Below are 230,686 nucleotides of genomic sequence, written 5' to 3'. Positions count from 1 at the left end.
GGCCGGAAGAACACAATCCACCATCGTTTCTTTGAGTGATGAAGAGAAGCTCAACGAAATAGCCCAGCTTCTTTCTGGAAGTAAAATTACAGAAGCAGCGTTGGCACAGGCTAAAGAATTAATCGGATAAATTTGAATTTATTTTAAAATATAAGGACTTCTGAATTTTTCAGAGGTCTTTTTTTTAATTTAGTTTGTCATCCTGAAAGGGTCTAAATATAGTATCAACATTTTAATCATACGTTTAAACTCCTGAAGAATGATAGCCTGTATCTCTTTTTATACAGCTAAAATCTCCTGAGCTTACAAACAATATGTTTGAGACTTCCGGAGATGTTCTTTGGTTTCCTGCAACTTGCGGGAGACTTCACGAGACCTCCGTTGGTTCCCTGCAAAATGTTTTAAACAAACGGAGAACTGCTGAAGACCTACGCAGACTGTTGGGAACTTCCGTAGGTGTCGGGTGATTCAAAGCAGGTTTTATTTTGATTACTGTAAAATACATCTTGATTAAAAGTTAAAAATTGTAACAATTATATCTTTATAAGAACTAATGTAATAAAAGATAACTATGTTTATAAAATTCCTGAAATTAGAGTTCAAAAGTTTTTTTAGAGGAAGTTCTTTAGGAATCAACCTCGCGATGAAAATTCTTCGCTTTATCGGAATTCTCTATTTTATGGCATGTTTGGTGGGAGGAGCATTTGGTGCATTCTTTTACATTCAGGAGGAAATGCATCAGAACCCGATACAAGTGGTTTCCAGATTTATGATCGCGGCTTGGGCGGTAGATCTTATTGTGAAATACATCTGGCAGGAATTACCCACACAAAACATCAAGCCTTTTCTTACTCTTAATATTCCTAAGAAAACGCTGGTCAATTATATGATGGGTAAAACTTTTCTGTCTGCTTTCAGCTGGCTGAATTCCCTGTTTCTGATCACCTTTGCCATTATCGCATTGTTCAATGGATATAATGCATCGGGTGTTGTGGCATGGCTGGTAGGAATTTCCCTGTTATTTTATCTGAACAATTTTATCAATATTCTTTTTAATGATAAAGAGATCGTTGCCATTGTTGTCGGCTGTATTTTTACAGGAGTGGCAGCATTAGGTTATTATAATATTGTTCCTGTTCTGGATTATTCTGAAAAGTTTTTCTTTAATTTTTACGAAAGACCTTATTTTGTAGTAATTTCCGTTATATTGTTTTCTGCTTTATGGAAAATCTGCTTCAGTCATATCCGAAAGGTATTTTATCTGGATCAGGGGCTGGAAGTTAAAAAAGAGGTCGGGAAAACAGAAAATATCATGTTCCTGAATAAATACGGAGCCATTGGAACATTCATCAACAATGATATTAAATTACTAAAACGGAATAAAGTTACCAAAGGAATTGTTTGGGGCAGTTTTCTGTTTCTTTTCTACGGATTACTGATGTTCTCTTCACCTATTTATAAAACACCGGCCATGATGATGTTTATGGGATTGTTTGTAACGGGAGGATTTCAGTTTATGTTCGGACAGCGGGTTCCTGCTTTCGACAGTTCATATTATCCATTAATGATGACCCTGAATGTTCCTTACAAAGAATATTTGAAAGCAAAATGGTGGCTGATGAATATCGTAACAGGCTTTTCGATCATTCTGGCGTTGTGTTACGTCTATTTCGGATGGGATATGTACCTTACTTTTTTTGCGGCAGGAATTTATAATATTGGGGTCAATTCTCAGTTTACACTCTGGTCCGGGGCATTCAACAAAATGCAGATTGACCTGAATGCAAAAGAAAAGAGGTTCGGGCAGAAAAACAGCTTTAATATGAAATCTTTGCTGCTGCTGATTCCTAAATTATTCTTACCGATGGTTGTATTTGCAATCGTAAAATATTCTCTCGGAATTGAGGCCGGCGTGATAAGCATTGCTGTTTTGGGATTAATAGGATTTTTATTAAGAGAAAAAATATTCGATATTATCGTAAAACATTATAAGGTAGAAAAATACAGTACATTAGAAGCATTCAAAAATAAAGACTAATATGATCACAATTAATAATTTAACAAAAACATACGGCAAAGCAACCGTTTTAAATATAGAACATCTTGAAATTCCGAATGGTGAAACTTTCGGGTTGGTAGGAAATAATGGTGCTGGGAAAACCACGCTATTCAGCCTGATGCTTGATCTGATTCAGGCAACAACAGGATTCGTAAGCATCGACGGAATAAAAGTACACGAATCTGAAGCGTGGAAAAACAAAGTTTCTGCTTTTGTGGACGATTCTTTCCTGATCGGTTATCTTACTCCGGAAGAGTATTTCTACTTTATCGGGGAGCTAAGAGGCCAAAACAAAGCTTCTGTTGATGAGTTTTTAAAACAGTTTCATGATCTATTCAACGGTGAAATTTTAAATTCCGGGAAATATGTCCGTGACCTTTCTAAAGGGAACCAGAAAAAAGTGGGAATTGTTGGCGCCATTATCGGAAATCCTGAAATCATCATTCTCGATGAGCCTTTTGCCAACCTGGATCCTTCCACGCAGATCAAACTTAAAAACCTCATTAAAGAATTATCAAAACAGGAGGGTGTTACTTTCCTTATCTCCAGTCATGATCTTTCGCACACAACGGAAGTCTGCAACAGAATTGTTGTGGTAAATAAAGGCCAGCTGGTAAAAGATATCCAGACCAATCCGGAAACGTTGAGAGATCTCGAGCAGTATTTTGCAGACCAGATTTCAAGTCCGGCAGAAAGTGCGAATAGTCCTGTTTAATAGATATTAGCAATATTTCAAATTTAAAAATCATTTATCCATATTTATGGCACATGAATTAATTTTGTTCTGCTAAAATTTAATTTATGGAATTAATTGAAAAACTGAACTGGAGATATGCTACCAAAGCAATGAACGGTCAGAAAGTGCCACAGGAAAAAGTGGATAAAATATTGGAAGCGGCAAGACTAGCCCCTACATCAAGCGGTCTGCAGCCTTTCGAAATTATTGTCATTACCAATCAGGAAATTAAGGAACAGATAAAACCTCATGCATGGAACCAGCCGCAAATTACGGATTGCTCACATCTTTTGGTTTTTGCAGCCTGGGATAATTATACCGAAGACAGAATCAACAGGATGTTTGATCTGACAAATGAAATCAGAGGTTTTGAAAACGAAGGGTGGGAAAACTACAGACAGATGCTGTTGGGAATGTATCCGCAAAGACCTGCTGAAGAAAACTTTACGCATGCCGCAAAACAGGCTTATATCGGGTTTGGTGCAGCGATTATCGCAGCGGCTTTTGAAGAAGTAGATTCTACACCAATGGAAGGTTTTGTTCCGGAAGAAGTGGATAAAATTTTAAATCTACAGGAAAAAGGGTTAAAAAGCGTTCTCTTACTGCCTTTGGGATATAGAGATCCTTCGAACGACTGGCTGGTAAACCTTACCAAAATAAGAAAACCGAAAGAAGATTTCGTTACAGAAATCAACTAATTATTTTACTCATAAAAATACCCTTTCAATTGCTGAAAGGGTATTTTATTTATTATTTGAATTTCTCCGGAATAGCACTGTAAAATCTGTGTTAATCAGTGAGAATCTGTGGGAGTTTAAAACTCAGCATTTGGTTTCCAATCCACCACCGCTCTGATAAACGCTTCTGCATTTTCAACAGGAATGTTTGGTAAAATTCCGTGGCCTAAATTGGCAATATATCGGTCTTTCCCGAAACGGTTGATCATTTCAGTCACCATTTTTTTGATTGTTTCAGGAGTTGAATGCAATCTTGCAGGATCAAAATTTCCCTGTAGCGTCATTGTGTGATTGGTTAACGTTCTTGCAAATTCAGGTTTAATCGTCCAGTCAACGCCTAACGCGGAAACCGGAGACTGTACCATATCTTCCAGTGCAAACCAGCATCCTTTTCCGAAAACCACAACATGCGTCAGCGGACTTAATGCTTCAACGATCTGGCTGATATATTTCCATGAAAATTCCTGATAATCTGCCGGAGAAAGCATTCCGCCCCAGGAATCGAAAACCTGAACGGCAGACACTCCTTTTTCAACTTTTCTTTTCAGGTAAGCAATAGTAGTGTCTGTAATTTTTTGAAGTAACAAATGGGCTGCTTCCGGCTGTGTAAAACAGAAAGATTTGGCAATATCAAAAGCTTTGCTTCCTTTTCCTTCCACACAGTAGCAAAGGATGGTCCAGGGAGAGCCTGCAAAACCGATCAACGGAATTTCATTATCTAATTTCTGTAAAGTCAGTTCAATAGCATCAAAAACATAGCCTAACGTATCATTCACATCAGGAACGGCAACATTCTGAACCTGTTCCATTGTTCTGATCGGCGTATCAAGCCACGGACCTACTGATTCCTTCATTTTAAAATCGATTCCCATCGCCTGCGGAACCACCAAAATATCCGAAAACAAAATGGCTGCATCCAGCGGAAATCTTCGGATCGGCTGTACGGTGATTTCGGAAGCCAGCTCGGGAGTCTGACATCTTGTGAAGAAATCATATTTGTCGCGAAGGGCAATAAATTCCGGCAAATATCTTCCTGCCTGCCTCATCATCCATACAGGAGGTCTTTCTACGGTTTCTCCGCGAAGCGCTTTTAAATATAGGTCGTTTTTAATCATAATCTATTAAATAAAATTGTCGGTAATGAACAATTGTATATCAGTTTTTGTTTAAAATTTCTTTTCGTATCAGCTTAAAAAGAGATAAAAGAGTATTACCTTCAGCCGTTAAAACGGGTACTGAACTGTGTTTTCTGATTTCACGGGATGTGGTTTCACCAATGGATATCAGCGTTATATTTTCCAGTGAATTCTGCTTTGCAAAACTACGAACTCCGCTCGGACTAAAAAATACGACAGCATGATATTTTTCAGTTATTACCGGATTAATTTCTTCGGTGTTATAAACGATAACTTTTTTATATTTAATATTTTGCAGCGGAAGATCATTGTCTAAAACACTTATGGCCAGGTTTCCGCAGAAGTGGAGAAAACGTTCATGCTGGCATTTTGCGGTAATAAATTTTGAAAGGGTATCTGCATTTTTCAGTACTTTGAAAGTTCCGAAGCCGTATTTCCTTACCGCTTTTTTCGTCTTTTCCCCTACACAGTAAATCTTGTTGTAGTTTTTTGCAGTAAAATCTTTATCGGGTCTAAAGCCATTTCTGAAAAATGAATCCACGCCGTTTACACTGGTAAAAATGATTGAATAATCTTTCAGGTCAAAAGGATGAATTTGTACAGGAGTTGTTTTTATCACCTCAATACAATCAACTGCGATATCATCTCCTAATTCTTTGGATATAATCGTTCGGTCTATATTTTTGGTAAATAAGATTTTCATTTTTTAGCTTTAAGCCTGAAGAATAATGGAATTTTAAATCTGATTTTTAATTTCTGCCATCAGTTCTTTTCCTCCGTTTTCCAAAACAACTTTAGCGAAATTTTTTCCGAAGTTTTCTTCGTTGTTGTACACGAAATTTTCATCGGTTGAAATACAATTTTTACCATCTAAAGAACAAAGTGCCGCTTTAAAACGGATCTGATCTTCAAAAATTTCGGCAAAAGCTCCGATGGGAGCCGTACAGCCACCTTCCAATGTATTAAGAAAATTTCTTTCCATTTCCACGCAGATTTGGGTGTTTGTATGATTGGTAAACCGTCTTACGATTTCGTTGATTTCTGTTTTGTCTGCATGACCCGCAACTGCAATTACCCCTTGTGAAGGAGCCGGGATTAAAAACGGAAGCATTTCATAATCGATGTCCATTTTCATTCTTTTAATTCCTGCCAACGATAAAATGGTAGCATCAAAATCACCATCTTCCAGTTTCTGGAGTCTGGTTTGGATATTTCCACGGATGTCTGAAAATTCAGCATTAGGAAAATTTTTAAGCCAAAAAGCTCTTCTTCGCAAGCTGCTTGTTGCCAGTTTAAGCTCGTGAAGTTCCTTGTTTTTTGCAGATTCTTTACGGATCAGAACATCCTGAGGGAAATCCCTTTCCAGGTAAGATACGATCTCAAGATTTTGAGGAAGATTCGTGGGAACATCTTTTAAAGAATGTACAGCAATATCGATCTCATCGTTTAATAAGGCAACATCAAGGTCTCTTGTAAAAACGCCGGTAATTCCCAGGGAATAAAGAGGCTGAGTAAGATTTTTGTCGCCGGATGATACAATAGGAACGATTTCCGTTAAATAATTATTGTTCTGAAGATGTCTCGCAACTTCTCTTGCCTGCCAAAGTGCCAATGCGGAATTCCTGGTTCCGATTCTAATGCTTTTCATTGAATTCGTTGTTTGGTTGTTCAACTAATATTTCGTGCATTAATTTACTAATTTCTTCGGCTTTTAACGGATTATCGATGATATATTTTGCAAAACGGTTGGTAATTTTCTGGATCATTTTATCAGAAAGTTCCATATCCGTGATGTTTATGTATTTATTTTTTTTGTAAAAATTATGCATTTCATTGCGTTCCATGTTCTTGAGAACGGCTTTGAAATGATGAATATTGGGAGCCAGCTTTCTCTTTTTTTCCCATTCAAGAAAATCTTTCATCAGTTCCTTGATAATTTTCTCAGCTTTCGGAATCTCCTTTTCCCTCTGCTGAATCGTCTGTTGGATCTGCTTTGAAAGTTCATCAACATCAATCAGGGTTACATTTTTGTTTTCCGTAACGTCCTTATCCACATTATTCGGAATAGACAAATCGATGACCAGTGTTTCTTTTCCGTTTGGGAAATGAGATTTATTGACAATAGGATGTCTTGCGCCGGTTGCTACAATGAGAATGTCTGTTTGCTTCAGCTCCTGATCAAATTCAGTATAATCAATATGAGGAATATGATATTTCTCTGAAATTTTTTCAGCAGTTTCCTGTGTTCTGTTGGCGATTTTTATTTTAGGCTGATACACGTGCTTTACGAGATTCTCCACCGTATTCTGGCCTATTTCTCCTACTCCCAGAAGAAGAATGTTTTTTTCGGTAAGTCTTTTCTGGTTGTTAAGAATATAATGAACTGCCGCATATGATACGGAAGCCGCACCATTGGAAATTCCGGTTTCGTTTTTAATCCTTTTTGAAATCTGAATGGCCGCATTGATAGCCCTCTCAAGATAAGGATTGGAATTCTGTCTTTCTTTTCTGAATCTGCTGTATGCTTTTTTAATCTGCCCAATAATTTCAAAATCACCGATGATCTGGCTTTCCAGTCCGGCCGCTACTCTGAAAAGATGGGCCAAAGCTTCTTCTTTGGTAAGAATGTTGGCAAACTGGAGAAAATCCATCAGATTAACCCCGATTGTTTTACAATATTCTTCAGCAACCAGCAGGTAATTAGATGTGGTAGTATAAATTTCGGTTCTGTTACAGGTAGAAACAACAAAGGCGTCCCCTAAATTTTCATTATGAATACGGGTGACAAAATTTTTAATATTTTCGTCAAAGAATGCAAATTTGCCTCTTGTTTCTACATCAGCTTTTTCATAGCTAATGGAAAGTACGGCAAAATTAGATGTCTGATGTATGTTGGAATACTGTAACATAAGCGTGGCAAATTTACGTTTTTTTTGATAAAACGCTTTCTTATAATGTATATGATAATTATCGTAAAAAACTATTTTGGGATGATTCTAAATAATCGCAAAAAGCAAAATATTGGTTTCTGAAAATTAATGGCAAATAAGATTTTAGAATTAAAAAAAATCAAAATAATACGAATCAAATCACATCTATGTGCAATAAAAAAAATAGTTCAATTCCTGTGATGCCTTATTGGGCCTGTGTTATCTTAAATCTGGTTTAAATTAAAGTCTGTAAATACTTAAAGTAAAAGTTAATAAGTGATTATAAATTTTAATAAAATTTTAACCAAATTATCTGCATGTTAAATTTCTTTAGACGTCTTAAATTTATATCTTTGTAACTCTTTAAAAAATCAGAAGTAAAAGTATGAGTTTATTCGATATGTTTACGCAAGAGATTGCGATAGACCTGGGTACCGCCAACACCCTTATCATCCATAATAATAAAATTGTTATAGATCAGCCTTCGATTGTTGCTATTGAACGTTCAACAGGAAGACCGATTGCTGTCGGTGAACAGGCGAAACATATGCAGGGTAAGACTCATGAAGATATCAAAACAATCCGTCCGCTTAAAGACGGAGTAATTGCCGATTTCCATGCTTCTGAACACATGATTAAAGAATTTATCAAAAAAATTCCAGGAATTAAAGGTAAATTTATCCAGCCGGCTTTGAGAATCGTAATCTGTATTCCTTCAGGAATTACGGAAGTTGAAAAAAGAGCGGTAAGAGACTCGGCACAAAAAGTAAACGCAAAAGAAGTACGTCTGATTTATGAGCCAATGGCAGCTGCAATTGGAGTAGGAATTGATGTTCAGAAACCGGAAGGAAATATGATCATCGATATAGGCGGCGGTACTACGGAAATTGCAGTAGTTGCGCTGGGAGGTATTGTCTGCGACAAATCTGTAAAAATTGCTGGCGACGTATTTACCAATGACATTGCATACTATTTAAGAACTCATCACAACCTTTATATCGGGGAAAGAACTGCGGAAAGAATTAAAATTGAAGTGGGTTCTGCCGTTGAGGACCTTGATGTTGATATCGAAGATATTCCGGTACAGGGTAGAGACCTGATTACAGGAAAACCTAAAGAAATCATGGTTGGCTATAAAGAGATCGCAAGAGCTTTAGACAAATCCATCATCAGAATTGAAGATGCGGTAATGGAAACGCTTTCCCTTACTCCTCCGGAATTGGCTGCTGATATCTATAAAACAGGTATTTATCTTGCTGGTGGTGGCGCTTTATTGAGAGGTTTGGCGGACAGATTGCACAAAAAGACAGGTCTTCCTGTTTTCGTTGCAGAAGATCCGTTGAGAGCTGTAGTTCGCGGAACAGGAATCGCACTTAAGAATATGGATAAATTCAATTTCTTAATAAAATAATTCTAACTTTTTACGACATATATCTGAATGGGATTTTTGCTGAGATTATTTTCGAAGAATGCACTTTTTGTTTTCTTTATATTTCTGCAAATTATTGCTCTGATTCTGATATTCTCTAAAAATGCCATGCAGAAATCCTGGATCGCAGGACAGTCTGCTGCCTTGAATTCCTGGGTTTCGGGATATATTGATGAAGGGGTTTCTTATCTGAAGCTTAAACAGATCAATGAAGACCTTGTTACGCAAAATAAGGCCTTAATGATGGAGCTTTACGGAAAACAGGGCGCTAAAAATCCTCAGTTCAGGAAAGTTCATGATACGCTGGGAGGCGGACAGATCTATACATTTGTAGATGGTGAAATCGTTTTCAACAGTATCAACAGAAGAAATAATTATTTTACCATCAACAGGGGAAGAAGAGATGGCGTATTTCCGCAAATGGGAGTTATGGCTCCTAAAGGCATCGCAGGAATTGTGATCAACTCTACAGACAGCTATGCTTTAGTACAGTCGGTGTTGAGTGTAAATAAAATCAGGATCAATGCTGCTCTTAAAAATTCGGGGTATTTCGGAACGCTTACATGGAACGGGGATAATTCCCGAGTAATGCACCTTGCTGATATTCCAAAATACGTAGCCCTGAAAATTGGTGATACTGTAGTAACCGATGGTAAATCAGCAATCTTTCCTAAAGGTGTAATGATCGGTACTGTAGCAGGATATTCCGTTGATAATAAAACAGGGTTTTGGGATATTTCGGTTGAGCTGAGTGAGAAAATGGGAGCACTGAGTAAAGTTTATGTCGTTAAAAACCTTAAAAAAGCGGAAGTACAAAAAATTCAGGATACGATGCAATCTGTAATAAAAAAGGAAGATGATTAGCAGAACTTTATTTACGGACATATTAATCATGATTTTCCTGGTTGCATTACAAATTTTTGTATTGAACAGGATCACCATTTTCGGAAAGTATACGCCGGTGCTTTATCCTGTATTTGTCATGTTTTATCCTTTTTTCAGAAATAAATTTCAATTTTTAGCATTGAGTTTTCTGATTGGACTGTCGGTTGACGCATTCCTCTATTCCTGGGGAATCAATGCCTTTGCAACCACCCTGATTGCTTATTTCAGGACATTGATTTTTAGAACTTCTACAGATACTTCTACAGATTTCTTCTCGTTTCAGTCCCTACAGTGGGCGCAGTTTTTGCTGTTTTTATTTACGAGCATCTTTTTGCATCAGCTTTTAGTACAATATATAGAGTTTTTTAAGCTGAGCAGATTTTTTGAAATATTATTTAATGTATTGGTAACGAGTATAATTTCATTTATATTTATAGTTATCTACGCATTAATATTTAAAATCAAACAAAAAGTTTGAACACACGTTATTTAAAAATTTTTTCCGTTCTTCTGATAATCGCTATGATTTTTATAGCGAGATTGGCTTATTTACAGCTTTTTACCGATAGGTATGCGCTTAATGCCGCCAATACTTCCATTAAAATAGAATATGTCATCCCACAGCGTGGAGTTATTTTTGACAGGAACGGGAAAATTATGGTGGGAAACCAGCCTGCCTATGAGATTTCTTTTACACAGGCTCTCATGAGACCTGATTTTGATACAATTGCCTTCTGTAATCTGATGAAAATTTCTAAAAACGATTTTATCAGAACCATTGATGCCATTAAGAAAGAAAAATATTATTCCAAACTGACGCCGATGACTTTCATGAAAAATCTCAGCAGGGAAGATATTGCGAGGGTTCAGGAGATTATATTTAAATATCCGGCATTTAGTATTGTGTCAAGGCCACAGCGCCAGTATGAGGTTTCAACTTCCGGAAATCTTTTGGGATATACGAGTGAAGTAAACGAAAGAGAGATCAAAAAAGATTCTGCCTATTATCTGCCCGGAGATTTCATCGGTAAAACGGGAATTGAAAAGGCGTATGAAAAAGAATTGCGGGGGATCAAGGGAATGAAGTACATTCAGAAAGATATTAAGCTTCGTAATGTAGGACCTTACAAAAACGGATCTCTTGATAAAGATGTGGTTACCGGGAAAGATATCACCCTTACTATTGATTATGACCTCCAAAGAATTGCAGAGGAAATGATGGTCAACAAGCATGGTGCAATTGTGGCTATTGATCCTAATAACGGCGAAGTTTTGGTGGCCGCAACAGGTCCTGATATTGATCCCAATCTATTTACAGGCCCAAATAAATCAAGGAATCTCTACGCTCTTTCAAAAGATACGATTTACGAAAATAAACCAACCTTTGACAGGTCACTTCAGGCCGCATATCCGCCGGGTTCTACCTTTAAATTGTTAACTGCTCTTGCGGCAATGCAGATGGGCGTAATGGATGAGAAGACAATTTTTCCCTGCGGTGGCGGGTTTTATTATAAAGGAAAAAGAATTAAAGGTCACGGCGGTGCAGATCCTTTAATCCCTTCTATTCAGGTTTCGAGTAACTGTTTCTTTACGTATGCTTTTATTGCGATCATTAAAAAATATCCCGGAAATCCTTCCAGAGGTGTTGATGAGTGGAAAAAAATCATGAGCAGCTTTGGGGTAGGTGAATTTTTAAATAATGATTTTGCAGTAGGAGCCAGAGGTAGAATCCCTTCTGGTGATTTCTATGAAAATAGATTTAAAGCCATTATGAAAGCCAGTGGTTCTAAAAGGACAGACTTTAAAAACTGGGACGAGATGTCCACCGGTGCCATCTACAACGGAATGGGACAGGGGGATGTACTGGTAACGCCGCTTCAGCTTGCCAATTATGTTTCTGCTATTGCCAATAAAGGATGGTATTATACTCCTCATATCGTTAAAGCAATTGACGGAAAACCAAATCCTGATCCAAGATTCAAAAAGAAACATCAGACCTTAGTTGATAAAAAGCATTTTGATCCTGTATTAAGAGGTATGGAAGCTGTTGTTTTGAATGGTACGGCACGAGGCTTAAAATCAAGTGATTTTACCCAGCTTGCGAAAACAGGTACTGCGCAGGTGCCTCAGGGAAAGGACAATTCGATTTTTGTATTGATCGCTCCTGCGGATAAACCGAAGATTGTAGTAGCAGCCGTTATGGAACATGCAGGATTTGGAGCAACCTGGGCTGGTCCGGCAGCGACAATTATTGCTGAAAAATATATTACAGGAGACATCAAACGTGAACACCTCTATAAGAAAATGGTGACCTCCAGTTTTATGCCTGAATACAAAAGACAATGGATTGCCGATCTCAAGCGTAAAGGCCTTTACAAGCCAAGTGAGGATTCTATAAAGCAAAAAAGAATTCTGGACAGCTTAAAATTGATAAAGGAACAGAAGGCTAAAATGCAGAAAAAGGCAGAAGAGGAAAAAAAGAATGTAAATAAAACAAAACCGGCTAAGCAATGAAATGGGCAGAAGGAATAGATAAATTAGGTCTCGGTCTGTATTTTCTGCTTTGTGCTTTTGCCATTGCAAATATTTACAGTGTAGATCAGAAATTAGGAGAAAAACAATTGATTTTCTTTGGTATTTCACTTTTTGTAGGGCTGGTAATTTTCGTGGGAAGAAGTAAGTTCTTTGAAAATATGTCAGGGATTATTTATATTGGTGGCGTCTTATTACTGATTGGGTTATTTCCTTTCGGTAAAGAGATTCTCGGCCAGAAAAACTGGTACAAGTTCGGTAGTTTTACGATGCAGCCGGTGGAGTTTGCCAAAATCGGGACCGCATTAATGCTTGCCAATTATGTTTCCGGTCCTGAATTTAATTTAAAGAATAAAAAATCATTTTGGACTACATTAGCTATTATCGGAATTCCTGCAGTGGTGGTTCTGGCTATTCCTGATGTGGGTTCCATGTTGGTTTTTATCGCATTTTTCATTGCATTATACAGGGAAGGACTTAGCGGATTATTATTTGGAGTAGGATTTCTTTTTGCTGCAGTTTTCCTCATTTCCCTGGCTGTTAATCCTATTTGGGTTGCCCTTGCCATTGTTTTGATCGTAGGAGGGTGGATTGCCATGAATTACTACAAAATGTCATGGAATATTATTTCCATTTCGGGAATTGTAGGATCGGTTGTTTTACTTTGCGGATTGGCTTTCGGTTCGCCATATATTTTAGAAAAACTTCCAAAGCACCAGAGAGAAAGAATTGAAGTACTCTATAAAGGTGAAAAAGCGTTCAGAGATACATCGGGATACAATTTGCTGTATTCAAAAACAGCGATCGGATCTGGCGGACTTTGGGGGAAAGGATATCGTGAAGGTTCTGTTACCCAGGGTAAATTCGTTCCCGAACAGGAAACCGATTATATTTTCTGCACCGTTGGCGAAGAATGGGGCTTTGCAGGAAGTGCATTGCTGATCCTTTGCTACATGGTTTACATTGGAAGAATCTATTATCTGGCAGAACAACAGAAATCGGGGTTTAACCGTGTTTTTGGATACTGCTTTGCTTCGATCCTTTTAATGCACTTTACTATTAATTTAGGCATGGTTATGGGCTTGTTTCCGACCGTTGGGATTCCTTTGCCTTATTTCAGTTATGGAGGAAGTTCTCTGCTTGCCTTTTCGATGATGACCTTTATTTTCTTTAAATTAAATTATTCGGATAAGAATAGCTTGGTATAAGCAGTAAGTCTCGAATAGTATCAAAATCTCTGCATCTCAGCAAGAGGTAATTTTTTAATTCAATCATAATCTATGGAAGAAGTGTACATTTTAGATCAAACTTTCGAAAATGCAGATTTTTCACAAATTCAAAGAGGAGAATATGAACACTGTATCTTTCGGAATTGTAATCTTGAATATGCTGATCTTTCTGGTTTCAGTTTTAATAACTGTGAATTTACAGGCTGTAATCTAAGCATGGCAAAACTCTGTAGAACCGCCTTCCGGGAAGTTATCTTTAAAGAATGTAAGATGTTCGGCCTTCATTTTAACGAATGCAACGAATTTGGAAGGTCGTTTAGGTTTAACGGATGTTATTTAAATAATTCTGTTTTCTACAAAACAAGCATTAAAAAGACATTATTTAAAGATTCAAAACTTATTGAAGTCGATTTCTCTTATGCTGATCTCTCACTTGCAATATTTAATAACTGTGATCTGTCCGGCGCTGTATTTGACAATACAAATCTCGAAAAAGCTGATTTCAGAACATCGGTTAATTATTCCATTGATCCTTCCCAAAATAAGCTTAAAAAGGCAAGATTTTCACTTTCTCAAGTTCATGGACTATTGCTTCAATTCAATATAGAAATTGATAAAAACGCATAGTTGTTTATATAAGTTTTTATCAGATTTAATTTAAAGAAAAGTGATTCTCTTCTTTGAAAGTGTGGATTTGCAAAGCAAAAAAGTTCAGCAATAAAAAAAACCATCAAAAATTTTGATGGTTTCATTATTTAAATCAATTATTTAAAATTAAAAATTTGTTCCGTTTGATGCGGGAGTTGTTGCTGCAAGATTGTTGATTGCTTCTCCGTTCTCATTGATGATTCTTTTTCCGAATCTGTACTTCGGACCCCAGTAAGAGTCGTTCAGTGAAGAAACCATTACTCCTTTTGAGGTGGCAGCGTGAATGAACTTCACTTCACCATCTTCCGATACACTTTCTACAATACCTACGTGAGAAATTCTTCTTCCGTGAGAAAAGAAAATCAGGTCTCCTTTCTGAAGATTTTCTTTTTCTACTTTTTCTCCCTCCTGAGACTGAGAAGCTGCCACTCTTGGTAAGCTAAGCCCTGCTGCTGCCCCGAAAACGGAAAGAACAAAAGCTGAGCAGTCTATCCCGTTTCTGGTCATGCCTCCGTATCGGTAAGGAGTTCCCAGGTAAGTCTGTGCTTCTGTTAAAATATTGTCGATGGTTTTATTGTGCATGATTGCTTTTGCAATCTCAGAATTTTTAATGGAATTTTTAGCATTTGCTAAAGAAGCTGCCTTTTCTGCAAGAAATGAATTAATCAGTTGTTGCTTGTCCTGCTCCATTTTGTGAGTGTCAATAGAAGCTAGTTTGGCATCTGTTTTGTATTCTTTAGCGTAAGTTGCTGGTTTTGATACTACATAATTTGTAACACATGATTGTAACGATACTGTAGAAACTAAAGCAACTAAATAAAACAAAACTCTTTTCTTCATATATATTTGATTACCGTGTTAAAGGAATAAGTATTTTTCAAAAGCAATACAAAAATATGTATTCCCTACAAAAGGGCTTTGATATGAATATTATCATGTTCTTTTTTTAACACATTTTAACATATTATTTAAGTATGTTAAAGAAAAATAAACCGCAACGGCCTATTTTGGGTATGTTAGCGGTTTTTTTTATTAAGATTCTTTAACAAAATAAAAACATATATGCTTCAGAATCTGTGGTATCTGATGAATAACTCTAATTTTAAGAATTGGATCAATAGTATTTTTTAGAAGTATTTTTAAATAATATTCTGCTGAAATCCAGATTGTTGTTAATATTGAATTGGAATACATTCTTAATGTGTGATAAAAAAACTCTCCGGTATTTCCCGGAGAGTTTAACTAATATGGAACTTTACAGATGTTACTTTGTAAATAACATTTCTCTATATTTTGTCATTGGCCAAAGCTCATCATCCACCATCATTTCAAGAGCATCTGATGCTTCTCTGATATCGTCGAATAGCGGCTTCACTTTATTGCAGTAATCTTCCGCCTGCTTTTGGCTTTCAGTAACTGCTTTAGCTTCTTCTCTTGCCTTAATAAGATCTTCAACACCTAATTTTATTTTAGATACATTCTCAGAAATACTTGTGATTAAGCTCATCTGTTCTTTTGCCAGAGATTTGAACTCATTATCTCCAAAGATTTCTTTAAGACCTTTTACGTTTTCAATCAGTCTGTTCTGATAATTTAAAGCAGAAGGAATAATATGGTTTCTTGCGATGTCACTTAATACTCTTGCTTCAATATCAATAACCGTTGAATATTTTTCTAATTTGATTTCGTTTCTTGCTTCAACTTCTCTGTGAGTAAAAATTCCCAACTCTTCATAAAGCGATAAAAACTTCTCATCCATTTCCTGTTTAAGAGCTTCAGGAGTAGTTTTTAAATTATTTAAACCTCTCTTTTCAGCTTCTTTTGCCCAGTCGTCAGAATATCCGTCACCTTCAAACATGATGTTTTTACACTGCTTGATATACTCTCTTAATACGTTGAAGATAGCTTCGTCTTTCTTAAGACCTTTTTCAATTAATGCATCCACTTCTTTTTTGAAATCACGAAGCTGTTTTGCTGCGATGGTATTCATTACCGTCATAGATTCTGCGCAGTTTGCAGAAGATCCAACCGCTCTGATTTCGAATTTATTTCCTGTAAATGCAAAAGGAGAAGTTCTGTTTCTGTCGGTGTTATCCAACAAAATTTCAGGAATTTTTCCAACAACATTCAGTTTTAAATCTGTTTTTTCGTCCGGGGAAAGTTTTCCTTCCTTTACTTTTTCAAGCTCTTCCAGTACTCTGAAAAGCTGGCTTCCGATAAATACGGAGATAATTGCCGGCGGAGCTTCGTTGGCACCTAATCTGTGATCGTTGCTTGCTGAAGCTATACTTGCTCTTAAAAGGTCTGCATATTCATGAACCGCTTTGATAGTATTCACGAAGAATGTTAAGAACTGTAGGTTTTTCTTAGGATTTTTTCCAGGGCTTAATAAGTTTTCACCGGTATCGGTTGCTAAAGACCAGTTATTGTGTTTTCCGCTTCCATTTACACCTGCGAATGGCTTTTCGTGGAATAAAATATGGAAATGGTGTCTGTGGGCAACTCTTGCCATTACATCCATCAATAAAGAATTGTGGTCAACGGCAACGTTTACCTCTTCGAACATTGGTGCAAGCTCGAACTGGTTTGGTGCTACTTCATTATGTCTCGTTGTTACAGGGATTCCCAGTTTCATGCACTCCACTTCTAATTCCATCATGAAGTTCATTACTCTCGTAGGGATAGAACCGAAATAATGATCGTCCAATTGCTGTCCTTTTGCGGGAGAATGTCCTAATAAAGTTTTCCCGGTTAATACAAGGTCCGGACGGGATTGGTATAATGCTGAATCTACCAGGAAATATTCCTGTTCCCAACCTAAAGTAGGCGTTACTTTGGTAACATTTTTGTCAAAATACTGCATTACATTGGTTGCAGCTTCATCCACAGCGTTAAGTGCTCTTAAAAGAGGCGCTTTATAATCTAAGGTCTCTCCGGTATAAGAGATGAAAATGGAAGGAATACATAAAGTTGTTCCCATGATGAATGCCGGAGATGTAGGATCCCATGCTGTGTATCCTCTCGCTTCAAAAGTGTTTCTGATACCGCCGTTCGGGAAAGAAGATGCATCCGGCTCCTGCTGGATCAATAAATTTCCGCTGAATCTTTCGATGGCTCTTCCGCCTTCAATCGGGGTGAAGAAAGAATCGTGTTTTTCAGCAGTGCTTCCTGTTAATGGCTGGAACCAGTGCGTGTAATGGGTTACGCCTTTGCTCATGGCCCAGTCTTTCATTGCTACAGCTACCTGGTCTGCAATGTGTCTCTGGATTTTAGTTCCTTTTTTTACTGCATCCATAATAGAATTGAATGCTTCTTTTGTTAAATATTCTCTCATTGTCTCTTCTGAGAAAACATTTTGGCAAAACAATTCGGATAGTTTTACAGGAACTTCTACAGAATTATCTCTTCTAAAGTCCTTAAATGGTAAAGTTTCTAACGCTTTGAATCTTAAAGTTGACATATTAGGTTTGATTTTTACGATGCAAATTTACGAAAAAAATAAATAAAAAATATTTTGACCCTAAAAAATTAAAGGGGTAATTGTAAAATTAATGAAAATTTAAATGGGGATGTAAGTTTTAAGAGGGGTTTTGTTAAAGTAGAGTTATAAATAAAAGACCTAGTCTGTTTGTGAACTGCTGGCAACAACTCTATTATTAGATAAGTACAATTTATAAATTTATCCCATAAGCATTACTAAAAGTTTCATTTATTTTATTAATTACGATTAAACCGGAGGCTGAGGGACTCGAAGCCTCCGGTTTTTATTAGCCCCGATTGCCGCGGCATCCTTTTTTGTCTGCGGAGGCCCTGAAGATTGCGGGACAAAAAAGATACAGCAGAAAGCGGGAAAAAGCTCCTGATTAACTTCTGAGATTTTAGAATGATAGGGTTTGACTGTTTCGAGTGCTTTTTCGGGTTAAAATGCAAATAGATAGCATTCTTTTATATTATGTTAAGCCATTTATTAAAAGACACTTAAAATAATTTAGACGGAGATTTTGTATATTTGTGTGAAATTTATTTTATGACAAATTCTAGAGCTAGAGAAACAACGGAAGCAATTGAAAGATTGTATATTTCTATGAGACACCTCTTTTACAGAGGTTTTTTTAAACCTGCCGGTGTTTCGGGGGAGACGATCAGAAGTTTGTTAAAGACCATCAATCCGGAGATCTACGGAAGTATGAACGTGCCGAGTAAACTCGAACTAAACGGTTTGATGTATGTACTGGACAGGCTTCCGGAAGGAATTGAAGAATGTGCTTTTATTCATCTTACTTCGGATGAAGGGTTTGATAAAGGAAGTTTCGAGCCGATTGTTCCCAAAAAGAGAAGAAGAAACTGCTACAGGATCGATGAACATCAGATGAATATCGAAGTGCTTTTGGGCCGTTCCGAGATCTATGATATTCTTACCCATTTAACTTTCTTATTTATAGAAGCGGATAAGGTAAGAAACCTGGCTTTCATTCAGGATGAAAACTGGAAGCCGACACGTGCTTTCAAAATCATTGAAGAAGTAGTAAAAGGAGAAAAGAAATTCAGCAGAAAAGAAAAAGAAGTTGCGCTCATTCACCTGTCTTCTCTTATAGGACGGACTTTTGATGAAACTTTAAATGCTTATAATACTTTCGGTGAAGATAATAATCCGGACCGTCTTTTCAAAATCATCTATAATCTCGCTAAAGTGAGTCTTGAGGATGCAAAACAAACCAGAGAGCGTGAAATCCATTTCAGTGCCATATTGAAAGAAAGAGTAGGGCATCATTATTTCGGTGAAAAGTGGGCTCAAAAAGTGAAAGAGGTTTTGTATGAAAACGATCTTCACATGCGTCCGCTCCATATTATTTCAGCCAATATGCATTCGGTGAAAAATATGCTGTATGCCAATGAAGCCCTCAAAAAGAAAGATCATAAGGTCGACTACAAACTTTACGGAGAAATTTCTGATAAAAAAGAGCTTCGCGACAAAGTTTCGAAATATGCGCTTGAACAAGGGATGATCTATATTAATGATAAGAGCGGAAGTAATATTGATGTTCAGATCATCGACCTCAGCAAAGCCGAACTTAAAAATACGCCATTTCAGGATATTAAATTCGGAGGCGATGATGTAATCATGGTTTTCGATTATGCTTTCGGAGAGCAGGCTTTTGAAGTAATGGATGAATTGCTGAGGCCTTTTGAGCATAAAGGCGAAGTCTATATGATGAAAGTAAAGTCCGTTTCCATTATGGGTAAAGCAGGAATTCTCGCCGGAGGTAAAGGAGATATCATGATCCCGACCTCACATATTTTTGAAGGAACAGCAGATAATTATCCATTTGAAAATGCCTTAAAAGCGGAAGATTTTAAAGATGATGAATTGCAGGCTTTTGAAGGGCCAATGATTACCGTATTGGGAACTTCACTCCAAAACAGGGATATCCTTTCTTATTTTATGAATACCTCGTGGAAAGCCATCGGACTTGAAATGGAAGGAGCACATTACCAGAAAGCTATTCAGGTGGCGTCTAAGATCAGGCATCATATTACACCGGATCTTTTTGTGATGTATGCTTATTACGCTTCGGATAATCCGTTGGAAACAGGGAGTACGCTTTCTTCAGGCGGTTTAGGACTGACAGGAGTGAAGCCTACTTATCTTATTACATTAAGAATATTAGAAAAGATTTTACAAAGCGGAAAAAAAGAAGTTTCTGTGAAAAAATAATTCTATTTAAAAAAATGAATCTTATTTATAAGACAAGAAATATTTTCATGAGCATATTTTTATTTGTGCTCATGATTTTTTTTATGTTTAGCTGTACCGATACAAAGAAAAATCAAGATTTTCCTTTTTATAAACAATCAAATTCAAACAGTTGTGGCCCGGCTTGCCTGCGTATGATTTTTAAATACTATGGAGAAGATTATACTGAAGAATATTTGAATAAAATCACTCATGCTGATTCAGTGAGGGGGACATCTTTTTTAGATCTAAACGATGCTGCAAACTTACATGGACTTATTGCTAAAGGAGTAAAGATAAATTTTGATGAACTAAATACTATGGTTCCCTTACCATGCATTGTTCATTGGAATCCAAACCATTTTGTAGTTGTATATAAAATCGAAAATTCTAAAATTTATGTTGCCGATCCCGGAGATTCATTGAAAGTTTATACAAAAGAAGAATTTTGTGATTCATGGTTTGAACCTGAATATGCTGATGAAAAAGCAGGAGTAGCTCTAGTTTTTGAAAAGAGATATGCTAATTAAAAAATAAAAGGACTCAAATGAAAGCATTTGAGTCCTTTTATTTTAAACACTAATTTTATTTGTGAAATTAATTGCTAAATCAACGAGATAAAAATAATTATCTTTAAAAAAATTAAAAACAAATGAGCTCAACATTACAATTAGCCAAAAGATTCCGTGAAGTGTTGCTGGATGGTTTATGGATTGCCAATACCAATTTTAAAGATCAGTTATCTAATGTAAAGATGGAACAGGCTACAGCTAAAATAGGTTCTCTGAATACCATTGCCATGCTTACTTTTCATATTGATTATTATATTGCCGGACTTATCCATGTTTTTGAAGGCGGAGATCTGGAAATAAGAGATCAATACAGCTTTGATCTTCCTACGATAGAATCTGAAGAACAATGGGAAAATCTAAAGAGCAAATTATGGAAAGATGCCGAAAAATTTGCAGCCTTGCTGGAGCAGATGCCCGATTCTAAAATGAGTGAAGGATTCGTTGATGAAAAATACGGTACGTATCTCAGGAATATTGATGGAATGATTGAACATTGCTATTATCATTTAGGTCAGATTACTTTAATTAAAAAACTGCTTCAACAAAAAGAATCTGCATAATATGTAAATCAGCGGACAAAATTTAACAACTTAAATAATTTTAATCTAAACTTTATCAATAGAACAAAACCTCAACAATAATTACAATTTTTGAGGTTTTTATTTAAATACATATCTTTAGAAAAATAAAAAATTTAAATGAAAAGATCTTTTGCAATCCTGTTTGCGTTTATCATTTCTCAGTTTCATGCTCAGCAGGGGCCTTATTATCAGCAGAATGCGAAGTACAAAATGGATATTGATGTTAATGCTGAAAAATTCACTTATGAAGGCAAACAGACACTGGATTATAAAAACAATTCTCCGGACGAACTTAATGTAGTGTATTTTCATCTGTATTGGAATGCCTTTAAGCCTAATTCGATGATGGATCAGAGAGTTGCCGGACAAGGAAAAAGCGGCGATTCAAGATTGCAGAAAGACGGAATTTCCAGACTTACCTCTATCCCGAAAGATCAGGAAGGTGCTCAGAATATTCACTGGATTAAACAAAACGGCAAAACGCTGAAATATGAAATTCAGGAAACGGTTATGAAAGTATATCTGGCCGAGACTATTAAGCCAAATTCTTCAACAACCTTTACATTAGAATGGGATGCCGTGATTCCGCAGCAGATCCGAAGAAGCGGAAGAAACAACAGGGAAGGGGTGGATATGACCATGACCCAGTGGTACCCGAAAATTGCAGAATATGATTATGACGGCTGGGCAACCTTTGATTATATCGGAAGAGAATTTCATGCACCATTCGCGGATTTTGATGTTACCATTAAAATCAACAAAGATTATGTAATCGGAGCAGGAGGAATTCTGGAAAATCCCGAAGATGTAAAAGGGTATGATCCGAATGCAAAAATTAAAGCAGATAAAAATAAAGCAACATGGAAGTGGACTGCTAAAAACATTCTGGATTTCGCCTGGGCTGCAGATAAAGACTACATTGTAAAAAGCTTTGACGTTCCGCAAGGTCCAAAAGTCTTCCTGGTATATCAGAATAACGATAAAACAAAGGTCTGGGAAGAGGCGCAGCCTTATCTTACAAAGTACTACCAGCTAATGAATGCGCGCTTCGGGAAATATGTCTACCCAACATATGCTTTCATTCAGGGTGGTGATGGCGGAATGGAGTACGGCATGTGCACCATGATTTTAGGTGAAGCTCAGGATATTGAAGGCTTGATGGGATTAATGGCCCATGAAGGGGCTCATTCCTGGTACCAGCAGATGTTGGCTACCAACGAACCGATGCGTCCGTGGATGGATGAAGGTTTCACGAGCTATGCAGAAGGATATGTGATGAATCAGTTATTTCCACCGGCACAGGAACTTCCAAATCCTTTCGTGAATTCAATCAACGGCTACAGGAATTTTATTAAAAAAGGAATTGAAGAGCCTGCAGTATGGCTGGGAGATCATCATGACAACGGTACTTCCTATACTTATGCTTCTTACGTAAAAGGGGAACTGTATCTTGTGCAGCTGGGGTATATTATGGGTGAACAGAATTTAACGGAAACCCTGAAGCAGTATTACGATCAATGGGTGCTAAAACATCCTTCCGACAGAGATTTTCTGCATATTGCCCAAAAAGTTTCAGGAATGGATCTGAAGTGGTTTCATCATTACTGGATCAAAACAACCAAAACAATAGATTACGGAATCAAAGATGTGAAATACGAAGCAAAATCTACAACCATTACCCTGGTAAATAACGGTCAGGTTCCAATGCCGGTTGATTTTAGCATAATAACGTCTGATAAAAAAGTGATCACCTATCAGATTCCGATGAACATGACCCACACCTGGAAAGGAAAAGATGCTTACGGAGAATTCAAGACAATGCCTTATTGGCCTTGGACCCAAAAGGAATACGTTATTACCGTTCCTTACACAAAATCGCAGTTGTCTGTTTTAGGAATAGATTTCAGTGAAAGAATGGCCGATGTGAATATGAAAGATAATTTTGTTGAAGTGAAATAACGTTTTAACATAGATAAAAAATCCCTGCAGAAATTTTTCTGCAGGGATTTTTATTAAAGCATTTCCTTTCACCATAAAACTTATTTCGAAGATTGTAAGCAGGCTTATATAAAATCATTAAATTTAAAGCCTTAAATAATTAGTGATTCCATTAGACCAAATAAATGAATTCAATAGTAATTAATGTAGGAAACAGCAATATCAGATTCGGTCTTTTTAATGAAGATAACTGTGATATTTCGTGGGTCATCAATACTAAGCCTTACAGAACGGCAGACGAGCTTTATGTTCAGATGCTTATGCTATACCAGACCTATAAAATTCAGCCAAAAGAAATTAATAAGATCATCATGGGTTCTGTAGTGCCTCAACTCACAAAAATAATGAGTTCGGCTATCAGGAAGATCCACGGTGTTGGTCCTGTTATTGTTGACCGCAATACACCTTCAGGCGTTCAGGCAAAATCCAAACAGATGGGAACTGATATTTATGCCAATCTGGTAGCGGCCCATAATATGTACCCGGATCGGAAGAAGATTGTGCTGGATTTCGGGACGGCGCTTACAGCAAGCTGTGTTGCAGAAGATGGCGAAACTCTGGGCGTGATTATTGCTCCGGGGATTATTACTGCTCTCAACTCACTCATCAGCCAGACTGCCCAGCTTCCGGAAATTGAGCTGGTGAAACCGAAAACCGTTTTAGGATTGGATACTGTTACCTGTATGCAGAGCGGAATGGTATACGGATTTTTAGGAATGGTGGAAGGTTTTGTAGACAGGATTAATGATGAGGTGAATGATAATTGTTTTGTGGTAGCTACAGGCGGAGTATCCCATGTGTATAAACCTTTAACGGATAAAATCCATGTGATGGACAGGCTTCATACGCTGAAAGGACTTTATTTTTTAGGAAAAGATCTGTAAGGCTGATGTTAAGTCTGGTAAGTGTATGCTTAATTCATATACAAGTTTTTGAAGACCTGACTCTAAGCCTTAATCTTAATTCATCATCTCTTTGATCTGAAAAATTCTTTTACAATAGAAGAGCATTCATTTTCCATAATTCCGGTTACGATTTCCGTTTTAGGATGGAGGGTAAGATGTTTGTTGATGAAACCGCGCTGCTCGTCTCTTGCGCCGATTACTACTTTTGAGATCTGTGACCACGAAAGGGCTCCGGAACACATTACACAGGGTTCCAGCGTGACGTACAGCGTGCAGTTTTTAAGATATTTTCCGCCAAGAAAATGAGCGGCGGAAGTAATGGCCTGCATCTCCGCATGGGCAGTAACGTCATTCAATGTTTCGGTGAGGTTATGTGCTCTTGCAATGACCCGGTTGTTGGAAACCACCACACAGCCAATCGGAACTTCATCTTTTTCAAGGGCAAGATGCGCTTCGCTGAGCGCCATTTTCATAAAATATTCGTCGGTAAACATGTTAATCTTCAAGTTTCATTGTTAAAGGAAGCCGGAAACGGTATCGCACGGGATTTCCATTGACAACAGCCGGGAAAAATTTCTTTGGAACAGAATATAGGGCAATTTCAGCCTGCCTGTTAAAAGTAAAATTCTCTCCCTGTGCTTCAACATTTGTTATCGTGCCGTCAATTTCTACAATGAAAGCAACAATGGTTTTAATCGTTTTAACCTCAGAATGAACACCTCCCAGATAAAACAGATCGGAAACTTCTTTTCTGAGTTCATTAATGCCTCCGGGATAGTCTGCTGCTTTATCGGTAATTACAGTGGGGACAGCCGAAGCCTGGGAAGATGTATTTGTTTTTATAAGGTGCAGTCTTCCCAGGTCTTCCAGGTTCTTTGTTTTTAATAAAACGCCGGTAAGCGCAACATTTTCTATACTATCCATTTTCTGCATGAAAAGCTGATAATCGCTTTTTATGGAAGCTTTATGGAATTGGTTTGTTTCCGCATCAAATTTTTTCTTGAATTCCTGTCCCAGCATAGAACGATGCTGATTGTAGTATTGTTTAACAAGCCTGAAATCTTCAGTCTGCTGGGAAAAACAAAAAGAAGAAATTAAGAAGAAAAAGTATGGAAGCAGGAATTTCACTGTGATATATTTATGTAAATGTAATCAAAAATACAATACATTGTTTACTCTTTCAGATAGCTGTTCAGGGACTCCTGCAGATGGTTGCGTATTTCATCAACTAAAATCTTCGGTTCTAAAACCTGAACTTCTTTTCCGTACGATAAAATTTCCTGCATAAAATCATAGGTAGGATGAAGAAAGAATTCAAAATAGATTTCTTCCGGCGTTTCCTTTATTTCTTTCTGGGATTGGTGAAGCGGAAAACTTTTGATGTACTCGCCCTGATGCCTGGTGCATTTCAGAACAATCTTCTGAGGATTCTGTGCAGTAAGATTCATAACACCGAAAGCATTTTTAAAATGTTCCCTGAAGTTATATTTGTACTTTTCTTTAAATTGTTTATCATTTACATCAAGATAATTAATCCTGTCCAGCCCGAAAGATTTCAGCATTTTATCCTTTGTGTCAATGGCAATGAGGTACCACCGGTCTTTGGATTCTTTTAATGCCAGCGGGTGTACCTTTCTTGAAGTCATCAGTTTATTTTTATAATTATAATGCTCAAAAGAAACAATTCTTTTATTTCTGATGGCAAAAAACAGATCATAAAAATGCTCAACTCCTGTAGGCTTTCTGCTTTCAAAAAAGATAAAATCTGAAAAATCCGGATGAAGATTCAGAGCATTGCTTACTTGGAAAGATTCAAGTAATTTCTGGTTGTATTCATCAACTTCCATGATCGGGCGGCTCTCAATATAATATCTGTTGTCGCCTTTCTTTTTGTTGTGAATGGAAAGGTTAAACAGATCGGAAATTTCCCTTATATCCCGCTGTAGAGTCCGTATCGAATAGCTTTTGATTCCTGCATCCTGAAATTCAAAAGAATTGAGCAGATAGTCTTCCAGTTGAGGATAAGTAGCAGGAGAGCTTTCTAATCTTTTAATGATCAAAGCATATCTTGTCAGGTAAAAATCTTTTTTCATTCGGATATAATTTATGATGCAGTTTCTACGGTTATTAATTTCATGGAACGCTTGCGTTCAGGGTTACCTTGTCTGAGACAAATATAAATGCTTAATGCGACAAAATGTGTCGTGTTTTATTTTTGTGGATAAGTTTTAAAAGTCAACATTGCTTGAAAAGTTTTTATCAATCATAATTTTTCAGACTAATTTACGATATTTCGATAAAATTTATTCAAGGGTTAATGTTTTTAATTGTTTAAAACCAGTGTTTTAACGTGAGGGTGCTGAAGTTGTAAAAGTAGTTATGATTTAAATAAAAAATATGACTACTAAAGAGTTTAAAACGTTCAATATGCCCTGGGAAGCAGTATATGGATATGTTCAGGCAGTTAAGAAAGGAGACACGGTATGGATTTCAGGTCAGCTAGGTCATAATATGGACGGCGTACTTACTGACGGTATGGAAAATCAGTTCAGGCAGACTTATGAGAACATTGGAAAACTACTTTCCAGGTTTGGAATGACTGCAGATGATGTAACGGAAGAAGTTATTTATGTGACGGACATGCAGCAGGGCTTCGAGGCAAGAAAAGTTACCGGAAAAGAATTTTATGGTGAAGCATGTATAGTTGCCAGTACAATAGTCGCTGTAAGTGCGCTTGCTTTACCCGGACAGATGGTAGAAATTAAAATTGTAGCAAGAGGCTAGTATTTTTTAATCTAAAAACATAAAACTCTACAGTAGCAGGCGCTGCGGAGTTTTATGCTGTTTATGTGAAAGGTTAGGTAGTTTTTATATTTCATCTTCAAGAGTGTCGTTTTCAAAGTCATCCCTGAAAAATGTTTCAATAGCATCAAGGTAGTTTTCATAATCGTTTTCTGCATTCTCGATGTCGCTCCAGTCAATGGTATAAAGGGGGTCATCAGAAACAGTATCGTAATGTTGATTTGGTGTTTCCATAGTATACATGAGATTGGTTATAGTTAATGATAAATTTCTGAAGCTCAGATGATGATAATTTAAGTTTTCATGGTTATTAATTTAATTTCAATGGTTATTTGAATTACCCTGGATTATCATTAAAAATATATTTAAGTGAAATCACTTAGTTCAATTTCGTCGCTCATGAGCATAAGGATATCCATTTCAGAAAGTATTGATTTTAGTTTTATAGCTCCCATTTTAAGGTCATTTTCAGACAGGATATACAGCCATACACTCCGGATGAAATCTTCAAAAGGAATACTTTGATCATACATCTGGGTATGTGTTTGAGCCGTAAGCACCAAAAGCTGTTTTACAATCTCCCGGCAGTCATTCATTTTTCTTTCGAAAGGACTCAGAATGGTAAGTATGGTATTTTGAATGTTATAAAGAGCATCTGCTGCTGCCTTGGTCTGGTTTTTCTTGATATTCGTTCCTCTGCCTTCTGTCATTTTTGCAGCTAATATTTTACTTCTGAAACCTGCCATCTCAGAAACTTCACTGATGTTGTAAGTGGATAAAATATCTTCCGAAGCTTTCAGCCAGAGCATAATTTTATCAATAAAATGATGATCTTTTTTTTCAAGTGAAGAAACAATTCCCGGAAATTCCTGCAGCTTCTCCTTAAGTAGGTTTACCAGAATAAATTGCGATTTTCTCATTATTCGGGAATTAGGGTTTCAATGATATTTCCATTAATGTCTTCATATCTTGACCATTCCATTCCGGATTCGCTCACGCTCATTTTTGCATAAATAAGATATTTGGGATCAATGCTCATCAGCTTGCCGGCTTCTACTATAATATCATGTTCCTCTACATTCTCAAGCACTTTTTTAGCCTCAAGAAGCGTGCGGTTTTTGATGCTGTTTTTAAGCGTTTCCGACTTTACTTCACCCCAGGTGAAATTGGGAAGCGTTAAACAATAATCTGTAATATAATCGGGAATGATATAGAAGTCTTTTTCTTTTTCGGGAGTGATGACCTGTATATTGTCTTTTTTCATTTGATAAATAAGGTCATCATAATATATTTCCATGTCTGCCAGGAAAACCCTGAGCTTTTGATCACTTGAAGTATCAGCAGCGTTGTAACCTGTTTTCAAAACTTTGGTGATTTCGTCGTAAGCGAAATCTCTAAGTTTGAGAATGGGCAGTTTTCCTCCCTGTGCAAAAGGAATGGTAAGATCTACTGTTCCTATTTTCATTCTTGGGATTGAAAAATTTTTCAGCATTTCATCCTGTGCATATTCTTTTGCGATCTGTAAGGTCTGAAGATCGGCCATCTTTCGGGAATTGGCAATTTCAGATACAATGCCTCCCAGATATTCATATAATTTTGGCATGATAAATTGTTTAAAATAATAATGGTTGGAAAAAGGATGGCCACCAGAGCAGCCATCCGGAAAATTATTTATTGACTGCGGAAATACTGTCTTCCAACATATCCATAACCCTAGCAAGGCCGGCCGGCAATTCATCATTTACCGCTCTCACATGAACTCCCAGAGTATACGTTCTTTCGGTTGTAGAAGTGCTGGATGAAGTCTTTTTGTACGATGCGGATGCATTAAACTTCACCTTCCAGATTTTTGCGCTTAGGCTTGCGGAACCGCTGAATTCACTGGAAACATTTTGGGTTTCCACTGAGTTTAGTTTTGCGTTAAAATCAATGGTCATCTCATCAATTCTTAAAGCAGGAACAGTAAGCATGGTAAGAAAAGGCACTTTCAGATTAACTTCTGCATCCGTAAAAGGATTGCTGTATATTGCTGGAATAACAGTAGCACTTGCGTCTACTTTTCCTTCTGCTTTTAGTTGCTCAAGAGTTTTCCCGGCATCCGGATTAGGCACCGATTTTTTGTAATTAAAATCTACATATTTCAGTAATTCAGGACCTCCGTTGGTTCCGGGAGTAAAACCAACCTCTTTAATAAAATTGACCTGTGAAATGGAAGCGTCATGCTGTGCTTTCACCGCAGCCTGTAACGGACCGCCGATGTAAACGCTGAAATCTAAACTGTTTAATTCTTGTACTAAATTTGCCATAATGTTTAATGGTTTAAATGGTTAATAAATTGATTATATAGCAGTGCTAGCAAACTGATATTCATGGGTAATACATATCCTGTTCAGCAGGAAGCTGAATAATATTGTTGTCGGATACGTTTGGGAGCTATAGTCCGGGTCGGCTATTGAAATTTCAAATCAAAACTACAATTTGTAGGATTTTTTTCATGGTATTTCGTTTTTTGGTTATTGTTTTTAATCTTGATTCAAAAATACCAGGTGAAAGCGACAAAACTTGACGTATAAAATTATTTTTTTAAAATAATTTATAAGGTAAATAACTTATTTTTCCTTTTTATAAGGTAAAAAGCTTATGTTTTGTGTAAGATTAGTTTCTGAACGATTTCATTCAGGATATCACGGTTATCATCAATAAAGCAAAGTCCTGCCTGTATCAGATTCTCAATATTGGATCTCCTTACATTATCCATTGCCGGAGAAGCATTTTTCAATGAGGGATTAAGCCGGTAGTAGTTTTTCTGGTTTTGCTGGTCCAATGTATCAAACATCTGGCAAAGCTGATAATCTACTGTTTCTGCATTGGCAGACATTAAGATATCAATGATAGGATTTACCCAGCTTATCTTTCCTGCCTTTTCCAATTTTCTGAAGGAATAAGATTTTGATTCAATACCTGTCCCGATGGAGATAACGATCATATCATTCACCGCAGGATGATTGGTTTTCTGTTGATCCTTTAAAATCTCTGCAAAAGGAATTTTCCGGGCTTCCGCATAAGCACAGAGCGATGGATTATTGGCAAACATGCCGCCATCAATCAGGCTGAAAATTTGTCCATATAAAGACTTGATCTGAACCGGTGAAAAATATGTAGGCGCCGCTGAGGTTGCCCTGCAGACATCTTTTACATAAAAATTATCTGTATTAATCCGGGCTTTCCAGGAGTTAAAGAGTTTCGCTCTTCTGTTTTCGATATCATAGCTCGTTATTAAACACGGTTTTATCAGTTCCTTTAATTCTAAACTTCCAAAAAAGTCATTAAGGTTTTTTTCGAGTGCTTCCTGGGAGATTTTTTCATTAATCAATCCAAAGGGATTGACCAGCCTTTCCCAAAAAGAAACCTGAAATATGTCGCCACCTTTTTCAGCATAAAGCTCCAGCCCTTTTTGGATGGAATATTTTGCTTTTCGGTGTTCATTGGGACATAGAATAATAGATGCAATCAGACCTCCTGTACTGCTTCCGGCAACAAAGTCAAAATAATCACCGAGTTTGGCTCCCGGCTTATCATAAATCTGCAGCTGTTCTTCTATGTAACGCAGAATAATGCAGGTGATAATTCCCCTGATTCCGCCCCCGTCCAAAGAAAGAATGGTTGTCTTTTTCATTTGATTTTACTTTTTTTGGAGAAAACCAGTCAGCTAAAGACAATAAAAACCAATAGACTTTTAAAAATGGCTATTGGTTTTTTTTATTATTTAGAGATGGTTTGGTGTTTCTCTCAAAGCAAAAGTAGTACGGGAAAGCGACAGAACTTGTCGTGTTAAAATAATTTTTCAAACAAAGGAGAATTAAAATGCCACATAGTCCTCTTTATCGCGCTTCATTTTAATGAGTTTTCGCCAGCTTGTTTTTATAATTCCTTTTTCGGTAAGAATTTCCTTTTTTTCAAAGTGTGGGAGATCTTTGAAGGTCTTCCAGTTACCACCCCACTCCCAGCCGTATTTAGCAAAAATTTTCACACATTCGTACCAATCGGCTACCTTGTCATTATCCCAGTCTTTGGCTGTATCCCAGCTGGCTGTTTTACCATCAATCATCATACAGATGTCAACGGCCAGTCCATAATTGTGAATGCTTTGCCCGGCTTTGGCATTGGTCACTTTTTTTCCTGAGGTAATTCTTCCAATGGCGTAGAGTTTTTCCTGTTCTTCAAAACTTCTCAGCCCTTGCGTAATTCTTACTTTTGCTCTCCCGGTTAAGGCCTCATTGCAATCTTTAATAATCTGTTTTACTTCTTCCCGCACGAAAGGATGGAGCTTTTCAATTCTTTGTAATGTTACTTTATCCATATTAATAATTTAGCGTTTTGGAAAACAAAATTATAGGTCTGTAGCGACAAAACTTGACGTATTAAAATAAATTTAAACATCTGTTTATCAGTAATTTAAATTTAATGTTAAAATTTATATTAAACATAATATTATGATTTAAAAGTTATAATTTTGCGTATTGAATTGTCCCGTTTTTCATTATGTATGCTCTGGTAGACTGTAATAATTTCTTTGTTTCCTGCGAACGAACCCTAGATCCGGCGCTTGAAAATAAGCCCGTTGTTGTGCTTTCCAACAACGACGGATGCGTGGTGTCCCGAAGCAGAGAGGCCAAGGATCTGGGCATTCCTATGGCTGCGCCGGCTTTTAAATATAAAGAACTGTTCAAAGAGCATGACGTGAAAAGTTTTTCTGCAAAATTTGAATTGTATAATTTTAAAAGCCAGCAGGTTATTGAGATTGCAAAATCATATGTACTGGATTATGAAGTATACAGTATTGATGAGTTATTTTTAGACTTTACAGGGTTTAAATACATCAATATCCATGATTATTGTATTGAAATCAAGAACAGGATCGGGAAGGAAGCGAATATTCCGGTAAGTATTGGCATCGCTCCTACAAAAACTTTATGCAAAGTCGCCAATAGAATTGTAAAAAAATATCCGGATAATTTTGATGGTGTGTTTATAATGGATTCATCCGAAAAAATCGAGAAAGCTTTAAAGTGGTTAGATATTGGAGATGTGTGGGGAATCGGCCGCAGGCTTGCCATAAAAATGCATGATAACGGCGTTCATAAAGCATGGGATTTGCTTCAGAAACCGGAAATGTGGGTGCGTAAAATAATGGGAATCCACGGCGTAAGGATGATCAATGAGCTTAAAGGAATCCGACAGCTGGAACTGGATGCTCCCTCTCCGAAAAAATCTATTGCCGTAACCAGAAGCTTTATGGAGATGCTTACCAAAAAGGAAGATGTACGCGAAAGGGTGGAAACCTTCGGGATGTACTGTTCGGAACGATTGCGGAAGCAGAACACATGTTGTAAAATGGTAACGGTTTTTGTACAGACCAACCGTTTCCGAAAAGATTTGCCGGAATACAAAAATGCCATCACACGGGTTCTTCCCAATCCTACCAATTCTTCTATCTTGATAGGAAGAGTGGTAAATGAACTATTTGAGGCTGTTTTCAAAGAAGGATTTCATTATAAAAAAGCGGGAGTGATCGTTAATGATTTTGTCCCTGAAGACCAGAGATTGATTAACTTGTTCGAAGAAGACACCCAAAACCAACATTTACCGGTTATGAAAGCGATGGATGCGATGAATAAGAAATTCGGGAAAGATAAAGTACGACTGGGAAGCATGAGCGGAGAAAATACTTACGGAAGAAAGCAGTTATCCCCGGAATATGAGGCTTTTCTTAAGAACAATACTTTTACGGAAGCCAATTTCAGATTCCATTAGTCAGCAAATAATTGTACGGTTTCATTCACAAGGAACTTTACCTGATCCGGTCTTCCGCGGTCATTTTTCGGAAGATTGTTGTAGCTTCCTGTTTTTACGATAACCATATTGTGTTCAGGAACCATGATGATGTATTGTCCCTGCAGCCCTAAAAAATAATAGTGTTTAATGGGATTGTCATCATTGATCCAGAATCCCATTCCGTAAATTTCTTCAGATTTTTTCGTCGGGGTGCGCATCTGATTAATAAAATCAGGATTCAGGATTTGTTGGTCTCCTGCTTTTCCGTTATTCAGGAATAACTGTCCCAGCTTTGCGAAATCCCGGGTTGTAGCATGGATGCAGCAGTAGGTTTTTTCCATCCCGCTTTCGTCGGTGCTCCATTCTGCCTGATGTTCCATTCCGAGCGGAATCCATATTTTTTCAGATAAATAGCTCGCAAGAGTCTGGCTGACCGCTTTTCTCACAGCAAAACCCAAAAGTTGGGTAGAACCGCTTTGGTATTCAAACTTTTCTCCGGGATGTTGCTTGAATTTTCTTGAAAAGGTAGCTTTTATAAGGCTTCTCCCATAATATGCTTTTGCGTTTGGCAGAAATGGATTTTTATAGTTTTCTTCCCAGTTAAGTCCGGATTCCATTTGTGCCAGATTTCTCAGTGTCAAACTTTCTGTAAACTTCTTATTTCTGAATTCATCAAAATAATCAGAAAATTTATTGTCAATACTGTTGATTTTTCCTTCTTCAATCGCTTTTCCTAAAAGCATCACGGTAACTGCTTTTGCCATGGAGAAAGAATTGGTTTTTGATAATGCATTGTAGCCGTTCCAGTATTGTTCATGGATGATTTTGCCGTTTTTTACAACAAGAAAAGAAGCAGTATTGGAGTGAATCAAATCATCAACTATATTTTTAGGTAATGGGATTTTGTTATAATCCGCATGTTTTTCCCAGGGAACAGGATTTCCAGCCGCAATCAGATTGTAGGAGAAAAATTTGCCATCATCAATATGGGCGCTCATTTTTCCTTTCAGATAGGTTTTTGAAATTCCGTTAAAAATATAACTGTAACCTAAAAGATAAAAAAGTACTGCGGCAATTACAATAAATGTAACAAAATAAATAAGAATTGTCATATCAATAGATCTTGAAACAAATGTAAGCTAAATTTGAAAATATCATATAGAATGACATTTTAACAAAAAATAAGCCCTGATTTCTCAAGGCTTTTCATTTATATTTTTGAAAGTAAATTTCTGAAGTTGGTCTTTTCATCAATGATTCTTCTCAACTCTGAAACAGGAACTCGTTCCTGCTGCATCGTATCCCTGTTTCTGATCGTTACGGTGTGATCCGTTAATGAATCGTGATCAATCGTAATACAGTAAGGCGTTCCTATGGCATCCTGTCTTCTGTAGCGTTTTCCGATGGCATCTTTTTCTTCGTAGAATAAATTGAAATCGTATTTCAGGTCGTTGAAGATCTGCTCGGCATATTCAGCTAACCCGTCTTTTTTCATTAACGGAAGAATAGCAGCTTTAATCGGTGCTAAAGCCGGTGGTAATGATAAAACTGTTCTTTCGGAACCGTCTTCCAATACTTCGTCTTTTAAGCAATGAGAGAAAATGGAAAGGAATAATCTGTCCAGACCTACAGAAGTTTCTACTACGTAAGGAACATAGTTTTCGTTTCTTTCCGGATCGAAGAATTGTAATTTTCTTCCTGAATGCTTTTCATGAGCCTTTAAATCGAAATCCGTTCTGGAGTGAATGCCTTCCAGCTCTTTGAAACCGAACGGGAAATTAAACTCAATATCAGCCGCAGCATTCGCATAGTGCGCCAGCTTTTCGTGATCGTGGAATCTGTAATTTTCATCACCTAATCCTAAAGCTAAGTGCCAGTTCAGACGTTTTTGCTTCCATTGTTCGTAGAATTCCAATTCTGTTCCCGGAGCCACGAAGAACTGCATTTCCATCTGTTCAAATTCACGCATTCTGAAAATAAACTGTCTTGCAACGATCTCATTTCTGAATGCTTTACCGATCTGTGCAATCCCAAAAGGAAGCCTGTGTCGTGATGTTTTCTGAACATTCAAAAAGTTCACGAAAATACCCTGAGCGGTTTCCGGTCTTAAATAAAGGTCCATCGCAGAATCTGCGGAAGCACCGAGTTTCGTCCCGAACATCAGGTTAAATTGTCTCACTTCCGTCCAGTTTTTAGAACCGGTATCGGGATCGGCAATTTCCAGCTCTTCAATTAACGCTTTTACATCGGCAAGGTCTTCATTTTCCAGAGATTTTGCTAATCTTGAAAGAATGGCTTCTCTTTTGGCTCTGTATTCCAGTATTTTAGGATTGGTGGCCACAAACTGATCTTTATCAAATGATTCTCCGAATCTTTTGGCTGCTTTTTCAATTTCCTTGTTCTCTTTATCTTCAATTTTAGCGCAGTAATCTTCCACTAAAACGTCTGCTCTGAAACGTTTTTTAGAATCTTTATTGTCAATCAGCGGATCGTTAAAAGCGTCTACGTGTCCCGATGCCTTCCATGTGGTCGGATGCATGAGAATTGCAGAATCAATGCCGACAATATTTTCATTAAGCTGTACCATGGCTTTCCACCAGTACTGCTTGATATTATTTTTGAGTTCGGCACCGTTCTGTCCATAATCATAAACAGCGGATAAACCATCGTAGATCTCACTCGAAGGGAAAATAAAACCATATTCTTTAGCGTGAGAAATCACTTTCTTGAAAACATCTTCTTGTTTTGCCATATTTTTAACGTCTGAAGTTGCAAAAATAGTGAAAAACCCGGAAGTTGGAAGTGAGAATACAGAAGTTTTTATAACGCAGGATTTTAGGAGTCGGGAACCTGCTTTCGCTACTCGCTATTTTCCTGGATTTAGGCGGCAGCGAGCGCGCCGCCTAAATCCAGGAAAATGAGCTCAGACATGCCGCTCAATCAGGACTAGGATCGCAAACTTCAAACAACCCTCACAGGTTTTAAAACCCGTTAGGATTAATAGAAATTCTCTACTTTTGCCGGATGCTAGAAATTCTTTACCGAGATGAACATCTTATTGCGATCAATAAACCCAGCGGATTATTGGTTCATAAATCTTTTTATTCCGGAGAAGCGGATACCTATGCCATTCAGGAATTAAAAAAGCAGATCGGGCAAAAAGTGTATCCGGTACACCGTTTAGACCGGAAAACTTCGGGTGTCTTGCTGTTTACTTTGGATAGAGAGACATTGAGAATCATGAGCGATCAGTTTGCCACGAGGGAAGTAGAGAAAAAATATATTGCAATTCTGCGGGGCTGGGCCAAAGAAGAAGAAACCATTGATTATGACCTGGTCAATGAAAATGAAGTGACGCAGAATGCTGTTACCTACTACCGTCGCCTGCAGACTTCGGAAATAGACTTGCCTTTTCTAAAACATCAGACCTCAAGATACTGTCTGGTTGAAGCAACTCCTGAAACAGGAAGGTTCCATCAGTTGAGGAAGCATTTTAAACATATTTTACATCCTATTTTAGGCTGCCGGAAACACGGCTGTAATAAGCAGAATAAGTTGTGGCTTCAGACATTTGGCATCAGTAAAATGACGCTGCATGCCCATCAGCTGGCATTTAATCATCCGATTTCCGGCGAGAAAATAACAGTCAATGCTACAATAGATAATGATTTTAAAAAAATTGGAGATATTCTGCACCTGGATTTGAGTGCCTATTCTTAACATGCAGTTTGTCATCCTGGAAGGATCTAAACAAAACATTAATGCTTTCAGTTCCTATGGAATCACAAATTGGGCTAATTTCATACTATTGAATAAGCGACTGCAATCCTAGCCCCGATTGCAATGAAAATCCTTTTTGAAAAAAAGATTGTAATGGAAAGCGGGAAATAGCTCTTGAAAATTATTTGACAACTTTATTGTACTAAAAGTGTTTAAATATATTGTTAATATTTCGTTGATTACGAATTCAAGATTAAAATAAATCCAGCAGCTGTTATAGACAGTATATATTATATATTTTTTTCATTAATATCACAGGTTAATGGAACATTAATTTTAAAATGAGTATTTTTGTAAAACTTTTTTTCAATGTACAAATCGCTCATTCGCCCGATTCTTTTCAAATTTGATCCTGAAGAAGTTCATCATTTTACTTTTGCAATGCTGAAAAATTTCGGATTTCTCACTAAATTATTTTTACCGAAACCTATTGAAGACAAACGTCTGGAAAGAGAAGTCTTTGGATTGAAATTTAAAAATCCTGTCGGGTTGGCTGCGGGTTTTGATAAGAACGCCGTTTTATTTAATGAATTGGGAGATCTGGGTTTCGGATTTGTAGAAATAGGTACGGTTACGCCGAGAGCACAAGCCGGGAATCCTAAGAAGAGGCTTTTCCGTTTAATAGAAGATGGCGGAATCATCAACAGAATGGGGTTCAATAACGACGGACTGGAAGCTGCCATCGGAAAACTGAAAGGTAACAAAGGGAAAATCATCATCGGCGGGAACATCGGTAAAAATACAGACACCACACCGGACAACTATACCCAAGATTACCTGGAGTGTTTTGAAGGTCTTCATCCTTATGTAGATTATTTTGTGCTGAATGTAAGCTGTCCGAATGTAGGAAGCCACGCCAAGCTGGAAGATGTAGAGTATCTGAGGGAGTTAATTACCGAAGTTAAAAAAATCAACCAGTCAAAAGCTGTACAAAAACCTATATTACTGAAAATTGCTCCGGATCTGAATAACAATCAACTTGATGAAATCATTGATCTGATCTCAGAAACGAAAATTGACGGAATTGTAGTTTCCAATACATCGGTTAACAGGGAAGGTTTGAAAACATCACCGGAAGTGTTGGCACAGATCGGAAATGGTGGTCTCAGCGGAAAACCGATTCGCGAGCGAAGTACGAAAATGATTAAATATCTCTCCGATAAAAGCAACAGATCTTTCCCTATTATTGGTGTTGGAGGAATTCATTCTGCAAAAGATGCCCTGGAAAAACTGGATGCTGGAGCAACGCTGGTGCAGCTGTATACAGGATTTATTTATGAAGGACCGGAATTGATCAATGATATTAATAAAGCGCTTTTAACACGGGCAAGCAGAATTTCAAGATAAAATTAAGAAGAGGGTTTATGAACTCTCTTTTTTATTGTTTTAAAGAAAAAAATGTGCAATCGTATAAATAACCAGTCCGACCAGTCCGCCCACTAAAGTTCCGTTCACCCGGATGAACTGAAGATCTTTCCCCACTTCCAGTTCCAGTTTTTCACTGAGCTCTTTTCCCTGCCAGTTTCCTACAGTGGAACTGATGAGGTTTCCAAACTGATGCGTATTTCTAAGAATATACTTATAAGCCGTTACCCGAATCCAGTCATCAATCTTATTCTGAAGGTTTGCGTCCGTTTTCAAATTTTCGGAGAATTCATTCAGGTTTTTAGAAATATATTTTTTTAAAGAAGAATATTCTTCCTGAAGTTCGTTTTTCAATGTATTTTTGATGGAAACCCAAATGTCATTGGAGTATTCGTTCAATTTATCGCCTTTCAGAAGATCGTTTTTAATAATTTTAAATTCTTCCTCCCATTTCGGGTCTTCTTTCAGGTCAACGGAAAAATCATGAATTTTTTGGGTAATCAGGTTCCTGATTTCATGTCGCGGATCTTCTTCAATTTCCCTGAAAAAGTCTGAAAGACCTGTGGCGATTTTATCAGCAATTTTATTATCAACAAAAGAAGGAATAAAAGTATAACTTCCTTTTTTTACCCGCTCTTTAATGAGTTCATCATTTTCAAGAATATAATTTTTGATCTGTGCCGAAAGATTGGTTACCATTCTCTGATGGTCATTTTTCTCAATAATATAACCAATCCCGTTTCCTACGATTTTATTAAGTTTGATATCATCGGTCATTTCCTGAACTTTTTTACTGATGAACTGGCTTACGGCAGTATCGTCAAGCTTATTGAGAATATCCAGAACAATATCCGAAAGATTTTTAATGAGGATCTCCTGGTTTTTTTCCTTTGAAAGCCATTCACCCACAAAGCCTGAAATTTTCAGCTTCATCATGTAAGGTCTGATATTCTGTGGAGAAAGAAAATTGCTCACCACGAAACTGCCGAGATTATCACCCAGTCGCTCCTTGCTGTTTTCAATAAGGTTGGTGTGAGGAATGGGTAATCCCAACGGATGACGAAAAAGCGCAGTAACCGCAAACCAGTCGGCAAGCGCACCTACCATGGCTGCCTCAGAAAAAGCCCGTACGTAACCTACCCAGTGGGAATCTACATTTTTTTGGAGAAGAGTGGTGGCAATAAAAATGGCCGCCATCAAAAGGAACAGTCCTGTGGCAAATGCTTTGTATTTTCTTAATTGTTTTCTTTTGGCCTCATCATTCATATTCTCAAATTTAGTACATTTGGTATATATTTTTTACCACAAAAGTCACAAAAGAATTTTCAAGATATTCAAAGTTGAAATGTTTCTGCTAAAGTACACACTAGATTTTTATATACTGTGAAATTCACCAGGATCAATTTTGGCTAAAAACTTTTATAATTTTTGTGGTTCAATTTTTAGTTACCTAAATCTTTAAGTAAATCTTATGCAAAACGAAGCAAAAAACAATCCATACTACTCACGAACAGACAGAACAGCGGTGAATATTTCCAACGAAGAATGGAAAAAAATACTTTCGCCGGAACTCTATGCTGTAGCAAGAGAAGCGGCAACCGAAAGAGCCTTTACCGGAAAATACAATGAGTTTGATGAACTGGGAGAATATTACTGTGCGGTATGTGGAAATCATCTGTTCAGGTCTACTGAAAAATTTTCCAGCAGCTGCGGCTGGCCGAGCTTTTTTGAAGCAGATAAAGAAGGGGTTTATTATAAAAGAGATGTAACCTACGGAATGGATAGGGTAGAAGTACTTTGTAAAAGATGTGATTCCCACCTTGGGCATGTTTTTGACGACGGGCCGAAGCCTACCGGATTAAGGTACTGTATGAATTCCGTAAGCCTGGAGTTTGTTTCGGATGAACAGATATAAAATAGTTTTTATTCACGAAATCAGTAAGTTAAAGTTTCTTAAATTTGAGTTAAACTAGAGGAGTTATTCTTCCAGATAGGTATGTTTTTATACATTTGCTGACTCAATTGGATTTAACATATTATTGAATGAAAGGATTTTATAGCTTATTAAGTATTGTTTACATGGTCACTACTTCATTCTACCTGTCACCGGAAAAAAAAGAGACAAAGAATGAAATCAGTACAAAAAAGATTGAAAGAGTAGCCGACAAAAAATCGGAGAACACCACAGAGAAAACAGTATCATCCTCAGAAGAGTTATACAGGTCTATCGCATTTGAACAAGGGCATGAGCTTAACGAAGAAGTTTTCTTCAAAGCCTTAACAGGGTTTGAGAATTTGAAGAAAGCTGGTTTGCTTAATCAGGATTCGCATTTACTTACGGTATGCGATTTTTCCATGTCCTCAAATACGAAAAGACTTTGGGTAATTGATATGAATGAGAGAAAGGTATTGTTCAACTCACTGGTAGCGCACGGTAAAAATACCGGAGAAGAGTTTGCAACGAATTTTTCTAATACCGATAGCTCACTTCAGAGCAGTTTAGGTTTTTATATTACGGATGCAACATACAATGGGGACAATGGATTTTCCCTGAGACTGTTGGGAATGGATAAAGGATTTAATGATGCGGCATACAGAAGAGCAATCGTAATGCATGGCGCAGATTATGTAAGTGATGAATTTGCAGCAATGCACAAAAGAATTGGAAGAAGCTGGGGTTGTCCGGCTGTACCCAGAGATCTTACCCAGCCAATCATTAATACGATCAAAGGGCGAAATCTTCTTTTTATCTATTATCCGGACCAAAATTATCTTTCTAAATCAGAATGGCTGAAAACGTCAATATAAATGAATGAAACTTCGGAATTTATTCCAGCAATACGATTAATGAACACTCCTGACGGAAGCAGTACTTTTGAAACGGGAAAACTTCCTGTTCTGAAAACAATCAGTACCACTTCTTTCCGCATCAGCAATACCGTTGAAGAATGGGAGAAATCTGATCATCCTGCACCCAGAAAACAATATGTGGTAACCGTAAAGGGTAAAATCAGGTTTAAAGTGAGTAACGGAAATACATTTCTTATTGAACCCGGAATTATTCTACTTGCTGAAGACGTAGAAGAAAAAGGGCACAGCTGGGAATTTGAAGAAGGAGAAACATGGGAAAGGCTTTATATTCCTATTCCTGATCATGGCGACAGTTTCTTCATTTCTGATCATCATTAGAATTATTTTAATTGATTAAATAAAAAAAGCAGTCTGAATAGCAGACTGCTTTTTTGATAAGAATATTTTATTATGAAAACTTCTTGAAAATCAATGTTGCATTATGGCCACCAAAACCAAAAGCATTGCTCAGAGCGTAATTGATGGTTTTCTCTTTAGCCTCTCCAAAAACAATATTGATATCTCTGGGAATATTTTCATCTATGTTGTGAAGATTAATAGTTGGCGGGATAATTCCTGTCTCGATGGCTTTAATGGATAAAATCGCTTCGGCGGCTCCTGCTGCCCCCAGCAAATGCCCGGTCATCGACTTTGTTGCACTGATATCGAGGTTTTTACTTCCTTTAAATAATTTGTTTATTCCGTTCAATTCCACAAGATCTCCCATCGGGGTTGAGGTTGCGTGAGGGTTAATGTAATCAATATCTTCCGTGTTGATCTGAGCTTCCTTTAATGCAAGCTGCATGGCTTTAATGGCTCCGATACCGTCCGGATGAGGCGCGGTCATATGATAGGCGTCCGCAGTCATGGCAGCTCCCACAAGTTCTGCATAAATTTTTGCGCCTCTTGCTTTTGCATGTTCATATTCTTCAAGAATTAAAGCACCTGCTCCTTCTCCCATAACAAAACCATCTCTGTCTGCATCGTAAGGCCGGCTTGCAGTTGCAAAATCATCATTTCTTGTAGACATTGCTTTCATAATGGAAAATCCTCCGATGGAAGCTGGTGTAATGGCTGCTTCGGATCCTCCGCTCACAATAACTTTTGCTTTTCCAAGCCTGATATAATTAAAAGCATCCATCAATGCCGTATTCCCTGTAGCACATGCTGAAATCGTTGTATAGTTGATTCCTTGCAGTCCAAATTTCATTGAAATCATTCCTGAAGCCATATTGGCGATGAACTTCGGAACGAAAAAGGGGTTGAACCTTGGTGTCCCGTCGCCTGCCGCAAAATTCATGACTTCACTTTCAAAGGTCCACATTCCGCCTTGTCCGGTTCCCCAGATCACGCCGGTGTCAAAGGGATCCATATTTTCCAGTTCAAGCCCTGAATCTTTCAGCGCTTCAGCTGTTGAATACATGGCGTATTGTGAAAAAAGATCACTTCTTTTGATTTCGTTGTGCGTTAGATGAGCTTTAGGATCAAAATTTTTCACTTCGCAGGCAAAATGCACTTTAAATTTTTCCGTATCGAAATGAGTGATTTTGTTGGCCCCGCTTACTCCGTTGATGCTGTTTTTCCAGAATTCTCCTACGTTGTTTCCCAAAGGTGTTACTGCGCCGAGACCTGTAATGACTACTCTTTTCATTGATAGATATTTATCTTTTATTGGGTATGTATCATCAATCTATAAAACGATGATATTTTTAATTGTTTATTTTGAATAAATTGGAAGTTCCTCTTGCAATAATCCGTGATTTATCTGCATTCCAGATTTCACATTGTGCATTTATGAATTGCTTTCCTCTTTTAATGATTTTTGTTTCTGCAACAATAATATCATTTTCTTTGGCGGTAGAAAAATAATCAATGACATTATTGATGGTAGTTATGAAAGATTTTTCATTTAACGAAAACATAGTAGCGCCAATGATATCGTCGATAATTGCGGCTGTGATCCCACCATGGAGATTTCCCAGCGGGTTCAGCCATTCTTGCCGTATGGTGTATTGAAATTCCAATTTTCCTTCTTCTGCGGAAAGAATTACAGGATTCAGCCATTTCATAAAAGGGGATGGTGATTGGGTGAATTCTTTTCCTATAAACTGTTTTAATTGTGCAAGTCTGTCCATTATTTATTTTTCTAATATCATGGTAACGCCCTGTCCGCGGGCTGCACAAATGGAAATGAAACCTTTTCCGCTGCCCTTTTCATCTAAAAGTTTTGCCAGGGTGGCAATGATTCTTCCCCCTGTTGCCGCGAAAGGATGTGCGGCAGCAAGACTTCCGCCTTTCACGTTCAGTTTATTCCGGTCAATTTTTCCTAATGACTTTTCAAGTCCGAATTTTTTGGCCACATCATCGTTTTCCCAGATTTTTAATGTCGCTAAAACCTGCGCAGCAAACGCTTCATGAATTTCATAATAATCGAAATCTTCAAGGTTCATTCCTGCTTTTTTCAGCATTCTGTCGGCGGCAAAAACCGGAGCAAGCAATAAATTCTGCTTATTTTCCACGTATTCTATTCCTGCTACTTCAGCATATGTGATATAGGCCAGAACCGGAAGATTATTTTCTTTTGCCCATTCTTCACTGGCAAGTAAAATGGCAGAAGCGCCATCGGTAAACGGTGTGGAATTTCCCGCTGTTAAAGTTCCGTTTTGTTTATCAAAGGCGGGTTTCAACTGGGCCAGTTTTTCAAGGCTTGTGTCGCGGCGGAGATTGTTGTCTTTATCCAATCCGAAAGCAGGAGAGATCATATCATCGAAGAAACCTTCATCGTATGCTTTTGCCATATTCTGGTGGCTTTTAAATGCCAGTAGGTCCTGATCTTCACGGGAAATTTCATAATATTTTGCAGTAATTTCCGTATGTCCACCCATCACGAGCCCGGTTTTAGGTTCCTGTCCTTTGTATGGAACCGGCATCCAGTCTTTCAATTTCGGGTTTAATAATTGTTTGATTTTAGCGAAAACAGATTTTTCTTTATTAGCCTTTAGTAAAGCTTTTCTTAACCGGACGGAGGTTTCGAATGGAATATTGCTCATCGCTTCAACGCCACAGGCAATACCACTCTCGATCTGGCCTAAAGCAATTTTATTTCCAATATAAATTGCTGCTTCAATTCCTGTGTCACAGGCCTGTTGAAGGTCACATCCGGGAGTGGCGGGATCAAGAGCCGTTTCCATCACCGATTCCCGGATAAGGTTGCTTTCGGAAATATGTTTAATAACAGCGCCTCCGGCAACTTCTCCCAAAAGTTTTCCTTGAAGGTTGCAGCGGTCGATCAGCCCGTTCAGTGCGGCAGTCAGCAGATCCTGATTGCTCTTCTCCGTATAAGCAGTATTAATTCTGGCAAACGGGATTCTGTTGTATCCTACGATGGCCACTCTTTTTGTTTCCATAGGGTGATATTTATGATGGATGTATATTCAGTTCTTTGTTAATGATATGTAAAACTCTGTCTAATGCCTGGTTTAAAAATTTTTCTTCTCCGGTTGTTTTAGATAATAAGATTCCGCCTTCAATCAGCATAATAAAAAGGGATGCATATTCTTCCGAATCAGCATTGGCAGACAACTCTCCGCTTTTCTGACCTTCTATAATTACTTCCGAAATCTTGGAGATCCATTCTGTGAAAGATTGAGTTACCTGTTTTTTAAGTAAAGGAAAAGTATCGTCAGCTTCGGTGGCAGCGTTCATCAGCGGACAGCCTCCGTTTAAAAAAACCGACTGCCAGTTTTTTCTGTAGAATGCAACAAATGCATTTAACTTATCCATCGCAGAGGGAAATTCATCACCGAAAGACCGGGACATGCTTTGTTTTAAAAGACCGGCGTTGTATTTATATACTTCTAAAGCGACCTGATCTTTATTTTCAAAATTTCCATAGATACTTCCTTTTGTGAGCCCGGTAGTTGCTGTAATGTCTGAAAGCGATGTAGAGGTATATCCCTTGGTATTAAAAAGAGATGCCGTTTTTTCAATGATGAACTGTCTTGTTTTTTCAGCTTTAGACATTTAGATCAGAATTTTATACAAATATACAGAAAATATACCAATCGGTATATTTTAATTTATGATTAAATTTAAATAATATCTGTATAGTTTGTCAGCGTCAAATAGGATACAATTAAATTCTTTATTCATAATTTTTGGTTAAAGCCAAGGTATACTAAACAAAAGCGGGCTAAAGCCCGCTCCTATTGATTTTTAATCGCAGCAACTATGGGATCTTAATTTTCTAAAGTTGCATTTAGGGTAATTTCAAAATTAAATGCAGCGCTTACAGGGCATCCTTCTTCTGCAATTTTAGCATACTTCTGGAAATCTTCTTCTGAGATTCCTGGAACTTTTGCCGTTAAAGTAAGCTCTGATTTTGTAATTTTTCCTACACTAGGATCAAGGGTAATTACGGAAGTTGTTTTTAATTCTTCAGGGGTAAATCCTGCCTGGGAAAGTTCTGCGCTTAATTTCATGGTAAAACATCCTGCATGAGCTGCAGCCAGCAATTCTTCAGGATTTGTGCCTACTCCGTCCGCAAAACGGCTGTTGAATGAATATTGCGTTTCGTTTAAGGTTGTGCTTTGGGTAGTTAAATGTCCTTTACCTTCCTTGATGTTACCGTTCCAAACGGCTGTAGCGTTACGTCTCATAATACTTTAATTTTTTTATTGTTACTATTGTTTATTTTTGATGTTACAAAGATATGTTGAGTTTTTGTCTGAATAAATACATAAAAGACCCTAAATGTTGTACTTTTTTCCCGGCATGTAGTTTTTTTTGAAATTTGAAGGCGTGCTTCCCGTTTTGCCGGTGAAAAGACGGTTGAAATATGCCGGATCTTCATATCCCAAATCATAGGCAATTTCTTTTATGGTTTTATCGGTATAAATAAGAAGTCTTTTGGCTTCGAGAATTATTCTGTTGATGATTAGCTGATTGGGAGATTCTAGTTGTAGGCTTTTAAATTTATGAGTTAATGTTTTGGGAGCTATATGCAGAAGCTCTGCATATTCAGATACATTATGTTTTTCTCTGAAGTGAATTTCCAGAAGCCTGCTGAAATCACGGAAAATATCGACTTCATTACTGGGGACTTTTATAGATCCATTGTCAAGGTTCTGTTTTTTCCATTTTCTTGTAGCGCGGATGATGATCTGCTTCACATACGTCCGGATCATTTCTTCTGCGGAAGAATCTTTCCATTTAAGCTCATGTTCAATATTTTGAAAAAGCTGCTGAATGATAATATCTTCTTCGCGATCAAGCTCTACAAAAGGAATTTCGAAAATATTATGAAATAAAAGTCCGTCACAAGCAACTTCTTTATCATGGATTTGGATACAGTAAAAATCACGATTATAGTATAATAATTTCGCCTTTTCCTGCGCTTTTATAATTTTGACATGCTGATTCGTTAAGAAAAAAAGGCTGGGCTGAGTAATCTTAAAGTAATTAAAATCTACCGACATTTCATAGCTCGCCGGAATAAACATAATTTTAATATCATAACGAAACTTATTACCATTAATGGTTTCAAGGTTATTTTCCCAAAAATTTTCAATACCGAGTCTTTTATACTGATCTTCAAAAATAAGCGTTTGCGACATGATTTTACTTTACTTTAAAGATACAAAAAAGCATGGTTTCTTTTATTACGATTGAAACCATGCTATTAATTTAAGGTTAAATATTATAAAGATTAGAATGTTACATCCAGACCTACATAAAAATTGGCTTTCATGATAGGAGCGTAAACCATTCCGCCGTCAAAATAATTTCCGAAAGGATTTTTAAAATCGACAATCGCGTTGCTTTGTGAGTACGAAGTTAAGTTTTCGCCACCCAGGTAAGCTCTTATTTTCTGGTTGAAATTTCTTGAAATCTGTGCATTCAGAACACTGTATGATGGTGAATATGCTGCGAGCTGAAACTGTGAAGGATTGGATGAAGTATCCGGAAGCCTTTGTTTTCCTACGATATTTAAAGTCGTGTCAAAGCTCCAGAAGCCGCCTTTATCATTTTTATTGGTTGAATAGGCTGCATTTACAAAGCCTCTGTGTTTTGCCATAAAAGGAACTGCTCTTCTTCCGTTCAGGTAATCGGCCTGCACATCATAATATTTATAGGCAAATTTCAATTCAAAGTTTTTGAAAGGCATAAGATCCCACTGGGTCTGGAATGAGTTGGCAAAAGATTTTCCCTCAAGATTATAAAAGGTTAGCTGTTGAGGTGAGCGGTCAAGGTCTACCATCACCTGATCCTGAAAATCTGTCCTGAAAAAATCTGCAACAATGGAAGATTTTCTTCCGAATAATTTAAATTCCTGTTGAAGGCTTGCTCCATAATTCCAGGCAATCTCCGGTTTCAATCCGTAAATATTTCCTCCGTTTTCAAGAATCTGAATATTCCTGTTGGAGGCAAAATGCTGTTGGCTTTCCGCAAAAATATTTGCTGTTCTGAAGCCTCTTCCGGCAGACAGTCTTAAGATAGTCTGTGGAGTAATATCATATTTGAAATTCAATCTCGGGGTAAACTGTGTTCCCGCCAGATTATGAAAATCAATTCTTGCTCCTGCTACCAATGTATATTTTAATCCCGTTAAAGTATATTCTGCAAATGCTCCCGGAACGATTTCGTTTCTTTTAAAATTTTGCGTTAAATAGTTTTCGTCATATCCGTCATACATGAAGCTTGCACCGGCTTTGTATTTATGATTCGTGTTCCCAAGAATACTTTCAAAAATTAAATTTGAATAATAGGTATGTTGTTTTCCGGAATAATTTCTCAATCCGAAAAAGCTGTCCTGCTGATGAAAAGTATATTGATTCATCCAGCCAAGGCTCTGGTAAGGTTTCCCTTTAAAAACATAGCCTGTTTTGTTCCATACCTGAAATCTTGAAATATCGATGCCTACGCCGTAAAGAGATTGTTTGTCCTGTGGAATTTTTTTATCAAATCCTACCTGGCCTGCAGTTCTTTCATCTTTAATAAAATTAATTCCAAAATGAGAACCGAATCCCGATTTCTCCAGATCGTTGTAATTCAGTAAGTACGCGGCATTCAGCTGTGTGCCTTTCGGCCTGTCTAAAAAGCCGTCATCATTCATATCCGTATCACCGAAAGTTCCATTTCCGTGAAGGAGAAAAGTCTGTGACCATTTGTCGTTGATCTTGGAAACACTGGTGATGTTAGCTTCAGTTCTTCCGTTAAAATCTGCAAAAAGGTTTAGCGAAGTTTCAGGTTTTTCAGAATTTTTCAGTAATTCTGTATTGATTTGTCCTGTTATGCTTTCATAACCGTTTGTTACAGTGCTTCCTCCTTTTGTAAGCTGAATGCTTTCAATCCATCTTCCGGGAATAAAATTTAATCCGTAAGCGGAAGCAAGTCCCCTGATCTCCGGAAGCAATTCCTTGGTTAGGCTGGTGTATTTCTGATCCAGGCCCAACATTTTCAGCTGTTTGGTACCTGTTACCGCATTACTGAAAGAAACATCTACTGTTGCATTCGTTTCAAAACTTTCGGATAAATTACAGCACGCGGCTTTCAATAATTCTTTTTTATCGATATTAAAAATTAATCCGGCTTCTTTTTTATTAAGTGAAGTGGATGCTTTTGATGCTGTTACGGTAACGCCTTCAATGTTTTTTTCATGACTGTTTCCTGCATTATGGTTGTGAGCGGCTTCTGCAGTTTCTTCAGTATGGACTTTCGGATTGGTCTCTCCAAACGGAATTTCCCTATCGTATAAGCAGCATGACGGCAGATTTTTGTAGGTACTGTCATTGGCTTTATACTTTTCATTGTCGTGTCCCACTTCGGCAATCTTTTTTAATATGGCATCTGCTGAAGTTTTTTGGGAATTAAAGTTTAAAGCGACAGTTTGTTTTTCTGCATTCCATTCTGCAGAATCTGCTCCGGCATCTTTTGCTGCCTTTTCAATTCTTGCTTTGCAGGATTCGCAGTTTCCTTTTACATAAAATTCATTTTCGGACTTTGAATGCATGCGATGCTCTTCGGAAGTTTGTGTACTGTTTCTTTCGTAATGACAGCAGGCCGGAAGTGCTTGGTAAGAAGCTTCATCGGCCTGAAATTTTTCATTGTCATGCCCGGCTTTTGCAACTTCTTTTAAAATTTCGTTTGTGGAAACATTATCATCCGTTTCTACTGTTAAAATCTGTGAGTCTACAGAATAGTTTGCTGTTTTTGCCCCTGCTTTTTTTGCGGTTGTTTCAATTCTTTCTTTGCACAAGTTGCAGTTTCCTTTAACTTTAAACTGGTTTTTAGAAAGATGCTGTGCCAATACGAAAGGTGAACATAATAAGAATAGACCAAGAATAATCCTGGAAATATATAATTTCATTGTTGTTTAAGATTTAGATTAATTAAATTAATGTAGTCATTAACAATGTAATTGTCTAACCATCATTAATAGACTGATAACTTGTACATTGTTATTTCTTATTAATTAACCTAATTTCGGGGGGTGCCAGATTTCTCTCAGACGACCAGACAGATAAGGGTCGGAGTACTGGAAATTTAGATTTTTGTTGGATTTATAATATGAAATATCCAGTTTAAGACTTCTGGAAAAAGGTGTTTCTATAAAGCTGTAACACATTGCACAATAGGAGCAGCAATCATCATTACAAGAACTTTTCTGTTTATTGCTGTGATTTTCTTTAGAATGTTCTGTATGCTGTTTTTTACAGCATGAGTTTTTCGAAGATTCTTTGCAGCATGTTTCCTGCTTATTCTGAGCATAAAAGTTATCCTTAGGAATCAGGAAAATTCCTAAACAAAAAACAATTGTTATGATCTGAATGAGTTTCATCAATGCAAAAATACAAAAATTATGGTAAAGGATCACCAACTTTTACGCTGCAATTATGCCAGGCTTCTCCATGAGCCGGGTTTAAAGCGGGTTTTGGACCTGTCGGTGCGGGCGTAGGCGCAGGAGCAGGCGTATTTTGGGCAATGTTCTGCGGTACGGGTTGAGGGGCGGCAGGTTTGCTGTTTAATGGCTGTCCTACGGGAATATCACATCTGTGGCCCGGTTCACCGTGCGGCGGATTCATTCCTTTTGCTGTTTTAATATTTTGAGCTTTTCCATTTTCCACAGAGAATTTTCCGGGCTGTAAAGAATTGGGATCAATCTGGATGGCTTGTGCCTGATTAGTTGTTGCTGTCGCAGCCTGTGCAGGTTTACTGTTCAGAGGCTGTCCTACAGGAATGTCGCATCTGTGGCCCGGCTGTCCGTGAGGAGGATTCATTCCGGGAGCTGTAACTGCTGCTGCTGCAGAAGGGGTTTGTGCAGGCTGGATTCCGGCCTGGTCCAGCAATGAAGCTTTGGGAGCCTGATTTGCCGTCATGGCAGGCTGCTGAACACCGGCTTCTTCTTTAATGTAAGTAGCCCTTTCGTCTTTTTTACAAGAAACTGTTACTATAGAAATAGCAATTACGCTAAAAATTATATTCTTCATATAAAAACAAAATTAGCAAAACATTTTGAATTGTTTTGCTAATTTATATTTATCATAAGGATTTTTATAATTAATTTTTAACCAAAAGCCTGAATCCTTCACCATGTACGTTGATGATTTCCAATCCTTCATCATCTTTCAGCAGCTTACGTAATTTTGCAATATAAACATCCATACTTCTTGCTGTAAAGTAGTTCTCTTTTTTCCAGATTTTTCTTAGCGCAAGATCTCTTGGCATAAAATCATTTCTGTGAATGCACAGAAGTTTCAGCAGTTCGTTTTCTTTAGGGGAAAGCTTATATTCATTGTCTCCCACTCTCAGCTGTCTCAGCATGGAATCAAAGAAGATGTTACTGATTTTGAATTGTTCCTGTTCTTCATTTTCCAGCGTTGAACTTCTCTGAAGGATCGCTTTTATTTTATACAGAAGCAACTCCGTATCAAAAGGTTTGGTGATATAATCATCTGCTCCCAGCTGGTATCCTTTCAGGATGTCTTCCCTCATATTTCTTGCTGTCAGGAAAATAATAGGTGTATTTTTATCAATTTTTTTTACGTCTTCAGCTAGTGAAAATCCGTCTTTCTTAGGCATCATCACATCGAAAATACAGATGTCGAATTCATTTTCGGTGAACTCTTTTAATCCCTGCTCTCCATCTGTGGCCAGAGTAACTTCAAAGTTATTGATGGTTAAATAATCTTTCAGTACTGCCCCGAAACTCTGGTCGTCTTCTACTAATAATATTCTGTTGCTCATAGTTTGACTTATTAATGTTTAACAACTGGAATGAACATGTCACTCTCTCCTTATATTTGTTTATTTGGTTGATTTTTATTTAATTCATCGGCAGCTTAATGGTAAATATGCTACCTTTTCCTTTTTGGGAATCTACCAGGATCTGACCTTTATGAAGTTCTACAATCTTTTTCACGTAAGAAAGTCCTAACCCCTGTCCTTTTACATTATGAATATTTCCTGTTTCTTCTCTGAAGAATTTTTCGAAAATTTTCGTTTTATTCTGGGTTTCCATTCCCATTCCTTTGTCTGAAACTTCTATCACATACCAATGTCCTTCATTTCTTGTTTTTATAGAAATTTCGGGTGCTTCGGGAGAATACTTATTGGCATTATCCAGAAGATTTACCAGCATATTGGAAATGTGAAATTCATCAATTTTAAAATTATATTCCGTTGCATTGAATTCCTGGATCAGTGTTCCGTTTCTTTGCTGAATAATGAGATTAAAAGATTCTGTCGTCCTTTTAATGAGCTCTCTTACATTGGTTTCTTTTAAGAACAGCTTTACTTCATTTCGTTCAAGCTTTGACATGTTTAATACATTCTCCACCTGTTTTTTCATTCGCAGGTTTTCCTGTTTTATCAGTTCGGAATAGTATTTTACCTTATCCGGATTGGTTGCAATTTTATCATTTGCCAGAGAGTCGGTAGCTACGGAAATGGTTGCCAACGGCGTTTTAAACTCATGAGACATATTGTTGATAAAATCCGTTTTTACTTCTGCCAGTTTTTTCTGTCTCATCATATAATTGATGGAGATAATGTAAATTCCCAGAATCGTAAGCAAAGACAGGAAAGTTCCAAGCAGCATCGGCCAGTTGTTCATTGCCAGTGAATATTCCTTTTTAGGAAAAACCAGCGCCAGCGTATATAATGTTCTTTCTTTAGAATCTGTAAATAATGGATAGCTGTACGTATTATTGTTATTTTTTTCCTTGTACAGTTTGTTGGCAACACTCGTAAGCCTATTGCTTTTATCGATAATTCCATATCCGAAAGTCGCCGAAATTCCTCTTATCCTCAATTCTTTGGTAATCACGGAATCCAATGTTTTTTCATCTACTCTTTTAGTAATCGGCAGGTTATTACCACTTACTTTCACAAATTCTTTCATGGCATAATCACCATTTTCAATATCACGGTTGATATCTGCGGTGAGAAGCTCGCGGTTAGTAGTATCTCTTTTTATTTTGTAGGATGCTTCATCTGAATACAGTTTGGTGAGATTCAGGGAGTCTCCTTTTGGCGAAATGGGAAGCTGGTTCTTTTCAATAATACTTTTGGAGTAGACAATTTGTCTCTGTGTTCCGGAATCTTCTACCTGCTGTATGGTGGTAAGAGAAGGCTGATTATTGTTAGCAAGAATGGTATTTCTGAAATCTTTATTTTCAACATTCAGGTACTTATCCACTTCAGCCTCACCAATAATTTTTGATGTATTTTCCAGTGCAGAGTAAACTTTGGAAGAAAAATCCTGATCCAATGCACCATAGTATCTTTTCAGCCAATAAAACTGGAGCGTGACGAATACAATCAGTGAAATCGTCATAAACACCGATATTATTGGGATGAATTTATTATTCATTACTTAATAAATTTAAAAAACAGAATGTTAAAATTAAATATTTTATGAGTTCATAAACAAAAAACGAGCCATAAAATTGTGTAATTTTTCTTAAAAATGCGTTTTTTAACATTTATTTATAAATTTTTAATTCTTTATCATAGAAAAAGAGTGTTCTCTAAATAAAAACTAGATTTGTATCTATAAAATATTAATATGAAATCTGAAATCATTTTTAACAGAGATCCGGAATCTGCCAGTATTTATGTCATGAAAATGTATAATGCTGAAGTTTCTGTAATTTGGGATTTTTTCACGAAATCCGAATTGCTTGATCAATGGTGGGCTCCAAAACCATGGCAATGTGAAACAAAAACTCACGAATTTAAAAAAGGGGGAACATGGCTGTATTCAATGCTAGGTCCTGAAGGAGAAAGGCATTATGCTAAAGTAAAGTACGGAGAAATAACGGAACACAGGAGCTTCGACGGGACAGACTTTTTCTGCGATGAAAACGGAAATGCAAACCCGGATTTTCCAGAAACAAAATGGCTGTTCGGATTTACAGGAGTGGAAGAGGGTACGAAAGTAACGGTAAATATTCATTTTGCATCTGAACAAGCGATGAACCAGCTTTTGGAGATGGGATTTGAACAAGGTTTCAAAGCGGGTTTAAATCAATTGGAAAGTATTCTCAGTAGTTATGATATTTAAATATTAATAAGAGCGGACTTTAGTCCGTTTTTTAATGTAAAATTTCACAGGCTTTAATCAAAATTAAAGCACAAAAAATGGAAAGTATTTACTTTCCATTTTTTATTTCATTTTAATTTAAACAATTTCTTCATCCTGAAAATACTGAATGATCGCTTTTTTCATTAAAAGCTGCTGTTCATTCGGTTTCAGCTCGGGAAGATCTTCCAGTTTTTCAAAATGGGGATAGCCGTCATCATCGTAGTGAGAAAATTTATAGTATCCGAAAGGTTCCAGTAATCTGCATACTGCGATATGAATGAGATTCACCTTGTCGTCTTTTGTATATTTCTGCTGACCGCTGCCCAGTTCCTGAAGGCCAATCAGGAACAGATACGTTTCTATCGGTGCATTCTTTTCCGTATCAAAATTTTCAACGAAAAATTGTTCTATTTTCTGCCAGTATTCTGCTTCGTTAATCATTTTTGTTTTCTAATTTTAATAAAAACGCATATTCTAAAGCGTCTTCCTTTAAAGATTCAAATCTTCCGCTTGCTCCGCCGTGGCCTGCGCTCATGTCGGTCTTGAAAATGAGAATGTTATTGTCGGTTTTAAGCTCACGTAACTTTGCAGTCCATTTCGCGGGTTCCCAGTATTGTACCTGAGAATCATGCAAGCCTGTTGTAATCAGTACATTTGGGTATTCTTTCGCTTCTATATTATCGTAAGGTGAATATTCCTTCATGTATTGATAGTATTCTTCATCGTTTGGATTTCCCCATTCATCATATTCCCCAGTCGTTAATGGAATGGTTTCGTCCAACATGGTGGTAACCACGTCCACAAAAGGAACCTGAGCAACAATACCGTTGAATAGAGATGGCTCGTAATTCATAACCGCACCTACAAGCAAACCTCCCGCACTTCCGCCCATCGCGTACAAATGTTTCGCAGACGTATAATTTTCTTTCACTAAAAATTTGGCGGCATCAATAAAATCGAAGAATGTATTTTTTTTGAATAGCATTTTCCCTTCCTCGTACCACTCTCTTCCAAGGTATTCTCCGCCTCTGATATGAGCAATGGCATAAATAAAACCTCTATCTAAAATTGACAGCCTCACATTCGAAAAACTTGCGTCTACGGTATGTCCATAACTTCCGTAACCATACAAAAGTAAAGGAGTATCCGCAGATTTTTTTGTGTCTTTATGATAAACCAAAGAAATCGGAACTTTTGAATTTCCGTCTCTTGAGTCTGCCCAGATTCGTTCGGAGATATAATTTTCTGCAAGGAATTTTCCGCCCAAAACTTCCTGTTGCTTAAGAAGTTTGGTGGTTTTTTCCTTCATATTATATTCATATGTTGAGCTTGGTTGCGTCAAGGAAGTATAGCCATAGCGTAATACTTCTGTGTCAAATTCAAGATTCACTCCGATATAGGCCGTATATGTTGGATCTGAAAAAGGCAGATAATGAGATTCCTGCGTTTTTTCATCAATGATCTTAATCTGCAGGAGTCCTTGTTCTCTTTCTTCCAGAACAAGATAGTTTTTAAAAATCTCGAAACCTTCGAGGAGAACTTCCGGGCGGTGAGGAATAACATCAACCCAGTTTTCTATGCCGCAGTTGCTGATCTTTGTTTTTACGATTTTAAAATTAAATGCATCGTCAGCATTAGTGATGATATAAAATTCGTCTTCATAGTGCTCCACAGAATATTCCAGGTCGTCGATTCTCGGTTGAATAATTGTCCAGTCTGCAAAAACGTTATCCGAAGGAATAAATCGATGTTCGTCCGAAATGGTGCTGGAGCTTGCGATAAAAATATATTCTAAAGATTTTGTTTTAAAAACATTCACATCAAAAGTATCATCTTTTTCATGGAAAATTAAAACATCTTCTGAAGTATCCGTTCCAAGTTTATGCCTGAATACCTGAAAAGCTCTTAAGCTTTCATCTTTTCTGATATAAAAAACATGTTCATTATCATTGGTCCAGACTGCTTTTCCAGTGGTATTTTCAATTTTATCCGAAAGGATTTTGCCTGTTTTTAAATCTTTAAAATTGATGCTGTAAATTCTACGGCTTACATTGTCCGTTGAAAAGGAAGCGAGTTCATTATTCGGAGAAACGGCAACGCTTCCCACTTCGAAATAGCTTTCGCCCTCCGCCAGAATATTAACATCAAGAATTATTTCTTCATTGTTGTCTAAGCTTTTCTGCTTTCTGCAGAAAATAGGATATTCTTTTCCTTCTTCATAACGAACAATATACCAGTACCCGTTGAAAAAATAAGGTAATGATTCATCATCTTTTTTGTAACGGGCTTTCATTTCTTCAAAAAGTTGTTCCTGCAGTGGTTCCGTATCTTTCATGACGAAATCAGCGTAGGCATTTTCTTCTTCAAGGTATTTTATGACCTCCGGATTTTCCCTTTCATTAAGCCAGAAATAATTGTCAATTCTTTTATCACTGTGTGTTTCAAGGATTTTTTCTATTTTTTTTGCCTTTGGAGCTTCCATTCAATATTAATTCTTGTTCAAATTTAGTTAAAAAAAAACCATCTTTTCTGTATGAAAAGACGGTTGCTTTATATTTTATCGTAAAACTTACTTGTGAAGCGATTTGATAAACTTTTCCAGAGCCATTGTCATAGACGGAGTTTCCTTTGTAGGCGCCATAAGATCTACTTTCAGCCCTGCTTCTTCAGCAGCAGCCAACGTTGTGGTTCCGAAAACGCCAATTTTTGTTTCTTCCTGTTTGAAGTCCGGGAAATTCTGCTGTAATGATTTAATACCCTGCGGACTGAAGAATATCAGCATGTCGTAATCTTTTACATTGATATCGGTAAGATCGCTGCAAACCGTTCTGTACATGATGGCTCTTTTCCAGTCTACATTGGAGGCTTCCATTGTTTTCACAATATCAGGGCTCAATACATCAGAAGATGGCAAAAGGTATTTCTCTGTCGGGAATTTTTTGAATAAAGGAAGAAGATCCGAAAAATTCTTTTCTCCGAAGCTGATCTTTCTTTTTCTGTACACAATATGTTTCTGAAGATAATTGGCAATTGCTTCAGACTGGCAGATGTATCTCATCGTGTCAGGAACCGCAAAACGCAGCTCTTCTGCTAATCTGAAGTAATGATCAATCGCATTTTTACTCGTGAAAATAATTCCGGTATATTGCGTAAGATCGATCTTCTGTGTTCTCAATTCTTTATTGTCAACTCCTTCTACGTGGATGAAAGGGCGGAAATCTATTTTTATCTTTTCCTTCTTTGCAATATCCAGGTACGGAGACGACTCACTTGGCGCTGGTTGAGAAACCAATATTGACTTTATTCTCATCATTGACAGTTATTAAAAAAATAATAATTTCCAAAGCAACAAAAGAGGTGCAATTTGGAGGGTGCAAATATACAAAAATTTATAATACCATTTTTCAGGTAAGATGTTATTCTTATGAAATAAATAGAAAAAAACCTTGAAAATGAATACAAAAGAAAAAAAGTAGAAGTAATACAAAAACATTTTATTTCTGTCCAGCGGGAAATAATAGTGAGTTACACATAAAACAATAAGGATGAAAGACAGTATAAAATAAAATTTTGTCGCGGTAAAATAAAAAACAGTCCACTTTTTTCCGCCACCCGTACTCTGAAAAAATAAAAATCCCAAACCGGATTTAATCATATAAAAAAAGATCACTGCAAGTAAACAGAATCCGAATTTGTTCAGCTGATATCCCAAGACCTGAAGATCGGCAATATACTTTGGGACAGTAGGAATATACTGCGAAATCAGTACGGATAAAGTAAGAGCGGTAACGCAGGAAGTGATCGCCCAGCTCGGAAGATTGTTACTCGCATCAAAATATTTCTGTAGCAGAAAGTCTTTTAAATTGGCTCCCCTCTCAATGATATTCATCATAAAAAGGTACAAAAAGATGCAGCCCAACAATATAAAGATCACCCAATCGTTGTTCTCAGGTATTCTTATGTGATTTGTAAAATGTTGTGATAACGGCAAAGGGTATTTTTTTGCAAAATTATAGATTATTTTGTATAAAATAAAAAGGTTAAATAAACTATCTTTGCAAACTGAAATGAAAAAGCTCGTCATCATTCCCACCTATAACGAAAAGGAAAATATTGAAAATATTATTTCCGCAGTTTTTGCATTGGAAGATGACTTTCATATTCTGGTAGTAGATGATTCGTCTCCCGATGGCACCGCAGAGCAGGTAAAAGAATTGCAGAAAACACATCCCCACTTTTTGCATTTATCAGTAAGAAGAGTGAAAGACGGATTAGGAAAGGCATATATTCACGGGTTTAAATGGGCCATTGAAAATAAATACGATTATATTTTTGAGATGGATGCAGATTTTTCCCACAACCCGGCTGATCTTCCGAAGCTTTATGAGGCGTGTCTGAATGCTGATATGGCCATCGGATCAAGATATTCTAAAGGGGTAAATGTTGTGAACTGGCCAATGGGAAGGGTTTTGCTTTCCTATTTTGCTTCAAAATACGTGCGATTTGTTTTGGGACTTCCTATTCATGATACAACAGCAGGTTTTGTCTGTTTTTCAAGAAACGTATTGGAAGAAATCGGATTGGATAATGTGAGATTAAAAGGATATGGGTTTCAGATCGAAATGAAATTCCGAACTTTTAAAAAAGGATTCAAAATTGTAGAAGTACCTATTATTTTTACCAACAGGATCCTGGGAGAAAGCAAAATGAATGGCGGAATCATTCATGAGGCGGTTTTTGGAGTTTTAAATTTAAAATGGAAATCAATCATCAACAGATTATGAAAATGATGCGGTATAAATATTCGCTCAGAATAGGTGTCTGCAGAGTTTCATCAAAACAGATAAAAATTAACTGATGAAAAAATTGATCTTCTTCTTCGTACTGATATCTTTATTCTCATGCGGAGATTATATTGATAAGCCAAAAAATCTTGTTTCACAGGATAAAATGGCTGAAATTATGGCAGATCTGGCCATCAACGATCAGGCAACTTTCATGTATCCGAATTCAAATCTTGAGGCAGGAACAAGATATGTTCTCAAAACCCATCATGTAAACTCAGCGGATTATATTGAAAGCTTTAAATATTATGTGGTGAAGGAGAAAATGAACGGGATTGTTGAAGATGCGCAGGAAATATTGTTGAAAAAAGATCCGAAGGCGGGAAAATATGTAAAGGATAAAATGAGTAAGACCGGGAATACTGAAAATCTTCCTCTTTTATCAAGATAATTATAAAATGCAAAAGTTTTTTACCATAGAAAAAACCTCTCAGGGAAAGGCAAGAGCCGGAGAGCTTACTACAGATCACGGTAAGATCCAAACCCCGATTTTTATGCCTGTTGGAACGGTAGCAAGTGTGAAAACAGTTCACCAGAGAGAATTAAAAGAAGATATCAAAGCCCAGATTATTCTGGGAAACACTTATCATTTATACCTTCGTCCGGGAATGGACACCATGCAGGAAGCAGGAGGTCTTCATCAATTCATGAACTGGGATCTTCCGATCTTAACGGATTCCGGGGGCTTTCAGGTGTTTTCATTGGCAAGCAGCAGAAAGATGTCTGAAGAAGGTGCAAGATTCAAATCTCACATCGACGGAAGTTACCACATGTTTTCGCCAGAAAAATCCATGGAAATTCAAAGACAGATCGGTGCTGATATTTTTATGGCCTTTGATGAATGTGTTGCGTATCCGTGCGAATACAACCAGGCCAAATCATCCATGGAGCTTACACACCGATGGCTGAAAAGATGTATTGACTGGACAGAAAATAATCCCGAATTATACGGACACAAACAAAGGTTGTTTCCGATCGTTCAGGGATCAACCTATTCTGATTTAAGGAAAATATCCGCACAGGTAATCGCAGAAGCCGGTGCTGAAGGAAATGCCATCGGCGGACTTTCCGTAGGTGAGCCTGAAGAAGAAATGTACAGGATTACCGATGAGGTTACCGATATTTTACCAAAAGAAAAGCCAAGATACCTTATGGGAGTAGGAACTCCATGGAATATCCTGGAATCAATCGGCCTGGGAATCGATATGATGGATTGCGTGATGCCTACAAGAAACGCAAGAAATGCCATGCTTTTCACATGGAAAGGGGTAATGAATATGAAAAATGAAAAGTGGAAAAAAGACTTTTCGCCGCTGGATGAGTTTGGAACAAGTTTCGTAGACAGAGAATATTCAAAAGCATATGTAAGGCATTTGTTTGTTTCTAAAGAATATCTTGCCAAACAGATTGCCTCTATTCATAACTTAGCTTTTTATCTGGATTTGGTGAAAGTTGCTAGAGAACATATCTTAGCGGGAGATTTTTATGAATGGAAAAATTCGGTTGTTCCGGTTCTTCGTCAACGATTGTAAATTTAAAAATATCAAAATAGAAGTCCCGAAGGGACGACCTAAATTAGGATGTAAATCCTATCAAACATAAAACCAATTTATAACGCATTAAAAAATAAAATAATGCTGAAAATTATAGACAGATATATTGTAAGAAAGTACCTTGGAACCTTCAGTTTCATGCTGATATTGCTGTCTGTAGTTGTTCTGGTGATTGATGTTCAGCAGAAAATTCCCAGAATTGAAAACGCTACCGCTATTGATCCGAAATTAAACCTTACCTATTTTCTGGTTCATTTTTATCCGTTCTGGATTGTTAATCTTGTGATGACATTTCTTTCTATTCTGGTATTTATTTCAGTGATCTATTTTACGTCCAGAATGGCAAACAACACGGAAATTGTTGCTATTATCAGTAGTGGGGCAAGTTTCCACAGGTTTGCAAGGCCTTATTTGCTTACTTCACTTTTTATCGCTGTAATTTCTTTAGGAATTAACCATTTTGTATTGCCCTGGGCAAATATTCAGAAAAATCAGCTCGAAGCGTATACGTATAATGCTGCCAATAAAGAGAAAGTGTTGGGGACAGCTCCGGTTTCCGCACAGCTCAGCAAAACGGAATATATTTTTATCAATTCCTGGAATAAGCGGGAGAAAAGAGGATCTGGATTTATTTACCAGAAGTTCGATAAAAACCGAAAGATGGTGTACGAACTTAAAGCTTCGGATGCTTCCTGGGATAAGGATAAAAAAGTTTTTGTACTGAATTCTTATACAGAAAAAACCATCAATAAAGATGACACCGAAAAACTGTCAAATGGATTTGATATAAAGAAAAGTTTCGGTCATGATCCCGAAGAGCTCTTTCCTAATGAATTGTTAGGACAAAATAAAACAACTCCGGAACTTCTCAAGTTCATTCAAAGAGAAACCGAAAAAGGAAACAGCAATCTGAATGCCCACCTGAATGAGCTTTACCAGAGAACTTCTATGCCTGTTTCTATTGTAATACTTACCTTTCTGGCGCTTTCGCTTTCTTCACAAAAAAAACGTGGAGGGCTGGGAATTAACCTTGCGGTAGGGATCTCGCTTGCCTTTGTATTTGTATTCTCATTTGAAGCCCTGAAAGTGGTTTCAGAGAATAAAAGTATGTCTCCGGTTCTTGCGATGTGGTTTCCGAACATTGTTTTTTCTCCTCTTGCCCTATACTTATACCTGAAAAGAGCCAATCAGTAAAGCAGTTTTATTTCTTTGTGATAAAATGAATGTAAACCATCATTCTCCAGGTCAATCCATAGATTTCCATTTCTGTCAGCATTTTTAATAATGCCATTTTGTCTCTTTTCGTTAAGTTCAAATACAGAAATCTCATCTTTTCTGAACAGACTGTTATTGAAACGGCTCATTATTTCATCTTCAGAGGGGAATTTATTAAAGTTTTCAACGAGAAAATCATGAAGAGCTTGCGTGAAGTCATTTAGATTGAAATATTGCCCTGTTTGTGTTAAAATAGAGCCTGCATTTGATATTTCATCAAATTTTTCCTGAAGGATATTAAAGCCTGCGCCAACGATAAAATAATTATTTTGATTAATTTTTTTCTTTTCAATCAGAATTCCGACGATTTTTTTATTTTTAAGGATGATATCATTAGGCCATTTTATTTTTACGGTATTTCCAGTCAAATTGGCCAGGAAATCATGAATAAGAATTGCGGTATAATAATTGAACATGAAACCGGACAACGAAAAATTTTCCGCCTTTATCGCTAGAGTATAGGCTAAATTTTTTTCAGCGGCTGATGACCATGTATTTCCGTATTGACCCCTGCCCCGGGTTTGGTTAAAAGTGTGAAGCGCAACAAAATCAGAATTTTCATAAAGTAAAAACTTGGAAATTTCGTCATTAGTAGAAGAGCATTCTTTTAAATAGAAGAGTTGACTCATTTAAGAAAACTTTAAGACTTTCGGGGGCTAAAAGTAAGGCTAAAGTGAAAGAAAAACAATAAATTTGCAGATTATAGTATTTTTTAATGAATAAAACAGCAGAAAAACAAGAATTATTAGATAAAATCGTTGAGGCAATTCAGGATGTAAAAGGAGAAGATATCATGATCTTCGATCTTTCAAACATTGAAAACTCTGTCGCAGAGACCTTTGTGATATGCAGCGGAAACTCAAACACGCAGGTAGCCGCACTCGCAGGTAGTGTTGAAAAGAAAGTGAGAAACGAGCTTAAAGAAAGACCTTGGCATGTAGAAGGGACTGAAAATGCAATGTGGGTGCTGGTAGACTATGTTTCAGTAGTTGTCCATATTTTCCAGAAACAGGTACGTGAGTATTACGATATAGAGGAACTCTGGGGTGACGCTGTCATTACCAGAATCGAAAATGAATTTTAATTTTAAAAAGTATCAATGAACAATAAAGGATTTAACTGGTTTTTTCCTATCATGATTGTGGCACTCGTGCTGTTCTTTGTGGTTAATTCCATGGGTGACAGCGGAGCAAAGACAATCGACGAAGATGGTTTCTTTAAAGAAATGCAGGCAGGAAAAATCCAGAGAGTTTTAATAGATAAACAAGCCCAGAAGGCTGACGTGTTTTTAACACAGGCTGCCAAGACAGCTACCGTAAAAAAAGACGATAAAGCAAACCCTTTTTCAAGCCTCTCGATGGCACCAAAAGCAGATTACACGCTTAAATATGGAGACCTGAGATTATTTCTTGAAAAATTCGATGCTTTAAAACAACAGAATCCTCAGATTACCACATCTAAAGATTATGCAGAAGGTGAAAGCCCGTTGATGAGTATTCTGATTCAGGCATTAATCTGGATCGCTATTTTAGGATTATTTTATTTCCTTCTTTTCAGAAGAATGGGAAGCGGAGGCGGCCCCGGAGGACAGATTTTCTCCATCGGTAAATCCAAAGCAAAACTTTTTGATGAGAAAGAAAGAATTCAGGTGACTTTCAAAGATGTTGCAGGATTAGAAGGGGCGAAAGAAGAAGTACAGGAAGTAGTGGATTTCCTTAAAAATTCAGAAAAATATACGAAACTGGGAGGTAAAATTCCTAAAGGAGTACTTTTGGTAGGGCCTCCGGGAACCGGTAAAACGCTATTGGCAAAAGCAGTGGCAGGGGAAGCTAAGGTTCCTTTCTTCTCACTTTCAGGTTCTGATTTCGTGGAAATGTTTGTGGGAGTAGGAGCTTCCAGAGTAAGAGATTTATTTGCTCAGGCTAAAGCTAAATCACCGGCAATTATTTTTATCGACGAGATTGATGCGATTGGTCGTGCCAGAGGGAAAAACAACTTCTCAGGCGGAAATGATGAAAGAGAAAATACATTAAACCAGCTTCTTACGGAAATGGACGGTTTCGGAACAGATACCAACGTCATCGTAATGGCTGCAACCAACAGAGCGGATATTCTTGATAAGGCATTGATGAGAGCAGGGCGTTTCGATCGCTCCATCTATGTTGATCTTCCTGAATTGCATGAAAGAAGACAGATCTTTGATGTGCATTTAAAGAAAATCAAGCTTGATGATAATGTAGACCGAGAGTTTTTAGCAAAACAAACCCCTGGTTTCAGCGGTGCAGATATTGCCAATGTATGTAATGAGGCGGCATTAATTGCGGCAAGAAACAACCATACTTCAGTTACAAAACAGGATTTCCTTGATGCGGTAGACCGTATTATCGGTGGTCTTGAAAAGAAAAATAAAGCGATTAAACCTTCTGAAAAGAAAAGAGTGGCTTATCATGAAGCAGGACATGCTACCATTTCATGGTTGGTAGAACACGCTTCACCTCTTTTAAAGGTAACGATTGTTCCGAGAGGACGTTCTTTAGGAGCAGCATGGTATCTTCCGGAAGAAAGACAGCTGACGACTACTGAGCAAATGCTCGACGAAATGTGTGCTACTTTAGGGGGAAGAGCTGCAGAGCAGGTAATCTTTAACAATATTTCGACAGGAGCTCTTTCTGATTTGGAAAGTGTTACGAAAAGAGCACAGGCAATGGTTACGATCTACGGATTAAGCCCGAATATCGGTAATATATCTTATTATGACAGTTCAGGCCAGTCTGAATATAATTTCGGAAAACCATATTCTGAGGAAACAGCAAAAAAAATCGATATAGAGATCAAAGGCATTATTGAAACTCAGTATGACCGTGCCGTTCAGATTCTGACTGAAAATAAGGATAAGCTCGATGCGCTTGCCAATAAACTTCTGGAAAAAGAAGTAATTTTCCGAGAAGATCTTGAAGAAGTATTCGGAAAAAGGGCTTGGGACCCGGAATTAACGGAAAAACCGGTTACCAATACGATTCCTGCCTCACAGCAGCCGAATGAAGAAATTATCATTAAAGATAAAGAGGAAGATAGTGAAATTCAGGCACCTGAAAGTCCTACACAAATCTAAAAATCTTTTGAAATAGATTAGAAAAACCTGACAGTCTCCGATTTGTCAGGTTTTTTCATATTTATCGGCACGTTTTTAGATTTCTATATGATAATTTTATATTTTTGTATAAGTGTCTAAAAAAATAAATTAAATTGAATTTATTCAAGAGGATTGTAAGCAAACTTACCAACCAGTCTGAAGAAGAAGAAAAGCCAAGTCTGGAAAAGCTCGGAGATTCGCTTAAAAATGCGGATCTTGACTATAAATTTGCCCAATTGTTTACTCATTCAGGAGGATTTTTCAATTACTGTGCGGATGAAGCAGAGGCATTAAAAACACTACACCAGATTATCAAAATAGAGGGAATCAGCAATGTTTTCTGCTGGGATAAAGATCTCCAGAATTTTTTAAATGTTGTAAAAACTCCTTACACTGAAGAACTTCAGGGTAATAATGACGCAAGTTTTATCACCTGTGAATATCTTATTGCCTACGACGGGAGAATTATGCTTTCCCATAATAATATTTTGCATTACCACTCTTCAAGACTGCCCAACAAGATTATTGTAATGGCTAACGTTTCACAGATCGTGAATAACCTCAATGACGCGATGGGGAAAATCAAAAGAAACGGGAATATCAAAAACCTTACTTCTATCAGCGGAGCACAGTCGAAACTGGATACTTCTTCCAACAGCAACACCAAACTTTTTTTATTGTTGCTTGAAGATTAGGCATCAACGTATAAATTTTTAAAATTTTGGACAAAAACCTTATTCAAAGAACCCTGTCAGGAATTGTTTATGTAGCAATCATCATTCTTTGTACAACTCCTTTTGGAGCAAAGCTCATCAATAATATAAGTCCCGATCTTATTAAACAGGAATATCTTTACTACGGACTGATTACGTTTCTTTTAGGAGCAAGCTCATGGGAATGCTTTAAAATCCTGAAATTTGGCAACGGGTACGAAAGATGGGTGGTTCTTCCACTGATCATCTTTATTTTTTATATTTTTTCTAAAAGATATTTCAGCTTTGATTTTTATTTTGATTTCAGGTTCAGTGAAATTCTGGCTCTGCTTTTAATAGTCATCGCTGTGGTCACTTTATTCAAATATCCTAATGAATTATATTATGACAGCGGAAAACTTATTTTTGCGGTTATTTATGTAGCTTTGCCATTCAGTTTTGCATTAGGCCTTCCTAAATTTTCAAGATTTGATGATAGATTCACACTGGAAGTTTTTTTCCTTTTTGTTTTAATATGGAGCAGTGATACTTTTGCTTATTTAACAGGGAAATTCTTTGGCAAACATAAAATGGCACCTAAAATTTCTCCTAAAAAAACCTGGGAAGGATATATCGGTGGTGTTGTGCTTACTTTGGTATTATCTTATTTTATCGAATATTATCATTCTGATCTTCGTGGAAACTGGATGGTAGTAGGATTTCTGGTGGCCGCATTCGCTCCTGTAGGAGATCTTGTGGAAAGCCAGCTGAAAAGAAATTTTGGTGTTAAAGACAGCGGAAACATCATTCCGGGACATGGTGGAGTATTAGATCGGCTTGATAGTTTTTTAATCTGCGTTCCTGTCGTATATTTGTACTTTATATTAGAAAAATTTATTTAATCTCATGAAATTACACAGAGAATCGAAAGGAACAATCACCGTTGCCTCCTTATTGTTTATCATTTTGAGTGCATTGGCCATTTATTTCCTTGAAATGTGGTCACTGGTGATCATTCTGCCTTTATTGGTTATTTACAGTCTTGTATTCTGGTTCTTCAGGGTGCCAAACCGTGATATCCTTGATCATAGGGAAAATGTAATTGCCCCGGTAGACGGAAAGGTAGTAATGATAAAAGAAGTGGAAGAAGATGAATTTATAAAAGGAAAAGCAATTCAGGTTTCTATATTTATGTCTCCGCTTAATGTTCATATCTGCAGATATCCGGTTTCAGGAAAAGTAATTTACAAAAAATATCACCCCGGAAAATATCTTGTAGCATGGCATGAGAAGTCTTCTACGGAAAACGAAAGAACTACCGTCGCGGTGGAGAGCCTTACCAATCATCAGGTAGTCTTCCGTCAGATTGCGGGATATGTAGCCAGAAGAATTGTTTTCTATTGCAATGAAGGGGATGAGGCGAAAGCAGGCCACGAGTTCGGCTTTATTAAATTTGGGTCGCGGATGGATGTTTTTCTTCCTCTGGATACTGAGATTATCTGTAAGATCGGCGACATTACAAAAGGAGGATTGGATGTAATTGCAAGAATGAAAGAGTAATTAATTATTAAAAATACGGTAAGGCCGCTTCTGATGGAGCGGTCTTCTTTATTAATATCATTAAAGTCATTAGCAGATTTATATCAATATAATATTATAGTAATTATTTTGATACTTATTTGATACTTTGTGGTATTTCGAGGTAGTTAAATTTGTATTTTTGGTGAATAATTTAATATTCATGAAAAAATATTTACTTTCTTTAATAATTTTTACAGGACTTTGCAAAATTGCAGCCCAGACATCGGTGGATGTATTTTCTCAAATTGTATTTTATGACGGGTACGCATCCAATGTTTTTGTGGTGGTACCACCAAATACTATCAAGCTTTCTAATTTCAGATATGCAAAAAAATTAACAGATGCAGAGCTCAATTCTTTTCAGAATAAAATTCAGATGAACGTAACTATCGGAGCGCTTTGCGATAATTATGACAGAATCGGGGGTGTTCATCTGGCAATGGTTCCGAAAGGTCAGAATTCTTATACATTAAACGATACTTCTGTAAAAAGATTAGAAATAGGAAGATATATTACTCCTTTCATGAACAAAAATCTTTCTCCAACAGAAGTTCCTTATTCTTTTCAGGTAGATAACCTTTATTCTGTTTTCAGTAATATGGCAATACGGAATGCGTATGATATTTGGATAGAACTGGATGTTTTCGGGGTGCCTTATGCAGCAAATACTCAGGTTGCAGGTTGTGCCGGAAGAAATGATGTATTTACGGGAACCCTTAGCTTTATTACTTATAATGATCCTTCTGTTACAGCAACATTCAATAGCTTACTGCCGCTTTTAGACTCTAATGAACTCAATAATTATAATAATACGGACCAGCCGGGTGAAACAGTGAGGCTTATTAATTTTAATCTTACACAAAGCGTTAGCAATGCTAAATTTTTTATTGTTTCAACCCCTCACGGAGCGAATACCAACGGAGAAGAATATGTAAGAAGGCAAAACTTTATATCCCTTGACAATAGTCAGGTTTTGACCTTTACTCCCGGAGGAACCTCATGTGAGCCTTACCGGATGTATAATACCCAGGGAAACGGAATTTACGGGGCCAGCCCAAAGCCTGATTCATGGTGGACTTCCTGGAATAACTGGTGTCCGGGTGATGCTGTGCCTATCAGGAGCTTTACCGCAGGTTCTTTATCTGCAGGAAATCATACAATAAAATACGAAGTACCCACAGCTATTTTTTATGGGCAGGATGGAAGAATCGTCCTTTCAATGTATATGCAGAGCAATAGCCAGCAATTATCTGTAAAGGATGTTTCTATGCTTGATGTCTCTGTCTTTCCAAATCCAACAGCGGATTTTGTGAATATCCGTTCAGATAAAAAGATAAATAGTATTGCTGTTTATTCTGCAGAAGCAAGAAAATTAAATGAGGTAAGAGATTCAAAAGTAGATCTTTCAGATTATCCTGCTGGAGTTTATATTTTGGATATTACTCTTGAAGGCGGACTTCAGTTTAAGCATAAAATAATAAAAAAATAAAGATCAACTTCGATATATAAATTAAGTATTTAAAATATTATAAAAATCCCGATGTTCTAAAACGTTGGGATCTTTTTATTAATGGAAGTTCACTTTAATTATCATCAGTTCAAAATTTAAAAATGTACAGAAACCATTTTCTGAAAACAAGCTTAATGTAATTAATAAACCTTTTTAACCTTATCAATCAAACTTAAAATTAATTCAAGGGATAAATCTTCTGTCGGATCAATTAACAGTATTTTGAATTTCTTTCTGCCTTCCTGAAGAAGTTCCGGATGATCAATCCTGTCGCCGTGGTAAAAGCTGATATAATATTTCTTATGTTTTTTGCTGAAATTAAAATAACACAGCATTTTCTTCCTGTATTTGAAAAAAGGCAATCCGAAGCTGAACGTTTCGGTGATATTTTCCGTGTCGGATTTCAGGATTTTTTCGCGTAAAAAAAGAAGAGTACTTCTTGCAGGCTCTTCCAGTCTGTAGAAATACTCTTGTATGGGATTCATTATTGAAATTAAATTTAATCGAAGTTTTGCAGCTCCACCAGCTTGTTATACATTCCTTTCTTTGCGATAAGATCATGGTGTGTGCCTTGTTCTATAATCTTTCCTTTTTCCATCACTACAATCCAGTCGGCTTTCTGAATAGTTGAAAGACGGTGGGCAATGACAAGAGAAGTCCTGTTTTGCATCATTTTTTCCAGAGCATCCTGCACAAATCTTTCAGATTCTGTATCCAGCGCGGAAGTTGCTTCATCAAGAATCATAATCGGTGGATTTTTCAGTACCGCCCGGGCAATAGAAATCCTCTGTTTCTGTCCTCCTGAAAGTTTTCCTCCCGCTTCACCAATGCTGGTGTCGTATTGCTTGGGAAGATCCATGATAAAATCATGGGCATTGGCAATTTTTGCTGCCGCCTGAATTTCCTCTAGAGTAGCATCAGGCTTACCCAGAGAAATATTGTTGCGTATAGAATCGTTGAATAATATATTGTCCTGTGTTACAAGCCCGAATAATTTTCTGTAACTGGATAATTTTATATTGATGATGTTTTCTCCGTCAATAAGAACTTCACCTTCATTAACATCATAGAAACGGGTTATCAGATTTGCCAGTGTACTTTTTCCACTGCCGCTCTGTCCTACCAACGCTATCGTTTTACCTTTCGGAATGGATAATGAAAAATCCTTTAGGACTTCACGGTCTTCATATCCGAATGTAATATTTCTGAATTCTACATTTCTTTCAAAATCTTTAATTTCTTTAGCGTGATTCAGTTCTTTGATATGATAGTCCGCATCCAGAATTTCAAAAATTCTTTTGGCAGAAACTTCTCCTTTCTGAATATTGGAGATCGCTGAAGATAAAGCTTTCAAAGGCTGAAGAATCGTGTAAAATAAAGCAATGTAAGTAATGAATTCACTTCCGGATAATCCTTTTCCCTGAATGGCAAGCCTTCCTCCGAAGTAAACGATCATACCAATAGTAATAGCGCCCAGAAGTTCACTCACCGGCGAAGCGAGCGCTTTCTTTTTAAAAAGTTTTAAGGAGAGTCTTCTTATATTATTGAGAACGTCATCAAATCTTTTCTTAATCTGTGGTGAAGCATCAAAGATTTTAATAATCTTCAGTCCTACCAGTGTCTCATCAACAAAAGAATACATTTTTCCCAATTCGTTTTGGGCTTCTCCGGTATCTTTTTTCAGGCTTTTTCCAATCATTGAAATTAGCGTCCCCATAATCGGGAAAACCACAAGTGTAAAAATAGTAAGCTCAAAATTAGAATACAAAAGATACCCCATGGTAATGATGATTACGATAGGAGAACGGATAAGGTCAATTAAACTGTTCAGAATATTGCCTTCTACTTCACTTACATCAGAAGTTATCCTGGCAAAGACATCGCCTTTTCTGGAATTTGTAAAAAACGATACCGGTAAATCTAAAATTTTATCATGCAGTTTTATTCTGAAATCTCTGGAAACTCCGGTTCGTGAAAATGTGAGGTAAAACTCCGATAGGTAACTGAAAATATTTCTCAGGAAAAACATGGTGATAAACAGAATACAAGTGATAAGAAGGATGTATTCCGGTCCTTTCTCAATCTGCACCTGCTGGATCTGGTAATTGAAGCTTTCTTTTAAAAATGTTCCTGCCTTTGAAATTCCTTCATAAGTAGGTTGTCTGTTAATCTTTTCTGTTTCTTTATCAAAAAGGATATTCAGCACCGGCATGAAGAAAAGCATGGCAATAATATTGAACAGTGCGTATAAAATATTAAAGAAAATTCCGGCTGCAATTGATTTTTTATAGGGAAGTATGTTATCTATCGCTCGTTTATAATAACTCATTAAATTTTAGATTAATTTACAAAAATAAGGAAATTTAAATGATAAGACGTTTTTAAAGACCTTTTACTTTCTCTAATATGTTTTGCTGGCTCTGGTTTTGTTACAAATATTTTATGAAAAATAAAAAACCACAGATTTCTCTGTGGCTTCTGAAAGATTAAAACCGTACAGAATTATTGTATTTCGGACTGAAATTGTCTGGGGATAATTTTTCAAGCGTTTTTCCCAAATTATTGATGATCTCAGTGAGGTTATCAAAATCTACAACACTGATATCGTCGCTTTCGTTGTGGTAATGGCTGGCTTTTGTCATATCCACAGTGGAAAAAGAATGGGCAATGATCTTCTTTTTCACAAAACTTACATTATCCGAACGGTAAAACAGCTGCTGTGCAGCGTAAGGATCCGGATTAATTTTGAGTCCGTTTGCTGCGTTTTCATTGAAAAGCTCATCCAGATCAGAAAATTCATCACCGGTCATGAAAAGTGCATTTTTCCCGAATGCGGATTCTGTTGCCACCATTTCAAAATTGAAAAGAGCTGTCAGGTTATTATAAATTTTATCCAGATTTTTATCGGTTGAAATAGCTTTTGATCCCAGCATTCCTTTCTCTTCACCGTTAAAGGCCATGAAAACCATGGAGAATTTCGGGTCTTTATTCTTAAAATAGTCTGCAATTCCTACAAGTGTTGTGATTCCGCTAGCATCATCATCGGCTCCGTTATAAATATTGTCTTTGGAATTATTACTGGTTCCGATGTGATCAAAGTGCCCGGAAAAGCCTAAATATTTATCTGTTTTACCTTTTTTAATCCCGCAAACATTATACACCGTTTTGCCTTTGTAGTTGAAAGGTACAAGGTAAGAATTTCCCGTGCAGTACTCCAGATTGTTTTCTTTAAAAAGCTTTGCAATATAATTGGCTGCATTTTCATTTTCCTGGGTTCCGATTTCGCGTCCTTTCATTTCGTCTGAAGCCAGCGTTGAAAGGACGGTCTGAATCCTTTCTTTAGAAACTTCCTGAGCGAACGAAAATACCGAGAAAAGTGAAAAGGTAAGGTAAGTGAGTTTTTTCATGTAATACAATTTATAGATAATCTGTCGCAATTTAAATAAAAATGTTGCACATCACTATGCATTATTTGCATTGAAAAGCCGAAAAAATAAATCTGTGTACAAGGGACAATTAAATAAAAAAAAACAGCTCCTGTAAAAGAAGCTGTTCTCACTCAAAAAATCGTTGTACGGTTATCGAAGTCTGTCTACAGATTTTACGAGCCTTTCATCTTTTTTGATATATAGGTTTGCAATAAACAAACATATAATCGCAATTAATGGAAATATTGGCTCAATACCCTTCTCAGGAAACTGAATTCCTCCGGATAAGTTGAGTAACCAGTAAATCAATACACCAACCAACAAAGCGTTTATAATGATGCTGATGTTATTCAGCAAAATTTGTCTTTTTCTGTTTTTATAACTGAATACACTTAATAATCCAGTCAAAACAAGGACTACACACGCTGTATCCAGCACAGGCAGACTCTCTGAAATGATTACATCCTGACCTGTAATGAACAGGAACACAGCGGCTAAAACTGCCAGGAATGTCCATATTGTCTGTATCCTTTGTATCATTATAATTAAATTGCTTGCAAAAATAGCATAAATTTTGCACAATTCAAAAATAAGTGTAGATTTGCATTATACAAATGTACTTGAAAACCAAAGTCACCGGACTTACTTTTCTTACTCACAATTAATTACATTTTTTACATTAAATATGTTTAACATTGAAACGTTAAGGTCAAAATCCGTAACGGAGCTGACTAAAATCTTAAAGGATTTGGGCGTTAAAGTTGCAAGAAACAGCACTGACAATGACAAAATCTTTGCAATTCTTGACTTTCAGGCATCGAATCCCAAAGTGGCAAAAGAATATTTCAACGCCACAGAAAGCAGTATAACTGCTGAAGAGAAAGCCACGGAAAAACCTGCTAAAGCTCCTGCCAGAAAAGCTGCTCCGAAAAAAACAGCAGCCAAGCCTAAAACAGAGGCTAAAGCCGAAGAAGCCCCAAAGGCTGAAGAAAAAACAGAAACAGAAGAGAAACCTTTACAGGAGCCTATCCAGGAAGAGGTAAAAGCAGAACCGGCAGAAATAACAGAAGATACTTCAGCACCGGCTGCAAAGAAAAAAAGGAAAAGAGTTTCCACACCAAATGCACCTGTTACAGAAACACCACAGGAAAAACCGGAAGCCCACAAAAACACAGAATCTCCAGAACCTGCTCCGGCAGAAGAAAGGCCAAACAACCCTCAAACTCAGGCCAGATCCCAAAAAGGACAACACAACAACAATCCGCACAATAACGGAAATCAGAATAAAAACCAAAACCAGAACCATAATCAATACCATAATCAGAATAAGCAACAGCAGCAACAGCAGCAGCATTCTGAAAGGAATGATGAACACCCGGAACAAAAAAAGGAGTTCAGTTTCGATGGTATGGTAAGTATTGAAGGGGTACTGGAAATTTTACCGGATAATTACGGCTTCCTTCGTTCATCAGATTTTAGCTATATTTCTTCGCCGGATGATGTGTATGTTTCTACTGCCCAGATTAGGAATTTCGGATTAAAAACAGGAGATACTGTAAAAGGCATCGTAAGATTACCTAAAGAAGGCGAAAAATATTTTTCTTTATTAAGACCAACGGAAGTTAACGGACGTGATTTGGCGTTCATTAAAGACCGTGTTGCTTTTGAATATTTAACTCCGCTTTTCCCAGAAGAAAAATTTAATCTGGCAGGAAAAGGATCTACAATTTCTACAAGAGTTGTCGATTTGTTTGCGCCTATCGGGAAAGGACAAAGAGCCATGATTGTTGCCCAGCCGAAGACCGGTAAAACAATGCTTCTGAAAGATATCGCCAACTCTATTGCGGCAAACCATCCTGAAGTTTACATGATGGTACTTCTTATTGACGAAAGGCCTGAAGAGGTAACCGATATGGAAAGAAGTGTCAATGCGGAAGTTATTGCTTCAACCTTTGATGAAGCGGCAGAAAAGCACGTGAAAGTAGCCAACCTTGTTCTGGCAAAAGCTCAGAGAATGGTAGAATGTGGTCATGATGTTGTGATTCTGTTAGACTCCATTACAAGATTGGCAAGAGCATACAATACGGTAACACCGGCTTCAGGAAAAGTGCTTTCCGGAGGGGTGGATGCCAATGCGCTGCACAGACCGAAAAGATTTTTCGGAGCGGCAAGAAAAATTGAAGGCGGAGGATCTTTAACGATTATTGCAACGGCACTTATTGATACAGGGTCTAAAATGGATGAAGTGATCTTTGAAGAATTCAAAGGAACAGGAAATATGGAACTTCAGCTGGACAGAAAAATTGCCAACAGAAGAATTTATCCTGCTATTGATCTTGTAGCATCAAGCACCCGTAGAGATGATTTACTTCTTGATGAGGTAACCTCGCAGAGAATGTGGATTTTAAGAAAGTATCTTTCTGAAATGAATCCTATAGAAGCGATGGAATTTGTTGATAAAAATATCAAAGGAACTCTTAATAATGAAGAATTCCTGATGTCCATGAATAAATAATAAATTAATTTATTTTGTTAAATAGAAGCACGGATCACTTGATTCGTGCTTTTTTGTTTTTAATCATTTTATTAAACTTCTAACTTCTAACTTTTTACTATTGCAATTCATTCTAATCAATATATCAATGTTAAAGATTTATTAAAGTAATGCCTGTTTTTTGAATGTAGGCTTATTTATGGTTAAATTTGGGTTAATAACATTAAAAATAAAATTATGTCATTTGAATTACCAAAACTAGGATATGCTTACGACGCATTGGAGCCGACAATTGATGCAAAAACAATGGAAATCCACCATACCAAGCATCATCAGGCATATATCGATAATCTGAATAATGCAATTAAAGGAACTGATCTTGAAGGAAAATCAATCGAAGAAATCTGCCAGACAGGAACTGATAAGCCGGCTGTAAGAAATAACGGAGGAGGACATTTCAATCATACTTTATTCTGGGAAATTTTAACTCCGGGAGGAAGCAAAGAACCGGTAGGAAATGTAAAAGCTGCTATTGAAACATATGGTGGTTTTGAGAAATTCAAAACTGATTTCTCTGATGCTGCTAAAACAAGATTCGGTTCAGGATGGGCTTGGTTAGTAAAAAATGCTGACGGTTCTGTTTCTGTAACCTCAACCCCAAACCAGGATAATCCTTTAATGCCTGTTGCGGATGTAAAAGGAACTCCGGTGTTAGGTCTTGATGTTTGGGAGCATGCTTATTACTTAAACTATCAGAATAGAAGACCAGACTATGTAGCTGCATTTTTCGATGTAGTAAACTGGGATAAAGTGGAGGAATTATTCAACAAATAATTAAAACTATTCATAAAAAAAGAAAAGGTTCAGAGCAATTCTGAACCTTTTTTAATATCTAGTAGTATCACTTCCCGAGAGTCCGCTCATCCTCAATCCATATTTCCAATTAACATATGCAAAAACCTGATATAATTTATATTCAAATTTTATCCCGTAATTTTCCTTAGGATCATAATCTATAGAAGATTCTATAATGTTTCTGTATCGGCCTGAAAAATAATAAGAATTCCATTCGTTTACTAAAATTGTATTCTTCGTTTTGAGGTAAGATTCAGAATATTGACTGATAGGTTTTGCAACGGCACTCATGAAATAATCAAACTGGGTGTCAATTACTGTGAGATCCCATTCGCCATCGTCATTTTTAGATGGTTTCATTTCGGATTTCTCTTTATCTTTTTTAGACTTATCCTGAGCCAGACAATTAAATGGTAAAAGAATAATGATTATTAGGAATACTAAATTTTTCATACAGATAAAGGTACATAAAAAAAGCACTCGAAATGAGTGCTCTAGATTTATGGTTCTTTCTGGAGAACTACAAATGCCGGAAAGTGGTCACTGTATCCTCCTGTAAACTGATCGCCATTCCAGGACCTGAAGGGATATCCTTTATAGTTTCCTTCTTTGTTCACCAGATAAGGAGGCGCGAAAATTTCTGCCTTATAAACCGAATATTCTTTTGTCACCTGATCTGAGATTACATTTTTAGAAACAATAATCTGGTCAAATAAATTGGGAGCATCCTGATAAGCCAAAGAAGCAACTCCTTTTTTGTACAAAGGATACATTAAATTAAGATACGGTGTGGTTTCACTAAGATCTTTCGGGCTTGGCTGAGCTTTCAGATAATTCTTTAGGCTTGAACTTACCGGATCATCGTTAAAGTCACCCATCGCAAAAAGTTTTGTAGATGGATCCGCAGCTCTTACACTGTCCATTTGCTGTTTCAATAAAGCTGCTGCGGCATTCCTTTTAGGAAGTGAAGCTGCTTCGCCTCCCCTTCTGGAAGGCCAGTGGTTCATGAAAAATGCCACCTTTTCGTTGTCAAGGAAACCGGTAACCACAAGGATATCTCTTGTATATTCCCTTTTTCCGTTGTCACCGAAGATTTTCAATTCTTTTTTCAATGAATTGGTGGGCGTAAATCTTCTCTTCTGATAAATAAGCGCGACGTCGATTCCTCTGTAATCATAGGAATTATAATGGATGATGCCGTAATCGTATTTCTTTAAGGCTGGTTCTTTTATAAGATCTTCAATCACCTGCCTGTTTTCAACCTCAATAAGTCCGACTACCGCGGGAGCAGTCTTTGTATATTGAGCACCCATTTCTGAGATCACCTTTGCTTCGTTGGCAAGTTTTGCCTTATAAATTTTGGTGTTGTAATTTTTGGGGCTTTGTGGCGTAAATTCTTCAGAGCCGCTTTGGTATCTTACTGCTTTTTTACCCGCTAATGCACCGTCACTCCATACGCCGTCATATTTTTCGGCTTCTAAAAATTTGATGGAATCCATCGGAATACTTCTGTGGAACGCCGGATTCTTGATGTCTTTTGTTCCGTCGATATAATCTGCCGAACGTATAGTGTCCCAAAGGTTTTCTACATTCAGAAATCCTACTGTTGCTACCTTTCTCAGTTTTCCCTGTTGCTGAGAGAATGCCATCACTGATAGAAAGATGGCCAGGAAACTCGAAAATCTCTTCATTATCTTAGAGTTATTATTAATATTAATTTAATCTGCAAATTTACTTTTTTTTAATTGATGGCATTTTAAATATTTGTAAATTTAAAATGTGAAGGTTGCATTTTTACTTATAATGATTCTTAAAAGTTTGCAATGTTAAGAAAAAATAACCTGAAAAACATTGTAGATTATAAATTTTGACTAAATTTGCCTCCCCAACTTTTAAACTGTTGAGAATTAACAAGAAAAGTATTTAAAAATAAATATACTCATGATTAAAAAACTATCATTAGTCTCTTTATTTACTCTGCTTCCAGCTTCATATTATTTTGCGCAGACCACTGTTTCTGCGTATCTGAAAGATGCTGATGGAAAGCCTGTTGAAAGGGCAGAAGTAGATCTAAAAGGGAAGGACAATGATGTAACGGCGGACAAAATAGGATATTTCCAGTTTGTAGACATTATGCCGGGACATTACCAGATTGTAATTACCAAACCGAATTATGAAACCAAAGTAATGGAGTTTGATGTAATGGACAATGAGAAGAAAAAGGATTTAGGAGTAATTACCCTTTATTCTACGCTAACAAACGCGGATCAGGGTTTAGCAATCATTGACAGTGATGACGAGAGCGATGAAAACAGCAATCAGGTTTCTACAGTAGGCTTGCTGCAGTCTTCACAGGATGTATTCAACAGGATTGCGGCGTTTGATTTAGGGTTTTACTGGTTCCGTCCGAGAGGTATTGATGGCAGAACAGGTGAAACAATGATGAATGGCGTGTCCATGGTAAAATCAGATAATGGTAATGTGGACTTCAGTAACTGGGGCGGACTTAATGAAATCACCCGATATCCCGAAATCGCAACCAACCATTCTCCGTCAGAATATGCATTCGGTGGCAATAGTGGGGTTATTTATAAAAATACGAAAGCCAGTGAATACAGAAAAGGGTTTCAGTTTACTCAATCGTTAACCAACAGAAACTACAGAAACAGAACTTCCCTGCGATACAGCTCAGGAATGAGCAAGAGCGGTTGGGCGTTCACTTTGATGGGCGCAAGAAGATGGGCTGAAGAAGGAATTCAGGAAGGAACGTTCTATGATGCCTACGGAACCTATCTTGGTGTTGAAAAAAGATTCAGTGATAAACATACGATGACTTTCAATTTCATCGGTTCTCCATACAGAAGATCTACTGCTAGTCCGAGTACTCAGGAAGTGTATGACTACAGAGGTGTGCACTACAATTCTTACTGGGGATGGCAGGATGGAGAAAAGAGAAGTGAAAGAGTAAGAAAAGGCTTCCAGCCGATCTTTCAGGTACAGGATTTCTGGAAGATCAATAAAAACTCAAATCTCTGGACTACTGTTTCTTATCAGCTTGGTAAAGACAGGGGTTCCCGATTAGACTGGAATGGTGTAACCAATCCGTCTCCTACGTACTACAGGAATTTACCGAGTTATTATCTCAACAGCATTATTTATAACGCAACAAATAATCCGCAATTCACACCTGCTCAATTTACATCTTTAATTGATGGATATAATACAAGCTTAAACAGCTGGGCAAACGGAGATCCGGAAGTTACGCAGATTAACTGGGACAGAATTTACAGAAACAATATGAAGACTGATGTTGTAGATCAGGCTGAAATGTCCCGACTTTACGGATTAAACGGAAAACGCTCGAAAATATATCTGGTTGATGATGTAAGCGACGATAAAATATTTAATGCAGGAACGCATTATACTTATAATTTTAATGATCGTACCAAGTTTATTTTAAACGTTTCTTATCAGAATTACCGATCTGAGCTTTACCGTGAAATGAAAGATCTTTTGGGCGGAGATTATGCGATCAATGTAGACCCTTTCAAAGAAACCACAAAACCTGGATCTACCGGATTCTACAATACCCTGGACTCCAATGTTGAAGTAAAGGTGGGAGATCGTATGATGTACAACTATATTCTCAGAAGACAGGAAGCAAAAGTAAATCCGGGTCTGAAATTTTCAACTGGGAATTTTGATGTTTTCGTTTCTGCGTTGGCGGGTTACTCTTCTTCAAGCAGAGAAGGATTGTTCAAACATTATTTATATGAAAATTCTTACGGGAAAAGTAAAGATTATAACTTCTGGAATTTTGGTCTGAAAGGACAGGTTGTTTACCGAATCAATGGTAGAAACTTCCTGGTGTATAACGGAGCAATGTTCAATCAGGCGCCGTTCCTTGAAGATTTGTTTATTAATCCGAGAATTAATGCTCTGGTAAATCCTACCATCAGAAGTACGGTGTATACGGCAAATGATTTAAGCTATGTGGTAAGTACCCCTTTTGTGAAAGTAAGAGCTACAGCTTATTTGGTTGATACCCAAAATGAGACGAATGTACAGCGATTTTTTGCTGATGGTATTCAGCTGAATAACACGAATCCGGACGGAACCGTTTCTCAGGTTCAGAGTGCTTTTGTAACGCAGGTAATGTCTAATGTTGAGAAAAGAAACATGGGTGCCGAATTGGGTGTTGATGTTAAAGTATTACCAACATTATCCTTGCAGGGTCTGGCCAGCTACGGACAGTTTGTATACAGAAACAATCCGGATGTATATCTTGTTTCCGATGCTTCTGGAAGCAGTGTTACTTCATTCGGGAAAGCTTACATTAAAAACTACAAGCAGGGAGGTACTCCTCAGCAGGCTTTCTCTTTAGGCTTCCGTTATAATAGCCCGAAATATTGGTGGGTAGGTGCCAACTGGAATTATCTGGATGATAATTACCTGGATCCGGCTCCGGCATTAAGAACAAATAATTTTATTCAGAATGCTTATTCAAGTACTCCATATCTCGGTCTTACGAATGATGATGTAAGAGATTTGCTGAAACCGGTAAAACTTCCTTCCGCATTTTTCTTAAATGCCAATGTCGGAAAATCTTTCGTTTTCGGAAAGTATTATCTTTTAATCACAGCATCTGTTAATAATATTTTAGATAATAAAAAATACATCACTGGAGGCTTTGAGCAGACAAGAGAAACTAAAGCTGTTGATTTTGCCACAGATTATCTTAGCCCGACGCCTTCTTTCGGACCAAAATACTGGTACAATCAGGGACGTTCCTATTTTGTTAACTTACAATTCAGATTCTAATAAAAAATAAAACAATTATGAATAATATCACTAATTTTTTAAAAACGGCATTTCTGACAGTAGGAGTATTGTCTGCAGTGTCCTCTTGCGTGAAGAACGACGAGTGGGAAACACCACCTATCGAGTGTTCAAATAAGTTTCCGGAGCCTACTATTGCAATGGCTGACTTCGTTGCCCAAACTCCTTCTACAGGATATAAATTAATTACTACGGATCAAATTTTCGACGGTTATATTGTGTCATCTGATGAGCAGGGAAATTTCTATAAAACCATTTCTTTTCAGGACAAGACATCAGATCCTACTGTGGGTCTGCAGATTGAAGTGGATAAGGCAAGTAATTTTGCTGATTTTCCGGTAGGAGCACACATCAGAATTAATGCAAAAGGGTTGCGTCTTGGTTTAGATAGAGGAACTGTTAAATTAGGTTCTGAAGATCCTGTTTATGCTATCGGAAGAGTTCCTCAGGCTCTTGTAGGAAGATATATGTCAGGAGTTTGTAACGGAAACGGATTGGATATCCAGACTATTGTTCCTAAGCAGCTTTCTTCTTTGGCTGAGGCTAAAAATCCCGCTTTAATCAACACTCTGGTTACAGTACCGGATGTTCAGTTTAATATTGCTGAAATTTATCCTACTGTAAAAAAATATATCGATTATGATGCTGGAGGACAGGGATTGGATACAGACAGAAACATCGAAGATAAATTAGGAAATTCTGCAGTGATCAGAAATTCGGGCTTCTTTAAAACGGGAGGAGAGCTTCTTCCTACAGGAAACGGAAACATCACTTTTGTCGTAAGCCGTTATAATTCAACCTGGCAGATGCTTATCAGAAGTATTTCGGATATTAAATTTACAGGAACAAGAGTAGATGCTACACCGCCAAAAGGGGGTACGGCTATCACCTATTCAGGATCTTTCCTTGAAAATTTTGAAAGCTATCCTACTAATCCTACCAATCTTGAAGTATATCCTAAATATGTAAACGATCCTGTTTTAGGAAACAGATACTGGCAGCTGAAAACTTTCAGTAACAATAAATATATTCAGCTTGGTGCAAATTCAGGTTCAGGACCATATGTAACATATTTTGCGGTGCCTGTTGATTTTACGGCTGCAAATAATTTAAAGTTTGATGTCAACGTAGGATTCTTCAACGGGAATGCTTTAAAAGTATATTACACTACCAACTATACTCCGCTGGGAGATATTACACAGGCTACCAAAACAGATATTACTTCTGCATTTACCATTCCTGTGCTTCCTACAAGCGGATACGGAACATTAGCTCCGGCAGGAACCTATACGTTCCCAACTACTTTAACAGGTAACGGATTTATCTTATTTGAATATTCAGGAAACGGAAGTGGTGTCACTACGACCATTCAGCTGGATAATATTCAGGTTCAGTAAGATTTTAAAATTTAAATATTTAAAGACTGTCCAAAAGACAGTCTTTTTTATTTCAGTGAATTTTTAAATTCATTGTAAGAATCTCAAATATGACTTATTTAACTGTAATCGTTGGATCCCAGTAATAATAACCAAATAATATCTGATTATTACTATTATTTGGGTCTAGTTGATAGAGTGCAAATTGTACATAGAAATTCTCAGTTCCGGTGCTTCTTACTTTAGAATCGAAGCTTGAGAATGTAATATTGGCAGTATTTGCGGGCAGTCCGTTTGCCGAATTATAATTAGGAACTACGGCCTGTTGTCTTGTTACAGCATCATATACAAAGGTGTTAAAGACCTGATCGCCGGACCAGTATTTAATATTGTATATAATTACTGCATCATCTGAATTTTGTGATATTGAAGTGCTCCTGAAAGACACTTCATCTCCTGCCTTTGCACTGAAATTTAAATCTGCTGTACCCTGTCCCGAAATTGCATTTGTGTTTGATACAATCATATGCTGACTGTTGTGATCAATTCCTGTCGGGTTATTTGGATCCTGACTTGGATTGGGGTAATTTGACTTTACATAGTCGGTGTCAATAACTACCAAGATGTCAATCTCTTGGCTCGATGAGTTTAATTCTAAGTCCATTGTATTAATTTTGTTTTTGGTTTTCCTACTCGTTTGGCTTTTCGGAAATCGCCTCGTTATTTATAGTGGTTTCTGATCTCCACTTTGGTTTTGTAATATTACATAGCAAATTTATATGTTTGGAAATGAGAAAGATAGAGTATAAATGCTGAAATTTCATAATGGGTATTTTTACGCAATAAATCCCTTAATGATGATATTTTAAGTAATTAAAATTAAATGAAAAATAAAAGCCACTGCATCTGCAGTGGCCATATTAATATTATGTTTTTAAATTAAAAGGAAACCTCATTCACTTCTTTTCCCCGCTGGAAATTCATGGTCCTCTGATTTCCTTTATAAGCGATATTTACTAGGTTAATCTGCTTAGGAAAAGCACTGAGGAGTATGGTATTTTTAATTCTTAAGGTATTAATATCTGAAACGCCCCCCGTTTCAAAGTATACCCATACTGTTTCTCCACTTACCTGGCTTCCTGTGAACGTTATTGTTTTAGGAGAGCCATTGACATACACATCAAAATTATTGTTTACATATTTTTTTACTTCTGCTTCAAATGCTGCCGTATTAGGGTTTATTTTAATAGCGTCTGAAATATGGTTTGTATTCATTTTTGTGGTGAACTTCAAGGTTTTGCTTCCCTCGATATAGTCCACTTTTGTCATTGAAGAGAAAAAGTCTACATTCATGAAACTCATTAACACAAAAAGTGTTAATATTCCTGATATATAAAAATAATTTTTCATCTTAGATAATAGCTTTACAATCATGATTGTTTATTAAAAGTGACAAATAATATGCCAATTAAAAGTTCACATTTACAGAATATTTGTCATAAAATGCCTTAATATGTGCTACTGCTTCATCGGCTGTATCTACCACACGGTAAAGATCAAGATCTGCTTCATTAATCATTTTTTCTTTCAGTAACGTGGCTTTAAACCAGTCCAGCAAACCACTCCAGAAGTCAGATCCCACCAAAACAATCGGGAATTTTCCGATCTTATTGGTCTGAATCAATGTTAATGCTTCCGTAAGCTCATCCAGCGTGCCGAATCCTCCGGGCATCACTACAAAACCCTGTGAATATTTCACGAACATCACTTTTCTCACAAAGAAATAATCGAAGTTCATGGAATATAATTTATTAATATAAGGATTAAAATGCTGTTCAAAAGGAAGATCGATATTAAGTCCGATAGATTTGCCCTCTACATTGAAAGCGCCCTTATTTCCTGCTTCCATAATGCCGGGTCCGCCACCGGTAATAATTCCGAAACCTAGCTTTGTGATTTTTTCTGCAATTTCCACCGCCATTTTATAATATTTGCTCTGCGGTTTTAATCTTGCCGATCCGAAAATAGAAACGCACGGACCAATTTTGGCCAGTTTCTCATAGCCATCAACAAATTCAGCCATTACCTTAAAGACCATCCAGCTGTCTTTGGTGATGGTTTCATCCCACGTTTTCTGTCGAAGACTGTTCTGAAGTTTTACGTCATTACTGTCAAGTTCAGGATTTACCAAACTCTCATCTCTGGTTCCTTCAATTCCCATTTCAACTTATTTAAAATATTTTTCGGCTCGTTTTATAGATTCCGGCTTTCCTACATCTATCAATATGCTTTCATGTACAAATCCATGAATTTGTTCCATCTGCATAAGGTCAAGATATTCTTCCATCACGGAAAACTTGCCCGTTCTTTTTATTTTGTCAAACATCAGAGGGTTAATACAGTGAATTCCGCTAAAAGCCAATGCTCTGAAGCCTTTATTGAATTCTGCAAGCCTTTGCTCACCGGTCTGTACATTAAGCCAGCCTCTTAAAATCATCTCATCATTGAAAAGCAGTTTTCTGGAGCTTTCCCTGTCCGAAACGGCTAATGTAGCAAAATCTTTTATCTTTTTATGATATTCTACAAATTGTGTGATATTCATATCGGTAAGAATATCAGCATTCATAATAAGAAAATCTTCCCCATGATCGAGGAATTTTCTAGCAAAAATTAAGCCGCCTCCTGTTTCCAGCAACTCTTCAGACTCATCTGAAATTTCAATTTTACACCCGAAATTGTCATTCCGGTTTAAAAAATCAATTATTTGATTTCCAAAATGATGAATGTTTATGACGAAATCATTTATCCCGAAATTTTTTAAATATTTAATATTTCTTTCCAAAAGCGGAATATCATTCACTTTCGCCAATGCTTTCGGATGATGATCAGTGAATGGTTTCAACCGGGTTCCTTTTCCTGCCGCAAAAATTAGAGCCTTCATATTTTATGAGTAATGAGTAATTGGTAATGAGTAATAAAATAGTTAACAATAAATAATAAAATATCAACGAATTTAAAAATATTACTTATTGCACATTACTCATTACTTATGATTAAGTTGATGCTGCTCATCGTGATGCAGGCTTATTTCCACTTTATCAGCATATTTTTCTTCAATGAAATGAGCTATCTTTATGGCGGAATATACGGACCTGTGCTGTCCTCCGGTGCACCCGAAATTGATCTGCAGGTTCTCAAATCCTCTTTCCAGGTAATTGTCTATGTTGATGGAAATAAGACTCTTGATAAGGTCTAAAAATTTAGGCATATCGGTTTTTGTTTCGAGAAATTCCTGAACACCGATATCGTTGCCGGTCTGGATTTTATATTCTTCAATTCTTCCGGGATTCAGAATACCACGGCAGTCGAAGGTAAAACCACCTCCGTTACCTGTTGTATCTTTCGGAATTCCTCCTTTTTTGTAGGAGAAACTGTGTATGTCAATGTGTAGCATTTTATTTTTTAATTTATTTTAATTAACCATTAACTTCTTAAAAACTTTAATGGTTCAAGATATCCTTAATTTTTAAACTTGTTTTTGGCAAGCGTAATTGTTCAATCACTTTTTTAAGTTCAGGGTACTCTTTCATATTCTCCCAACTGTCTGCAAATGTTGTAATATTTTCAATTCCTTTTTCGATGCTTGCAATGAAATGAGATTTTCTTTGGATCAAACCTCTGAAGCCGTAAGCTCCGAGTACCTGCATAAATCGCATCATCTGGAGTGGTTTTATGGATCGTTTTAAATCCTGTTTTGTAGTTTCACTCTCAAATTGATGGATGTAAGAATTAAGCATCTCATTTTTAAAGTCTTCCGGAAAATTGGCTTTTGCCTGAAACAAAAATGAGATTACATCATACATGAAAGGTCCTTTCATAGCAGATTGATAATCAATGAATGAAACCACATTCCGCTCATTTACCATAATATTTCTGGACTGAAAATCGCGGATCATCAAGCCCTTGGGCTCAAGATTCTCTATCAATACAGCTATTTTTTTAAATTCTTTGAGCAAGGCAGATTTGTGATATTCCAGTTCGAGAACATCGGCCACAAAATTTTTAAAATAATAAAGATCATGAATTACAGGAAGTTCATCATAGCTTTCGTATTCAAAGGCTTTTGTAAAATTGATTTTATCCTGCGTGAGTATCTGCAGCTGATAAAGCTGTTCCAATGTCTGCCGAACTAAGTTTTTTACATTTTCAGATAATCCTTCTTTTGTGATAATATCGGAAAGGGTATTTTCTCCAAGGTATTCCTGGATATACATTTTTCGGTCTTCAGAAACAGCAAAAATCGCAGGTGTATTGAGCTTTAAATCAGAAAATATTTTCGAGTAATACAGAAAACTTTCATTTTCCATAATATTTTCATTGTAAGTAATTATAAACTTTCTATCGGCTTTAGCGAAAAAATTTACTCTCGAAGAGCCGCTTTGAGCTAACGTGATAAACTCAGAAGACTTTTTTCCTGTAATATTTTCAAAAAACCGTTTTGCGTTCTCAACATTCATAGGCAAAACAAATATAGTAAATTACAGTCTAATTTCTATCTTTGTTACATGTTAAAGGATTTTAAACCGGTGTTAAACATTTTGTTACGCTTCGTTATTGTATACGTGGTGTTACTCCTTGCTTACCAATATTACCTGAACAGTTTCCGCTATGGAGGTCTGGATCCTTTCTCTCGTCTCATTACGGAACAGGTAAAGGATGTTCAGAATTATCTTGGGTATCCTACTCAGCTTTATGATGATGTAAAGGGAGAGCAGGTATATTTTTATGTAAGAAATTTTTATCCGACCCGAATGGTGGAAGGATGTAATGCGATATCGGTAATGATCCTTTTTGTTGCATTTGTAATAGCCTTTTATAAAGGTTTTAAAACTTTTATTTTTATATTGGCGGGACTTGTTTTACTTTATATAATGAACCTTTTCAGAATTGTGGGATTAAATATTGTAATGACCGATCATAAGGAGTATGGTAAAGTTTTTCATGATTTTATTTTTCCTGCCGTAATCTATGGAACTGTTGTGCTTCTGTGGCTGGTCTGGATAAAATTCTTTGCTTTAAAAAATGAAAATTCTTAGCTGGTTTATTGTTATTTTAGGCATTTTCGGTCTTATTGCCGTACGTGTTTTCGAGGATAGGCTTTTTTATGATCCTTTTCTTGATTATTTTCATGAAGCAAATAAAAACCAGCATTTTCCGGATTTTGTATGGGGGAAGCTGATGGCCGGTCACCTGTTCAGGTTTTTTCTGAATCTTTTTTTCTCCTGTTTAATCATTCATTTCTGGTTCAACAATAAGCGATGGACTATACAGGGAGCTCTTTTAATGGTCATTGTCTTTGCCATTACTTTTCCAATCTACCTGTATTGCATTTCTGACCGGTTTGAGGTGGGTTACCTCTTTTCTTTTTATATGAGAAGGTTTGTGATCCAGCCTTTGATTCTATTGCTGATCATTCCTCTGTTCTATTATCGCCGGTATACGTTTGAAAATAATACTTAGGCGTTTAAGATATATTTAGATATACCTAAGATGTATAAATATATATATAATACATGTATGGTACTATATAAAGCGTATAGCTGGATATTTAAGATGTATTTTTATATATGTAACATGTATACGGATATATCTAAGACGTAAAAATATAGGTCTAAGACGTAGAAATATATATCTTAGGTAGATTTACGAACACAATAACTTAAAAAAATACTATGATGATTAACAGAAAGTACCTGCAGAAAAGCCAACATCCCCATCCTCATATCGGGCAGTTAATAAAAAGGGTAATGCGGGAAAAGAAAATTACCCAGGCTGAGGTAGCCAGACGCATGGCACTCACTCCTTCTTCCATTGCCAAATATTTCCGTCAGCCCTCTCTCCAGTTCGGTATCCTGTGGAACCTCAGTATGGCAATAGGATATGATTTTCTGACAGCGCTTACCGATTACTATCCTCCGTCTTTACCTCTCAACGAGGATGCTAAGATTGTAAAAGAACTTGCTGAAAAAGAACAAAGAATAGCAGATATGGAAAAAGAGATTGCAATTTATAAAGCTGCTTTAGGAATAAAAGCGTAAGCTTTTGCCACGGAGATTTTTTATTCTGCCGTATGTTTATCAACGCAGGTTACATTTTCCGGGGTCCAGGTTACTCTTTTTACAAAATCCCGTTCCCGAACGGGGCAGTCGGCAATCTGGCAAATAGGGCATGAGATGGGTTTGCAGTCGTCCATATGGAAATTGAACTCTACACTTCTTTTGGTATTTTTTGCAAGAAGGATGATCATTTTTTCCATTTCATTGTGTGCATCCCGAAGGCTGTAATACCAGGGTAAAGTAATATGGGCGTCAATATGGAGATTGGCGCCAAACTGCTGGATTTTCATGTTGTGAACATCAATCCATTCCGTACGGCGGTTTTCTTCAAGTACTTTAATGATCTGATTCAACAGATCGGGATCCTGTTCATCCATAATTCCGCTAAGTGATTTGCGGATGATCTTATAGCCTATATAGATGATATAAAACCCGAATAGTAGCGCTACAACCGAATCCAGCCAATAAATTTTGGTAAAATAAACAACAATTAAACTGATTACCACTCCCAATGTGGTAATGGTGTCGGACTGAAGGTGTTTTCCGGATGAAATCAGGACATGCGAATTTTCGTGCTTACCTTTCTTAATAGAAATATAGCCTAAAAGATAATTGATAATAGCTGTTGCTGCAATGATGGCAATTCCCCAGTCGAGCTTCTGCAGTATTTTACCGGTGATAAGGCTGTTGATTCCTTCGTAGATAATCATCATACCGGCAATGGCGATCAGGGCACCTTCTATTCCTGATGTTACAAACTCTACTTTTCCATGTCCGTAGGGATGGTCTTCATCCTTAGGTTTTGCTGCCAAATATAAGGAGTACAATCCCATGAACGCACTGATTACGTTAACGATACTTTCCATGGCATCGGAAAATACAGAATCTGAATCCGTAAGTTTCCACGCGATGATCTTTCCTATAAAAAGGATGATTCCAAAAGCGGCAATTAGCTTTTGAAAGGCTAATTTATCTTTATTATTATTTTTCTGAACGTTCATAGGTTTGATAAAAAAAAGAATCTCAATTCTGAGACTCTTTTTATGTTTGTTAGTTTATACTAAGTTGTTGGCTGCAAGATATTCTGCGATCTGTACTGCGTTGGTTGCAGCGCCTTTCCGCAGATTGTCTGCCACAATCCAGAGATTCAGGGTCTTGGGCTGTGAGAGATCCCGTCTTATCCTTCCTACAAAAACTTCATCTTTTCCTTCTGAATAAAGAGGCATCGGATATTCGTTGTTTTTAACGTTGTCTACCACCACAACACCCGGAGTTTCGGATAAGATTTTTCTTACTTCATCAAGGTCAAATTCATTTTCAAACTCAATGTTCACACTTTCCGAGTGTCCTCCCTGAACGGGAACACGTACTGCAGTTGCCGTAAGGTTAAAAGTGTCGTCCCCTAAAATTTTCTTAGGTTCTTTCATCAGCTTGATTTCTTCTTTCGTATAATCATCATCTGCAAAAACATCGCAGTGAGGAAGAGCATTTTTGAAGATCTGATAAGGATATACTTTGGCGATGGTTTCATCTCCGCTGATCTCAGAGTTCAGCTGATCTACGGCTGCTTTACCGGTACCGGTTACAGACTGGTATGTAGAAACGATTACTCTTTTCAGATCATATTTTTTATTTAAAGGCCCTAAAACCATCACCAGCTGAATTGTAGAACAGTTTGGATTGGCAATGATTTTATCTTCTTTCGTCAACACATCTGCATTGATTTCCGGAACGACAAGTTTCTTATCAGGATCCATTCTCCATGCAGAAGAGTTGTCGATCACGGTTGTTCCCGCTTCGGCAAAAAGTGGTGCAAACTCAAGTGATGTAGAACCTCCGGCAGAAAAAATAGCAATATCAGGTTTGGCAGCTATAGCGTCTTTCATGCTTACAATCGTAAATTCTTCCTGTTTATACTTCACCTTCTTACCAACAGATTTTTCGGATGCTACCGGGATTAATTCTGTGACAGGGAAGTTTCTCTCCTCGAGAACTTTAAGCATAACTTGTCCAACCATTCCTGTTGAACCTACTACAGCTACTTTCATTGATTTAATTAAAAAATGTTTGTTAATATATTTTATGCCCCGAAGACTCTTGTCCACGGGAACGCGAATGCAAATAAACCTACTGCGATCAGTCCCATAATCACCACTCCTAAAGAGATGGTAGGGTTGGCTTTTACTTTTTTGTTTACGATTGTCATTAAAACGGCTGCGATCAGCATAGAAAACGGATGTTCTACATATTGGAACCTGGCGTAAGAATCACTCATTAAAGTTCCTGAATCCACAGCTGCTTTAAAGCCCGGAGAAAAAATTAGCAGCAAGCAAATTCCCACTAAAAACTGAATGTGAAAGAAAATCATCGTGAAAAGCGTTGTTTTCTTTAAGAATTTGTTCACTTTACCGCTGAACCCAAACATGACCGTTAAAAGGGCAACAGTAAATAAAGCGACTAAAACTAATTCTAAATACCCAAAGCCTTTATGGGCACTAAGGAAAATTTTGTAAAAATCCATATCCTAATTTTTTCTTTTTTAAAGTACACAAATATAGCAAAAATCCCGGCGAAAAGCCGGGATTGATATTGAGAAAATCTAATGTTTTTATTTGATTAGAATTTGAAAGCAATTGATGCAGACCACGTTCTACCAAAACCAAAATACACTGTATTGCTTGTATCTAAACCTTTATAGAAGTTCAGAGGGTTGTTGATATATGTGTTATATGCTGCCTGTGCTTGTGCATCTGTATTCGATGAAGTTTTGAAATCAGCCAGCTCTTTTACATGATTAGATGATTTACCGTCAGAAATATAAGTAGTATCAAGCAGGTTATATACATTTCCTGTAAGTACTAATCTCTGACCTCTTCCCACATTGAATGTATAAGACAAACCTAAATCAAACAGATTGTAGCTTGGATATTTTAATGCTCCTTTTTGTGCATTTCTAGAGATAGATCCGTCTGCAGCAACTAAATAGTCTCCATTGAAATTTACCAGACCATAGTAGTTGTTATAGTAGTTCCAAGTTCCAAATACACTTAATTCTTTCACAGGTTTCACTGTAAATCCTAAAGCGGCTGTTGTTTGTGCTGCATCAGAAACTTTTACTCCGTCAAATGCTAATGTTACTTCAGATTTACCATTGAATAAAATAGGAGTTCCGTTCTCATCGAAAATAGTTCCGATTGGATTTCCTTTATAATACCAGTCACCAATAGATAACATTCCGTTAAATGATAGATAATCGGTTGCTTTTAAAGTTCCTTCAAATTCTACTCCCATGTGAATTTCCTGAATTCCGGTTACGTTAGCGTATGGCCTGCTATAGTTTCCTCCGGCAGGATTTGGAATGTTTGGTAAATTTGAGAATCTCTGATATCTATCTTTCCAAGAAGTATAATAAAGGTTTACATTTCCATTAAAGATACCACTTCTGAACCCATAACCAGCTTCAGCAGAAGCAATTTTTTCATTGGTTAATAATGGATTTACAATTTGCTGGTTTCCTGTTGCTCTACCATCAGCCGTATTAAATGCCGGGTTTGAAGTAGTAGCTCCCGCAAGAGCTGAATTATAAACCGCATTGAAGTTTGGCTGCTTAGAATAGTAGCCAACGTTTACAAAAACGTTGTTTTTTCCATCAATGTTATAGTTAATACCTCCTTTTGCGTTGAATCCGAATAAGAATTTCATAGGAGTTTTGGTGTTTACCGTTTGACCTTGCTGAATAGTAACGCCATCAACAATCCAGTTATCGATTCTGCTGTATCCTTGTTCTGAAGCAGATCCCTGGATAAATGCTGAAATCTTATCATTCGTATATTCAAGCTGACCGAAAATACCACCCCAAAGAACTTCACCGTTGTAGTTTCTGTAAACTACCTGATCTTTATTCTTTAATGCTTTTGCAAAAGGATTTGCAGAAGGTTTCGGATCCTGTACAAACGTTACATCATATCCTCCGGGAATATTTTTGTTATCTCTTTCGATATATTTTGTGTTGCCCCAAAGTTCAGTTAAAACTCCCGGGTGGTAACCGTAGTAATATCTTCCGTCAAATCCGGCTGAAAAATTCCAGTTGTCATTGATCTTATGCTGGAAGTTGGTAAGAATTCCGTACCAGTCATGTGAGTTGATACTTGCTCTTCTTGTTAATCCGTTTGTTCTTGTAGCAATACCAGGAGTAGCGTTTACATTACCAAATCCTGTTACAGCCTGACCTTGGTTCCATCTCACGATATCATCAAATCTGATAAGTCCCTCTGCAGTTTTAGGTAAGCTGTTGATGTTTGTTCCGTTAATACTTCCTATAACACCGGTTCCTCCACCTCTTCCCCAAGAAGCATATCCTACTGTAGATAATTTTGATTTTTCAGAAATATTCCAATCCCAGTTGATAGATGCTACCGGCTTGCTATAAAAGTTGATGGATTGAGACATTACATCTCCATTTAGCATCCCCCAGTTAGAATTATATCTTCTGTTAGGCTCATCAACTCCATTACCATACTTGATAAAGTTAGCGATTGAACTTTGGAAATTTTGCATGTGCCATTGAGGAGCACCTGTAAAAGTAAACTGGAAATCGTGTTTTTTGTTTGGCTGATACCCTAAAGCAAAATAATAATTGTATGCTTCAAATTCACTGGCATCAATATATGTATTACCAGCAGTTCTGCTCATTAAGAATGATGTAGACCATCCTTTTTCATTTTTTCCGGTATTGTATGAAAATAATGTTTTTAAATAACCGTTATTACCTACGCCCACTGATACATTACCTTCTCTTTTTTTGTCCGCAGCTCTTGTAACAATGTTAATAGTACCTCCGATAGAAGCAATAGCTAATTTTGAAGAACCGAGACCTCTTTGTACCTGCATAGCAGAAGTTACATCGGATAACCCGGCCCAGTTAGACCAATATACAGTACCTCCTTCCATATCATTAACGGGTACCCCATTAATCATAACGGCTGTATTGTTGGTGTCAAAACCTCTGATGTTCACACGCCCGTCTCCAAAACCACCACCACCTTTTGCAGCGTAAATGGAAGGGGTTGTTTTTAAGATTTCAGGAAATTCCTGATTTCCTAATCTTTCAACAATCTGTGCTTCTTTGATTGTTGAAACTGCAACAGGAGTCTTTCTATCTTTAGCGATATCGGCAACACCTGTTAATACTACCTCTTCAATGTCTTTAGATTTCGATGCAGAATCCTGAACCTGTTGAGCGTAATAAACACTAGCTGTAGATAATGTGATTATCGCAGTTAGCATTGATTTGTTGATTAATTTCATAATCGTTAGTAATAGTTAGATTTAAATTTTCTGCAAAATTCGGGAAATAAATTTTAACTAATATTAACTTTATGTTAATTTTTACTCAATCTTAATAAGCTCTATAATTCTGATTTACAATGCATTGAATAATAATTGGATTTTCACATGAAAAAAATCACATTATTGAATTTTTAACAAAAGGCTGTGGTTTTTATTAAAAATTCAACTTTATTTTATAGCTTTAAGGCTAAGATCCATATTCTCGGCAGAGTGTGTTAAGGCTCCTGCAGATATATAGGTGACCCCGGTAGAAGCTATTTCTTTCAGCTGATCGCGCGTTATTCCGCCTGACGCTTCGGTTTCGCATGAGCCATTGATCATCTTAACTGCTTCTTTCATCATTTTAATATCCATATTGTCAAGCATGATTCTGTCAACTTTTGCGTTGATCGCTTCACGAACCTCTTCGAGATTTCTGGTTTCAACTTCAATTTTGAGTTTTTTCTTATTTTTTTTGATGTAATCTTTTGCCATTTTTACAGCATTGGTAATGCTGCCGTTATAATCAATATGATTATCCTTCAGCATGATCATATCATAAAGGCCATAGCGGTGATTTGTCCCGCCACCTATGGCAACGGCCCATTTTTCGCAGATCCTGAAATTCGGTGTTGTTTTTCTTGTGTCCAGAAGCTTGGTTTTAGTGCCGACAAGACGGGAATCCCAGTCATGTGTAAGGGTAGCAATTCCGCTCATTCTCTGCATGCAGTTTAAAACCAGTCTTTCCGTTGAAAGAATAGATCTTGCGCTTCCCGTTACGATGAAAGCGACATCGCCAATTTTAACGGCCTCACCATCTTTCACAAAAGCTTCAATTTTTAAATTTTTATCAAAAGTTTTAAAGATAATTTTTGCCAGTTCTACTCCCGCAATAATACAATCCTGTTTTACCAGAAGTTTGGCACTTTGTTCCAGGTCTTTAGGGATCGTAGAAAGGGTAGAGTGGTCTCCATCCCGGATATCTTCTTCCAAAGCATTTTTTATAAACTGTTTTAAAGCTTTATCGGTAACGTATGGTGGTTTTTTCATATTTCATATTTTATTAGTAAAGCAAGATCTTTTTCCAAATGAAAGATCATGATTTATAAAAAGTAAAAAATTATTTTTCTTAATAATTTTAAAATATTAAGCCAGGTCTTTATTGTAAAAAGCTCCTTTATTCTCCTTCATTTCCATTGATTGGGTGATGATGAGGTGAGCAACGGTTGTTAGATTTCTCAATTCTGAAAGCTGTGGAGATAAAATAGAATAGTGGTAAATTTCATCCACGGCAGCAGCAATTTCCTGATGTTTCTGAAGTGCCATATTCAGACGGCGGTTGCTGCGTACAATTCCTACAAGATCGCTCATCATTTCCTGAAGTTGTTTTCTGAGATAAGAGACGATCACCATTTCATCCATGATTTTCATTCCTTCTTCATTCCATTCGGGAACAGCTTTGAGATCATCGAAATTAAAATGGTTTTCATTTAAAAGCTCAACCGTTTTAATGGCTGCATTATGCCCGAAGACCAATCCTTCAAGTAGTGAATTGGATGCTAACCGGTTCGCTCCGTGAAGTCCCGAATTGGTACATTCTCCTACCGCAAAAAGATTTCTTATAGAAGATTGTCCGTCTTTGTCTACTTCAATTCCTCCCATCAGGTAATGGCATGCCGGAACTACGGGAATAAGCTGTTTGAAGGGGTCAATTCCTTCATCTTTACATTTTTTATAGATATTCGGGAAATGTTCAAGGAATTTTTCATGATTCATTTCACGGCAGTCCAGTCCTACATATTCATCACCTGTAATTTTCATTTCGGCATCAATAGCTCGTGCCACAATATCTCTGGAGGCTAGTTCTTCACGTTCATCATATTTTTGCATGAATTTTTCGCCTCTTTTTGTTCTTAATTTTGCTCCGTCTCCACGCACAGCTTCGGAAATCAGAAACAGCATTCCGTCAATTTTACTGTATAAAGCGGTGGGGTGAAACTGGTAATACTGCATATTGGAAACCTTTCCTTTGGCCCTGGCTACGAATGCAATTCCATCTCCTGTAGCAATAGTGGGATTGGTGGTATTTTTGTAAACATGTCCGGCACCTCCTGTGGCTACCAAAGTTATTTTTGAGGTGATTTTCTTTATTTTTTTAGACTTTTCATCTAAAATATAAGCGCCGTAGCAGTGGATGTCGCCTTCATTCAGTTCTTTTCCGGGAACATGGTGCTGGGTAATAATGTCTATAACATAATGATGGTCAAGAATTTCAATATTGCTGCTTTTATTGGCTGTTTCCAGTAATGCCCTTTCGATTTCGAAACCTGTGATATCCTTGTGGTGTACAATTCTGTTTTCCGTGTGGCCGCCTTCTCTTCCTAAAGCAAATTCACCATTTTTCATATCAAAATTAGCGCCCCATTCCACGATTTCATTGAATCTTGCAGGAGCTTCGGTGACGACCATCTTTACAACATCACGTTTGTTTTCACCGTCTCCGGCACGCATGGTGTCTTCAATATGTTTGTCGAAATTATCATTTTTAGAATCCGTAACCACGGCAAGTCCACCCTGTGCATATTTGGTATTGCTTTCGTCTTCATCAGATTTTGTTACAATAATTATTTTGGCATCAGGAAGCTGCTCAGAAACTTTTATGGCATAGGAAAGCCCCGAAATCCCGGAACCGATTACTAGTACATCCGCTTTTATCATATCCTTAGTTTAAGACAATCGTCTAAATAATTAAATAAATTTAAACAATTTTTCGTTTGGTTTTCTTACTTTTTTCATGTGCTGGAAATGATCTTCTTCCGAACGGTAGCCTAAAGCAAGGGTAACGGTTACCTTTTCTGACTCGGGATTTATTTCTAAAATTTCCTCGATAAGATCCTGGCGAAAGCCTTCCATGGGACAGGTGTCTATGTTTTCAATAGCCGCAGCGTACATGAGGTTTGCCAATACAATGTAAGACTGCTTTTCTGCCCAGTTGAAAATTTCATCGTGAGTTTTTTGATTAATATGCTGATTGATGCTTTTTCGGAAGAGGTCCAGTTTCTCCTCCGGAGTTTCCCTTACTTCCGAAATGTGTCTGAAATATCCGTTGATGTAGCTTTCATCCAATTTCTTTTTTGAAATAATAACAATCAGATGCGAGCAGGTGGAAATCTGTGACGGATTGTAAAATGCCGGAATTAGTTTTTCCTTCATCTCTTTACTTTCCACTACAAGAATTTTATAAGGCTGAAGACCCAGAGAGCTTGCAGATAACTTTCCTGATTCCAGAATATTATGCAGTATTTCCCGGGGAATAATCTCGGTGTTAAATTTTTTCACAGAATATCTTCTGCTTAAAGCTTCCAAATAATTCATATCACAAATTTAAGGATTGAACGTGAATTAATTAGGTTTTAACACGAAATATGCGAAATTATTACTGCGTGATTATTATAGGTGTTAAGTAACCTTGAAGGTTTGGCCACATGTCGATACAAAAGCTTACGGCGGCCTGAAAGGCCGCCGTAAGCTTTTAATAAGATTGATAATTTAATCCCTGTTCTTTACAAGCACCCATCCTGAGTAGGTAATAGGTGTATTTTTTTTGTCATTTTCATTCCAGGAAACAGAATACCAATAACTTCCGGTGGAAACTTTTCTTCCTCCCATAGTTCCGTCCCATCGGTATAGGTTGGTTTTATCTGCTTTATGAATCAATGCTCCGTATCGGTCAAAAACATTGAAAACAAGATTTTGTTTTCCCGCAAGTGCTGAATAATCGATGCCGTCATTTACACCGTCTCCGTTAGGCGTAATCACGTTGATGATATTTGGAACCACCACGGTAATATCAATTGGCTGGCAGTCATAAGCATCTTTTACATAAATTTTAAGATCACCACGGGGAATATTTTTGAATTCATTGGAGTCTTGCCAGTTAATTCCGTCAATGGAATATTTATAAGGTGCAGTACCTCCGATTGCATATACCGAAACAACATTATTCGAAATGTCGACACTCGAAATTACAGGCTGTTCAGAAGCATACACCTTTACTTTCTGGGTTGCAATACAATCGCCTGTTTTTAATTTTACCCAATAGGTGCCGACTCCCACATTGGAAATTGTTTGGCTTGTTGCACCGGTACTCCATTCATAGGATGTAAATCCTGCTCCGGCATCAAGGGTGGTGGTGTCTTCTATACAGATGATTTTATCCTGAAGAACAGTTGAAAAAACAGGAGGAATTACCTGAAGGGTTACTTTAGCAATATCGAAACATCCGAATGTGTTGCTCACTCTGATATAAATAACACCATTTGGAGCAATGTAATTTGTAGGATTTAAAATTTCATTGGTTTGATTCTGAGCATCTGTAAAAGAAGGGTAATACTTTTTTGTAATACCTGTTGATGTTGTAATTACCGGAGCTGTGGTAAGGTCAAAATGTCCTGTTGATGGATTGGTTTCCAGGAAACATGTTCTCAGGGTAGCGTCTGTTGTGGTGACTGTAGGTGCTACTTTCAGGGAAATGGTTGCGTCATTATTATCACATAAAACTGAAGTTGGATCTTTGATGACTACAGAAATATTTGTGTCTGTGCTATACTGGAAATTGGCTGGATTAGCTATTGGAGTTCCGCTGCCTGTTATATAATACGCAAAATTATAATTGCTTGGAACGGCAGTAAGCTGGGAGTTTAATGCTGTTAAGTCAATTGTTGCCATTCCTGTAAGGTCCGGACAAATATTTTTTGTGATTGCAGTCTGCAGCAAAGGAATTTTATCAACATAAACCTTTACGTTTTTAATGGAATGCCTTGATCTGTTTCCTCCTGTGGAAGCTGAAAATCCGAAATAACCTACCGTCATTGCCGCTGCTGTTCCTGATGGAGCAAAAGACTGATTGCAAATTAAATTTCCGTTAATGGTAATTTTTACAATCCAGTTGGCAGGGGCCGCCGGGTCTACCTGTGCGGTCACTTCAACATGTTTATATGTTGTTCCCTGAAAAGGAAGCGTGGTGTTCATGTCCGGTGAGTGGAAAGAACTTCCCGGAATGTTAAAAAATTCAACATTATTGTTGTCGGTAGTGTTGGCAACTTGTCCGTAGGCAACATGCACTTTGCTCATTACGGCAGTAGTGGTATTGTTGTAGGTGTCGAATCCTACGATAAATCCTACCGCATTCTGTGATACACCAAGTCCTGAACCTAAAACGCTGGCTACCGGCGGGTTGGCAAGGTACCAGAAAGCAATACCGTCTCCATTGGCCGTCTGGTTGGAATCCATTCTGAAATCGAACTCCACGCGCCACTTGTCACAATATTTAAGATTAATTGGATCGTTTAAGCGGATTGATCCGGATTGGTTGTTGGTGTCCGGAGTCAGCTGTACAAAATCTGTATTAACGACAGTGGGAGCTACCATTGTCCATCCTGTTGTATTTACGGGATTTCCTGTAAGCTGATAGGTTTGGGAGAAAAGGGTATTGTAAAAAGAAAGTGTGAAGATAAAAAATAAAAAAAGGTAGTTTTTTTTCATATGCTAGTCGTATTAATTATGATTGTAAATGTAATTAAATTTAAAAGGCATGTACGGTGTATTGCTGTTGTAAAGTGCCTGTGAGTAGATAATGTGTATCATAATCTGCTGAAATGGAAGCTCACTTCATATTGAAGTGAGCTTTAAGATATTTTATTCTCAATCCCGGTTTTTAACAAGGATCCATCCGGAATATTTTACAGGCGTATTTTTCTTGTCATTTTCATTCCAGGAAACGGAATACCAATAACTTCCTGTAGGAACTTTTCTTCCTGCTGCAGTTCCGTCCCATCGGTATTGGTTGGATTTATCTGCCTGGTGGATTTTGGCCCCGTAGCGGTCATATACATTGAATATGAGATTCTGTTTTCCTGAAAGTGCAGAATAGTCAATAGCGTCATTGATGCCATCTCCATTCGGTGTTATTACATTAATGATATTCGGAACTACAATATTGATGTCAATAGGATTGCAGTCGTATGCATCTTTTACAAAAATATGGTTGTCTCCTCTAGGTATATTATTGAATTCATTAGAGTCCTGCCATTTAATTCCGTCCGTAGAATACTGATAAGGTGCGGTTCCGCCGTTCACATATATTGTAACGGTCGTGTTTGAAATATCAACACTTGAGATAACAGGCTGGTCAGAAGCATAGACTTTTACGGTCTGGGTTGCCTCGCAATCGCTTGTCTTCAGCTTTACCCAATAGGTACCCACCCCGACATTTGAAATTGTTTGAGTTGTTGCGCCGGTGCTCCATTCATATGCGGTAAATCCGGGTCCTGCATCAAGGGTTGTTGTATCTTCCATACAAATAATCTTATCTTCAAGATTGTTTGAGAAAACCTGAGGGATAACGATAAGATTAACCTTGGCGATGGCATAGCAGCCATTTCCGTTAATAACTTTAATATAAATGACTCCGTTTGGCGAGATATAAGAATTAAATGTTAAAATTGAGTTCGTTCCGTTTTGGGCATCGGTTAGGGAAGGATAATATTGTTTTACAACTCCGTTTTGAGTCGTTACAGGGGCTGTTGTAAGGTTAAATAATCCTGTTGAAGGATTGCTTTCAATAGCACATGCTCTTAAAGTTGCTTCCTGAACTTCCACTACAGGAAATAATGCTAATGTAATCTGTGCTACATCGGTACATCCTTGTGGAGTAGTGACCTGAGCATAAATAGTAGCCGCAGGAGAAAGAAAAGCAGAAGAATTGGTGATCGGGTTGATATGATTATTGAGGTCATACATTGTATTATAAAATACAGCGGTACTTCCCGGAACGGATGATAATGTTGCTGATGTAAGATCAAACACTGCTCCGCCGGCGTTATTGTTGTTGCATCCGGTAAGCGTTACATCATTGGCGGCAAAAGGACTTGGTGTAAGTACAATAGTTCCGTCCCCGTTGTCACATAATGTGGAAGAAGGATCTTTTACTACAACGGTAATAGTAGTTGTGCCTGCAGAATATTGATAATCGGCAGGATTGGCAATTAGTGTTCCCCCAGGTCCGAAATAGGAGAAAGTATAATTGGCCGGATTTGTTACAAACTGGTTCTGGAATGAAGTTAGATCCACACTTCCGTTTCCTGTTGCCGGATTTACACATACAAAAGGGTTGATTGTATTTGTTAAGATGGGCACTTTATCAATATAGATCTTTGCATTTTTAATGGAATGTCTTGCACTTGCTCCGCCTGTTGCTGCAGAGAATCCGAAATAACCTGTCGTCATGCCTGTGGCTCCTCCTGAAGGGGCAAAAGACTGGTCAACAATCAGTACGCCATCTATTCTTATTTTGATAAGCCAGTTGGCAGGGTTGGCCGGATCTGTTTCTCCGTTTACTTCTACATGTTTATATGTTGATCCCACAAAAGGCTGTGTAGGATTCAGGTCTGCTGAATGAAAAGTGCTTCCTGCGGTATTATTGTACTCGATATTGTTATTCAGCCCGTTATTTGTTCCGTACAGAACGTGGATTTTGCTCATTTGGCCTTCTGTAGAATTATTAAAAATATCAAATCCTACCATCAGTCCGCTGGCATTAGCAGGAATTCCGAGACCTCCTCCCGAAACAAATCCCGTAGGAGGATTGGCCAGGTACCAAAAAGTAAATCCGTCGCCTCTCCCATATTGTGCAGTTCCGTTTCCGTCAATCCTGAAATCAAATTCAACTTTCCATTTATCGCAATACTTCAGGTTGATAGGATCCTGAAGCTTTATCGCTCCATATTGGTTTCCGATGTCCTGGGTGAGTTGTATGAAATCCGTATTGACAGAGGCGCTGGAAACCAGATCCCACCCGGAAGTATTTACAGGGTTGCCCGTAAGCTGATAGGTCTGCGCAGAAATTTTGCCGGAAAAGCAGATTAAAATCAGGAGGAAATAAGAGAGCAGATTGTTTTTCATGAAGTGATTGGTTATTAATTATTGAGTTTTTTTAGTTGGCCATTTATGTTTTTGGTTTTAGTATTGCTTAAAAAAAGACCACTCCGCAAACCGAAGTGATCTTAATGTAAATTATTATTCTCTGTTCTTTACCAATACCCAGCCATTGTAAGTGGTCTGCGTACTATTTTTGTCATTTTCGTTCCATGTAATGGTGTACCAGTATGTGTCAGTGATTACTTTTTTACCGCCGGTTGTTCCGTCCCATTTATAATTTCTGATTTTGTCAGCTTGATAAAGCTTATTTCCGTATCTGTCAAAGATGGTGAAAACAAGATTTTTTTTGTAAGCAAGCGCAGAATAATCAATCACATCGTTTACATTATCGCCGTTCGGGGTGATGGCGTTAATAAGATTTGGAACCGTAATCTGTATCTGAATTGGTGTACAGTCATAAGCATCTTTCACGTATACTTTTACTTCACCTCTCGCGAGTCCTGTGAATACATTAGAATCCTGCCAGTTTACACCGTCAAGGGAATATTGATAAGGGCCTTTTCCTCCTTTTACGTTTACGGTAATGGTATTGTTTGTAATGTCGATCGTAGCAATAACAGGCTGAGGTGAAGGATTTACCCTTACCATCTGCTTTGTTATACATCTTCCTGTTTTTAGCTGTACCCAATACAAGCCTGGTGTAATATCCTGAACAGATTGTGTCGTGGCTCCCGTGCTCCATAAGTAGGTATCAAACCCCGGGCCTGCATCCAGTGTTGTTTTATCGTCAATACAGATCGTCTGATCTTTTAATACTGAAGAATAAACAGGAGGTAAAACTTTAAGTGTTATTTTAACAATCACAAAACAACCGGCAAGATTGGTGATTCTTACATACACTGTAGACGATGTCGAAATATAATTGTTTGCCGGCACAATTTCATTGGTATCAGCAAGTGCGTCAGCTTCGGTTTTATAATATTTTTTTGTAATGCCTGATGCTGAAGTCACATTTGCCTGTGTAAGATCAAATGATGCTGTTGTAGGAGCATTTTCTATAAAACATGATTCTATCGTGGCATCATTTGACACGATCGGTGGGAAAAATGCCAGCGTAATTGGTGCTGAACCCACACATCCTAACGGTGTGGTTACTTTTACATATACCGTGCCCGCTGCAGAAACATAATTTGCAGGATTTGAAATTTCAAGCCCGGCAGTAAGGTCTGCTAATGTTTTATAGTATTTTTTTGTAGAGCCTGCGGGTTCATTTACATTTGCTAAAGTAAGGTTAAAGGTTGCTGTTCCGGCGTTATTGTTATTACATGCAGTAAGCGTGGCCGGAGTTGCAGTAAATGGTGATAGATTGAGCTGTATTTTACCATCCGGGTTGTCACAGAGTAATCCTGAATTATCTTTAACCAATACCGAAACAGTGGTATTGGCGCTGAACTGGTAATTCGTAGGGTTTGTGATGGGGGTTCCTGATACACTGTACGAGAAAGTGTAGTTTGAAGGGTTAGCTACAAACTGATTCTGGTAACTCGTTAGATTTACCGTTCCCTGTCCCGTAGTCGGGTTCGGACAAAAAGTATCGGTTACTGTTGTCTGATTAAGGGCTACTTTGTCAATGTAAACCTTTACGTTTTTAATGGAATGTCTTGATCTGTTTCCTCCTGTGGAAGCTGAAAATCCGAAATAACCTATCGTCATTGCCGCTGCTGTTCCTGATGGAGCAAAAGATTGGTTACAGATTTGATTTCCATCGATGGTAATTTTTACAATCCAGTTGGCGGGAGCCGCGGGGTCTACCTGTGCGGTCACTTCAACATGTTTATATGTTGTTCCCTGAAAAGGAAGCGTGGTATTCATGTCGGGTGAGTGGAAAGAACTTCCGGCAACATTGAAAAATTCAACATTATTATTATCGGTAGTGTTGGCAACTTGTCCGTAGGCAACATGCACTTTGCTCATTACGGCAGTAGTGGTATTGTTGTAGGTGTCGAATCCTACGATAAATCCTACCGCATTCTGTGATACACCAAGTCCTGAACCTAAAACGCTGGCTACCGGCGGGTTGGCAAGGTACCAGAAAGCAATACCGTCTCCATTGGCCGTCTGGTTGGAATCCATTCTGAAATCGAACTCCACGCGCCACTTGTCACAATATTTAAGATTAATTGGATCGTTTAAGCGGATTGATCCGGATTGGTTGTTGGTGTCCGGAGTCAGCTGTACAAAATCTGTATTAACGACAGTGGGGGCGACCATGGTCCATCCTGTTGTATTTACGGGATTTCCTGTAAGCTGATAGGTTTGGGATAAAGCATATTTCGGAAAAAGAAGCAATGCATTTACCAATAAAAAGAGGTAGATTTTTTTACTCATTTATTAGACACTTAGATTTATACGTGTCAAAGATATTAAATCCTAATCAATAAATATATATTTAATGTTAATTTTACCGAAATAGATGGTTATTTTATAATAAATGATAAGTTATATCAGTAAATACTGAAAGGTTATTACTTGTATTTAGTTTGAATATAAATTAAAAAAGAGAATTCTTTTCCATATTTTCAAAGTAAGTGTCAATGGCTAAATCTGCTGATGCTGCGGCAGTTACGGCAAGTTTATCGCACAGTTCATTCTCAAAATGGCCGGCATGGCCTTTAATCCAGTGCATTTTTGGCTTATGAAGATTGTACAATACCACAAATTTTTGCCAAAGATCAGGATTTTTTACATTTTTCCAGCCTCTTTTGATCCATCCGGCAAGCCAGTTCTGATTGATGGCATCGGCAACATACTTGCTGTCGGTATAAACATGAATGTCATTTTCAGGAGATTTCAGTTTTTCCAGAGCAGTAATTACGGCGAGAAGTTCCATTCTGTTGTTGGTAGTTTTCCTGAAACCTTTTGAGAATGTTTTCTGGTAGTTTTTTTCGGGGACCCGCATGAGAATTCCATACCCGCCTTTTCCGGGATTTCCGCTGCATGCGCCGTCGGTGTATATTTCAATTCTCATATCAGATTGAGGCTGAGGCTAAGATTTAGTTTAAAAAAATAAGGAATGATTTAACTATCAATTATTTTAAAAAGGAAAATCATCGTCATCATCAAAATCATTCATAGAAGATCCTGATACCTGGGAATTATTCGGAAGATCAAATGCTGCTCCGGGCTGTATGGTTGTTTTAATCTTATCAAAGCCACTTGCTTCGGCAGACCCAAAATTAGAAGGGTATCCGCCACCCATTCCGCCATCAAAAGCTGCTTCAATATCCCCGAATTTAGCAAAATGTTTCAGGAAGGATAAGCGTACATCGGCAGTTGCACCGTTCCTGTGCTTGGCGATAATAAGCTCTGCCTGGTTTTCCGTTGAGGTTTCCTGGCCTTCTTCATCATTATCCCAAACGGTGATTTTATAATACTCCGGTCTGAAGATAAAGGATACGATATCCGCATCCTGCTCGATTGCTCCGGATTCCCTAAGGTCGGAAAGCTGGGGTCTTTTTCCGGGACGTGTTTCCACACTACGCGAAAGCTGCGAAAGAGCAATAACAGGAACGTTAAGTTCTTTTGCGATGGCTTTCAGTGATCTTGAGATCATGGAAATTTCCTGTTCACGGTTTCCGGTTCCTTTTCCGCCGCCACCGGCTGTCATCAGCTGAAGATAATCGACCATAATCAATCGTACACCATGCTGCATTACCAATCTACGGCATTTTGCACGGAAGTCAAAGATAGAAAGAGAAGGAGTTTCATCAATATAGAGCGGAGCGTTTTCAAGTTCTGATACATTGGAGAACAGTCTTTGCCATTCTTCATCGTCCAGTGTTCCTTTTCTTAATTTTTCGGAAGAAATTCTTGTTTCGGATGCAATCATCCTCGTGATAAGCTGTACGGAAGCCATCTCGAGGGAAAACAGAGCCATCGGAATTTTGTGTCCTACAGCGATATTTCTTGCCATGGAAAGAAGAAATGCGGTTTTTCCCATTGCCGGACGTGCCGCAATAATGATAAGGTCGGAATTCTGCCATCCTCCGGTTTCTTTATCCACATCACGGAATCCTGAAGGTACCCCAGAAAGACCTTCTTTATCTTTTAAAGATTTAATGGTGTCAATGGCCTGCTTTACTAATGAATTGGCGGTATCAAACCCTTTTTTGATCGTTCCGTTGGTGATCTCGAAAAATGACTGTTCGGCTTTATCCAACAGTTCAAAAACGTCGGTTGATTCTTTATAGGCGGCATCAATAACGTTCGCCGATACATTAATTAAGCTTCGTAAAATATATTTTTCGAGAATAACACGAACATGATATTCGATATGTGCAGACGAACTTACTCCCATCGTAAGATCAATGATATAGCTGTCTCCGCCGGCAAGATTCAATCTGCCTTCCTTCTTCAGATCCTGTATGATGGTCATTAAGTCAACCGGCTGGTTTCCTTCGTAAAGTTTTAAAATGGTAGAAAAAATTACCTGATGTCTCGGATCATAAAAAACTTCCGGTGTAAGTAAATCAATAGAATGGTCCAGACCCTTTTTGTCAATTAAAAAGGTTCCGATAACCAGTCTTTCGAAATCCAGAGCATTTGGCGGCATTTTTCCGTCAGCAATGGAGAGTTCTTTTGCAAAGTTTCCGTTCGTCAATGAAGATAATGTTTCTTTCTGCGCCATAGTTCTGCAAAGATAGTTTTTTTGAAAAGCAATTAAAAAATAGTATTCAACAATTTATGAACACAACATTGTTAATATAATAAGAATGCGGTTTTGTGTTGATGTGCATAAAAAAATCACCTCTTAACAGAGGTGATTTAAATATTTGAAAATTAACGGGTTGATTAATCGATGTTTTTTACCAATACCCAGCCGCTGTATTTGGTTTCGGTATTGTTTTTATCATTTTCAGTCCACGTTATGGTATACCAGTATGTACCGGTTACGATTTTCTTGCCATTGGAAGTTCCGTCCCAGGTATAGTTCCTGATTTTATCGGCACGGTACAGCATGTTTCCGTATCTGTCATACACGGTGAAAATAACATTTTTCTTATATGACAGTGCTGAATAATCTATATAATCATTTTTGTTGTCCCCGTTTGGCGTAATGGCATTGATCAGATTAGGAACCGTTACCTGAACGCTGATAGGGTTACAATCATAAGAATCTTTCACATATACTGTATTTTCGCCTCTCGGAAGCCCGGAGAATACGTTTGAATCCTGCCAGTTCGTACCGTCAAGTGAATATTGGTAAGGACCTTTTCCTCCGTTTACGGTTACGGTAAAAGAATCGTTTGTGATCTCAATATTGGTAATAACCGGCTGTACGGAAGCGCTCACTTTTACTGGCTGTAATGTCCAGCATTTTCCTGTTTTTAATTTAACCCAGTAAACACCTGCAGACACATTGGAAATAGATTGTGTGGTAGCACCTGTGCTCCATTCGTAAGCGTCAAATCCAGGACCTGCATCTAAAGTGGTTTTATCTTCTATACAGATGATCTTATCTTTAAGAATGGAAGATGTTACCGGAGGTAAAACTTTCAGGTTAATTTTTGCAATAGCATAACAATTCGTGTCATTAATTACTCTCACATATACCACACTTGTTGTTGCAATGTAAGCTGCGGGATTTAATATTTCATTTGTTCCTGCTACAGCATCGGCTTCTGTTTTAAAATATTTTTTGGAAGTTCCTGTCTGAGACGTTACCACTGTTTGTGTCAAATCAAACGAAGCTGTTGTTACATTTGTAGCTATATAGCATTCTTCAATAGAGGCATCATTTACTACAACAACAGGATTGAACTGTAAAGTAATCTGGTTGTATCCTGTACATCCCTGCGGCGTTCTTACTTTTACGTATACTGTTTTTGGAGCAACAGAGGTATATGCAGAAGGGGTTGTAATTTCATTGGTTCCTGCATTCAGGTCCGCAAGGGTAGGGTAGTATTTTTTGGTTACATTCGTTGAAGTCGGATAAGAATTTGCAATCGTCAAATTAAAAACTCCGGTTCCTGCATTATTGTTATTACAAGCCTTTACAGTAGTAGGAACTACATCAAGAGCAGGTAAGAACTGCAGTGTTATCTGGGCTGTTCCTACACATCCTTCTGAAGTTGTAACTTTTACGAATACTGTTTTCGGAGCGGCAGACGCATAGGAAGAAGGATTGGTAATCTCATTGGTTCCTGCGTTCAGATCGGCCATGGTAGGATAATACTTTTTAGTAACGTTGGTAGGGTTGTAGACATTCGCAGAATTTAAATCGAAGTACCCGATACCGGTATTATCGAAATTACATGAAGATATTGTTGCGTCCTGTACCACAATATTACCTGATCTGAATTTGAATTTACCAACTTGGAAACATCCGTTTATAGGATTGTTCGGGTTGGCAGGATCGGTATATTTTAATCTGTAATAATAGATTGTTGTTGCATTCACCATAATAGGTGTCGTAATTGGCGCATTTCCTGTAATGGCATCATTGCTCGTTAAATGGTAAGATACCGTAAAGTTCGGGTTACCGTTGATAATTCCTGTAGATAGAGTACTGAAATCAAACATGGTAGGCAGAGCACACTTTAAAATTTCATTCGGATCTGCAGGGTTTGCAGCCGGAGAACCTGGTGCAATAAATGGATTCGGTGTTAATGCAGGGTCTGTAAATGCAGAAGTAAGGGTTGCAGTTCCTCCCCAGGTTAAAGAAAATCCTAAAGAATTATGACTAAAGTTATCTACCAATAAAACATAAGTTTGGCCGGCAGTTACATTCATAGGTGGATTGTATCCTGCATTCGGTGCATTTGGCGGGTTGGCCGATAATCCGGTTGGGTTTGGCCAGGTTCCCGTCATTCCTGCATAATTACACGTTACGGGCGTTCCTAAGTTTCCGCATGTAGGGCTTGGTCCCCATACTGCCCAGTCATAATCGGCTGAGTTTCCCGGTGCGGTAGCAGGAAGGGTTAAATCTACATTGGGTGTTATTTCGAAAGTTAATGTACCCGAAGTTGCTACCGTAAAGCTGTACCATACAGAGTAGTGTTCTCCACCTTTTAGGCATAGCCAGTCCGGTGCAGGGTTGGGGATATCAGTAACTGTTCCGGGGCCGGTAGGATCATAGGAAATATTTGAATTTCCACATACCGGAATAGCAGTAATACAATCCGACTGTGAAAAAAATAATTGTGAGAAAAATAAAACAGTCAGCAATAGTACTTTCTTCATTAGAAATGATTTTTATAATTTATTATTTTTTACATGTGAAAAAAACCGCTTAAGAAAGCGGTTTTCTTTATTACTTTATTCTCTATTTTTCACCATCACCCATCCGGAGAATTTGAATGGCGTATTTTTCTTGTCATTTTCATTCCATGTTACGGTGTACCAATAAGTTCCGGTAGGTACTTTCTTGCCACCTGTAGTTCCGTCCCATTTGTATCCGTTGAATTTATCGGCTTGTCCTACTTTTACACCGTATCTGTCAAAAATACTTAGTATTAGATTTTGCTTACTTGCCAATGCGGAATAATCAATTACGTCATTCACACCGTCTCCGTTAGGAGTAATAACATTTACGAGATTCGGAACAACTACAGTAACTGTAATAGGATCGCAGTCATATCCGTCTTTTACATATATTGAATTGTCACCTCTTGGAACATTTGTAAAAATGTTAGAATCCTGCCAGTTGATTCCGTCAAGAGAATATTTGTAAGGTGCGGTTCCACCTACAACATTCACAGTAACGCTATTGTTGGCAATATCAATACCGGAAATAACAGGCTGATCAGAAGGATATACTTTTACGGTTTGTCTTGTAATACAGTCTCCTGTTTTCAGTTCTACCCAATAAGTACCTACAGTTACGTTATTAATGGTCTGTGTTGTAGCACCTGTGCTCCATTTATATCCTGTAAATCCTGGTCCTGCATCCAGCGTTGTTGTATCTTCTATACAAATGATCTTATCATCCAGCGTATTTGAATATACCGGTGGTAAAACAACAAGATTTACTTTAGCGACTCCGTAACATCCGTTTCCATCCGTTACTTTTATAAATACCACGCCGTTCGGAGAGATATAGGTGCTTGGGTTGGCAATCTGATTGGTTCCTGCTACTGCATCAGCCATTGACGGATAATACGTTTTAACTCCTGTTTGTGTCGTAACTGGTGCTACTGTAAGATCGAATGAAGCCGTAGCGGGATTTGTTTCGATGAAACAAGATCTAAGCGTTGCTTCTGTTACCGTTACTACCGGGAAGAAGGCTAATGTAATTATTGCAGTTGCTTTACAGTCAAATGGTGAAGTGAGCAATACATACACGCTACCACCAGCAGAAACATATTGATAAGGGTTTGTGATTTCGTTGGTTCCGGCATTAAGATCCGCTAATGTCGGATAATATTTTCGGGTTACCGTAGGATCGGCATTTACGTTAGCCGTCGTAAGATCAAAAACAGCAGTCCCTTGGTTATTATTGTTACACTTCGTTAGCGTTACATTGGTCCCGGTAATGGCTTTTTGTATGAATTTGAAACTACCCGGAATTCTACATCTGTTAATAGCGGTAGCCGGAGCCCCCGGAACCGAATAGGTAATTGCATAGAAATAGGTACTGGTAGTATTTACGGTAATAGGTGTCGTAATAGGGTTGTTTCCCGAGATCGCATCATTTTGATTATAATAATATGATACATTAAAGTTCGGGTTATTGTTTACAATACCGGCTGAAAGCGTTGTAAAATCAAAAACAGCAGGATTTGAACATACTACAACTTCTCTTGGAGAGTTTGGTGTAGGTCCTGGAGTTCCCGGCTCCATGAAAGGATATGGCTGGAATGCACTGTTGAAAGGTGAAACCAGTGTAGCAGTACCTCCCCATGACAATACGAAACCATTGGCGCTCGATGAGAAATTATCTACAAGGAGATAATAGGTTTGTCCTGCTACTACGTTCATGCTGGAACAGAATGCAGAGCCTCCTGCGCCTGAAGAGGTATTGGTTGCGGTTGTGTTAAGTCCTGTTGGGCCATCGTCAGCAGAATAATTACATCTGATAGGTCCTCCTAAATTTCCACAAGTAACATTAGGCCCATATACAGCCCAGTCATAATCATCACTGAAATTATTCGGGTTGATAACAAACGTTAATGTACCTGATGTCGCAATGGTAAAAGTGTACCAAATGGAGAAGTGTTCAGTGCCTAAACATCCTCCAAGGGTTTCCATTACGCTACCAGGACCTGTTGGTGTAAAAGAAATAGGTGTATTTCCGCAAACCTGTACGTTTCCGCCGCAATCTGAACTGGATTGTGCGAAAATGGTCTGGGAAATTAAAATTAAAAAAATATATAGAGCTTTTTTCATTTTAGTTGTTTTAAAGTTTGCAATGCTAGATTAATTCATAGATGGAATCAGTACTCTGCCCCATGTTGCTGAGCCGGTAGAAGCATTTTTATTTTCAAATGCTTTCAATGCGTTCTGAAATTGTTTTTCGGCATTTCCTTTATTGCCGGATCTTTCCTGAAATTTGGCTTTCAATATAGCCAGCCTGGGATTGTTCTGTGCATTGGGTTCAGCTTTTGCAATGAATTGCGAAGCCGCTTCCAGATCTTTTTTAGCATCTGTTCCGCTGATCTGAGATCTTTGAAGCGCGATCAAACCTAGCAGTATGTCTGCTTCTGCATTGTTCTGCTTGTTGTCTGAATAAGCTGCTTTTCCATATTTTCTGGCAAGTGCATTGATTTCAGAAACATCCTGGGATGGCGTTTTTTTAAGCTGCAGTTCTGCTTTCATATACATGGCTACTGCCGCATAATAATACGCTTCCCATTTTTCCGTAGGTTTTGTAGAAGTGTACCTGGAAAGCTTTTGAAAAGCATTGTCGAAGTCGTTTTCTGTTTTAGCATTATTTACCTGCGAAACAGTTTGTTTGAAGTCTTTTTCGGTATAGTTCTGAGCATTTAGGCAAAAACCAATTACCAAAAAACAAATAAGTAGAGTTTTTTTCATGTAAGGGAATTTTATATCACAAATATAAAAAATTATTAAATTTAAATTAAAGTTTTTAAAATTAATTTAATAAATTGATCTTTATTGTCTTAATATTGCATTTTTCTCAATTTTTTATTGGTGGTTCCTACGACTAGTGCAATTAAAACAGTCATTGTTCCGCCGAACACTACAGAGCGTACAACTCCTAGCAATTTAGCCATCACCCCACTTTCAAATTGCCCCATTTCATTACTTGACATGATGAATATTGAGTTCACACTAAGCACTCTTCCTCTTATATTATCCGGGGTTTTCAATTGTACAATGGTTCCTCTGATCACAACAGAGATGCCATCCAGCATTCCGCTCATCATTAAAAACAGAAAGGAAAGCCAGTATAATCGTGACAATCCGAAACCGATAATGCAAAGTCCGAACCCTGTAACCACCGCCAGCAGGATTTTACCCTGATTTTTTCGCAGCGGAACTAAGGACAAAATGGTAATGATGCACATAGAACCTATGTCTGAAGCTGCATTCAGCAATCCGAAACCTTCAGCACCAACTTTAAGTATATCGGTAGCGTACACCGGTATCATGGCAACGGCACCACCAAAGAGTACGGCAAACATATCAAGACAAAGAGCACCAAGAATTTCTTTTGTTTTTAATATATAAGAAATTCCTTCTTTCATACTTTCTATAACGTTAATATTCTCTTTTTTGTATTCGGAATGTTGTTTATTTAGCTGGAAAAAAAATAATGATGCCAAAAAGATGAGTGAAATAATTACAACAAGAGTCCATTTTACTCCAAAATAGCCAATGAGAAATCCGCCTGCTGCATGACCGCAAACAGAGGAAATGAGGAATGTTGCCTGATTTAAAGTAACCGCATTCGGAAGGTTGTCTTTTTTTACAATTTTAGGAATCATAGAAGGAACGATAGGTCCTATGAAAGCTCTTGCAATACCGGTGAAAAAAATTACACCATAGATAAAATAAGTAATCTGATGTCCCGTAAAATGCATTTCTACATTAAAAAAAGCGGGAATTAGCAGCAGTCCGATTAAAAAAATATAAGCATAATTACAAATTAGTAATAATCTTTTCTTTTCGTTCATGTCAATCACATGGCCGGCATAGAGTGCGCAGCTTACTGCCGGAATTACCTCTGAGAAACCGATGAGGCCTATTGAAAACGGATCTTTTGTTAATTGATACACCCACCATCCCAATAAAGTGGCGAGCATTCTGAATGCTAGAACTATAAAAAATCTTCCCGTAAGAAGGTTTCTGAACTCGACATTTTTTAATGTCTGTAACGGGGTCAAAGAAATCATTCCACAAAAATAGCCTCAAATATGGATTTAAGGCTATGTATATGGTAAATTTTTAAATGAAAAATTGAATGACTCCTAAAAGATAAAATCTATTTAGTTGTCTGCACGTGATGCACTGATCACTAAGGCTGCAACGCCAGCGGCTCCGATGATTGAAGCTCCTATTACCGTTTTTGCTTTTCTGCTGTCTTTCACGGCAGCAACATTGGCCTTCGGGATTGTTACAACTGTACTGTCTTTTTTGCCGGCAGTCCCAATGATATTATCTCCATCTACATTACGGAATAATATTTTTTGATTTTCTGAACCGTCTCTCATCATTACAGTATACGTTCTTCCTGCCTCCAGATTGGAATAATCATTTTTAGCAGTATCCATACTATATTTTGTGGTTGCACAAGATGAAATTACAAATAACGACGTTAATAAAGATGATTTTAAAAGTACAGATGCTTTCATTATTATTTTTTAGTTTTCCAAATTTATAATTTTTTTCGAATATATGTTTCCGGAATTGAAAAAATGTGCTTAAAGTTTATATATTTTCAATAAATCTGCAATTTTTCTGTCATTGGCAAGTCGGGGAATTTTGTTTTGTCCGCCCAGTTTTCCCTGTGATTTTGCATATTCCTGAAAAGCGTTTTTCTTTAAAACCGTAATATAAAGTTTCTGAAGAATATTTCCTGAAATAAGATCATCATAATAAGTATTGCGTTTTCTAAGCTGATTGTCCAGTTCATCCCGGAACAGCTCAAGATTTTCAGGTTGTTTTTCAAATTCAATAAACCATTCATGATAGGGAAGGCCATGTTCAGGATTCACCTGCGGGGCAAGATGGAATTCGATAATCTGTGCAGGGCAATTCTCTATGGCTGCTTTCATTGCTTCCTCTACTTCAAACGCAATAACGTGTTCGCCAAAGGCAGACGTAAAATGTTTCGTCCTGCCGCTTACTTGTATCCGGTGTGGATTTTTATCGGTAAATCTCACTACATCGCCGATAGAATACGCCCATAATCCTGAATTCGTAGTTAAAATCAAAGCATAGTCTTTGTTAAGCTCAATATCTTTTAATGTTAATCTTCTCGCATTAGGCTTGCCATATTCTTCCAAAGGAACAAATTCGTAGAATATCCCATGGTTGGTTAAAAGCAACAGTCCTTCTTTTGTATAGTCATCCTGAAAGGCAAAAAAACCTTCAGATGCCGGAAATGTCTGTACGATATCTACCTTTCCTCCGAGAAGTTCTTCCATTTTGTCGCGATAAGGCTCATAATTTACGCCTCCTGTCACAATCAGTTGAAGATTTGGGAATATCTGTTTGATTTTTTTACTATGTCTTTCCACTAACTTTTCAAAATACATAATCAGCCATGGCGGAATCCCGGAAATGAGAGTCATATTTTCTTTCTCCGTTTCTTCTACAATTTTGTCAACCTTGGCCTCCCAGTCTTCCATGATATTGGTTTCCCAGCTCGGAAGCCTGTTTTTTTGAAGGTATTTGGGAATATGATGGGCTACAATTCCTGAAAGACGACCGGTTTTAATCCCGAACACTTCTTCAAGTTCAGGACTCCCCTGAAGAAAGATCATTTTGCCGTTTACAAAATCGGCATTGTTTTTTTTAGCAATGTAATGAAAAAGAGCGCTTTGGGCAGCTTTCACCTGAAATGGCATTCCTTCCTTGGAAATAGGAATATACTTTGAGCCTGAAGTTGTTCCTGAAGTTTTTGCAAAATATTCCGGAACATCAGTCCAAAGGATGTTTGCCTGTCCTTTTTTTACCCTTTCAATATAAGGTTTTAGGTCTTCGTAATCCGAAATTTTCACCTTATCCTGGAAATTTTTAACGGATCTGATGTTTTCAAAATCATGTTCTCTTCCGAAAAGCGTTTTTTTAGCAGTATCCACAAGGGAAAATAATAATTTCTCCTGGTTTTGTTCAGCATTTTTTTTAAATTCTTCAGCTTTGCGCACATGTTTTTTTGCCCAAAGCAATGCGATATTTTTCTTAAGAAAGTTTATCATTCTTCAAATTTATAAATAACTGAAGAATCTTTGAAACTTTATGAGCAATATCCAACAAAAAACCGATGAATGAGTGGTCATCGGTTCTCGAAATTTGATTATGAAAATAACAACTATTGTTGAGTATTACTTGTTTTCTTTGTACCTCTTATCCGGGGTACCGTCTTTTTTCATTTTTTTGTTTTCCTTATAACGTTTGTCCGGTGTTCCGTCCTTTTTCATTTTCGCAGCTGCCGGAGCTGCTTCAGCTTTGGCTGGTGTAGCCGTTGCTGCAGATTTGGCCGGCTTTGAAGCCTGTGCTGTTTTTGCTGGCTGGTGATGATTGGCGGCAGTTGCCGGAGCAGTTTGCTGAGCGGTTGCAAGGCCAAGTCCAAGTGCGATTGACATTGCGGATAAGAATTTTTTCATAAGAACTTTTTTTTCTTGTTTCTTGAATCAAAGGTATATAAAATTTTTACTGAAAAAACTCAATTTCAGAACCTTAACTAAAGTTTATCACAGCTTAAAAAAACATTAAACATCCTTTCAGAGAAGTCTTTTAGAATACAAAACCTGCTTTCCTTAATAAAGAAAAGCAGGCTCTGACATAATGTATGAAAAGTTGGTTATCGGGTACAGTTAGCCGTCCACGATTTTCCGTCCTTTAAATATAATATTTTTAGTTCATTATTATCAATTCTGATGTAAGATGTCGCTGTAGATCCTACCATTACCAGAGTATTATCGCCCTGTTGGTTAAATTCTACTCCGTTAAGATCAGGAATTCCGTTTGAGAAAGCGAAGTTGTATTTGGTTCCGCTTGCAATTTTTGTTACGAATACACTCCCGTCATTCGAGCTGATGTTGTTGTCTCCATCTGTATAGCCTACGCTACCTCTGTAAGTTCCTGCAAAAAAATCATTGTTGGCAGGATCGTCGTCGTCGCTGCATGATGTAATTGTCGTGACTACAAAAAATAATAACACGAACATTCCTAAAATTCTGATTGTTTTTTTCATAATAATATTCTTTAATTTTGGTAGTCTTGAATTTCCAAACAATGTGCCATTTGGAAAATGATTGTTCATTTTAACTTTTTGTTTGAGATTTTAATAAAAAATTAAGATTTTTATCTTTAAACACTTTGTTTACGAAGAATTGGCGTGATTCTGGAATGGAAATTAAGTTGTATCTTTGTAAAGATCAAACGGTTTCGGAAAACTCCCGAAATCGCTTTTGTCGTTTATACCATTTTTTATGCAATTAAAAACCATTAACGAAAAATTCCTTCCGGATCTCCTTCAGAAGGAATTTGGGAAAGAAATTTTCATTCATCTGGAAAACCATCAACATATATCCGTAAAAGGCAGTGCAGGATCAGCCGTTTCTATAGTTGTGGCCGAACTTTTTCTCACCCGTAAAAAGACTGTTCTTTATATCGTTGATGATAAAGAAGACGCACTGTATGTCAATACGGAGATGGAAGACCTTCTGGGAAAAGATAAAGTGCTGTATTTTCCAGCAACTCATCTTGAGCCTTATCAGGTGGAGAAAACCCAAAATGCAAATCTTGTTTTAAGAACAGAAGCTATTAATAAAATGACATCGGGGAAATCTCCGAAAGTAATTGTGGCCTACGCTGGTGCGCTTTCGGAAAAGGTGCTTAAAAAGGAGGATTTTAAAGCCATTTCCCATCATATAAAAGTGGGCGATCAGCTTGATTTTGATTTTGTGGATGAACTTCTGAACCATTATAATTTCCAACAGACCGATTTTGTTTCTGAACCGGGAGAGTTTTCTGTAAGAGGAGGGATTGTAGATGTTTTCTCTTTCTCCAATGAAAAGCCTTACCGTATTACTTTTTTCGGGAATGAAATTGAAGGCATCAAAACGTTCGATATCGAAACACAGCTTTCTGTAGATAAGGTTGAGGATTTCCAGTTGGTTTCCAATATGAATTTTACGGTAACCGGAAGCCGGGTTTCTCTTCTTCAGCTTTTGCCAAAGGAAAGTATGGTGGTTTCCAAAAACGGGATTATCGGAATGCAGAAGCTTAAAACGTTCTATGAGAAAGCGCTGGAAAAATATGATACTTTAAGTAAGGATATTGCCCACAGAGCGCCTCAGGAACTTTTTATCTCCGATCAGGAATTTTTATTCGATTACAAAAAATTTACCACGGTAGATTTCGGAAGCGTTTCTATTGAAGGTCTTATTGATCTGGAGGAGATCAAAATAGATCAGATTCCACAGCCGTCGTTTCATAAAAATTTTGAACTGCTGATAGAAGATCTTGAAGAAAAACAGAGTAACGGTTTTGATACCTGGATTTCATTTACGGGAGAAAAGCAGAAAGAAAGGCTTGAATCTATATTTGAAGAACTGGAGCATGAGCTTCCTTTTAAAAGTTTTAAATCTGAACTTCATGAAGGATTTGTAGATCATAACCATAAATTGCTTGTATATACAGATCATCAGATCTTCGACCGATATCAGCGCTATAAGGCAAAAAATACATTTGCAAAATCGGAACAGCTTACCTTAAAAGATTTAATGTCTCTGAAAATAGGAGATTATATTGCCCATATCGACCACGGAATCGGAAAGTTTATGGGGCTGGTAAAGGTAAATAATGACGGTAAAATTCAGGAATGTTTTAAACTTACCTATAAAAACGGGGATCTCTTGTATGTAAGCATTCATTCACTTCATAAAATTTCAAAATACAATGGTCCTGAAGGACGTGAAGTAGTTTTGAGTAAGCTCGGATCACCAACCTGGAAATCTTTAAAACAGAAAACAAAAGCGAAAGTAAAACAAATTGCTTTTGATCTTATAAAACTCTATGCTCAAAGAAAGACAGCCAAAGGTTTTGCCTACACTCCGGATTCTTATCTGCAGAACGAGCTGGAAGCGAGCTTTATTTATGAAGATACTCCGGATCAGGAGAAAGCAACCATTGATGTGAAAAAAGATATGGAGGCAGATACAGTAATGGACAGGCTGGTTTGCGGGGATGTAGGTTTCGGGAAAACGGAAGTGGCTATCAGGGCAGCATTCAAAGCGGCAACCGACGGAAAGCAGGTTGCCGTATTGGTTCCTACCACAATTCTGGCTTTTCAGCATTACAGGAGTTTTAAAGAAAGACTTAAAGATTTTCCGGTAAATGTATCATATATCAACCGTTTCAGAACGGCCAAGCAAAAATCTGAAACTCTGGAAGCACTTAAAAACGGTAAGGTTGATATTGTTATCGGAACGCATCAGCTGGCGGGCAGTTCCGTGAAGTTTAAAGATCTGGGATTGCTGATTATCGATGAAGAACATAAATTCGGAGTTTCCGTAAAAGATAAATTAAAAACGCTTAAAAGCAATGTTGATACGCTTACGCTTACGGCTACACCTATTCCGAGAACATTACAGTTCTCATTAATGGCTGCAAGAGACCTTTCGGTAATCAAGACTCCACCGCCGAACAGACAACCTGTGGAAACACAATTGGTAGGCTTTAATGAAGAAATAATCCGGGATGCTGTTTCCTATGAGCTCCAGCGTGACGGCCAGGTATATTTTATCAACAACAGAGTTGAAAACCTGAAAGAAATTGCGGGATTAATACAGCGTCTGGTACCGGATGCAAAGGTTATTACGGGACATGGGCAGATGGAAGGGAAGCAGCTGGAGAAAAATGTCCTTGATTTTATGGAAGGAAAATATGATGTGCTGGTTTCTACGACGATTGTTGAAAGTGGAGTGGATGTTCCTAATGCCAATACTATTTTCATTAATGATGCACAACGTTTCGGAATGGCAGATTTGCATCAGATGAGAGGGAGGGTAGGACGAAGCAACAGAAAAGCATTCTGTTATCTCATTACACCGCCTTATGATATGATGACCTCTGATGCCAGGAAAAGGCTGGAGGCCATCGAACAGTTTTCTGATTTGGGAAGTGGTTTCCAGATTGCTATGAAAGATCTTGAAATCCGTGGTGCAGGAGATCTATTGGGAGCTGAACAAAGTGGATTTATTAATGAAATGGGATTTGAGACCTATCAGAAATTAATGCAGGAAGCACTGGAGGAGCTGAAAGATGACCAGGAATTTGAAAATTTATTTGAAAATGAGGAGGAAAGAAATAAGCTCTTTAAAACAACAAAAGATATTAATATTGATACGGATCTTGAGTTGATGCTGCCGGATTCGTATATCTCCAATACGGAAGAAAGATTATTACTCTACCAGAAGCTTGCTGATATTGATAACGAAAAAAACCTCGAGAAATTTGAATCTGAATTGAAAGACCGTTTTGGAAATCTGCCCGAGGAAGCAAAGAATTTGCTTAAAAGTGTCAGTTTAAAATGGCTGGCATCGGAAATCGGATTTGAGAAAATTGTTATGAAGAACGGTGTATTTCTGGGGTATTTCCCGGGTAACCCACAGGATAAATTTTATCAGACAGACAAATTCAGACATATCATCAGTTATCTTACCCAAAACCCGGCAGAAGCACAGCTTAAAGAAAAAACCGGTAAAGAAGGCAACCAGCTGATGATGCGGAAGGATAAAGTAAGGAATGTTGATGAGGTAAATTCTCTTTTAAAATCAATGCTTAAGGCCGGTTAATTCTTTAAAATATCATATTTTAGACAGTTTGTTTTTTTATTTTTTTTAAAGTATATCAACTCGGTGTGAATTTTTTTTATATTTGTATCCATGAAAAAAAATAAACACAAATGTATAGCCGGGTTGTTTTTTTATGTGACGCTAAACGCACAGGTTGGAATAAAAACACAAAATCCAAATGCTGTGCTGGATGTTAATGGAACAGCTTCCTTAAGGAAAGAACTCAGAGTTGGAGGCACTGCCAGTCAAGTGGGTAGCGCCGGGCTTAATGGCCAGGTTTTGGTTTCTCAGGGCGAGGGTCTGCCTCCAGTCTGGAAGTCTTTGAACGTGTCTTTTGTGGAAGAAGGACAGTATAAGTTAATTAATTCATATTTGTCTACAGATCAGGTTGGTATAACAAGTCTTTCTGCCAATGTTGCTGCTGATGGAATATATCAAAGCAATATAGGAGATGATATTACAGATATTACTAAAGGAAAATGGGTAAAAATTACAGGTCTGGAAAACAACTTTGTCATTAAAAACAGTAAAAATAAGCTGAATTACCAATTTCAGACAGGCGTTGAAATGAAAGCGCCGGCTGCAACAACTTCGCAAAATATTACTTTTACATGTGCTGTTTTCAGAAACGGAAAGCTTGTAGCAGTAAGACCCGATAAAATTTCTTCCAATAATAATAGCACCAAGCAAGGGCTTCAGGATTATATTTTCACACTTAATTACACGGAACAGAATATTCCTGCAGGTAATCAGAAAATAGAAATAGCCTGTCGTAAGATAGATTCTTCCAGTCTGACTACTGAATTCACAATAGGTAGGAATATTTCTAATAGCAATACAATTTCCAATGCATTTACTTTAGAATCTGTATTTAAATTAGATATCATTGAATTTGTAACTTACTAAATATAATTATGAAAAAACTATTAATAATCTTGTTATCAGTAACCCAAATTTATCTTTGTGCTCAGGTGGGGATCAATACAAGATCTCCCAAATCTGTTCTTGATGTAAACGGAGATGTGAATCTAAGAGGAAAATTATCTGTATTGAATACCACCAATAACCAGATCACTACCGGGATCAATGATCAGGTACTTGTTTCTCAGGGTGAAGGGTATCCTCCCATCTGGAAAACTTTACGTATTCCTGACTATGAACAGAATAAGTTTTATCTCATTTTCAGCAGTTCATTTTCAGACAGGACAGGCTTAAAATTCACCTCTTCGGAAGAATCTTCCAATGCTGCAACAATATCGACTACCTTTGTAAAAAATGTAAACATCAGTACATTAAACTTGTTTAGAAAAATTTCATCATTATCTCAGCCGTTTACTTTATATAGTGCTACAAGTAAGATGTATTTTCAGTTTGAAACTGTGGTGCAGGCAGATTTTCCCTCCAATGGCAATCCGGATATCTCCATAGATTATGCATGCGGAATTTTTGTTGATGATAAACTGGTCAATTTAAGACAAAGAAATATTAAGGCAAGCTCCGGGACCAATACATTTATCACTCACAATCAGATAGGTATCGCAGAAAATCTTTCAAAAGGTAATCATACGGTAAGCGTAGCCTGTGCTAGATTAAAATCATATAATTCTACAGCAACACTTGGTATAGGAATTAATGTAGCTTCCAATATTGACAGCTTTATTGCCCAGTCATCCCTTAAAGTGGATGCTTATGAAGTTCCTGAAGTATTTAACCCAGTAACAAACTAAATCATGAAGAAAATATTTATCATCATAATTTCACTATCTTCGGTTGGCTCATATGCCCAGGTGGGTATAAATACGGCTACTCCGGTGGGTACCCTGGATATTAACGGAGATCTTAACATACGAAATGAGCTGAGAACAGGAGGAACAAATACTGTAAAGGGAAACGCAGGCACAGCGGGGATGATTTTTCATAATAGTTCCGATCTTACTGTAAACGACTGGAAAAATATAAAAATTGCTGACGGACAAGGCAGCATGTCTATTTTCTTCATCAATACTTTAATAGATCAGTCTGGGGCAACGTTTAACGGATCCAACGGCGCTACCACTCCATATACGGAAGACTCTGTAATTGATAATACCTGGACCGTACTATCCGGAACGCAGGATACTTTTTCAATCAGTAAACCTACTAACAAAGTCGTATTTTCATTTCAGACAACTGCACAAAAAACAGGAAATGGCAATTCTTCATCAGGATTTGCATGTGGTGTTTTTCTGGATGATAAACTAAAGGCTGTAAGAACAGATGTCGTACTGGGTACGGATGGGACTTACAAAATTTTCAACCTGAATGCAACACTTACTGATATTGTTCCTAAAAACAATTATTCTGTAAAAGTAGCGTGTACTAAAAGGAATATAAATTCAGGAACGTTGGGAATAGGTTTTCCTGTTAATACTTCTTTTCTTAATGCTGCAATGGCACAATCTGTCTTTACAACTTCAGTATTGCAGCCTTATTAGATGGTATGAAATGTAATTAAATCTAAAAAAAAACAGTTTTTTTAGATTTTTGCTTTAATATTTATCTCGAAATTTAGTTTTCCGATCAAAGAAATTCAATTATATTTGAGAGCTTAAAAATTAATAACGTATGATAAAGAAATACTTCATTTCATCTCTTGCTCTTTTGGCATTAAGTTTTTCTGTTTCCTGTGATAACACTACAGAAGATCCTCCTAACCAAAATAATAGTAATTCGGGCGGAACAACCATTACAGGGCCAAGGATTTTGAGTAAAATCACAAACGGAAATATTGACCAGGAAGAGTATATTACGAATGCAGGAGTTCTTTCTCAGGCGCTGATCAGAGATGCGGGGAGCAACAATACCATTACCGCTACGGTTACTTATTCCGGCGACAAGATTTCAAAAATCAAATATCTGGATAATGTAAATCCTCATGTTATTAATCATCTCTATACGCTCTCATACACCGGAGGGAAATTGTCTGAAATAACAATGGACCAAACGTTAGTTTCTTCCGCAAACCACAGTGATTTCACCGTGTATTATGATGCAAACGGACAGTTATACAGAATTGTAGAGAAGAAAAAAATGGGAGGCAGTGCTACTTATACCCATTACGTGGAAAATAAGTTTACCTTCGCTGCAGGTAACGTGGCAAAGCTTGATTATACAACCATGCTCATGAATGGTGGAAATCCGGATCCTTCAACCTCAACTACCATGTCATATGCATATGATAATTATGATAACAAAATAAATCCTTATACCACTCTACCGAAAGAATATTTTATGGTTACGGGTACTTTATTCCCAATTAATTTTAATGCATTGTCATCTAATAATACGGGAAAGATCACTTTAATAAGCTCGGGTGCGCCGCAGACCAGCGTGCCGAAATCTTATCTGTATGATGCTCAAAATTATCCGGTTTCAGATCCCGGACAGATTGTTAAATATGTGTATAAGCCTTTATAACTACATTTTATCTTTATTAGTTTTGTTTGAAAAGGAATAAAAACATGATTTTTATTCAAAAAAAAACTATATTTGTGGAAAAATAAATAATCCCACCTTGGAATGAAAAGACTTTTTTATTTTGTTTTGCTTTTAGTAGGTATTTCTGCAGTTCATTCTTGTAAAGATTTATCGGATGAAGACGGAAATCCGTTGCTGGATATTAATAATAATACCGGACTTATCGGTGCACGTGCACTTTACAGAGAAATCACTGATGCTGATACACTGGCAACCTATCATTATAACGGCCTTCAGGTGTCCAGAGTGGATACAAGAAAGGCTTCAGTAACAGATGTACAGTATAGTGGGGATAAGATAAGCAGGGTAACCTTCAAAGGTTTTCTGGATGCTGATAATAACGGTACACCTGATGCAGACAGTACTTCATACGAACAACAGTTCACTTATGGCAATACGGGAAGATTAGAAATTATTTCCGAGACACGTTCCGTATACAACAGAACAGCCCCGGTTCCGCCATCAACAACTCCTGGACCTTGGACGATTCTTAGAAAATCAAAAACACTTTATAATCTTACATACAATTCTACAACATCAAAACTTGCCAAGATTGTTATGCAGACCGGAAACGAAACAATAGGTGTTCCTTTTGCGTACAGCAATTTTTCAGAAACAACCTATGAATATTCGGGGGATAATGTAACAAAAGTAATAAGAGGTTACGGACCTATCGCAGGAGGTGTATTCGGTGCAGTAAACACAAAATATGGCTATGAGTACTCCAATTATGATGCCCAGATCAATCCGTTTACGCTATTGCCACTTGCTTATAAAATTTCCAGATTGTTATCTACTGAGCAAAATGACATGGAAAGCTGGATTCTGTCTCCAAACAGTCCTAAAAGAAAATCCGTTTCTGATCTGATGCAGCCGGTACCGGTACCAGTAGTTGTATCTACAGATTACAATTATGACGCCCAAACGTATATGAGAAAAGGATACGGCGTAAACTACATTTACAAACCGCTATAAAAATAATCTTTAAATATTACTAAACTCAATCTATTACAGATTGAGTTTTTTGTTTTTAATACCTTAATTTTGCAAAAAATTTCTCAATGAAATATTTGATTGTAGGCCTCGGAAATAAAGGCTCAGAGTACGAAAATACTCGCCACAATATAGGTTTTAAAGTGGCGGATAAAATTGCTGAAACATTGGAAGCTCCTTTTAACAGCACCAACTTCGGATGGATGGCAGACGGGAAGTACAAAGGGAGAAGAGTATTGGTTTTAAAACCGGATACGTATATGAACCTTTCGGGAAATGCTGTAAAATACTGGATGCAAAAAGAAAATATTCCTTTGGAAAATATATTGATCGTAACGGATGATCTTGCACTTCCTTTCGGAACATTGAGAATGAAAGGAAAAGGATCTGATGCAGGGCATAACGGACTTAAAAATATCAATGAAGTTCTTCAGACACAAAATTACGCAAGGCTTCGTTTTGGGATTTCGGCAGACTTTTCCGAAGGGCGGCAGGTAGATTATGTCCTTGGAACCTGGACTGAAGAGGAAAACGCAGCACTTCCGGAAAGAATTGAAAAGTTCTCGAAAGCAAGTTTGTCATTTGTATTTGCCGGAATCAATAACACCATGTCTGCTTTCAACGGGAAATGATATACACAAAAGGATTTTTAAACAATTAACGCTTATATACCGTAATGTCCATCACAATTTTTTTCTCAAGAAAATTCTTTTCATTGGGCGTAAACCGGTAATTGTGTTCCTGCTCAAAAAATTCCAACGGAGTTGTTGCTCTGTCATCAGCCTTCCATTTGATGGTCATTGTAACATTGTTTACAGAATTGATATCTTTATCAGAAAATGAGAAAGAAGTGCTCGGGAGAGGATTCGTTGTGTCTTCTCTAAACTCGGATTTATTTTTTTTAGGCTGCATCTGAGTCATATCCTTTAGCAGGAGAGAAAAAGGTTTCCCGATGTATTTTTCTTTATTGATTTCAAATTTTTTAACATAAGACAGCGTATCCGATACCGCCTTTTTCCCGGAAGTTTCCTGAGATTTAATGAAACCATTAAAGAGGCAGAGAAATACACAAAGAAGCAGTTTTATTGATGCAGGCATGATTGATTTCAGGATTTTACTGTTCAAAAGTAAGAATTTCCGGAGTAATCTGACTGATCTGTGTATGTTTTATTATTAAAGATATTTACTTCTGGTAATCCACAATAAAAAGGCCATCGAATTTGATGGCCTTCTGATGTACTTTTAAAATTTAATTTCCGATCTATCTAACTATAACATATTGATTGATTGTCTTTCCGCTAAGCGACTGAAAGATAGAGATGCTTACAACCAGCTTACGGCTCCGGTTTCCACATCATAATTAGCGCCTACAATTTTAATCTTGCCTTCTTCCTCAAGTTTTCTGAGTGTTGAACTCTGCTTGCGGATATCTTCAATAGCGCTTTTTACGTTCTGATGATTTAATCTTTCTAAAAGATCGCTGTTTTTTGAAGAACGCTCTTCGCCGTCTTCTATTACCTGTTTAATGATCGGGTCGAAGTGATTGATAAGATGGTTTAGGTTATCCATTCCAAGACCTTCAATTTGTGCTGCATCAAGTCCGCCTTTCAATGCTCCGCATTTGGTGTGTCCCAATACGACCACCAGTTTGGAACCCGCTACGTTACATCCGAACTCCATAGAACCCAAAATATCCTGATTTACAAAATTTCCGGCAATTCTGATGCTGAAAATATCCCCAAGACCCTGATCAAAAATAAGTTCGGCGGAAGTACGGCTGTCTATGCAGCTTAACACTACGGCAAATGGCCACTGTCCTTCACGGGTAGCATTTACCTGTTCCAGAAGGTCTCTGTTGGCTTTAAGGTTATTTACAAATCTCTGGTTTCCTTCCTTTAAAAACTCTAATGCTTTTTCAGGGGTGATGGTAGACTGAGTTTCGTGAGTGTGTGCTTTCATATAATCTGTTTATATTTTAAAGTTAAAAAAAATATTAAATTGAGCTTACATAGCTCTTTTATGAGTGACTACAATATGAGAATTTTCGTCTCTTTCGTAGTCTCTGTATGAAGTTTTGAATCCTAAAAGTTCTACATTAATGTCTTCTTCTTTGGCTCTGATATTAGCAAAATCCTGAATCATCTCCAAGACATCGGTGGCAATATAAGAGGTTCCTCTTGCGTCAATGGTAACGGTAGAATTCGGCTTTATATTTTTCAATGTTTTTTTAATGGCTGCTTTATTCAAAAATGAAACTTCCTCGGCAAGTTTAATCTTTATTTCATCTGCATCATCAAGCTTCTCTCTGCTCAGGTAATAAGCTCGTTTCATATTTCCCTGCAGAATATAGAAAACGGAGATCGCAAGACCTATTCCTACTCCTTTCAGCAAATCCGTTGCCACAACGGCAATTACAGTTGCCACGAAAGGAATAAACTGGAATTTTCCCAATTGCCAGAAATGTTTGAAAGTGGCCGGTTTAGCAAGCTTGTATCCAACCATAATCAATACCGCTGCCAATGTTGATAAAGGAATAAGATTTAAAATAACAGGAATTGATAAAACACAAATTAACAGGAGGATCCCGTGGATAATGGTTGACATTTTCGAAGTTGCTCCTGCATTGGCATTCGCAGAGCTTCGGACTACTACCGAGGTCATTGGAAGTCCGCCGATAAATGAACTTACCAGATTTCCTATTCCCTGAGCCTTTAATTCCAGATTGGTATCTGTAATTCTTCGCTGTACATCCAGTCTGTCGGAGGCTTCAATACAAAGCAGCGTTTCGATAGAAGCTACGATAGCAATTGTTGCTCCGGCAATCCAGACTTTCGGATTCATAAAGCCATTGAAATCAGGAGTGGTAATAAGGTTTTTAAAATCATCCAACGACTGTGGTACCGGAAGAGACACCAGATGCTGGGTTTGTATTGCCAGTGAGCTGCCTGTCATTTTAAAAATTTCATTCAGGACTATACCTGCAACTACTGCTACAAGCGCTCCAGGTAGCATTTTTATTCTTTTTAAAAAATGAACTTTATCCCAGGTGATTAATATAGATATAGAAACAAGCGTTACAATAATGGCTCCCGGATGAATGGCTCCGAATAACTCTGAAAAATATCCGAAGTTCAGTCCGTTATCAAAAATAGACTGATGACCTTCGTAATCTTTATCAAATCCTAAAGCATGCGGTATCTGCTTTAAAATAATAATGATCCCGATGGCTGCAAGCATTCCTTCAATAACGTTATTGGGAAAATAATTTGAAATACTTCCTGCTCGTATAAACCCTAAAACTAATTGAATAATTCCGGCAATGATTCCGGCACAAAGAAAAATATTAAATGCACCAAGGTCTGTGATCGCGGTAAGTACAATGGCTGTTAATCCGGCTGCCGGACCCGATACAGAAATATTGGAATTACTGATTGATCCTATGACCAGGCCTCCCACGATACCCGCAATGACTCCGGATAAAGGGGGTGCTCCTGAAGCAAGAGCAATCCCTAAACAAAGGGGAAGCGCTACTAAAAATACTACGAGTCCTGAAGGGAAATTCTCCTTTATTCCTCCTATTAATGATGTTTTTTTCATGATAAACTGCTGTGAATAGAACTGATTATTATTCTTTAATAATCAATTACAAAAAATTGGAAATTTAATTTTATAAATAGTACATCCTGTTCAATATCAAATGATATGAATAGTGATAAAAAAGACTGACTAAAATTAAGCTTCCGGAGGCGGAGAAAATATAGATAATAAAGGCGACAGATGAAAGGAATCATCTACCGGTACAAAAGATTTTTCTTCCAGAGAAGGCTCGAAAAACTTCAGATAATCAAATACATCCAGAGTTTTGGGAAGGGTCTTTTCGTAAACAATAAAAGATGAAGGATGAGAATGTGGTTCTTCTTCATTAATTACAACATTGGTTCTCGTGAGATCCCAGCCCAATACCGAAGCTATACCCGGTAAAGCCGTGAAGTTCAGAAAAAACAGTAATGTAATAATACTCCAAAGTTTCATTTCACATTTTTTTTAAGAAAAACTATTTGGTTTTTCTGCTCATAACCCAGTCGGAACTCGTAAGGTTGTAAATTTTCTGGATGTCTTTGAGGATTTTCTCAAAATCAATTTCCAGATCAATAATCTTACCTGTCCTAAGGTCAAACACCCAGCCGTGGACAACAGGATACTCCTCAAGAATATATCTTTCCTGTACACAGGCCATTTTGATAACGTTGATGCACTGCTCCTGAACATTTAGTTCAACCAGCCTGTCATAACGTCGGCTCTCATCTTCAATAGAATCCAGCTCGCTTTGATGAAGTCTGTAAACATCACGGATATTTCTGAGCCATGGATTCAGTAATCCGAGATCTTCAGGTGTCATGGCTGCTTTTACTCCACCGCAGTTATAATGGCCGCAGACAATAATGTGTTTTACTTTCAGATGTTCTACAGCATATTGAATAACAGCTGTTGAACTCATATCCAACGTATTAACAATATTGGCAATATTTCTGTGGACAAAAACTTCGCCGGGTTTAGCTCCCATCAGCTCTTCAGCGGTTGCCCTGCTGTCTGAACATCCTATGTACAGATAATCTGGATTCTGGGTCTTTGCAAGATCATGAAAGAATTCCGGATTGTCTGACAGTTTAGACGCTACCCATTTTTTGTTGTTTTCAAAAATAACTTCGTACGATTGTGACATAATTTTATTGGTATAATTATTTATTTCGTGTAAATTATTTTTAAAATCAATAGACTAAATCAATAATGCTACAAAAATAGAATTTTTAGTGAAAAATCAACGATTTTTAACAAAGTTTAATATTAAAATATGCTTAAAATCATGTGACATTACCACGATTCATACAAATAATTTAGATTAAATAAAATTACAAAGTAAAAATCAGAAAATTAGTACTAAAGTTGAAAAATGTTTAAGCTTAAATCATTTTAAAAAATTCAATCATAAATTAATTTTTGTTACTCCGGAAGTTTACTGTAATTGATGCTTTCCATTTCCAGATTTAAATATTTATTTTCTTGGTTTTTATAAGTGGAAGGTGCTTCCAATCCCATATATTTCATAATTAACGGATAAATATAGGTGGTTTGCGTCTGCAAAGCTTCCCGGCCTGTAATTTTGTAAACCGAAGGTACTTTATCACCGAACCAGATAAAAAAAGGAACCTGGGTAGATTCTTTAGAGTCTATGTGCAACAGCTTATTGCCCTGTACTTTCAGCCCATGATCGGCAACATAAATGACAACTGAATTTGTATTTTTTAGCATGTTGAAAATACTTCCGAGAACGTAATCCGTATATTTTACAGAGCTGTCATAGCAGTTCAATCCTTCGGAATTCCAAGTTGAAGGTAATCTGTTGCACGGATTAGGGTGGCTTCCCATGATATGCAGAACCACAAATTTATCTTCTGAACCGTGAATAACTTTCTTAAGTTCCGGAATAATAACCTCATCATATCCGTTGATCCATTTTTTATTTTTAGAGAGTGAAGCAATTGCCGTTATTCCTCTGGAGCTGGCCTGTGTACTAAGCCAGAAAGAATTGTATCCGCTTTGATTGGCAAGATTAATAACATTATATGAAAGCTTGTCATAGCGTTGTTTAAATTCATCCGGATGAATACTGGAGAGCATCAGCGGAACACTAAGGTTGGTTATTCCCGCGGGGGAAACGGCATGGTCAAAAATCATCATATCTTTGGCCTGCCGTTCTGCATTTGGAGTCGTTTTTTTTCCGTATCCATATAAAGACATATTCTGTTTTCTTTCGGATTCTCCTATGATGAGAATTACATTTTTTACTCCCTGCTGTATTTTCTTGCTGTTAAATACAGGAGTATTTTTTTTAATGGCATCAATATCCTGCTGTAATTTCATTGCCACATTAAAATCAGATAGATGATAATACACGTTCTTAATCATTTTTCCGCCTCCCTTATTGCTTATATATCGGTGTTTAAGATAAAAAGCAAATGGCATTATGATCCATAACGAAGCAATAAAAATAAATTTACCGTTGAATCTGACGGTATTGTTTTTAAGATAAATAACAGAATACAATAACAATCCGAAAAAAATGATAAAAAGGATACCTGGAAGAATAAACATGTAAGACATACTGAAAGCCTCGTGCATATTCGTTTCCAGGATACTTATGGCCATTCCCACATTGAAGCCTGAATGATAAACAAAAAAACAGGATACGGAAATAAGAAAGTTAACACTTAGCAATAAGCATAATATGACTGATAATACAGCACTATATTTATTTTTGAATAAAAGAGCGTTAAAGATAAGAAAAGATAAGAACATGATTCCATATTCCAGAATATTCCGGATGCTTTCAAACCTTTCCTTATCGAAAAGTTTTTGAAAAATAAACTGAAAAGAAAGTAAAAGACCTGTAAGGTAAAGTAAAATGATAAGTGCGGGAATTATTTTTTTTAGCATGATATTGTGTTTTCTTTTGTTTGGTAAGTTTTCAAATACTATACTTTCCGGTTGATATACTCTTCTGTAGCATTTTCTGCCGGAATGATTTTAGCGGGGTTTCCAAGAACAACGGAGTTGGAAGGAACATCAAAATTGACATAAGAATTGGGAACAATCAATACATTATTTCCAATCGTCACTGCTCCTACAATAACCGCATTAGTACCGATCCACACTTCATTGCCGATAACGGGAGAGCCTTCATTCTTACCGCGGTTCTGCTGCCCGATGGTAACACCTTGGGCAATATTGCAGTTTTTTCCGATAATCGTATCCGGATTGATGACCAGGCTTCCCCAATGGCAAAGATAGAAACCTTCCCCAATTTGTGTTTCAGGATAAATCTGAAAACCATACTTAATCTGGTAATGCCGTAAAACCATTCTCCAAAATATATTTAAAAATCTTATTTTCTGATATTTCTGAGCCATCCTCAAAATATAAATAAAGTGAAGATTGGGATTGATGCATTTTTTCCAGATTTCAATTCTGGATAGCCACTTTCCGCTTTCCCGGTAAAAATCTTTCTGAATGATGGAGTGATCTGCCATGATATGTGCTTTTTAGACTTCGTCAATAATTTTTTGAAGATGTTCCACCGATTTTTCCAAAACAAACGGAAGCTCAGTCTTTGCAATTCTGTTTTTATATTCTTCAGCAATGTTTGTATCGGTAAGAAATTTTTTCATTCCCTCATAAATTCCTTCTTCGGAGTTTGGAGTGATGGTTCCCAGCCTGCCGTCCTGAAGAAGATCCCGTATCCCTGAAATATCGGTTGCTGAAACAGGTTTGTTGAGGATAAGCGCTTCTGCAATAATGGTAGGGAACCCTTCATGCCTCGATGACATAATATAAAAATCTGCTTTTTTCAGATAAGGATAAGGGTTACTGCTGAAACCATACATTTTTGCCGTTTCCTGAAGGCCAAGCTCGTTTAGCTGATCCTTAATATTATTAAAATCATAACCGTCACCAATGATTAGCAGCTGGTGTTTCAATCCTTCATCAATAAGTTTTTTATGAACATTCAGCAGCCGGTCATAGCCTTTCTGCGGATATACCGTACCTACGGTGACAAATGTTGGAAGATTTTCAGTAAAAGGGTAATCATTGATTTCAGCGTCTGCTTTTTTCAGCGTATCATTTCTGTCGATCGGATTGAATATTTTGATAACAGAAGCTTTTTCTGTTTCATTTTCTGCCAGGTCGCACATTCCGTCACGGAGTTTATTGGAAATTACGAGGATTTTGTCAAACCTGAAAAATTCACGGATTACCTTTGATGTATAGCCTTTTACGTTGAAAATATCATTCTGTACCCAGATAATTTTCTTTGAATTTTTCTGCGGACTTGAAAGTATTTCCCTGTACATCGCATGGATGGCTGCAATTTCTACATCATATTTTTTATTTTTCAAAATAAACCGGTAGAGCAGAACAGGAAACCAAAGAAACATTTTCTCATAAAGTACCCTGAATGCTTTTACGGGAATATCTTTCGGTCTGTTGGTAGTAATCATCTCTCCTTTTATGAGGTAGTGCAGCGTTATCCATGAAGGAATTTCCTGTATGTACAGTCCGGAGTATAGATTCAGGAGAAGATCAATTTCGTATTTATCCGGGGGAAGGTTTTTCAGGAAATTAACCAATACTTTTTCTGCGCCGCCATGACGCAGCGAGCCTATTCGAATGAGGATTTTTTTCTTTTTCAATTTGTTTTTTTTCTTTTGTGTTTACAAGAACTAAGTTATTTAATTTTTCTCGCTTTCTTGTACTTATGAGGAAGATTTTCTTTGATGTAAGCATCAAGTTTTTTTCTGTCCTTTTCCAGTTCCCTGGGATATTCCGGATTGTTTTTTAAAACGATGTCTCCGTAATCTTCTATTGTACAGAGAAACTGTGCAGGATTTCCGATAAATACCGTGTTATCAGGCATCGATTGCGACAAGACGGAATTGGCTCCCAGAATACAGTTGTTTCCAATTTGCACATCCTGCATAATCACACAGTTCAGGCCGATGGTGCAGTTGTTTCCTATTTTTATCCTTCCCAGGATTCTGGCGTCTTCATAGCCGGGAAGTTTTCTCAGTAAGGTAGTGGTTCCGCCATGATTCACAAACCTGACGCCGGCAGCAATATTTACATGGTCTCCAATTTCAATAAGGTAGGGTTCGGTTCCGAAAAAAACTTTATCGGGCATATTGAAATTCCGGCCCACCTTCATCCCTTTATATCTGGCAACCGCAAGACTGGCTCTATTGAGGAGGGAATGGCAGAGGGCATGCGTTTTTATTAAAACTCTAAATAAAAAAATCATCACAAGTGTACATTTGTTTTGTTACTTTTGCAAAGAAAGAAAATTTATTAACATGATAAAAATTTCTAAAATAGAATATTATCTTCCTCAGTCTGTGTTGACTAATGATGATCTTGAAAAACTGTTTCCGGAATGGAGTTCGGAAAGAATCCACGAAAAAGTAGGAATTTCGCAACGCCACATCTCTTCTGATAATGAAACGGTTTTGGATATGGCCGTAAAGTCTTCTGAAAAAATTTTTGAGAATTACGACCGCAGCAAGGTAGATTTTATTTTATTCTGTACCCAAAGCCCTGATTATTTTCTTCCAACAACCGCGTGCCTTCTTCAGGACCGCCTGAAACTGAGAAAAAATATTGGCGCTATTGATTTTAATCTCGGCTGCTCAGGTTTTGTTTACGGACTGGCTTTTGCCAAAGGCCTGATCTCAGCAGGAATTGCCAAAAGTATTCTCCTGGTAACCTCAGAAACCTACAGTAAACATATTCATCCGGAAGATAAGGGAAATCGGAGCATATTCGGGGACGCCTCCGCATCGGTTATTTTAGAAAAGGCAGAAAATTCCCGTGATTACCAGTTTTGCCTGGGCACGGACGGAAGCGGTGCTGAAAATCTTATTGTAAAAAAAGGAGCGTTTAAAAAAGATTTTGAACTCAACCCCGAACATGAATTTAATCCTGAAAATATATACATGAATGGTCCTGAAATTTTTAATTTTACGATTGAAAATATTCCGGGGCTGGTAAAAGAGACCTTGATGGTAAACGGAATGGATATGGATGATATTGACCATTTTGTTTTTCATCAGGCAAATTCTTTTATGCTGAATTATTTACGGAAAAAAACGAAAATTCCGGCGGATAAATTCTACATTGATATGGAAAAAACAGGAAACACCGTATCTGCTACTATTCCGATTGCCCTGAAAAATATGATGGATAAAGGAATTTTAAAAGAAGGAGATAAAATCCTTATGGCTGGTTTTGGTGTAGGATATTCCTGGGGAGCCACCGTCATGGAAATGTAAAACAAATTTTAAATTATACCCAATGAAAACATCTGTTTTTTTAGAAAAACTACAGGAGGAACTCGAAGAAGATGAAACCTTAACTACAGAGACCAACCTTAAATCTTTAGAAAGCTACGATTCAATAAGCCTGCTTTCCATTATTGCTTTTGTGGATGAAAATTTCAATAAGAAAATTGATACCAAACATTTTAAAGATATAGAAACGGTTTCGGATCTTATGAATGTTATCGGGAAAGAAAATTTTGAAGATTAATGGATCCCTTTTCATTAAAAAACAAAGTAATTCTTATTACAGGAGCTTCTTCCGGCATAGGAAGAAGCTGCTCTGTGGAATGCAGCAAAAGAGGAGCGGATCTTATTCTTGTGGGAAGAAACCATAACGAACTGATGATAACGGTATCCCTGCTTGCTCCCGAAACTAAAGCCGAGATTATTGCTGCAGATATTACACAAACTGGAAATCTGGAAGCGATGATAGCAGATAAGGTTGCAGACTTAGGCAAAATATCAGGATTTATACATTGCGCGGGGATTGAAAAGACATTGCCGCTAAAAAAGCACAGTGCGACACTATATCGCGATATATTTGAGATCAATGTTATAGCCGGCTTTGAAATTGCTAAAATTTTATCCCTAAAAAAGTATAAAGATGAAACTTCCAGCTTTGTATTTATTTCTTCGGTTGCCGGAATAGTGGGAGAGCCGGGAAAAGCAGCCTATTCGGCAAGTAAAGGAGCGGTAATTTCCGGTGTACGTTCTTTGGCGGTGGAGCTTTGCAGAAGCAATATACGTGTCAACAGTATAAGCCCTGCGATGGTAAATACCCCGATTTTGGAAAAGATGTTTCAAGAGATCGGCGAAGAAGCCTCGTCGGAAATTATCAGGAAACATCCTTTGGGAATAGGGAATCCTGAAGACGTGGCAAACGCCTGTATTTTCCTGCTTTCTGATGCTTCAAAGTGGGTCACCGGAACAAATATGGTGGTTGACGGAGGATATTCTGTTCAGTAATCAGCTTTTACAGACTGTAGTGATCATTTCTTCAATCATGTTAAATATTCTTTGATTATCAAACTGGCTTTCAATATCTGTAAGATTTGCTCTGATCTCAGCAACAAGTTCAGGATTAGTAAGGAACGTTTTTATTGCAGAATACATTTCATCCGTTTCATAACTGATGAGGTATCCTGTTTTCCGATCTTTGATCATGAGTCCCACATCGCCAACATTGGTAGCAATAATAGGTTTCCTGAGGATTAATGCTTCCGCGATTACAAGAGGCCAGGCTTCAGATTCTGAGGGAAGAATAAAGTAATCTGCTTTCCTGATGTAAGGATAAGGATTCATCTGATTTCCTTTTAAAATAAAGGTTTTTTCAACATTGTATTTTGCTGCCTGTGAAGCCAGGTTCTTCATTTCATCGCCATCACCTATGATAATGATACTGTGTTGAAATCCTTCATCAATAAGTTTTTTATGGGCTTCAATAAGTTTATGGTATCCTTTTCTTGAATGCAGCCTGCCGATCGAAACAAAAACGGGGCCTTCCGGAAATACATCAGGTTCTTCTTTTGCCTTATGTTTAATTTCCTCAACAGGGATAGGATTGATAATTACACTTTCGGCCGGATACTTGAGATTGGGATAGTAATGATGCATCATATCCTTAATTTTATGAGAACAATAGACCATATGATCAAACTTGGGGAAACTTTTTAATATTTCCGGTACCAAAGGCTGAAATTTAGGAACATTGATTTCGGAATGAAACCATCCTATTTTCTTTGAATTTTTGTTGGTTGAATTAAGTATTGCATCATAATCTCGATAATCCATGCCGATTTCCACGTCAAAAATATCATTGATAATTCTGTCTGCAATGACGGGATTGTTTTTCAGCTTTTTCAGTTTTAATCTTCTTCCTGCAAGCTGGATTTTTTTCAGCAGGGAATTGCGGGAGAAATCTTCTTTTCCCGGGGTAAGATGTATTTTTCTTACGTGCCCGGGAATTTCATCACGCAGTTTACCCTGGTTGAGTGTAAGACATACAGTCATTTCAAATTTATCAGGATTAAGATTGTTAAGTAAGCTCAGCAATACTTTTTCTACCCCTCCCATTTCCATGGAACGGTGCCTGAACAATATTTTAATTTTTTTTTCTGACATTATCCGAAGATTGATTGTAAGGTAAGCTGTATTTTTTTTCTGATTCTGAAAGGCATTTGATGCTGATATTGAAGCAGATCAAATATTTCGTCGGCACTGTTGTAAAATTCAGGGATTTTTTTTCCGTTGATGGTTGTAAGTCCTCTTCTTTTCATCGTATTGAAAATGACCCTTGCAAAATATTCGTGAGATTTCTTTTTGTTCTCATTTTGTGAAATTCCTCCCTCATGGGTTCTGTAAAGATAATTGGTTTCATCAATGAACCGTACTTTTCCTTTTTCATACATTTTCAGGTACAGATCCTGATCTTCACCTATTTTTAATTCCGGATTCATTTTCTCTGTTTTGTTATAAGTTGTTTTCCTGAATGCTACAAAATGTGCAATCTGAATGGGAAAGTTAAAAAAATAGGGGTTGCCGTTCGGTACCTGCATGGCAGATCTGAAGGGTGCAATTGGGTTAAGATGTTGATCACAGGTCATAAACCTGGAATAAGTAAGTACGGTATCTTGTTTCTGAAACAATTCTATCGATCTTTGGATAGCAGTGGGAGTAATGGCATCATCGGGATCTACAAATCCGCAGATTTCTCCTTCAGCCAGATCAATAAGCTTACTTTTAGTGACGCCTACGCCGGAATTTTTATCATTTTCAAAAAACTTAAATCTGGAATCTCCTGAAATGATTTCCCGTATTTTATTTTTCTCGTTTTCTGAAGAAGCATCATCCAGAATAACCGCCTCCCAATCTGTGTATGTCTGCTGAATTATACTTTCGTAACAATCCCTGAAGAAATGAGAATTGTTATAATGTGCAATAAGAATAGAAAACTTCATGACTGTTCTTTTAACATTAAATCCTGATGATTGATTACAGTTGTATTGGACGGAATATCCTTGTAAATAACACATCCTGCTCCAATAATACTGTTGTCACCAATGGTGACTCCTTTCAATACCGTAACATTACTGCCGAGCCAGCAATTGCTGCCAATTCTGATCGGCGCTTTGGTAAACTCTGAATGAAACAGTTTAAATTCCGGTTGAGCCTGATAGAGGTGGTTATGATCATACAGCTTTACATTCTCTCCGAACAACGTATGATCGCCTATGGAAATATGTTCCAGGCAATTGATGGAACAGAAGTTATTCATGAAAAAATGATCCCCGATTTCTAATGTGGAATTCTTTTCTACAAGGATATGTACATAATTTCTAAAGTTTGCATCGCTTCCTATGGTAACTTTATTTAAATTTTCATGGAGTATGAAATGGTCATTGATTCCCAGCCTTATTTCTTTGAAAGAAACATTAGGATGTCTTTTGAGGAGAGAAATCTGATTCCTTCTCTGGATTTTTGCTAAAATTTCATTAAGCATAATAATTTTTTCTCATTTGTATCATACAAATATAATTTGTTTTACATAATTATAAGAATAAATCTTATTTTTGTGCCTTAAAATTAACACTTTATATCAAGTTTTCGAATATGGAAGCGCTTTTGAGTAAAGTAAAGCATGTTGCGATTCTGTGAAGATTAGTCAGATTACATTTACCCGTTTTATCGCTGCAATGGCGATTGTTATTTCTCATTTTAATAAAGATTTGTTTCTATATAAGATCAGGTTTATTTCGGATATTTTTCTCCGCGCCAACGTGGGGGTGAGTTATTTTTTTATTCTTTCCGGTTTTATAATGATTGTCGCCTATCACAGAAAGGAAAAAATAGGGTATCTGGATTTTTACCGGAACAGGGTAGCCAGGATTTATCCCTTATATATTGTCGGCCTGCTGCTTTATTTTTTTACCAGATATTCTGACGTCAGTTTTTATAAAACTTTTTTATATCTTTTCGGCATTCAGAGCTGGATTCCCGGAAAAGCCCTAATTCTGAATTTTCCGGGCTGGTCTATTTCTGTAGAGTTTTTGTTTTATCTGATTTTTCCCTGGCTGTATAATTATTTATATTCTAAAGGAAATAAAAGCATTTGGATTATTGCCGTTTTGATCTGGATCGGGACTCAGGTATTCTCCAATTTGTATATTAATTCTCCTGCGTATAAAGGTCCGCATACTGAGAGCCATGAATTCAGTCATTATTTCCCGCTTTGGCATATCAACGAGTTCTTAATAGGAAATATAGCAGGTTTACTCTTTGTGAAAAACCGTAAAGAAAAGAATTATGATCTGGCAGTTGTTGTATTTTTTATTGCAATTATCCTGTCTTTAATTTTCATTCCGTTGAATTTTCATAATGGGCTAATGGCTGTTTTCTTTGTTCCTGTAATTTACCTAATTTCCTGTAATAACGGTCTTATAACTAAATTTTTTGCCCTTAAGCCACTGGAATTTCTTGGAGAAATCAGTTATGCCATTTATATTATCCATATCCCTGTTTTGTATATTGTAAGATCGGTTTTATGGGATTATTTCCAAATATCTGAAAGCAATACATTGTTTTGGATCTACATGCCGGTTTTAATGATCGTTTCGGCTGGCTTTTATCAGTTTATTGAAAAGCCAATGCGTGATTATCTGAGGAAAGCAAGTTTTTTAAAGCGATAAATCAGCTTACCGATAAATTTAGTTTAAAAATAAATTCAATTAAACCGCAATATCAAAAAAGATCCTTCCGGAAATTTATATTGTACAATCCGGAGCGGATGCTTTGGTAGTCGGTAAAGAGATACCTTACGATCATTCCCCATTTTTTCAGAAAATGCGAATTTGCAATACGGAAGCTTCGGTATACTCTTGTAATATGCAGTTTGACATCATCGGGAATGCTGCTTTCGGTCTTTGCCCAATTGTTAACTTCCTCCCATAAAATAACCCTTGTTGAGGCGGGCCTGATTTCTCTTGCATCTATTTTGGTGATCCTGTTGTTCTCATGAACGCCACGTACGGCAACTGCCTTGTCGAGTATTCCGGGATAGAGATTAAGATAATAGGAAATACGGAATAAAAATTCGGTGTCCTGATGAAGTTTTAAATGAGTTTTAAAAAAGCAATCTACCTTCTTTAGCGCGCTCCTCCGTATGGTAAGTGCATCAATGCTGAACAATCCGAATGTTCCTTTCATGTTCAGCAGCCCGGGAAAAACATCTTCCGGCGGATGTTTTTGGTAAACGGTAGTCAGTCGGTCACCGAATATTTTATAGTATTGTTTTTTTGCTTTTTCTGAATAATAATGAACACCTATTGCTCCATAAACTCCCTCTACGTCTTCGTTCACCAATAGCTTCTTTTCTGCTTCAAAACGATTCGGGAGATAATAATCATCCGCGTCGAGAAAAGCAATGAAATCACCTTCTGCCATAGTTATTCCTACGTTTCTGGTGGCTCCTGCTCCATGATTTCCTTTGTCAAGATGCTGATAAAGCTTTACCCGGCTGTATTTTTTATTAAGTTCCCGGCATACCTGCAGTGCATTGTCGGGAGATTTGTCTTCTACCAATATGACTTCAAATACTTCTTCGAACTGAAGTGCAGACTCTACAGCCTGGGAAACATATTTCTCTGCGTTGTATACGGGAATAATGACTGATATTTTCATTTGATATGTGTTTTAATTAATAAAAAGAGGTATTGGCAATTCATTTATAGATAAGATGAACACAGTTTTTTTAGATATTCTCCCGGCGGTATTTCTGAGAAAAAATCTTCAGTATACCTGTTGAATTCTATTCTATAAAAAGAACCTTCTTCTATTATTTCATAACATGCCTTTTTGCCCAGATACTTTTCCAGTTGTGATAAAATTTCATACAATGTAAATTGATAGGGATATGCCAGATTAACAATCTCATTATTAAAATCTTTCAAATACCGATTGATAAATGATGCAATATCCTCTGTGCCGATCAGGATTCGTCTTGCATTGTTGTGCAGCATAAGCTTATTTTCTGAAAGGATTGATTTTTTCAGAAAATTGATTAATGTATTAGGATTGCCGCCATGTCCTACTGCATTTCCTACTCTGAAGATGATAAAGTTGCTGCAGAGTTCTGCAATCAGTTTTTCAATATTTAATTTATGAATTACGTAATAGCTTTCAGTTTTCGTAGGATCATAAATACTGCAGGTAGAAAAATAGACAAGTTTTTTGTCAGTATTCTGGCTGATAACAGATTTCAGAAGTGAAGTTTCTCTCTCAAATTCAGACAGTTTCTTCTCAAGAGAATTGGAAACTCCTGACGCAAAGAAAACAACATCTTCTTTATCATAAAATTGTAAGGCATTTGCCATAATTCCATTACCTATAATCATAATTTTTTTTCATCATTTGTTATTTAAGACTTAAAAAAGGCAGGGTACTTTTAAATTTAAATAATCCAGTTCTGTTTTTTCCAGTTCTTTTAACCCCCTAAGATTATCACACCTATAATCTGATTACACCAGATCAGCTTCTAGATAACCCGATTGTTTATAAAAAACTTTTTCCTTCTTTAAGAGATTGTTTTTTGTTATGAAGAATCATTTTCCAGTTCAATGAATGACAGATCTTAATTTTGATGTAATGCTCTTTAAGGGATTTCAGCCTGAATGTTAATAGAGATTTTATCATCATTTTACAAGAATTAATATATATTTCCCTTATCGACTGTTTATTATTAAAAGGATCTGAAAGCATCATAATTAATTTTCTTTCATAAAGCAGAGCGGTATTATCAAAATATTTATTTTCAGTTCTTTTTTCTCTGTCATGGAAGATAACTGCTTCCGGTACAACGCCTATTTTCAGATTATGAAATAATACCCTCTGACAGTAATTATCATCTTCTGCATAATGGTAAAATGAAGGACTGAAACCGCCAACCTTTTCAATACAACGTCTTGTCAACAACCAGGCAGCGGCATTTACAAAAGGTAATTCATACAGTGGCGCTAAATTTTGTAAAAATATATCCGAATATAATTTTTCACATTTTAAAGGAATGATGTAATTTGAAAAACTAAAGTCCAGCTCGGAGCCATTTCCATTAAGGTGCATCGGGCTCAGAATGCCGAAATCAGGATTTTTTTTTGCGATTTTAACTAAATAGTCAATAGTACCAGGTGTTATATAAACATCCTGATTCATTAAAAATATATAATCAAAACCCTGTTCGTACGCTTTTTTAATTCCGATATTATTTGCCTGTCCGAAACCTAAATTGGCAGGAAGCTTAATAAGCTCTACCTGTGGGAATTTTTGCTCAATGATAAGAATACTATTATCGGTAGAAGCATTATCAACGATAATAGTGTGCTCAATTAATCCCGCCTGATCAATGGATGATAAACAGCGATCAATCCATTTGGTGGAATTATAATTTACAATAATTATTTTAACCATTTTTCAACCTTTAATTTGAGGCTTTGTTTTTTTTTAATTTTCAATATCCTTCACAAAATTCATTAGACAGGGCCACTTTGCTTGTATAAACAGATTTATCTAAATAAATTGATTAAAAAGTCATATATCCTGTATAGTTTACTGTTGTATATATTCTCTAATTTTTTTTCATAAAAGGTTTTTCTTTTTAAAAGTGAGATGTAGCTTGGGTAAAATTCATGAAAAAGAGCTTTGTGCTTTTCGTAAATCATTTGATAGATAATTTCTTTTTTATGATCATCCCTAAAAACATCATTGTTTCTTGAACTACCGGTATGAGATCTATAATTGAAAACCGGGTATTCTATTTTGGTAACAGGAAGATTGCGATGAGAAGAAATAAGCTGTATCCAAAACTCCCAGTCTTCAAGACCATGTGTAAGTTTTTCGTCATACATTATACCCTGATCGAAATATTTTTTTGGAAACATGGAAGTACAAAATAATTTGTTTTGCAGTAATAATTCCTTGATACTGAATCTTTCCTCTACTTTTGATTTATTATTGATATGACCAAACATTATCGTATCTGAAAAAACAATCATTGTCTCCTTATTTTTAGTAAACGCTTCTAACATTTTCTCTAATGCTAAAGGGTTTAGCGTATCATCTGCATCAAGAGGCAAAATATAGTCTCCTGTTGCGTGCTTTATTCCATTGTTTCTGGCACAGGATACTCCTTTGTTCTTCTGGTATATATATCGTATTTTATGATTAATCAGTTTTTGAACGACCTCTGATGAATTATCTGTAGAGCCATCATCTATAATGATACATTCCCAATTTGTATAGGATTGAGCCATTATAGACGCTATGCATTCTTCTAAATACAGAGCATGATTAAAGCAGGGAACTATAATTGAAATTTTACTTATCATTCATCAGGGTTTTTATTTTATATATAATTAATAAGACCTAAATATGTTAGCTGTTCTTATCTATTATATTGATCCAATATACTTTTTAATGTATTCAAGTATCCGAAGCCATACTTTCTGTCTGGCTCCAGAATATTACCTTCTGCCCATTCATTCCATGATTTGATAATTAATAACTGTTCGGGATAATCATTTTTATCCTCAAGATAATCAATCGCTTTTTCAATCTGCTTTTCAAATAATTCCGGTGATGTATCAGTAAGTACAACTCCTCTATAGCCACTTCTGGGCGTGTTGTCCCAATTAGGTAGAATACATGGGTAAGTAGCAACATTACTTTCTACAAACTGTAGATCATTAACAATAGCTTTGGCATCCTGAGTCAGGACTTTCGGTTTAATTTTTTTCTTAAATCCGAGTAGTTCTGTTATTCTGTTTTTATAATATTGGTAATGGGAAATATATTCTCCTTTCTTAATATATGGGATCCATGCTTTCTGAAATGCATTGGATATTTTGCCGTCATACCCCATTGATTTTAAATCAGTATCATCACGGAGTTTATTGGATGCCATGATATATAAGTCATCAAATCCGTTCTTTTTTGCTAACTCCCTAAATTTTGAAATGTAGTGAGGATCTCCTTCATGTAAATGGTTCGGATGGTAAATTATAAAAAGAGGCTTATTGTCTACCTTGATATATCTTTCGTCTTTAAAGAATGGAAGAAGGTAGTTGAAATGATCTATTAAATCCTGTTCATCCGGATAGACTTGCTCTACCAGAATCTTCTCTGCAAGACCATGCCATATACCAGACCAGGTTTCGTTTGCCCAGCAGAAACAGAAAGGAAAATCTGGTTTTTTGGATGTAAGGACATCATTAGCAATACGTTCCAGTAATTGTTTTCCGTTGCCAAACCAGTAATGATAGTAGATAAACCCATAAACTCCATGTTCTTTTGCAATCTGCGCCTGATGTTCTCTTACTTCCGGAACACGAAGGTCATAATACCCGAGATCAGCAGGATATATAGGTTGTTCGTGGCCGTTAAAAAGAGGTTTCGCTTTTGTGACATTGGTCCATTCTGTAAAACCTTTACCCCACCATTCGTCATTTTCGGGAACAGGATGGTATTGAGGGAGGTAAAAAGCAAGGGGTTTTATTTTTTTCATCATTGTTTTTTAAAGTGTTTTAATAAGTCTTGCAGGAATCCCCGCGATGACTGAATTTTTCGGAAAACTTTTATTGACGACCGAGTTGGCCCCGATAATGCTGTTTTCGCCAATGGTAATGCCTGGAAGAATACATACGTCTTCACCTATCCATACATTGTCTTCGATAACGACAGGACCTTTAGAATATAAAGGTCTTTGTGCCGGGAAGTTTTCAAGGTCATTTACGGTTATATCTCCGTGGGAATGATCGGAGATATATATTCTGCTTGCCATAAGAACATTATTACCGATAACAATCTTATTTATAGCTCCAATATGAACATCAGAATTGAAAATTACATCATTACCAATGGTTATTTCTGGAGTAAAAGTTTCTCCCATAAATCGATCCCAGGCTTCAAGCCTCAGATGATATAATGAACTGAAATTTTTACCTATTGAAATGTATTTTGGGTTTTTTATCCAATGCTCTTCCGGTAATATGGAGTTGGCTCCAAAACTTTTAAAACTTTTCTTTGCCCACTCATTGATTTTATTTTGTGCATGCCTTTTATATGCACCAGAATTCAGTACATCAAATAAAAAATTGATAATATGTTTTTTTAATAAATTCATATTTATGATATTGTAATGATGCTTTTTTCGATTATCTTATAAAATAGCTGTTTATCAGTTCTATAATTCTATCCTGCTCAGTTTCCGATAATTCATAATAAAAGGGAAGCCTCAGAAGACAATCTGTAAAATGATCCGAATGAGGAATATCCATTTCAGGGTTATCGGCCAGGAAAAAGTCGCTTTTATTTAAACTTAAATAATGGAATACGGGATGAATATCTTTTTCTTTTAAATACTGAATCACACGGGTTCTCTCTTCGTAATTGTTAAAAACAATATAGAACATATGAGCATTATTTGTTGCGTAAGAAGGCAAGTCAGGTAATGAAATAAATCCTTTTTGCTGTAAAGAAATGAGTCCGGATTTGTATCTATTCCATATCTCTAATCTTTTTTTCTGGATAATCTCCAGATTTTCAAGCTGGGCATATAAAAAAGCAGAAATAATCTCTGATGGCAAAAAAGATGAACCAAGATCTACCCAGCCATATTTATTAACTTCTCCCCGGAAGAATGCGCTTCTGTTGGTTCCTTTTTCCCGAATGATTTCAGCACGGTCAAAATACCGGGAATCATTAATAACGATCATTCCACCTTCACCTGCAATGATGTTTTTGGTCTCATGAAAAGAGAAAGCGGCAAAATGACCTATAGAGCCTAACGCTTTTCTTGTTCCATCCGAAAATGTGTAGTAGCTGTCGATTGCCTGTGCAGCATCTTCCACTACAAATAAATTATGATTATGCGCAAGATTCATGATTTTTTCCATATCACAGGCTATTCCTGCATAATGTACGGGAACAATCACTTTGGTTTTTTCGGTGATATGCTTTTCTATTTCTGTAGGATCTATATTAGGATTGTTTGGGTAAGAGTCTACAAAAACGATTTTGGCTCCACGAAGGGCAAAAGCATTGGCTGAAGAGACGAATGTATAGCTGGGCACAATTACCTCATCACCCGGCTTTATATCACATAAAATAGCGGCCATTTCCAATGCATCCGTACACGATGTCGTCATCAACACTTTCGGAAAGCTATATTTCTGTTCAAAAAAGGTTTGGCATTTTTTTGTAAATATTCCGTCACCGGATATTTTACCGCTCTTTACCGCTTCTTCTATATACGAAAGCTCCTTGCCTATAATAAATGGCTTATTGAATGGGATCATATCTATCTTATAAATCTTGCAGGATTACCAACATACAATCCTGGTGTATCTAAATTTTTTATTACTACGGTGCCTCCTCCCAGCTGGATTTTTTCTGAGATGTTTATATTGTCGATAACGGTGCTGTTGATCCCAAGAATGCAAAGTTCTGAGATATTTACAAAACCGGCGATGCTTACTGACGGAGATAAGAAACAATGTTTGTTTATCACCGAATCATGGGCAACAGAACAGGAAATGTTGATCATGACATTGTCACCTATTTCAACATCCTGATCAATCATGCAATTAGGATATATAACAGTTCCCTGACCTATTTTGGCTGTCGGGTCAACGATACTTGTTGAGTGGATAAAAGTGTGGAAAGGGATTTTATTTTTAAAATTTTCAAAAAGTTGTTTCTTAAATTCTAAATGTTTATAACCAATGGCAATAATCAGCTCATCAAAAATATTCTGTTTAAAAAGCTCTTCAACATCATTGGTATTTCCTAATATTTGGATATTCTTTATGGTGTTTCCTTTTTCCTGAAAATCATCAAAAAAGCCAACAACTTTATGGTCTGTATCAGAATGTATGTGATACAGAATCTGCTGGCCTAAATGCCCTGAACCTATGATTGCGATCTGTTTCATAAATAATTAATAATATCTTTCATATTGCTTATTCTATCCGTAAAGTTGGAAAATATATGTTGTCTGTCAATTAATAAGGTTTTGAAACCCAGTTTTTTGGCAGGAATAATATCCAATTTTAAAGAGTCTCCGATATAAAGAACTTCTTCTGGATTCACATTTAACTTTTTTAGAGCTAATTCGTAAAATTCTAAAGAAGGCTTTCTGAAATTTTCATTCTCAGAGATTATTATTTCTGAAAAAATGTTCTTGCCTACCAACCGCTCTAGTATATTACCTAAATTACTGTTGAAATTTGATAAAACGGCTTTCTTTACAGGAAGCTCATGCAATATGAATAAGTCATCAAAAGCTTTCCATTCTAAATATGAACACGCAGTAAAAATCTCATTTAATATTTCTTCTGAAGGAATAATACCTAACGATAACAAAAGTTCTGTGTTGAAGTCTTTATAAAATTCTTTTGACGTTCTGTCGGGAAAGTTTATAATTTCCGATAAAAGCTTATGGTGATACTGAAGTTTTGCTTCTTCAATTTCATATGAATACTTTGCCAGAACGCTTTGTATTTTATAATACAGGGTAGGTTTGTAAATTAGCGTATTGGCTGCATCAAAAAGAATTATTCGGGTTATTTTGTTCATTTAAAAAATATAATGTTGTGATGAATTGTCTTTTAATTCGCTAATATTACTGTTGTGAGGATAAATGATATCCAACATGATTCTTATGGCACTACCATCGGTAATATTTGGTTCAGAAGGAGGAATCTGATACAAATGCTCTTCTAAAGTATATTTCACGTCTTCGAAGCCAAAATTAGAACGGATAGAATTGGTTCCGGATATTCTGCAATTAATCTCAAAAGGAACAATTTCTCCGTTTTCCCTTACCATAGACTGAAGATTTGCGCTTCCTATAAAGTGATTGCAGGAAATCATTTTTTCTAAAATATCCTGAAGTTGCTTATCATACATCCGGTTTACAAAGCATTCATTTGTAGCACCGTTTTCCAATTTTCTTTCAAGAGTAATAAATCCATGTAAAGTTTTTTCTTTTGAAACATAAAAAGCGGTGGTAATCTCTCTCCCTGTTATTAATTCTTGCACAACGTAACTGTCATCAAAAGATTTGATATCAGAAGGATTGATGTGGATTCCTCTTGAACCTCTGCCTTCTCGGGGCTTTATAATATAATTTTCAAATTTTCCTTTTTCATAATCACCAGGCAGATATGACTGCGCAAAAGGGAGATTGTTTTTTTTATGATGCAGAAATGTTAAATACTTATCTAAATAATTTTTTGAAGTTTCCAGGCCGCTTACAACCACATTAGTCTTTAGCTTATTTTGGTATAAAGAAAGATAATAAACCTCATAATCCGTGGAAGGAATGATCAGGTCAATTTTTTCATTTTCTACAATGGCGTTAATGGCGGATATATAATCCTCATCCATTGCATAAGGTACTTTATAGAAGGTATCACAAAGATAATTGCCGGCAGAAAAATCAGCCACGTTACAGCCAATAATCTTTATGGGAAATTGAGTTTTTTTAATGTTTCTCAAAATTCCCTGGCCAACATTTCCTCCGATCCCTGTAACTAAAACTATTTTCTTTTCCATTCAATTAATTCCTTTAATCCTTGTTTTATTGGTATAAATGCATGACTGCTGACACTGAGGTCATTTTCAAAATATTCTATAGATCTTGAAAAGTCTTTACCATGAAAGGTAATTTCACATCCTGTTAATTCCTTGATAAAGTCAGCAATTTCAAGATTCGTATAATTATCGGGTGATATTGCCAATATGATTTTATTTTTATTTTCAAGCGATAGTTTTTTTGCCAAACGAGCAACATCCTCTGCGTGAATATAGTTTTGCTTTCTGTCGCCTTTACCTAAAAGTTCAATTTTATTGTTTTCTATTGCGGAAATAACAATTTTTGGTAAAAAAGTATTTTCTTTCATGGATAAGCCATATATCGATGAAATTCTGAGAATAGCATATTTTGAACATTTTTCAACTATTTTTTCGGCAAAAAGCTTACTTAAGCCATATAATGATGACGGTGATGGAGTAGTACCGTTATTTATGGTGCCACTATGTATTCCATCATATATAGCAACGCTCGAAAAATACACTATTTTAGAATTCGCAAAATGTTCTGTAATGTTTTTAATGAGAAGAATGTTAATATTTAATATGTTATCCAGCTGTTCTGGATCATTGGATATCAACGCGCTTAAAATGTATACAACATCTTGATTCTGATCAATTTTTTTAAAATCAGAAAGTGGATGGTTTTTATCTGTCAATCGAGATGGCTGACTATGATAAACAACAGAAACATGATCTTCCGAATGTTGTTTTAGAAGATGGGCTGTAAGCAAACTGTTAGCTCCGAAAATTAATACCTTTTTCATCTTTTATTGTTCAAGAATTTGCTTGAAAATTTCTTCGGCATATTCGTAAGAAGAGAATTCTTCAACCTGCCTTACAGCATTTTTAGAAAAATTTTCATAATCATCTTTATTGAGTTCAAAGACTTTTCTTATTCCTTCTGCTAATTTTCTGCTGTCCATTACAGGAGCTTTATACCCGTTATAATCATCTATCACCATGTTGGTAAGAATTCCTGTATCAAAGCCTACTACAGGTGTTCCACAGGCGAGAGCTTCAGATACCATCATAGGGCCTGAATCTTCAATAGATGTGTTAATAAAAAGGTCAGCAGCCTGATATAATAAGGATAATAGTCTGTAATCTTTTATATAATCTATTTTCTGTTTTTTAAAGGTAACTCTGCCAAATTCTTCATTTACACTATTGGAAACCACCAAAAGCACTATTTTTTCTTTCTTTTGCATTGGCAGTTCTATGTCTAGCATTTCAAGCGCCTGAAGAAGATAAGAAAATCCTTTTCTTGGATCTTCCATATTTTGAGCTCCTGTTAAAATATAAAAGCAATCATTGGATAGAGAAAATACTTTTTTGGCAATGGATTTATTTTTACTGTTAAGCAGTTTTGTATCAATCAGGCTATTAATGTTATGAATTGTTTTCTGGCTTTTATATATTTTTGAATTTTGGGCTTGGAGTAAGGTTAGCCCTGAACCAGCGATAATTTGAAAATTGGCTTTTTGAGCATTTTCATATTTTCTTTCAAAATTATTTTTGGCTGTTATTTTTTCATGTTCTTTTGTAATTGCAGGGCAATACTTACCACATCCTTTGATGTAGCCTTCACATCCCCAGGAATAGTGGCATCCTCCTGTAAAATGATTCATATCTACCGTAATATTGTATATTTTCGCTTTGGTCGCATTATATATATTAAGCATATCTGTACTGTTGAGAAAATCAATTGTCATTCCTGTAAAGACAAAATCAGGTGTAAAACCTACAATTTTCAGCATACTTTCAATATGTATATTTTCTGATGCTTCATTTTTGCTCAAAAAGGAGTATTTCATATCTGTACTGATGACTTTTGATGGCTCTACAGGACTGATCTTATTTTTGATTTTATTCACAATTCTCATAACAAGATTGGCCTTCGCTGATGAAAGAGATAAATGCCTGTATTGCTTTATGAAATTTTCATTCTTTGTTTTATGCTTTACACACATGACGACATCATGTCCCATATTTTTGATAATATGGGCAACTTTATAAGCGGCTTCATATGCGCCATTTACATCACCTGTTGAAAGTATTAATATATTTTTTTTATCGATTGCTATTACATCCATATTACAGGGGGAGTTATAATGCCATTGTCTGTGTCTCCGGCAAGAAAATTTTCATGTCCTGTTTCGATGATATTAAGCTGGATACCTCCCTCTACAATATCGTAAAGTTCTACTGAAGGGGTATCTATTGCCAAGGAAAGCAGATAAGTATTTGGGATTAATTTGCCGCCTTCTATTTTTAAAATAAAATTGTTTTCATTTTTTTCTTCGAAAACTTTTCTTGTAATGAATATTACATTTTCAAATTTATCTAAAATGGCAATATTTACTCTAATGCCTTTATTTACATCCCTGTTAATGAAGCTTATATCAAGATTAATATCTTCATTATGGCCAAACTCCGTTGTCTCTACAGATTTATTATTATATATCCTAACTCTTTTAATCTGGGCTTTTTTGCTAAGGTCTTCTATGTATCTAAATTCAATATTAGGGGACAGTTCATTGATAATATAATTTTCTAATACACTGTTGATGTCTCCCCGATGAGCTATCTTGCCGTTTTTCATCAATATTCCGGATGTGCAAAGCTGCTTCACGGCCGTCATGTTATGGCTTACAAAAAGTACGGTTCTTCCTTCTCCTTTCGTTACATCTCCCATTTTCCCAAGGCATTTTTTTTGAAACTCTGCATCTCCTACTGCCAGAACTTCATCTACAATCAGAATTTCAGATTCCAGATGTGCAGCAACTGCGAAAGCAAGGCGTACATACATCCCGGACGAATATCTTTTTACGGGAGTATCAATATATCTTTCCACTCCGGAGAAATCCACTATTTCATCAAATTTTCTACAAATCTCTTTTCGGGTCATTCCGAGGATGGCGCCGTTCAGAAATACATTCTCTCTACCTGTCATTTCAGGATGGAAACCTGTTCCTACTTCTAACAGCGATGCAATTCGACCACGGGTATATATTTTTCCTGTTGTAGGTTTGGTGACTTTGCTTAATAATTTCAAAAGAGTAGATTTGCCGGCACCGTTTCTTCCGATAATCCCTACAGCGTCGCCCTGCTCAATTTCAAAATTGATGTCCTGCAGAGACCATACATAGTCAGATTCACCTTGTACAGTTCTGTCATTTGCCTCGCCGATCTTTAGATAAGGATCTTCCTTTCCTCTGATTTTATACCACATACGGTTGAGGTCATGAGATAGAGTCCCGGTGCCTACCTGTCCTAATCTGTATTGTTTCGATATATTTTCTGCTTTTAAAGCCAGCATAATAATAGTATTGGGAATGTTAATAAATTTTTTTAAACGGTGTCCATAAAAGTTTTCTCCACCTTATTGAATATAAGGGTTCCCGCCATCAAAAGTAAAAGAATAATACATGTGCTTACTGCAAGCATTAGAGGAGAAAAGTCTCCTGTTCCCAGCCATGCATGTTTAAAACACTCAAAAATTCCTGTTAATGGATTGTAAAAAGCCAGCTTTTTAAAAAATCCGGGTAAGGATGACGTAGGATAGATTACAGGAGTTGCATACATGTACAGGCTCACTCCAAATACCAAAAGCATGCTGAGGTCTTTGTATTTTGTGGTCAGGGAAGAGAATATCATTCCTGTGCCTAATGCAAAAAACGCCATAAGAATAATAAGGAATGGTGTTGCCAGCATCCATATATTGGGATGAATTGCTCCCTTAAATAAATAATATATCCAGACCATAAGGAATAACAGAAACTGTACCCCGAAACGCATAAGATTTGAAATAACAATAGATACAGGCGTTACAAGTCTTGGGAAATATACTTTTCCGAAAATGCCTGCGTTTCCTGCGAATGTGGAAGATGTACCCAGAAGACACGAAGAAAAATAATTCCAGAGGGTGACCCCCGAAAGATAAAATAACAAAGGCGGTGCGCCATCTGTAGGCAGCCGTGCTATTTTGCCAAAAACAATGAGAAAAGTAATTGTCGTAAAGATAGGGTTTATAAAAAACCAGATGGGACCTAAAATTGTCTGTTTAAAACCAGATATGAAATCTCTTTTTACAAACATGTAAACGAGATCTTTGTAATTCCATACCTCTTTTAATTTTAAATCGAGCAGAGAATGCCGGGCTTCAATTATTTCGGTCCACTTTTTTTGTGGTTCATTCATTTGTGTTATGTTTATTGCAAATTTATATTATTTTCTTATATGTAGTATATTTATTCTTAAAAATTTATTATTAGGTTAAAAAAATTAAAGGTTATCTCCAATATGGGAACATATATTGTGAAAACCAATTTAAAATACTGTTTTTGGTGTGGCTTATTCCGTTTATTTATTTACCAGCTGTTTTAAATACTCGCCGTAGCCGCTTTTTCCATATTTTACCGCTGTTTCCAACAGCTTTTCTTCATTGATGAATTTGTTTCTGAAGGCAATTTCTTCAATGCACCCGATTTTAAATCCCTGCCTTTTTTCAATTACCCGAACAAATTCCGAAGCATCATTCAGAGACTCAAAAGTTCCGGTATCAAGCCATGCAGTGCCTCTATCTAAAACGCCTACTTCAAGCTTTCCTTTATTAAGATAAACGTTATTTACATCGGTAATTTCAAGTTCACCTCTCGTGGAAGGCTGTATGTTTTTTGCAATTTCAACAACCTCATTGTCATAAAAATATAATCCAGGAACAGCATAATTGGATTTTGGTTTCAGCGGTTTTTCTTCGATGGAAACCGCTTTAAAATCATCATCAAATTCTACCACTCCATACCGTTCAGGATCTGAAACGTGGTATGCGAAAACAACCCCGCCTTCCGGGTTGGTTTTATTTTTAAGCAAAGTTCCCATCTCGGAGCCATAGAAAATATTATCACCCAAAACCAACGCCGCGGCGTCGTTTCCAATGAACTGATCGCCCAGAATGAAGGCCTGTGCCAGTCCGTCCGGGCTTGGCTGCACTACATATTGGATGTTACATCCTATTTGTGAACCGTCACCCAAAAGCTTGATAAAACCTTCCTGATCATGGGGTGTTGTAATAATCAGGATATCCTTTATCCCAGCTAATAATAAAGTAGACAGCGGGTAATAAATCATCGGCTTGTCATAAATAGGCATCAGTTGTTTACTGACTGCAATGGTAAGAGGATAAAGTCTGGTTCCTGAACCTCCTGCTAAAATAATACCTTTCATTGTATTGTGTTTAGTGATATTGTTTTTCGTAGTATTTCTGATAGTCTCCGCTTGTTACATTTTCCAGCCACTCTTTATTTTCCAGATACCAGTCGATGGTTTTGGCCAATCCTTCTTCAAAAGTTACCGACGGTTTCCACCCCAGATCTTTATTCAGTTTCGTAGCATCGATAGCATAGCGTTTATCATGGCCCGGTCTGTCTTTTACAAACGTGATCAGCTTTTCAGAATAACCTTCCGGTCTGTTCAGTTTTGCATCCATTTGTCGGATAAGTTCTTTTACCAGATCAATATTCTGCCATTCGTTGAATCCTCCGATATTGTAGGTTTCTCCCGTTTTGGCTTCATTGAAAATCTGGTGGATGGCTTTTGCGTGATCAATTACAAAAAGCCAGTCTCTGGTATATTTACCGTCACCGTAAATTGGCAAAGGTTTTTCATTGATAATATTTGAAATACAAAGTGGAATAAGCTTTTCAGGAAAATGGTTGGGACCATAATTATTTGAACAGTTTGATACGATAAAAGGCATTCCGTAGGTGTTTCCATAAGCTCTCACCAGATGGTCGGATGCTGCTTTTGAAGCTGAATAAGGAGACTGCGGATCGTACGGCGTTGTTTCTAAAAAGAATCCGGTTTCACCCAAACTTCCATACACTTCGTCGGTAGAAATATGATAAAAAAGATTTTTTCTTTGTTCATTCGGGAATCTTCCATGGGTGTGGTCGGGATTAAGTGTCCAGAATTCTTTACATAAATTTAAAAGATTCGCCGTACCGTTTACGTTGGTATTGATGAATGCCATCGGGTCCGTGATGCTTCTGTCTACATGGCTTTCTGCTGCCAGATGTACAACCGCATCAGGATTATATTTTTCAAAAACTGTTCTTAATTCTTCAGGATTGGTAATATCTGCTTTTTCGAAAACATAATTAGGCTCATTTTCAATATCCTTTAAGTTTTCAAGATTTCCTGCATAAGTAAGCGCATCCAGATTGATAATGTTAACCTCAGGATTATTTTTTACAAATTCTCTTACCACATGCGAACCGATGAATCCGGCACCGCCTGTAATGATTATATTTTTCATTTTTTTAATTTATAATGGTTTTGCGGCCAATGCTTTTATAATAGAATCCGTTTTGTTCGGGAATTTCCAAAGGATACATATTTCTTCCGTCAAAAACAGCTTTGTTTTTCATTTTTTTAGCCATGAGTTCAAAATTAGGATTTTTGAATTCGGGCCATTCTGTTGCGATGAATAAGGCATCTGCATTTTCCACTGCTTCATACATGGTTTTGGCAAAATGAATTTTATTCCCAAGAAGTTTTTTTACATTATTTTCTGCAACGGAATCATACGCAACAATTTTTGCGCCTTTTTGCAATAAAATGGAAATATTATCAAGTGAAGACGCCTCGCGGATGTCGTCGGTATTTGCTTTAAAAGCCAAGCCCCACATTGCAATTGTTTTTCCTTCAATGCTTCCGCCGAAATATTTTTCAATTTCTCCAACCAGGATTACTTTTTGTGCGGCATTCACTTTTTCAGTGGCCTCCAGAATCTGAAAGTCAAACTCTTCATTTTTTCCTGATTTTATCAGAGCCTTTACATCTTTTGGAAAACAGCTGCCACCATACCCGATCCCCGGAAACAGGAATCTGTGGCCTATTCTATCATCACTTCCCATTCCCAGACGAACTTTATCTACATCTGCTCCCACCTTTTCACAGTAGTTGGCAATTTCATTCATGAAGGTAATTTTTACGGCAAGAAATGAATTGGCTGCATATTTTGTGAGTTCGGATGATTTTTCATCCATAAATATAATAGGAATCCCGGTGTTGGTAAATGGCTGATAGATTTTTGCCATAATATCCTTTGCTTTTTCCGAACTGGAGCCTACAACCACTCTTGAAGGATTCATAGAATCTTCAACGGCAAAACCTTCTCTCAGGAACTCCGGATTGGAAACCACGTCAAAAGGAATTTGGGTTTTAGATTCAATAACCTCCCTTACTTTATCGGCAGTACCTACAGGAACGGTACTTTTATTTACAATAACTTTATAATCAGTCATCATGTCTCCGATATCGGAAGCAACCTTCAAAACGTAAGAAAGGTCTGCAGATCCGTCTTCTCCCGGCGGGGTTGGCAAAGCAAGGTAGATTACTTCGCTTTTGTCTAATGCTTTTTTTAAATTGGTTGTGAAAAATAATCTTTCGGATTGAATATTTCTTAAAAACATCTCCTCAAGATTCGGCTCATAAATGGGAACTATGCCGTTTTTCATCCCTTCAACTTTTTTTTCATCAATATCTACACAGTATACTGAATTTCCAAGTTCTGCTAAAGTCGTTCCTGTGACTAATCCTACATAACCTGTTCCTACAATAGTAATATTCAAAGTAAATGTATTTTTAAAATTAGTACAAAAGTAATAAAAATACCATCATGGTAATGTTTTAAATAATAATTAACTTATTGTATTGATAATAAGATATTTTGCATTTCTGAGAAATATTCGTATATTTGCATTGGATTTACGGAAAAAAATGGGAAGGCCTTCGGAAGAAAGCCTTTTTTCGTACGGGTAAATCATCATTTTAAATAACATATGGAGTTTAGAAAAAGAATTGAAGAATTATTAAATGATTTTCTGGAAACCAGAAAAGATTTATTTCTTATAGATCTGAAAATTTCTGCCGGAGATGATATTACAGTGATTTTGGATGGCGACAACGGAGTCTCTCTGCAGGATTGCCTTGATGCAAGCCGTGCAATAGAATTCAATATGGACCGTGAAGAACATGATTTCAGTCTTCAGGTAATGTCTGCCGGTCTGAGTGAGCCGCTTGCCACTCAGAGACAGTTTGCTAAAAATATCGGAAGAGAGATTGAAGTTTTAATGAATGACTCTTCAAAAATTGAAGGAGAGCTGGTAAAAGCAGACGAAGAAAAGATTACACTTATCCTGCGGTATCGCAAACCAAAAGATATTGGTAAAGGTAAAGTAGATGTAGAGGAGGAAAAGGAAATTCCATACTCAGACATTAAAAAAGCAATAGTAACAATTAAATTTTAAAAGAAAAAAGAATACATGGACAATATAGCGTTGATTGAATCCTTTGGTGATTTTAAAGACGAAAAGGGAATCAGTAAGATTGATCTTATGGCAATTATTGAAGATTCACTGAAAACTCTTTTAAGAAAGAGATACGATTCGGATGATCATTTTGATGTGATTGTGAATCCTGATAAAGGAGATTTTCAGATATTTTTAAATAAAACCATTGTAGAAGACGAGATGTCTGAAGACGATGATCTTGAAATAGAAATTTCCGAAGCTAAAAAGATCGATCCAACATTTGAAGTAGGAGAAGATTTTACCATGGAAATTCCTGTTGCACAGTTGGGAAGAAGAAATATTCTTACCCTGAAGCAGATTTTGGCTACGAAATTGCAGGAGCACAACAATGCTATGCTGTATGAGCAGTTCAAAGACAGAATCGGAGAGATTGTTGTAGGAGAAATTCACCATATTCGCCACAAGCACGTAATTCTGCTTGATGATGAAGGAAATGAATTTATACTTCCCAAAGAAAATCAGATTCCTTCCGATTTCTTTAAAAAAGGAGAAAATATCAGAGCTATTGTAGAAACAGTAGATTTCAAAGGGTCAAAACCACAGATTATTATTTCCAGAACTGCACCTAAATTTCTTGAGAAATTATTAGAACTGGAAATTCCTGAAATCCAGGACGGAACGATTATTTTGAAAAAAGTAGTGAGAATTCCTGGTGAGAAAGCAAAAATTGCAGTAGATGCTTACGACGACAGAATTGATCCGGTAGGAGCTTGTGTAGGGGTGAAGGGATCAAGAATTCACGGTGTGGTAAGAGAATTGAGAAATGAAAATATCGATGTGATCCAGTGGTCTAAAAACCCTGAAATTTTGGTAAAGAGAGCTTTAGGAAATGTTACCATCAATAAAATTGACATCAACGAGGAACAACAGTATGCGTTAGTATACACTCCGGTTGAAGAGATTTCCAAAGTAATCGGAAAACAAGGTCAGAATATCAGACTTGCTTCTTGGCTGACAGGTTATGAGATCGATGTACACAGAGAAGCCAGTGAAGATGATGATGTTGAACTGAAAGAATTCAATGACGATATTGATCAGTGGATTATTGATGAATTCAAGAAAGTGGGTCTTACCACTGCAAAATCGGTTTTGGATAAAGAAACTGAAAGTTTATTGAATATGGTAGATCTTGAGGAGGAAACCATTGAAGAAGTGAAACGTATTCTGAGAGAAGAATTTGAAGATTAAGATTTGTAAATAAATTTTAATAAACAGTAAAAAAGAAATACTTTAATTTTAAGAATTAAAAAACAGTAAATAATATAGATGCCAAAAATTAGATTAAATAAAGCGGTTAAGGAATTCAACATTTCCATGTCCAGATTAGTAGAATTTTTACAGTCAAAAGGCATTGAGGTTGAAAGCAATCCTAACGCTCAATTAGAAGAAGCGGCATATTCTGCATTGGAGGCTGAGTTTGCCAAGGACGGCGAACAGCGCAAGGCTTCCCATGAGGTGGTGATCACAAAAGTTCCGGAAGAAAAACTGGAAATTGAAGAAAAGAAAACCCCTGAAGTAATAAGAGCTAAAGCTAATAAACCGGAAACTAAAATTTTAGGGAAAATAGACTTAGAGGCTAAAAAACCTGAAGTGGAAGAAACTCCTGCTCCAAAGCCGGAACCTGTGGCTGAAGAGAAAAAAGAAGTTGCTCCTGAAGTTAAAGCAACACCTGAAAAGCAGGAATTCAAAGTTCTGGATAAAATAGATTTGTCTCAGATCGAGTCCCGAAACAGACCCGTGAAAAAAGACAAACCGAAAACAGAAGATAAAAAAGAAGAGGAAAAACCTGTAGCTAAACCTGCAGAACCTGTAAAAGAAGTTCCGCAACCTGTTGCTGAAAAGCCTGTAGAAAAACCAGTTCAGGAAAAACCTACAGAACCTGCAAAAGCAGAGGAGGAATCCCAGGAACCTCAAAAAATTGAAACCGTTTACCAAAAGCTTGACGGACCTAAAATCGTTGGGGAAAAAATCGACTTAACGCAGTTTGCTCCTAAACAAGGCGCAGGTGCTAAAAAGAAGAGAAAAAGAATTGAGAAGCCGGGACAAAACCCACAAGGTGGAAACAATAACCAACAAGGAGGTAATAACCAAGGTCAGGGAAACCGTCCGCAAGGACAAGGCCAGGGTCAAGGTGGAAACCGTAACCAGGGTCAGGGTGGACAAGGCGGTAACCGTTTTGGAAACAATAACCAGGGTGGCGGACAAGGAAACCGTCCTCAGGGACAAGGTGGCCAAGGTGGAAACCGTTTTGGAAACAATAATCAAGGTGGTCAAAACCGTCCTCAAGGACAAGGAGGCCAAGGAGGAAACAGAGGTGGATTCAACAGAGGCGGACAAGGCGGAAACAGACCTGGTCAAAGAACGATGCCTGTTGAATTAACTGATGAACAAGTAAAAAACCAAATCAAGGAAACCCTTGAAAAACTTACGAATAAAGGAGGTAAATCCAAATCTGCAAAACACAGAAAAGATAAAAGGAACTTCCGTAGAGAGCAGGACGAACGTCAGCAGGAAATTGATGCAGCAGACAGAACATTAAAGGTAACTGAATTCATCACGGTTGGTGAATTGGCAAGTTTAATGAACGTGTCTCCTACAGAAGTAATCTCTGCATGTTTCTCATTAGGAGTTATGGTTACGATGAACCAGAGACTGGAAGCTGATACCTTATTATTAGTAGCAGACGAATTCGGTTATAAAATTGAATTCTCAGATGCTGATCTTGGAGAATCTGATGCAGAAGAGGAAATCGACTCTGAAGAAGATCTTCTTCCAAGAGCTCCGATTGTAACCGTAATGGGTCACGTTGACCACGGTAAAACATCTTTACTTGACTATATCAGAAAAACCAACGTAATTGCCGGTGAATCCGGAGGAATTACACAGCACATCGGTGCTTATAATGTGAAACTGGAAAACGGACAAAGAATTACATTCTTAGATACACCGGGTCACGAAGCGTTTACGGCGATGAGAGCGAGAGGTGCACAGGTTACTGATATTGCAATTATCGTAATTGCTGCTGATGATGATGTAATGCCTCAGACAAAAGAAGCAATCTCCCATGCACAGGCTGCAGGGGTGCCAATGATTATTGCCATCAACAAAGTTGATAAGCCGAATGCAAATCCTGATAATATCCGTCAGCAGCTTTCGGGGATGAATATCCTGGTAGAAGAATGGGGGGGAAATGTTCAGGCACAGGAAATTTCAGCTAAATTTGGTAACAATGTGGATGTATTGCTTGAGAAAGTTTTATTACAGGCCGAATTACTTGAATTAAAAGCAAATCCTGATCGTTCTGCAAACGGAGTTGTTATTGAAGCTTCTCTTGATAAGGGTAGAGGTTATGTGGCAACGATGTTGGTGCAAACCGGAACTTTAAGAGTTGGAGATTATGTAGTTGCAGGTAAAAATCACGGTAAAGTAAAAGCTTTGCTTGATGAAAGGGGTAAAAATCTTTCTGAAGCAGGTCCTTCCATTCCGGCAACTATTTTAGGTCTGGATGGAGCACCTACAGCAGGTGATAAATTCCGGGTTTATGCTGATGAAAGTGAGGGTAAAGCAATTGCCAACAAGAGAGAACAGCTACAGAGAGAACTATCAATCAGAACTAAAAAACATACGACTCTTGAAGAATTGGGCAGACGTATTGCTCTAGGAGAATTCAAAGAATTGAATATTATCCTTAAAGGTGATGTGGACGGTTCGGTAGAAGCACTTTCTGACCAGTTACAGAGATTATCTACAGAAGAGATCAGTGTTAAAATTCTTCACTCAGGGGTTGGTCAGATCACAGAATCTGATATTAACTTAGCGGCAGCATCTGATGCGATTATTATCGGATTCAACGTAAGAGCCGGTGCTAATGCCAAAGATCTTGCAGACAGAGAAGAAATCGAGATCAGAACCTATTCTGTAATCTATAAAGCTATCGATGAGGTAAAAGAAGCGATGGAAGGAATGCTTTCTCCGGAAATTCAGGAGCAGGTAATCGGTAATGTGGAAATACGTGAAGTATTCAAAATTTCCAAAGTGGGAACTATTGCAGGATGTATGGTTCTTACAGGAAAAGTTACGAGACAGTCCAAAGTACGTTTACTGAGAGATGGTATTGTGAAATTCGATGGTGAGCTTGAAAGTTTAAAACGTTTCAAGGACGATGTGAAAGAAGTCACAAAAGGATACGAATGTGGATTAAATCTTAAAGGATATAATGACATAGAAACCGGTGATATTCTGGAGGTTTACGAAGAAGTAGCTGTTAAAAAGAAGCTAAAATAAAAATCACCTAATAGAGATAAAAAGCCCGCTTTTGAAAAAGAGCGGGCTTTTTTTATGTTAAATAAAATTTAGAATAGTTCTAAATAATTTTATTTCTCTTATCCTGGATGTGTTAAATTCCATTATAATAATGTTCATTTATTTTTAATCGGTAATCAATTATGTATTATTATCATTTGTGTTAATAAGTTGTTATCTTTGCGATATATGTAAAGATATTTAAAAAAAATATTAAATATTAAAATATTGCAGTTGTTAAAATTTATTAACATATTTGCAACCATAATATAAATATTGTTAATAATGAATGGTAAACTAAAAGTGCTAAGTGCAGGAGTATTGTTCTTCATAGGAGGGCAACTAACAATGGCACAATCAACCAAAAAGGTAACTGATACTGTTCCAAGGACTTCGGATATTGAAGAAGTAGTAGTATTAGGGTATAGTAAAACACAAACTAAACCACTAAACTCAACCGCTACGGTAACGATTTCTGGAGAAAGATTGGAAAACAGACCCAATGTTTCTTTTCTACAATCAATGCAGGGGGAGGTTGCTGGTCTTAGTGTAAGCTCTACTTCAGGATCTCCGGGTTCTGCAAAAATGGACCTTATTATTAGAGGGGTAAGTTCTATTACATCTCAATCTGATCCATTATATGTTATTGATGGTATGATTTCCAATGCAACTCAATTCCGTAACTTAAACCCTAATGATATTGAGAGTTCTTCTGTTCTTAAAGATGCTGCTGCAACATCAATCTATGGTAACAGAGGTGCGAATGGGGTAGTTATTATCAATACTAAAAGAGGAAGATACGGAAGCAGATTCGATATTTCATATAATACAACTATTGGAACAAGCTTCCTGCCGCAGACAAAATACGATATGGCAAGCTCTCAGGAGTTGCTAACGATTCAGAATCGTGCAGGAATCGGAATGGGTGCCGGTATGACGCCTCAAGAGATTGCTAATTACGGAATCAACACCAACTGGAGAAAACAGTTCTTCAGAACAGGTATTACTCAGAGTCATGACGTTCAGATCTCTGCAGGAGGACAAAACCTGAGCAACTATACATCTGTTGGATACATGCAGCAGGATGGTATTGTACCTACAACTGATTTCCAAAGATTTACATTAAGAAACAACTTAATGGGTAAATCAAAAGATAACAGATTTAATTACTCAGTAAATATCGGTTTAGGATATTCAAGAAGACATCAGTTGGAAGAAGAAACAAGAACAGATATTACTTCTAACGTAATCCAGAACCCGTTATTAGGTTCTATCGTAGGATTGCCGACGTTGGCGCCGGGTCTTTATGCTAATGGTCAGGATCTTTTGAATAACATTGGATCAGACTTCAGCAACGGTAACAACGTATACGTTTTACAGGATATCTTGAAAGGTACGCTTCCAAATAAGCTTACAGAAACCAGCATTATAACCAACGCTTCAGTATCTTATAAATTAACTGATGATTTAACAGTTAGTAACAGAACAGGGGTTGATTACAAGTATAACCAGAGAATTTTCGCAAGAGCTCCTTGGTCTTACCTGGCATTAGTTGTTGCAAACAGTAACGGTACTGAATTCGGTGGGGTTGAAGATAACATCAAATCAACAGACTTCACGATCAGTTCAATTACCAATTTGAATTATAAAAAAGCATTCGGAGATCATACGTTTGAAGTAGGTGCTTATTTAGATTACATGAAGGTTCACTATGAAGCAACTTCTTTACGTCAGAACGGATTAAACCCACTAAACTGGTCATTTGGAGCCGGTACAGGTTGGGTAGCATTTAACCCTGCGACACCAAATATTTACAATCCTTCTAACAGTGCTTCTAAAATCACTGCCGGAGCCTTGGCTTATTTTGGTACTTTTGATTATGACTATGCAAGCAAGTATGGTGTATCCGGAACAGTAAGAAGAGATGGTAGCTACCGTTTCGTAGGAGATAACAAATGGGCAACTTTCTGGTCAGTAGCAGGACGTTGGAATATTGATAAAGAAAACTTCATGCAAGGTTCTAATATCGATATGTTGAAGTTAAGAGCTTCTTACGGTACCAACGGTAATGCTAACGTAGTTGCTGCTACTTATGGATCAAACCCATTACTTGTTGGAACTAACCTTGTTAGAGATACAAATACAATTGGTTTAGGATATAACAACGTTAATGCCGTATACTACACAGGAACAATTGCAAACCCTGATATCCAGTGGGAAGAAATCAGCCAGTTCAACGTTGGTTTAGACTACATGTTCTTAAACAGAAGATTGGAAGGTAGTGTAGATTACTATAAGAAAATGACTGATAAGCTTTTCAACCCAATTAATATTTCTGCCATTACCAGTTTATATTCTATCAACGGTAATAACGGTAAACTTCAAAACGAAGGGGTTGAATTCAGTGTAAAATATCATTTATTAAGAAACTCAGATTTCAAATTGTCAGTATATGCTAACACTGCATATAACAAGAGTAAATTTACTGATTTGTTAAAAGATGACACTACAGGAAGTCTAAGAAACGTAGTAGGAGGACAACTTAGCGAGTGGTATATGGTTCCTTACGTAGGGGTAAACCAAAGTAATGGTAACTTATTGTTCTTAGATATCAACGGGAACGTTACTGAAACTCCTGATATCAACAGAGATGCAAGAGCAACCGGTAAAAACTACTTACCAAAATGGATCGGAGGTTTCGGTGTAAATTCATCTTATAAAGGATTTACTTTAGACGTACACTTCTCTTATCAGCAGGGAGCATACAAGTATGACAACCAGTTAGACTATGTATACGATGCAACTACTGTTGACGGATATAATGTATCCAGAGATCTATTGAATGCTTGGACAGCTACAAACACCAATACAAATGTACCTTCTTTATTTGCAACAAACTTTGCTTATAACGGAAACTCAGACAGATTCTTGAAGGATGCTTCATTTGTTAGATTGAAAAATGTTGTGTTAGGCTACAAAGTTCCTAGTGAAATGTTTACTAACAGCGGAATCAGAGGGGTTAGAGTATTCTTACAGGCTGAAAACTTGTTAACACTTACAAAATGGAAAGGATTTGATCCGGAACCAACTTTCGCAACTTCAACGTCAGTTTATCCTAACATGAAAACCGTTTCTTTAGGAGCTAATATTGACTTTTAATTAACAGTAATTAATAAAATTAAAATGAAAAATATTTTTTATAAATTTTTAACAGTATGTTTCGCTTGCACTGTTTTAGTATCATGTAAAGATGCTATTGACATTGTACAGGAAGGGGAGCTTAATGATGCGACTGTTTTTAAAACTACAGGAGATCTGGAGAAGTATTTACTGGGATCAGTATATACGAGTGTGGATATCACCAACCAGATTAAATTTTCTTCTGTTTTCACAGACGAATTAAAAGTAGGACCTAGTAATACAGGGCAGGATCAGGGACTTTACAGATATGTATTGACTCCGGGAGACGGATATGCAACAGCTATCTGGCAACAAAATTATACAAGTATCAACAGAGTAAACCGTTTAATAGAAGCTGCTCAGAAGATTACTCCTGCTGCTTCAGAAACGGCTCAGTATAATAACATCCTTGCAGAAGCAAGAACAATCAGAGCGCTTGCTTATTTGAACCTTGAGACTTATTTCTCTCCAAATATGGCTGATAATAATGCTACAGGGGTAATTTTAATCGACAGAGTTCCTCAAATTCAGGAGCAGTTACCAAGAAGCAATAATGGTGCTATCTGGTCTTTTGTTGAAGGTGACTTACAGTTTGCTGAAGCTAATTTAGCACCACCTTCATCACACAATTTCCCTTTCTTTGTAAGCAAAACATTGGTTAATGCGATCAGAGCAAGAATGTATTTATACAGAAAGAACTATACATTGGCTAAACAATATGCTCAAAATGTATTGTCTACTTCAGGGGTGTCATTAACAACTTCTACGCCGGTACCAACTGGAACTCCGGGAAGTGCAACATGGAATACTGCATTTTATGCAGCTGCTCCTACCAACCCATACAGAAGATTGTGGGCAGATCTTAATAACGGTGAAAATCTATTCACGTTAAGCAGACCGGTAAACGGAACTGGAGGTAATATTGCTGGTATTTATACTACCAATACTACGAACTTATCAGGTTCTCCACTATGGACTGTAGGATTAAATTTATTCAATGTACTTAATGTACCAAACCCTGCAATTGCCGGAACTTCAGCTGATATCAGAAGATATGCGTTTATTGATCCTACATCAGTACCTGCGCAAGGAGTTTATATTATTGACAAATATCCTGGTAAAACGAACGCTCCTTTGAGAAACGATATTAAAGTGTTCAGATTATCAGAAATGTATTTTATCCTTGCTGAATGTGAAGCACAGACTCCTGCAGGTTATGTAGCAGCTGCTAATTACATCAAAGCGGTAAGAGATGCAAGAAGATTTAATACTACTGCACCACTTCCGGTATATGCTACAAAAACAGATGCTCTTAGAGATATCTTAACAGAAAGACGTGCAGAACTTGCTTTTGAAGGTCACCGTTATATTGACTTAAAAAGACTTGGAGGTGAAGCAGGTGTAAGTATTGATAGAAATGCTAATGACGATTTCAATCCTAATACTCCACTTACTTTAAATATCACAGACTACAGATTTACATTGCCTATCCCGTCTGCTGAAATTTTAGGTAATCCATCTATTCAGCAAAACCCTGGGTATTAATCTTTAAAATAATAATGTTATGAAAAATCTTTCAAAAATAATATTTCTTTTTATAGCAGTCCTTTTTGCTTCTTGTAAAGAAGAAGAAGAGATGTACTATGACGGAGATTCATTTGTACAGTTTAATAAAGGAACAAGTTCAAGTGCTTTCGTAGTAGCAGGGACTAATTCATTAAACTATGATATTAACTACGGGGTTCTTAAAGGTGTTGAAGGAAGCCATCAGGTAAAACTGGTGTTTGATCAGTCTAAATCAACTGCAGTATTAGGAACAGACTTCCAGATTGTAAATGGAACTGATGAGATTTCTAACGGTGAAACAATGGGTAAATTCGTTGTTAAACTTTTAGAAACAGGAGCAACTCAGAGTGGTAAGAAAGCTGTTTTCAGACTAGAATCTTCATCTCTTCCAGTTGCAACATTTAATAATGAATTTACATTAAATGTTTCATTAACTTGTCCTATCTCTTATTTCGTTGGAGATTTCTCAAATACGGCAACATGGTGGAATGCAGGACCTGGTGGAGCATATGAGATTGTAGAAAATCCGGCAGTGGCTAACCAGCTTTTGGTTAAAGATTTCTGGGATTTCGGAATCGATTTAGTACTAAACTATAATCCAACTACGTATGTTGTTTCCGTTCCGGATCAAAGTACAGGATATCTTGTTCCACAGTATAACGGATATATATTTGCAAAACCATCTACTGATGCTACACAGGTTTCTACATTCAATCCTTGTACAAGACAGATGACATTGTATATTAATTACTATATCCAAGGAGTTGGATCTTATGGTAACCAAACAGAGAAATTTTCAGGATTGTAAAATTTGTTCCTAATTAATTAGGTAAATAATATAATTTAGAAATCATTCCCGGCTTGTCCGGGAATGATTTTTTTTTGTTTAAAAGCCTTTAATTTACATATTCTCCCGTTACAAACATTTGTCCCATGCTGTAGATGACTGATTTAATAGCTTCGTAATCTGTTGAATTTGTGTATGTGTAATTTTTCTGTACAGGTGTAAATATTTTATAGTACATTACGGTTCTATAAAATGAATTATCCTTCCTTCTGATCAGCTGAATATGTATAAAATCCTTACAGCACATATACCTAGATTTAATCTATATTAAATGCATTTAGAGCTTCTATAAAACATTCTTATAATAATATTGATCCAGGTATTCATCATAAGTTGTATGACTTTTGGCTCTTTTTTAACTGCTTAAACTGATCTCTATAGATAAGACATAGATAAGTATACTGATCCATTGGGTCTGTATAACATATTAAACAGAACTATAGTGCAATGATGTTTGTCACAAAAAAAAGACTGTCCGAAAGAGACAGTCTTTTTAAAAGAAAATTATTTCTTTTTATTCTTTTATGAATTTGAAACTTTTCTTTGTTCCGTTTTTAGTAGTATACGTAACAATATAATTTCCGGTTGTTAAACTGCTGATGTTTAGTTTATTGTTTACCAAAGCAGATCTTGATATAATTTTTCCGGAAATATCATGGATAGTTACCATTATGTTGTTTTCCTTTTCATTGATGTAAATGTAATCTTTGGCCGGATTTGGATAAAAGTTCACTTTTTCACCTTCTTTAACTTCACCAGTCCCTAAGGTAGAAAGGGTAGGTGCCGTTGCAATTAAAGAAAAATTCTGACTTCCATTTACCAGACTACCTTTGTGGGTAACCGTGATGGTATAGGTTCCTGATGGATTGTTAATATCAATTCTCTCGAAATTATCGGCGTTATTAGTACCGGTGTTGGTCGCAACGTCCGAAGGTGCAGACATCCCCTGCATTTTCCAAGGATAATAGGTAACACCGTCTTTAGTAATTTTTATATCCAAGTCATTTACCAGGTATTTTGTAGTTGGATCCACAGTACCATTATTGACAATAGTTGATTGAGGATCTGTCCAGGATATGGAAACTTGTAATGCTCCTGTGCCGCTTGCGGTAATATTTTTTGTATAGGTAGCTCCGTTATTTAAGGAAAGCTCTTCAATAACACTTTTTGTAGAAGTAGTGGAGTTTTTGTCTCGTATAGCAATTGCTGCCTTTTCCGCATTAATTAAGCCCCAACCATATTCATAGTCTGGCCCTGGCCATGCTCCTGCTTCGTCTGCAGTATGCAAGATCAGCCCTTTTACAGTAGCAGATTTCATATAGTTTGAATACAGTTGATGATAATATTGTTGTAATAATACTACTACACCTGTAACTCCTGGAGATGCCATAGATGTTCCTGACATTATTCCGGTAGCTGTATCTGATGTGCTGAGAGTAGAACGTACACTAACTCCTTTCATAGAGATATCCGGCTTTATTCTTCCATCATCTGATGGTCCGTAACTGCTAAAAGTGGACATCAGAACACTAGTTGCATCAACATAATTCGATACTTGGCCAACGGCCGCAACGGTCATAACATTTTTTGCATTTCCATGTCCGAAAATCATATCATATCCTCCTTTAAGACCAAGTTGTGTGGATCCTGGAGCATCGGTCTCGTTTCTACTGTTTCCTGCTGAAACTACCGGTAGATAATAAGGGTTATTGAAACAGATTTCATCAAATGATCGAGCACGTGAATCGTAAGCACCAAAGAACCATAAACTGCCTAAGGAACCAAAACCATAGGAATGGTTGGAAACCAATAAACCGTTAGAAGCTTCAGAAAGCATTTCGGCGGTATCGTTATTCCAATCGTAATTAATCGCAGATGCGTTGAATGCTATTCCACGAACGTTTGTAATAATTCCTTGTGCACAAATCGTTCCAGTAACGTGAGTGGCGTGGTCTGCATTAGCAGCTCCATCCATATTGGTAAGCTTAGAATTTCCACCTACCATAAACTCCTGATGGGTAGTGCGGGCACTGCCGCCATCCCAAACAGCTGCAATCATATTTTGTCCTTGAATGTTAATTCCAAGGCTTCCCCCGCTATAAAGCCTGGTAGCTCTGGCCGTAGTGGCGGCGCCGGCATTATCGGTTTGGGCATAAATGAATTCTCCATTTGGTAAAACATCAATCAGTTCCTTAATTCCATCATTAGGCAGACTGATTTTTTTTGAAAATCCGGGATTTTGGCTTAAATATCGTGACAGTCTAAGATCACGCTGAATTTTCTCATCTTTTATTTTTTTCTCTAATAGGGCATTAGCCTCTTTATTAGAATAAGTTGCAATTTTTTCTCGATCTTCTGTACTTTGAGCATGTACTAAAAAGAACGATGCCGAGGAAAATACATAAGCAAATAATAGTTTTCTACTTTTCATAAATTATGAAATTAAATTAAATGAGCTAATATATAATAAATTATGAATATATTTTACAGTTTTTTTAAAAATATGCGTGTATATTATTTTATAGATAGCAATCTGTTAATTGATTTCGATTTTACATGGCAATAAATATTATTGTAATGAAAACTGATAATTATTCTTCTATTATAAAATGCAAGCGATATCTAATGCTAAATAATTTTCTCATATATAGATAAGCAAACATATTATAACAATTTCATTTACGAAAAATATTGAACTAAAGTTTTTAATATGGCTGAGATTATTTTTAGATCCGTATAAATTTCTCTGATTCAATTGAAGATTATTCTATGGATTTTAATAGCTATTTTAAATTTAGAATTATTCTAAATAATTTTTTTCCTAAAAATTAGTACACTCATAATTTTTTTTCACGAAAATTTTTTTCTTAAAAAATTATTATGGATTAATATTTTGAATTAAAAAATTGTATTTAGGTTAATTTAAAATACTGTAATTCAATTAGTTGAAACTTTATTTAGTTTGGTGATTTTAATATTTATTAACATATTTGTCCCATTAAATATTAAAATTTGTTAATATGAATGTGAAATTACGTGTATTAAGTGCAGGTGTTTTGTTCTTTGTAGGAGGGCAGATGCTTTTGGCACAAAAAACTAAAAAGGATACTATCCCCCAAGAAAAACAAATTGACGAGGTTGTGATTGTGGGCTACAAACAAACAACAAAGAAGAAAGCTGTTTCAGCTGTTTCAGCTGTTACGAACGAAACTATTGAAAAAAGACCCAATCCGAATCTTTTAAATGTTGTACAAGGGCAACTAGCAGGAGTTAATATTACGGCAAGTTCTGGTCAACCCGGTGCAAAGCCTGCAGTTGTAATAAGAGGGGTTGCTACTTATAATGGAAGTAGTGATCCACTATATGTAATAGATGGTTTTCCTTCCAACAGTGATAATTTTAGATCAATTAACTCTAATGATATTGAAAGTTTAGAAGTTTTGAAAGATGCTATTGCAATTTCTCAATATGGAAATAGGGGTACAAACGGAGTTATTGTTATTAAAACAAAAAAAGGAAGATTTGGAGAAGGTAAAACCAGTTTTAGGTATACTAATCAATTTGGCGTTGGATTTATGCAACAGCCGAAATATAGTTACATGAATGCAAAAGAGTTACTTAAAATAGAGCAACAATTTGGAGCAGGATTGGGTGCAAGCTTAACAGATGCGGAAATTAATTCTTGGAATATTGATACGGATTGGGTTAAATACTTTTTCAGACCTTCTATAATGCAATCACATGATTTAGCTATTCAGAGCTCAGGTGAAAAAATAAATTCATACACTTCATTAGGTTATTTGGAACAGGATGGTATTTTGAGAACGACAGGTCTTAAAAGGTTTACGGTAAGAAATAATATCAATGGAAAATCAATAGATAATCGTTTTAGATATCAGATTAATACTTCAGTTGGTTTTTCTAAAAATAACGAAGCAACAAGTTTAGGATCTGGAGCAATTAACAGAAATTATGTAACGGGTGCATTTCTAGGGGCTCCATATTTAAATCCAAATGATTATGCAGGTTCTGAATGGACCTATGATTTCTATAATAATTCGCCAGGATTATCAGCAACACCTTTTATGCTGATAGATAAATTAAATACTTATGATAACCTAACTGATGAAACAAGAGTAGATGTAGCAACAGAGTTTTCATATGATATAATGAAAGATTTAGTACTTAGAACAAGATTAAATGGACAATATTTAGGTACTAGATTCTATCAGTCTGAATACCCAGATTCTTTTAATGGATTGTTATTTTCCTCTACGCCAGGTATATCTTCTACTAAAGGGGGAAATTTTAACGGATTTGAAGATATTAATAATAGAAGAGAATTCATTTATAATAATCTATGGCAGTTAGACTATAACAAAAAATTAGGAGATCATACGATTGGTGTTAGTGGTAATTTTGAATATAACTACTCTACTGTTGAAGCAAATAATACAAGACAAAGAGGATTAGATCCAAAAACATTTATTCCAAATACTGGAGCAGGCTATGTTGCGGATGTTACTGCAAATGATTTTTATGGTCCCACAACAACAGCCACAAGGTTAAGAAGGACACTTATTTCATACTTTGCAATTGCAGATTATGATTTTGCCGGCAAATATGGCTTGATGGCTACTATTAGAAGAGATGGATCCAATAGATTTAGTGATAGCAAACAATGGGGTACTTTTTGGTCTGTTGGGGCAAGATGGAATATTAATGAGGAATCTTTTATGAAGGAGGTTGACTGGATAAACCTTTTGAAAATAAGAGGTTCTTATGGAGTTACTGGAAATGAGAGACTTGTAGACGGAACAATTTATGCAGGATTGATTCCTCCTGCATATCTAGATACCTATGCAATTACAAATAATACATACAATGGGGGACAAGGATATGCTTTGAACTTAGGATATCCGGATTTACAATGGGAACCTACAAAGCAGTATAATATAGGATTAGATTTTGAATTGTTGAAGAATAGATTGAGAGGGACATTTGAATATTATAATAGAAAGACTGAAAAGCTCTTTATTGATGCTCCTATTACTTCTGCATCTGGTAATAGTGTATTAACAAGAAATTCGGAAGCTACAATTACTAACAAAGGATATGAGATAAACATAGCGTATGATCTGATTAAGAATAATGATTTTACTTTAACATTACGAGGAAATGGGGCTTATAATAAGAATGTCGTAGATGGTATTGTGGCAAATGATGGTAAGTTATTCTTTACTGATGGTGCAGGTTATACATACGTAACTCAAAATGGGGGGTCTTTATACGAGCCATTTGTATATAATTATGTAGGTGTTAATTCAACAAATGGAAATTTGTTATTTAAAGATATTAATGGCAATGTTAAAGAAAATCCATTAGCATCCGACAGATCTGCACAAGGTAAAAACAGATATCCTCGCTATACTGGTGGCTTCGGATTTGACGTAAGTTATAAAGGTTTTTTTGCATCCACAACATTTACATACGCATTTAAAGTTTGGAGATTTGATGTTGATGAAGAGAATCTATATGATGTGGGTAATATTGGGCAATATGTTGTAGGTACTGATTTACAAAATGCATGGACTACACCTGGGCAAATTACAGATATACCCTCACTAAATGCAACAAACTATGCTGCTGCTGCTAATTCTGATAGATTTTTAAGAGATGCATCTTATATACGACTTAGAAATGCTCAAATAGGGTACAGATTGCCAAAATCTTTTCTTTCGGGAACCTTTATAAAAGATATGAGTATCACGTTACAGGGAGAGAATCTATTTAATATCACTAAATGGAAAGGCTATGATCCTGAAAGCTCTAGATTATCAGATTATTATCAATATCCTACTGCAAGATTATTCACTTTGGGATTTGATGTTAAATTTTAATAATATTAATTAAATAAGATGAAAAAGATATTTTTTTATATTTCAATAACCATCATTGGTTTAAATTCTTGTGCAACTGATGATAAACTTGAACCATTTACACCAGGAGCTGTTACAGAAGATGTAGCAATACAGAGCAGTACGGATGTGCAAAGGTTAATTAATTCTTCCATGAACTTGATGATGAATCGAGATGAATATTCTTTCGTTTCAATTTTTACGGATGAAGCTGCATTAGGTTCCAATAATGGAGGGCAAGGAAGGACTGGTTCTGATGGATATTTTGTTTTTGCTTTAAATCCATCTTCATCTGCACCAGATAATATATGGGATGCAAACTATTTTGCACTGGCAAGAGTTAATAGAGTAATTGAAAATGTGGATAAAGTGGTAGCTTTATCTGCGGCTGATCAACAGGTTTTAAATAGAAGCAAGGCTGAAGCTTATGTATTAAGAGCATTGGCGCATCTTAAAATTATGGCATATTTTTCTCCTAATCTAAAAGATGACAATGCTTTAGCTGGTATTTTAGCGGACAAAGTGATTGCCACCACCGAAACTCCAAACAGGGCTACTAACGCTCAATTCTATTCTTTAATACACTCAGATTTAAATACTGCACTTTCAATTTATTCAACAAATACTGCTACAGCATATTCTAATGCTTCGTGGTATCCATCTGCAAATTTAGCTAGAGCTTTAAAAGCTAGGGCTTATGCCTATAAAGGCGATTATACAAATGCAGAAATCTGGGCAGATCAGGTTATTAGTTCATCCGGAATTAGTTTAGCTACAGCTGCTCAGTTAACTACTGTTTATCATACAAACACTTCCAGTGGTAATACAGAAGTGATATTTAAATTAAGAAGAACTGCTCAACAGAATTCTCAAGCTACAAATCTTCATAATGGTTGGGTTTCTGTTGCTAATGCTAGGAATGGTTCACCTTTCTATGAAGTCAGTAGAAGTTTATATCAGTTTTTAATAGCGACGCCAAATGATGCGAGATTAGGTATAATTGTAAGACCCAATACCTCAACGCTAGGTTCTTTGATAGATGCTAATCCTACCGCTTCTGCGGATATTAGAAATACAGATATTTTAGTTCCGTTTAAAGCAGGAGGAGCTTCTGCCAGTACAGCAACAAGCGGATTTAATCCGGATTTTATACAGATAAGGTTGTCTGAAATGTATTTTATAAAGGCAGAAGCAAGAGCCAATGCAAATGATTTTACAGGCGTTAAAAATGCATTACAAACAGTTGTTAATAATAGATTTACCACCGCTCCTGTTGTTCCGATACCGACTTCACAAACGCAAGCCTTCAAAGCTATTTTAGATGAGCGTAGAAAGGATTTAGCTTTTGAAGGGCATAGATTTATTGATTTGAAACGTCTTTATTCATTAGCTGGTGTGTCACAATTTGATAGAAGTATTCTAGATTATGGTTCGCAATATTGGAATGTTCCGGGCGCAGACCCAGCAAACTTTCCTTTTGCAGGCAATAATAAATGGGCATTGCCAATCCCTCAAGGTGAGTTAAATGCAAATAGCAATATCCAACAAAACCCCGGCTATTAATATCATTTTAATACGATTATTCTTTTTTGACCCGTACTTTAAGTGCGGGTTTTTTATTCCCCATTATTTCTTATTTTTGCCTTACCAAATCTGCACTTGCATTTTTGTATAAAAATCAACACATGAAGTATATACTTTCAATCATACTCTTCTTCAGCCTTACCATAAACGCTCAGGTCAAAAATAAGACCGATGCAAACCAGCTTTCTAAGAATGGAGAAGATACCCTGGTCATTGATTCAGGAACAAAAGATTCCCTAAAAATATTTAAGCCTACCATCAATGATTATTTATATCAGACACAATTTGCAGAAAAAAAAGTATTTGATACGGTAATGACTTTTGACAAAACCTATATCTTTTCGCAATACAACAACAGGGACAACTTCGGGAGAGTTCAGGTTGCTAATATTGGAGCGGGATTCAACCCACTCTCTTATGAGCTAAATGCTGAACAAAACCTGGCACTTTTACCAACCAACAAGTCTTATGGTATACTGGGCATTAATGATATTCACTATTACGATGTAAAAACCCCCACAGCAACATTCATTTACCATAATGCCATGAAAAACGGGGCGGCTCTAAAATCTACCTATACTCAGAATATCGGGAAAAGATTTAATTTTTCTTTGGAATATAGTGGGTTAAGATCTCAGGGAGTGTATAGGAACTCCCTGGCTTCCAATAATAATACCCTGTTTACCGGGCACTATGTTTCCAAAAGCGGAAATTATGAATTGTTTGCCCATTATCTCCATCAGAATGTTAATAACCAGGAAAATGGGGGGATTGCAGTAGACAGCCTTTTCCAGAATGGCAACAGTGACTCCAGAAACAGACAGAATATGCAGGTAAATCTGGCATCCTCCAGTTCTCAGTTTTCGTACCGCAGATATTATCTGACGCATCAGTTTGCCCCTTTTAATTCTGTGAAAATTCCTTTTAAAATTAGACATACCATTTCTCATCAGGGAAATAAGTACTACTATACCCAGAACACGCCGGAAGCATTTTGGTATGAGGCGCCACAACAGCTTGTTGCAGACGGTCCTTTGTCTTCAAAAAAATATTCAGATAATTTCAGCAATACAGTAAGCTTGGTTTGGGATAATGAAAAATTTAAGCTTGATGCGGGAGTCCGGTATCAAATGCTGAAGTTAGGTTCAAGCCAGGTCGTTCTGCCTTTGCTCGAAATTCCTACGGAAATCAAAGAAAACAGGATTGGGGCTGTAGGAAATTTGCAGATCAGGTTGTTTGATAAATTTCAGCTCAATTCATTTTTGGAATTTTCCAACGGAACCCAGTTTGGAAGTTATCTGAGAACGGCAAACAGTCTGAAATTCGAGCCGGTAAAAGATTATTTTGTTAATGCGAAACTTAATTTTCAAACAGCATACCCCTCGTTTAATTATCTTCTGAATACTTCAATTTATAATAATTTCAATTACTATTTTCAAGATGCAAAAAACCAGACGGTAATGGAAGCCGGCGGAAGTCTCAATCTGAAATGGTTCAAAACCGAATTATTTGCCAATTATTTCAGAATTGAAAACTACACTTATTTTGATATGGCAGCGATGCCTAAGCAAAGCGGAAGCTCCGTGAATATTTCCCAGATCGGAGGTGATGCAACATTCAGCTACCGAAATTTTCATTTAAATACAAGATTGCAGTTCCAGAATGTGCTTACAAACAAAGATCTTCTGCCGTTGCCGGGATTTATCGGACGTGCCAATTTCTTTTATCAGGCGAAAGCATTTAAAAATGCAGCCGAAATACAGACCGGTATAAAAGTCTATTATTTCTCAAAATTTGCGTCCAGAGAATATTTCCCGATTCTTAATGAATATATTCTGCCGGGAGCAGGCTCTTTTTCGATTGGTGGACAGCCAATTGCTGACCTTTATTTTAATATGAAAGTTAAAAAAATGTTCTTTTTCATCGAAGGCCAGCAAATAGGAACCGTAATTTCACATAATAAAGCATATGCATTCCCAAGTTATCCAACTTATGATTTCAGGTTGAATATCGGGATAGTATGGTATTTGTTCAACTAAAATTCAGTCAGGTTGAAAACAATTAACAAAATATCTTTTCAGGATATCGTCAGTATCCCGAAATTGGTAAAGGATTTTTTAAATCACAATATTGAAGGTTTTGAAGAGAATACATTTTCTTTATCTCACTTTGAAAAGAAGATCCATGAAAAACAGAGCTCCTTTACTTCAGGGCAAAGAGAAATTCTTGTTGCAGCATTGGAAAAACAGCTTTCAGATCTTACTCTTTCACCGAAGCAAAAACAAAATATAGAGAGTCTAAGGCATACAAAAACATTTACAATTACCACAGGACATCAGCTGAATCTCTTTTCAGGACCTGTTTTTTTTGTGTATAAAATTTTGCAGACTATTAAAACTTGCTCTTTTTTAAAAGACAGTTTTCCGGAATTCAATTTCGTTCCTGTATATTGGATGGCTTCAGAAGATCACGATTTTGCAGAAATCAATCATTTTAAAACGGAGAACAACTATTATGAAATTAATGAAAAATCCGGTGGAGCGGTAGGAAGAATTCCTTTAAGTGATACGTTTTTCATTTCAGAATTTGAGAAAGAATTCAAAGACTTTGTTTTTGGAACCGAATTGATTTTAATGCTGAAAGAAGCCTATAAAGCAGGCAATACTTTAACACAGGCTATTCAGATATTGGTCAATCGCCTGTTTTCAGAATTTGGCCTGCTGATCCTTGACGGAGATTCGAGGGAACTGAAGACACAAATGAAAGAAACATTTAAAGATGAACTTTTGAATTTCAGTTTGTATAAAGAATCAAAGGAAAAAATAGATTTTTTAACTGAAAAATACGGTAAAGTTCAGGTCAATCCCCGGGAAATTAATCTTTTCTATCTTACAGATACCAGAGATAGGATTGATTTTGACGGGAATCAATATATCATTGTTGATAAAAATAAAACGTTTACAAAAGAAGAAATTTTCGAAGAACTTGAAAATAACCCGGAGAAATTCAGCCCAAATGCGGTAATGCGTCCCGTTTATCAGGAAACGATTTTGCCCAATCTGGCTTACATCGGAGGTAATGCTGAAATCATGTACTGGCTGGAACTGAAGGATTATTTCAAAAAAATTAATCTGCCGTTTCCAATCCTGATTCCAAGGAATTCAATGTTATTTCTAAACCAAAAGACATTAGGGAAAATTGAAAAGCTTGCATTAAAAACAGAAGATTTTTTTCAGAATTTTACGGCAATTACCAACAATAAAATCTTAGATGATAATAAGATCTTAAGATTTCTGGAAGAAAAAGAAAGCCAGCTAATGCTTCAGTTTTCAGACTTGAAAGCAGTTGCGGAAACCACCGAAAAGTCTTTTGGAAATATGGTAAAAGCAGAAGAAGTGCGCCAGATGAAATCTTTTAAAAGAATGAAAAAAAGACTCCTTCATGCTGAAAAAATTAAGCAGAGAGAAATGCTTGAAAGACTCGAAAATCTGTTTCTGGATGTACATCCTTCCAAAAACTGGCAGGAAAGAGTATATAATTTCAGTGTCTTTTTTGCAGATCACGGCAATGCATGGCTTGAGACTTGTTTAGAAGAAATGCAAATTGACGAGTCTAAATTAATAATTCTTGCCATTTAATTTTAAAGAAGTATTTTTGTAAATATAATGATCCAATATGATAAAGAGGTTTTTTATTCTGTCCAGTTTATGCATGGTTTTGGGGGTGTCTGCTCAGAAATCGCACACCGTTGTAAAAGGCGATACTCCTTATAATATTGCTAAAAAATACGGACTTACTGTTGATGAATTGCTGAAGCTTAATCCTTCTGTAAAGGATGGTAAGATCGCAATCGGAGAAGTTTTAACGGTTAAAAACGATAAAACGGGATCTTCATCAAAAATGAATGTTCCTACAAAACCTGCCGCTAGCGGACAGCTGGGGAAAATTGTTCTACAGCCGAAACAGACCATTTACGGAATTACAAAACAATACAGGATTTCAGAAACCGATCTCAGAAAACTGAATCCCGATCTCGAATCTCATATGAAGATCGGTGATGAAATTACCCTGCCTCTTGAAAGTATAAAAAAATACGGAACCGGCCAGCAGACCACAGCTTCAGCTCCAATAGCGAAATCTGATGAAAAGACAGTGGAAAAACCTGCTGTTACAGTTTCAGAAGGAGAATATACTGTTCAGCAGAAAGATAATTATTATAAAATTGCTAAGCAGTTCAATCTTACCAGAGAAGAGCTTTTCGCCTTAAATCCGGGACTTGAAGAGAAAGGTCTGAAACCTGGCGAGAAAATTTTAGTTAAAAAATCAGGAAACGGAAATGCATCCGGTGCAGATGTTTTTGAAGAAACAAAAAATTCAAAAGCAAAAATGGATTCCGGAAACGAAATCTCCTCAAAAAACAGCACTACTGCCGCTGATGATTATGTGACCTACACTGTCCAACAGGGAGATACGGTATTTTCTATTGTCAATAAATTCGGAATCTCTATTGATGAATTAATTGCATTAAATCCTGAATTATCCCGTGGATTAAAAGCAGGAATGGTTTTAAAAATTAAAAAGCTTGATCCTGCGTATGTGAAGAAAAACGGAGATGCATTAAGCGTTGTCGTAATGTTACCTTTCGGATACAGTACCGGAGAAACCCAATACAGAACAATGGCTCTTGACTTCCTTACCGGAGCAAAACTTGCCATTGAAAGAAATGCCGGAAACGGGCAAAAATTGGATGTGAAAATCGTAGATTCCGGAAATGAAGCATCTTTCAGGAATTCATTGACACAGATAAATCCGGATAATACCGATCTTATTATCGGCCCATTCTTTAAGTCGAATGTGGTAGATGTCCTTGACTTTACAAAAAATCAAAAAATTCCGATTGTAGCGCCTTTTGCCAATTCTCCGGAATTATACAATTACAGCAATCTTATTATCATTGAGACAAACGATCAGACCTATGCTGATAAAATTGTAGAAGAGGTTAAAGCCGCTTATTCTGATCAGAAAATATATGTCCTTGCTGATTCTAAAAAGGAAAATGCCAACTACATAAAAGCAGGCCTTGAGAAAATGTTGAAGAACCCTAACGTTACTATTGTAACTTCCGCTTCGGATATTCAGCTTGACCAGAATATGATGACCGGACAGTCGGCTCCCGTAATTGCTATTCTTGCAAGTGAAAACGATGCAACCGGTGAAGCTTTTGCCAACAGGGTTATTTCATTGTCTAAAGAAGTTCAGGGCGTAAAAGCGTTCAGTATGCATTCTGTTCCTGCATTTGAGAAAAAAGTAGATGATCTCGCTCTGGCAAACCTAGTCTATCTCATGGACAGAAAAATCAATACGGAAGGAAATTTTGAAAAGGAAATTCTGGCAGCCTATAAAAGCAAATATTGCAAAACGCCTCCAAAATATGCCATCATCGGTTTTGATGTCGTTAACGATATGCTGACCCGTGAAAACAAAAAAGGTGAGATTTTTAAACAAATAAATAAAGTTCAGACACAGCTGGCGACCAAGTTTGAGTTTGTGAAATCAAAAGCAAACGGAGCTTATGTGAATACGGGATATCGTGTCATCAGACTGGTTCCGTAAATCATCTGATTACTTCTGGAGAATATTATTAACATTATATTTATATTTGCAAAAATATTTAAATTAATAGATGAAAGCACTTGTGTTTCCCGGGCAGGGTTCTCAGTTCGTAGGAATGGGAAAAGAATTGTATGATTCTAGAAAAGACATCAAAGATCTGATGGAATCTGCCAACGAAATTTTAGGATTCGATATCCTTTCTATCATGTTCAGCGGAACGGATGATGATCTTAAGAAAACCGAAGTTACCCAACCCTCAATTTTTATACATTCCGTAGCTGCATTAAAAGCAGTGAACGGTCTTGGAGCAGAAATGGTTGCAGGGCACTCCTTAGGAGAGTTTTCCGCATTGGTTGCCAATGGTGTTTTATCTTTTGACGACGGTTTGAAACTGGTTTCTGAAAGAGCAAAAGCCATGCAGGCAGCTTGTGATGCCAATCCGAGTTCTATGGCTGCAATCCTTGGTCTTGAAGATGCCAAAGTAGAAGAAATATGTTCCCAGATCAACGGGATCGTTGTGCCTGCCAATTACAATTGTCCCGGACAATTGGTGATCTCAGGTGAAACAGCATCCGTTGAAGAAGCATGTGCAAAATTAAAAGAAGCAGGAGCAAAAAGAGCATTATTATTGCCTGTAAACGGAGCTTTCCACTCTCCTTTGATGCAGCCTGCACAAGAAAGGCTTGCCGCTGCGATTGAGCAGACAAAATTCAGAAAAGCCACCATTCCTGTGTATCAGAATATTACTACAACAGCAGTTTCTGATCCGGATGAAATTAAGAAAAACCTGATTGCGCAGCTTACAGGTCCCGTAAAATGGACACAGTCGGTTCAGAATATGATTAAAGACGGTGCCACTAACTTTGTAGAAGTAGGCCCGGGAAAAACGTTGCAGGGACTGATCAAAAAAATAGACAGCACTGTTGATGTTGCGTCTGCAGTCTAAAAAATACAATCATGGGCGAGATATTTTCACCGGGAAAGCTGATGCTTACTTCAGAATATTTCGCAATGGACGGAGCTCTTGTCTTAGCGGTACCTACCAGGCTGGGACAAGAGTTTTCTTTTAAAGAAGAAGATGGGAAATGCCTTGTTTTCTGGGAAGCTTACCATCAGAACAAACCTTGGTTAAAAGCGGTCATCGATTATAAAAACTGGCAGATCGTGGAAACCAATATTCCCGCAAGTGCTGAATTCATTTTAAAAACATTAAAAAATGTTCAGTTACTTTCTCAAACTAAATTTAAAAGTAATTTTACCTATTACCTTACAACGAATCTTCAGTTTCCGGCAGACTACGGACTGGGAAGCAGTTCTACTTTAATGAACAACCTTGCCGAATGGGCGGGTATAAATCCTTTTACCTTAAATACGCTAAGTCTTGGCGGAAGCGGTTATGATATTGCCGTGGCAAAAGAGAGATCTGCGGTGCTTTATCAGAATAAACCGGAGATAAAATATGAAAAGGTAAATTTCAATCCTTCATTTAAAAATGAGCTTATTTTTATTCATCTGAATCAGAAGCAGGACAGCCGGGAAGGAATCGATTTATACAAGTCAAAAAATAAGTCACAAAAACTCGTTGATGAATTTTCGGATCTCACAAGAAAAATTTTGTTATGCAAAGAATTGGAAGATTTTTCTGAACTAATGTTGATTCATGAGCAAAAAATATCGGATTTTCTTGAAATTCCTGCAGTTAAAGGCCGTTTTTTCGCAGATTGTCCTGTTTTTGTTAAAAGTTTGGGCGCATGGGGCGGAGATTTTGTAATGAGCTCAAAATTTGACGGCTTTAAGGACTATTTTTGGGGAAAAGATTTTAACACTATTTTTGAATGGTCGGATATAATAAGCTTGTAATCAGTAGATTATAAAGTTGTTTTTTTATTTGCCATTCTGACTTATATCATTATATTTAAACCACTTTTAACAATTAATTAATATTAATTTTGTTAAACCCAAAAAAGAAATAGAAAATATAAGTAAAATGAAAAACGCTAAAATCATCCAGGATTTAGAAAAATTAGGGATTAAAGGAAACTATGAAGTCGTTTATAATCCTTCTTACGAAGAATTGTATCAGGCGGAAGTTTCTCCTGAAAATCAGGGCTTTGAGAAAGCTGAGCTTACGGAATCTGGTGCAGTATCAGTAAAAACAGGAATTTTCACAGGTCGTTCACCTAAAGACAGATACATTGTTCAGGATGATGTTACGAGAGATACAATTTTCTGGGACGGTAAAGTAAACCTGCCAACAACACCGGGAATTTTTCAGTCTTGTAAAGAATTAGTGCTCGATCAGCTTTCAACCTCCAAAAAAATCTATGTGGTGGATGCTTTTTGCGGAACCAATGCAGATACTAGGTTAAAAGTGAGATTCATTATGGAAGTGGCGTGGCAGGCACATTTCGTTACGAATATGTTTATCCGTCCTTCTCATTATGAACTGCAAAATTTCGGAGAACCGGATTTCACGGTAATCAACGGATCGAAAACAACAAACCCGAACTGGGAAGAGCAGGGATTACATTCTGAAAACTTTATCATGTTTAACCTTACCGAAAAACTTCAGATCATCGGAGGAACATGGTACGGCGGTGAAATGAAAAAAGGAATGTTTGCCATGATGAATTATTACCTTCCGTTAAAAGGTATGGCTTCTATGCACTGTTCGGCAAATGTAGGCGAAGAAGGAGATGTTGCTCTTTTCTTCGGACTTTCCGGAACAGGGAAAACAACCTTATCTGCAGACCCGAAAAGATATCTTATCGGAGATGATGAACACGGCTGGGACAACAATGGCGTTTTCAACTATGAAGGCGGATGTTATGCAAAAGTGATTGATCTTTCTGAAGAAAAAGAACCGGATATTTTTGCGGCTATCAAAAGAGATGCACTTCTTGAAAATGTAGTTGTAAACAACGGTGTTTCAGATTATACGGATAATTCTATTACGGAAAATACAAGAGTATCATATCCTATTTACCATATCAATAAGATTGTTTTACCTTCAAAGGCAGGACATGCCAAGAAGATTGTTTACCTTTCTGCTGATGCTTTCGGAGTATTGCCTCCGGTTTCAGTATTGGATGAAGATCAGGCGCAATACCATTTCCTTTGCGGATATACTTCAAAATTAGCAGGAACGGAAAGGGGGATTACAGAACCGGAACCATCTTTCTCACCGGCATTCGGAGAAGCATTCTTAACATTGCACCCTACCATGTATTCCAAAACACTGATTGGTAAAATGAAAGAGCACGGCGCGAAAGCCTATCTGGTAAATACAGGATGGAACGGAACCGGAAAAAGAATCTCCTTAAAAGATACAAGAGCAATTATTGATGCTATTATTGACAGTTCTATTGAAGATGCTCCAAAGACAAGAATTCCGATTATGAACCTGGAAGTACCTACATCATTGCCAAATGTTTCTGAAGGAATCCTTGATCCGAGAGACACTTACAGCAATGCTGAAGAGTGGGAAGAAAAAGCAAAAGATCTTGCTGCAAAATACATCAAAAACTTTGAACAGTACTGCAATTCTGAAGAAGCTAAGAAATTAGTCGCTTCAGGACCTCAACTGCAGACACAGACAATTAAATAAATGTGAAATCCTCATCTCATCAAACGATGAGGATTTTTTATTGTAAATGCTTCGGCGTTAAAACTTCTATTAAATAGAACATTTAGTATTAGAGTCTGTCATGCTGAGCCTGTAGAAGCATCTTTATTTTTTTAAATCATTTTAAACTTAAAATTGCCAGTCTATATCCTTTCATCCCGAATCCTGACAGCACCGCATCGGTATTTGCCGCCGTTACAGATTTTTGCCGGAATTCTTCCCTTTTATAAATATTACTGATGTGGACCTCCACTTTAGGCTTCTGAATATTTTTTAAACAATCCGCAATCGCATAAGAATAGTGGGTAAAAGCTCCGGGATTAATCACCAATGCGTCAAAATCATCTTCCTGAAGCCTGTTGATAATTTCTCCTTCAATATTTGATTGATAATATTGGATCTCACAAGATGGAAATTCAGATCTTAGATTACCCAGATAATCTTCCATAGATATATTCCCGTAAATTTCAGGTTCTCTTGTGCCTAATAAATTGAGATTAGGACCATTGACAATTAAAACTTTCATACGATAAATTTAATGGTTTTTACTGTATGATGTAGTAGCCTGCATAATTTTTTAACGAAATATCTAGCACAATTTCCGGGGAAAGTCCTGCAAAACAATCGGGTTATCTATTTTAAAACGATTAACTTTGAAAATCAATTCTGTAAAATGCCAATCTGTTACAGGCTATAATGACAAATGATACAGCATATGAAAAAAGATATCGAAAACAAATTAATAGACAAAAACACAAAGCCCACCAGCATGAGAATATTGGTGTATGACTTTCTGAGTTCTCAGGAAGCTGCTTTATCATTATCTGAAATCGAAAATCATTTTGAAACTGCAGACCGGACCACTATTTACAGAACGTTAAAAACATTTGAAGAAAAGGGAATTGTTCACGGCATTCAGGAAAACACAACAACCAAATATAAACTCTGCCACGACGGATGTAACGAAAATACACACAAAGACTGGCATCTTCACTTCTACTGTAAAATCTGTAAACAGACCACCTGCAAAGAAGATATTTCTTTTCCGGAAAATCTTCAAACCAATTTCAGGATCGATGAAATAAGACTGTTTGCCAAAGGAATCTGCGAGAGCTGTATGGAAAGTTTGCAATAGTGTTGCACGCATTTTGTCTGTACATTTGAATAAAATTAAAGAATTATGGAAGAATGCTGCAGTACAAAACCAAAACCGAAACATACACATGATCACGAAGGGCATGATCACAATCACGAACATTCTCATGATACAGGAAATAAGACTGTATTTCAGATGTTTCTTCCGGCAATTGTTTCTTTTACATTGTTATTGATAGGAATTGCTTTAGATCATATTATCAAACCGCAATGGTTTACAGGGGTCATTCGTCTTATATGGTATTTGGCGGCCTATATACCGGTAGGACTTCCTGTTTTAAAAGAGGCTTTTGAAAGTATTAAAAACGGGGATGTCTTTTCAGAATTTTTCCTGATGGGAATTGCAACGGTAGGAGCCTTCTCGATAGGAGAATATCCGGAAGGAGTAGCGGTAATGCTTTTCTATTCGGTTGGTGAAGTCTTTCAGGGGATGGCGGTAACAAGAGCCCGGACAAATATTAAACTGCTGCTTGATCAAAGACCTGATGAAGTAACGATTTTAAAAGATGGAAAGCCGGAGACCGTAAAAGCAGAGAAAGTCAATATAGGAGAAATCATTCAGTTAAAATCAGGAGAAAAATTAGGATTAGATGGCGAACTGCTCTCTGAAACGGCTTCATTCAATACGGCTGCTTTAACGGGAGAAAGCAAACCCGATACAAAAATGAAAGGGGATTCTGTATGGGCAGGAATGATTAATTTGAACACCGTAAGCCAGATAAAGGTAACCGCCGCTTATCAAGACAGCAAGCTGAGTAAAATACTTGAACTGGTGCAAAATGCAACAGCTCAAAAAGCTCCGACAGAATTATTCATCAGGAAATTTGCTAAAATTTATACCCCGATTGTGGTCTTTCTTGCTATAGGAATTACTTTTCTTCCCTACTTTTTTGTTGAAGGTTATCAATTCAGGGACTGGCTTTATCGGGCATTGGTCTTTCTGGTAATTTCCTGTCCGTGTGCCCTGGTGATTTCTATTCCTTTGGGCTATTTCGGAGGAATTGGTGCCGGAAGCAGAAACGGAATTTTATTCAAAGGAAGTAATTTTTTAGATGTTTTGGCCAATATTCAGCATGTGGTAATGGATAAAACCGGAACGTTAACAGAAGGTGTTTTTAAAGTTCAGGAAATTCAATTTAATAATGATTTTAATAAAGATGAAATTTTAAAGCTCATTAATGCGTTGGAAAGCAAAAGTTCACATCCTGTGGCAACTGCTATTCATGAATATGTGGGAGAAATAGACCATTCCATTCCGCTGGAAAATATTGAGGAAATTGCAGGGCGCGGCCTGAAAGCCAACATTAATGATAAAGAACTGTTGGTTGGAAACCTCAAACTGATGGATCAGTTCAATATTAAATACAATATCGATTCTGAAAATATAGTGTATACACTGATAGCGGTTGCTTACGATAAAAAATTTGTGGGTTATCTCACCATTGCCGATACCGTTAAACAAGATGCACAATCGGCTATCAACCGGTTAAAGGCATTAAACGTAAAAATAACGATGCTCAGCGGAGATAAAGTTTCTGTTGTAAAACATGTTGCCGCCCAATTGGGAATTCCGAACGCTTATGGCGATCTTCTTCCGGAAGATAAGGTTAATAAAGTAAAAGAGATAAAAGCAGGAAAGGAATCCGTTGCCTTTGTTGGTGATGGGGTGAATGATGCGCCTGTTGTGGCACTCAGTGATGTTGGGATCGCGATGGGCGGACTGGGAAGTGATGCTACAATCGAAACAGCCGATGTTGTTATCCAGGATGATATGCCGGGTAAAATACCAATGGCGATCAACATCGGGAAACAGACCAGAAAAATTGTCTGGCAGAATATTACGTTGGCTTTTACTATTAAAGCAGCTGTCCTTATTCTGGGTGCGGGAGGTCTGGCAACGATGTGGGAAGCGGTTTTTGCAGATGTAGGCGTTGCGTTACTGGCTATTCTGAATGCCGTGAGAATACAGCGAATGATCTTTTAGATTAAAATATATTTGAATAGGTAAAACTATTATAGAGCCTTTTTTAATAACCCGAAAAGTTAAAGCATGGGTGCAAAAAGTTTTCTGGTAATTCCGGAAAGTTTTCCGCAAGGTGCAGCGGGTTGTCCGGAAATATCAATGATTTTCATCATAATTGCCCTATAAGAAAACTTTCAGTAGTATATTTGTGGTAATAAAAAGAAAGTTGAGGTTTTTTATTTCCATATTTATCATATGTACTATTGCATTACGTCCGGTTCTGCCATTGATCAATTATGCGGTTAACTATGAATATATCGTAAAGAATCTCTGCGAAAACAGAAGCATTCCTCAATCTACCTGTAAAGGGAAATGTTATGTTGCCAAAGAACTCGCAAAAACAGAAAAACAGTCAAATACCAATCAGACGGTAAAAATTTCAGGAATTGATGTTTTTATATCCCATGAAATTCTTTCTTTTTCGGATAACAGTCAGTTTGATGTTTTAAACAAAAAATCAGAATCGGATTACTTCAATTTCCGTACTTCAGAATATTTTTCCAGAATATTCCATCCACCATTAGCTTAAAATTATTTTCAGCTAATCTTTAGTTGAATTGATACTAAAAATAAAGTATAGCTATCAATAATTGCTGAGTGCTTAGTTTATGCTGAGCCTGTCGAAGTACCCTTGCGAACCCGTAAACATTAAGTTTACAAAAAACTTGCGAACTTAAAAACAGTAAGTTTATAAAAAAATCTTTGTGATCTTTGCGTTAGAAGACATTATGATTAATTAAGGATAAGCAAGGAATTCATTAGTAAGTCTAGTTTAAAAATCGATCCATTCAAATCATTATTACTTTCAATTTAAATAAAAATGAAATCAAAAGTTATTTTAACAGCATTATTGTCTGTTTCATTAATGGCATGTGCCCAGGAAACGCCTAAAGTAAAACATAAAAAGGCAAAAACAGCAGTAAAATCCGATGCAAAACCGGTGAAATTTGCCAATGCAGTAGACCCGATCTGTAATATGCCGACTGATACCGACATGAAAGACACCGCTGTTTATAAAAATAAAACGTACGGTTTTTGCAGTGCTTATTGCAAAGACGAATTCAAAAAGAATCCTGAGAAATATGTCCAAAAATAAAAAGACCAATAACTCCAAAAGCAAAGTAATTGTTCCGATTGCGGTTATTGCTTTACTTTTCCTCGCGATCGGTGTCGGAATGGGCTATTTCAAAAAAAATCTGTATACGGTAATGAAGGTTCCCGACTTTGAGCTCACCGACCAGAACAATAAGAAAATCACCAATAAAGATATGCTTGGAAAAGTATATCTGGTTGAATTTTTCTTCAGCAAATGTCCCACAATTTGTCCGGTCATGAATACCAATATGAGAGCCATTGAAGATGAGATCAACAATCCTAATTTCGGAATCATTTCCATAAGCATTGATCCTGAAAACGACACACCGCAAGCTCTGAAAGAACATGCCGAAAGAATCGGAGTAAAATCTCCAAACTGGCATTTTCTTACAGGAAACAGGGATTATATAGGTAAGCTTGCTGATCAGTTCAATATTTATGTGGGAGATAAAGAAGATGAAAGCGAAAGCCTGAACCACAGCGGAATGATTGCCCTGGTCGATAAAGAAGGAAATGTCCGGTGCCGGTACAATAAAGAAAATATGCCGATCCTCTATTATTCAGGGTTGAATTATCAAGATCCGGAAGGAAAAGTGCCAAAGCTGAATGGGAAATACCATCCGGACCGCGAAATTTTAATGGAAGATATTAAAAAATTGTTGAAATAGAGGTTTGGAAGATGGAAGTTAGAGGCTGGAAGTTTTATGTAGTATGTAATGACTTCGAGCTTCCATCACCCGTCTTTCCGCCAAATGATAAACCACCTAAAATAAAAAGTATGAAAATTATGAAAATTGCTGCTTTAAGTGCAGTATTTGCGGCGCAGTTTGCGATGGCTCAGTTTAAACAGACTCCACTTCCGTACGCCTACAATGCTTTGGAAGGAAACATCGATGCGCAGACCATGGAAATCCATTATTCCAAGCATGCTGCAGCGTATGTAGCAAATTTGAATAAGGCAATTGCAGGAACGCCTCAGGAAAAACAAACCTTATTCGAGATCATGTCCAATGCTTCAAAATTACCGGCTGCCGTAAGAAATAATGCCGGCGGACACTATAACCACGAGCTGTTCTGGACCGTTTTAACCCCTGAAAAAAATACACAGCCTTCAGCTAAACTGGCAAAAGCAATCAATGAAACATTTGGAAGCATGGATGCTTTTAAAGCAAAGATGGCAAAAGCGGGGGCAGACCGTTTCGGATCGGGATGGGCATGGCTTTCTGTGGACAAAAACGAAAAACTGTTCGTTTCATCTACCCCCAATCAGGATAACCCTTTAATGGATGTGGTAGAAGAAAAAGGAACACCTATTTTCGGAATTGATGTTTGGGAACATGCATATTATCTAAAATATCAGAACAAAAGAGCAGATTATCTTACAGCGATCTGGAACGTAACGAACTGGAAAGAAATCAGCAGAAGATACGAAGAAGCGATCAGCAAAAAATAATTCAGTGAACTTAATTTGCAGCATATTTCTCACACTATTTGTGGTATTCAGACCTCTGGTGCCATTGGTGGAATATGCTGTAAATTATAATTATATCTCCGAAGTTTTATGTGTCAACAAAAGCAATCCGGAGCTTCACTGTAACGGAAAATGTTACGTAAGCAAACAAATTGCAAAAACCCATGACACCGATTCTTCGCCTTTAAACAAAACAAAAAATTCAGGACAGAAATTGTTGGACACCTATGTCCTACCTGATATTACGGAAATTAACACATCAGAAGACGCATTCTTTTCAAATTCCAGTTTTCTTTATGAGACGGCATACTCTTTTCTGTTCTTAAAACCTATTTTCCGGCCACCGGTTTTTTAGTGTATCATTTTATCTTTTTGGGCGATCCCCTTTCCCTGGCTTTTCCGGCTGCACGGGTCGGGCTGTCCGCTACTATCTTTTTTTAGATTCTGCCTTTCGTCAGAATCCAAAAAAAGGATAACCGCTTCCATCCCTATCGCGATGGGGCATGTCAACCTATTTATCACTAAAAAATCAACAATGAAAATCTATAAATTTTTATCATTATTCTTTATTACCTTCACTTTGTTTACCCTATCATCATGCAGCAGAAATGAAGATGATGAGGTAACAGATTCCACTCCGGGAAATCTTCAGCTAAAATTCGAAAACGGATTCAATAATCTTGGAGATGTAGTTTTGAACCAAACCACCCAAACTTCCGTTAACGGACAAAAGCATCAGTTTTCCACCCTGAAATATATAATCAGCAACATTACTTTAATTGATGAAAAGGGAAGTGAGTTCAAATATCATTACAACGATCCCGACAACGGAGCATTTATCGTAGATCAGGCAGAAGCTGTTGCCGGAATCAATTACATCAACCTGAAAGAAATTCCTAAAAATAATTACAAAAAAGTAAGAATCGGTTTAGGCATCAGTCAGTCGGCTTATCTTTTGGGACAAAGCGGACAAGGGATTTTCTGGCAGAAAGCGAAAACTGCGGGAATGGCTTGGTCTTGGGCTGCAGGATACATTTTCACAAAACTGGAAGGCAGATACGGAACATCTTCGGCAACCACAGAATTTATGAACCATTGCGGAAATATGGGGGATACTTCTGCCAACAATACGCCAGATCTTTACCGTGAAATTATCCTTGATTTTCCTACAACAGCAAGAGTGTCTGAAGAAATTACTCCTTCCGTTCATATTCTGGCGGATCTTAATCAATATCTGAGTGGGCAAACCACTTTAACATTGGATAGTTCCAACAATATGGCAATGGGATCGAACCAGCATCTCGTGAATGTGACGAACAATATTTCAAAAATGTTTAAAGTAGATCACGTTCACAATGATTAGTTTTTTAAGATCATCCAAAAGAGGGCGTTCCGGCTCTCTTTTGATTTTACTGTTTTTTACAGCTTTTGTGTTGATATCATGCACGGACAATGAGGTTATTGAGCCTTTGCCTAAAGACGAAGCTTATCGTCTCGACAAACCATCCGGTTTTCCTGAAATGACTTTCGATAGCACAGGAAACCCAATTACCGTAAATGGAGTTGCATTAGGAAAAAAGCTTTTTTATGAAGGAAAATTATCCAGAAACAATACCATTTCATGCGGTTTTTGTCATATTCAGGAAAATGCTTTTACCCATCACGGCCACAATATAAGCCACGGAATTGATGACCGGTTGGGAATGCGCAATGCCCCGCCAATCCAAAATATGGCTTTTTTGAAAAATTATACCTGGGACGGAGTGAGCCATAATCTTGATGAAAGATCTTTGGTTCCGATCACCACTGATTTTGAGATGGACAGTTCTCTTCCTGAAGCAGTAGCAAAGCTAAATGCTGATGCGAATTACAAAAAAATGTTTAAGGCAGCATTCGGGGATGAAAATATTACCGGTGAAAAAATTCTCAAAGCCATTTCCCAATTTATGGCAACCATGATTTCTGCCGATTCAAAGTACGACCGGATGAAAAAAGGAAACGCCGTTTTCACTGCTGATGAAAATCAGGGGATGGCTTTGTTTCAGAATAAATGTGCGGCTTGTCATTCAGGAGATCTGTTTACTGATGAAAGCTATCGGAATACGGGGATGTATTACAATTCGCAATTTAATGACAGAGGAAGATATCGTGTAACCCTGGATTGGAATGACAATATGAAATTTCGTGTTCCGAGCTTAAGAAATGTAGAATACACCGCGCCGTATATGCATGACGGAAGATTTTACAGCTTAGACGCAGTGATGAATTTCTATTCTGAAAACGTAGAAAATCAACCCAACCTGGATCCGTTGCTGAAACAAAACGGGCACATCGGAATTCCAATGACGTCTTTGGAGAAACAGAACATTATTACTTTTCTAAAAACTTTAAGTGATAAAAATTTTATAACCAACCCCAAATTTGCAGAATAATAAAATCATGAAGGAGATATTTTTAACATTGGGTTTAACCGCAGGTTTTTTTAGCCAGGCAAAAGAAATCCATGATAGTGTATTGATTCCTAAAGAGCTCAGCCCAATTTTTTTTAATGATTGTGATGCGTGTGGCTGTGCCGCAGGAAATGGATCTTCCGGCTTTGAATCTTTACTGAATCCTCAGTTCATCGGGGTTAAATATTTTGCACAGCATTACAGAGCGAAAGAAAATTTATTTGTCAATAATCTTACGCAGGATCAGTATTTCAATACGCTTCAGCTTTGGGGGAAAATTCCGGTTGCTAAAAATATAAGTGTGTATGCAAGTATTCCTTTTCAGTTTCATAACAAAAAAACGTTACAGGGAGATATCAGAATTGATGGAATAGGAGATGCAAATGTGATGGGAATTTATCAGCTACTCAATTCCAAAGATTCTTCCCACCAGCTAAACGGAGGTTTGGGTGTGAAAATTCCAATTGGAAGATTTGATGAAAAAGGAATTACAGGCGTAAATCCGAGTTTTCAACTGGGAACGGGAAGCTGGGACTATCAGATGGTTCTGAATTATAAATTTCAGAAAGATAAACTGGCGGTGCTGCTGAACACAGATTATACTTTGAAAACTGAAAATAATAAACATTACCGTTTCGGAAACCAATGGAATTATGCGGCGGCAGGATTTTACAAGCTCTGGAAAAACGAAAGCGGCATTCTTTCCGGAAAATTCGGAATGCAGGGTGAAGTTTACGACTGGAATAGGCAATTTGGAGAAATAATGCCCAAAACCGCAGGAAGTGCTTTGTACGGAAAGCTTGGTTTTGAAGCTTCGTATAAAAAATTTAGTTTGGGCAGTGAAGTGATGCTTCCTGCCTACACCAATCTTGCCGGAGGCGACATTGAAGCAAAATCAAGGTTCAGTATCTTCCTGAATGTTGGGATTTGAATGTAATATCTATATAACCTTTACTTTAATGGTGGAGGTTATTTTTTTTACGCTGCCGTTTGATTAAAATAGATTCGTCATATAAAAGAAAAAGAGATTCAATTTTTTGAATCTCTTTTAAGTAGCCCGTAGGGGAATCGAACCCCTCTTACCAGAATGAAAATCTGAGGTCCTAACCGATAGACGAACGGGCCAGCTATCTTCTACTATTGCTAGTATGTTAGTTTTTTTGTTTTTATAAGTATCAACTCTTATTAATTACCAGGTTAGAATAGTAATTAAATTTTGTAGCCCGTAGGGGAATCGAACCCCTCTTACCAGAATGAAAATCTGAGGTCCTAACCGATAGACGAACGGGCCAACTATACTTATTAAGCTAGTTTATTAACGTGCTTAGTTAATTTGCTTTTTAAGTTAGCAGCTTTGTTTTTGTGGATAATATTTTTCTTAGCTAATTTATCCAACAAAGCGATAACTTTTGGCAATTGCTCTGTAGCAGCAGCTTTGTTTTCTTCATTTCTTAACACCTTCATTGCTGTTCTAGCAGTCTTGTGGTAGTATCTGTTACGAAGTCTTCTTACTTCGTTTTGTCTAATTCTTTTTAATGCTGATTTATGATTTGCCATATCGTTCAAATGTGAGTGCAAAAGTAAAAACTTTTTTTTTATCTGCCAAATTTATCTTTAAAAATTTTTAATTTTCTTCTGATAAATATTTTCGGAGTTTTCCTATTGCCTGTTCTATTTTAATATTCTCTTCTTCTCTTTCTAATTTTTTGATGGTTGCGGTAAGCATGGCCATCGCGTTGTTCCATTCTCCAGTGGTGTTGGTGAAGGTAAGTCCGTCAATCGTTACTGCAAAATCGACTCTTTCTTCTGTCCTGTAAAGTCTGAAACTTATTTCATCATCATTGCCTGTAATCCCGTCTTCATTGATTCTTAAATCGTAACTTTTTGGGTTAGAGTGGATTTTTTTGAAAAGCAATTTCGCTTCCTGTATTTTTAAATCCGGCATGATATACATTTGTGGCTTTGAAAGAATAACTATTCTTTTTTAAAGCGGTGCAAAGATAATATTTTTTTCTTTTCAACAAAATGCCTCTGTCTATTTTTGGGTGTTTTTTAAGATAAATAATTCATAATGTGTATCATTTTTTTAATAGGATTATTGGGTTTGGAAAGTCGTCTGATGGTAAAATGAATTATAAGTAATAAAATTGAATGATGAAAATGAATGTAATTATTTATCTAATTACAGTCAAAAAAAATCTCCAATCTTTACAGATCAGAGATTAATTGTATGTCGTAGCCTATAGGGGAATCGAACCCCTGTTGCAAGAATGAAAATCTTGAGTCCTGACCACTAGACGAATAGGCCAAATTTTGAGGTTGCAAAAGTAGTTATTAACTTTTTAACTTCAAAATTATATTGCTTTATTTAGCTACTTTTTGGATGACCGTATTCTTAATGCCTTTATTTTCAAGATCTTTCTGAAGTTTTACTGCATCTTCCAGTGTCTGTACTTTTCCATACGTATAATAGAAAACACCGTTTTCCTTATTTCGTTCTACGTCCTTCAGGTTTTGCAGGATAAATGAATTTCCGTTCAGTTTATCACCTGCATACACTTCAATTGTGTAGTATCCTGTATTCAGCTTTTGATTCGGCATAAAACCTACCGCATATGCATTTCGGAATCCCGCATCTTTAGCTGTTTTGATATTAATATCCCGCACAGAAGCCAGATTTGTGACACCGTAATAGTATTTATACTGTCCGTTTTCCTTAATAGGAAGAATGTAGTTTAATCCTTTTAATGCAGGGTCTCCGTCGTTGTATTTTGTTGGAGAGCTTAGAAGTAAAATTCTGAAGTCATTTTTCAGGGCAACTTCCACAGGTTTTTCCGGTTCCGGTTTTTTCGTTGATGCAGCATATCCTGATTTACGGTCCACCGCTTTTTTGTAATCAATAACCGCTCTGTAAATACTTTCTGCAATTTCATCCTGTCCTTTATCTGAAGCAAGGTAATGGCTTTCTTCGGGATGGTTGATAAAACCAGTCTCAATAAGAACGGAAGGCATCGCATTCATACGAAGAACGTGCAGGTTTTTCTGGAAAACACCACGCGAGCTTCTTTTGTCTTTATTAACAAAGTTGTCTTCCACAAGACCGCCCAGAAGCAAGCTGGATTCCAGGTATTTGCTTTGCTGAAGTTTCAGTGCAATCAGGGATTCCGGTGAACTCGGATCGTAAGAACCGAAGGTCTGTTTGTCTTTTTCGTCAAGAAATATCACGTCGTTTTCCCTTTTGGCAACTTCAAGATTAGTGTCATTCTGGTCCGGCCCCTGTACAAAAGTTTCCGTTCCGTAGGCGGTAGGCTTTTTGGAAGAGTTGCAATGTATTGAAATAAAAAGATCCGCTTTGCTTCTATTGGCAAGGTTGGTTCTGTCCGACAATGAAGGGTATTCGTCTATTTTTCGGGTATAAATTATTTTGAAATCTTTATTTTTTTCGAGCATTGCTCCAACTTTTAAGGTAATGGCAAGCGTGATGTCTTTTTCAGCAATCCTGCCTATATCTTCATAAGTTCTGTTAGCCCCATGGTCATTTCCCCCATGTCCTGCATCCAGAACAATGGTGAATTTCTTTTGCGAAAAAATAAAGTTGATCGAAAGAAGAAGGAGAAATGATAAAATTATTTTAAAATTTACTTTGTGCATCCTACAGTTTTAAAAATTATATTAATTTTGAGCCTTAATTGTATATAAATAAATATAACAAATAAATTGGTCAAAACCGTCTCCAAAAATATATTACAAATTTTAATTATCCTAATTTTTAACAATTTTTTAGCACAGGAAGCTCCCGAAAAATTGACTAAAAATACGGTTAATGATACTATTCCCAAACAAGATACTGTTGTTCTGAAGAAAGAGCCTCTCGAAAGTGTTCTTCAGACCAAAGCAGATTATAACCGCCGGGATTTTCAGAAAAAAATGATTTATCTGAACAAGAATGCACAGGTAAAATACCAGGATGTTCAGATCGATGCGGATTATATTTCCATCGATGAAACCAAAAGTCTTATGTACGCGCGCGGGAAGCAGGATTCTTTGGGAAGATATATCGAGCCCGCTGTTATTACACAAGCCGGTAAAAAATATGAAACCGACGAGTTTCAGTACAATACAAAAACAAAAAAGGCTATCGCATTTAATGCCAGGACCGAGGAAAATGAAGGGGTCATTGTTGCTGAAAAGACAAAGAAATATAATGATTCTGTTTTCGCCATGAGGCGGGCTGATTATACAACCGATGATTATTTCATTAAAAAGAAAGATACTACGGCAGACTATTTTTTGCGTGCTTCCAATATTAAACTGGTTAAAACAAAAAATAAATCTTCTATCATCTCAGGACCTATTCAGATGTATATCGAACAGGTTCCGACTCCGTTAATCATGCCATTTGCGATTTTGCCGTTCTCAGACAAAAGGTCTGCAGGAATCCTGATTCCGAGTTTCGGGGAAAGGCAGGATGTCGGCTTTTTCCTGAACGGACTGGGATACTATCAGCCGATTGGAGAGCATTTTGACCTTAAGATTCTGGCCGATATTTATACAAAAGGAAGCTGGAACCTACGCCCGGAAATGAACTATGTCAAGAAATACAGGTATTCCGGAAACTTCTCCGCAGATATCGGAACGGCGGTGCGCGGAATTAAAGGATTGGATGATTACGGAAAAACAAGTACCTACAGAATTGCGTGGAGACATACTCAGGATACCAAATCAAATCCGTTTCTTAATTTTTCTGCGTCGGTAGATATTGTGAGTACCAAATTCTACAACAATACCCTGAACAACAATTATATTTTAAATCAAAACGTATTAAATACCCAGCAAAATTCAACCGTAACGGTTACTAAAAGATTTTTGAGATTACCGGCAACCATTACAGCAACAGCATCTTATTCCCAGAACTTTGCTACCGGATTGTCAGATCTTCGTCTCCCGCAGATGAATGTGGCAATTAATCAGTTTTATCTTTTCGGCTCTAAAACAGGAACAAGAACAGGATTGCTGGAAAATATCACGGTAAATACTGGAATCAACCTTACCAATTTTGTTCAGACGGATGAAGGAGAACTTTTCAAAGCGGCGATGTGGGATAAATTGCAGACCGGACTGAAAAATAATATTGCCTTAGGAACCAATACCACCATCGCGAAATATTTCACATTCAGTTTAGGAGCTAATATCGATAATGCTTTAACGACTAAAACTGTTAGAAAATATTATGATCCTATAGCCAACAAAGCTATTACGGCAACCGATAAGGGAGTTGCGGGATATTCTACTTTTTCAACGACGGCGAGTATTCAGACTACTTTATATGGGCAGGCAAATTTCAAGAAGGGTTCTGCAATTGAGGCTATCAGGCATATGATGACGCCAAGCATCGGGTTTACCTATTCTCCTGATTTCGGAGGTTCCGGTTTCGGGTATTATAAGAATTATTATGATGCCAACGGAGCTTTAACGCCTTATTCTATTTTTGAAGGCGGTATTGTAGGAACGCCAAGCAGTGGAATGGTAGGCGCGCTGGGATTCAATATCGGAAACAATATTGAAATGAAGGTGAAGTCTAAAAAAGATTCTACGGGAGTAAAGAAGATAAAAATTTTCGAATCTTTAAATCTTTCAGGAAATTACAATTTTGCCGCAAAAGACCATCCTTTTTCCATCCTTACCATCAACGGGCAGTCTTCATTCTTTGATAATAAATTAAGCGTAAACACCAGCTTATCATTAGATCCGTATAAAATCATTTATCTTCCCGGACAGGATGCCGGAATCAGAACGGAAGAACTGGGAGGTTTCAGCGTACAGGGCTTTAATGTTCAGCTGTCTTATCCTTTAAGCAGCGAAATTTTCGGTGAAAAAACAGATTATTCCAAAAAGTACCAGTCGAAAGGGGAGGTGAGAAATGAGAATTATTATTTTGATGATGATAATTATGCTCATTTTGATCAGGCCTGGACCCTGAATGTAAATGCGAATTATGCTTACACAAAAAGCTATGCTTCAAGAACGCCCACGAGATTAGCTTCTGTAGGGCTTGACGGAAGTATTAAGCTCACACCGTTTTGGAATATTAATGCAAGTACTCACTATGATATGGTGACCAAACAATTGGCATATACCAGGATTGGTTTCGCAAGGGATCAGCGAAGTTTTACCATCAATTTTAACTGGGTACCTTTCGGGCAATATAAGGTGTATGATTTCTTTATCGGTATCAAAGCCAACATCTTAAGTGATGCACTGAAATATAAAGACAGAAGTTTTACACAGCCGAATGCACCATTCTAGCATTAGATTTGATATTTGATTATAGAAATAGAATATAAATTTTATATTTGCACCCAAAATAAATTCTAATGAAAAAAATAATCAACACTGTAAATGCTCCTGCAGCAATCGGACCTTATTCACAAGCCAATATGGCAAACGGAATTTTATACATTTCGGGTCAGATTCCTGTAGATCCTGCAACAGGTAAATTGGTGGAAGGAATTGAAAAGGAAACACATCAGGTAATGAAAAATCTTGAAGCTATTCTTACGGAAGCAGGAATGACATTTAAAAATGTGGTGAAAGCAACCATTTTCCTTAAAAGTATGGATGATTTTGCAGTAATGAATGATATTTATGCATCTTATCTTGATGCAGAAAGCTTCCCGGCTCGTGAAACAGTACAGGTTTCCTGTCTGCCGAAAAATGTGGATATCGAAATTTCTATGATTGCTCATCAGGATTAATGAATTTTATAAGAAATACAATTGCGGTTATTGTAGGTCTGGGAATTGCCGGGCTTATTATTACTCTTGGGATAAGGGTGTTTCCGCAATGGATTACTTTTGAAGCTTTTGCTCCCTTTGAGCATTGGGAAAGATTTCTTCAAAGCATGCAGAATGATGATGCATTCTTTGGTTTTCTTTTGTTTATTTCAGGACTGGGAACAACAGTAGGAGGCGTTGCTACGGCGATGATTGTAAAATATGCGAAGGTGGCTTATGCTATTCTAATCGGTTTCATCATGTTATTTCTGGCTATGCTGGATATTATTATTTTCCCGTATCATCCTACCTTCTATAAAATTTCCATTTTCTTAACTTTTTTTCCGTTTTCATGGATAGGAGGAAAGATTGTAGAAATTATTTATGAACGTAAGAATAAAAGAAGAATTTCCGAAAAAGTAAATCAATCATAAAAACATAAAAAAACGCTGCCAACGGCAGCGTTTTTTATTGATATGAATGTGAATATTTGTTAAGGCATTTTAAATCCTCTGGTATAAATCTGTCCGTAAGCATCCACAAATTTTACCGATACATTCCCTGAATATTTATCAAGAATCTTTTCTACATCTTTTTGCGAATTCACAGGCTTGCCATTAACCTCAATAACAATATAGTTGTCTACGATTCCTATCTTAGCAATCTCGCTTCCTTCTGTGACATTTGTCGCAATTACGCCACTATTTAATCCGTAATCTGTTTTAAATCTCTCATCAAGAGGTTTGAATTCAGCTCCGATTTTTTCTGTAACACTAAGGTCTGCTTTAGTTCTTGTTGAGGTTCCGCCTTTCTGATCTTTCAGCGTTACGATAGTCATGTTTTCTTTTCCGTTTCTTACATAAGTTACCGAAACTTTATCACCAGGACGTTTGCTTCCGATAGCTATTGATAAATCTGCAAAATCCGTTATTGCCATATTATCTATTTTTGTAATAACGTCACCAACTTTTATACCTGCATCTTCAGCCCCACTGTTGTCTCCGAACCCGGTTACATATACTCCTGAGCCAGCTTTGATATTGGTTTTTTTCTCTTTATTATAAGCAGCTACCTGCATGTCATTGGATAAATCTAATGACTGTACGCCCAGGAAGCCTCGCTGTACAATACCGAACTTCTTGATATCTTCAATAATTTTTCTTGCTAAATTGGATGGAACGGCGAAACCGTAACCCTGATAATATCCTGTGGTAGACTGTATTGCAGAGTTGATACCGATAAGATCTCCGTTCGTATTCACCAAAGCACCTCCTGAGTTTCCGGGGTTAATGGCTGCGTCGGTTTGGATAAAACTTTCAATAGGGTTGGCTGCTTTGCCTTGTGAGCTTAAAATTCCTATACCTCTTCCTTTTGCAGAAATAATTCCGGCCGTTACGGTAGAATTCAATCCAAGTGGATTTCCTACGGCAAGTACCCATTGTCCAACTTCAATATTATCTGAATTAGCAAAATTCAGGTAAGGAAGCCCTTTTTCTTCGATTTTTAGTAAAGAAATGTCGGTGTTTGGGTCAGTGCCGACTAGAGTAGCAATGTAAGATTTTTTATTACTTAAAACGACCTCGAGTTTATTAGCTCCTGCCACAACGTGGTTGTTTGAAATAATATAACCATCAGGAGAAATGATTACTCCGGAACCCATTCCTGAAGGCATATTATCAGGAACCTGTTGTTGCTGTCGTTGTCTTTGCTGTCCTCTTCCTCCGAAAGGATCCCCGAAAAAGAAATCAAATAAATCCTGCTCGGAAGCTCTGTTAGCCGTTCTGGACTGGTAATTTTTAATGGTTACTACGGCAGGAACAGTAGTTTTTGCCGCTTTCACGAAATCATCGCCCACAGCAGATGAATTCATCCCAGCAAAGGTAACATCAGAAGCGGATTTGGTAAAGTATGACTGGTCCGCACTGTTGGAGTCATGATTAAAATATTGTAAGGTTCCAACGGTAGTAGCTCCTGAGATCACTCCTACTACAGCAAATGGTAATAGCTTTTTTAAAGTACTCTTCATTATATATCTTTCTTATTTAATTATTATGTGAACTTTTCATTATTGTTGTGAACAAATTTAATGCTAAATAAGTATGCACTTGGTATGTAATGTTTTAATTTTAACTAAAATTTAACAGCAATTGTAATACTTTATATAGTTTCCTGTAAATTTGAAATCTTAATTAACGAAACTTAAAAAAAACTTAATGACATTATGACATATGGATGTCTTTATTGTCATAAAGTTAAATTTAATTGAGTATTATAAAACCAAAACAAATACCACATCACCGGCCGATATGACAATTGTTATTTTTTCAATAGTTAGAAAATAATTATCTTTGCAAAAATTTTCTCACTTAAAACGTTTATAGCATGCAACTGTACAACACCTTAAGCGCAGAAGAAAGAGCTCGACTTATAGATGAGGCCGGAAAAGAGCGTCTTACATTATCTTTCTATGCGTATGCCAAAATTGAAGATCCCAAAAAAATTCGTGACGATTTATTTGTCGCCTGGAATGCACTGGATGCATTAGGACGGATTTATGTTGCTCATGAAGGTATTAATGCTCAGATGAGTGTTCCTGCGGATAATTTTGATGCATTTCGTGAAACGCTTGAGGCCTATGATTTTATGCGGGGTATTCGTCTTAATGTAGCAGTGGAGCAGGATAATCATTCATTTTTAAAATTAACCATCAAAGTCAGAAATAAAATCGTTGCCGATGGCCTGAACGATGAAACTTTTGATGTTACCAATAAAGGCGTTCATTTAAAGGCAAAAGAATTTAATGAATTGCTTGAAGATCCTAATACGATTGTTGTAGATTTCAGAAATCACTATGAAAGTGAAGTAGGCCATTTTGAAGGGGCCATCACGCCGGATGTTGAAAACTTCAGAGAAAGCCTGCCTATTATCAACGAACAACTACAGGATTTCAAAGAAGATAAAAACCTCTTGATGTACTGTACCGGAGGAATTCGTTGTGAAAAGGCAAGTGCCTATTTCAAGCATCAGGGTTTTAAAAATGTTTTCCAGCTGGAAGGAGGGATTATTGAATATACCCGCCAGATTAAAGAAGAGGGGATTCAGAGTAAATTTATCGGCAAAAATTTTGTGTTTGACCACAGGTTAGGTGAGCGAATTACCGACGATATTATTGCACAGTGCCACCAGTGCGGAAAACCGTGTGACAACCATACCAATTGTGCAAACGATGCCTGTCATTTATTGTTTATTCAATGTGACGAGTGTAAGACGGCGATGGAAAACTGCTGTTCCACAGAATGCCAGGAAACAATTCATATGCCATGGGAAGAACAGGTAAAACTGAGAAAAGGACTGCAGGTTGGAAATAAAGTTTTCAGAAAAGGTAAATCCGAAGCATTGAAGTTTAAAAAGTCAGGTGATTTACCGGATGTGCCTTTAGCAAAAGCAGCAAAACCTGAAACAAAGGATATCCGCCAGAAAATCAAAATCAAAAAAACATTGATCGGAAAAGCAGAGCATTACTATTCAAAATCTAAAATTGCCCAGTTCTTAATTGAGAATGGTGAGCTTACTGTAGGAGATAAGGTTTTAATTTCCGGGCCTACAACAGGGGAACAGGAAGTGACAATATCTGATATTTTTGTTAACGGAAATTTTAACAATCTGGCAAAAGCTGGAGATCAGATTACTTTCGAGCTTCCTTTCAGAGTTCGTTTATCGGACAAATTATATAAAATTACCGAGTAATGTTTTAGGCATTGAAACTCCGTAGAGTTTTATCTGTGTAGAACAAAGAGTTTTGAAAATAATAAAATGGCGCTCCGTTGGGGGCGCTATCTTTTTTATAAATTTAACTATGAAAAAATCTGAGCTTAGAAAAAAATATTTGGAGAAGAGAAAGCTTTTATCTGATGAAGAAATCTTTCAGAAATCTGAAAATATCTTTAAAAATTTTATTGAATATTTCAAACCTTTACCGCAGCAAAAAGCACACATTTTCATTCCTATTAATAAATTCAGGGAAATGAATACCCGGTTTTTCACAAGTTATTTTTTTAGTCGAAATATCAGGGTATTCGTGCCTAAGATAGTTGATACAATGCTGATTTCTGTAGAAATTTTTGAGGATACGGCATTCTCTTTAAATCAATGGGGTATCTTGGAGCCTGTTAGCAATGAGGATTCAGGGATTACAGATTTTGATTATGTAATTACCCCTTTGCTGTATGCTGATAAAAACGGCAATAGAGTAGGATACGGAAAAGGTTTTTATGATGATTTTTTCAGAAATATTTCTGCGGAATCAAAAAAAATCGGAGTTAATTACTTTAACCCCGATGAAAATATCGATGATGTCCGGGAAGAGGACATTTCTTTGGATTATCTGGTTACACCTACCGATATACTGTCTTTTTTTAATAAAGGATTGGAATAAAAGTTCAGAAAGAAAAATTTAAACTCCTTTTTTGTATTCGGTGTGGAAACAAGAATGTATTGTGCATTTTTCTCAAATGTTCCCAACGTTTTATTCTTATTGTCGAAATATTCTACACTAAATTTTGCAAAATCCAGCGTATCCTGATTATAGATGTCTTTATATACTTCCAGATTATTAACCTTAACGGTTTTTACCTTCAGGCTGTCCAGCTCATGAAAAAGATTTTTGAAAGTAAGACTGTCAGGTTTATGAAAATAGCTCTGCATCTGGGAATAGATCAGGGTATCAATTTCCGTATTTTTATTTCCGGATAAATACAGTGTTGACAGGTCAAGAAGTTCCTGAACCTTTTGTTTGGTAATGTAATTAATAGCCTGTGCGCTATCCATCTGTACTGCAGGATAGGTTTTGGTATTATTGCTGTTTCGAAGCTTGTCCAGGTCACTTATTTCAGTTTTTTTGTTGTTACAGGAAACAAATGCAAGAAGCAGAACTGTAAATATTAAAAAGTTATTTATTCTTTTCATCTGTTGCAATTTTAAATTTGATGGAGATGATTTTTCCGTTATTGTCTTTTTTCATTTCAATAACACTTAAATTTTTCAGGGATGTAGTAGGGGTTGTTACCAGAGTAATATATTTTTGTTTGTCCAGCCTTTCTATTCCGTAGATATTATTGTCATAAATTTGGTAAATAACAGCATTACTGCTGATGAGGCTTTCCAGCTGATTTCTTTTTCTTTTGAGTTCCTCAGGATCTCCATTAGCATCTTTAATAGAGAAATAATAGGCAGCCATCTTATAGTCATCCGGTTTCAATTCAATAATTTCTTCATCCGGTGCGTTTTCCAGGCTTCTGTTGATTTCCAGGTACTCATAAAATGGTGAGCTGATCTGCATTTTCAGATTCTTATCCTTTGTAGAGTAATAAAAACATTCTCCAGGCTTGATTTTATAAAGAATCGGGGATTCGTTTTCCTTGATCACTTTAATTTCGATGGTGTTTACAACACCAACCCCTCTGTCTGCATCAGTGAAACAGTATTTATACGTTTTTGAAAAAATAACATCTTTGAATCCCAAAAGCCCTGTAAGAATTACCAGAACAGAGGTTACAAGAGCCCATACGTTTTTTCGAACGAAGCTTTTCTTTGGTTTCGACTCATTGGTACTGATTGCGACAGGCGATTCCTGTTTTTGGTTAATTATTTGATTTTCAGTGATTGATTTTTGTAAATCTGTATTTTCAGGTGCTTTTCGGTCCTGTTTTTGAACTGAAATTTCATCTGCTGAGAAAACAGGGGATTCTGAAACTGTTTTTTCAATTTCAACAAGATCTTCATCGGTAATTTCTTCGTCATCCTTTAGAAATTCTCCGGCAAAAAGGTGTTGCTTTTTGAATTCGTACCAAGACTCATAACCCGCATAAATACTCAACAAATTAAGCATATCAATTCTGGGTAATTTGGTAACGGGTGAATTTTTAAAATAGGTATAAAAAGATTTTTCGCTGATGTTTCCTTTCGCTTTTTTGCGAAGGTCTTCCTGAAAATAAATGATATCAATTCCCTTCCATTTAGAAATATCATCATAGGAAGGGGTATGTTCTTTCAGGTATTGAGCCTGTACATCCTTTTTCAGCTGCTCAAAGTGTAATAAATCTAAATCAGTCAATTTATTTTAAAATAATTAAATTATTGATTATCAGGTATATTTATTTGTAAATCTATTTTACAAAGGTATTACAATTATTTTTCTTAAACAAATTTTCTATCTGCTATACCTTTGTCTCGTTCAAATAACCGAACAGAGAAAAGATTTTATAAAACAATATTAACAAAATTAAATTTAATTTATTATGAAAAAGTCATTATTCGTAGCTGCTATCGCTGCTATCTCTTTAGTTGCTTGTAAAAAAACTGAAACTAACTCAACTGACGCTGCTAAAGATTCAGTAAACGCTACTGCTGATTCAGCTACTACAGCTATCGATTCTACAGCTGATGCTACTAAGGATTCAGTAAACGCTAACGCTGAAGCTGCTAAAGATTCAGTTAAAGCTGATGCTAAAGTAGCTAAAGAAGAAGTTAAAGCTGAAGCTAAGAAAGAAGAAGCTGCTAAATAATTAAAGCACGCTTTAAAAATAAAAGAACCGCTCACTCAGTGATGCGGTTTTTTTATGCTCAAAATTCTCCAATATGGTAATACTGCAGTTATCAAACTGTTTTTTGTCTCAGTGCTTCATAGCAGGTAATAGCTACGGCATTACTCAGATTAAGTGAATCGATGCTTCCTGTCATAGGAATGAGGGTGTTTTTTCCTTTTCCTATCCAGAAGTCACTCAGGCCAGAATGCTCCGTTCCAAATACCACAGCTGATTTCTCTTTGAAATCTCTTGTATATAGATCCTTTGAACTTTCATCCATAATGGTAGTATAAATTTCATAGCCGTTTTTATTCAGGAACTCTAAAGTCTCCTCATTTGCTGCCTGAAAAACGTTCATTCCGAAAAGACAGCCTACACTCGATCTTATGACATTGGGATTGTAAAAATCTGTTTTTCCGTCGGAAACAATAAGTCCGTCAATCCCAAAAGCTTCACAACTCCTTAAAATGGCGCCTAAATTTCCGGGCTTCTCAACACCCTCTACCACAATGATCGTAGAATCTGCTTTAGGCTTAAATGAAAATAAATCGGTTTCTTTTGTTTTATAAACCCCGATAATTCCTTCTGAGCTTCCGCGGTATGCAATCTTTTCATACACTTTTTCGCTTACAAGATGAATTTTACCTTTTGGAAATTCTTTCTGAAAGATATTTTCACATATGAAAAACTCTACAGGTTCAAAACCGAAGGTTTGTGCCCTCTCATTTTCCTGCAGTCCTTCTACGGCAAAAACTTCCGACTTTTTACGAAATCTGTTGTCGGTAAGGAGTTTAGTAATGTGTTTTACTTTTTCGTTCTGAAAACTTTCTATTAACATGTTTGCAAAATTATGTAAAATCTTTTTAAGATCCCTCTGATAAATGCGCCTTAAGATTAAGCTCCGGCCGAAGGCCGGAGCTTAATCTTAAGGCTATATTGAAAATTTACTCCCCGGAAATATCAAGATGTACCTGCGAGCTGTCGATAAGGCTCTGAGGGAGTTCTTTTTTGTTTTTTATCCCCAGCTGCTTAAGTTTTTGAGTTTGTATTACCAGATTGTCATTTCCTGTAGACAGCTGTTTAAAAGCATCATTATAAACGTTTTTCGCCAGATCAAGATTTTTACCTACTTTTTCCAGATTATCGATAAAACCGACAAATTTATCATACAGCCGGGCGCCGCGGTCTGCGATTTCCATAGAGTTCCGGTTTTGGTATTCACGTTTCCAGAGATCGGAGATCAGTTTTAGGGAAGTGATCAGATTACTTGGATTCAATAATAAAATCCGTCTTTCGTATGCATAATTCCAGAGATCCTGGTCTGCCTGCATAGCTGCAATATAAGCCGGTTCGCTCGGAATGAACATCATTACGAAATCAAGAGATTTCCCGTAATCATCGTAAGCTTTCTGGCTCAGTTGAGTGATATGGTTTTTGATGGATGACAGATGCTGGTTCAGTTTTATACGATATACATCATGATCGGCTTCATCCACAAGCTCAGTAAAAGCGGTAAGAGAAACTTTTGAATCAATAATTACATTTCGTTCATCCGGATATTTTACCACGGCGTCAGGGCGCATTTTCTTACCGGAGAATTCTGAAAACAATGCTTTATTGTCTTCGTCTCTGAGCTCGTGTTCCAGGAAATATTCCCTGCCTTTTACCAGCCCTGATTTTTCAAGGATGCTTTCAAGGATCATTTCTCCCCAGTTACCCTGCGTTTTGCTTTCGCCTTTCAAGGCACGGGTCAGTTTTTTGGCATCTTCTGAAATTTGCTGATTCAGCTCGGCGAGTTCTTTAACTCTTTCTGCCAGTGAAAAACGCTCTTTATTTTCTTTTTCATAGGCTTCATTAACACGGTTTTTGAGATCAGTAATTTTTTCCTGAAAAGGCTCCAGGATGGTTTTGAGATTATGCTGATTCAGAGTGGTGAATTTTTCTGCCTTTTCTTCTAAAATTTTATTGGCGAGATTCTCAAACTGCAATTTGGATTCTTCCTGAATTTTGGTTATTTCCTGTTTTTGGGTTTCAAGAGATTTCTGTAAGCTTTCATTGATAGCAGAAATTTCAGAGTTTTTTGCAAAGAGTGCCTGTTTCTCTGTCAGAAGACTTTCGATCTGGGAAGTTTGCTTTAAATGTATTTGTTTTTGCTCAGTAAACTGGGTGTTCAATAAGGTGTATTCTGCTGAAATTTTTGCAAATTCATTTTTTAAGTCATTCAAAAGGTCGGTTTGCTGAAGGGTTATTTCTTTATCATTCATGATTTGTAGATTCAGCTCCTGGATTTTGAGATTTGAATTTTCCAGATCAGAATTACTTTTGATATAAAGATTATTCAGTTCGTCAAAGGATTTTCTTGAAATCATTGACGATTTTAAGGCAAAATACTGAATGACAGACCCGATAAATCCGCCTGCGATACATCCTAATATTAAATATGTGATCTCCATTTTTCAAAATTACAAAAAGCAAAGCTGATTTCTTTTGCGGGAAACCGTAAGTTTTAATTCGGGAATAAAATTTTAAATAGTATTTTATTAAAAGGTTTTACAGCTCGTTTCAAAACGTATATTTGTACTGTTATTATTGCATCCGTTTAATTTAAATATTCTTTAATGAAATTCTTAAGTATTGCAGCTATTATGTTTTCAGCCGTATTGTCAGCACAGGATTTTGCCAATTATGCTAAATATGAAAAACAAAATCAGGAAATTTTATCCCAAAATATTGCTCCGAATACGGTTTTTATGGGTGATTCCATTACAGAGGGCTGGTTTTCTACAGATCCGTCATTCTTTACAAAACATAATTTTGTAGGGAGAGGAATCAGCGGGCAGGTTACTTCGCAGATGCTTTTGAGATTCAGGGAAGATGTTATTAATCTGAAACCGAAACGCGTAATTATTCTTGCAGGAACAAATGATATTGCAGAAAATCAGGGGCCGATTTCCCTGGATAAAGTATTTGGAAATATTGTTTCAATGGTAGAGCTTGCAGAAGCAAATAACATTAAAGTTGTTTTATGCTCTCTTCTTCCTGCATATGATTTTGGGTGGAGAAAGGATATGCATCCCGCAGAAAAAGTAATTGCCCTCAATAAAATGATTGAGAATTACGCCAAAAAGCGAAATATTCCCTATATAGATTATCATTCCGAAATGAAAGACTCACGGAACGGACTCGATAAAATTTATACGGAAGACGAAATTCATCCTACCGCAAAAGGCTATGAGAAAATGGAATCTATTCTGATTAAAAAATTAGGAATAAAATAGTCTGTTTATAAATTCTTAGTTGAGGCAAGAATCTCAATGTTTTTCACAACATTGTTGCTTTCGCATTTTTTTAATTCTTTAAGCAGGGCTGAAGTTGTAAATTTTGGATTAATAATCTGCGTGGCAACTTTTGCTGCGGCATAATCAATGATGCCAATAACGGATTCACGTAAAAATGCGGGAGTATTTGAAGTGATAACGGCTGATGCCCATGAGGTTTCCCTGGCTTTTGAAATGGCAAAATCCAGAACAGCATTGTCCTTGCCGTTTGAAATTTTATCAACTAAATCTACAGGATAGCAGATTGTATTCAATGAATCCTGAACATTTTGGTTGATCGATGCAATAACGTTGTTGATGTTTTCGAAATCTTTTTTTAAAGGATTAATTTTCCGGTACGGCATAATGGATGCTGCAGAAACTCCGAGGTCAAGATTGATATGAGCATTCATGCCGAGAAAAATATGCTGGAGAATCAACAGGTTTTGATTCTTTGTCGCTTCAAATGCGATATACCATGAATTGGTGCATTTTTTACCTTTGAAATACGCTTCCCATGCCTCAAGATAACGGGTGGCAAAGGCAATGTCAAGCTGTATCATCCTGGGATTGTCCTCGAATTTTTTCTGCTGGATTCCTTTCAGAACCGCTGCGGTCATGATTCGGTAGGTGCAGGCAAAATATCCGATGGGACTTTGGTTTTGCTTAGCCCAAAGGATAATGTCGTCTAATTTTTTAAGAACTTCTTCAATGGTTTTCATGGTTTTGTTTCTTTTAATAAATATAGTAAAACCTCACAAATTATGCGAGGCTGTGTTTGGATAATTTATATAGCTAAGACGCTATTATCTTAGTAAAAGAATAAATATTAAAACATTTAAAACTGTTGCTATAAAAGTTGCAAGAAAGACCACGATATTATCCCTTGTTTTCCGTGTTATTGATTTTATGATCAGATAATTGATGATATAAACCGGAACAAGCAAATAAAAATGAAATGCTGCCAGGAACTCAAATTGATATAAGCATAGGAGAAGAATGACAGAACTTGCAACCGTTGAAACCATAATTCCTAATATACTGAATAGAATCGTGTCCGAATCAACTTTTAGGTTTTCAACATTCTTGCTGATGTGACCATACTTCTGATGAATCATTAAATGGATTTCCTTTTTAGTGTATATATCAGAATCGATCTGTCTGAGGCATTCCAGTTCAAGAGATTTATTCATATAATGCTGATGAATTTCCCGAATAATTCTATTTCTTTCATCCAATGTCTTTTTTTGATCCTCAACTTTTAACTGAAAATCTTCCAAAGAGCCTCTTTTTTTAATCTCTTCTAATAGCTCATTACTTGGCTTACCTTGGTAATCAATTTGATTTTTATATGACTCAATAAGATCTTGCTCTGAAAACTTAGTGTAAAATCCCATTTGATTACGGATTTTCTTTTGCAATTCCCTTATGATGCTTTAAATACATCGGCAACGCAGCCGATCCATACCACGGTAAAATTTCATAACTGAAAACTCCAGCCTGTACGGCGGGATCGGTTTTTACCCATTGTTCTGCTTCTTCTTTTGATTGAGTGTTGAAGATAAACATACCACGATAGTCTTCTTTATTTTTCTCTAAAAAAGGACCTGCAACAACAATTTTCCCTTCGTCGGAAAGTTTCCTGATATTGGCTAAATGTCCTTTCATTAATTCTCCCATTTTGGTTTTATCCTCAACTTTTGCAGAGCCGGTGGTGAGCATTACGATAACGTAAGGCTTCATACCATATTGATCGGCACCAAGCTTTGTGGCAAGTTCCTGATCGAATATAGTTGAAGAACCTGTGTCTGATCCATTCTTTCCGGGCTTTCCCGGTTCACCGTCTTTCCCTCTTGTAATGACACAGGAAAAGAGAAAGGTAGACAGGAACAGTAGTAATAAAAATTTTTTCATAGCGTTTAATTTTTTATTCTTAGAAATTCCTTAGCCAGTTCAATCATTTTAGGATCACCGGTATATTTTCCATGTTCGTCGGAAAGTTTTACGGTAGGGATCCATTCTTTGTTCGGAGCCTGAACACCTATTAATTTCATCACAATGTTCATAGGTTTTAAGCCCACATCATTGGTAAGATTGGTGCCAATTCCGAAAGATACCCCGATTTTTCCTTTGCAGTAATTGGTGATTTCTTCCACTTTTTCAAGATTCAGCCCGTCGGAAAAAATGATATATTTAAATAAAGGATTAATGCCGTGTCTCTGATAATGAGCAATGGTTTTGTCTGTAAACTCAAGAGGATCTCCACTGTCATGGCGCACTCCATCAAAAAGCTTGGCGAATTTTTTATCAAACTGCTTGAAAAAAACATCCGTGGTATAGGTGTCCGAAAGGGCTACCCCCAGATCGCCCCGATAAACATCTACCCAATGTTCGAGAGCCAGTTCGTTAGCCATTTTAAAACCGTATTCTGCGGCGTGAAACATAAACCATTCATGGGCATGGGTTCCAATAGGCTTTACGCCGTATTTCATAGCGAAGTGTACGTTTGAACTTCCAATGAACGTAGAGTTTTTGTTCTGAGTAAGTGCTTCCATTACCAGGTTTTGCACTTTATGAGAATGTCTTCTCCTTGTTCCGAATTCAGCAAAATTAACTCCGAGTTTCTCCAAAGTGGCAGCTTTTTCCAATGTTCTGTTCATGATCACTTCATTAGAATCTCTTTCCATGTGGTTCATTTCATAATGAAGCTCACTGATTAAGGCTAACAAGGGCACTTCCCAAAGGATTGTTCTGTACCAAAGACCTTCCACGGTAACGGAAAGCTCTGTTCCTTCCTGGTGTATTCTTACTTCAGAAGGATCATAATGATAGCCTTCCAGAAAATCAAGGTAAGGTAAATCGATATATGGACAGGTTCTCGCCATATATTTTTTTTCTTCTTTAGTAAGCTTTAGTTCCGCCATCTTATTAACTGCTTCCCGTAAAGCAATATCAAAACCGGCCGGAAACTGGTGTTTTCCGCGGTTGATGAATTCATATTTTACCACAGAACCAGGGAATAGTTTTACCACAGCATTCTGCATGGTAATTTTATAGAAATCATTATCAAGAATAGAATTTAATCGAACGTCGTGCATAATTGTGTAATTTATACGCAAATATAATTAATAAAAATAAAATCACCTAAATGTAAGGTGATTTTTTTAATTGCTGATGCGAATTTATTATTTACCCAGATAAGAGTTGTACATCCACACTTCTTTTTCCTGTTCGGTAATATAGTCGCTCATCTGAGAATTCGTTCCTTCGTCTCCAGCCTGATCTGTGATGTCGAGAAGTTCTCGCTGTAAATCAATCACTACTTTAAAGGAATTAAGAATATTTTCTACACTTTTTGTTGCATCATTTACTTCCAGGCTTTCTTTGATGGTTGCCACTTTCAGATAATCGGAATAATTGTGAGCAGGTGTTGAACCCAAGGTAAGTATTCTCTCTGCGATTTCGTCTATTTTTAATACCAGATTGTTGTACAATTCTTCAAATTTAGGATGGAGCGTAAAGAACTGATCTCCTTTAATATTCCAGTGGGAACCTCTGGTATTCTGGTAGAATATTGAATAATTGGCCAAAAGTATATTCAGCTTTTCAGCTATTTTCTGGCAGTCTTCCTCCTGAAGTCCTATAATATTAGCATTTTTCATATTGATGATAGTTTATTTTTGTACAACAAATTTAAGTAAATATTATGCCGAAATGCTAAAATCGTGATTGATGATACTTATCTTTGAAATTCTTAGAATTAATTTTTATGTTGAGTAAATCTAAGCTTGCCTTAAAAAGCTTTTTCATTTCAATGGCTGTTTTTACAATGGTATGTGCCGGATATTATTTATTATCGGTTTCTAAAACAGATGGCCATTATATCTATCTTATAGATGATGCATATATTCATCTGGCAATGGCTAAAAATTTTGCGCTTCATGAAGTTTGGGGTGTTACCAAATATAAATTTTCCTCCACTTCTTCGTCGCCGTTTTTTACTTACATTCTAAGTTTGCTGATAAAAGTTTTTGGAAATACAGACCGGTTTTCCCTTTATGTTAATATTGCTTTTAGTTACGGGACCGTATATTTTTTAAGCCGGTATTTTTCAGGAATATTCAGTAATGCTAAATATATCGTAATTTCAGTGCTTTTCACATTGTTTTTTTCAGTTCTGCATCTTCAGGTTTTATCCGGAATGGAACATGTTTTCCATGTTTTTTTATTCGTGCTGAATATATACTGTTTATCAACAATTAAAAATAAATTTTCGCTTGCGGGATTTTATCTGTCGTTATTATTGATGGGATTGGTACGTTTCGAAAGCATGTTTTATTTTGTTACGCTTGCTTTTGTCTTTGCTTTAATGAAAAAGTGGAAAGAAACTTTTCTGGTTTTAATAACAGGGTTTATTCCGATTGTTCTTTTTTGCTGGTTTAATTTTCAGCAGGACGGATATTTATTCCCGAACTCCGTAATCGTAAAAGGGACAAAATTAAGCTTCAATTCGAATTTTCCACATCAGTTAAAAGCCGTTTTTTTAGATAATTTTTTATTGAATGTAAGTTTTTATAAAGTCGGGTTTTTTCCTATTGTGTTAAGTACTATTTTCATAATAAGGAATTCGAAAGGTAAAAATTTTCAGGATATTATAAGGGGCAATTTTTTGTTAATCGTTATTTCTTTACTGATGATTTTTCATTCCATGTTTGCAGACCTTAAAGGAATGTTCCGTTACGAAGCATACATTCTCACCGGATTTTCAATGGCTCTTATTCCGAAACTTAAAGGTCTTTTTGAAAATTTCAGAAGCTATATTAAAAAGGAAAAGTTAATTGCCGGAATTGTATTGATAAATATTTTTCTGCTGATTTACAAATTTGCCTTTGCTCACAAAATGCTGGAAAACGGCGGGAAAAATATTTACGAACAGCAAATACAGTCGGCAAAGTTTCTTCATACTTATTATAATGAATCAAAAGTAGTGGCAAATGATATTGGAGCGATTACCTACTTTACGGAGATTCATTTATTGGATACTGCAGGGCTGGGCTCGTTAGAGACTATTGTCTTTAATGAAAATAAAAGAGTTCCTGATGCAGAATTTCAAAATTTTTTGACGCGCTATACGTCCAATAAGAGATATGATATTGCTGTTATTTATGATGCATGGCTCCATAATAATATTCCTGGAAACTGGAAAAAAGCAGCTGAACTGAAAATAAATAATCCCGTTACCGTAGCAAGAGATAAAGTAAGTATTTATGCTGTTGATCAAAAAAATCTTGAAAAGCTTAAGGAGAATATCAGAAATTTTAAATGGAACAGAAATATTGAGGTTACTATAGTAAAGTGAAACGTAAGTATCTGTTAATTAATTTTTAAATAAAAATATTATTTCTGTATAACTGCTTGTTAATTAAAAAAATATTATTATTTTTGCACCCTAAAATAAAAAGCAATTAAATGCCTACTATTCAACAATTAGTAAGAAAAGGAAGAGCCACGCTTGCCAAGAAGAGCAAATCGGCTGCCCTTGATTCTTGTCCACAAAGACGAGGTGTATGTACGAGAGTATATACTACCACTCCTAAGAAACCGAACTCTGCACTAAGAAAAGTTGCAAGGGTAAGACTTTCTAACGGTAAAGAAGTCAACGCCTACATCCCGGGCGAAGGACATAATCTTCAAGAGCACTCGATAGTATTGGTAAGAGGCGGAAGGGTGAAAGACCTACCGGGAGTACGTTACCACATCGTAAGAGGTGCTTTAGACACCGCTGGTGTAAATGGAAGAACACAGAGAAGATCGAAGTATGGAGCTAAAAGACCTAAGCCAGGTCAGGCACCAGCTGCACCAGCAAAAGGAAAGAAAAAATAATCATTAAATAAGGAATAAAACAATGAGAAAGACGAAAGCTAAAAAAAGACCGTTGTTACCAGATCCGAAATTTAATGATCAATTGGTAACTAGATTCGTAAACAACTTAATGCTTGACGGTAAAAAGTCAATCGCATTCAAAATTTTCTATGATGCGTTGGATATCGTAGAAACTAAAAAAGGAGATACTGAGAAAACAGCCCTTGAAATCTGGAAAGATGCATTAACAAACGTTATGCCTCACGTAGAAGTACGTTCCAGAAGAGTAGGTGGAGCTAACTTCCAGATCCCAATGCCAATCAGAGCTGATAGAAAAATTTCTATGGCAATGAAATGGTTAATCAAATATTCTAAAGCTAGAAATGACAAGTCTATGGCTTTGAAACTGGCTAATGAAGTAGTAGCTGCTGCAAGAGAAGAAGGTGCTGCATTCAAAAAGAAAACTGATACTCACAAAATGGCGGAAGCAAACAAAGCTTTCTCACACTTCAAATTCTAATCTGAAATGGGAAGAGATCTTAAATTTACAAGAAATATTGGTATTGCTGCTCACATTGACGCAGGAAAAACAACCACTACAGAAAGGATTTTATTCTATACAGGTGTAAACCACAAAATTGGAGAGGTTCACGATGGTGCTTCTACAATGGACTGGATGGAACAGGAAGCAGAAAGAGGTATTACCATTACTTCTGCTGCAACTACTTGTAACTGGAATTTCCCAACAGATCAAGGTAAGAAATTACCTGAAACAATGCCTTACCACTTCAACATTATCGATACACCGGGACACGTTGACTTCACCGTAGAAGTAAACAGATCTTTGAGAGTATTAGATGGATTGGTATTCCTTTTCTCTGCCGTAGACGGTGTAGAGCCTCAGTCTGAAACAAACTGGAGACTTGCAGACAACTATAAAGTGGCGAGAATGGGATTCGTAAACAAAATGGACAGACAGGGTGCTGACTTCTTGAACGTTGTAAAACAAGTAAAAGAAATGTTAGGATCCAACGCCGTTCCAATCGTTTTACCAATCGGTGCTGAAGAAGATTTTAAAGGAGTTGTAGACTTAATTAAAAACAGAGCGATCATCTGGGATGAAGCTGGACAAGGTGCTACTTATGAAGTAGTTCCAATTCCGGAAGATATGAAAGATGAAGTTCTTGAATATAGAGAGAAATTAGTAGAAGCGGTAGCTGATTATGATGAGACTTTGATGGAGAAATTCTTCGAAGATCCGGATTCAATTTCTGAAGAAGAAATCAACGAAGCGCTTAGAAAAGCTACTATCGACCTTTCTATTATCCCAATGACTTGTGGTTCTTCTTTCAAGAACAAAGGAGTACAGTTTATGCTTGATGCTGTTTGTAAGTATCTTCCTTCTCCACTGGATAAGGATAATATCAAAGGAACAGATCCGAGAACTGATGCTGATATTGAAAGAAAACCATCTGTAGATGAGCCTTTCGCTGCATTAGCTTTCAAAATTGCTACTGACCCGTTCGTAGGTAGATTAGCATTCTTCAGAGCTTATTCAGGAAGATTGGATGCAGGTTCTTATGTATTGAACACCCGTTCAAACAACAAAGAAAGAATCTCAAGAATCTATCAAATGCACGCAAATAAGCAAAATCCGGTTGAGTATATCGAGGCTGGAGATATCGGTGCTGCTGTAGGATTTAAAGATATTAAAACAGGAGATACGTTATCTGACGAAAAGAATCCTATCGTTCTTGAATCAATGATCTTCCCGGATCCGGTAATCGGTATCGCTGTTGAGCCTAAAACGAAAGCTGACCAGGATAAAATGGGTAACGCTTTGGCTAAATTGGCTGAAGAAGATCCAACGTTCCAGGTTAAAACTGACGAGGCTTCAGGACAAACAATCATCTCCGGTATGGGTGAGCTTCACTTGGACATCATCGTAGACCGTATGAGAAGAGAGTTCAAAGTAGAGGTTAACCAAGGACAGCCGCAAGTAGAATACAAAGAAGCTCTTACGCAAAAAGCTAACCACAGAGAGGTTTACAAAAAGCAATCCGGAGGTAGAGGTAAGTTCGCAGATATCGTATTCGAAATCGGTCCTGCAGACGAAGGTAAAACAGGTCTTGAATTCATCAACGAAATTAAAGGTGGTAACATTCCTAGAGAATTTATTCCTGCTGTTGAGAAAGGATTTAAAGAATCAATGAAGAACGGTCCTTTGGCTGGTTTCGAAGTTGAGGCAATGAAGATTGTTCTTAAAGACGGATCTTTCCACGCGGTTGACTCCGATCAGCTTTCTTTCGAATTAGCTGCTAAAATGGGATTCAAAGAAGCGGGTAGAGCTGCTAAAGCAGTAATCATGGAACCTATCATGAAGCTTGAGGTGGTAACTCCTGAAGAATACATGGGTGATATCGTAGGTGACCTTAACAGAAGAAGAGGTACAGTAAACGGTATGGATGACAGAAATAACGCTAAAGTTATCAAAGCTTTCGTTCCGCTTTCTGAAATGTTTGGTTATGTAACTTCTCTTAGAACGTTATCTTCAGGTAGAGCAACATCTTCTATGGAATTCGAGAAATACGAAGCTGCTCCTAGTAACGTTGCTGAAGAAGTAATCGCTAAGGCTAAAGGTTAATATTAAATTAGATTAAAATGTCACAAAGAATCAGAATAAAACTTAAATCTTACGATTACAACTTAGTAGATAAATCTGCAGAGAAAATCGTAAAAACGGTAAAGGCTACAGGTGCTGTTGTAAACGGACCTATTCCATTGCCAACAAACAAGAGAATCTTCACTGTGTTAAGATCTCCACACGTAAACAAGAAAGCAAGAGAGCAGTTCCAGTTATCAGCTCACAAGAGATTGATGGATATCTACTCTTCTTCTTCTAAGACTGTTGATGCTCTAATGAAATTAGAACTTCCTTCAGGTGTAGACGTAGAAATTAAAGTGTGATAAATCTGCTGGAAAACGGAAGTCTGAATGATAAAGTTTTCTGAGCATCACAATTGAGTTTCCAAACGCTGAGCATAGTCGAAGCGTGCTATGATAATAATCCCTTTTCTAAAGAAGAGGGATTTTTTATGCTTCAAATTCAAAATAAAATGTTAAAATTAGTATTATGTATTGCAAGGTTCTGTTTATTATGTATATTTGGAAAAAATTATTACTATGAATAAACTCATGCACCTGATCATACTATTTGCTTGTTCAGTGACCGCACAGACCCACCGTTTTATATACGATGTCGTTTACCGGCCGGATTCTGCATCAACTGAAGTACGTAAAGCGAATTATTATCTTGATATTAATTCGGATGAAACATTTTATTATGAGCGTCCTTTTTTTGTAAGTGATTCTATAGAAAAGGCTTCCGGTTTACGAACTTTCAACGGAAAGGTTACGGATCTTATGAGTAAAAAAATTAAAACGCAGGAGTATGTGCTATACAGCATCCAGAGTTTTGATATTTATCAGTTAAAGGACAAGCCTAAAATCTCTTGGAAAATTGAAAAGGAAACCAAAAAATCTTCTTCTCTGCAGCTACAGAAAGCGACTGCGAAGTTTGGAGGCAGAAACTGGATCGCCTGGTTCTCTAAAGACATTGCTTTTCAGGAAGGGCCTTATAAGTTTCACGGTTTGCCGGGATTGATTGTTGAAATATATGATGATAAAAAGAATTACCATTTTTCATTAAATAAATCTGAAAACTTTACTGAAACACAATTCATAAGTTTCTACAAAAATGCAAAGGCAAGAGGAGTGGAAATCCCGTATTCAAAATACCAATCGATGCTATTGAGCTATTATCATGATCCTATAAAGTTTATCAACAGTGGTCAGATCGAGATTAATGAAGAACATAAATTGGGATTGGAAGACGGAAGGATAATTTATAAGCCTGAAGAACTTCGCCAATATGCACTTGAGGAACAGCGAAGAATTAGAAAATATAACAACCCTATCGAGCTTGACCAAGCAGTTCACTATCCGAAAATAAAAAAATAATAAGTAAACGTAAAATTACTATGCAAAAATATCTATTTGTAATGATACTATTTAGCTTATCATTGAGCGCACAAACGCACCGATTCATTTATGAATATCATTTTAAAACGGATTCCACAGTAGCCGAAAAAAGGAAAGTGAGCATGGTGCTGGATGTGAATCCTGACGAAGTAAAGTTCTATAACTATGATTTTGTTGTTACAGACTCTATCAATAAGACAAAAGGTGAAAACAATATAGTTTGGGATGATACTCCTGCGCTTACAAGAAAGAAAAATTCACTAGTAAATTCAAATTATATTATGGTTCAGAATATGTTTATTGTGGAAACCACTGATAAAATAAACTGGAATCTTGATAACGAGACAAAAATAATCGGAGGTTATAAGCTTCAGAAAGCAACGGCGAAATATGGAGGAAGAAACTGGACCGCATGGTTTACTAAAGAAATCAGCCTGAATGAAGGTCCGTACAAATTTAATGGCCTTCCAGGAATGATATTTGAGATTTATGATGATAAAGATAACTTCAGATTCTCATTAGTAAAAAGTTACAAACTTTCTAAAACGTACGAATCCAGAGAGATCCTCGAAAATTTTGGCGGACAGAAACCTGTCAAAATTCCTGAATCCAGACTTAAGAAAATGTTGCTTGACCATTATAATGATCCGCTGCATGGCTTTAAAGAACAATATAAAAACAACACCCATCCTGATGCACGTTTTATGGTAATGGGAATTGAAGTAAAAAGCCCTGAACAGTTCAAAGAACTTTCTGAAATGATGCGGAAAAATATTACGAAAAATAATAATCCTATAGAAGTGGATAAAGCGATACATTATAACTAATCTTATTACCGGTTAATTTAACCAGAAACTCCGCTACTTCGGCGGAGTTTTTGCTGCTTTTTATTGAAAAAATTAGTGTAATGTCTAAATCAGATCAAAGTATATTTGAAAGATTTTCAAATTGGGCAACAAAATTTACGGGAAGTTCCTATGCATTTATAGGAGCAACATTAATTATAATCATCTGGGGTGTTTCAGGACCTGTTTTTAATTATTCGGAAACATGGCAGCTTGTTATTAATACCGGAACTACAATTATCACTTTTCTGATGGTGTTTTTAATTCAGAAGGCACAGAATAAAGATTCAAAAGCAATTCAGATCAAGCTGAATGAATTGATTGCCGCCAATGAAAAAGCGAGCAACAGAATAGTGGATATTGAAGACCTCACGGAAAAGGAGCTGGACCAGCTGCACTGCTATTATGAAAAACTTGCGGATTTTGCGGAAGAAGATGATGATATTCATTCCTCACACTCTATCGATGCGGCGCATAGAAATCAGGATCATAAAGACAGAATCTTCAGGAAAAAGCATGAAGAGTGGCTGCAGGAACAACAAAAGAAAGAATCAAACTGATTCTATTCAGATAATTATTAAAATCAATAAGGTTTAATGTTTTCAATAGATGGGTCTTATATAACTGTTAATTAATTTATAATTTAAAAGTTATTATTGCTGTTTTGTTATTAAATTTTAAATTTGTTGCCCTAATTTTAATTTATGAAAACAAAACTACCAATTCTGTTGCTGGCTGTTGCCGGAACAATGGTAAACGCACAATGGAGCAGAACACTGCCTGGAAAAGATGCTGTAAGAAGAAATGATAATCCTATTTATTACAAATTGGATATAGATCAAATTAGAACACAGCTCTTGCAAGCTCAAAAAATAGGCGAAGGTAAAGCGGTCACAATCAAGATTCCTACTCTGGAAGGTAAGATTGAAAAATTTGCCGTAAACAGCTTTCCTGTAGTTGACGAAACAATGGCAAATCAATATCAACTGGGATCTTACGTAGGTAAAGGAATTGATGACCCTGAAAAATATATCAGATTTAGTGTGGCTCCTAATGATTTTCAATCGATGATTATCAGCAATGGGAAATATGAATTTATTGAGCCGGCATCTTCAGATAAAACGGTATATTCCATCCACGGGAAATCTTCTAAGAACGGACATGCTTTTGTATGTAGTACTAAAGAAGACAAGCAGGCTGTAGCAAGAATGCAGGACATGATGGCAAAAGGAGCGGCAGCAAAATCCGGAAATCAAAAATATCATACATTAAGGCTTGCAATGTCTGTTACAGGAGAATATACTAATTATTTTGGAGGAACAGCGAATGCGCTTGCTCAAATAAATGCGACTTTAACGAGAGTAAATGGTGTTTTTGAACAGGAATTCAATCTTCACCTTAATATGGTAAGTGCGCCCAATCTTATTTTTTCCAATCCTGCTACCGATCCGTACAGCAGTTCGGAATTTATGTGTAAATGGAACTACGAATTAATGAATGTATTGCACGGAGCAACTTATGGTGTGTCAGATTCAACCTATGATATCGGACATTTATTCGGAGCTAGCGGTGGCGGAGGAAATGCAGGATGTATTGGATGTATAGGAAGTAATGATGTAAGCTATTCAACATATAATGACTGTGCGGATTCATTTGGCAATGCTTACACATACAATTCACCCGATAATTATAAAGGAAGTGGTATTACTTCACCTGCGGATAATATTCCGATGGGAGATAATTTTGATATTGATTATGTTGCTCATGAAATAGGACACCAGTTAGGAGATAATCATACCTACAGTTTTAACGAAGGAACGGGCGTTTGTGTAGAGCCCGGATCAGGATCTACAATCATGGGTTATGCAGGAATTACAGGCTCAAATACAGATGTTCAGCAACATTCGGATCCATATTTTCATAGTGTAAGTATTGATCAGGTTCAGGCAAATTTAGCGAGTGTTACCGCAGATATTGAAACTCCTATAACCAATAGTCCACCGGTGGTAACTCCAATGACAACAACATATACCATTCCGAAATCAACGGCATTTGTGTTGACAGCTTCTGCAACAGATCCGGATGGAGATGCTTTAACTTATTCCTGGGAGCAGGTAAACTCCAGTAGTCTGGCAAATGGAGTTACTAAAAATAATATTGGCAACACTACTTCCGGAGCAAGTTTCAGATCATGGCCTGCTACATCAACCCCTACAAGATATTTTCCTAAATTATCAACTGTTTTGGCAGGAACGGTAAAAAATACTGCTGATTTTGAGGCTGCTTCTACTGTGGCAAGAACTACAAACTTCCGGGTAACTGTAAGAGATAATAAAATCGGTGGACAAGCTCAGACTGCATATGCTACTCAGACAATCGTCGTAGGATCTGCAGCGGCGTTTACTGTTAATGCAACAACATTAACTCCTAATACCAATTCAACTGTAACATGGGTAGTTTCCGGAACTACGGCTGCTCCATATAATGTTGCCAACGTAAAGATTGATTATACTTATGACGGAGGAGACACCTGGACTGTTTTAGCGGCGTCCGTTCCCAATTCAGGTTCGGCGACGGTTTTTGTTCCTGCAGCATTGGCCGGGAAAAGTGGACATATAAGAGTTTCTGCCATTGGAAATGTCTTCTATGCGGTAAAACAGAACAATGTGGGAACATTGGCAACATCAGAAACCGAAAATGTTAAAACTGTTGAGATTTATCCAAATCCTGTTGATGACGTATTAAACGTGAAAAATATTTCATCTAAAGCAACATATGAAATCTATAATGCTCCGGGGCAGCTGATTAATAAGGGATCAGTAGGGGATGGTAAGATTATAGTAAGAGGTTTGGTTAAAGGTGTTTACTTTATTAATATCGATGAAAAAGGAACACTATATAAAAACAAGTTTATAAAAAAATAATAATGACAAGAAAAAACCTCTGATTAATCAGAGGTTTTTTTAATAATTTATTGCATAAAATAACCAAAATAAGTGCAGCTTCCCAGCAGGTCTTTAGCTGTTTCCGTATCTGCATATTGTGCTTTTAGCAAAGCAAAATAGGTTCTGTACTTCTGATTTTTAATCTGATCAAGCTGTTTCTGATAAGCATCGCTTTTCTCACTGTATTTAGGATCAGAATAATCAACGGTTGAAGGGTGTGAGGCCTCATACTGGTAATATTTTCCCTGTTCGGCACTAGCCATCTGGAAAAGAATTCTCGCTTTCTGTTCTTTATTGGCTGAAATGCTCAATGCTCGTTTATAATAATTGATCGCCAGATCAAAATTATCCGGTTCGATATAAATTCTGTCCGGGAATCCTTTGTAGTAATACTTGTAAGGATTTGTTCGTGGCGACGTGTCAAAGTAATATTTTCCTCCGTTTGAATTGTCAAGATCCATCACAAAAAGCTGCCTGTAATATCCGAGAATCGAAGTATTGTACAATACATTTCCTATCAATTGATTGGCTATAGCAGATTTTTCATCTTTTCCATTTCCGATTTTCTTCAGTTGGATCAATGCATCCGCCAGTTCGAGTTTATTCATAGCTGGCTTAATGAATGGAAATGCGGAATAATCTTCCTTCTTCATACTTTCATCAGGAGTACTCTGATAACTTACCCAGACATTATGGCCAAAAACAAGATCGGAGATATTGCTGAACCCATTGTAAGCTCCTGCCTGATATTTCAAGGGAGTAAGTTTTTTCTCATCATAGTTCCAATCGGATCTTGGAATTCCGGAGAAGTTCTGGGCTTTTGCATAATATGATTTAGCTTTTTCAAAATCTGCCTGCCTCATGGCCCGGTCTCCATAAATTACGGCAAAAAAGGCATCAATATTTCCGACGTCGTTAATGTTTTTAGCAATAATCTGCTGCTCAAACTGTGTTTTGTTTGTTTTTCTGTAGAAATCTTCCACACTTTTCACAAGACTTGAATTCGGGCTGTACTGCAGATCGGAAAGCTTATTGTTCATCAGGAAAGATTTGCCATCTTCACCCTGAAGAAAATAGCGGTTGGCAAGAACATCTTTCAGGAAGTCTGCTGTAGAAGGAACTTCACCGTAATAATTATATTCATCCATTTCGGTACTGTCCTTTTTTACTTCCGGTTTTTCTGTAAAATATTCTGAATAGTCTTTCATTAAATGATCTTCGTATTCCGCATCAATTTTCGGCTGGGAAACAATATCATTCAGAACTTTCATTCTTTTAATCTCTTCCGTGTATTCCGGATTGGAGGTTTTGATGTTCTCTAGAATTTCGGTGCTTGCTTTATAATCTTTTTTCAGGAATTTCAGATATGCATCAGCAATCTGCCAATATTCATCTTTGGATTTTTCTTTTGTTTTGGAGGTGAATTTTTCCAGGTCATCCAGAAAATCTTTAGTTTTGTCATCATACCAGTAGTTATTTCTGGTGAATACAGGAATTCTGTCCGGATTATCAAGAAGTTCATCATCACTTTGATCTGCTTTTCCATCAGGAGAATTTTTATCTTTCTTACTGCTGAATAGGTTTTTGAAAAACCTTATTATTTTCTGCCAGAACGATAGTTCCTCTTTTTTAGGCTCTGCAGTTTGTGTTTTACCCGGATCCGTATTGTCTGTTCCGGTAATTGTTTTCTCACTATTGTCGTCGTTTGTATAGTAATAAATAGGAAGGTAGCTTCTTTCCAGCTCATTGATGCTTCTCACCGCCATTACTTTCAGGATCTCAGAATCCGGATTGATCTCAAACATTTTTTCCATTACAGGAATGGGATTATTGAAATCTTCATACCCTAAAAGAAAATAAGCCATGTTTTTGTCTTCATTAGTATTGGCTCTTTTTAAAATATTATTAAATGAGGCCGTATCTGAAAGTTTCATAGATATGAAAGCGGATTCTTTTCTGCTTTTACTGTCCCTGAACACCTGGAAGAAGTTCCAGTTGGCTTCGCTGTTCATTCCCAATCCGCGCTGAGCTCCTGCAAGCTGATCAAGCGCCATAATGTATGGTGCACCTTTCAGTTTCAGAGGTTCTACATAAGTTTTAAATGCTTTTACCGCCGCATCGTAATTTCTTGTGTAATGATTGAATCGCACAAGCTGATAACCGTACCGCTGTTTTATTTCGGGATTTTTTGCAGCATTATATAATGAGGTAAGTGCAGCAATGGTTTTATTGTAATCGAGATTGGTTGCGTTCTTTCCTGTTCCGGGCTCTCTGTAATAATAAAATGAATCTGCGCTTTCAATATAATTAATCTTCATGTATGGTTCCAGGTATTTGGCCTCAATAAGATAATCGAGTCCTTCACGGTATTTTTGGTAAAATCCAGGTCCTAACGTTACCAATAGCTGGTTGGTGGGCGATCCTTTTTTTAAAGCATTAAGATCGTTAATATTCATTTTATTAACCAGATATTCCGTCTGCGCATAGCTCAGCTGATTGCTGAAATATCTTTTCCATGAATCGATATTTTCATCAGGTATTATGGAAGGTTTAAAATCAGTATAAAATCTGGTCGAATAGCTGTGAAGAAAAGGCAGGTAAGATTTATCCTTAATAATACTCTGTGTAAAAAGATTGAAATATTCGTAATCCGGATCAGACCAGGCACAAGCCCCGGATTCTGTATAAAAAAGAGAAACAACAGCGAGTGAGAGAAGGTATTTTTTCATTGTATAGCGGTGTTTAGTGAGCATTTATTTGTTTACTATCATCCGAAGGAACTAAAAATTTAAATTTCGGTTCCTGACAAATTTACCATCCAATTGATAATAAATAATATGGTAACGGGAAATTTTTTTATCGAGAAAATCGGTGACTGCTGTGAGCTGACTGTCAGAAATGGATTCAATTTTAATCCTGAAACCCTTATTCATATAGTTTCCGAAATAAAATCCATCTTTCATAATTTCAATTTCATGATCTGAAATCTTTTTAAAATCTGAATTTTCAAGATCTTTTTCTGCTAAAGCGTTAATCAGCTTATGCTTTCCCAGATAATTGGTTACAATTCCCCAGGAATAGATAGGCAATGCTACCTCTATCTTTTTTATAGGATATTGATCAACATCTGCCAGATAACTTTTCAGAATCTGGACATCCAGGATAGAATTTTTATCAGAGTTTTCCAACGGTGAAGAAGTGGAGTAGCACATAAGGTAAACTTTATTAACCGGCGGAATGCCTGTTGTGGATTTATCCCGTACTTGATGAAGACGGAGCGTACAGGTGACTTCTTTGCCTGAAATTTTTTTCAGTTCTTTTAAAAATGTAAAATAATCATTACGTGTTCCCGCCGTCCAGTCGCAGTCGATCTGTATTTCTGATGTGGAGTTCAGATGATAGTCTGTAATTTTCTTTTTTACCAGCTCATTAATGCTTCGGGCAAGAAAATTTATTTCATCTTTTTTGATGTAAAGAAAAGTACGGTTGGTAATGAAAACAACGGGTATGATTTTCTGATGGACTATAAAACTTTTGTCCTGAATTATAACCCCTAAAGGCTGGAATTTTTCTCCGGATTTATCAACATCAAAAAAGCGGGTATAGAGATAAGGGACGGTAGTTTTACTCAATGCCATTTTTTCGTCCGCATTGAGAGCAAGTTTGGTTTTCCAATAATAAAAAGTGTATGGATGATCTTCCTTCGTGCTGCAGGAAAATATCAAAAGCAGAATACATAAGAATCTGAGTGTTCTCATTACTGATACAAATCAATATCATCAAAGGTAAAAGCAGAATTTATTGCTTCTACGGCATTACTAAGGTTTCTTTCAAAAAATTTAAAAGGACTACTGAATGCATTTTTCAGATGCGGAATAAGTTGGTTGTATGTATTTTTCATATCATCAGAAGATTTATAAATAAATTTAACCTAACAAAAATCAAACCGTAATTACAGCAACTGAAGAACGGTTGTAATGAAAAAATTTTATTATTCACAAATTATTCCTCTGAATTTTTCTCCCGATTTTACAAAAATGGTCTAATTGATTAAAAATCAAAATATTTTGCATGAAATATTTGTCAGTTATAAAAATATTCATAAATTTGCACACTCATTTTAGGGGCGTAGTATGCCTACATCAAACGTAGAAATTACTTCAGACTTCCTGAAAATGACGATAAATAAAGGATAAATTTTATTATAACATAAACAATGTCAGGTATTATTGGTAAAAAAATCGGTATGACTTCTTTGTTTGACGAAGCAGGGAAAAATATTCCTTGTACAGTTATTCAAGCTGGTCCGTGCTCGGTTTTACAGGTCAGAACCATTGAAAAAGACGGTTATAAGTCAGTTCAGTTAGGTTTCGATGACAAGAGTGAGAAGAACGTTGGTAAAGCGTTAGCTGGTCATTTTAAAAAGGCTGGTTCTGCTCCTAAAGCTAAATTGGTAGAATTCTACAGAGAATTCGTTGATGAAGTGAAAGTAGGAGAGGAAGTAACTGTTAACTTATTTGCTGAAGGTGAATTCGTTGACGTAACAGGTACTTCTAAAGGTAAAGGTTTCCAAGGTGTTGTTAAAAGACACGGCTTTGGAGGTGTAATGCAGGCAACTCATGGTCAGCACAACAGGCTTAGAGCTCCGGGTTCTATCGGTGCTGGATCAGACCCTTCAAGAGTATTCAAAGGGATGAGAATGGCTGGTAGAATGGGAGGTAAGCAGGTAACTGTACAAAACCTTCAGGTATTAAAAGTGGATCAAGATCAGAATCTTTTAGTAGTAAAAGGTGCTGTTCCGGGAGCTAAAAATTCTTATGTAATTATCAGAAAATGGAACTAGTAGTATTAAATACATCAGGAAAAGAGACCGGAAGAAAAGTAACTCTGGACGAAACAGTATTCGGAATCGAGCCAAATCAGCACGCGGTTTACTTAGAAGTTAAACAGTACCTTGCTGCACAAAGACAAGGGACTCATAAAGCAAAAGAAAGAAGCGAAATCACTGCTTCTACTAAAAAACTTAAGAAGCAAAAAGGATCTGGTTCTGCAAGATACGGGGATATTAAATCTCCAACATTCAGAGGTGGAGGTAGAGTATTCGGACCAAAACCAAGAGATTATAGATTCAAATTGAACAAAGCTCTTAAGAGATTAGCTAAAAAATCTGTTTTATCTCAGAAAATGAGAGACAACAGCATCAGAGTTTTAGAAGATCTGAGCCTAAATGCTCCTAAGACTAAAGATTTCATCAATGTATTAAATGCATTGGAACTTAACGGTAAAAAATCTTTATTCGTTCTTCCTGAAGCTAACAAGAATGTATATTTATCTTCAAGAAACTTACCTAAAACTAAAGTAATGAACTTCAATGAAATCAGTTCTTACGATTTAGTAAACGCAGGTGAGATCGTATTCTTCGAAGGTGCAGTTGAAAAATTCCAGGAAAATTTAAAGAAATAAATCATGTCAGTTATTATTAAACCAGTTATTTCAGAAAAGGCTAATTACCTTACGGATTTAAGAGGTACTTATTCTTTCTTGGTAGATACCAAAGCGAATAAGATCCAGATTAAAAAGGCTGTTGAAGCAGCTTACGGTGTAAAAGTAGCAGACGTAAATACAATGATTTATGCTCCTAGAGTATCTGCGAAATATACTAAAAAAGGTCTTCAGGTTGGAAAGACGAATAAATTGAAAAAAGCGGTAATCAAACTTGCTGAAGGTGAGGTTATCGATATTTTTGCTGTAAATTAATTATAATTATAAATAATAGTAATGTCTGTTAGAAAATTAAAACCTATCACCCCGGGACAGAGATTCAGAATTGTAAACAATTTTGAGGAAATTACTACCAACAAACCAGAGAAATCTCTAACAGTTGGTATTAAAAAGTCAGGTGGACGTAACCAAACAGGTAAAATGACCATGCGTTACACCGGAGGTGGACACAAAAAGAAATACAGAATTATTGACTTCAAAAGAAACAAAGCAAACGTTGAAGCAACTGTAAAATCTGTAGAATACGATCCAAACAGAACTGCATTTATCGCTTTATTAGAATATGCTGACGGAGAGAAGAGATATATCATCGCTCCAAACGGTATCAAAGTAGATCAGAAAGTAGTTTCAGGTGAGAGCGTAGAACCAAACGTAGGTAACGCAATGAAATTGAAAAATATTCCATTGGGTACTGTAATTTCTTGTGTTGAAATGAAGCCTGGTCAAGGTGCTATTTTAGCAAGAAGTGCTGGTTCTTCAGCGCAATTAACTTCAAGAGACGGAAAATATGCGATCATCAAATTGCCTTCAGGAGAATCAAGAATGATCCTTACTGAATGTATGGCAATGATCGGTTCAGTTTCCAACTCTGATCACCAATTAACTGTATCAGGTAAAGCTGGTAGAAGCAGATGGTTAGGTAGAAGACCAAGAACAAGAGCGGTTGTAATGAACCCTGTAGATCACCCAATGGGTGGTGGTGAAGGACGTTCTTCTGGAGGTCACCCAAGATCTAGAAACGGTATGCCGTCTAAAGGTTACAAAACTAGAAAGAAAAACAAAGTGTCTAACCGTTACATCGTATCTAAAAGAAAATAATTATGGCAAGATCACTTAAAAAAGGACCGTTCATTCATCATACTTTAGATAAGAAGGTTCAGGCAAATATAGAGTCTGGTAAGAAGACAGTTATCAAAACTTGGTCTAGAGCATCGATGATCTCTCCGGACTTCGTAGGACAAACTATTGCTGTACACAACGGGAAATCTTTTATCCCTGTATATGTTACAGAAAACATGGTAGGTCACAAGTTAGGCGAATTTTCTCCAACAAGATCTTTCAGAGGTCATGGTGGTAACAAAAACAAAGGAAGCAGATAATCATGGGATCAAGAAAACAAGATAGTTCAATCGCAAGAAAAGAAGCTAACAAAGACGTTGTTAAAGCTTCATTAAATAACTGCCCATCTTCTCCTAGAAAAATGAGATTAGTTGCTGATATCATTAGAGGAGAGCAAGTAGATAAAGCTCTTTATATCCTTAAATATTCTAAGAAAGAAGCTTCTAACAAATTAGAAAAATTACTTCTTTCTGCAATTGCCAACTGGCAGGTAAAAAACGAAGGTGCAGACATCGAGGAAGCAAACCTTATCGTTAAAGAAATATTCGTGGATAGTGCAAGACAATTGAAGAGACTAAGACCAGCTCCGCAAGGTAGAGGGTACAGAATCAGAAAAAGATCTAACCACGTTACATTAATCTTAGGTAATAAAGAAAATTAATCAAGGTATGGGACAGAAGACAAATCCAATTGGTAACAGATTAGGTATCATCAGAGGATGGGATTCTAACTGGTTTGGCGGAAACGATTATGGAGACAGAATCGCGGAAGACTACAAAATCAGAAGATACCTTGAAGCTAGATTATCTAAAGGTGGGATTTCAAGAATTTATATTGAAAGAACATTAAAATTAGTAACAGTTACAATTACTACTGCTAGACCGGGACTTATCATCGGTAAAGGAGGTCAGGAAGTTGATAAACTGAAAGAAGAGTTGAAAAAATTGACTAAGAAAGATATTCAAATCAACATCTTCGAAATTAAAAGACCTGAGCTGGATGCAGTATTAGTTGCTGACAGCATTGCTAAGCAAATCGAAAACAGAATTTCTTACAGAAGAGCTGTGAAGATGGCAATGGCAGGTACCATGAGAATGGGTGCAGAAGGTATCAAAGTTCAGATCTCTGGTAGATTGAACGGTGCTGAAATGGCAAGATCAGAATCTTTCAAAGACGGAAGAATTCCATTGTCTACTTTCAGAGCAGATATCGATTACCATATCGGTGAGGCATTAACTCAATACGGAAAGCTAGGTGTAAAAGTTTGGATCATGAAAGGTGAAGTTTACGGTAAAAGAGAACTTTCTCCGCTAGTGGGACAACAGAAAAAAGGCGGTCAGTCTGACAGAAGAGATAACAGAGGAGGAGACAGAAGAGACAACAGAGGACCTAGAAAGAACAATAACAATAATAACAATAATAATTAAAATTTTAGATTAGACCATTTTGAATTTTAAATTACCGTTACTTTTTTAAAATAAAAAACAATCTAAAATCTAAAATCTAAAATCTAAAATTTAGAGATTATGTTACAACCAAAAAGAACCAAGTTCCGTAGAGTACATAAGATGAAGATGAAGGGGAATGCCCAGAGAGGTAGTCAACTTGCTTATGGAACTTTCGGAATCAAGGCGACAGAAGGTGCTTGGATCACTGCAAGACAGATTGAAGCTGCTCGTATCGCTGCGACAAGATATATGAAGAGAGAAGGTCAGCTATGGATCAAAATCTTCCCGGATAAGCCAATTACTAAAAAACCAGCTGAAGTAAGGATGGGTAAAGGTAAAGGTGCCGTGGAATATTGGGTAGCTGTAGTAAAACCAGGTAAAATTATGTTCGAAGTAGGAGGAGTTCCTTACGAAGTAGCGAAAGAAGCTCTTAGACTTGCGGCACAAAAATTACCAGTTGTTACTAAATTTATAGTTGCTAACGATTTTGTTAAACCTCTTTAATCTTTGAATACAATGAAAAAAGCTGATATTAAAAATTTAAGCGCGGGTGATATTCAAAACCAATTAACTGAAGCAAAAGCTCAATATTCTAAATTGAAATTGGCTCATGCAATCAGCCCAATTGAAAACCCGATCCAAATCAGAGATTTGAGAAAAACAATCGCAAGACTAAATACTGAGTTAACTAACAAACAATAATTTCATTTTACAATGGATAGAAATTTAAGAAAAGAAAGAATCGGAGTGGTTTCCAGCAATAAAATGGAAAAAACTATTGTTGTTAGTGAAACTACGAGAGTAAAGCACCCGATGTACGGTAAATTCGTATTGAAAACGAAAAAATATACTGCACACGACGAGAACAACGAATGCGCGGAAGGAGATACAGTTTTGATCCAAGAAACTAGACCTTTGAGCAAGAACAAAAGATGGAGATTAGTAAGAATCATTGAAAAAGCTAAGTAATAATGTTACAAACAGAATCAAGATTAAAAGTTGCTGATAACACAGGTGCTAAAGAAGTATTGGTTATCAGAGTTCTGGGAGGAACCAGAAGAAGATATGCTTCAGTTGGTGATAAAATCGTTGTTACTATCAAAGATTCTACACCATCAGGAAACGCTAAAAAAGGTCAGGTATCTAAAGCTGTAGTAGTAAGAACTAAAAAAGCAGTTAGAAGAAAAGATGGTTCATACATCAAATTCGAAGACAATGCTTGTGTATTGCTAAACGCAGCGGGAGAAATGAGAGGAACCCGTGTTTTCGGACCAGTTGCTCGTGAGTTGAGAGACAAAGAATATATGAAAATCATTTCATTAGCTCCTGAAGTACTTTAATATTTAAAATTTTAAAAAAAATGTCAAAGTTAAAAATAAAAAGAGGAGATAACGTAATCATTACTACCGGTAAGAAAGATATCAAAGGTAAGACTGGTGAAGTTATTGAAGTGATCAAAAAAGAAGGAAGAGACCCTAGAGTTATCGTTGCAGGACTTAACATTGTTAAAAAACACGTTAAGCCTTCAGCTTCTAACCCTCAAGGAGGAATCACTGAGAAAGAAGCTTCTATTCATATCTCAAATGTAGCTTTAGTTGGAAAAGACGGAAAAGCGATCAAAGTAGGTTATAAAACCGAAGGAGATAAGAAAGTAAGAATCAACAAAAAAACGGGTGAAACTTTATAATTTTAAATAACACATGGAATATATAGCAAGACCCAAAAAAGCATATAAAGAAACGATTGTTCCTGCAATGATGGAAGAATTCGGATACAAATCTGTAATGCAGGTACCAAGACTTGAGAAAATTGTTTTGTCTCAAGGTTTAGGAGATGCTACAGCAGATAAGAAAATTATCGATTATGCTGTTGAAGAATTAACGAATATCACTGGTCAGAAAGCTGTAGGTACGATCTCTAAGAAAGACGAAGCTGCTTTCAAACTAAGAAAAGGTATGCCTGTAGGGGCTAAAGTTACGCTAAGAGCTAACAAAATGTATGAGTTCTTGGATAGATTAACTTCTTCTGCTTTGCCACGTATCAGAGATTTCTCTGGAATCAAAGCGGATGGTTTTGACGGTAGAGGTAACTATAACTTAGGGATCACTGAGCAGATCATTTTCCCTGAGATCGTAATCGACAAAGTGAAAAAAATCCAGGGGATGGACATCACTTTCGTTACTACTGCGAAAACAGATAAAGAAGCTAAAGCATTATTAACTCACTTCGGTTTACCATTCAAAAAGAACTAAGAAATGGCTAAAGAATCAATGAAAGCGCGTGAGCGCAAAAGAGAAGCGTTAGTAGCTAAATACGCTGATAAAAGAAAAGCTTTAAAAGAAGCAGGTGATTATGAAGGACTTCAGAAATTACCGAAAAATGCTTCTCCTGTAAGATTACACAACAGATGTAAACTAACAGGAAGACCAAGAGGATACATGAGAACGTTTGGTATTTCCAGAGTAACTTTCAGAGAAATGGCAAACAACGGTCTTATCCCGGGCGTTAAAAAAGCTAGTTGGTAATAATTACTAATTAAAAAATCGGGACAATTAAGTTGTCTGGATACTAAAGATAAAAAATATCAGACCGAAGATTTCTGAAGTCTGATATTTTACTCTTCAAGTCCTTACAATACTGATTGTTCTTTAACCAATAATTTATAAAGAAAAATGGTAACAGATCC

The 230,686-nt window shown here is 36.8% G+C and carries 221 protein-coding genes and 3 tRNA genes (2 of these 224 running past the window's edge); 107 read left to right on the top strand and 117 right to left on the bottom strand.

What is annotated here, in order from left to right; translation table 11 throughout:
* The 5 genes from ODE14_RS13510 to ODE14_RS13490 form a co-directional block, all read left to right on the top strand.
* Nucleotides 1-130: the final stretch of a DNA repair protein RecN gene (locus tag ODE14_RS13510; protein WP_263601799.1), read on the top strand. It extends 1,520 nt beyond the left edge of the window; the window shows 130 of its 1,650 coding nt (coding positions 1,521-1,650); the start codon falls outside the window, past its left edge; its stop codon occupies nt 128-130.
* Nucleotides 131-314: 184 nt separating this feature from the next.
* Nucleotides 315-467: a hypothetical protein gene (locus ODE14_RS13505; RefSeq protein ID WP_263601798.1), complete on the top strand. Its 153-nt coding sequence runs from the start codon at nt 315-317 to the stop codon at nt 465-467.
* Nucleotides 468-571: 104 nt separating this feature from the next.
* Nucleotides 572-2,038 carry a DUF5687 family protein gene (locus ODE14_RS13500; protein WP_263601797.1) on the top strand — a complete coding sequence of 489 codons (1,467 nt, stop codon included), beginning with the start codon at nt 572-574 and terminating at the stop codon, nt 2,036-2,038.
* A 1-nt stretch (nt 2,039) separates the two neighbouring features.
* Nucleotides 2,040-2,774, top strand: a complete 735-nt coding sequence (locus ODE14_RS13495; RefSeq protein WP_248389554.1) for an ABC transporter ATP-binding protein — start codon at nt 2,040-2,042, stop codon at nt 2,772-2,774.
* An 86-nt stretch (nt 2,775-2,860) separates the two neighbouring features.
* Nucleotides 2,861-3,493: an NAD(P)H-dependent oxidoreductase gene (locus ODE14_RS13490; RefSeq protein WP_263601796.1), complete on the top strand. Its 633-nt coding sequence runs from the start codon at nt 2,861-2,863 to the stop codon at nt 3,491-3,493.
* A gap of 116 nt (nt 3,494-3,609) precedes the next feature.
* Here ODE14_RS13490 and hemE read toward each other — a convergent pair whose 3' ends face one another.
* The 4 genes from hemE to hemA are packed head-to-tail and all read right to left on the bottom strand — an operon-like array spanning nt 3,610 to nt 7,577.
* Nucleotides 3,610-4,647, bottom strand: coding sequence for a uroporphyrinogen decarboxylase (gene hemE, locus ODE14_RS13485; RefSeq protein ID WP_263601795.1), 1,038 nt, complete (start codon nt 4,645-4,647; stop codon nt 3,610-3,612).
* A 40-nt stretch (nt 4,648-4,687) separates the two neighbouring features.
* A complete protein-coding gene (locus ODE14_RS13480; RefSeq protein ID WP_263601794.1) occupies nt 4,688-5,371 on the bottom strand; it encodes a uroporphyrinogen-III synthase in 684 nt (227 codons plus the stop codon).
* 33 nt (nt 5,372-5,404) lie between these two features.
* Complete coding sequence (hemC, locus tag ODE14_RS13475) at nt 5,405-6,316, bottom strand: hydroxymethylbilane synthase (RefSeq protein WP_248389562.1); 912 nt, start codon at nt 6,314-6,316, stop codon at nt 5,405-5,407.
* Nucleotides 6,303-7,577, bottom strand: a complete 1,275-nt coding sequence (hemA, locus tag ODE14_RS13470; RefSeq protein WP_248389564.1) for a glutamyl-tRNA reductase — start codon at nt 7,575-7,577, stop codon at nt 6,303-6,305. Before hemA ends, hemC begins: the two co-directional genes overlap by 14 nt.
* A gap of 406 nt (nt 7,578-7,983) precedes the next feature.
* On the opposite strand from hemA, the gene ODE14_RS13465 reads away from it, so the two are divergent.
* From ODE14_RS13465 to ODE14_RS13440, 6 genes are all read left to right on the top strand, one after another.
* Entirely contained in the window at nt 7,984-9,009 is a 1,026-nt protein-coding gene (locus ODE14_RS13465; RefSeq protein ID WP_027381028.1) for a rod shape-determining protein, read from the top strand.
* 27 nt (nt 9,010-9,036) lie between these two features.
* Nucleotides 9,037-9,891 (top strand): rod shape-determining protein MreC, encoded by an 855-nt coding sequence (mreC, locus tag ODE14_RS13460; protein ID WP_248389566.1) that lies wholly within the window; start codon nt 9,037-9,039, stop codon nt 9,889-9,891.
* On the top strand, nt 9,884-10,390 hold the full coding sequence (locus tag ODE14_RS13455; protein WP_090000063.1) for a rod shape-determining protein MreD: 507 nt from the start codon (nt 9,884-9,886) through the stop codon (nt 10,388-10,390). The genes mreC and ODE14_RS13455 overlap by 8 nt, the downstream gene beginning before the upstream one ends.
* Before the next feature lie 44 nt (nt 10,391-10,434).
* On the top strand, nt 10,435-12,426 hold the full coding sequence (locus tag ODE14_RS13450; RefSeq protein ID WP_248389568.1) for a penicillin-binding transpeptidase domain-containing protein: 1,992 nt from the start codon (nt 10,435-10,437) through the stop codon (nt 12,424-12,426).
* Nucleotides 12,423-13,652, top strand: a complete 1,230-nt coding sequence (gene rodA / locus ODE14_RS13445) for a rod shape-determining protein RodA (RefSeq protein WP_248389570.1) — start codon at nt 12,423-12,425, stop codon at nt 13,650-13,652. Before ODE14_RS13450 ends, rodA begins: the two co-directional genes overlap by 4 nt.
* 72 nt (nt 13,653-13,724) lie before the next feature.
* On the top strand, nt 13,725-14,300 hold the full coding sequence (locus ODE14_RS13440) for a pentapeptide repeat-containing protein (protein ID WP_263601793.1): 576 nt from the start codon (nt 13,725-13,727) through the stop codon (nt 14,298-14,300).
* A 147-nt stretch (nt 14,301-14,447) separates the two neighbouring features.
* On the opposite strand, the gene ODE14_RS13435 is transcribed toward ODE14_RS13440, so the two are convergent.
* Both ODE14_RS13435 and ODE14_RS13430 read right to left on the bottom strand, forming a co-directional pair.
* Nucleotides 14,448-15,161: a C40 family peptidase gene (locus ODE14_RS13435; RefSeq protein WP_248389576.1), complete on the bottom strand. Its 714-nt coding sequence runs from the start codon at nt 15,159-15,161 to the stop codon at nt 14,448-14,450.
* Between the two features lie 424 nt (nt 15,162-15,585).
* Entirely contained in the window at nt 15,586-17,781 is a 2,196-nt protein-coding gene (locus tag ODE14_RS13430) for a glutamine synthetase III (RefSeq protein WP_263601792.1), read from the bottom strand.
* Between the two features lie 567 nt (nt 17,782-18,348).
* On the opposite strand from ODE14_RS13430, the gene ODE14_RS13425 reads away from it, so the two are divergent.
* The 5 genes from ODE14_RS13425 to ODE14_RS13405 all read left to right on the top strand — a co-directional run bounded on the left by ODE14_RS13425 (nt 18,349) and on the right by ODE14_RS13405 (nt 24,090).
* Nucleotides 18,349-20,037 (top strand): DUF6909 family protein, encoded by a 1,689-nt coding sequence (locus ODE14_RS13425; RefSeq protein ID WP_248389588.1) that lies wholly within the window; start codon nt 18,349-18,351, stop codon nt 20,035-20,037.
* A gap of 47 nt (nt 20,038-20,084) precedes the next feature.
* Entirely contained in the window at nt 20,085-20,585 is a 501-nt protein-coding gene (locus ODE14_RS13420) for a cysteine peptidase family C39 domain-containing protein (protein ID WP_263601791.1), read from the top strand.
* A 122-nt stretch (nt 20,586-20,707) separates the two neighbouring features.
* Nucleotides 20,708-21,187: a DUF1572 domain-containing protein gene (locus tag ODE14_RS13415; RefSeq protein ID WP_263601790.1), complete on the top strand. Its 480-nt coding sequence runs from the start codon at nt 20,708-20,710 to the stop codon at nt 21,185-21,187.
* A gap of 138 nt (nt 21,188-21,325) precedes the next feature.
* Nucleotides 21,326-23,167, top strand: a complete 1,842-nt coding sequence (locus ODE14_RS13410; protein WP_263601789.1) for a M1 family metallopeptidase — start codon at nt 21,326-21,328, stop codon at nt 23,165-23,167.
* Between the two features lie 164 nt (nt 23,168-23,331).
* Nucleotides 23,332-24,090 (top strand): type III pantothenate kinase, encoded by a 759-nt coding sequence (locus ODE14_RS13405; protein ID WP_263601788.1) that lies wholly within the window; start codon nt 23,332-23,334, stop codon nt 24,088-24,090.
* Nucleotides 24,091-24,173: 83 nt separating this feature from the next.
* Here ODE14_RS13405 and ODE14_RS13400 read toward each other — a convergent pair whose 3' ends face one another.
* From ODE14_RS13400 to ODE14_RS13390, 3 genes are read right to left on the bottom strand one after another with little or no spacing between them, the layout of a single operon-like run.
* The gene (locus ODE14_RS13400) at nt 24,174-24,605 is read right to left on the bottom strand and encodes a nucleoside deaminase (protein WP_248394977.1); all 432 of its coding nucleotides are present in this window, start codon (nt 24,603-24,605) and stop codon (nt 24,174-24,176) included.
* A 1-nt stretch (nt 24,606) separates the two neighbouring features.
* Nucleotides 24,607-25,239, bottom strand: a complete 633-nt coding sequence (locus ODE14_RS13395) for an energy transducer TonB (protein WP_263601787.1) — start codon at nt 25,237-25,239, stop codon at nt 24,607-24,609.
* 44 nt (nt 25,240-25,283) lie between these two features.
* On the bottom strand, nt 25,284-26,204 hold the full coding sequence (locus ODE14_RS13390; protein WP_263601786.1) for a helix-turn-helix transcriptional regulator: 921 nt from the start codon (nt 26,202-26,204) through the stop codon (nt 25,284-25,286).
* Between the two features lie 304 nt (nt 26,205-26,508).
* Here ODE14_RS13390 and ODE14_RS13385 point away from each other — a divergent pair, with 304 nt between their 5' ends.
* Nucleotides 26,509-26,895, top strand: a complete 387-nt coding sequence (locus ODE14_RS13385; RefSeq protein WP_263601785.1) for a Rid family hydrolase — start codon at nt 26,509-26,511, stop codon at nt 26,893-26,895.
* Nucleotides 26,896-26,979: 84 nt separating this feature from the next.
* Here the strand turns inward: ODE14_RS13385 and ODE14_RS13380 are convergent, their stop codons facing one another.
* The 6 genes from ODE14_RS13380 to ODE14_RS13355 all read right to left on the bottom strand — a co-directional run bounded on the left by ODE14_RS13380 (nt 26,980) and on the right by ODE14_RS13355 (nt 31,273).
* Nucleotides 26,980-27,147, bottom strand: coding sequence for a hypothetical protein (locus tag ODE14_RS13380; RefSeq protein ID WP_248389602.1), 168 nt, complete (start codon nt 27,145-27,147; stop codon nt 26,980-26,982).
* Nucleotides 27,148-27,278: 131 nt separating this feature from the next.
* Complete coding sequence (locus ODE14_RS13375) at nt 27,279-27,833, bottom strand: hypothetical protein (protein WP_263601784.1); 555 nt, start codon at nt 27,831-27,833, stop codon at nt 27,279-27,281.
* Nucleotides 27,833-28,516: a hypothetical protein gene (locus tag ODE14_RS13370; RefSeq protein WP_263601783.1), complete on the bottom strand. Its 684-nt coding sequence runs from the start codon at nt 28,514-28,516 to the stop codon at nt 27,833-27,835. Before ODE14_RS13370 ends, ODE14_RS13375 begins: the two co-directional genes overlap by 1 nt.
* Nucleotides 28,517-28,580: 64 nt before the next feature.
* Nucleotides 28,581-29,219, bottom strand: coding sequence for a DUF2589 domain-containing protein (locus tag ODE14_RS13365; RefSeq protein ID WP_263601782.1), 639 nt, complete (start codon nt 29,217-29,219; stop codon nt 28,581-28,583).
* A gap of 332 nt (nt 29,220-29,551) precedes the next feature.
* Nucleotides 29,552-30,589, bottom strand: a complete 1,038-nt coding sequence (locus ODE14_RS13360; protein ID WP_263601781.1) for a patatin-like phospholipase family protein — start codon at nt 30,587-30,589, stop codon at nt 29,552-29,554.
* A gap of 183 nt (nt 30,590-30,772) precedes the next feature.
* On the bottom strand, nt 30,773-31,273 hold the full coding sequence (locus tag ODE14_RS13355; RefSeq protein ID WP_248389612.1) for a M15 family metallopeptidase: 501 nt from the start codon (nt 31,271-31,273) through the stop codon (nt 30,773-30,775).
* A gap of 182 nt (nt 31,274-31,455) precedes the next feature.
* Here ODE14_RS13355 and ODE14_RS13350 point away from each other — a divergent pair, with 182 nt between their 5' ends.
* Entirely contained in the window at nt 31,456-32,727 is a 1,272-nt protein-coding gene (locus ODE14_RS13350; protein ID WP_263601780.1) for a Y-family DNA polymerase, read from the top strand.
* Here ODE14_RS13350 and ODE14_RS13345 read toward each other — a convergent pair.
* Complete coding sequence (locus tag ODE14_RS13345) at nt 32,724-33,860, bottom strand: serine hydrolase domain-containing protein (RefSeq protein ID WP_263601779.1); 1,137 nt, start codon at nt 33,858-33,860, stop codon at nt 32,724-32,726. The genes ODE14_RS13350 and ODE14_RS13345 overlap by 4 nt on opposite strands.
* Nucleotides 33,861-33,958: 98 nt before the next feature.
* A complete protein-coding gene (locus tag ODE14_RS13340; protein ID WP_263601778.1) occupies nt 33,959-35,500 on the bottom strand; it encodes a glycine--tRNA ligase in 1,542 nt (513 codons plus the stop codon).
* Between the two features lie 272 nt (nt 35,501-35,772).
* Between ODE14_RS13340 and ODE14_RS13335 the strand changes: the two genes are divergently transcribed.
* Nucleotides 35,773-36,468: a pseudouridine synthase gene (locus tag ODE14_RS13335; RefSeq protein ID WP_263601777.1), complete on the top strand. Its 696-nt coding sequence runs from the start codon at nt 35,773-35,775 to the stop codon at nt 36,466-36,468.
* Between the two features lie 369 nt (nt 36,469-36,837).
* Nucleotides 36,838-37,875 carry a quinone-dependent dihydroorotate dehydrogenase gene (locus tag ODE14_RS13330; protein WP_263601776.1) on the top strand — a complete coding sequence of 346 codons (1,038 nt, stop codon included), beginning with the start codon at nt 36,838-36,840 and terminating at the stop codon, nt 37,873-37,875.
* Nucleotides 37,876-37,914: 39 nt separating this feature from the next.
* On the opposite strand, the gene ODE14_RS13325 is transcribed toward ODE14_RS13330, so the two are convergent.
* Nucleotides 37,915-39,159, bottom strand: a complete 1,245-nt coding sequence (locus tag ODE14_RS13325; protein ID WP_263601775.1) for a DUF445 domain-containing protein — start codon at nt 39,157-39,159, stop codon at nt 37,915-37,917.
* Between the two features lie 205 nt (nt 39,160-39,364).
* Here ODE14_RS13325 and msrB point away from each other — a divergent pair, with 205 nt between their 5' ends.
* From msrB to ODE14_RS13310, 3 genes are all read left to right on the top strand, one after another.
* Nucleotides 39,365-39,808: a peptide-methionine (R)-S-oxide reductase MsrB gene (gene msrB, locus ODE14_RS13320; protein ID WP_248389636.1), complete on the top strand. Its 444-nt coding sequence runs from the start codon at nt 39,365-39,367 to the stop codon at nt 39,806-39,808.
* Nucleotides 39,809-39,936: 128 nt separating this feature from the next.
* Entirely contained in the window at nt 39,937-40,701 is a 765-nt protein-coding gene (locus tag ODE14_RS13315; protein WP_248389639.1) for a murein L,D-transpeptidase catalytic domain family protein, read from the top strand.
* A complete protein-coding gene (locus ODE14_RS13310; protein WP_263601774.1) occupies nt 40,702-41,082 on the top strand; it encodes a hypothetical protein in 381 nt (126 codons plus the stop codon).
* Nucleotides 41,083-41,152: 70 nt separating this feature from the next.
* On the opposite strand, the gene fabF is transcribed toward ODE14_RS13310, so the two are convergent.
* From fabF to ODE14_RS13255, 11 genes are all read right to left on the bottom strand, one after another.
* Nucleotides 41,153-42,394 (bottom strand): beta-ketoacyl-ACP synthase II, encoded by a 1,242-nt coding sequence (gene fabF, locus ODE14_RS13305; RefSeq protein ID WP_248389645.1) that lies wholly within the window; start codon nt 42,392-42,394, stop codon nt 41,153-41,155.
* Between the two features lie 58 nt (nt 42,395-42,452).
* Nucleotides 42,453-42,878: a PaaI family thioesterase gene (locus tag ODE14_RS13300; RefSeq protein WP_263601773.1), complete on the bottom strand. Its 426-nt coding sequence runs from the start codon at nt 42,876-42,878 to the stop codon at nt 42,453-42,455.
* A 3-nt stretch (nt 42,879-42,881) separates the two neighbouring features.
* Nucleotides 42,882-44,150, bottom strand: coding sequence for an acetyl-CoA C-acetyltransferase (locus ODE14_RS13295; RefSeq protein WP_263601772.1), 1,269 nt, complete (start codon nt 44,148-44,150; stop codon nt 42,882-42,884).
* A gap of 10 nt (nt 44,151-44,160) precedes the next feature.
* The gene (locus ODE14_RS13290; RefSeq protein ID WP_263601771.1) at nt 44,161-44,766 is read right to left on the bottom strand and encodes a TetR/AcrR family transcriptional regulator; all 606 of its coding nucleotides are present in this window, start codon (nt 44,764-44,766) and stop codon (nt 44,161-44,163) included.
* 215 nt (nt 44,767-44,981) lie between these two features.
* Nucleotides 44,982-45,401, bottom strand: a complete 420-nt coding sequence (locus tag ODE14_RS13285; RefSeq protein WP_263601770.1) for an OsmC family protein — start codon at nt 45,399-45,401, stop codon at nt 44,982-44,984.
* Between the two features lie 90 nt (nt 45,402-45,491).
* Nucleotides 45,492-46,358 (bottom strand): helix-turn-helix domain-containing protein, encoded by an 867-nt coding sequence (locus tag ODE14_RS13280; RefSeq protein ID WP_263601769.1) that lies wholly within the window; start codon nt 46,356-46,358, stop codon nt 45,492-45,494.
* Between the two features lie 92 nt (nt 46,359-46,450).
* On the bottom strand, nt 46,451-49,111 hold the full coding sequence (locus tag ODE14_RS13275) for a TonB-dependent receptor domain-containing protein (protein ID WP_263601768.1): 2,661 nt from the start codon (nt 49,109-49,111) through the stop codon (nt 46,451-46,453).
* A 105-nt stretch (nt 49,112-49,216) separates the two neighbouring features.
* Nucleotides 49,217-49,582, bottom strand: coding sequence for a hypothetical protein (locus ODE14_RS13270; RefSeq protein ID WP_263603843.1), 366 nt, complete (start codon nt 49,580-49,582; stop codon nt 49,217-49,219).
* Nucleotides 49,583-49,601: 19 nt separating this feature from the next.
* On the bottom strand, nt 49,602-50,231 hold the full coding sequence (locus ODE14_RS13265) for a hypothetical protein (RefSeq protein ID WP_263601767.1): 630 nt from the start codon (nt 50,229-50,231) through the stop codon (nt 49,602-49,604).
* Between the two features lie 70 nt (nt 50,232-50,301).
* A complete protein-coding gene (locus ODE14_RS13260; RefSeq protein ID WP_027380477.1) occupies nt 50,302-50,988 on the bottom strand; it encodes a response regulator transcription factor in 687 nt (228 codons plus the stop codon).
* Between the two features lie 79 nt (nt 50,989-51,067).
* A complete protein-coding gene (locus tag ODE14_RS13255; RefSeq protein WP_263601766.1) occupies nt 51,068-52,615 on the bottom strand; it encodes a sensor histidine kinase in 1,548 nt (515 codons plus the stop codon).
* Nucleotides 52,616-52,810: 195 nt separating this feature from the next.
* Here ODE14_RS13255 and ODE14_RS13250 point away from each other — a divergent pair, with 195 nt between their 5' ends.
* A complete protein-coding gene (locus tag ODE14_RS13250; protein WP_263601765.1) occupies nt 52,811-53,308 on the top strand; it encodes an SRPBCC family protein in 498 nt (165 codons plus the stop codon).
* A 117-nt stretch (nt 53,309-53,425) separates the two neighbouring features.
* Here ODE14_RS13250 and ODE14_RS13245 read toward each other — a convergent pair whose 3' ends face one another.
* The 4 genes from ODE14_RS13245 to ODE14_RS13230 form a co-directional block, all read right to left on the bottom strand.
* A complete protein-coding gene (locus ODE14_RS13245) occupies nt 53,426-53,770 on the bottom strand; it encodes a hypothetical protein (protein WP_248389692.1) in 345 nt (114 codons plus the stop codon).
* Nucleotides 53,763-55,811: a S9 family peptidase gene (locus ODE14_RS13240; protein ID WP_248389695.1), complete on the bottom strand. Its 2,049-nt coding sequence runs from the start codon at nt 55,809-55,811 to the stop codon at nt 53,763-53,765. The genes ODE14_RS13245 and ODE14_RS13240 overlap by 8 nt, the downstream gene beginning before the upstream one ends.
* A gap of 87 nt (nt 55,812-55,898) precedes the next feature.
* Nucleotides 55,899-56,639: a uroporphyrinogen-III synthase gene (locus tag ODE14_RS13235; RefSeq protein WP_248394978.1), complete on the bottom strand. Its 741-nt coding sequence runs from the start codon at nt 56,637-56,639 to the stop codon at nt 55,899-55,901.
* Between the two features lie 12 nt (nt 56,640-56,651).
* On the bottom strand, nt 56,652-57,221 hold the full coding sequence (locus ODE14_RS13230; protein WP_263601764.1) for a DUF4271 domain-containing protein: 570 nt from the start codon (nt 57,219-57,221) through the stop codon (nt 56,652-56,654).
* 175 nt (nt 57,222-57,396) lie between these two features.
* Between ODE14_RS13230 and ODE14_RS13225 the strand changes: the two genes are divergently transcribed.
* The 4 genes from ODE14_RS13225 (at nt 57,397) to ODE14_RS13210 (ending at nt 60,920) form a co-directional block, all read left to right on the top strand.
* Nucleotides 57,397-58,113, top strand: coding sequence for a polyprenol monophosphomannose synthase (locus ODE14_RS13225; protein WP_248389697.1), 717 nt, complete (start codon nt 57,397-57,399; stop codon nt 58,111-58,113).
* A 73-nt stretch (nt 58,114-58,186) separates the two neighbouring features.
* Nucleotides 58,187-58,564 (top strand): DUF4296 domain-containing protein, encoded by a 378-nt coding sequence (locus tag ODE14_RS13220; RefSeq protein WP_263601763.1) that lies wholly within the window; start codon nt 58,187-58,189, stop codon nt 58,562-58,564.
* A 7-nt stretch (nt 58,565-58,571) separates the two neighbouring features.
* Nucleotides 58,572-59,705, top strand: a complete 1,134-nt coding sequence (tgt, locus tag ODE14_RS13215; protein ID WP_248389701.1) for a tRNA guanosine(34) transglycosylase Tgt — start codon at nt 58,572-58,574, stop codon at nt 59,703-59,705.
* Between the two features lie 105 nt (nt 59,706-59,810).
* Nucleotides 59,811-60,920 carry an LptF/LptG family permease gene (locus tag ODE14_RS13210; RefSeq protein ID WP_263603842.1) on the top strand — a complete coding sequence of 370 codons (1,110 nt, stop codon included), beginning with the start codon at nt 59,811-59,813 and terminating at the stop codon, nt 60,918-60,920.
* Here the strand turns inward: ODE14_RS13210 and ODE14_RS13205 are convergent.
* Nucleotides 60,914-61,630 (bottom strand): biotin--[acetyl-CoA-carboxylase] ligase, encoded by a 717-nt coding sequence (locus ODE14_RS13205; RefSeq protein ID WP_263601762.1) that lies wholly within the window; start codon nt 61,628-61,630, stop codon nt 60,914-60,916. The two genes, ODE14_RS13210 and ODE14_RS13205, sit on opposite strands and share 7 nt — an antisense overlap.
* A gap of 86 nt (nt 61,631-61,716) precedes the next feature.
* Here ODE14_RS13205 and rsfS point away from each other — a divergent pair, with 86 nt between their 5' ends.
* The 6 genes from rsfS (at nt 61,717) to ODE14_RS13175 (ending at nt 67,896) form a co-directional block, all read left to right on the top strand.
* A complete protein-coding gene (gene rsfS / locus ODE14_RS13200; protein ID WP_029298073.1) occupies nt 61,717-62,085 on the top strand; it encodes a ribosome silencing factor in 369 nt (122 codons plus the stop codon).
* A gap of 15 nt (nt 62,086-62,100) precedes the next feature.
* Nucleotides 62,101-64,113, top strand: a complete 2,013-nt coding sequence (ftsH, locus tag ODE14_RS13195) for an ATP-dependent zinc metalloprotease FtsH (protein WP_263601761.1) — start codon at nt 62,101-62,103, stop codon at nt 64,111-64,113.
* 134 nt (nt 64,114-64,247) lie between these two features.
* Entirely contained in the window at nt 64,248-64,829 is a 582-nt protein-coding gene (locus tag ODE14_RS13190) for a lactate utilization protein (protein ID WP_263601760.1), read from the top strand.
* A gap of 26 nt (nt 64,830-64,855) precedes the next feature.
* On the top strand, nt 64,856-65,728 hold the full coding sequence (locus tag ODE14_RS13185) for a phosphatidate cytidylyltransferase (protein WP_248389722.1): 873 nt from the start codon (nt 64,856-64,858) through the stop codon (nt 65,726-65,728).
* 4 nt (nt 65,729-65,732) lie between these two features.
* Nucleotides 65,733-66,386, top strand: coding sequence for a phosphatidylserine decarboxylase family protein (locus ODE14_RS13180; protein WP_263601759.1), 654 nt, complete (start codon nt 65,733-65,735; stop codon nt 66,384-66,386).
* A gap of 181 nt (nt 66,387-66,567) precedes the next feature.
* The gene (locus ODE14_RS13175; RefSeq protein ID WP_263601758.1) at nt 66,568-67,896 is read left to right on the top strand and encodes a peptide-N-glycosidase F-related protein; all 1,329 of its coding nucleotides are present in this window, start codon (nt 66,568-66,570) and stop codon (nt 67,894-67,896) included.
* 161 nt (nt 67,897-68,057) lie between these two features.
* Here the strand turns inward: ODE14_RS13175 and ODE14_RS13170 are convergent, their stop codons facing one another.
* From ODE14_RS13170 to ODE14_RS13155, 4 genes are all read right to left on the bottom strand, one after another.
* On the bottom strand, nt 68,058-68,402 hold the full coding sequence (locus ODE14_RS13170; protein WP_248389731.1) for a DUF1801 domain-containing protein: 345 nt from the start codon (nt 68,400-68,402) through the stop codon (nt 68,058-68,060).
* 14 nt (nt 68,403-68,416) lie between these two features.
* Nucleotides 68,417-70,246 carry an ABC transporter ATP-binding protein gene (locus ODE14_RS13165; RefSeq protein WP_248389734.1) on the bottom strand — a complete coding sequence of 610 codons (1,830 nt, stop codon included), beginning with the start codon at nt 70,244-70,246 and terminating at the stop codon, nt 68,417-68,419.
* 157 nt (nt 70,247-70,403) lie between these two features.
* Complete coding sequence (locus ODE14_RS13160; RefSeq protein ID WP_263601757.1) at nt 70,404-71,324, bottom strand: M28 family peptidase; 921 nt, start codon at nt 71,322-71,324, stop codon at nt 70,404-70,406.
* A gap of 171 nt (nt 71,325-71,495) precedes the next feature.
* On the bottom strand, nt 71,496-71,885 hold the full coding sequence (locus ODE14_RS13155) for a DUF4293 family protein (RefSeq protein WP_248389740.1): 390 nt from the start codon (nt 71,883-71,885) through the stop codon (nt 71,496-71,498).
* 145 nt (nt 71,886-72,030) lie between these two features.
* On the opposite strand from ODE14_RS13155, the gene rho reads away from it, so the two are divergent.
* On the top strand, nt 72,031-73,860 hold the full coding sequence (gene rho / locus ODE14_RS13150) for a transcription termination factor Rho (protein ID WP_263601756.1): 1,830 nt from the start codon (nt 72,031-72,033) through the stop codon (nt 73,858-73,860).
* Between the two features lie 216 nt (nt 73,861-74,076).
* Nucleotides 74,077-74,673, top strand: coding sequence for a superoxide dismutase (locus tag ODE14_RS13145; protein ID WP_248389745.1), 597 nt, complete (start codon nt 74,077-74,079; stop codon nt 74,671-74,673).
* A gap of 51 nt (nt 74,674-74,724) precedes the next feature.
* Here the strand turns inward: ODE14_RS13145 and ODE14_RS13140 are convergent, their stop codons facing one another.
* Both ODE14_RS13140 and ODE14_RS13135 read right to left on the bottom strand, forming a co-directional pair.
* Nucleotides 74,725-75,147 carry a DUF6146 family protein gene (locus tag ODE14_RS13140; protein WP_248389748.1) on the bottom strand — a complete coding sequence of 141 codons (423 nt, stop codon included), beginning with the start codon at nt 75,145-75,147 and terminating at the stop codon, nt 74,725-74,727.
* A gap of 47 nt (nt 75,148-75,194) precedes the next feature.
* Nucleotides 75,195-76,385 (bottom strand): endonuclease, encoded by a 1,191-nt coding sequence (locus ODE14_RS13135; protein WP_263601755.1) that lies wholly within the window; start codon nt 76,383-76,385, stop codon nt 75,195-75,197.
* Nucleotides 76,386-76,635: 250 nt separating this feature from the next.
* Between ODE14_RS13135 and ODE14_RS13130 the strand changes: the two genes are divergently transcribed.
* Both ODE14_RS13130 and ODE14_RS13125 read left to right on the top strand, forming a co-directional pair.
* Entirely contained in the window at nt 76,636-79,515 is a 2,880-nt protein-coding gene (locus ODE14_RS13130; protein ID WP_263601754.1) for a carboxypeptidase-like regulatory domain-containing protein, read from the top strand.
* Between the two features lie 17 nt (nt 79,516-79,532).
* Entirely contained in the window at nt 79,533-80,930 is a 1,398-nt protein-coding gene (locus ODE14_RS13125; protein WP_248389766.1) for a DUF5689 domain-containing protein, read from the top strand.
* 94 nt (nt 80,931-81,024) lie between these two features.
* On the opposite strand, the gene ODE14_RS13120 is transcribed toward ODE14_RS13125, so the two are convergent.
* The 6 genes from ODE14_RS13120 to ODE14_RS13095 form a co-directional block, all read right to left on the bottom strand.
* Entirely contained in the window at nt 81,025-81,573 is a 549-nt protein-coding gene (locus ODE14_RS13120; protein WP_248389768.1) for an inclusion body family protein, read from the bottom strand.
* A 275-nt stretch (nt 81,574-81,848) separates the two neighbouring features.
* Nucleotides 81,849-82,343: a DUF6702 family protein gene (locus tag ODE14_RS13115; RefSeq protein WP_248389772.1), complete on the bottom strand. Its 495-nt coding sequence runs from the start codon at nt 82,341-82,343 to the stop codon at nt 81,849-81,851.
* A 34-nt stretch (nt 82,344-82,377) separates the two neighbouring features.
* The gene (locus ODE14_RS13110) at nt 82,378-83,130 is read right to left on the bottom strand and encodes a TIGR00730 family Rossman fold protein (protein WP_248389775.1); all 753 of its coding nucleotides are present in this window, start codon (nt 83,128-83,130) and stop codon (nt 82,378-82,380) included.
* A gap of 6 nt (nt 83,131-83,136) precedes the next feature.
* A complete protein-coding gene (locus ODE14_RS13105; protein ID WP_263601753.1) occupies nt 83,137-83,850 on the bottom strand; it encodes a nucleotidyltransferase family protein in 714 nt (237 codons plus the stop codon).
* Nucleotides 83,851-83,952: 102 nt separating this feature from the next.
* Nucleotides 83,953-84,363 (bottom strand): RNase adapter RapZ, encoded by a 411-nt coding sequence (locus tag ODE14_RS13100; protein ID WP_263601752.1) that lies wholly within the window; start codon nt 84,361-84,363, stop codon nt 83,953-83,955.
* Nucleotides 84,364-84,409: 46 nt separating this feature from the next.
* The gene (locus tag ODE14_RS13095; protein ID WP_263601751.1) at nt 84,410-85,426 is read right to left on the bottom strand and encodes an aminoglycoside phosphotransferase family protein; all 1,017 of its coding nucleotides are present in this window, start codon (nt 85,424-85,426) and stop codon (nt 84,410-84,412) included.
* A gap of 48 nt (nt 85,427-85,474) precedes the next feature.
* Between ODE14_RS13095 and xrtF the strand changes: the two genes are divergently transcribed.
* The 3 genes from xrtF (at nt 85,475) to ODE14_RS13080 (ending at nt 87,007) form a co-directional block, all read left to right on the top strand.
* Nucleotides 85,475-86,005 (top strand): exosortase family protein XrtF, encoded by a 531-nt coding sequence (gene xrtF / locus ODE14_RS13090; RefSeq protein WP_263601750.1) that lies wholly within the window; start codon nt 85,475-85,477, stop codon nt 86,003-86,005.
* Nucleotides 85,992-86,429, top strand: coding sequence for an exosortase F system-associated membrane protein (locus tag ODE14_RS13085; protein ID WP_263601749.1), 438 nt, complete (start codon nt 85,992-85,994; stop codon nt 86,427-86,429). Before xrtF ends, ODE14_RS13085 begins: the two co-directional genes overlap by 14 nt.
* Nucleotides 86,430-86,641: 212 nt before the next feature.
* A complete protein-coding gene (locus tag ODE14_RS13080) occupies nt 86,642-87,007 on the top strand; it encodes a helix-turn-helix domain-containing protein (protein WP_248389792.1) in 366 nt (121 codons plus the stop codon).
* A 20-nt stretch (nt 87,008-87,027) separates the two neighbouring features.
* Here ODE14_RS13080 and ODE14_RS13075 read toward each other — a convergent pair whose 3' ends face one another.
* The 20 genes from ODE14_RS13075 to ODE14_RS12980 form a co-directional block, all read right to left on the bottom strand.
* On the bottom strand, nt 87,028-88,026 hold the full coding sequence (locus tag ODE14_RS13075) for a cation diffusion facilitator family transporter (RefSeq protein WP_263601748.1): 999 nt from the start codon (nt 88,024-88,026) through the stop codon (nt 87,028-87,030).
* A gap of 54 nt (nt 88,027-88,080) precedes the next feature.
* Entirely contained in the window at nt 88,081-89,073 is a 993-nt protein-coding gene (locus ODE14_RS13070) for an aspartate-semialdehyde dehydrogenase (RefSeq protein ID WP_072883819.1), read from the bottom strand.
* 32 nt (nt 89,074-89,105) lie between these two features.
* On the bottom strand, nt 89,106-89,546 hold the full coding sequence (locus ODE14_RS13065; RefSeq protein WP_263601747.1) for a hypothetical protein: 441 nt from the start codon (nt 89,544-89,546) through the stop codon (nt 89,106-89,108).
* A 95-nt stretch (nt 89,547-89,641) separates the two neighbouring features.
* Nucleotides 89,642-92,311, bottom strand: a complete 2,670-nt coding sequence (locus ODE14_RS13060; RefSeq protein WP_322926612.1) for a TonB-dependent receptor domain-containing protein — start codon at nt 92,309-92,311, stop codon at nt 89,642-89,644.
* Nucleotides 92,312-92,542: 231 nt separating this feature from the next.
* The gene (gene nadC, locus ODE14_RS13055) at nt 92,543-93,403 is read right to left on the bottom strand and encodes a carboxylating nicotinate-nucleotide diphosphorylase (protein ID WP_248389807.1); all 861 of its coding nucleotides are present in this window, start codon (nt 93,401-93,403) and stop codon (nt 92,543-92,545) included.
* 96 nt (nt 93,404-93,499) lie between these two features.
* Nucleotides 93,500-95,071: an L-aspartate oxidase gene (gene nadB, locus ODE14_RS13050; protein ID WP_248389810.1), complete on the bottom strand. Its 1,572-nt coding sequence runs from the start codon at nt 95,069-95,071 to the stop codon at nt 93,500-93,502.
* Between the two features lie 30 nt (nt 95,072-95,101).
* Complete coding sequence (locus ODE14_RS13045) at nt 95,102-95,728, bottom strand: NAD(P)H-dependent oxidoreductase (RefSeq protein WP_263601745.1); 627 nt, start codon at nt 95,726-95,728, stop codon at nt 95,102-95,104.
* Between the two features lie 174 nt (nt 95,729-95,902).
* Entirely contained in the window at nt 95,903-97,897 is a 1,995-nt protein-coding gene (locus tag ODE14_RS13040) for a lectin-like domain-containing protein (RefSeq protein ID WP_263601744.1), read from the bottom strand.
* Between the two features lie 159 nt (nt 97,898-98,056).
* Nucleotides 98,057-100,315 (bottom strand): T9SS type B sorting domain-containing protein, encoded by a 2,259-nt coding sequence (locus ODE14_RS13035; RefSeq protein WP_263601743.1) that lies wholly within the window; start codon nt 100,313-100,315, stop codon nt 98,057-98,059.
* A 114-nt stretch (nt 100,316-100,429) separates the two neighbouring features.
* On the bottom strand, nt 100,430-102,679 hold the full coding sequence (locus ODE14_RS13030) for a lectin-like domain-containing protein (RefSeq protein WP_263601742.1): 2,250 nt from the start codon (nt 102,677-102,679) through the stop codon (nt 100,430-100,432).
* 163 nt (nt 102,680-102,842) lie between these two features.
* On the bottom strand, nt 102,843-103,319 hold the full coding sequence (gene rnhA, locus ODE14_RS13025) for a ribonuclease HI (protein WP_248389832.1): 477 nt from the start codon (nt 103,317-103,319) through the stop codon (nt 102,843-102,845).
* A 66-nt stretch (nt 103,320-103,385) separates the two neighbouring features.
* The gene (dnaB, locus tag ODE14_RS13020; RefSeq protein ID WP_263601741.1) at nt 103,386-104,978 is read right to left on the bottom strand and encodes a replicative DNA helicase; all 1,593 of its coding nucleotides are present in this window, start codon (nt 104,976-104,978) and stop codon (nt 103,386-103,388) included.
* A 164-nt stretch (nt 104,979-105,142) separates the two neighbouring features.
* Nucleotides 105,143-107,533, bottom strand: coding sequence for a T9SS type B sorting domain-containing protein (locus ODE14_RS13015; RefSeq protein ID WP_263601740.1), 2,391 nt, complete (start codon nt 107,531-107,533; stop codon nt 105,143-105,145).
* A 75-nt stretch (nt 107,534-107,608) separates the two neighbouring features.
* Nucleotides 107,609-109,678: a T9SS type B sorting domain-containing protein gene (locus tag ODE14_RS13010; RefSeq protein WP_248389837.1), complete on the bottom strand. Its 2,070-nt coding sequence runs from the start codon at nt 109,676-109,678 to the stop codon at nt 107,609-107,611.
* A gap of 30 nt (nt 109,679-109,708) precedes the next feature.
* Nucleotides 109,709-110,323, bottom strand: coding sequence for a hypothetical protein (locus tag ODE14_RS13005; RefSeq protein ID WP_263601739.1), 615 nt, complete (start codon nt 110,321-110,323; stop codon nt 109,709-109,711).
* An 89-nt stretch (nt 110,324-110,412) separates the two neighbouring features.
* Nucleotides 110,413-111,648: an MFS transporter gene (locus ODE14_RS13000; protein WP_263601738.1), complete on the bottom strand. Its 1,236-nt coding sequence runs from the start codon at nt 111,646-111,648 to the stop codon at nt 110,413-110,415.
* Nucleotides 111,649-111,741: 93 nt separating this feature from the next.
* Nucleotides 111,742-112,107: a hypothetical protein gene (locus tag ODE14_RS12995; RefSeq protein ID WP_248389843.1), complete on the bottom strand. Its 366-nt coding sequence runs from the start codon at nt 112,105-112,107 to the stop codon at nt 111,742-111,744.
* Between the two features lie 69 nt (nt 112,108-112,176).
* Nucleotides 112,177-113,676, bottom strand: a complete 1,500-nt coding sequence (locus ODE14_RS12990) for a GH3 auxin-responsive promoter family protein (protein ID WP_263601737.1) — start codon at nt 113,674-113,676, stop codon at nt 112,177-112,179.
* Nucleotides 113,677-113,802: 126 nt separating this feature from the next.
* On the bottom strand, nt 113,803-114,084 hold the full coding sequence (locus ODE14_RS12985; RefSeq protein ID WP_263601736.1) for a hypothetical protein: 282 nt from the start codon (nt 114,082-114,084) through the stop codon (nt 113,803-113,805).
* A 197-nt stretch (nt 114,085-114,281) separates the two neighbouring features.
* A complete protein-coding gene (locus ODE14_RS12980) occupies nt 114,282-114,674 on the bottom strand; it encodes a hypothetical protein (RefSeq protein WP_263601735.1) in 393 nt (130 codons plus the stop codon).
* 238 nt (nt 114,675-114,912) lie between these two features.
* Between ODE14_RS12980 and mfd the strand changes: the two genes are divergently transcribed.
* The 7 genes from mfd (at nt 114,913) to pth (ending at nt 123,422) form a co-directional block, all read left to right on the top strand.
* Complete coding sequence (gene mfd, locus ODE14_RS12975; RefSeq protein WP_263601734.1) at nt 114,913-118,281, top strand: transcription-repair coupling factor; 3,369 nt, start codon at nt 114,913-114,915, stop codon at nt 118,279-118,281.
* A 90-nt stretch (nt 118,282-118,371) separates the two neighbouring features.
* Entirely contained in the window at nt 118,372-119,187 is an 816-nt protein-coding gene (locus ODE14_RS12970) for a hypothetical protein (protein ID WP_248389855.1), read from the top strand.
* Between the two features lie 8 nt (nt 119,188-119,195).
* Nucleotides 119,196-120,008, top strand: coding sequence for a hypothetical protein (locus tag ODE14_RS12965; RefSeq protein ID WP_263601733.1), 813 nt, complete (start codon nt 119,196-119,198; stop codon nt 120,006-120,008).
* A gap of 3 nt (nt 120,009-120,011) precedes the next feature.
* Nucleotides 120,012-120,755, top strand: a complete 744-nt coding sequence (locus ODE14_RS12960; protein WP_263601732.1) for a hypothetical protein — start codon at nt 120,012-120,014, stop codon at nt 120,753-120,755.
* Nucleotides 120,756-120,885: 130 nt separating this feature from the next.
* Nucleotides 120,886-121,737 (top strand): hypothetical protein, encoded by an 852-nt coding sequence (locus ODE14_RS12955; protein WP_263601731.1) that lies wholly within the window; start codon nt 120,886-120,888, stop codon nt 121,735-121,737.
* Nucleotides 121,738-121,839: 102 nt separating this feature from the next.
* Nucleotides 121,840-122,772 (top strand): hypothetical protein, encoded by a 933-nt coding sequence (locus ODE14_RS12950; RefSeq protein ID WP_248389868.1) that lies wholly within the window; start codon nt 121,840-121,842, stop codon nt 122,770-122,772.
* Nucleotides 122,773-122,858: 86 nt separating this feature from the next.
* Entirely contained in the window at nt 122,859-123,422 is a 564-nt protein-coding gene (pth, locus tag ODE14_RS12945; protein WP_263601730.1) for an aminoacyl-tRNA hydrolase, read from the top strand.
* Between the two features lie 25 nt (nt 123,423-123,447).
* Here pth and ODE14_RS12940 read toward each other — a convergent pair whose 3' ends face one another.
* From ODE14_RS12940 to ODE14_RS12900, 9 genes are all read right to left on the bottom strand, one after another.
* Nucleotides 123,448-123,915 (bottom strand): hypothetical protein, encoded by a 468-nt coding sequence (locus ODE14_RS12940; protein WP_263601729.1) that lies wholly within the window; start codon nt 123,913-123,915, stop codon nt 123,448-123,450.
* 198 nt (nt 123,916-124,113) lie between these two features.
* Entirely contained in the window at nt 124,114-124,749 is a 636-nt protein-coding gene (locus ODE14_RS12935; protein ID WP_072883844.1) for a carbonic anhydrase family protein, read from the bottom strand.
* 45 nt (nt 124,750-124,794) lie between these two features.
* Entirely contained in the window at nt 124,795-126,387 is a 1,593-nt protein-coding gene (locus tag ODE14_RS12930) for a SulP family inorganic anion transporter (protein WP_263601728.1), read from the bottom strand.
* Nucleotides 126,388-126,522: 135 nt separating this feature from the next.
* Complete coding sequence (locus tag ODE14_RS12925; protein ID WP_072883846.1) at nt 126,523-126,822, bottom strand: hypothetical protein; 300 nt, start codon at nt 126,820-126,822, stop codon at nt 126,523-126,525.
* 22 nt (nt 126,823-126,844) lie between these two features.
* Nucleotides 126,845-127,513, bottom strand: a complete 669-nt coding sequence (locus tag ODE14_RS12920) for a carbonic anhydrase (protein WP_248389881.1) — start codon at nt 127,511-127,513, stop codon at nt 126,845-126,847.
* A 278-nt stretch (nt 127,514-127,791) separates the two neighbouring features.
* Nucleotides 127,792-129,285, bottom strand: a complete 1,494-nt coding sequence (locus tag ODE14_RS12915; RefSeq protein WP_263601727.1) for a phosphoethanolamine transferase — start codon at nt 129,283-129,285, stop codon at nt 127,792-127,794.
* Nucleotides 129,286-129,323: 38 nt separating this feature from the next.
* Nucleotides 129,324-129,878 (bottom strand): serine O-acetyltransferase, encoded by a 555-nt coding sequence (locus ODE14_RS12910; protein ID WP_263601726.1) that lies wholly within the window; start codon nt 129,876-129,878, stop codon nt 129,324-129,326.
* A 12-nt stretch (nt 129,879-129,890) separates the two neighbouring features.
* On the bottom strand, nt 129,891-131,039 hold the full coding sequence (locus ODE14_RS12905; RefSeq protein WP_263601725.1) for a glycosyltransferase: 1,149 nt from the start codon (nt 131,037-131,039) through the stop codon (nt 129,891-129,893).
* Between the two features lie 35 nt (nt 131,040-131,074).
* On the bottom strand, nt 131,075-131,644 hold the full coding sequence (locus tag ODE14_RS12900; RefSeq protein ID WP_248389891.1) for an acyltransferase: 570 nt from the start codon (nt 131,642-131,644) through the stop codon (nt 131,075-131,077).
* A 52-nt stretch (nt 131,645-131,696) separates the two neighbouring features.
* Here ODE14_RS12900 and ODE14_RS12895 point away from each other — a divergent pair, with 52 nt between their 5' ends.
* The 3 genes from ODE14_RS12895 to ODE14_RS12885 are packed head-to-tail and all read left to right on the top strand — an operon-like array spanning nt 131,697 to nt 133,685.
* Nucleotides 131,697-132,671: a 3-oxoacyl-ACP synthase III family protein gene (locus ODE14_RS12895; RefSeq protein ID WP_263601724.1), complete on the top strand. Its 975-nt coding sequence runs from the start codon at nt 131,697-131,699 to the stop codon at nt 132,669-132,671.
* Between the two features lie 22 nt (nt 132,672-132,693).
* A complete protein-coding gene (locus tag ODE14_RS12890) occupies nt 132,694-132,927 on the top strand; it encodes a phosphopantetheine-binding protein (protein ID WP_263601723.1) in 234 nt (77 codons plus the stop codon).
* Nucleotides 132,927-133,685, top strand: a complete 759-nt coding sequence (locus tag ODE14_RS12885; protein WP_263601722.1) for an SDR family NAD(P)-dependent oxidoreductase — start codon at nt 132,927-132,929, stop codon at nt 133,683-133,685. The genes ODE14_RS12890 and ODE14_RS12885 overlap by 1 nt, the downstream gene beginning before the upstream one ends.
* Here ODE14_RS12885 and ODE14_RS12880 read toward each other — a convergent pair whose 3' ends face one another.
* The 3 genes from ODE14_RS12880 to ODE14_RS12870 are packed head-to-tail and all read right to left on the bottom strand — an operon-like array spanning nt 133,686 to nt 136,218.
* A complete protein-coding gene (locus ODE14_RS12880) occupies nt 133,686-134,840 on the bottom strand; it encodes a glycosyltransferase (RefSeq protein WP_263601721.1) in 1,155 nt (384 codons plus the stop codon).
* The gene (locus tag ODE14_RS12875) at nt 134,840-135,676 is read right to left on the bottom strand and encodes a glycosyltransferase family 2 protein (RefSeq protein WP_263601720.1); all 837 of its coding nucleotides are present in this window, start codon (nt 135,674-135,676) and stop codon (nt 134,840-134,842) included. Before ODE14_RS12875 ends, ODE14_RS12880 begins: the two co-directional genes overlap by 1 nt.
* A complete protein-coding gene (locus tag ODE14_RS12870; protein ID WP_263601719.1) occupies nt 135,673-136,218 on the bottom strand; it encodes an acyltransferase in 546 nt (181 codons plus the stop codon). The genes ODE14_RS12875 and ODE14_RS12870 overlap by 4 nt, the downstream gene beginning before the upstream one ends.
* A gap of 151 nt (nt 136,219-136,369) precedes the next feature.
* Between ODE14_RS12870 and ODE14_RS12865 the strand changes: the two genes are divergently transcribed.
* On the top strand, nt 136,370-137,404 hold the full coding sequence (locus tag ODE14_RS12865; protein WP_263601718.1) for an acyltransferase family protein: 1,035 nt from the start codon (nt 136,370-136,372) through the stop codon (nt 137,402-137,404).
* 52 nt (nt 137,405-137,456) lie between these two features.
* On the opposite strand, the gene ODE14_RS12860 is transcribed toward ODE14_RS12865, so the two are convergent.
* From ODE14_RS12860 to ODE14_RS12780, 17 genes are all read right to left on the bottom strand, one after another.
* On the bottom strand, nt 137,457-138,395 hold the full coding sequence (locus ODE14_RS12860) for a glycosyltransferase family 2 protein (protein WP_263601717.1): 939 nt from the start codon (nt 138,393-138,395) through the stop codon (nt 137,457-137,459).
* Nucleotides 138,396-138,439: 44 nt separating this feature from the next.
* On the bottom strand, nt 138,440-139,108 hold the full coding sequence (locus tag ODE14_RS12855; RefSeq protein ID WP_263601716.1) for an NAD-dependent epimerase/dehydratase family protein: 669 nt from the start codon (nt 139,106-139,108) through the stop codon (nt 138,440-138,442).
* 157 nt (nt 139,109-139,265) lie between these two features.
* Entirely contained in the window at nt 139,266-140,177 is a 912-nt protein-coding gene (locus tag ODE14_RS12850) for a glycosyltransferase family 2 protein (RefSeq protein WP_263601715.1), read from the bottom strand.
* A 95-nt stretch (nt 140,178-140,272) separates the two neighbouring features.
* A complete protein-coding gene (locus ODE14_RS12845; RefSeq protein ID WP_263601714.1) occupies nt 140,273-141,094 on the bottom strand; it encodes a glycosyltransferase family 2 protein in 822 nt (273 codons plus the stop codon).
* A gap of 56 nt (nt 141,095-141,150) precedes the next feature.
* Nucleotides 141,151-142,272, bottom strand: a complete 1,122-nt coding sequence (locus tag ODE14_RS12840) for a glycoside hydrolase family 99-like domain-containing protein (RefSeq protein ID WP_263601713.1) — start codon at nt 142,270-142,272, stop codon at nt 141,151-141,153.
* A 6-nt stretch (nt 142,273-142,278) separates the two neighbouring features.
* On the bottom strand, nt 142,279-142,887 hold the full coding sequence (locus ODE14_RS12835) for a DapH/DapD/GlmU-related protein (protein ID WP_263601712.1): 609 nt from the start codon (nt 142,885-142,887) through the stop codon (nt 142,279-142,281).
* A gap of 31 nt (nt 142,888-142,918) precedes the next feature.
* Complete coding sequence (gene rffA, locus ODE14_RS12830; protein ID WP_263601711.1) at nt 142,919-144,061, bottom strand: dTDP-4-amino-4,6-dideoxygalactose transaminase; 1,143 nt, start codon at nt 144,059-144,061, stop codon at nt 142,919-142,921.
* 2 nt (nt 144,062-144,063) lie between these two features.
* A complete protein-coding gene (locus ODE14_RS12825) occupies nt 144,064-144,696 on the bottom strand; it encodes a NeuD/PglB/VioB family sugar acetyltransferase (RefSeq protein ID WP_263601710.1) in 633 nt (210 codons plus the stop codon).
* A complete protein-coding gene (locus tag ODE14_RS12820) occupies nt 144,693-145,340 on the bottom strand; it encodes an HAD family hydrolase (RefSeq protein WP_263601709.1) in 648 nt (215 codons plus the stop codon). Before ODE14_RS12820 ends, ODE14_RS12825 begins: the two co-directional genes overlap by 4 nt.
* A complete protein-coding gene (locus tag ODE14_RS12815; RefSeq protein WP_263601708.1) occupies nt 145,341-146,321 on the bottom strand; it encodes an ATP-grasp domain-containing protein in 981 nt (326 codons plus the stop codon). It abuts the gene before it with no gap.
* Nucleotides 146,306-147,124, bottom strand: coding sequence for an SDR family oxidoreductase (locus tag ODE14_RS12810; protein WP_263601707.1), 819 nt, complete (start codon nt 147,122-147,124; stop codon nt 146,306-146,308). Before ODE14_RS12810 ends, ODE14_RS12815 begins: the two co-directional genes overlap by 16 nt.
* A 3-nt stretch (nt 147,125-147,127) precedes the next feature.
* On the bottom strand, nt 147,128-148,453 hold the full coding sequence (locus ODE14_RS12805) for a glycosyltransferase (protein WP_263601706.1): 1,326 nt from the start codon (nt 148,451-148,453) through the stop codon (nt 147,128-147,130).
* A complete protein-coding gene (locus ODE14_RS12800) occupies nt 148,444-149,679 on the bottom strand; it encodes a polysaccharide ABC transporter ATP-binding protein (RefSeq protein ID WP_263601705.1) in 1,236 nt (411 codons plus the stop codon). Before ODE14_RS12800 ends, ODE14_RS12805 begins: the two co-directional genes overlap by 10 nt.
* Before the next feature lie 32 nt (nt 149,680-149,711).
* On the bottom strand, nt 149,712-150,560 hold the full coding sequence (locus tag ODE14_RS12795) for an ABC transporter permease (RefSeq protein WP_263601704.1): 849 nt from the start codon (nt 150,558-150,560) through the stop codon (nt 149,712-149,714).
* Nucleotides 150,561-150,722: 162 nt separating this feature from the next.
* A complete protein-coding gene (rfbA, locus tag ODE14_RS12790) occupies nt 150,723-151,586 on the bottom strand; it encodes a glucose-1-phosphate thymidylyltransferase RfbA (protein ID WP_248389979.1) in 864 nt (287 codons plus the stop codon).
* Nucleotides 151,587-151,596: 10 nt separating this feature from the next.
* The gene (gene rfbB / locus ODE14_RS12785) at nt 151,597-152,676 is read right to left on the bottom strand and encodes a dTDP-glucose 4,6-dehydratase (RefSeq protein ID WP_263601703.1); all 1,080 of its coding nucleotides are present in this window, start codon (nt 152,674-152,676) and stop codon (nt 151,597-151,599) included.
* A 4-nt stretch (nt 152,677-152,680) separates the two neighbouring features.
* Entirely contained in the window at nt 152,681-153,994 is a 1,314-nt protein-coding gene (locus tag ODE14_RS12780) for a UDP-glucose dehydrogenase family protein (protein WP_263601702.1), read from the bottom strand.
* A 210-nt stretch (nt 153,995-154,204) separates the two neighbouring features.
* Here ODE14_RS12780 and rimP point away from each other — a divergent pair, with 210 nt between their 5' ends.
* The 6 genes from rimP (at nt 154,205) to ODE14_RS12750 (ending at nt 164,591) form a co-directional block, all read left to right on the top strand.
* Entirely contained in the window at nt 154,205-154,672 is a 468-nt protein-coding gene (rimP, locus tag ODE14_RS12775) for a ribosome assembly cofactor RimP (protein WP_263601701.1), read from the top strand.
* A gap of 15 nt (nt 154,673-154,687) precedes the next feature.
* Complete coding sequence (gene nusA / locus ODE14_RS12770; protein WP_248389991.1) at nt 154,688-155,923, top strand: transcription termination factor NusA; 1,236 nt, start codon at nt 154,688-154,690, stop codon at nt 155,921-155,923.
* Nucleotides 155,924-156,001: 78 nt separating this feature from the next.
* Nucleotides 156,002-159,019 (top strand): translation initiation factor IF-2, encoded by a 3,018-nt coding sequence (gene infB, locus ODE14_RS12765; RefSeq protein ID WP_263601700.1) that lies wholly within the window; start codon nt 156,002-156,004, stop codon nt 159,017-159,019.
* Between the two features lie 303 nt (nt 159,020-159,322).
* Nucleotides 159,323-162,196: a SusC/RagA family TonB-linked outer membrane protein gene (locus ODE14_RS12760; RefSeq protein ID WP_263601699.1), complete on the top strand. Its 2,874-nt coding sequence runs from the start codon at nt 159,323-159,325 to the stop codon at nt 162,194-162,196.
* 24 nt (nt 162,197-162,220) lie between these two features.
* Nucleotides 162,221-163,762, top strand: a complete 1,542-nt coding sequence (locus tag ODE14_RS12755) for a RagB/SusD family nutrient uptake outer membrane protein (protein WP_263601698.1) — start codon at nt 162,221-162,223, stop codon at nt 163,760-163,762.
* Between the two features lie 19 nt (nt 163,763-163,781).
* The gene (locus tag ODE14_RS12750; protein ID WP_263601697.1) at nt 163,782-164,591 is read left to right on the top strand and encodes a hypothetical protein; all 810 of its coding nucleotides are present in this window, start codon (nt 163,782-163,784) and stop codon (nt 164,589-164,591) included.
* Nucleotides 164,592-164,679: 88 nt separating this feature from the next.
* Here ODE14_RS12750 and ODE14_RS12745 read toward each other — a convergent pair whose 3' ends face one another.
* Nucleotides 164,680-164,877 carry a hypothetical protein gene (locus tag ODE14_RS12745; protein ID WP_263601696.1) on the bottom strand — a complete coding sequence of 66 codons (198 nt, stop codon included), beginning with the start codon at nt 164,875-164,877 and terminating at the stop codon, nt 164,680-164,682.
* Between the two features lie 267 nt (nt 164,878-165,144).
* Complete coding sequence (locus ODE14_RS12740; protein WP_263601695.1) at nt 165,145-167,061, bottom strand: S8 family serine peptidase; 1,917 nt, start codon at nt 167,059-167,061, stop codon at nt 165,145-165,147.
* A 589-nt stretch (nt 167,062-167,650) separates the two neighbouring features.
* Between ODE14_RS12740 and ODE14_RS12735 the strand changes: the two genes are divergently transcribed.
* From ODE14_RS12735 to pckA, 8 genes are all read left to right on the top strand, one after another.
* Nucleotides 167,651-170,530 carry a SusC/RagA family TonB-linked outer membrane protein gene (locus tag ODE14_RS12735; protein WP_263601694.1) on the top strand — a complete coding sequence of 960 codons (2,880 nt, stop codon included), beginning with the start codon at nt 167,651-167,653 and terminating at the stop codon, nt 170,528-170,530.
* An 18-nt stretch (nt 170,531-170,548) separates the two neighbouring features.
* Nucleotides 170,549-172,111, top strand: a complete 1,563-nt coding sequence (locus tag ODE14_RS12730; RefSeq protein ID WP_263601693.1) for a RagB/SusD family nutrient uptake outer membrane protein — start codon at nt 170,549-170,551, stop codon at nt 172,109-172,111.
* A 122-nt stretch (nt 172,112-172,233) separates the two neighbouring features.
* Nucleotides 172,234-174,171 (top strand): putative porin, encoded by a 1,938-nt coding sequence (locus tag ODE14_RS12725; RefSeq protein WP_263601692.1) that lies wholly within the window; start codon nt 172,234-172,236, stop codon nt 174,169-174,171.
* A gap of 12 nt (nt 174,172-174,183) precedes the next feature.
* Nucleotides 174,184-175,770, top strand: coding sequence for a bacillithiol biosynthesis cysteine-adding enzyme BshC (gene bshC / locus ODE14_RS12720; RefSeq protein ID WP_263601691.1), 1,587 nt, complete (start codon nt 174,184-174,186; stop codon nt 175,768-175,770).
* Between the two features lie 37 nt (nt 175,771-175,807).
* Complete coding sequence (locus ODE14_RS12715) at nt 175,808-177,745, top strand: LysM peptidoglycan-binding domain-containing protein (protein ID WP_263601690.1); 1,938 nt, start codon at nt 175,808-175,810, stop codon at nt 177,743-177,745.
* 70 nt (nt 177,746-177,815) lie between these two features.
* Complete coding sequence (gene fabD, locus ODE14_RS12710; protein WP_248390052.1) at nt 177,816-178,691, top strand: ACP S-malonyltransferase; 876 nt, start codon at nt 177,816-177,818, stop codon at nt 178,689-178,691.
* 11 nt (nt 178,692-178,702) lie between these two features.
* A complete protein-coding gene (locus ODE14_RS12705) occupies nt 178,703-179,605 on the top strand; it encodes a GYDIA family GHMP kinase (RefSeq protein WP_263601689.1) in 903 nt (300 codons plus the stop codon).
* A gap of 127 nt (nt 179,606-179,732) precedes the next feature.
* Nucleotides 179,733-181,352, top strand: a complete 1,620-nt coding sequence (pckA, locus tag ODE14_RS12700; protein ID WP_263601688.1) for a phosphoenolpyruvate carboxykinase (ATP) — start codon at nt 179,733-179,735, stop codon at nt 181,350-181,352.
* A gap of 136 nt (nt 181,353-181,488) precedes the next feature.
* On the opposite strand, the gene ODE14_RS12695 is transcribed toward pckA, so the two are convergent.
* On the bottom strand, nt 181,489-181,896 hold the full coding sequence (locus tag ODE14_RS12695) for a type II 3-dehydroquinate dehydratase (protein ID WP_263601687.1): 408 nt from the start codon (nt 181,894-181,896) through the stop codon (nt 181,489-181,491).
* A gap of 189 nt (nt 181,897-182,085) precedes the next feature.
* On the opposite strand from ODE14_RS12695, the gene ODE14_RS12690 reads away from it, so the two are divergent.
* The 10 genes from ODE14_RS12690 (at nt 182,086) to ODE14_RS12645 (ending at nt 190,495) form a co-directional block, all read left to right on the top strand.
* Nucleotides 182,086-182,505, top strand: a complete 420-nt coding sequence (locus ODE14_RS12690; RefSeq protein ID WP_248390063.1) for a Fur family transcriptional regulator — start codon at nt 182,086-182,088, stop codon at nt 182,503-182,505.
* Nucleotides 182,506-182,550: 45 nt separating this feature from the next.
* On the top strand, nt 182,551-184,509 hold the full coding sequence (locus tag ODE14_RS12685; protein WP_263601686.1) for a heavy metal translocating P-type ATPase: 1,959 nt from the start codon (nt 182,551-182,553) through the stop codon (nt 184,507-184,509).
* A gap of 205 nt (nt 184,510-184,714) precedes the next feature.
* Nucleotides 184,715-185,077, top strand: a complete 363-nt coding sequence (locus ODE14_RS12680) for a hypothetical protein (protein WP_263601685.1) — start codon at nt 184,715-184,717, stop codon at nt 185,075-185,077.
* A gap of 291 nt (nt 185,078-185,368) precedes the next feature.
* Nucleotides 185,369-185,644: a YHS domain-containing protein gene (locus ODE14_RS12675; RefSeq protein WP_248390072.1), complete on the top strand. Its 276-nt coding sequence runs from the start codon at nt 185,369-185,371 to the stop codon at nt 185,642-185,644.
* Entirely contained in the window at nt 185,631-186,311 is a 681-nt protein-coding gene (locus ODE14_RS12670) for an SCO family protein (protein ID WP_248390075.1), read from the top strand. Before ODE14_RS12675 ends, ODE14_RS12670 begins: the two co-directional genes overlap by 14 nt.
* Before the next feature lie 110 nt (nt 186,312-186,421).
* A complete protein-coding gene (locus ODE14_RS12665) occupies nt 186,422-187,096 on the top strand; it encodes a superoxide dismutase (RefSeq protein WP_318173658.1) in 675 nt (224 codons plus the stop codon).
* Nucleotides 187,097-187,100: 4 nt separating this feature from the next.
* Nucleotides 187,101-187,469: a hypothetical protein gene (locus ODE14_RS12660; protein WP_263601684.1), complete on the top strand. Its 369-nt coding sequence runs from the start codon at nt 187,101-187,103 to the stop codon at nt 187,467-187,469.
* A 180-nt stretch (nt 187,470-187,649) separates the two neighbouring features.
* Nucleotides 187,650-188,477, top strand: coding sequence for an MbnP family protein (locus ODE14_RS12655; RefSeq protein WP_263601683.1), 828 nt, complete (start codon nt 187,650-187,652; stop codon nt 188,475-188,477).
* The gene (locus ODE14_RS12650; RefSeq protein WP_263601682.1) at nt 188,470-189,546 is read left to right on the top strand and encodes a cytochrome-c peroxidase; all 1,077 of its coding nucleotides are present in this window, start codon (nt 188,470-188,472) and stop codon (nt 189,544-189,546) included. The genes ODE14_RS12655 and ODE14_RS12650 overlap by 8 nt, the downstream gene beginning before the upstream one ends.
* Nucleotides 189,547-189,553: 7 nt before the next feature.
* Nucleotides 189,554-190,495: a transporter gene (locus tag ODE14_RS12645; protein ID WP_263601681.1), complete on the top strand. Its 942-nt coding sequence runs from the start codon at nt 189,554-189,556 to the stop codon at nt 190,493-190,495.
* A gap of 122 nt (nt 190,496-190,617) precedes the next feature.
* Here ODE14_RS12645 and ODE14_RS12640 read toward each other — a convergent pair.
* From ODE14_RS12640 to ODE14_RS12615, 6 genes are all read right to left on the bottom strand, one after another.
* Nucleotides 190,618-190,689: transfer RNA gene (locus tag ODE14_RS12640), tRNA-Glu, on the bottom strand.
* Between the two features lie 94 nt (nt 190,690-190,783).
* Nucleotides 190,784-190,855, bottom strand: a tRNA-Glu gene (locus ODE14_RS12635).
* Nucleotides 190,856-190,866: 11 nt separating this feature from the next.
* Nucleotides 190,867-191,121, bottom strand: a complete 255-nt coding sequence (gene rpsT, locus ODE14_RS12630) for a 30S ribosomal protein S20 (RefSeq protein WP_072883895.1) — start codon at nt 191,119-191,121, stop codon at nt 190,867-190,869.
* Between the two features lie 67 nt (nt 191,122-191,188).
* Nucleotides 191,189-191,509 (bottom strand): hypothetical protein, encoded by a 321-nt coding sequence (locus ODE14_RS12625; protein WP_263601680.1) that lies wholly within the window; start codon nt 191,507-191,509, stop codon nt 191,189-191,191.
* A gap of 291 nt (nt 191,510-191,800) precedes the next feature.
* Nucleotides 191,801-191,872: transfer RNA gene (locus ODE14_RS12620), tRNA-Glu, on the bottom strand.
* 56 nt (nt 191,873-191,928) lie between these two features.
* A complete protein-coding gene (locus ODE14_RS12615) occupies nt 191,929-193,215 on the bottom strand; it encodes an N-acetylmuramoyl-L-alanine amidase family protein (RefSeq protein WP_263601679.1) in 1,287 nt (428 codons plus the stop codon).
* A gap of 66 nt (nt 193,216-193,281) precedes the next feature.
* Here ODE14_RS12615 and ODE14_RS12610 point away from each other — a divergent pair, with 66 nt between their 5' ends.
* The 3 genes from ODE14_RS12610 (at nt 193,282) to ODE14_RS12600 (ending at nt 196,771) form a co-directional block, all read left to right on the top strand.
* On the top strand, nt 193,282-195,870 hold the full coding sequence (locus tag ODE14_RS12610; protein ID WP_263601678.1) for a putative LPS assembly protein LptD: 2,589 nt from the start codon (nt 193,282-193,284) through the stop codon (nt 195,868-195,870).
* A 68-nt stretch (nt 195,871-195,938) separates the two neighbouring features.
* The gene (locus ODE14_RS12605) at nt 195,939-196,319 is read left to right on the top strand and encodes a RidA family protein (RefSeq protein ID WP_029297852.1); all 381 of its coding nucleotides are present in this window, start codon (nt 195,939-195,941) and stop codon (nt 196,317-196,319) included.
* Complete coding sequence (locus tag ODE14_RS12600) at nt 196,319-196,771, top strand: hypothetical protein (protein ID WP_248390098.1); 453 nt, start codon at nt 196,319-196,321, stop codon at nt 196,769-196,771. Before ODE14_RS12605 ends, ODE14_RS12600 begins: the two co-directional genes overlap by 1 nt.
* A 59-nt stretch (nt 196,772-196,830) precedes the next feature.
* On the opposite strand, the gene ODE14_RS12595 is transcribed toward ODE14_RS12600, so the two are convergent.
* Nucleotides 196,831-198,363 carry a trypsin-like peptidase domain-containing protein gene (locus ODE14_RS12595; RefSeq protein ID WP_263601677.1) on the bottom strand — a complete coding sequence of 511 codons (1,533 nt, stop codon included), beginning with the start codon at nt 198,361-198,363 and terminating at the stop codon, nt 196,831-196,833.
* A 356-nt stretch (nt 198,364-198,719) separates the two neighbouring features.
* Here ODE14_RS12595 and ODE14_RS12590 point away from each other — a divergent pair, with 356 nt between their 5' ends.
* Both ODE14_RS12590 and ODE14_RS12585 read left to right on the top strand, forming a co-directional pair.
* On the top strand, nt 198,720-200,084 hold the full coding sequence (locus ODE14_RS12590; RefSeq protein WP_263601676.1) for a rhodanese-related sulfurtransferase: 1,365 nt from the start codon (nt 198,720-198,722) through the stop codon (nt 200,082-200,084).
* Nucleotides 200,085-200,193: 109 nt separating this feature from the next.
* Nucleotides 200,194-200,772, top strand: coding sequence for a 5-formyltetrahydrofolate cyclo-ligase (locus ODE14_RS12585; RefSeq protein ID WP_263601675.1), 579 nt, complete (start codon nt 200,194-200,196; stop codon nt 200,770-200,772).
* Here the strand turns inward: ODE14_RS12585 and ODE14_RS12580 are convergent.
* Together ODE14_RS12580 and ODE14_RS12575 are read right to left on the bottom strand one after the other, a co-directional pair.
* Entirely contained in the window at nt 200,718-201,302 is a 585-nt protein-coding gene (locus ODE14_RS12580) for a hypothetical protein (protein WP_263601674.1), read from the bottom strand. The two genes, ODE14_RS12585 and ODE14_RS12580, sit on opposite strands and share 55 nt — an antisense overlap.
* The gene (locus tag ODE14_RS12575) at nt 201,286-202,449 is read right to left on the bottom strand and encodes a hypothetical protein (protein WP_263601673.1); all 1,164 of its coding nucleotides are present in this window, start codon (nt 202,447-202,449) and stop codon (nt 201,286-201,288) included. Before ODE14_RS12575 ends, ODE14_RS12580 begins: the two co-directional genes overlap by 17 nt.
* 184 nt (nt 202,450-202,633) lie before the next feature.
* Here ODE14_RS12575 and ODE14_RS12570 point away from each other — a divergent pair, with 184 nt between their 5' ends.
* Nucleotides 202,634-202,900, top strand: coding sequence for a hypothetical protein (locus tag ODE14_RS12570; RefSeq protein WP_263601672.1), 267 nt, complete (start codon nt 202,634-202,636; stop codon nt 202,898-202,900).
* Nucleotides 202,901-202,991: 91 nt separating this feature from the next.
* On the opposite strand, the gene ODE14_RS12565 is transcribed toward ODE14_RS12570, so the two are convergent.
* Together ODE14_RS12565 and rmuC are read right to left on the bottom strand one after the other, a co-directional pair.
* The gene (locus ODE14_RS12565; protein ID WP_263601671.1) at nt 202,992-203,759 is read right to left on the bottom strand and encodes a TrmH family RNA methyltransferase; all 768 of its coding nucleotides are present in this window, start codon (nt 203,757-203,759) and stop codon (nt 202,992-202,994) included.
* A 106-nt stretch (nt 203,760-203,865) separates the two neighbouring features.
* Nucleotides 203,866-205,374, bottom strand: coding sequence for a DNA recombination protein RmuC (gene rmuC / locus ODE14_RS12560; RefSeq protein ID WP_263601670.1), 1,509 nt, complete (start codon nt 205,372-205,374; stop codon nt 203,866-203,868).
* 165 nt (nt 205,375-205,539) lie between these two features.
* On the opposite strand from rmuC, the gene ODE14_RS12555 reads away from it, so the two are divergent.
* Nucleotides 205,540-206,199 (top strand): SGNH/GDSL hydrolase family protein, encoded by a 660-nt coding sequence (locus tag ODE14_RS12555; protein ID WP_263601669.1) that lies wholly within the window; start codon nt 205,540-205,542, stop codon nt 206,197-206,199.
* Between the two features lie 5 nt (nt 206,200-206,204).
* Here the strand turns inward: ODE14_RS12555 and ODE14_RS12550 are convergent, their stop codons facing one another.
* The 5 genes from ODE14_RS12550 to ODE14_RS12530 all read right to left on the bottom strand — a co-directional run bounded on the left by ODE14_RS12550 (nt 206,205) and on the right by ODE14_RS12530 (nt 209,900).
* Nucleotides 206,205-206,960 (bottom strand): DUF5995 family protein, encoded by a 756-nt coding sequence (locus ODE14_RS12550; RefSeq protein ID WP_263601668.1) that lies wholly within the window; start codon nt 206,958-206,960, stop codon nt 206,205-206,207.
* Nucleotides 206,961-207,044: 84 nt separating this feature from the next.
* Nucleotides 207,045-207,659, bottom strand: a complete 615-nt coding sequence (locus ODE14_RS12545) for a hypothetical protein (RefSeq protein WP_263601667.1) — start codon at nt 207,657-207,659, stop codon at nt 207,045-207,047.
* Nucleotides 207,640-208,152 (bottom strand): YciI family protein, encoded by a 513-nt coding sequence (locus ODE14_RS12540; RefSeq protein ID WP_263601666.1) that lies wholly within the window; start codon nt 208,150-208,152, stop codon nt 207,640-207,642. The genes ODE14_RS12545 and ODE14_RS12540 overlap by 20 nt, the downstream gene beginning before the upstream one ends.
* Nucleotides 208,153-208,157: 5 nt before the next feature.
* The gene (gene pncB, locus ODE14_RS12535) at nt 208,158-209,336 is read right to left on the bottom strand and encodes a nicotinate phosphoribosyltransferase (protein ID WP_263601665.1); all 1,179 of its coding nucleotides are present in this window, start codon (nt 209,334-209,336) and stop codon (nt 208,158-208,160) included.
* 87 nt (nt 209,337-209,423) lie between these two features.
* Nucleotides 209,424-209,900, bottom strand: coding sequence for a Dps family protein (locus tag ODE14_RS12530; protein ID WP_248390139.1), 477 nt, complete (start codon nt 209,898-209,900; stop codon nt 209,424-209,426).
* A gap of 152 nt (nt 209,901-210,052) precedes the next feature.
* Here ODE14_RS12530 and ODE14_RS12525 point away from each other — a divergent pair, with 152 nt between their 5' ends.
* From ODE14_RS12525 to ODE14_RS12485, 9 genes are all read left to right on the top strand, one after another.
* Nucleotides 210,053-211,597, top strand: a complete 1,545-nt coding sequence (locus ODE14_RS12525) for a hypothetical protein (RefSeq protein WP_263601664.1) — start codon at nt 210,053-210,055, stop codon at nt 211,595-211,597.
* Between the two features lie 110 nt (nt 211,598-211,707).
* Nucleotides 211,708-212,121, top strand: a complete 414-nt coding sequence (rpsL, locus tag ODE14_RS12520) for a 30S ribosomal protein S12 (protein WP_027381287.1) — start codon at nt 211,708-211,710, stop codon at nt 212,119-212,121.
* Between the two features lie 22 nt (nt 212,122-212,143).
* Entirely contained in the window at nt 212,144-212,620 is a 477-nt protein-coding gene (rpsG, locus tag ODE14_RS12515; protein WP_169231334.1) for a 30S ribosomal protein S7, read from the top strand.
* Nucleotides 212,621-212,626: 6 nt separating this feature from the next.
* Nucleotides 212,627-214,744, top strand: a complete 2,118-nt coding sequence (fusA, locus tag ODE14_RS12510; RefSeq protein WP_248390145.1) for an elongation factor G — start codon at nt 212,627-212,629, stop codon at nt 214,742-214,744.
* Between the two features lie 17 nt (nt 214,745-214,761).
* Nucleotides 214,762-215,067, top strand: coding sequence for a 30S ribosomal protein S10 (gene rpsJ, locus ODE14_RS12505; protein WP_002661363.1), 306 nt, complete (start codon nt 214,762-214,764; stop codon nt 215,065-215,067).
* 216 nt (nt 215,068-215,283) lie between these two features.
* Nucleotides 215,284-216,120 (top strand): GLPGLI family protein, encoded by an 837-nt coding sequence (locus tag ODE14_RS12500; RefSeq protein ID WP_263601663.1) that lies wholly within the window; start codon nt 215,284-215,286, stop codon nt 216,118-216,120.
* Nucleotides 216,121-216,140: 20 nt separating this feature from the next.
* A complete protein-coding gene (locus ODE14_RS12495; protein ID WP_263601662.1) occupies nt 216,141-216,968 on the top strand; it encodes a GLPGLI family protein in 828 nt (275 codons plus the stop codon).
* Between the two features lie 80 nt (nt 216,969-217,048).
* Nucleotides 217,049-217,546: a low affinity iron permease family protein gene (locus ODE14_RS12490; RefSeq protein WP_248390154.1), complete on the top strand. Its 498-nt coding sequence runs from the start codon at nt 217,049-217,051 to the stop codon at nt 217,544-217,546.
* 144 nt (nt 217,547-217,690) lie between these two features.
* The gene (locus tag ODE14_RS12485; protein ID WP_263601661.1) at nt 217,691-219,910 is read left to right on the top strand and encodes a zinc-dependent metalloprotease; all 2,220 of its coding nucleotides are present in this window, start codon (nt 217,691-217,693) and stop codon (nt 219,908-219,910) included.
* Between the two features lie 47 nt (nt 219,911-219,957).
* Here the strand turns inward: ODE14_RS12485 and ODE14_RS12480 are convergent, their stop codons facing one another.
* The 3 genes from ODE14_RS12480 to ODE14_RS12470 are packed head-to-tail and all read right to left on the bottom strand — an operon-like array spanning nt 219,958 to nt 223,832.
* Nucleotides 219,958-222,660, bottom strand: coding sequence for a hypothetical protein (locus tag ODE14_RS12480; protein WP_263601660.1), 2,703 nt, complete (start codon nt 222,658-222,660; stop codon nt 219,958-219,960).
* A 51-nt stretch (nt 222,661-222,711) separates the two neighbouring features.
* Nucleotides 222,712-223,689: a hypothetical protein gene (locus ODE14_RS12475; RefSeq protein WP_263601659.1), complete on the bottom strand. Its 978-nt coding sequence runs from the start codon at nt 223,687-223,689 to the stop codon at nt 222,712-222,714.
* Complete coding sequence (locus ODE14_RS12470; protein ID WP_248390166.1) at nt 223,689-223,832, bottom strand: hypothetical protein; 144 nt, start codon at nt 223,830-223,832, stop codon at nt 223,689-223,691. Before ODE14_RS12470 ends, ODE14_RS12475 begins: the two co-directional genes overlap by 1 nt.
* Before the next feature lie 315 nt (nt 223,833-224,147).
* Between ODE14_RS12470 and rplC the strand changes: the two genes are divergently transcribed.
* The 15 genes from rplC to rpsH all read left to right on the top strand — a co-directional run.
* Complete coding sequence (gene rplC / locus ODE14_RS12465) at nt 224,148-224,774, top strand: 50S ribosomal protein L3 (protein ID WP_072883922.1); 627 nt, start codon at nt 224,148-224,150, stop codon at nt 224,772-224,774.
* Nucleotides 224,765-225,394, top strand: a complete 630-nt coding sequence (gene rplD, locus ODE14_RS12460; protein WP_248390169.1) for a 50S ribosomal protein L4 — start codon at nt 224,765-224,767, stop codon at nt 225,392-225,394. Before rplC ends, rplD begins: the two co-directional genes overlap by 10 nt.
* 3 nt (nt 225,395-225,397) lie before the next feature.
* Nucleotides 225,398-225,688, top strand: coding sequence for a 50S ribosomal protein L23 (rplW, locus tag ODE14_RS12455; RefSeq protein ID WP_029297784.1), 291 nt, complete (start codon nt 225,398-225,400; stop codon nt 225,686-225,688).
* A 21-nt stretch (nt 225,689-225,709) separates the two neighbouring features.
* The gene (gene rplB / locus ODE14_RS12450; RefSeq protein WP_034678013.1) at nt 225,710-226,531 is read left to right on the top strand and encodes a 50S ribosomal protein L2; all 822 of its coding nucleotides are present in this window, start codon (nt 225,710-225,712) and stop codon (nt 226,529-226,531) included.
* A gap of 2 nt (nt 226,532-226,533) precedes the next feature.
* Nucleotides 226,534-226,812, top strand: coding sequence for a 30S ribosomal protein S19 (gene rpsS / locus ODE14_RS12445; RefSeq protein WP_002983209.1), 279 nt, complete (start codon nt 226,534-226,536; stop codon nt 226,810-226,812).
* A 2-nt stretch (nt 226,813-226,814) separates the two neighbouring features.
* Nucleotides 226,815-227,213 carry a 50S ribosomal protein L22 gene (gene rplV / locus ODE14_RS12440; protein WP_029297778.1) on the top strand — a complete coding sequence of 133 codons (399 nt, stop codon included), beginning with the start codon at nt 226,815-226,817 and terminating at the stop codon, nt 227,211-227,213.
* Between the two features lie 7 nt (nt 227,214-227,220).
* Nucleotides 227,221-227,979, top strand: a complete 759-nt coding sequence (rpsC, locus tag ODE14_RS12435; protein ID WP_248390172.1) for a 30S ribosomal protein S3 — start codon at nt 227,221-227,223, stop codon at nt 227,977-227,979.
* A gap of 99 nt (nt 227,980-228,078) precedes the next feature.
* On the top strand, nt 228,079-228,504 hold the full coding sequence (rplP, locus tag ODE14_RS12430; protein ID WP_002983219.1) for a 50S ribosomal protein L16: 426 nt from the start codon (nt 228,079-228,081) through the stop codon (nt 228,502-228,504).
* A gap of 12 nt (nt 228,505-228,516) precedes the next feature.
* Nucleotides 228,517-228,702, top strand: coding sequence for a 50S ribosomal protein L29 (gene rpmC, locus ODE14_RS12425; protein WP_089999869.1), 186 nt, complete (start codon nt 228,517-228,519; stop codon nt 228,700-228,702).
* Nucleotides 228,703-228,714: 12 nt separating this feature from the next.
* A complete protein-coding gene (rpsQ, locus tag ODE14_RS12420) occupies nt 228,715-228,969 on the top strand; it encodes a 30S ribosomal protein S17 (protein WP_029297775.1) in 255 nt (84 codons plus the stop codon).
* Between the two features lie 2 nt (nt 228,970-228,971).
* Nucleotides 228,972-229,340 carry a 50S ribosomal protein L14 gene (gene rplN, locus ODE14_RS12415; protein WP_007839504.1) on the top strand — a complete coding sequence of 123 codons (369 nt, stop codon included), beginning with the start codon at nt 228,972-228,974 and terminating at the stop codon, nt 229,338-229,340.
* Nucleotides 229,341-229,360: 20 nt separating this feature from the next.
* Complete coding sequence (rplX, locus tag ODE14_RS12410) at nt 229,361-229,687, top strand: 50S ribosomal protein L24 (protein ID WP_123852737.1); 327 nt, start codon at nt 229,361-229,363, stop codon at nt 229,685-229,687.
* 13 nt (nt 229,688-229,700) lie between these two features.
* Nucleotides 229,701-230,252 carry a 50S ribosomal protein L5 gene (rplE, locus tag ODE14_RS12405; RefSeq protein ID WP_072883928.1) on the top strand — a complete coding sequence of 184 codons (552 nt, stop codon included), beginning with the start codon at nt 229,701-229,703 and terminating at the stop codon, nt 230,250-230,252.
* Nucleotides 230,253-230,255: 3 nt separating this feature from the next.
* Nucleotides 230,256-230,525, top strand: a complete 270-nt coding sequence (rpsN, locus tag ODE14_RS12400; RefSeq protein ID WP_027387207.1) for a 30S ribosomal protein S14 — start codon at nt 230,256-230,258, stop codon at nt 230,523-230,525.
* Between the two features lie 147 nt (nt 230,526-230,672).
* Nucleotides 230,673-230,686: the start of a 30S ribosomal protein S8 gene (gene rpsH / locus ODE14_RS12395; RefSeq protein WP_116095828.1), read on the top strand. It continues 385 nt past the right edge of the window; the window shows 14 of its 399 coding nt (coding positions 1-14); its start codon is at nt 230,673-230,675; its stop codon lies beyond the right edge, outside the window.

The sequence above is a fragment of the Chryseobacterium sp. PET-29 genome (assembly GCF_025736815.1).
GTDB classification, from domain to species: Bacteria; Bacteroidota; Bacteroidia; order Flavobacteriales; family Weeksellaceae; genus Chryseobacterium; species Chryseobacterium nepalense.
This window is presented reverse-complemented; position numbering and strand designations above follow the sequence as displayed.

What these genes read in the sequence shown, in the direction of transcription:
- ODE14_RS13505 (WP_263601798.1), top strand. Translation starts at nt 315, where the DNA reads ATGTTTGAGACTTCCGGAGATGTTCTTTGGTTTCCTGCAACTTGCGGG.
- ODE14_RS13500 (WP_263601797.1), top strand. Translation starts at nt 572, where the DNA reads ATGTTTATAAAATTCCTGAAATTAGAGTTCAAAAGTTTTTTTAGAGGA.
- ODE14_RS13495 (WP_248389554.1), top strand. Translation starts at nt 2,040, where the DNA reads ATGATCACAATTAATAATTTAACAAAAACATACGGCAAAGCAACCGTT.
- ODE14_RS13490 (WP_263601796.1), top strand. Translation starts at nt 2,861, where the DNA reads ATGGAATTAATTGAAAAACTGAACTGGAGATATGCTACCAAAGCAATG.
- hemE (WP_263601795.1), bottom strand. Translation starts at nt 4,647, where the DNA reads ATGATTAAAAACGACCTATATTTAAAAGCGCTTCGCGGAGAAACCGTA.
- ODE14_RS13480 (WP_263601794.1), bottom strand. Translation starts at nt 5,371, where the DNA reads ATGAAAATCTTATTTACCAAAAATATAGACCGAACGATTATATCCAAA.
- hemC (WP_248389562.1), bottom strand. Translation starts at nt 6,316, where the DNA reads ATGAAAAGCATTAGAATCGGAACCAGGAATTCCGCATTGGCACTTTGG.
- hemA (WP_248389564.1), bottom strand. Translation starts at nt 7,577, where the DNA reads ATGTTACAGTATTCCAACATACATCAGACATCTAATTTTGCCGTACTT.
- ODE14_RS13465 (WP_027381028.1), top strand. Translation starts at nt 7,984, where the DNA reads ATGAGTTTATTCGATATGTTTACGCAAGAGATTGCGATAGACCTGGGT.
- mreC (WP_248389566.1), top strand. Translation starts at nt 9,037, where the DNA reads ATGGGATTTTTGCTGAGATTATTTTCGAAGAATGCACTTTTTGTTTTC.
- ODE14_RS13455 (WP_090000063.1), top strand. Translation starts at nt 9,884, where the DNA reads ATGATTAGCAGAACTTTATTTACGGACATATTAATCATGATTTTCCTG.
- ODE14_RS13450 (WP_248389568.1), top strand. Translation starts at nt 10,435, where the DNA reads ATGATTTTTATAGCGAGATTGGCTTATTTACAGCTTTTTACCGATAGG.
- rodA (WP_248389570.1), top strand. Translation starts at nt 12,423, where the DNA reads ATGAAATGGGCAGAAGGAATAGATAAATTAGGTCTCGGTCTGTATTTT.
- ODE14_RS13440 (WP_263601793.1), top strand. Translation starts at nt 13,725, where the DNA reads ATGGAAGAAGTGTACATTTTAGATCAAACTTTCGAAAATGCAGATTTT.
- ODE14_RS13435 (WP_248389576.1), bottom strand. Translation starts at nt 15,161, where the DNA reads ATGAAGAAAAGAGTTTTGTTTTATTTAGTTGCTTTAGTTTCTACAGTA.
- ODE14_RS13430 (WP_263601792.1), bottom strand. Translation starts at nt 17,781, where the DNA reads ATGTCAACTTTAAGATTCAAAGCGTTAGAAACTTTACCATTTAAGGAC.
- ODE14_RS13425 (WP_248389588.1), top strand. Translation starts at nt 18,349, where the DNA reads ATGACAAATTCTAGAGCTAGAGAAACAACGGAAGCAATTGAAAGATTG.
- ODE14_RS13420 (WP_263601791.1), top strand. Translation starts at nt 20,085, where the DNA reads ATGAGCATATTTTTATTTGTGCTCATGATTTTTTTTATGTTTAGCTGT.
- ODE14_RS13415 (WP_263601790.1), top strand. Translation starts at nt 20,708, where the DNA reads ATGAGCTCAACATTACAATTAGCCAAAAGATTCCGTGAAGTGTTGCTG.
- ODE14_RS13410 (WP_263601789.1), top strand. Translation starts at nt 21,326, where the DNA reads ATGAAAAGATCTTTTGCAATCCTGTTTGCGTTTATCATTTCTCAGTTT.
- ODE14_RS13405 (WP_263601788.1), top strand. Translation starts at nt 23,332, where the DNA reads ATGAATTCAATAGTAATTAATGTAGGAAACAGCAATATCAGATTCGGT.
- ODE14_RS13400 (WP_248394977.1), bottom strand. Translation starts at nt 24,605, where the DNA reads ATGTTTACCGACGAATATTTTATGAAAATGGCGCTCAGCGAAGCGCAT.
- ODE14_RS13390 (WP_263601786.1), bottom strand. Translation starts at nt 26,204, where the DNA reads ATGAAAAAAGATTTTTACCTGACAAGATATGCTTTGATCATTAAAAGA.
- ODE14_RS13385 (WP_263601785.1), top strand. Translation starts at nt 26,509, where the DNA reads ATGACTACTAAAGAGTTTAAAACGTTCAATATGCCCTGGGAAGCAGTA.
- ODE14_RS13380 (WP_248389602.1), bottom strand. Translation starts at nt 27,147, where the DNA reads ATGGAAACACCAAATCAACATTACGATACTGTTTCTGATGACCCCCTT.
- ODE14_RS13375 (WP_263601784.1), bottom strand. Translation starts at nt 27,833, where the DNA reads ATGAGAAAATCGCAATTTATTCTGGTAAACCTACTTAAGGAGAAGCTG.
- ODE14_RS13370 (WP_263601783.1), bottom strand. Translation starts at nt 28,516, where the DNA reads ATGCCAAAATTATATGAATATCTGGGAGGCATTGTATCTGAAATTGCC.
- ODE14_RS13365 (WP_263601782.1), bottom strand. Translation starts at nt 29,219, where the DNA reads ATGGCAAATTTAGTACAAGAATTAAACAGTTTAGATTTCAGCGTTTAC.
- ODE14_RS13360 (WP_263601781.1), bottom strand. Translation starts at nt 30,589, where the DNA reads ATGAAAAAGACAACCATTCTTTCTTTGGACGGGGGCGGAATCAGGGGA.
- ODE14_RS13355 (WP_248389612.1), bottom strand. Translation starts at nt 31,273, where the DNA reads ATGGATAAAGTAACATTACAAAGAATTGAAAAGCTCCATCCTTTCGTG.
- ODE14_RS13350 (WP_263601780.1), top strand. Translation starts at nt 31,456, where the DNA reads ATGTATGCTCTGGTAGACTGTAATAATTTCTTTGTTTCCTGCGAACGA.
- ODE14_RS13345 (WP_263601779.1), bottom strand. Translation starts at nt 33,860, where the DNA reads ATGACAATTCTTATTTATTTTGTTACATTTATTGTAATTGCCGCAGTA.
- ODE14_RS13340 (WP_263601778.1), bottom strand. Translation starts at nt 35,500, where the DNA reads ATGGCAAAACAAGAAGATGTTTTCAAGAAAGTGATTTCTCACGCTAAA.
- ODE14_RS13335 (WP_263601777.1), top strand. Translation starts at nt 35,773, where the DNA reads ATGCTAGAAATTCTTTACCGAGATGAACATCTTATTGCGATCAATAAA.
- ODE14_RS13330 (WP_263601776.1), top strand. Translation starts at nt 36,838, where the DNA reads ATGTACAAATCGCTCATTCGCCCGATTCTTTTCAAATTTGATCCTGAA.
- ODE14_RS13325 (WP_263601775.1), bottom strand. Translation starts at nt 39,159, where the DNA reads ATGAATGATGAGGCCAAAAGAAAACAATTAAGAAAATACAAAGCATTT.
- msrB (WP_248389636.1), top strand. Translation starts at nt 39,365, where the DNA reads ATGCAAAACGAAGCAAAAAACAATCCATACTACTCACGAACAGACAGA.
- ODE14_RS13315 (WP_248389639.1), top strand. Translation starts at nt 39,937, where the DNA reads ATGAAAGGATTTTATAGCTTATTAAGTATTGTTTACATGGTCACTACT.
- ODE14_RS13310 (WP_263601774.1), top strand. Translation starts at nt 40,702, where the DNA reads ATGAATGAAACTTCGGAATTTATTCCAGCAATACGATTAATGAACACT.
- fabF (WP_248389645.1), bottom strand. Translation starts at nt 42,394, where the DNA reads ATGAAAAGAGTAGTCATTACAGGTCTCGGCGCAGTAACACCTTTGGGA.
- ODE14_RS13300 (WP_263601773.1), bottom strand. Translation starts at nt 42,878, where the DNA reads ATGGACAGACTTGCACAATTAAAACAGTTTATAGGAAAAGAATTCACC.
- ODE14_RS13295 (WP_263601772.1), bottom strand. Translation starts at nt 44,150, where the DNA reads ATGGAAACAAAAAGAGTGGCCATCGTAGGATACAACAGAATCCCGTTT.
- ODE14_RS13290 (WP_263601771.1), bottom strand. Translation starts at nt 44,766, where the DNA reads ATGTCTAAAGCTGAAAAAACAAGACAGTTCATCATTGAAAAAACGGCA.
- ODE14_RS13285 (WP_263601770.1), bottom strand. Translation starts at nt 45,401, where the DNA reads ATGAGACGTAACGCTACAGCCGTTTGGAACGGTAACATCAAGGAAGGT.
- ODE14_RS13280 (WP_263601769.1), bottom strand. Translation starts at nt 46,358, where the DNA reads ATGTCGCAAACGCTTATTTTTGAAGATCAGTATAAAAGACTCGGTATT.
- ODE14_RS13275 (WP_263601768.1), bottom strand. Translation starts at nt 49,111, where the DNA reads ATGAAATTATATATTTCCAGGATTATTCTTGGTCTATTCTTATTATGT.
- ODE14_RS13270 (WP_263603843.1), bottom strand. Translation starts at nt 49,582, where the DNA reads ATGAAACTCATTCAGATCATAACAATTGTTTTTTGTTTAGGAATTTTC.
- ODE14_RS13265 (WP_263601767.1), bottom strand. Translation starts at nt 50,231, where the DNA reads ATGAAGAATATAATTTTTAGCGTAATTGCTATTTCTATAGTAACAGTT.
- ODE14_RS13260 (WP_027380477.1), bottom strand. Translation starts at nt 50,988, where the DNA reads ATGAGCAACAGAATATTATTAGTAGAAGACGACCAGAGTTTCGGGGCA.
- ODE14_RS13255 (WP_263601766.1), bottom strand. Translation starts at nt 52,615, where the DNA reads ATGAATAATAAATTCATCCCAATAATATCGGTGTTTATGACGATTTCA.
- ODE14_RS13250 (WP_263601765.1), top strand. Translation starts at nt 52,811, where the DNA reads ATGAAATCTGAAATCATTTTTAACAGAGATCCGGAATCTGCCAGTATT.
- ODE14_RS13245 (WP_248389692.1), bottom strand. Translation starts at nt 53,770, where the DNA reads ATGATTAACGAAGCAGAATACTGGCAGAAAATAGAACAATTTTTCGTT.
- ODE14_RS13240 (WP_248389695.1), bottom strand. Translation starts at nt 55,811, where the DNA reads ATGGAAGCTCCAAAGGCAAAAAAAATAGAAAAAATCCTTGAAACACAC.
- ODE14_RS13235 (WP_248394978.1), bottom strand. Translation starts at nt 56,639, where the DNA reads ATGAGAATAAAGTCAATATTGGTTTCTCAACCAGCGCCAAGTGAGTCG.
- ODE14_RS13230 (WP_263601764.1), bottom strand. Translation starts at nt 57,221, where the DNA reads ATGATGAATATCATTGAGAGGGGAGCCAATTTAAAAGACTTTCTGCTA.
- ODE14_RS13225 (WP_248389697.1), top strand. Translation starts at nt 57,397, where the DNA reads ATGAAAAAGCTCGTCATCATTCCCACCTATAACGAAAAGGAAAATATT.
- ODE14_RS13220 (WP_263601763.1), top strand. Translation starts at nt 58,187, where the DNA reads ATGAAAAAATTGATCTTCTTCTTCGTACTGATATCTTTATTCTCATGC.
- tgt (WP_248389701.1), top strand. Translation starts at nt 58,572, where the DNA reads ATGCAAAAGTTTTTTACCATAGAAAAAACCTCTCAGGGAAAGGCAAGA.
- ODE14_RS13205 (WP_263601762.1), bottom strand. Translation starts at nt 61,630, where the DNA reads ATGAGTCAACTCTTCTATTTAAAAGAATGCTCTTCTACTAATGACGAA.
- rsfS (WP_029298073.1), top strand. Translation starts at nt 61,717, where the DNA reads ATGAATAAAACAGCAGAAAAACAAGAATTATTAGATAAAATCGTTGAG.
- ftsH (WP_263601761.1), top strand. Translation starts at nt 62,101, where the DNA reads ATGAACAATAAAGGATTTAACTGGTTTTTTCCTATCATGATTGTGGCA.
- ODE14_RS13180 (WP_263601759.1), top strand. Translation starts at nt 65,733, where the DNA reads ATGAAATTACACAGAGAATCGAAAGGAACAATCACCGTTGCCTCCTTA.
- ODE14_RS13175 (WP_263601758.1), top strand. Translation starts at nt 66,568, where the DNA reads ATGAAAAAATATTTACTTTCTTTAATAATTTTTACAGGACTTTGCAAA.
- ODE14_RS13170 (WP_248389731.1), bottom strand. Translation starts at nt 68,402, where the DNA reads ATGAATCCCATACAAGAGTATTTCTACAGACTGGAAGAGCCTGCAAGA.
- ODE14_RS13165 (WP_248389734.1), bottom strand. Translation starts at nt 70,246, where the DNA reads ATGAGTTATTATAAACGAGCGATAGATAACATACTTCCCTATAAAAAA.
- ODE14_RS13160 (WP_263601757.1), bottom strand. Translation starts at nt 71,324, where the DNA reads ATGAAAAAACTCACTTACCTTACCTTTTCACTTTTCTCGGTATTTTCG.
- ODE14_RS13155 (WP_248389740.1), bottom strand. Translation starts at nt 71,885, where the DNA reads ATGATACAAAGGATACAGACAATATGGACATTCCTGGCAGTTTTAGCC.
- rho (WP_263601756.1), top strand. Translation starts at nt 72,031, where the DNA reads ATGTTTAACATTGAAACGTTAAGGTCAAAATCCGTAACGGAGCTGACT.
- ODE14_RS13145 (WP_248389745.1), top strand. Translation starts at nt 74,077, where the DNA reads ATGTCATTTGAATTACCAAAACTAGGATATGCTTACGACGCATTGGAG.
- ODE14_RS13140 (WP_248389748.1), bottom strand. Translation starts at nt 75,147, where the DNA reads ATGAAAAATTTAGTATTCCTAATAATCATTATTCTTTTACCATTTAAT.
- ODE14_RS13135 (WP_263601755.1), bottom strand. Translation starts at nt 76,385, where the DNA reads ATGAAGAGATTTTCGAGTTTCCTGGCCATCTTTCTATCAGTGATGGCA.
- ODE14_RS13130 (WP_263601754.1), top strand. Translation starts at nt 76,636, where the DNA reads ATGATTAAAAAACTATCATTAGTCTCTTTATTTACTCTGCTTCCAGCT.
- ODE14_RS13125 (WP_248389766.1), top strand. Translation starts at nt 79,533, where the DNA reads ATGAATAATATCACTAATTTTTTAAAAACGGCATTTCTGACAGTAGGA.
- ODE14_RS13120 (WP_248389768.1), bottom strand. Translation starts at nt 81,573, where the DNA reads ATGGACTTAGAATTAAACTCATCGAGCCAAGAGATTGACATCTTGGTA.
- ODE14_RS13115 (WP_248389772.1), bottom strand. Translation starts at nt 82,343, where the DNA reads ATGATTGTAAAGCTATTATCTAAGATGAAAAATTATTTTTATATATCA.
- ODE14_RS13110 (WP_248389775.1), bottom strand. Translation starts at nt 83,130, where the DNA reads ATGGGAATTGAAGGAACCAGAGATGAGAGTTTGGTAAATCCTGAACTT.
- ODE14_RS13105 (WP_263601753.1), bottom strand. Translation starts at nt 83,850, where the DNA reads ATGAAGGCTCTAATTTTTGCGGCAGGAAAAGGAACCCGGTTGAAACCA.
- ODE14_RS13100 (WP_263601752.1), bottom strand. Translation starts at nt 84,363, where the DNA reads ATGCTACACATTGACATACACAGTTTCTCCTACAAAAAAGGAGGAATT.
- ODE14_RS13095 (WP_263601751.1), bottom strand. Translation starts at nt 85,426, where the DNA reads ATGAATGTTGAGAACGCAAAACGGTTTTTTGAAAATATTACAGGAAAA.
- xrtF (WP_263601750.1), top strand. Translation starts at nt 85,475, where the DNA reads ATGTTAAAGGATTTTAAACCGGTGTTAAACATTTTGTTACGCTTCGTT.
- ODE14_RS13085 (WP_263601749.1), top strand. Translation starts at nt 85,992, where the DNA reads ATGAAAATTCTTAGCTGGTTTATTGTTATTTTAGGCATTTTCGGTCTT.
- ODE14_RS13080 (WP_248389792.1), top strand. Translation starts at nt 86,642, where the DNA reads ATGATGATTAACAGAAAGTACCTGCAGAAAAGCCAACATCCCCATCCT.
- ODE14_RS13075 (WP_263601748.1), bottom strand. Translation starts at nt 88,026, where the DNA reads ATGAACGTTCAGAAAAATAATAATAAAGATAAATTAGCCTTTCAAAAG.
- ODE14_RS13070 (WP_072883819.1), bottom strand. Translation starts at nt 89,073, where the DNA reads ATGAAAGTAGCTGTAGTAGGTTCAACAGGAATGGTTGGACAAGTTATG.
- ODE14_RS13065 (WP_263601747.1), bottom strand. Translation starts at nt 89,546, where the DNA reads ATGGATTTTTACAAAATTTTCCTTAGTGCCCATAAAGGCTTTGGGTAT.
- ODE14_RS13060 (WP_322926612.1), bottom strand. Translation starts at nt 92,311, where the DNA reads ATGCTAACTGCGATAATCACATTATCTACAGCTAGTGTTTATTACGCT.
- nadC (WP_248389807.1), bottom strand. Translation starts at nt 93,403, where the DNA reads ATGAAAAAACCACCATACGTTACCGATAAAGCTTTAAAACAGTTTATA.
- nadB (WP_248389810.1), bottom strand. Translation starts at nt 95,071, where the DNA reads ATGATAAAAGCGGATGTACTAGTAATCGGTTCCGGGATTTCGGGGCTT.
- ODE14_RS13045 (WP_263601745.1), bottom strand. Translation starts at nt 95,728, where the DNA reads ATGAATTATTTGGAAGCTTTAAGCAGAAGATATTCTGTGAAAAAATTT.
- ODE14_RS13040 (WP_263601744.1), bottom strand. Translation starts at nt 97,897, where the DNA reads ATGAAAAAAAACTACCTTTTTTTATTTTTTATCTTCACACTTTCTTTT.
- ODE14_RS13035 (WP_263601743.1), bottom strand. Translation starts at nt 100,315, where the DNA reads ATGAAAAACAATCTGCTCTCTTATTTCCTCCTGATTTTAATCTGCTTT.
- ODE14_RS13030 (WP_263601742.1), bottom strand. Translation starts at nt 102,679, where the DNA reads ATGAGTAAAAAAATCTACCTCTTTTTATTGGTAAATGCATTGCTTCTT.
- rnhA (WP_248389832.1), bottom strand. Translation starts at nt 103,319, where the DNA reads ATGAGAATTGAAATATACACCGACGGCGCATGCAGCGGAAATCCCGGA.
- dnaB (WP_263601741.1), bottom strand. Translation starts at nt 104,978, where the DNA reads ATGGCGCAGAAAGAAACATTATCTTCATTGACGAACGGAAACTTTGCA.
- ODE14_RS13015 (WP_263601740.1), bottom strand. Translation starts at nt 107,533, where the DNA reads ATGAAGAAAGTACTATTGCTGACTGTTTTATTTTTCTCACAATTATTT.
- ODE14_RS13010 (WP_248389837.1), bottom strand. Translation starts at nt 109,678, where the DNA reads ATGAAAAAAGCTCTATATATTTTTTTAATTTTAATTTCCCAGACCATT.
- ODE14_RS13005 (WP_263601739.1), bottom strand. Translation starts at nt 110,323, where the DNA reads ATGAAAAAAACTCTACTTATTTGTTTTTTGGTAATTGGTTTTTGCCTA.
- ODE14_RS13000 (WP_263601738.1), bottom strand. Translation starts at nt 111,648, where the DNA reads ATGATTTCTTTGACCCCGTTACAGACATTAAAAAATGTCGAGTTCAGA.
- ODE14_RS12995 (WP_248389843.1), bottom strand. Translation starts at nt 112,107, where the DNA reads ATGAAAGCATCTGTACTTTTAAAATCATCTTTATTAACGTCGTTATTT.
- ODE14_RS12990 (WP_263601737.1), bottom strand. Translation starts at nt 113,676, where the DNA reads ATGATAAACTTTCTTAAGAAAAATATCGCATTGCTTTGGGCAAAAAAA.
- ODE14_RS12985 (WP_263601736.1), bottom strand. Translation starts at nt 114,084, where the DNA reads ATGAAAAAATTCTTATCCGCAATGTCAATCGCACTTGGACTTGGCCTT.
- ODE14_RS12980 (WP_263601735.1), bottom strand. Translation starts at nt 114,674, where the DNA reads ATGAAAAAAACAATCAGAATTTTAGGAATGTTCGTGTTATTATTTTTT.
- mfd (WP_263601734.1), top strand. Translation starts at nt 114,913, where the DNA reads ATGCAATTAAAAACCATTAACGAAAAATTCCTTCCGGATCTCCTTCAG.
- ODE14_RS12970 (WP_248389855.1), top strand. Translation starts at nt 118,372, where the DNA reads ATGAAAAAAAATAAACACAAATGTATAGCCGGGTTGTTTTTTTATGTG.
- ODE14_RS12965 (WP_263601733.1), top strand. Translation starts at nt 119,196, where the DNA reads ATGAAAAAACTATTAATAATCTTGTTATCAGTAACCCAAATTTATCTT.
- ODE14_RS12960 (WP_263601732.1), top strand. Translation starts at nt 120,012, where the DNA reads ATGAAGAAAATATTTATCATCATAATTTCACTATCTTCGGTTGGCTCA.
- ODE14_RS12955 (WP_263601731.1), top strand. Translation starts at nt 120,886, where the DNA reads ATGATAAAGAAATACTTCATTTCATCTCTTGCTCTTTTGGCATTAAGT.
- ODE14_RS12950 (WP_248389868.1), top strand. Translation starts at nt 121,840, where the DNA reads ATGAAAAGACTTTTTTATTTTGTTTTGCTTTTAGTAGGTATTTCTGCA.
- pth (WP_263601730.1), top strand. Translation starts at nt 122,859, where the DNA reads ATGAAATATTTGATTGTAGGCCTCGGAAATAAAGGCTCAGAGTACGAA.
- ODE14_RS12935 (WP_072883844.1), bottom strand. Translation starts at nt 124,749, where the DNA reads ATGAAAGCACACACTCACGAAACTCAGTCTACCATCACCCCTGAAAAA.
- ODE14_RS12930 (WP_263601728.1), bottom strand. Translation starts at nt 126,387, where the DNA reads ATGAAAAAAACATCATTAATAGGAGGAATAAAGGAGAATTTCCCTTCA.
- ODE14_RS12925 (WP_072883846.1), bottom strand. Translation starts at nt 126,822, where the DNA reads ATGAAACTTTGGAGTATTATTACATTACTGTTTTTTCTGAACTTCACG.
- ODE14_RS12920 (WP_248389881.1), bottom strand. Translation starts at nt 127,513, where the DNA reads ATGTCACAATCGTACGAAGTTATTTTTGAAAACAACAAAAAATGGGTA.
- ODE14_RS12915 (WP_263601727.1), bottom strand. Translation starts at nt 129,285, where the DNA reads ATGCTAAAAAAAATAATTCCCGCACTTATCATTTTACTTTACCTTACA.
- ODE14_RS12910 (WP_263601726.1), bottom strand. Translation starts at nt 129,878, where the DNA reads ATGGCAGATCACTCCATCATTCAGAAAGATTTTTACCGGGAAAGCGGA.
- ODE14_RS12900 (WP_248389891.1), bottom strand. Translation starts at nt 131,644, where the DNA reads ATGATTTTTTTATTTAGAGTTTTAATAAAAACGCATGCCCTCTGCCAT.
- ODE14_RS12895 (WP_263601724.1), top strand. Translation starts at nt 131,697, where the DNA reads ATGATAAAAATTTCTAAAATAGAATATTATCTTCCTCAGTCTGTGTTG.
- ODE14_RS12890 (WP_263601723.1), top strand. Translation starts at nt 132,694, where the DNA reads ATGAAAACATCTGTTTTTTTAGAAAAACTACAGGAGGAACTCGAAGAA.
- ODE14_RS12885 (WP_263601722.1), top strand. Translation starts at nt 132,927, where the DNA reads ATGGATCCCTTTTCATTAAAAAACAAAGTAATTCTTATTACAGGAGCT.
- ODE14_RS12880 (WP_263601721.1), bottom strand. Translation starts at nt 134,840, where the DNA reads ATGTCAGAAAAAAAAATTAAAATATTGTTCAGGCACCGTTCCATGGAA.
- ODE14_RS12875 (WP_263601720.1), bottom strand. Translation starts at nt 135,676, where the DNA reads ATGAAGTTTTCTATTCTTATTGCACATTATAACAATTCTCATTTCTTC.
- ODE14_RS12870 (WP_263601719.1), bottom strand. Translation starts at nt 136,218, where the DNA reads ATGCTTAATGAAATTTTAGCAAAAATCCAGAGAAGGAATCAGATTTCT.
- ODE14_RS12860 (WP_263601717.1), bottom strand. Translation starts at nt 138,395, where the DNA reads ATGAAAATATCAGTCATTATTCCCGTATACAACGCAGAGAAATATGTT.
- ODE14_RS12855 (WP_263601716.1), bottom strand. Translation starts at nt 139,108, where the DNA reads ATGATTATAGGTAATGGAATTATGGCAAATGCCTTACAATTTTATGAT.
- ODE14_RS12850 (WP_263601715.1), bottom strand. Translation starts at nt 140,177, where the DNA reads ATGGTTAAAATAATTATTGTAAATTATAATTCCACCAAATGGATTGAT.
- ODE14_RS12845 (WP_263601714.1), bottom strand. Translation starts at nt 141,094, where the DNA reads ATGATAAGTAAAATTTCAATTATAGTTCCCTGCTTTAATCATGCTCTG.
- ODE14_RS12840 (WP_263601713.1), bottom strand. Translation starts at nt 142,272, where the DNA reads ATGATGAAAAAAATAAAACCCCTTGCTTTTTACCTCCCTCAATACCAT.
- ODE14_RS12835 (WP_263601712.1), bottom strand. Translation starts at nt 142,887, where the DNA reads ATGAATTTATTAAAAAAACATATTATCAATTTTTTATTTGATGTACTG.
- rffA (WP_263601711.1), bottom strand. Translation starts at nt 144,061, where the DNA reads ATGATCCCATTCAATAAGCCATTTATTATAGGCAAGGAGCTTTCGTAT.
- ODE14_RS12825 (WP_263601710.1), bottom strand. Translation starts at nt 144,696, where the DNA reads ATGAAACAGATCGCAATCATAGGTTCAGGGCATTTAGGCCAGCAGATT.
- ODE14_RS12820 (WP_263601709.1), bottom strand. Translation starts at nt 145,340, where the DNA reads ATGAACAAAATAACCCGAATAATTCTTTTTGATGCAGCCAATACGCTA.
- ODE14_RS12815 (WP_263601708.1), bottom strand. Translation starts at nt 146,321, where the DNA reads ATGGAAAAGAAAATAGTTTTAGTTACAGGGATCGGAGGAAATGTTGGC.
- ODE14_RS12810 (WP_263601707.1), bottom strand. Translation starts at nt 147,124, where the DNA reads ATGAAAAAGGTATTAATTTTCGGAGCTAACAGTTTGCTTACAGCCCAT.
- ODE14_RS12805 (WP_263601706.1), bottom strand. Translation starts at nt 148,453, where the DNA reads ATGGATGTAATAGCAATCGATAAAAAAAATATATTAATACTTTCAACA.
- ODE14_RS12800 (WP_263601705.1), bottom strand. Translation starts at nt 149,679, where the DNA reads ATGCTGGCTTTAAAAGCAGAAAATATATCGAAACAATACAGATTAGGA.
- ODE14_RS12795 (WP_263601704.1), bottom strand. Translation starts at nt 150,560, where the DNA reads ATGAATGAACCACAAAAAAAGTGGACCGAAATAATTGAAGCCCGGCAT.
- rfbA (WP_248389979.1), bottom strand. Translation starts at nt 151,586, where the DNA reads ATGAAAGGTATTATTTTAGCAGGAGGTTCAGGAACCAGACTTTATCCT.
- rfbB (WP_263601703.1), bottom strand. Translation starts at nt 152,676, where the DNA reads ATGAAAAATATAATCATTACAGGCGGTGCCGGATTCATCGGTTCGCAT.
- rimP (WP_263601701.1), top strand. Translation starts at nt 154,205, where the DNA reads ATGGAGTTTAGAAAAAGAATTGAAGAATTATTAAATGATTTTCTGGAA.
- nusA (WP_248389991.1), top strand. Translation starts at nt 154,688, where the DNA reads ATGGACAATATAGCGTTGATTGAATCCTTTGGTGATTTTAAAGACGAA.
- infB (WP_263601700.1), top strand. Translation starts at nt 156,002, where the DNA reads ATGCCAAAAATTAGATTAAATAAAGCGGTTAAGGAATTCAACATTTCC.
- ODE14_RS12760 (WP_263601699.1), top strand. Translation starts at nt 159,323, where the DNA reads ATGAATGGTAAACTAAAAGTGCTAAGTGCAGGAGTATTGTTCTTCATA.
- ODE14_RS12755 (WP_263601698.1), top strand. Translation starts at nt 162,221, where the DNA reads ATGAAAAATATTTTTTATAAATTTTTAACAGTATGTTTCGCTTGCACT.
- ODE14_RS12750 (WP_263601697.1), top strand. Translation starts at nt 163,782, where the DNA reads ATGAAAAATCTTTCAAAAATAATATTTCTTTTTATAGCAGTCCTTTTT.
- ODE14_RS12745 (WP_263601696.1), bottom strand. Translation starts at nt 164,877, where the DNA reads ATGTGCTGTAAGGATTTTATACATATTCAGCTGATCAGAAGGAAGGAT.
- ODE14_RS12740 (WP_263601695.1), bottom strand. Translation starts at nt 167,061, where the DNA reads ATGAAAAGTAGAAAACTATTATTTGCTTATGTATTTTCCTCGGCATCG.
- ODE14_RS12735 (WP_263601694.1), top strand. Translation starts at nt 167,651, where the DNA reads ATGAATGTGAAATTACGTGTATTAAGTGCAGGTGTTTTGTTCTTTGTA.
- ODE14_RS12730 (WP_263601693.1), top strand. Translation starts at nt 170,549, where the DNA reads ATGAAAAAGATATTTTTTTATATTTCAATAACCATCATTGGTTTAAAT.
- ODE14_RS12725 (WP_263601692.1), top strand. Translation starts at nt 172,234, where the DNA reads ATGAAGTATATACTTTCAATCATACTCTTCTTCAGCCTTACCATAAAC.
- ODE14_RS12715 (WP_263601690.1), top strand. Translation starts at nt 175,808, where the DNA reads ATGATAAAGAGGTTTTTTATTCTGTCCAGTTTATGCATGGTTTTGGGG.
- fabD (WP_248390052.1), top strand. Translation starts at nt 177,816, where the DNA reads ATGAAAGCACTTGTGTTTCCCGGGCAGGGTTCTCAGTTCGTAGGAATG.
- ODE14_RS12705 (WP_263601689.1), top strand. Translation starts at nt 178,703, where the DNA reads ATGGGCGAGATATTTTCACCGGGAAAGCTGATGCTTACTTCAGAATAT.
- pckA (WP_263601688.1), top strand. Translation starts at nt 179,733, where the DNA reads ATGAAAAACGCTAAAATCATCCAGGATTTAGAAAAATTAGGGATTAAA.
- ODE14_RS12695 (WP_263601687.1), bottom strand. Translation starts at nt 181,896, where the DNA reads ATGAAAGTTTTAATTGTCAATGGTCCTAATCTCAATTTATTAGGCACA.
- ODE14_RS12690 (WP_248390063.1), top strand. Translation starts at nt 182,086, where the DNA reads ATGAAAAAAGATATCGAAAACAAATTAATAGACAAAAACACAAAGCCC.
- ODE14_RS12685 (WP_263601686.1), top strand. Translation starts at nt 182,551, where the DNA reads ATGGAAGAATGCTGCAGTACAAAACCAAAACCGAAACATACACATGAT.
- ODE14_RS12675 (WP_248390072.1), top strand. Translation starts at nt 185,369, where the DNA reads ATGAAATCAAAAGTTATTTTAACAGCATTATTGTCTGTTTCATTAATG.
- ODE14_RS12670 (WP_248390075.1), top strand. Translation starts at nt 185,631, where the DNA reads ATGTCCAAAAATAAAAAGACCAATAACTCCAAAAGCAAAGTAATTGTT.
- ODE14_RS12665 (WP_318173658.1), top strand. Translation starts at nt 186,422, where the DNA reads ATGAAAATTATGAAAATTGCTGCTTTAAGTGCAGTATTTGCGGCGCAG.
- ODE14_RS12655 (WP_263601683.1), top strand. Translation starts at nt 187,650, where the DNA reads ATGAAAATCTATAAATTTTTATCATTATTCTTTATTACCTTCACTTTG.
- ODE14_RS12650 (WP_263601682.1), top strand. Translation starts at nt 188,470, where the DNA reads ATGATTAGTTTTTTAAGATCATCCAAAAGAGGGCGTTCCGGCTCTCTT.
- ODE14_RS12645 (WP_263601681.1), top strand. Translation starts at nt 189,554, where the DNA reads ATGAAGGAGATATTTTTAACATTGGGTTTAACCGCAGGTTTTTTTAGC.
- rpsT (WP_072883895.1), bottom strand. Translation starts at nt 191,121, where the DNA reads ATGGCAAATCATAAATCAGCATTAAAAAGAATTAGACAAAACGAAGTA.
- ODE14_RS12625 (WP_263601680.1), bottom strand. Translation starts at nt 191,509, where the DNA reads ATGCCGGATTTAAAAATACAGGAAGCGAAATTGCTTTTCAAAAAAATC.
- ODE14_RS12615 (WP_263601679.1), bottom strand. Translation starts at nt 193,215, where the DNA reads ATGCACAAAGTAAATTTTAAAATAATTTTATCATTTCTCCTTCTTCTT.
- ODE14_RS12605 (WP_029297852.1), top strand. Translation starts at nt 195,939, where the DNA reads ATGAAAAAAATAATCAACACTGTAAATGCTCCTGCAGCAATCGGACCT.
- ODE14_RS12600 (WP_248390098.1), top strand. Translation starts at nt 196,319, where the DNA reads ATGAATTTTATAAGAAATACAATTGCGGTTATTGTAGGTCTGGGAATT.
- ODE14_RS12595 (WP_263601677.1), bottom strand. Translation starts at nt 198,363, where the DNA reads ATGAAGAGTACTTTAAAAAAGCTATTACCATTTGCTGTAGTAGGAGTG.
- ODE14_RS12590 (WP_263601676.1), top strand. Translation starts at nt 198,720, where the DNA reads ATGCAACTGTACAACACCTTAAGCGCAGAAGAAAGAGCTCGACTTATA.
- ODE14_RS12585 (WP_263601675.1), top strand. Translation starts at nt 200,194, where the DNA reads ATGAAAAAATCTGAGCTTAGAAAAAAATATTTGGAGAAGAGAAAGCTT.
- ODE14_RS12580 (WP_263601674.1), bottom strand. Translation starts at nt 201,302, where the DNA reads ATGAAAAGAATAAATAACTTTTTAATATTTACAGTTCTGCTTCTTGCA.
- ODE14_RS12570 (WP_263601672.1), top strand. Translation starts at nt 202,634, where the DNA reads ATGAAAAAGTCATTATTCGTAGCTGCTATCGCTGCTATCTCTTTAGTT.
- ODE14_RS12565 (WP_263601671.1), bottom strand. Translation starts at nt 203,759, where the DNA reads ATGTTAATAGAAAGTTTTCAGAACGAAAAAGTAAAACACATTACTAAA.
- rmuC (WP_263601670.1), bottom strand. Translation starts at nt 205,374, where the DNA reads ATGGAGATCACATATTTAATATTAGGATGTATCGCAGGCGGATTTATC.
- ODE14_RS12555 (WP_263601669.1), top strand. Translation starts at nt 205,540, where the DNA reads ATGAAATTCTTAAGTATTGCAGCTATTATGTTTTCAGCCGTATTGTCA.
- ODE14_RS12550 (WP_263601668.1), bottom strand. Translation starts at nt 206,960, where the DNA reads ATGAAAACCATTGAAGAAGTTCTTAAAAAATTAGACGACATTATCCTT.
- ODE14_RS12540 (WP_263601666.1), bottom strand. Translation starts at nt 208,152, where the DNA reads ATGAAAAAATTTTTATTACTACTGTTCCTGTCTACCTTTCTCTTTTCC.
- pncB (WP_263601665.1), bottom strand. Translation starts at nt 209,336, where the DNA reads ATGCACGACGTTCGATTAAATTCTATTCTTGATAATGATTTCTATAAA.
- ODE14_RS12530 (WP_248390139.1), bottom strand. Translation starts at nt 209,900, where the DNA reads ATGAAAAATGCTAATATTATAGGACTTCAGGAGGAAGACTGCCAGAAA.
- ODE14_RS12525 (WP_263601664.1), top strand. Translation starts at nt 210,053, where the DNA reads ATGGCTGTTTTTACAATGGTATGTGCCGGATATTATTTATTATCGGTT.
- rpsL (WP_027381287.1), top strand. Translation starts at nt 211,708, where the DNA reads ATGCCTACTATTCAACAATTAGTAAGAAAAGGAAGAGCCACGCTTGCC.
- rpsG (WP_169231334.1), top strand. Translation starts at nt 212,144, where the DNA reads ATGAGAAAGACGAAAGCTAAAAAAAGACCGTTGTTACCAGATCCGAAA.
- fusA (WP_248390145.1), top strand. Translation starts at nt 212,627, where the DNA reads ATGGGAAGAGATCTTAAATTTACAAGAAATATTGGTATTGCTGCTCAC.
- rpsJ (WP_002661363.1), top strand. Translation starts at nt 214,762, where the DNA reads ATGTCACAAAGAATCAGAATAAAACTTAAATCTTACGATTACAACTTA.
- ODE14_RS12500 (WP_263601663.1), top strand. Translation starts at nt 215,284, where the DNA reads ATGAATAAACTCATGCACCTGATCATACTATTTGCTTGTTCAGTGACC.
- ODE14_RS12495 (WP_263601662.1), top strand. Translation starts at nt 216,141, where the DNA reads ATGCAAAAATATCTATTTGTAATGATACTATTTAGCTTATCATTGAGC.
- ODE14_RS12490 (WP_248390154.1), top strand. Translation starts at nt 217,049, where the DNA reads ATGTCTAAATCAGATCAAAGTATATTTGAAAGATTTTCAAATTGGGCA.
- ODE14_RS12485 (WP_263601661.1), top strand. Translation starts at nt 217,691, where the DNA reads ATGAAAACAAAACTACCAATTCTGTTGCTGGCTGTTGCCGGAACAATG.
- ODE14_RS12480 (WP_263601660.1), bottom strand. Translation starts at nt 222,660, where the DNA reads ATGAAAAAATACCTTCTCTCACTCGCTGTTGTTTCTCTTTTTTATACA.
- ODE14_RS12475 (WP_263601659.1), bottom strand. Translation starts at nt 223,689, where the DNA reads ATGAGAACACTCAGATTCTTATGTATTCTGCTTTTGATATTTTCCTGC.
- ODE14_RS12470 (WP_248390166.1), bottom strand. Translation starts at nt 223,832, where the DNA reads ATGAAAAATACATACAACCAACTTATTCCGCATCTGAAAAATGCATTC.
- rplC (WP_072883922.1), top strand. Translation starts at nt 224,148, where the DNA reads ATGTCAGGTATTATTGGTAAAAAAATCGGTATGACTTCTTTGTTTGAC.
- rplD (WP_248390169.1), top strand. Translation starts at nt 224,765, where the DNA reads ATGGAACTAGTAGTATTAAATACATCAGGAAAAGAGACCGGAAGAAAA.
- rplW (WP_029297784.1), top strand. Translation starts at nt 225,398, where the DNA reads ATGTCAGTTATTATTAAACCAGTTATTTCAGAAAAGGCTAATTACCTT.
- rplB (WP_034678013.1), top strand. Translation starts at nt 225,710, where the DNA reads ATGTCTGTTAGAAAATTAAAACCTATCACCCCGGGACAGAGATTCAGA.
- rpsS (WP_002983209.1), top strand. Translation starts at nt 226,534, where the DNA reads ATGGCAAGATCACTTAAAAAAGGACCGTTCATTCATCATACTTTAGAT.
- rplV (WP_029297778.1), top strand. Translation starts at nt 226,815, where the DNA reads ATGGGATCAAGAAAACAAGATAGTTCAATCGCAAGAAAAGAAGCTAAC.
- rpsC (WP_248390172.1), top strand. Translation starts at nt 227,221, where the DNA reads ATGGGACAGAAGACAAATCCAATTGGTAACAGATTAGGTATCATCAGA.
- rplP (WP_002983219.1), top strand. Translation starts at nt 228,079, where the DNA reads ATGTTACAACCAAAAAGAACCAAGTTCCGTAGAGTACATAAGATGAAG.
- rpmC (WP_089999869.1), top strand. Translation starts at nt 228,517, where the DNA reads ATGAAAAAAGCTGATATTAAAAATTTAAGCGCGGGTGATATTCAAAAC.
- rpsQ (WP_029297775.1), top strand. Translation starts at nt 228,715, where the DNA reads ATGGATAGAAATTTAAGAAAAGAAAGAATCGGAGTGGTTTCCAGCAAT.
- rplN (WP_007839504.1), top strand. Translation starts at nt 228,972, where the DNA reads ATGTTACAAACAGAATCAAGATTAAAAGTTGCTGATAACACAGGTGCT.
- rplX (WP_123852737.1), top strand. Translation starts at nt 229,361, where the DNA reads ATGTCAAAGTTAAAAATAAAAAGAGGAGATAACGTAATCATTACTACC.
- rplE (WP_072883928.1), top strand. Translation starts at nt 229,701, where the DNA reads ATGGAATATATAGCAAGACCCAAAAAAGCATATAAAGAAACGATTGTT.
- rpsN (WP_027387207.1), top strand. Translation starts at nt 230,256, where the DNA reads ATGGCTAAAGAATCAATGAAAGCGCGTGAGCGCAAAAGAGAAGCGTTA.